The organism is Shewanella litorisediminis (assembly GCF_016834455.1).
GTDB classification, from domain to species: Bacteria; Pseudomonadota; Gammaproteobacteria; order Enterobacterales; family Shewanellaceae; genus Shewanella; species Shewanella litorisediminis.
Genome location: NZ_CP069213.1, coordinates 1,813,364 through 2,044,049 on the forward strand (window position 1 = coordinate 1,813,364; position 230,686 = coordinate 2,044,049).

At 53.1% G+C, this 230,686-nt stretch carries 191 protein-coding genes, 12 tRNA genes and 1 pseudogene (1 of these 204 only partly in view); 114 read left to right on the top strand and 90 right to left on the bottom strand.

Annotated features, from left to right (window positions below; translation table 11 throughout):
- The 9 genes from JQC75_RS07870 to JQC75_RS07910 all read left to right on the top strand — a co-directional run.
- Window positions 1-4,823, top strand: the 3' portion of a protein-coding gene (locus tag JQC75_RS07870; RefSeq protein WP_203326856.1) for an NAD-glutamate dehydrogenase. Its footprint begins 19 nt before the window's first position; the window shows 4,823 of its 4,842 coding nt (coding positions 20-4,842); the start codon falls outside the window, past its left edge; it ends in the stop codon at window positions 4,821-4,823.
- A 139-nt stretch (window positions 4,824-4,962) separates the two neighbouring features.
- Entirely contained in the window at window positions 4,963-5,982 is a 1,020-nt protein-coding gene (gene pyrD, locus JQC75_RS07875) for a quinone-dependent dihydroorotate dehydrogenase (RefSeq protein WP_203326857.1), read from the top strand.
- A 180-nt stretch (window positions 5,983-6,162) separates the two neighbouring features.
- Window positions 6,163-6,696: a cell division protein ZapC gene (locus tag JQC75_RS07880; RefSeq protein WP_203326858.1), complete on the top strand. Its 534-nt coding sequence runs from the start codon at window positions 6,163-6,165 to the stop codon at window positions 6,694-6,696.
- A gap of 161 nt (window positions 6,697-6,857) precedes the next feature.
- Complete coding sequence (locus tag JQC75_RS07885) at window positions 6,858-7,097, top strand: hypothetical protein (RefSeq protein WP_203326859.1); 240 nt, start codon at window positions 6,858-6,860, stop codon at window positions 7,095-7,097.
- Window positions 7,098-7,139: 42 nt separating this feature from the next.
- Window positions 7,140-8,021 carry a CLCA_X family protein gene (locus JQC75_RS07890; protein ID WP_420832830.1) on the top strand — a complete coding sequence of 294 codons (882 nt, stop codon included), beginning with the start codon at window positions 7,140-7,142 and terminating at the stop codon, window positions 8,019-8,021.
- 116 nt (window positions 8,022-8,137) lie between these two features.
- Window positions 8,138-9,202: a DUF3857 domain-containing protein gene (locus JQC75_RS07895; protein WP_203326861.1), complete on the top strand. Its 1,065-nt coding sequence runs from the start codon at window positions 8,138-8,140 to the stop codon at window positions 9,200-9,202.
- A 12-nt stretch (window positions 9,203-9,214) separates the two neighbouring features.
- Window positions 9,215-11,260, top strand: coding sequence for a transglutaminase-like domain-containing protein (locus JQC75_RS07900; protein WP_203326862.1), 2,046 nt, complete (start codon window positions 9,215-9,217; stop codon window positions 11,258-11,260).
- Window positions 11,257-11,946, top strand: a complete 690-nt coding sequence (locus tag JQC75_RS07905; RefSeq protein ID WP_203326863.1) for an SDR family oxidoreductase — start codon at window positions 11,257-11,259, stop codon at window positions 11,944-11,946. Before JQC75_RS07900 ends, JQC75_RS07905 begins: the two co-directional genes overlap by 4 nt.
- Window positions 11,947-12,053: 107 nt before the next feature.
- A complete protein-coding gene (locus tag JQC75_RS07910) occupies window positions 12,054-12,626 on the top strand; it encodes a DsrE family protein (RefSeq protein ID WP_203326864.1) in 573 nt (190 codons plus the stop codon).
- Between the two features lie 499 nt (window positions 12,627-13,125).
- Here the strand turns inward: JQC75_RS07910 and JQC75_RS07915 are convergent.
- The 3 genes from JQC75_RS07915 to JQC75_RS07925 all read right to left on the bottom strand — a co-directional run bounded on the left by JQC75_RS07915 (window position 13,126) and on the right by JQC75_RS07925 (window position 13,452).
- Window positions 13,126-13,202 (bottom strand) — tRNA-Met (locus JQC75_RS07915).
- A 48-nt stretch (window positions 13,203-13,250) separates the two neighbouring features.
- Window positions 13,251-13,327: transfer RNA gene (locus JQC75_RS07920), tRNA-Met, on the bottom strand.
- 48 nt (window positions 13,328-13,375) lie between these two features.
- Window positions 13,376-13,452: transfer RNA gene (locus JQC75_RS07925), tRNA-Met, on the bottom strand.
- A gap of 282 nt (window positions 13,453-13,734) precedes the next feature.
- Here JQC75_RS07925 and rlmKL point away from each other — a divergent pair.
- From rlmKL to rmf, 5 genes are all read left to right on the top strand, one after another.
- Window positions 13,735-15,861, top strand: a complete 2,127-nt coding sequence (gene rlmKL / locus JQC75_RS07930) for a bifunctional 23S rRNA (guanine(2069)-N(7))-methyltransferase RlmK/23S rRNA (guanine(2445)-N(2))-methyltransferase RlmL (protein ID WP_203326865.1) — start codon at window positions 13,735-13,737, stop codon at window positions 15,859-15,861.
- The gene (locus JQC75_RS07935; protein ID WP_203326866.1) at window positions 15,854-16,081 is read left to right on the top strand and encodes a glutaredoxin family protein; all 228 of its coding nucleotides are present in this window, start codon (window positions 15,854-15,856) and stop codon (window positions 16,079-16,081) included. The genes rlmKL and JQC75_RS07935 overlap by 8 nt, the downstream gene beginning before the upstream one ends.
- A 1-nt stretch (window position 16,082) precedes the next feature.
- Window positions 16,083-17,999, top strand: coding sequence for an ABC transporter ATP-binding protein (locus JQC75_RS07940; RefSeq protein WP_203326867.1), 1,917 nt, complete (start codon window positions 16,083-16,085; stop codon window positions 17,997-17,999).
- Between the two features lie 27 nt (window positions 18,000-18,026).
- Window positions 18,027-19,904: a DUF3466 family protein gene (locus JQC75_RS07945; RefSeq protein WP_203326868.1), complete on the top strand. Its 1,878-nt coding sequence runs from the start codon at window positions 18,027-18,029 to the stop codon at window positions 19,902-19,904.
- 175 nt (window positions 19,905-20,079) lie between these two features.
- Window positions 20,080-20,256, top strand: a complete 177-nt coding sequence (rmf, locus tag JQC75_RS07950) for a ribosome modulation factor (RefSeq protein ID WP_011759719.1) — start codon at window positions 20,080-20,082, stop codon at window positions 20,254-20,256.
- A gap of 201 nt (window positions 20,257-20,457) precedes the next feature.
- On the opposite strand, the gene fabA is transcribed toward rmf, so the two are convergent.
- A complete protein-coding gene (gene fabA / locus JQC75_RS07955) occupies window positions 20,458-20,973 on the bottom strand; it encodes a bifunctional 3-hydroxydecanoyl-ACP dehydratase/trans-2-decenoyl-ACP isomerase (RefSeq protein WP_203326869.1) in 516 nt (171 codons plus the stop codon).
- Window positions 20,974-21,051: 78 nt separating this feature from the next.
- Window positions 21,052-22,782, bottom strand: a complete 1,731-nt coding sequence (locus JQC75_RS07960; RefSeq protein WP_203327160.1) for a S16 family serine protease — start codon at window positions 22,780-22,782, stop codon at window positions 21,052-21,054.
- 203 nt (window positions 22,783-22,985) lie between these two features.
- On the opposite strand from JQC75_RS07960, the gene JQC75_RS07965 reads away from it, so the two are divergent.
- The 9 genes from JQC75_RS07965 to JQC75_RS08005 all read left to right on the top strand — a co-directional run bounded on the left by JQC75_RS07965 (window position 22,986) and on the right by JQC75_RS08005 (window position 29,972).
- Window positions 22,986-23,076 (top strand) — tRNA-Ser (locus tag JQC75_RS07965).
- 368 nt (window positions 23,077-23,444) lie between these two features.
- Window positions 23,445-23,535, top strand: a tRNA-Ser gene (locus tag JQC75_RS07970).
- 321 nt (window positions 23,536-23,856) lie between these two features.
- Window positions 23,857-24,501: a UvrY/SirA/GacA family response regulator transcription factor gene (gene uvrY / locus JQC75_RS07975; RefSeq protein WP_203326870.1), complete on the top strand. Its 645-nt coding sequence runs from the start codon at window positions 23,857-23,859 to the stop codon at window positions 24,499-24,501.
- A gap of 59 nt (window positions 24,502-24,560) precedes the next feature.
- Entirely contained in the window at window positions 24,561-26,324 is a 1,764-nt protein-coding gene (uvrC, locus tag JQC75_RS07980; RefSeq protein ID WP_239002141.1) for an excinuclease ABC subunit UvrC, read from the top strand.
- A gap of 48 nt (window positions 26,325-26,372) precedes the next feature.
- Window positions 26,373-26,921: a CDP-diacylglycerol--glycerol-3-phosphate 3-phosphatidyltransferase gene (pgsA, locus tag JQC75_RS07985; protein ID WP_203326872.1), complete on the top strand. Its 549-nt coding sequence runs from the start codon at window positions 26,373-26,375 to the stop codon at window positions 26,919-26,921.
- 185 nt (window positions 26,922-27,106) lie between these two features.
- A tRNA-Gly gene (locus JQC75_RS07990) sits at window positions 27,107-27,182 on the top strand.
- A gap of 30 nt (window positions 27,183-27,212) precedes the next feature.
- Window positions 27,213-27,286, top strand: a tRNA-Cys gene (locus JQC75_RS07995).
- A 38-nt stretch (window positions 27,287-27,324) separates the two neighbouring features.
- A tRNA-Leu gene (locus JQC75_RS08000) sits at window positions 27,325-27,411 on the top strand.
- Window positions 27,412-28,343: 932 nt separating this feature from the next.
- The gene (locus JQC75_RS08005) at window positions 28,344-29,972 is read left to right on the top strand and encodes a methyl-accepting chemotaxis protein (RefSeq protein ID WP_203326873.1); all 1,629 of its coding nucleotides are present in this window, start codon (window positions 28,344-28,346) and stop codon (window positions 29,970-29,972) included.
- Between the two features lie 471 nt (window positions 29,973-30,443).
- On the opposite strand, the gene JQC75_RS08010 is transcribed toward JQC75_RS08005, so the two are convergent.
- Window positions 30,444-30,722 (bottom strand): HU family DNA-binding protein, encoded by a 279-nt coding sequence (locus JQC75_RS08010; RefSeq protein ID WP_203326874.1) that lies wholly within the window; start codon window positions 30,720-30,722, stop codon window positions 30,444-30,446.
- Window positions 30,723-31,076: 354 nt separating this feature from the next.
- On the opposite strand from JQC75_RS08010, the gene JQC75_RS08015 reads away from it, so the two are divergent.
- The 3 genes from JQC75_RS08015 (at window position 31,077) to rplY (ending at window position 33,961) form a co-directional block, all read left to right on the top strand.
- Window positions 31,077-32,333, top strand: a complete 1,257-nt coding sequence (locus tag JQC75_RS08015) for a L,D-transpeptidase family protein (RefSeq protein WP_203326875.1) — start codon at window positions 31,077-31,079, stop codon at window positions 32,331-32,333.
- A gap of 145 nt (window positions 32,334-32,478) precedes the next feature.
- Window positions 32,479-33,027, top strand: a complete 549-nt coding sequence (gene mepK / locus JQC75_RS08020; protein WP_203326876.1) for a peptidoglycan L,D-endopeptidase MepK — start codon at window positions 32,479-32,481, stop codon at window positions 33,025-33,027.
- Between the two features lie 646 nt (window positions 33,028-33,673).
- Entirely contained in the window at window positions 33,674-33,961 is a 288-nt protein-coding gene (gene rplY / locus JQC75_RS08025; RefSeq protein WP_203326877.1) for a 50S ribosomal protein L25, read from the top strand.
- A 221-nt stretch (window positions 33,962-34,182) separates the two neighbouring features.
- On the opposite strand, the gene tamB is transcribed toward rplY, so the two are convergent.
- Together tamB and JQC75_RS08035 are read right to left on the bottom strand one after the other, a co-directional pair.
- The gene (gene tamB, locus JQC75_RS08030; protein ID WP_203326878.1) at window positions 34,183-38,106 is read right to left on the bottom strand and encodes an autotransporter assembly complex protein TamB; all 3,924 of its coding nucleotides are present in this window, start codon (window positions 38,104-38,106) and stop codon (window positions 34,183-34,185) included.
- The gene (locus tag JQC75_RS08035; protein ID WP_428985248.1) at window positions 38,103-39,977 is read right to left on the bottom strand and encodes an autotransporter assembly complex protein TamA; all 1,875 of its coding nucleotides are present in this window, start codon (window positions 39,975-39,977) and stop codon (window positions 38,103-38,105) included. Before JQC75_RS08035 ends, tamB begins: the two co-directional genes overlap by 4 nt.
- A 157-nt stretch (window positions 39,978-40,134) precedes the next feature.
- Between JQC75_RS08035 and JQC75_RS08040 the strand changes: the two genes are divergently transcribed.
- The 8 genes from JQC75_RS08040 to JQC75_RS08075 all read left to right on the top strand — a co-directional run bounded on the left by JQC75_RS08040 (window position 40,135) and on the right by JQC75_RS08075 (window position 50,113).
- Complete coding sequence (locus tag JQC75_RS08040; protein WP_239002142.1) at window positions 40,135-41,118, top strand: isoaspartyl peptidase/L-asparaginase family protein; 984 nt, start codon at window positions 40,135-40,137, stop codon at window positions 41,116-41,118.
- An 86-nt stretch (window positions 41,119-41,204) separates the two neighbouring features.
- Window positions 41,205-41,621 (top strand): CBS domain-containing protein, encoded by a 417-nt coding sequence (locus JQC75_RS08045; RefSeq protein ID WP_203326880.1) that lies wholly within the window; start codon window positions 41,205-41,207, stop codon window positions 41,619-41,621.
- Window positions 41,622-41,734: 113 nt separating this feature from the next.
- Window positions 41,735-45,604, top strand: coding sequence for an ATP-dependent RNA helicase HrpA (hrpA, locus tag JQC75_RS08050; RefSeq protein WP_203326881.1), 3,870 nt, complete (start codon window positions 41,735-41,737; stop codon window positions 45,602-45,604).
- 473 nt (window positions 45,605-46,077) lie between these two features.
- Window positions 46,078-46,239: a periplasmic nitrate reductase, NapE protein gene (locus JQC75_RS08055; RefSeq protein ID WP_203326882.1), complete on the top strand. Its 162-nt coding sequence runs from the start codon at window positions 46,078-46,080 to the stop codon at window positions 46,237-46,239.
- A 43-nt stretch (window positions 46,240-46,282) separates the two neighbouring features.
- On the top strand, window positions 46,283-46,540 hold the full coding sequence (locus tag JQC75_RS08060; RefSeq protein WP_203326883.1) for a chaperone NapD: 258 nt from the start codon (window positions 46,283-46,285) through the stop codon (window positions 46,538-46,540).
- 2 nt (window positions 46,541-46,542) lie between these two features.
- A complete protein-coding gene (napA, locus tag JQC75_RS08065; protein WP_203327162.1) occupies window positions 46,543-49,032 on the top strand; it encodes a nitrate reductase catalytic subunit NapA in 2,490 nt (829 codons plus the stop codon).
- An 11-nt stretch (window positions 49,033-49,043) separates the two neighbouring features.
- Window positions 49,044-49,517, top strand: a complete 474-nt coding sequence (locus JQC75_RS08070; protein ID WP_203326884.1) for a nitrate reductase cytochrome c-type subunit — start codon at window positions 49,044-49,046, stop codon at window positions 49,515-49,517.
- Window positions 49,518-49,525: 8 nt separating this feature from the next.
- The gene (locus tag JQC75_RS08075) at window positions 49,526-50,113 is read left to right on the top strand and encodes a cytochrome c3 family protein (protein ID WP_203326885.1); all 588 of its coding nucleotides are present in this window, start codon (window positions 49,526-49,528) and stop codon (window positions 50,111-50,113) included.
- 132 nt (window positions 50,114-50,245) lie between these two features.
- Here JQC75_RS08075 and JQC75_RS08080 read toward each other — a convergent pair whose 3' ends face one another.
- The 4 genes from JQC75_RS08080 to JQC75_RS08095 form a co-directional block, all read right to left on the bottom strand.
- Window positions 50,246-51,049: a DUF1338 domain-containing protein gene (locus JQC75_RS08080; protein ID WP_203326886.1), complete on the bottom strand. Its 804-nt coding sequence runs from the start codon at window positions 51,047-51,049 to the stop codon at window positions 50,246-50,248.
- Window positions 51,050-51,077: 28 nt separating this feature from the next.
- Window positions 51,078-52,553, bottom strand: coding sequence for a succinylglutamate-semialdehyde dehydrogenase (gene astD / locus JQC75_RS08085; RefSeq protein WP_239002111.1), 1,476 nt, complete (start codon window positions 52,551-52,553; stop codon window positions 51,078-51,080).
- 8 nt (window positions 52,554-52,561) lie between these two features.
- Complete coding sequence (gene astA / locus JQC75_RS08090; protein WP_203326887.1) at window positions 52,562-53,608, bottom strand: arginine N-succinyltransferase; 1,047 nt, start codon at window positions 53,606-53,608, stop codon at window positions 52,562-52,564.
- Window positions 53,609-53,685: 77 nt separating this feature from the next.
- Complete coding sequence (locus tag JQC75_RS08095; protein WP_203326888.1) at window positions 53,686-54,903, bottom strand: aspartate aminotransferase family protein; 1,218 nt, start codon at window positions 54,901-54,903, stop codon at window positions 53,686-53,688.
- 153 nt (window positions 54,904-55,056) lie between these two features.
- Between JQC75_RS08095 and JQC75_RS08100 the strand changes: the two genes are divergently transcribed.
- Window positions 55,057-55,485, top strand: a complete 429-nt coding sequence (locus tag JQC75_RS08100) for an Lrp/AsnC family transcriptional regulator (RefSeq protein ID WP_203326889.1) — start codon at window positions 55,057-55,059, stop codon at window positions 55,483-55,485.
- A gap of 90 nt (window positions 55,486-55,575) precedes the next feature.
- Here the strand turns inward: JQC75_RS08100 and JQC75_RS08105 are convergent, their stop codons facing one another.
- Window positions 55,576-56,466, bottom strand: coding sequence for a LysR family transcriptional regulator (locus tag JQC75_RS08105; RefSeq protein WP_203326890.1), 891 nt, complete (start codon window positions 56,464-56,466; stop codon window positions 55,576-55,578).
- Window positions 56,467-56,676: 210 nt separating this feature from the next.
- Between JQC75_RS08105 and hutH the strand changes: the two genes are divergently transcribed.
- Both hutH and JQC75_RS08115 read left to right on the top strand, forming a co-directional pair.
- On the top strand, window positions 56,677-58,170 hold the full coding sequence (hutH, locus tag JQC75_RS08110; protein ID WP_203326891.1) for a histidine ammonia-lyase: 1,494 nt from the start codon (window positions 56,677-56,679) through the stop codon (window positions 58,168-58,170).
- 15 nt (window positions 58,171-58,185) lie between these two features.
- The gene (locus JQC75_RS08115; protein ID WP_203326892.1) at window positions 58,186-60,198 is read left to right on the top strand and encodes a urocanate hydratase; all 2,013 of its coding nucleotides are present in this window, start codon (window positions 58,186-58,188) and stop codon (window positions 60,196-60,198) included.
- 370 nt (window positions 60,199-60,568) lie between these two features.
- Here JQC75_RS08115 and JQC75_RS18895 read toward each other — a convergent pair.
- Window positions 60,569-61,613 (bottom strand): annotated as a pseudogene (locus tag JQC75_RS18895) (integron integrase).
- 331 nt (window positions 61,614-61,944) lie between these two features.
- On the opposite strand from JQC75_RS18895, the gene JQC75_RS08130 reads away from it, so the two are divergent.
- The 4 genes from JQC75_RS08130 to JQC75_RS08145 all read left to right on the top strand — a co-directional run bounded on the left by JQC75_RS08130 (window position 61,945) and on the right by JQC75_RS08145 (window position 63,850).
- Window positions 61,945-62,529 (top strand): MltR family transcriptional regulator, encoded by a 585-nt coding sequence (locus JQC75_RS08130; RefSeq protein ID WP_203326893.1) that lies wholly within the window; start codon window positions 61,945-61,947, stop codon window positions 62,527-62,529.
- A gap of 87 nt (window positions 62,530-62,616) precedes the next feature.
- A complete protein-coding gene (locus tag JQC75_RS08135) occupies window positions 62,617-62,964 on the top strand; it encodes a hypothetical protein (RefSeq protein ID WP_203326894.1) in 348 nt (115 codons plus the stop codon).
- An 89-nt stretch (window positions 62,965-63,053) separates the two neighbouring features.
- The gene (locus tag JQC75_RS08140; RefSeq protein ID WP_203326895.1) at window positions 63,054-63,419 is read left to right on the top strand and encodes a hypothetical protein; all 366 of its coding nucleotides are present in this window, start codon (window positions 63,054-63,056) and stop codon (window positions 63,417-63,419) included.
- A gap of 125 nt (window positions 63,420-63,544) precedes the next feature.
- Window positions 63,545-63,850 carry a hypothetical protein gene (locus JQC75_RS08145; protein ID WP_203326896.1) on the top strand — a complete coding sequence of 102 codons (306 nt, stop codon included), beginning with the start codon at window positions 63,545-63,547 and terminating at the stop codon, window positions 63,848-63,850.
- A gap of 156 nt (window positions 63,851-64,006) precedes the next feature.
- Here JQC75_RS08145 and JQC75_RS08150 read toward each other — a convergent pair whose 3' ends face one another.
- Complete coding sequence (locus tag JQC75_RS08150) at window positions 64,007-64,924, bottom strand: IS5 family transposase (RefSeq protein ID WP_203323908.1); 918 nt, start codon at window positions 64,922-64,924, stop codon at window positions 64,007-64,009.
- 479 nt (window positions 64,925-65,403) lie between these two features.
- Between JQC75_RS08150 and JQC75_RS08155 the strand changes: the two genes are divergently transcribed.
- The 5 genes from JQC75_RS08155 to JQC75_RS08175 all read left to right on the top strand — a co-directional run bounded on the left by JQC75_RS08155 (window position 65,404) and on the right by JQC75_RS08175 (window position 67,688).
- The gene (locus tag JQC75_RS08155) at window positions 65,404-65,748 is read left to right on the top strand and encodes a DUF6694 family lipoprotein (protein ID WP_203326897.1); all 345 of its coding nucleotides are present in this window, start codon (window positions 65,404-65,406) and stop codon (window positions 65,746-65,748) included.
- Window positions 65,749-65,851: 103 nt separating this feature from the next.
- Window positions 65,852-66,295, top strand: a complete 444-nt coding sequence (locus tag JQC75_RS08160) for a hypothetical protein (protein ID WP_203326898.1) — start codon at window positions 65,852-65,854, stop codon at window positions 66,293-66,295.
- 98 nt (window positions 66,296-66,393) lie between these two features.
- On the top strand, window positions 66,394-66,798 hold the full coding sequence (locus JQC75_RS08165; protein ID WP_203326899.1) for a hypothetical protein: 405 nt from the start codon (window positions 66,394-66,396) through the stop codon (window positions 66,796-66,798).
- A gap of 78 nt (window positions 66,799-66,876) precedes the next feature.
- Entirely contained in the window at window positions 66,877-67,191 is a 315-nt protein-coding gene (locus tag JQC75_RS08170; RefSeq protein ID WP_203326900.1) for a hypothetical protein, read from the top strand.
- A gap of 95 nt (window positions 67,192-67,286) precedes the next feature.
- Window positions 67,287-67,688 (top strand): SHOCT domain-containing protein, encoded by a 402-nt coding sequence (locus JQC75_RS08175; RefSeq protein WP_203326901.1) that lies wholly within the window; start codon window positions 67,287-67,289, stop codon window positions 67,686-67,688.
- A 270-nt stretch (window positions 67,689-67,958) separates the two neighbouring features.
- Here JQC75_RS08175 and JQC75_RS08180 read toward each other — a convergent pair whose 3' ends face one another.
- The 16 genes from JQC75_RS08180 to JQC75_RS08255 form a co-directional block, all read right to left on the bottom strand.
- Entirely contained in the window at window positions 67,959-68,246 is a 288-nt protein-coding gene (locus tag JQC75_RS08180; protein ID WP_239002143.1) for a DUF2897 family protein, read from the bottom strand.
- A gap of 14 nt (window positions 68,247-68,260) precedes the next feature.
- Window positions 68,261-68,998: an 8-amino-3,8-dideoxy-manno-octulosonate cytidylyltransferase KdsB gene (gene kdsB, locus JQC75_RS08185; protein ID WP_203326902.1), complete on the bottom strand. Its 738-nt coding sequence runs from the start codon at window positions 68,996-68,998 to the stop codon at window positions 68,261-68,263.
- Window positions 68,999-69,053: 55 nt separating this feature from the next.
- Window positions 69,054-70,124: a 3-deoxy-alpha-D-manno-octulosonate 8-oxidase KdnB gene (gene kdnB, locus JQC75_RS08190; protein ID WP_203326903.1), complete on the bottom strand. Its 1,071-nt coding sequence runs from the start codon at window positions 70,122-70,124 to the stop codon at window positions 69,054-69,056.
- A 19-nt stretch (window positions 70,125-70,143) separates the two neighbouring features.
- Window positions 70,144-71,331 carry an 8-amino-3,8-dideoxy-alpha-D-manno-octulosonate transaminase KdnA gene (kdnA, locus tag JQC75_RS08195; RefSeq protein ID WP_203326904.1) on the bottom strand — a complete coding sequence of 396 codons (1,188 nt, stop codon included), beginning with the start codon at window positions 71,329-71,331 and terminating at the stop codon, window positions 70,144-70,146.
- Window positions 71,332-71,475: 144 nt separating this feature from the next.
- The gene (can, locus tag JQC75_RS08200; protein WP_203326905.1) at window positions 71,476-72,093 is read right to left on the bottom strand and encodes a carbonate dehydratase; all 618 of its coding nucleotides are present in this window, start codon (window positions 72,091-72,093) and stop codon (window positions 71,476-71,478) included.
- Window positions 72,094-72,253: 160 nt separating this feature from the next.
- Window positions 72,254-72,667: a type 2 periplasmic-binding domain-containing protein gene (locus JQC75_RS08205; RefSeq protein ID WP_203326906.1), complete on the bottom strand. Its 414-nt coding sequence runs from the start codon at window positions 72,665-72,667 to the stop codon at window positions 72,254-72,256.
- A 12-nt stretch (window positions 72,668-72,679) separates the two neighbouring features.
- On the bottom strand, window positions 72,680-73,861 hold the full coding sequence (locus JQC75_RS08210) for a porin family protein (RefSeq protein WP_203326907.1): 1,182 nt from the start codon (window positions 73,859-73,861) through the stop codon (window positions 72,680-72,682).
- A gap of 137 nt (window positions 73,862-73,998) precedes the next feature.
- Window positions 73,999-74,826, bottom strand: coding sequence for an alpha/beta fold hydrolase (locus JQC75_RS08215; protein ID WP_203326908.1), 828 nt, complete (start codon window positions 74,824-74,826; stop codon window positions 73,999-74,001).
- Window positions 74,819-75,520: a M15 family metallopeptidase gene (locus tag JQC75_RS08220; protein WP_338055128.1), complete on the bottom strand. Its 702-nt coding sequence runs from the start codon at window positions 75,518-75,520 to the stop codon at window positions 74,819-74,821. Before JQC75_RS08220 ends, JQC75_RS08215 begins: the two co-directional genes overlap by 8 nt.
- Entirely contained in the window at window positions 75,511-76,659 is a 1,149-nt protein-coding gene (dapE, locus tag JQC75_RS08225; protein WP_203326909.1) for a succinyl-diaminopimelate desuccinylase, read from the bottom strand. Before dapE ends, JQC75_RS08220 begins: the two co-directional genes overlap by 10 nt.
- Window positions 76,656-77,000, bottom strand: a complete 345-nt coding sequence (locus JQC75_RS08230; protein WP_203326910.1) for an ArsC family reductase — start codon at window positions 76,998-77,000, stop codon at window positions 76,656-76,658. The genes dapE and JQC75_RS08230 overlap by 4 nt, the downstream gene beginning before the upstream one ends.
- A gap of 89 nt (window positions 77,001-77,089) precedes the next feature.
- Window positions 77,090-77,599 (bottom strand): PTS glucose transporter subunit IIA, encoded by a 510-nt coding sequence (gene crr / locus JQC75_RS08235; RefSeq protein WP_203326911.1) that lies wholly within the window; start codon window positions 77,597-77,599, stop codon window positions 77,090-77,092.
- Between the two features lie 71 nt (window positions 77,600-77,670).
- Window positions 77,671-79,374, bottom strand: a complete 1,704-nt coding sequence (ptsP, locus tag JQC75_RS08240; protein WP_203326912.1) for a phosphoenolpyruvate--protein phosphotransferase — start codon at window positions 79,372-79,374, stop codon at window positions 77,671-77,673.
- Between the two features lie 14 nt (window positions 79,375-79,388).
- On the bottom strand, window positions 79,389-79,646 hold the full coding sequence (locus JQC75_RS08245) for an HPr family phosphocarrier protein (protein ID WP_011759765.1): 258 nt from the start codon (window positions 79,644-79,646) through the stop codon (window positions 79,389-79,391).
- A 64-nt stretch (window positions 79,647-79,710) separates the two neighbouring features.
- Window positions 79,711-80,109, bottom strand: coding sequence for an ACT domain-containing protein (locus JQC75_RS08250; RefSeq protein ID WP_203326913.1), 399 nt, complete (start codon window positions 80,107-80,109; stop codon window positions 79,711-79,713).
- A 135-nt stretch (window positions 80,110-80,244) separates the two neighbouring features.
- Window positions 80,245-81,861 carry a methyl-accepting chemotaxis protein gene (locus JQC75_RS08255; RefSeq protein ID WP_203326914.1) on the bottom strand — a complete coding sequence of 539 codons (1,617 nt, stop codon included), beginning with the start codon at window positions 81,859-81,861 and terminating at the stop codon, window positions 80,245-80,247.
- 301 nt (window positions 81,862-82,162) lie between these two features.
- On the opposite strand from JQC75_RS08255, the gene JQC75_RS08260 reads away from it, so the two are divergent.
- Window positions 82,163-82,849 (top strand): DUF3334 family protein, encoded by a 687-nt coding sequence (locus JQC75_RS08260; protein WP_203326915.1) that lies wholly within the window; start codon window positions 82,163-82,165, stop codon window positions 82,847-82,849.
- A 103-nt stretch (window positions 82,850-82,952) separates the two neighbouring features.
- On the top strand, window positions 82,953-83,981 hold the full coding sequence (locus JQC75_RS08265; RefSeq protein ID WP_203326916.1) for a LacI family DNA-binding transcriptional regulator: 1,029 nt from the start codon (window positions 82,953-82,955) through the stop codon (window positions 83,979-83,981).
- A gap of 140 nt (window positions 83,982-84,121) precedes the next feature.
- Here the strand turns inward: JQC75_RS08265 and JQC75_RS08270 are convergent, their stop codons facing one another.
- On the bottom strand, window positions 84,122-86,614 hold the full coding sequence (locus JQC75_RS08270) for a glycoside hydrolase family 15 protein (RefSeq protein ID WP_420832827.1): 2,493 nt from the start codon (window positions 86,612-86,614) through the stop codon (window positions 84,122-84,124).
- Window positions 86,595-88,151 carry an MFS transporter gene (locus tag JQC75_RS08275; protein ID WP_203326918.1) on the bottom strand — a complete coding sequence of 519 codons (1,557 nt, stop codon included), beginning with the start codon at window positions 88,149-88,151 and terminating at the stop codon, window positions 86,595-86,597. Before JQC75_RS08275 ends, JQC75_RS08270 begins: the two co-directional genes overlap by 20 nt.
- A gap of 411 nt (window positions 88,152-88,562) precedes the next feature.
- Here JQC75_RS08275 and JQC75_RS08280 point away from each other — a divergent pair, with 411 nt between their 5' ends.
- Window positions 88,563-89,207, top strand: coding sequence for an FMN-binding negative transcriptional regulator (locus tag JQC75_RS08280; RefSeq protein WP_239002113.1), 645 nt, complete (start codon window positions 88,563-88,565; stop codon window positions 89,205-89,207).
- A 137-nt stretch (window positions 89,208-89,344) separates the two neighbouring features.
- On the opposite strand, the gene JQC75_RS08285 is transcribed toward JQC75_RS08280, so the two are convergent.
- The 3 genes from JQC75_RS08285 to JQC75_RS08295 form a co-directional block, all read right to left on the bottom strand.
- Entirely contained in the window at window positions 89,345-91,243 is a 1,899-nt protein-coding gene (locus JQC75_RS08285) for an alpha-amylase family protein (protein ID WP_203326919.1), read from the bottom strand.
- A 5-nt stretch (window positions 91,244-91,248) separates the two neighbouring features.
- Window positions 91,249-93,297 carry a glycoside hydrolase family 13 protein gene (locus JQC75_RS08290; RefSeq protein WP_203326920.1) on the bottom strand — a complete coding sequence of 683 codons (2,049 nt, stop codon included), beginning with the start codon at window positions 93,295-93,297 and terminating at the stop codon, window positions 91,249-91,251.
- A gap of 85 nt (window positions 93,298-93,382) precedes the next feature.
- Window positions 93,383-96,205, bottom strand: a complete 2,823-nt coding sequence (locus JQC75_RS08295) for a TonB-dependent receptor (RefSeq protein WP_203326921.1) — start codon at window positions 96,203-96,205, stop codon at window positions 93,383-93,385.
- 505 nt (window positions 96,206-96,710) lie between these two features.
- Here JQC75_RS08295 and JQC75_RS08300 point away from each other — a divergent pair.
- The 3 genes from JQC75_RS08300 (at window position 96,711) to JQC75_RS08310 (ending at window position 101,382) form a co-directional block, all read left to right on the top strand.
- The gene (locus tag JQC75_RS08300) at window positions 96,711-98,345 is read left to right on the top strand and encodes an alpha-glucosidase family protein (protein WP_203326922.1); all 1,635 of its coding nucleotides are present in this window, start codon (window positions 96,711-96,713) and stop codon (window positions 98,343-98,345) included.
- Between the two features lie 234 nt (window positions 98,346-98,579).
- Window positions 98,580-99,827 carry a sugar MFS transporter gene (locus JQC75_RS08305; RefSeq protein WP_203326923.1) on the top strand — a complete coding sequence of 416 codons (1,248 nt, stop codon included), beginning with the start codon at window positions 98,580-98,582 and terminating at the stop codon, window positions 99,825-99,827.
- Between the two features lie 340 nt (window positions 99,828-100,167).
- Entirely contained in the window at window positions 100,168-101,382 is a 1,215-nt protein-coding gene (locus JQC75_RS08310; RefSeq protein WP_203326924.1) for an RsmB/NOP family class I SAM-dependent RNA methyltransferase, read from the top strand.
- A 120-nt stretch (window positions 101,383-101,502) separates the two neighbouring features.
- Here the strand turns inward: JQC75_RS08310 and JQC75_RS08315 are convergent, their stop codons facing one another.
- A complete protein-coding gene (locus tag JQC75_RS08315) occupies window positions 101,503-101,922 on the bottom strand; it encodes a secondary thiamine-phosphate synthase enzyme YjbQ (protein ID WP_283165671.1) in 420 nt (139 codons plus the stop codon).
- 116 nt (window positions 101,923-102,038) lie between these two features.
- Between JQC75_RS08315 and JQC75_RS08320 the strand changes: the two genes are divergently transcribed.
- Together JQC75_RS08320 and JQC75_RS08325 are read left to right on the top strand one after the other, a co-directional pair.
- Complete coding sequence (locus tag JQC75_RS08320) at window positions 102,039-102,317, top strand: peptidylprolyl isomerase (protein ID WP_203326925.1); 279 nt, start codon at window positions 102,039-102,041, stop codon at window positions 102,315-102,317.
- A 2-nt stretch (window positions 102,318-102,319) separates the two neighbouring features.
- Window positions 102,320-104,086 carry a VRR-NUC domain-containing protein gene (locus tag JQC75_RS08325; RefSeq protein WP_203326926.1) on the top strand — a complete coding sequence of 589 codons (1,767 nt, stop codon included), beginning with the start codon at window positions 102,320-102,322 and terminating at the stop codon, window positions 104,084-104,086.
- Window positions 104,087-104,177: 91 nt separating this feature from the next.
- On the opposite strand, the gene JQC75_RS08330 is transcribed toward JQC75_RS08325, so the two are convergent.
- From JQC75_RS08330 to hyaA, 11 genes are all read right to left on the bottom strand, one after another.
- Window positions 104,178-104,558, bottom strand: a complete 381-nt coding sequence (locus tag JQC75_RS08330) for a hydrogenase maturation nickel metallochaperone HypA/HybF (RefSeq protein WP_203326927.1) — start codon at window positions 104,556-104,558, stop codon at window positions 104,178-104,180.
- A complete protein-coding gene (gene hypE, locus JQC75_RS08335; RefSeq protein ID WP_239002114.1) occupies window positions 104,558-105,562 on the bottom strand; it encodes a hydrogenase expression/formation protein HypE in 1,005 nt (334 codons plus the stop codon). The genes JQC75_RS08330 and hypE overlap by 1 nt, the downstream gene beginning before the upstream one ends.
- The gene (gene hypD, locus JQC75_RS08340; protein ID WP_239002115.1) at window positions 105,552-106,712 is read right to left on the bottom strand and encodes a hydrogenase formation protein HypD; all 1,161 of its coding nucleotides are present in this window, start codon (window positions 106,710-106,712) and stop codon (window positions 105,552-105,554) included. The genes hypE and hypD overlap by 11 nt, the downstream gene beginning before the upstream one ends.
- The gene (locus tag JQC75_RS08345; protein WP_203326928.1) at window positions 106,705-106,950 is read right to left on the bottom strand and encodes a HypC/HybG/HupF family hydrogenase formation chaperone; all 246 of its coding nucleotides are present in this window, start codon (window positions 106,948-106,950) and stop codon (window positions 106,705-106,707) included. The genes hypD and JQC75_RS08345 overlap by 8 nt, the downstream gene beginning before the upstream one ends.
- A 3-nt stretch (window positions 106,951-106,953) precedes the next feature.
- Window positions 106,954-107,730, bottom strand: a complete 777-nt coding sequence (gene hypB, locus JQC75_RS08350) for a hydrogenase nickel incorporation protein HypB (protein ID WP_203326929.1) — start codon at window positions 107,728-107,730, stop codon at window positions 106,954-106,956.
- A gap of 103 nt (window positions 107,731-107,833) precedes the next feature.
- The gene (hypF, locus tag JQC75_RS08355; protein ID WP_203326930.1) at window positions 107,834-110,149 is read right to left on the bottom strand and encodes a carbamoyltransferase HypF; all 2,316 of its coding nucleotides are present in this window, start codon (window positions 110,147-110,149) and stop codon (window positions 107,834-107,836) included.
- Between the two features lie 30 nt (window positions 110,150-110,179).
- Entirely contained in the window at window positions 110,180-111,988 is a 1,809-nt protein-coding gene (locus tag JQC75_RS08360) for a NiFe hydrogenase (protein ID WP_203326931.1), read from the bottom strand.
- Window positions 111,975-112,532 (bottom strand): HyaD/HybD family hydrogenase maturation endopeptidase, encoded by a 558-nt coding sequence (locus JQC75_RS08365; RefSeq protein ID WP_203326932.1) that lies wholly within the window; start codon window positions 112,530-112,532, stop codon window positions 111,975-111,977. The genes JQC75_RS08360 and JQC75_RS08365 overlap by 14 nt, the downstream gene beginning before the upstream one ends.
- A gap of 150 nt (window positions 112,533-112,682) precedes the next feature.
- A complete protein-coding gene (gene cybH / locus JQC75_RS08370) occupies window positions 112,683-113,399 on the bottom strand; it encodes a Ni/Fe-hydrogenase, b-type cytochrome subunit (protein WP_239002116.1) in 717 nt (238 codons plus the stop codon).
- Window positions 113,400-113,408: 9 nt separating this feature from the next.
- The gene (gene hyaB, locus JQC75_RS08375; RefSeq protein WP_203326933.1) at window positions 113,409-115,112 is read right to left on the bottom strand and encodes a nickel-dependent hydrogenase large subunit; all 1,704 of its coding nucleotides are present in this window, start codon (window positions 115,110-115,112) and stop codon (window positions 113,409-113,411) included.
- Window positions 115,113-115,115: 3 nt separating this feature from the next.
- Window positions 115,116-116,252 (bottom strand): nickel-dependent hydrogenase small subunit, encoded by a 1,137-nt coding sequence (gene hyaA, locus JQC75_RS08380; RefSeq protein ID WP_203326934.1) that lies wholly within the window; start codon window positions 116,250-116,252, stop codon window positions 115,116-115,118.
- 372 nt (window positions 116,253-116,624) lie between these two features.
- On the opposite strand from hyaA, the gene JQC75_RS08385 reads away from it, so the two are divergent.
- From JQC75_RS08385 to JQC75_RS08400, 4 genes are read left to right on the top strand one after another with little or no spacing between them, the layout of a single operon-like run.
- Window positions 116,625-117,101, top strand: a complete 477-nt coding sequence (locus JQC75_RS08385; protein ID WP_380797567.1) for a TlpA disulfide reductase family protein — start codon at window positions 116,625-116,627, stop codon at window positions 117,099-117,101.
- 35 nt (window positions 117,102-117,136) lie between these two features.
- Complete coding sequence (locus JQC75_RS08390; RefSeq protein ID WP_380797569.1) at window positions 117,137-117,322, top strand: DUF4266 domain-containing protein; 186 nt, start codon at window positions 117,137-117,139, stop codon at window positions 117,320-117,322.
- Entirely contained in the window at window positions 117,313-118,734 is a 1,422-nt protein-coding gene (locus tag JQC75_RS08395; protein WP_203326937.1) for a DUF3570 domain-containing protein, read from the top strand. Before JQC75_RS08390 ends, JQC75_RS08395 begins: the two co-directional genes overlap by 10 nt.
- A gap of 49 nt (window positions 118,735-118,783) precedes the next feature.
- Window positions 118,784-119,716 (top strand): FAD:protein FMN transferase, encoded by a 933-nt coding sequence (locus JQC75_RS08400; protein ID WP_203326938.1) that lies wholly within the window; start codon window positions 118,784-118,786, stop codon window positions 119,714-119,716.
- Window positions 119,717-119,815: 99 nt separating this feature from the next.
- On the opposite strand, the gene asnS is transcribed toward JQC75_RS08400, so the two are convergent.
- Window positions 119,816-121,216 (bottom strand): asparagine--tRNA ligase, encoded by a 1,401-nt coding sequence (gene asnS, locus JQC75_RS08405; RefSeq protein ID WP_203326939.1) that lies wholly within the window; start codon window positions 121,214-121,216, stop codon window positions 119,816-119,818.
- A gap of 150 nt (window positions 121,217-121,366) precedes the next feature.
- Between asnS and JQC75_RS08410 the strand changes: the two genes are divergently transcribed.
- Window positions 121,367-121,702 (top strand): hypothetical protein, encoded by a 336-nt coding sequence (locus JQC75_RS08410; protein ID WP_011759799.1) that lies wholly within the window; start codon window positions 121,367-121,369, stop codon window positions 121,700-121,702.
- Window positions 121,703-121,790: 88 nt separating this feature from the next.
- On the opposite strand, the gene JQC75_RS08415 is transcribed toward JQC75_RS08410, so the two are convergent.
- Window positions 121,791-122,399, bottom strand: a complete 609-nt coding sequence (locus JQC75_RS08415) for a CoA pyrophosphatase (protein ID WP_203326940.1) — start codon at window positions 122,397-122,399, stop codon at window positions 121,791-121,793.
- 6 nt (window positions 122,400-122,405) lie between these two features.
- Complete coding sequence (pabB, locus tag JQC75_RS08420; RefSeq protein ID WP_203326941.1) at window positions 122,406-123,821, bottom strand: aminodeoxychorismate synthase component I; 1,416 nt, start codon at window positions 123,819-123,821, stop codon at window positions 122,406-122,408.
- A 161-nt stretch (window positions 123,822-123,982) separates the two neighbouring features.
- Here pabB and JQC75_RS08425 point away from each other — a divergent pair, with 161 nt between their 5' ends.
- From JQC75_RS08425 to mdoH, 5 genes are all read left to right on the top strand, one after another.
- Window positions 123,983-125,518 carry a fumarate hydratase gene (locus tag JQC75_RS08425; RefSeq protein WP_203326942.1) on the top strand — a complete coding sequence of 512 codons (1,536 nt, stop codon included), beginning with the start codon at window positions 123,983-123,985 and terminating at the stop codon, window positions 125,516-125,518.
- A 191-nt stretch (window positions 125,519-125,709) separates the two neighbouring features.
- Complete coding sequence (locus JQC75_RS08430; protein WP_203326943.1) at window positions 125,710-127,764, top strand: dipeptidyl-peptidase 5; 2,055 nt, start codon at window positions 125,710-125,712, stop codon at window positions 127,762-127,764.
- A 133-nt stretch (window positions 127,765-127,897) separates the two neighbouring features.
- On the top strand, window positions 127,898-128,551 hold the full coding sequence (locus tag JQC75_RS08435) for a hypothetical protein (protein WP_239002117.1): 654 nt from the start codon (window positions 127,898-127,900) through the stop codon (window positions 128,549-128,551).
- Window positions 128,552-128,817: 266 nt separating this feature from the next.
- Window positions 128,818-130,440 carry a glucan biosynthesis protein G gene (locus JQC75_RS08440; RefSeq protein WP_203326944.1) on the top strand — a complete coding sequence of 541 codons (1,623 nt, stop codon included), beginning with the start codon at window positions 128,818-128,820 and terminating at the stop codon, window positions 130,438-130,440.
- Between the two features lie 7 nt (window positions 130,441-130,447).
- On the top strand, window positions 130,448-132,625 hold the full coding sequence (gene mdoH / locus JQC75_RS08445; RefSeq protein WP_203326945.1) for a glucans biosynthesis glucosyltransferase MdoH: 2,178 nt from the start codon (window positions 130,448-130,450) through the stop codon (window positions 132,623-132,625).
- Between the two features lie 117 nt (window positions 132,626-132,742).
- Here mdoH and adhE read toward each other — a convergent pair whose 3' ends face one another.
- The gene (adhE, locus tag JQC75_RS08450) at window positions 132,743-135,346 is read right to left on the bottom strand and encodes a bifunctional acetaldehyde-CoA/alcohol dehydrogenase (protein ID WP_203326946.1); all 2,604 of its coding nucleotides are present in this window, start codon (window positions 135,344-135,346) and stop codon (window positions 132,743-132,745) included.
- 334 nt (window positions 135,347-135,680) lie between these two features.
- On the opposite strand from adhE, the gene JQC75_RS08455 reads away from it, so the two are divergent.
- The gene (locus JQC75_RS08455; RefSeq protein ID WP_203326947.1) at window positions 135,681-136,313 is read left to right on the top strand and encodes a YchE family NAAT transporter; all 633 of its coding nucleotides are present in this window, start codon (window positions 135,681-135,683) and stop codon (window positions 136,311-136,313) included.
- A gap of 53 nt (window positions 136,314-136,366) precedes the next feature.
- On the opposite strand, the gene JQC75_RS08460 is transcribed toward JQC75_RS08455, so the two are convergent.
- The 3 genes from JQC75_RS08460 to JQC75_RS08470 form a co-directional block, all read right to left on the bottom strand.
- Window positions 136,367-137,698, bottom strand: coding sequence for an anti-phage deoxyguanosine triphosphatase (locus JQC75_RS08460; RefSeq protein ID WP_203326948.1), 1,332 nt, complete (start codon window positions 137,696-137,698; stop codon window positions 136,367-136,369).
- Between the two features lie 9 nt (window positions 137,699-137,707).
- A complete protein-coding gene (yfbR, locus tag JQC75_RS08465; protein WP_203326949.1) occupies window positions 137,708-138,295 on the bottom strand; it encodes a 5'-deoxynucleotidase in 588 nt (195 codons plus the stop codon).
- 170 nt (window positions 138,296-138,465) lie between these two features.
- Entirely contained in the window at window positions 138,466-139,680 is a 1,215-nt protein-coding gene (locus JQC75_RS08470) for a pyridoxal phosphate-dependent aminotransferase (RefSeq protein WP_203326950.1), read from the bottom strand.
- Between the two features lie 644 nt (window positions 139,681-140,324).
- Here JQC75_RS08470 and JQC75_RS08475 point away from each other — a divergent pair.
- Entirely contained in the window at window positions 140,325-141,707 is a 1,383-nt protein-coding gene (locus JQC75_RS08475; protein ID WP_203326951.1) for a Na+/H+ antiporter NhaC family protein, read from the top strand.
- A 351-nt stretch (window positions 141,708-142,058) separates the two neighbouring features.
- On the opposite strand, the gene efp is transcribed toward JQC75_RS08475, so the two are convergent.
- From efp to JQC75_RS08505, 6 genes are all read right to left on the bottom strand, one after another.
- On the bottom strand, window positions 142,059-142,625 hold the full coding sequence (gene efp, locus JQC75_RS08480) for an elongation factor P (protein WP_203326952.1): 567 nt from the start codon (window positions 142,623-142,625) through the stop codon (window positions 142,059-142,061).
- Between the two features lie 40 nt (window positions 142,626-142,665).
- The gene (gene earP / locus JQC75_RS08485) at window positions 142,666-143,832 is read right to left on the bottom strand and encodes an elongation factor P maturation arginine rhamnosyltransferase EarP (protein WP_203326953.1); all 1,167 of its coding nucleotides are present in this window, start codon (window positions 143,830-143,832) and stop codon (window positions 142,666-142,668) included.
- 78 nt (window positions 143,833-143,910) lie between these two features.
- The gene (fldA, locus tag JQC75_RS08490; protein ID WP_203326954.1) at window positions 143,911-144,438 is read right to left on the bottom strand and encodes a flavodoxin FldA; all 528 of its coding nucleotides are present in this window, start codon (window positions 144,436-144,438) and stop codon (window positions 143,911-143,913) included.
- A 53-nt stretch (window positions 144,439-144,491) separates the two neighbouring features.
- Window positions 144,492-144,764 (bottom strand): LexA regulated protein, encoded by a 273-nt coding sequence (ybfE, locus tag JQC75_RS08495; protein ID WP_203326955.1) that lies wholly within the window; start codon window positions 144,762-144,764, stop codon window positions 144,492-144,494.
- A 7-nt stretch (window positions 144,765-144,771) separates the two neighbouring features.
- Complete coding sequence (locus tag JQC75_RS08500) at window positions 144,772-144,993, bottom strand: DUF2788 domain-containing protein (RefSeq protein WP_203326956.1); 222 nt, start codon at window positions 144,991-144,993, stop codon at window positions 144,772-144,774.
- A gap of 96 nt (window positions 144,994-145,089) precedes the next feature.
- Window positions 145,090-145,878, bottom strand: a complete 789-nt coding sequence (locus tag JQC75_RS08505; protein WP_203326957.1) for an alpha/beta fold hydrolase — start codon at window positions 145,876-145,878, stop codon at window positions 145,090-145,092.
- A 266-nt stretch (window positions 145,879-146,144) separates the two neighbouring features.
- Here JQC75_RS08505 and seqA point away from each other — a divergent pair, with 266 nt between their 5' ends.
- Both seqA and pgm read left to right on the top strand, forming a co-directional pair.
- Window positions 146,145-146,708: a replication initiation negative regulator SeqA gene (gene seqA / locus JQC75_RS08510; protein WP_203327171.1), complete on the top strand. Its 564-nt coding sequence runs from the start codon at window positions 146,145-146,147 to the stop codon at window positions 146,706-146,708.
- A 38-nt stretch (window positions 146,709-146,746) separates the two neighbouring features.
- Complete coding sequence (gene pgm, locus JQC75_RS08515; RefSeq protein ID WP_203326958.1) at window positions 146,747-148,405, top strand: phosphoglucomutase (alpha-D-glucose-1,6-bisphosphate-dependent); 1,659 nt, start codon at window positions 146,747-146,749, stop codon at window positions 148,403-148,405.
- Between the two features lie 82 nt (window positions 148,406-148,487).
- On the opposite strand, the gene msrA is transcribed toward pgm, so the two are convergent.
- On the bottom strand, window positions 148,488-148,982 hold the full coding sequence (msrA, locus tag JQC75_RS08520; protein WP_203326959.1) for a peptide-methionine (S)-S-oxide reductase MsrA: 495 nt from the start codon (window positions 148,980-148,982) through the stop codon (window positions 148,488-148,490).
- Window positions 148,983-149,235: 253 nt separating this feature from the next.
- Between msrA and astE the strand changes: the two genes are divergently transcribed.
- The 12 genes from astE (at window position 149,236) to JQC75_RS08580 (ending at window position 162,744) form a co-directional block, all read left to right on the top strand.
- Window positions 149,236-150,282 (top strand): succinylglutamate desuccinylase, encoded by a 1,047-nt coding sequence (gene astE / locus JQC75_RS08525; protein WP_203326960.1) that lies wholly within the window; start codon window positions 149,236-149,238, stop codon window positions 150,280-150,282.
- Window positions 150,283-150,434: 152 nt separating this feature from the next.
- A complete protein-coding gene (locus JQC75_RS08530) occupies window positions 150,435-151,613 on the top strand; it encodes a thiamine pyrophosphate-dependent dehydrogenase E1 component subunit alpha (protein ID WP_203326961.1) in 1,179 nt (392 codons plus the stop codon).
- A 3-nt stretch (window positions 151,614-151,616) separates the two neighbouring features.
- Window positions 151,617-152,594, top strand: a complete 978-nt coding sequence (locus tag JQC75_RS08535; protein ID WP_203326962.1) for an alpha-ketoacid dehydrogenase subunit beta — start codon at window positions 151,617-151,619, stop codon at window positions 152,592-152,594.
- 9 nt (window positions 152,595-152,603) lie between these two features.
- On the top strand, window positions 152,604-154,181 hold the full coding sequence (locus JQC75_RS08540) for a dihydrolipoyllysine-residue acetyltransferase (RefSeq protein ID WP_203326963.1): 1,578 nt from the start codon (window positions 152,604-152,606) through the stop codon (window positions 154,179-154,181).
- 149 nt (window positions 154,182-154,330) lie between these two features.
- Window positions 154,331-155,398 carry a quinolinate synthase NadA gene (gene nadA, locus JQC75_RS08545; RefSeq protein WP_203326964.1) on the top strand — a complete coding sequence of 356 codons (1,068 nt, stop codon included), beginning with the start codon at window positions 154,331-154,333 and terminating at the stop codon, window positions 155,396-155,398.
- 168 nt (window positions 155,399-155,566) lie between these two features.
- Window positions 155,567-157,567, top strand: a complete 2,001-nt coding sequence (locus JQC75_RS08550; RefSeq protein WP_203326965.1) for a methyl-accepting chemotaxis protein — start codon at window positions 155,567-155,569, stop codon at window positions 157,565-157,567.
- A gap of 364 nt (window positions 157,568-157,931) precedes the next feature.
- Window positions 157,932-158,019: transfer RNA gene (locus tag JQC75_RS08555), tRNA-Ser, on the top strand.
- Window positions 158,020-158,253: 234 nt separating this feature from the next.
- On the top strand, window positions 158,254-160,041 hold the full coding sequence (locus JQC75_RS08560) for a DUF885 domain-containing protein (protein ID WP_203326966.1): 1,788 nt from the start codon (window positions 158,254-158,256) through the stop codon (window positions 160,039-160,041).
- Window positions 160,042-160,217: 176 nt separating this feature from the next.
- The gene (locus tag JQC75_RS08565; RefSeq protein ID WP_203326967.1) at window positions 160,218-160,892 is read left to right on the top strand and encodes a response regulator transcription factor; all 675 of its coding nucleotides are present in this window, start codon (window positions 160,218-160,220) and stop codon (window positions 160,890-160,892) included.
- 111 nt (window positions 160,893-161,003) lie between these two features.
- On the top strand, window positions 161,004-162,131 hold the full coding sequence (locus JQC75_RS08570; protein WP_203326968.1) for a M14 family metallopeptidase: 1,128 nt from the start codon (window positions 161,004-161,006) through the stop codon (window positions 162,129-162,131).
- Between the two features lie 5 nt (window positions 162,132-162,136).
- Window positions 162,137-162,454, top strand: coding sequence for a zinc ribbon domain-containing protein (locus tag JQC75_RS08575; RefSeq protein ID WP_203326969.1), 318 nt, complete (start codon window positions 162,137-162,139; stop codon window positions 162,452-162,454).
- On the top strand, window positions 162,451-162,744 hold the full coding sequence (locus JQC75_RS08580) for a YeaC family protein (protein WP_203326970.1): 294 nt from the start codon (window positions 162,451-162,453) through the stop codon (window positions 162,742-162,744). Before JQC75_RS08575 ends, JQC75_RS08580 begins: the two co-directional genes overlap by 4 nt.
- Window positions 162,745-162,799: 55 nt before the next feature.
- Here the strand turns inward: JQC75_RS08580 and ansA are convergent, their stop codons facing one another.
- Together ansA and sppA are read right to left on the bottom strand one after the other, a co-directional pair.
- Window positions 162,800-163,813 carry an asparaginase gene (ansA, locus tag JQC75_RS08585; RefSeq protein ID WP_203326971.1) on the bottom strand — a complete coding sequence of 338 codons (1,014 nt, stop codon included), beginning with the start codon at window positions 163,811-163,813 and terminating at the stop codon, window positions 162,800-162,802.
- Window positions 163,814-163,968: 155 nt separating this feature from the next.
- Window positions 163,969-165,822, bottom strand: coding sequence for a signal peptide peptidase SppA (sppA, locus tag JQC75_RS08590; protein WP_203326972.1), 1,854 nt, complete (start codon window positions 165,820-165,822; stop codon window positions 163,969-163,971).
- A gap of 162 nt (window positions 165,823-165,984) precedes the next feature.
- Between sppA and JQC75_RS08595 the strand changes: the two genes are divergently transcribed.
- Both JQC75_RS08595 and JQC75_RS08600 read left to right on the top strand, forming a co-directional pair.
- Window positions 165,985-168,000, top strand: a complete 2,016-nt coding sequence (locus JQC75_RS08595) for an NADPH-dependent 2,4-dienoyl-CoA reductase (protein ID WP_203326973.1) — start codon at window positions 165,985-165,987, stop codon at window positions 167,998-168,000.
- A gap of 219 nt (window positions 168,001-168,219) precedes the next feature.
- Complete coding sequence (locus JQC75_RS08600; RefSeq protein WP_239002118.1) at window positions 168,220-168,708, top strand: YciI family protein; 489 nt, start codon at window positions 168,220-168,222, stop codon at window positions 168,706-168,708.
- 1 nt (window position 168,709) lies between these two features.
- Here the strand turns inward: JQC75_RS08600 and yfaE are convergent, their stop codons facing one another.
- From yfaE to ubiG, 5 genes are all read right to left on the bottom strand, one after another.
- A complete protein-coding gene (gene yfaE, locus JQC75_RS08605) occupies window positions 168,710-169,069 on the bottom strand; it encodes a class I ribonucleotide reductase maintenance protein YfaE (protein ID WP_380797529.1) in 360 nt (119 codons plus the stop codon).
- A complete protein-coding gene (gene nrdB, locus JQC75_RS08610) occupies window positions 169,038-170,168 on the bottom strand; it encodes a class Ia ribonucleoside-diphosphate reductase subunit beta (protein ID WP_203326975.1) in 1,131 nt (376 codons plus the stop codon). Before nrdB ends, yfaE begins: the two co-directional genes overlap by 32 nt.
- A gap of 69 nt (window positions 170,169-170,237) precedes the next feature.
- Complete coding sequence (nrdA, locus tag JQC75_RS08615; protein WP_203326976.1) at window positions 170,238-172,526, bottom strand: class 1a ribonucleoside-diphosphate reductase subunit alpha; 2,289 nt, start codon at window positions 172,524-172,526, stop codon at window positions 170,238-170,240.
- Between the two features lie 415 nt (window positions 172,527-172,941).
- Window positions 172,942-173,601, bottom strand: a complete 660-nt coding sequence (locus JQC75_RS08620) for an HAD family hydrolase (RefSeq protein ID WP_239002119.1) — start codon at window positions 173,599-173,601, stop codon at window positions 172,942-172,944.
- On the bottom strand, window positions 173,594-174,307 hold the full coding sequence (gene ubiG, locus JQC75_RS08625) for a bifunctional 2-polyprenyl-6-hydroxyphenol methylase/3-demethylubiquinol 3-O-methyltransferase UbiG (protein WP_203326977.1): 714 nt from the start codon (window positions 174,305-174,307) through the stop codon (window positions 173,594-173,596). The genes JQC75_RS08620 and ubiG overlap by 8 nt, the downstream gene beginning before the upstream one ends.
- Before the next feature lie 454 nt (window positions 174,308-174,761).
- On the opposite strand from ubiG, the gene gyrA reads away from it, so the two are divergent.
- The gene (gene gyrA, locus JQC75_RS08630) at window positions 174,762-177,470 is read left to right on the top strand and encodes a DNA topoisomerase (ATP-hydrolyzing) subunit A (protein ID WP_203327174.1); all 2,709 of its coding nucleotides are present in this window, start codon (window positions 174,762-174,764) and stop codon (window positions 177,468-177,470) included.
- Between the two features lie 111 nt (window positions 177,471-177,581).
- Complete coding sequence (gene serC / locus JQC75_RS08635; RefSeq protein WP_203326978.1) at window positions 177,582-178,676, top strand: 3-phosphoserine/phosphohydroxythreonine transaminase; 1,095 nt, start codon at window positions 177,582-177,584, stop codon at window positions 178,674-178,676.
- 82 nt (window positions 178,677-178,758) lie between these two features.
- Here serC and JQC75_RS08640 read toward each other — a convergent pair whose 3' ends face one another.
- Window positions 178,759-179,949 carry an amino acid aminotransferase gene (locus tag JQC75_RS08640; protein ID WP_203327175.1) on the bottom strand — a complete coding sequence of 397 codons (1,191 nt, stop codon included), beginning with the start codon at window positions 179,947-179,949 and terminating at the stop codon, window positions 178,759-178,761.
- A 469-nt stretch (window positions 179,950-180,418) separates the two neighbouring features.
- Here JQC75_RS08640 and aroA point away from each other — a divergent pair, with 469 nt between their 5' ends.
- The 10 genes from aroA to JQC75_RS08690 all read left to right on the top strand — a co-directional run bounded on the left by aroA (window position 180,419) and on the right by JQC75_RS08690 (window position 190,380).
- Window positions 180,419-181,705 (top strand): 3-phosphoshikimate 1-carboxyvinyltransferase, encoded by a 1,287-nt coding sequence (gene aroA, locus JQC75_RS08645; RefSeq protein WP_203326979.1) that lies wholly within the window; start codon window positions 180,419-180,421, stop codon window positions 181,703-181,705.
- Window positions 181,706-181,856: 151 nt separating this feature from the next.
- On the top strand, window positions 181,857-182,552 hold the full coding sequence (gene cmk / locus JQC75_RS08650) for a (d)CMP kinase (protein ID WP_203326980.1): 696 nt from the start codon (window positions 181,857-181,859) through the stop codon (window positions 182,550-182,552).
- 100 nt (window positions 182,553-182,652) lie between these two features.
- Complete coding sequence (gene rpsA, locus JQC75_RS08655; protein WP_203326981.1) at window positions 182,653-184,320, top strand: 30S ribosomal protein S1; 1,668 nt, start codon at window positions 182,653-182,655, stop codon at window positions 184,318-184,320.
- A 76-nt stretch (window positions 184,321-184,396) separates the two neighbouring features.
- Window positions 184,397-184,687: an integration host factor subunit beta gene (ihfB, locus tag JQC75_RS08660; RefSeq protein ID WP_203326982.1), complete on the top strand. Its 291-nt coding sequence runs from the start codon at window positions 184,397-184,399 to the stop codon at window positions 184,685-184,687.
- A gap of 121 nt (window positions 184,688-184,808) precedes the next feature.
- Window positions 184,809-185,111, top strand: a complete 303-nt coding sequence (locus JQC75_RS08665) for a LapA family protein (protein WP_203326983.1) — start codon at window positions 184,809-184,811, stop codon at window positions 185,109-185,111.
- Window position 185,112: 1 nt separating this feature from the next.
- Entirely contained in the window at window positions 185,113-186,273 is a 1,161-nt protein-coding gene (lapB, locus tag JQC75_RS08670; protein ID WP_203326984.1) for a lipopolysaccharide assembly protein LapB, read from the top strand.
- A 27-nt stretch (window positions 186,274-186,300) separates the two neighbouring features.
- A complete protein-coding gene (pyrF, locus tag JQC75_RS08675; RefSeq protein ID WP_203326985.1) occupies window positions 186,301-187,002 on the top strand; it encodes an orotidine-5'-phosphate decarboxylase in 702 nt (233 codons plus the stop codon).
- 65 nt (window positions 187,003-187,067) lie between these two features.
- Window positions 187,068-187,892, top strand: coding sequence for an SDR family oxidoreductase (locus tag JQC75_RS08680; RefSeq protein WP_203326986.1), 825 nt, complete (start codon window positions 187,068-187,070; stop codon window positions 187,890-187,892).
- Between the two features lie 72 nt (window positions 187,893-187,964).
- Window positions 187,965-188,510 carry a DUF2058 domain-containing protein gene (locus JQC75_RS08685; RefSeq protein WP_203326987.1) on the top strand — a complete coding sequence of 182 codons (546 nt, stop codon included), beginning with the start codon at window positions 187,965-187,967 and terminating at the stop codon, window positions 188,508-188,510.
- Between the two features lie 133 nt (window positions 188,511-188,643).
- Complete coding sequence (locus JQC75_RS08690; protein WP_203326988.1) at window positions 188,644-190,380, top strand: acyl-CoA dehydrogenase; 1,737 nt, start codon at window positions 188,644-188,646, stop codon at window positions 190,378-190,380.
- Between the two features lie 196 nt (window positions 190,381-190,576).
- On the opposite strand, the gene dacB is transcribed toward JQC75_RS08690, so the two are convergent.
- Both dacB and JQC75_RS08700 read right to left on the bottom strand, forming a co-directional pair.
- Window positions 190,577-192,205, bottom strand: coding sequence for a D-alanyl-D-alanine carboxypeptidase/D-alanyl-D-alanine endopeptidase (gene dacB / locus JQC75_RS08695; protein WP_203326989.1), 1,629 nt, complete (start codon window positions 192,203-192,205; stop codon window positions 190,577-190,579).
- 288 nt (window positions 192,206-192,493) lie between these two features.
- Complete coding sequence (locus JQC75_RS08700; protein WP_203326990.1) at window positions 192,494-192,679, bottom strand: hypothetical protein; 186 nt, start codon at window positions 192,677-192,679, stop codon at window positions 192,494-192,496.
- Between the two features lie 206 nt (window positions 192,680-192,885).
- Between JQC75_RS08700 and JQC75_RS08705 the strand changes: the two genes are divergently transcribed.
- From JQC75_RS08705 to JQC75_RS08715, 3 genes are all read left to right on the top strand, one after another.
- Window positions 192,886-193,212, top strand: coding sequence for a DUF1904 domain-containing protein (locus tag JQC75_RS08705; protein ID WP_203326991.1), 327 nt, complete (start codon window positions 192,886-192,888; stop codon window positions 193,210-193,212).
- Between the two features lie 11 nt (window positions 193,213-193,223).
- The gene (pssA, locus tag JQC75_RS08710) at window positions 193,224-194,537 is read left to right on the top strand and encodes a CDP-diacylglycerol--serine O-phosphatidyltransferase (RefSeq protein WP_203326992.1); all 1,314 of its coding nucleotides are present in this window, start codon (window positions 193,224-193,226) and stop codon (window positions 194,535-194,537) included.
- A 180-nt stretch (window positions 194,538-194,717) separates the two neighbouring features.
- Complete coding sequence (locus tag JQC75_RS08715; RefSeq protein ID WP_203326993.1) at window positions 194,718-195,476, top strand: tRNA-uridine aminocarboxypropyltransferase; 759 nt, start codon at window positions 194,718-194,720, stop codon at window positions 195,474-195,476.
- A gap of 30 nt (window positions 195,477-195,506) precedes the next feature.
- Here the strand turns inward: JQC75_RS08715 and JQC75_RS08720 are convergent.
- A tRNA-Pro gene (locus JQC75_RS08720) sits at window positions 195,507-195,583 on the bottom strand.
- A 133-nt stretch (window positions 195,584-195,716) separates the two neighbouring features.
- Entirely contained in the window at window positions 195,717-197,777 is a 2,061-nt protein-coding gene (locus tag JQC75_RS08725) for a PhoX family protein (RefSeq protein WP_203326994.1), read from the bottom strand.
- 158 nt (window positions 197,778-197,935) lie between these two features.
- On the opposite strand from JQC75_RS08725, the gene JQC75_RS08730 reads away from it, so the two are divergent.
- Window positions 197,936-198,265, top strand: coding sequence for a hypothetical protein (locus JQC75_RS08730; protein ID WP_203326995.1), 330 nt, complete (start codon window positions 197,936-197,938; stop codon window positions 198,263-198,265).
- Window positions 198,266-198,336: 71 nt separating this feature from the next.
- Here the strand turns inward: JQC75_RS08730 and JQC75_RS08735 are convergent, their stop codons facing one another.
- The 4 genes from JQC75_RS08735 to eco all read right to left on the bottom strand — a co-directional run bounded on the left by JQC75_RS08735 (window position 198,337) and on the right by eco (window position 202,777).
- Window positions 198,337-199,389, bottom strand: coding sequence for a DUF3080 family protein (locus JQC75_RS08735; RefSeq protein WP_203326996.1), 1,053 nt, complete (start codon window positions 199,387-199,389; stop codon window positions 198,337-198,339).
- Between the two features lie 306 nt (window positions 199,390-199,695).
- Entirely contained in the window at window positions 199,696-201,291 is a 1,596-nt protein-coding gene (locus JQC75_RS08740; protein WP_203326997.1) for a S41 family peptidase, read from the bottom strand.
- Window positions 201,292-201,328: 37 nt separating this feature from the next.
- Window positions 201,329-202,006, bottom strand: a complete 678-nt coding sequence (locus JQC75_RS08745) for a tRNA/rRNA methyltransferase (protein ID WP_203326998.1) — start codon at window positions 202,004-202,006, stop codon at window positions 201,329-201,331.
- Between the two features lie 213 nt (window positions 202,007-202,219).
- Window positions 202,220-202,777, bottom strand: a complete 558-nt coding sequence (gene eco, locus JQC75_RS08750; RefSeq protein ID WP_203326999.1) for a serine protease inhibitor ecotin — start codon at window positions 202,775-202,777, stop codon at window positions 202,220-202,222.
- 237 nt (window positions 202,778-203,014) lie between these two features.
- Between eco and JQC75_RS08755 the strand changes: the two genes are divergently transcribed.
- From JQC75_RS08755 to JQC75_RS08775, 5 genes are all read left to right on the top strand, one after another.
- The gene (locus JQC75_RS08755) at window positions 203,015-204,103 is read left to right on the top strand and encodes a cation diffusion facilitator family transporter (protein ID WP_203327000.1); all 1,089 of its coding nucleotides are present in this window, start codon (window positions 203,015-203,017) and stop codon (window positions 204,101-204,103) included.
- Between the two features lie 80 nt (window positions 204,104-204,183).
- Window positions 204,184-204,612 carry a MarR family winged helix-turn-helix transcriptional regulator gene (locus tag JQC75_RS08760; protein WP_203327001.1) on the top strand — a complete coding sequence of 143 codons (429 nt, stop codon included), beginning with the start codon at window positions 204,184-204,186 and terminating at the stop codon, window positions 204,610-204,612.
- A 145-nt stretch (window positions 204,613-204,757) separates the two neighbouring features.
- Complete coding sequence (locus JQC75_RS08765) at window positions 204,758-206,851, top strand: prolyl oligopeptidase family serine peptidase (RefSeq protein ID WP_203327002.1); 2,094 nt, start codon at window positions 204,758-204,760, stop codon at window positions 206,849-206,851.
- Between the two features lie 109 nt (window positions 206,852-206,960).
- Complete coding sequence (locus JQC75_RS08770; protein WP_203327003.1) at window positions 206,961-208,634, top strand: phosphoethanolamine transferase; 1,674 nt, start codon at window positions 206,961-206,963, stop codon at window positions 208,632-208,634.
- A gap of 92 nt (window positions 208,635-208,726) precedes the next feature.
- Window positions 208,727-209,752, top strand: coding sequence for a GGDEF domain-containing protein (locus JQC75_RS08775; protein ID WP_203327004.1), 1,026 nt, complete (start codon window positions 208,727-208,729; stop codon window positions 209,750-209,752).
- A gap of 41 nt (window positions 209,753-209,793) precedes the next feature.
- Here JQC75_RS08775 and JQC75_RS08780 read toward each other — a convergent pair whose 3' ends face one another.
- The 4 genes from JQC75_RS08780 to JQC75_RS08795 form a co-directional block, all read right to left on the bottom strand.
- Window positions 209,794-212,529 (bottom strand): acetate--CoA ligase family protein, encoded by a 2,736-nt coding sequence (locus tag JQC75_RS08780; RefSeq protein WP_203327005.1) that lies wholly within the window; start codon window positions 212,527-212,529, stop codon window positions 209,794-209,796.
- 204 nt (window positions 212,530-212,733) lie between these two features.
- Window positions 212,734-212,810 (bottom strand) — tRNA-Val (locus JQC75_RS08785).
- Window positions 212,811-212,814: 4 nt separating this feature from the next.
- Window positions 212,815-212,891 (bottom strand) — tRNA-Val (locus JQC75_RS08790).
- Window positions 212,892-213,035: 144 nt separating this feature from the next.
- Window positions 213,036-214,397, bottom strand: coding sequence for an MATE family efflux transporter (locus tag JQC75_RS08795; RefSeq protein WP_203327006.1), 1,362 nt, complete (start codon window positions 214,395-214,397; stop codon window positions 213,036-213,038).
- A gap of 26 nt (window positions 214,398-214,423) precedes the next feature.
- On the opposite strand from JQC75_RS08795, the gene JQC75_RS08800 reads away from it, so the two are divergent.
- The gene (locus JQC75_RS08800; RefSeq protein ID WP_203327007.1) at window positions 214,424-215,032 is read left to right on the top strand and encodes a riboflavin synthase subunit alpha; all 609 of its coding nucleotides are present in this window, start codon (window positions 214,424-214,426) and stop codon (window positions 215,030-215,032) included.
- Here JQC75_RS08800 and JQC75_RS08805 read toward each other — a convergent pair.
- Together JQC75_RS08805 and JQC75_RS08810 are read right to left on the bottom strand one after the other, a co-directional pair.
- Window positions 215,026-215,226 (bottom strand): CPXCG motif-containing cysteine-rich protein, encoded by a 201-nt coding sequence (locus JQC75_RS08805; RefSeq protein ID WP_203327008.1) that lies wholly within the window; start codon window positions 215,224-215,226, stop codon window positions 215,026-215,028. The two genes, JQC75_RS08800 and JQC75_RS08805, sit on opposite strands and share 7 nt — an antisense overlap.
- Complete coding sequence (locus JQC75_RS08810) at window positions 215,226-215,984, bottom strand: SDR family oxidoreductase (protein WP_203327009.1); 759 nt, start codon at window positions 215,982-215,984, stop codon at window positions 215,226-215,228. Before JQC75_RS08810 ends, JQC75_RS08805 begins: the two co-directional genes overlap by 1 nt.
- 217 nt (window positions 215,985-216,201) lie before the next feature.
- On the opposite strand from JQC75_RS08810, the gene thrS reads away from it, so the two are divergent.
- The 4 genes from thrS to rplT all read left to right on the top strand — a co-directional run bounded on the left by thrS (window position 216,202) and on the right by rplT (window position 219,332).
- Window positions 216,202-218,130, top strand: a complete 1,929-nt coding sequence (gene thrS / locus JQC75_RS08815; RefSeq protein ID WP_203327010.1) for a threonine--tRNA ligase — start codon at window positions 216,202-216,204, stop codon at window positions 218,128-218,130.
- A gap of 3 nt (window positions 218,131-218,133) precedes the next feature.
- A complete protein-coding gene (gene infC, locus JQC75_RS08820; protein ID WP_041409771.1) occupies window positions 218,134-218,673 on the top strand; it encodes a translation initiation factor IF-3 in 540 nt (179 codons plus the stop codon).
- A gap of 88 nt (window positions 218,674-218,761) precedes the next feature.
- Complete coding sequence (gene rpmI / locus JQC75_RS08825) at window positions 218,762-218,956, top strand: 50S ribosomal protein L35 (RefSeq protein WP_011759880.1); 195 nt, start codon at window positions 218,762-218,764, stop codon at window positions 218,954-218,956.
- A gap of 16 nt (window positions 218,957-218,972) precedes the next feature.
- Window positions 218,973-219,332 (top strand): 50S ribosomal protein L20, encoded by a 360-nt coding sequence (rplT, locus tag JQC75_RS08830; RefSeq protein WP_011759881.1) that lies wholly within the window; start codon window positions 218,973-218,975, stop codon window positions 219,330-219,332.
- A 134-nt stretch (window positions 219,333-219,466) separates the two neighbouring features.
- On the opposite strand, the gene trxB is transcribed toward rplT, so the two are convergent.
- Window positions 219,467-220,420 (bottom strand): thioredoxin-disulfide reductase, encoded by a 954-nt coding sequence (gene trxB, locus JQC75_RS08835; protein WP_011759882.1) that lies wholly within the window; start codon window positions 220,418-220,420, stop codon window positions 219,467-219,469.
- 183 nt (window positions 220,421-220,603) lie between these two features.
- Window positions 220,604-221,716, bottom strand: a complete 1,113-nt coding sequence (ald, locus tag JQC75_RS08840; protein WP_203327011.1) for an alanine dehydrogenase — start codon at window positions 221,714-221,716, stop codon at window positions 220,604-220,606.
- Window positions 221,717-221,895: 179 nt separating this feature from the next.
- Here ald and lrp point away from each other — a divergent pair, with 179 nt between their 5' ends.
- From lrp to serS, 6 genes are all read left to right on the top strand, one after another.
- A complete protein-coding gene (gene lrp, locus JQC75_RS08845; protein ID WP_203327012.1) occupies window positions 221,896-222,399 on the top strand; it encodes a leucine-responsive transcriptional regulator Lrp in 504 nt (167 codons plus the stop codon).
- Between the two features lie 188 nt (window positions 222,400-222,587).
- A complete protein-coding gene (locus JQC75_RS08850) occupies window positions 222,588-225,368 on the top strand; it encodes a DNA translocase FtsK (RefSeq protein WP_203327013.1) in 2,781 nt (926 codons plus the stop codon).
- Between the two features lie 84 nt (window positions 225,369-225,452).
- Entirely contained in the window at window positions 225,453-226,064 is a 612-nt protein-coding gene (lolA, locus tag JQC75_RS08855; RefSeq protein WP_203327014.1) for an outer membrane lipoprotein periplasmic chaperone LolA, read from the top strand.
- A gap of 62 nt (window positions 226,065-226,126) precedes the next feature.
- Entirely contained in the window at window positions 226,127-227,404 is a 1,278-nt protein-coding gene (locus JQC75_RS08860) for a replication-associated recombination protein A (protein WP_203327176.1), read from the top strand.
- Window positions 227,397-227,771, top strand: a complete 375-nt coding sequence (crcB, locus tag JQC75_RS08865; protein WP_203327015.1) for a fluoride efflux transporter CrcB — start codon at window positions 227,397-227,399, stop codon at window positions 227,769-227,771. The genes JQC75_RS08860 and crcB overlap by 8 nt, the downstream gene beginning before the upstream one ends.
- A 17-nt stretch (window positions 227,772-227,788) precedes the next feature.
- On the top strand, window positions 227,789-229,075 hold the full coding sequence (gene serS / locus JQC75_RS08870) for a serine--tRNA ligase (RefSeq protein WP_203327016.1): 1,287 nt from the start codon (window positions 227,789-227,791) through the stop codon (window positions 229,073-229,075).
- Between the two features lie 217 nt (window positions 229,076-229,292).
- Here the strand turns inward: serS and JQC75_RS08875 are convergent, their stop codons facing one another.
- The 4 genes from JQC75_RS08875 to tusD are packed head-to-tail and all read right to left on the bottom strand — an operon-like array spanning window position 229,293 to window position 230,673.
- Window positions 229,293-229,631: a TusE/DsrC/DsvC family sulfur relay protein gene (locus JQC75_RS08875; RefSeq protein ID WP_203327017.1), complete on the bottom strand. Its 339-nt coding sequence runs from the start codon at window positions 229,629-229,631 to the stop codon at window positions 229,293-229,295.
- Window positions 229,625-229,918, bottom strand: coding sequence for a sulfurtransferase complex subunit TusB (tusB, locus tag JQC75_RS08880; protein ID WP_203327018.1), 294 nt, complete (start codon window positions 229,916-229,918; stop codon window positions 229,625-229,627). Before tusB ends, JQC75_RS08875 begins: the two co-directional genes overlap by 7 nt.
- Window positions 229,918-230,274: a sulfurtransferase complex subunit TusC gene (gene tusC / locus JQC75_RS08885; protein WP_203327019.1), complete on the bottom strand. Its 357-nt coding sequence runs from the start codon at window positions 230,272-230,274 to the stop codon at window positions 229,918-229,920. Before tusC ends, tusB begins: the two co-directional genes overlap by 1 nt.
- A gap of 9 nt (window positions 230,275-230,283) precedes the next feature.
- Window positions 230,284-230,673, bottom strand: a complete 390-nt coding sequence (gene tusD / locus JQC75_RS08890) for a sulfurtransferase complex subunit TusD (RefSeq protein ID WP_203327020.1) — start codon at window positions 230,671-230,673, stop codon at window positions 230,284-230,286.
- Window positions 230,674-230,686: the final 13 nt, after the last annotated feature.

Below are 230,686 nucleotides of genomic sequence, written 5' to 3' on the forward strand. Positions count from 1 at the left end.
TGCCTTCAGTACTGCTCGAAAACGTAGTCAGTTTGATCCATTCCAAAGTCCCCAATTCACAAGCAAAGCAAGTCGAACAGTTCGCCACCTGTCTCTACGCCCATATGTCGAAGGACGATCTGCAGGCCCGCACCGACAGTGACCTCTACGGTGCCGTATTAAGCCTCTGGAACGCCCTTGGCAAGACTCCAGTCGGTGATACTCACGTTCGGGTATTCAACCCAACCCAGTCAAAACACGGTTGGCAGTCTTCTCACACCATCATCGAAGTGATCCAGCCCGATATGCCATTCTTGACCGACTCCCTCGGTATGGCATTGAACCGCCTGGGTGTAACTACCCATATGATGCTGCACACGCCGCTGGCCATGGGCCGCAGCGACAAGGGCATCGACAGTGTCGGTTTTGTGAAAGACAGCCCCGAGACAGCCGACAAAGTTGCCGTATTCCTGATTGAGATTGACCGTCAGAGCTCTGAGGCCGATCTGAAAAACCTGCTGGGTGAAGTCCAGTCGGTGCTGACTGATGTGCATGCCGCGGTAAAAGATTGGCAGGCCATGTCAGACAAGCTGACCGCCACCATCGCTGAACTGCCAAAGCAACCTTTCCCCGGTACCAAGGAAGAACTGGATGAAGCGGTTGCCTTTTTGACTTATTTGAACAATCACCACTTCACCCTGCTGGGCTATCGTCAGTACGACCTCAGACGTGTGGAAGGTGACATGGAGCTGGTGCCTAACCTTGAGTCGGGCCTTGGCCTGATGAACAAGCCCGGTAAGCACAAGCCCGATGCACTTATGCTGTCGACGCTGTCGAATACGGCCCGTAAAGAGGCGCTGGATGAGTCCCTGCTTATCCTGACCAAGAGCAGCACCAAGAGCCGTGTGCACCGTCCGGCCTATGTTGACTACATCGGCATCAAGCGTTTCGACAAGAAAGGTAATGTGATTGGCGAAGACAGATTTATCGGTCTGTACGCCTCAAATCTCTATAACCGCAGTCCCCGTGAAATCCCGCTGCTTGCCCAAAAGGTACAGCGCGTGCTGGACAACTCCGGTCTGGTGCCTCGTTCACACGATTACAAGGCGCTGGTGAACATCCTCGAAAACCTGCCCCGTGACGAGATTATTCAGGCCAACGAGCAGGAGCTGTCTCAGGTGGCCCATGGTGTCCTCGAGATGCAGGACCGCGACAAGCTGAAACTCTTTGTCCGTAAAGATGGTTTCGGCCGCTTCCTGTCTTGCCTGGTGTATGTGTCCAAAGACAGATACAACACCAAGCTGCGTCAGGACACGCAGCGCATTCTGGCGCAGCATTTCCAGAGCAAAGAAGAAGTGGAATTCACCACCTATTTTTCTGAGTCCTCGCTCGCCAGAACCCACTACATAGTAAAAGTCGATAACAACAATATGGATGTAGATGTGGCCGCCATTGAAAACAACCTGATTGAAGCCGCCCGTAGCTGGGAAGACAAGCTGTATACTTCGCTGAACCATGCCATGGGTGAAGAGCAGGGCAACCGTTTGTCCAAGCGTTACCTCACTGCTTTCTCTCGCTCTTACAAAGAAGATGTGCTGCCCAATGCTGCCGTGGTGGATATCCAGCAGCTCGAAGCCCTGGATGAAGAGCACAAGCTCGGCATGCTGTTCTACCAGCCACAGGAAGCCGCACTCAACAGCAACAAGGTACGCCTCAAGCTGTTCCACAAGGATGAGCCTATCCATCTGTCTGATGTGCTGCCAATGCTGGAAAACTTCGGCCTGCGCGTCATCAACGAACGTCCATACGAAGTGAAGACCCCAGACGGTGCCACCTTCTGGATCCTCGACTTCCTAATGATGGTTACCGGTGGCAACACCGAAAACCTCGCCGACAGCCAGGACAGATTCCAGACCGCCCTGTCTCAGGTGTGGAACAAGAAACTGGAAGATGACGGCTTTAACCGTCTGGTGCTTTCTACCGGTCTGGCCGGCCGTGAAGTGTCCATCCTGCGCGCCTATGCCAAGTACATGCGCCAGATTGATGCCACCTTCAGCCAGGCCTATATCGAACAAACCTTTGCCCGTTATCCAGAGATTGCCGATTTGCTGGTGAAAATGTTCATCCGCAAGTTCAATCCCAAGCTCAAGACCCGCACCCTGACCAAGTTCAAGGAACAGTTGAACCTGCGTTTGGAAGACGTGGCAAGCCTGGATGATGACCGTATTATCCGCCGTTACCTGGATCTGATTAACGCCACCGTGCGTACCAACTTCTATCAGACCAAGGCCGATGGCGAGGTTAAGGACTATGTGTCCTTCAAGTTCATCCCCAAGATGATCCCCGAGATGCCAAAGCCACTGCCGGCCTTTGAAATCTTCGTTTACAGCCCACGGGTTGAAGGTGTTCACCTGCGTGGTGGCAAGGTTGCCCGCGGTGGTCTGCGCTGGTCCGATCGCCGTGAAGACTTCCGCACTGAAGTGCTGGGTCTGGTAAAAGCCCAGAACGTGAAGAACACGGTAATCGTGCCAGTGGGTGCCAAGGGCGGTTTCGTCTGCAAACAGTCTCCGGTTGACGGCGGCCGTGAAGCCATCTTCACCGAAGGTCAGGAATGCTACCGCATCTTTATCCGTGGTTTGCTGGATGTGACCGACAACATCATCAACGGTGAAATCGTGCCGCCAGTGGATGTCGTCCGTCACGATGAAGACGATGCCTACCTGGTAGTGGCCGCCGACAAGGGTACCGCCACCTTCTCTGACATCGCCAACGCAATCTCCATCGAGTACAACCACTGGTTGGGCGACGCCTTCGCGTCAGGCGGTTCAAACGGTTATGACCACAAGAAAATGGGTATCACCGCCAAGGGCGGCTGGGAATCCGTAAAGCGTCACTTCCGTGAAATCGGTATCGACTGCCAGACCACCGACTTTACCTGTCTGGGTATTGGCGACATGGCCGGTGACGTATTTGGTAACGGTATGCTCTTGTCTGAGCACACTTGCCTCGTGGCCGCCTTCAACCACATGCACATCTTTATCGACCCGAATCCGGATGCCGCTGCAACCTTCAAAGAGCGTGAGCGCCTGTTCAACCTGCCACGCTCCAGCTGGGATGATTATAACCGTGACCTGATTTCCAAGGGCGGCGGTATCTTCCTCCGCAGCGCCAAGTCCATCACCCTGAGCCCTGAAATGAAGCAGATGTTGGGCACGGACAAGGCGTCCATGAATCCAACTGAGCTGATGAAAGAGCTGCTCAAGATGGAAGTGGACCTGATTTGGAACGGCGGTATCGGTACTTATGTTAAGTCTTCCCGCGAAACCAATGCCGAAGTGGGCGATCGCGCCAACGACGGTCTGCGTGTAAACGGTCGTGACGTACGCGCCAAAATCATTGGTGAAGGCGGTAACCTGGGGTGTACCCAGTTGGGCCGTATCGAATACGCCATGAACGGCGGCCGCATGAACACCGACTTCGTGGATAACGTGGGCGGCGTGGACTGTTCTGACAACGAAGTCAACATCAAGATTTTGCTGAACGCCATGGTGGCGGAAGGCGAGATGACCCTCAAGCAGCGTAACCGTTTGCTGGAGGAGATGACTGACGAAGTGAGCGAAATCGTTCTTCAGGACTGTAAAGATCAGACCCGTACCATCTCAGTGACTCAGGTTCGTGGTGCCGAGCAGCTCAAAGAGCAAATTCGCTTCATCCATTATCTTGAGAAAGAAGGCAAGCTCGACCGCGCGCTGGAGTTTTTGCCAACAGACGATGAGCTGGCAGAGCGTTTGGCCGCCGGCAAGCCACTGACTCGCCCTGAGCTGTCTGTGCTGGTTGCTTACGCCAAGATGGTCCTCAAAGAGCAGCTGCTCAAACCGGAAATCACCGAAGACAGCTTCCTGTCCAAGCTGCTGGTGAGCTACTTCCCGCAGAAACTGCAGGAACTGTACGCAGACAAGATGAATACCCACCCTCTGCGTGGTGAAATCATTGCGACTTCGCTGGCCAACGAGCTGGTGAATGACATGGGTCTGAACTTCGTTCAGCGTATGCAGGATGAGACTGGTGCCACAGTGGCCGAGGTTGCCATTTGCTACACTATGGCTCGCGAAGTCTTTGGTTTGGCAGAGCTTACCAAGGCAATTACCGCACAAAACGTGGTAGTGCCTGCGGTAGTGCAAATGGAAATGCTGCATCAGCTGCGTCGAAACGTACGTCGCGCCTGTCGCTGGTTCCTGCGTCATCGCAACCGCGCTGTAGGCATAGAACAAACTGTTGCCTTCTACAAGCCGGTATTCGAAGAGCTCAAGGCCAACGTGAACAAGTACATGGTCGCCGAAGAGATTGAAGCCATTACAGCTGAAATCCATGCCCTTGAAAAAGAGCAGGTATCCAGCGATGTGGCCAATGTGATTGCCAATATGAGCACCCTGTTCTCGGCACTGGATATCGCCCAGATAGCCCAGAATGAGAATAAGCCGGTTTCCCTGGTGGCTGAGACTTACTTCAAGTTGGGTGCCAAGGTGGAGCTGCACTGGTTCCTCGAGCAGATCAGTGCTCAGCCTGTGGCAAACCATTGGCAGGCCTTGGCCCGCGCAGCCTTCCGAGAAGAACTGGATTGGCAGCAACGCGCCCTGAGTTCAGTTGTTCTGCGTACCTGCACCGACACCTGCAGCGCAGATGCCATTATCGAAGGCTGGATTGAAGCAAACCGCGTACTGCTGGAGCGCTGGTTCCACATGCTGGCGGACTTCAAGACAACGCAAAGTCATGAATTTGCCAAGTTCTCGGTAGCACTGCGTGAGCTGAATCTGTTGATCCTGCATTGCGAAGGTCACAGTTAAACGCTGAACGCCTCATCAAGCCCTGGCAAACGCCGGGGCTTTTTTTGGCCAAAAACACGGTGCTGCTGTACACTGTGCGCCTCACCCTGCAGGCAGCCTGGCCTTAGAATAAACAAACATTAAAATCCAAGGAGATCCAATGTTTTACAAAATCGCGCAGTCTATCATGTTCCAAATGGATCCTGAGCGAGCCCACAATCTGGCCATTGGCAGCCTCAAGCGTACCGCTAACACACCGATGACGGCGTTTTACAGGCAGTGTATTGCGCATAAACCGGTGACTTGTATGGGGATCACCTTTCCTAACCCAGTGGGGCTTGCTGCCGGTCTGGACAAAGACGGTGAGGCGATTGACGCGTTCCACGCCATGGGTTTCGGTCATGTGGAAGTAGGGACTGTGACACCCCGTCCTCAGCCAGGCAACGACTTGCCGCGTTTGTTCCGCTTAAAGCCCGCCAAGGGCATCATCAACCGCATGGGCTTTAACAATAAGGGCGTGGACAATCTGGTTGCCAACCTTAAAGCCAAGAAAACCGATATTCTGGTTGGGGTGAATATTGGCAAAAACAAAGATACGCCGGTGGAAGAGGGTAAAAACGATTACCTGATTTGCATGGATAAGGTGTATCCCCATGCAGCCTATATTGCCGTGAATATTTCATCACCCAACACACCGGGTCTGCGTACCTTGCAATATGGCGATCTATTGGATGATCTCTTGTCATCGCTGAAAGCCAAGCAGACTGAACTGGCAGATAAGCATGGCAAATATGTGCCAATAGCACTTAAAATTGCACCGGATCTGAGCGATGAAGAAATCGCCAGTATTGCGGCATCCTTAATCAAAAATAAATTTGATGCGGCCATTGCGACCAACACCACATTAAGTCGTGATGGTGTGTCAGGTCTCGCTAACGCCAATGAAACCGGCGGTCTTTCAGGTAAACCTTTAACGGAATTATCGACCAAGGTGATCAAAAAGTTGGCCACTGAATTAAAAGGTGCGATCCCAATTATCGGTGTTGGTGGGATCAATTCATCTCAGGATGCTCTGGCTAAATTTGACGCAGGAGCCACACTTGTTCAAATATATTCTGGCTTTATTTATCAAGGGCCAAAATTAATAAAAGATATTGTCGCGTCCTATAGCGCAAAATAACATCAGAAGGATCGCGAAAGCGATCCTTTTTTCTTTTTATAGATCTAAAACGATCGTCAGTCGATCAAAGTGATCTAACTAACGTGTTGTTAAGTAAGTCATATCATTAAAAAAACTTTTTGATATTGCGTAAATAATCATCTATGATGCGATTGATAAACTTATTTACAGGTATACGTTATGTTATTAATGCCACATACGGATTGGCAATGGAGATATAACGATGCTTACGGTGTCTTAAGCGTTTCGTTAGGTTCGGAAATGGAATTTCTGACTCCTTACAAAGCCAAGCTCCTTATTCCGGACGCATTGGAAGATATGGAATTTAGCGTTGAACACGCCAAGTTCTATATTGACCTGCTCGACCGAGTACAAAAGCGCCTGAAAATAACCGATGCTGCCGCTGTTCAAATTACACTCAATGCGACTGCAGCACATTTTATGCTCAAACCTCAAATGCCCAAATCCTGGTTTTTTGATGCCAGTGATATTTGTGTTTACGCGGATATGGGTAAGATATTTGAACTCAAATGTCAGGGTGAACGCCATTTGGTGATGGTGGTTGAAAATGGCTTGCAGGCTGCTTTGGTGATGCTGCTGGGTAAAGAGTGTGACTTGGGTGACGGTAAGCGCCTCGGCCAGTTTGACACCATAAAAGTGATGCACAATCGCTTACATGAACCAAGAATGAATCGTCAAACCGTGGCGGCTTAATTTAGCGATTTTAATTTATCGCTTTAAATACATCATCTCAGATCGAGAAAGGGCGCCATGGGCGTCCTTTTTGCATTTAGGGGCTTTTCGTCATGCCTTTTGTTGCTGGTATCCTGTTGTCGCCATCGCCATAATAGGGCAAATGCTTCAAGGAGAGCCCTATGTCCATTCCCATGCTGGCCTTATTTATCCCGATATTTGCCATCACCTGTGGTTTTATTCTGCAATTTATGCGTTTGCGAGAGCGGCAGCAGCGCCTTGGCAATGAGCATAAAGCCGAACTCACGGTACTTCACGGTGAAATCAATCAGCTGAAAAGCCGGATCGAAGTGCTGGAAAAGTTGGTTACCGATGAGGGGTTTGATGTTCGCCGCGAGATAAATCGCATGAAAGGCGAATAGCAATAGAGCCTTTATCCAGGACAATCAATGCAGCTGAAGCGAATGGGGGATGCCCAAGCCAAAGTGCGTCAGGGCCCTGACCACCGGGAGGGGGAGCAAGTCACCTTCCTGGATGTAAAACAGTTTTTCGGGCTTGGTCATGTCAGGGTAGGCAGTTGGGTTTCGTCGGAAGAGTCACTGATTGCCGCCAATCTGGTGTTTGATGCACTGGCGGATCTGGCGCTGGCGCTCGGATTGCCGCCAAAGGCCTTGGGGCTTAGGGAGCGACTCAATCTTGCATTTGGCCATGGTGGCCAGCAGGGGGTAATGGCCCATTACTCACCGTCGGAGCGTACCCTCGCGCTGGCTAAACACGCTGGTGCCGGCGCAGTCGCGCACGAGTTCTGGCACGCCTTTGACCATCATTTGTGCGATACCGCCATGGATGTTGGTCGTAAACCTATGGGACGTTTTGCCAGCGAGCTTTGGCTCAAGGATGTGCCACTTCTTTGCCACCCGCTTAACGACAGGCTGGAAGCGTTGTTTAAGTGTGTGCTGCTTAGTTGCGACACAGAGCAGCCGAGTGACTATGTGCGCCGCGCCATTGCGTTGGATAAAGCCTGTGGCCGCCTTTATTTTGCCCATCCGTCTGAATTAATGGCGCGTGCCTTTGAGGCTGCCATCGAGTCCGAGGCTTACTTTGAGCACATTGATACCGACAGCGGTGAGATATATCTGGCGCCGTTGATTAATCCCTATTTAGTTACCGGGACCCATAAAACTGTTCACCCGGAAAATAACGTAAGATCAGCTCCCCAACGCGGTAATTGGGGCACCATGCCGCCGGGAGCTTTTCCCGATGCAGCTCACAGACAAGCCATTATGAAGGCGATGGCTGGCTACTTTATACCTCTGGGCAGGGCTTTGGCCAAAACCCTTCTCTGACAGGGATTTTGACAGTAGTTGTCAAAGCCGTGTTAAAGTTCGCTGTAACATTTTCAGTCGTGGCGTTAAGCTGCGCGTTAAGCACCAAAGATAAGAAAAGACAAAGGATTGCGCTAATGCCTCACCCCATTTCCATGCCCTTGTACCGGCAATCGGTATCACACCTGTACCCGCTTAACACTATTTTTTTGCCAGTTGTCCTGTGGCTGTTCATGCTGCTCAATTGCTATTCTGCTTCGCTACAGGCCGAAGAGATCGGCCCGTCTCTGTCGCGTATAAGTCTCGACAGCGAATGGCGCAGCGGTGCTTATAAGAGCCAGGGCGTGGAGTTCATTCCAGCCGCATCCTGGGTGGACCCACTCGAAGTGATGGTTCCGGACGCCTTGCCTCACGGACAAATCCGCGACGGTCTCTATAATCTGGTCGTTGATAACCAATACAAGGTGGATGCCGACGGAAAGAAAGTGCAGTTCAGTCACTATGCCGATATGGTGACTGCGCCCAAGGGGCTTGAGTCTGTCTCACAGATCCAGATTGAATTTGACCCCCACTATCAGCATGTACAATTGCATACTATCGTGGTTAATCGGGCTGGAGTGCTTATCGACAAGACCTTGGATGCCGACTTTCAGCTTGCCCGCAGCCCCGGTGCAGATGACTTGCTCTACGACGGCAGCATGGTCGCAACCTGGGTACTTAAAGACATCCGGGTCGGGGACATCCTGGAATACAGCTACAGTCGATACGGCGGCAATCCTGTATTTGAAGGGCGCTTTTTCGGTAGTCGAACACTGCAATGGAGTGTACCCGTTGCCCGTCAGCAGGTACGCGTGCTGTGGGGGAAATCCAAACCGCTGCACATTCAAATAGACAACAGCGATCTGCAGTTCACCAGCAAGACACTGGGTGCTCAGACGGACTACCGCTTACTGCTGGAACACATGCCAACCATGACGGTGCCGAGTGATGCGGCCCCCTGGTATAGCCCCTTCGCCAAAGCCTATTTCTCTGAAACAGACACCTGGGAGCAGGTGGTTGACTGGGCACTGCCGCTCTTCAGTCGGCAACAAGATGCCACCGATAATGTAAAGCGTCTGGCGCAGCAGATTGGTTCAAAGCATCAATCGAAAGAGGCCCAGCTGGTTGAGGCGCTGACGCTGGTGCAGGAGCAGGTGCGTTAGCTGGGATTGGAGATGGGTAGCAACAGTCATTTCCCCTCTGCCGCCGGCGATACCCTTAGCCGCCGTTATGGCGACTGTAAAGACAAGGCGGTGCTTTTGGTGACTCTGCTGGGTGAACTGGGCATTCAGGCGTCTCCGGCACTGGTGAATACCGACACAGGCAAGATTGTGCCGACCTTACTGCCATCGGCGGTCCGCTTCAATCATGCCATAGTGCAGGCCAGCTTTAATGGGCAGACCTACTGGCTCGATCCTACCCTGATGGACCAGGGCGATGCCCTCGGGTATCTCTATCAGCCCGACTATGGCTTTGCTCTTGTGCTGAGTGATGACACCCGTCAGTTGGTTTCAATGGCATCTGTCGCCAGTGGCAGTCGTATCCGTTTTACGGAGGAATACGATTTTTCAGAAGGCGTAAACGGCAAAGGGCTGGCCCGGATCCAGACGGCCTATCAAGGGGATGAAGCTCGGCGTATGCGCGGACGTATTGCCTCCGAGGGCATAAAGACGCTGTCGGAGCAGTATGTTGGATACTATGGCAAACAGTTTAAGGGGCTCGAGGCCGTAAAGCCGCTTGAGGTGGCAGACGACAAGGCTGGTGGCGAGCTGCGCCTTGAGGAGTCTTACAATCTGCCTGCGCCCTGGCAGCCTGATGACGAAGGCGGCTATACCGTCTATGTGTACGAAACCCAAATTTCGCCATTTTTACGTTTGCCGGAAGGGAGCGGTCGCCGTGAACTGGCACTTAAGCATCCGCTGGATATCGAAGGGGCAATCCGGCTTAAGTTTCGTGCCAATGAATGGCAGTTCGATGATGTTGCGCTGGAGGAATCGAATCCCTTTTTCGACTATCACTACAGCGTGAGCTTTGACAAAAGCACCAACCTTTTGACCTTGGGGTATCGCTACCTAAGTAAGACCGACTCGGTACCGGCGGATAAAGTAGACGACTATATTGCCGCATTGAAGAAAGTGGCTGAAACCGACAGTTACGGTGTCATAGATTACAACCAAGAGACGTCAGCAACCCAAGCGCAGGAAGATGGGGACACGGATTCTCATGTCATCCTGATTATCATCGTTGTAGGCTTTCTGATGCTGTGTGCCATAGGTTTTGCTACGGCAAGCTGGCTGATAGACGATGGCCACAGCCAGAACAGCCGCTACTACCCGGTATCGCCGCTGAAAGCCGTATTATTATCCTTGCTGACGTTTGGCCTTTACCCCTGCTATTGGACATACAAAAACTGGCAATATGTGCAAAAACAGCTGGAACCGGGCATTTGGCCAATGGCGAGGGCCATTTTTGCGCCACTTTGGTATTACCACCTGTACCTGTCGCTGGCCGCCAATGGCGATGATGATAAGCGCCGTTGGTTAATCCCAGGCTGGCTAGCGGCGCTGTTGATGCTGATTTATATCGGGGTTTCTGCGACCAAAAAGTTTCATGGTGTGAATGGGTTGGCACTGATTGTACCGGCATTGGTTATTTTACCTCTGGTGACCTACATCAATCGGCTCAACGGCCGCAGTGAGGCCTATGTTTACAACAGCCGCTGGCGCTGGCGTCACTGGTTGCTGGCGGTGGCGACTCTGCCGCTGCTTTTGTTCACCCTGGCACAGGATGTAGGTTTTACCGCCTCTGACAGAGTGATTGCAGGCAGCGATTTGTGGCAGCGCGATATCAAGTTTATGAAGCGAAAGGCCATTATCGCCGCAGATGAGAATCCGGTTTACTTCTACTCAGATGATTGGCTCAGCAATCAGAAGGATGGCAACGGCTTTACCGAGGGAAGGATATTCTCTTATTGGGTAGAAGATGGCGTTTTTTATCAGGAGACGGCGCCCTTCGACACGGTAAAAAATATCGACGTGAGTTTTGCCAAAGACGATGAATTAACGACTACCATCACTGTGTATCGGGATGATGGCAGTAATTTCTTACTCTTTGCGGCCAAGGAAGCCAGAAAGGATAGGCAGTTTGTGCGTGAACTCATTGAACGTTGGCGCAGGGTAAGGCCTCAGAGCCGAGACAATAATGGAGGGCAGGAACCATGACTCAGGTTGTGATCACAGGGGCAAATCGTGGAATTGGCCTTGCGTTGACCAAACTCTATTTGGATGCCGGCTGCGATGTGGCGGCTTGCTGCCGGACCCCTGATGAGGCGACGGCGCTTCACGCCATGATGGAAATCCACGAGGGGCTGGAGCTGTTTGAGCTCGATATAAGCGCAAATGACGCGATTGCATCCCTTGGCGACGCGTTGGCAGAACGTCCTATTCACAGATTAATCAATAACGCCGGCTACTATGGGCCCAAGGGTGTCATGCTTGGCAATACGCCCCAAGACGAGTGGCAGGCTCTGTTTGCCATTAACTGTATCGGCCCGCTCAAGCTGGTTGAAGCGTTAACCGAGGGGTTGTGTCAGGGGCAGGGGATTATCGCCAACCTGACATCAAAAATGGGCAGCATGACCGACAACAGCAGCGGCGGTGCCTACCTGTATCGTTCGGCCAAAGCGGCACAAAATGCGGTTACCAGGTCACTCGCCATCGATTTGGCACCCCATGGGGTAAAAGCGGTTGCGCTTCATCCCGGCTGGGTGAAAACCGCTATGGGTGGGCCCAATGCTTTGATTGATACCGAAACCTCTGCAGCTGGCCTATACCGGGTGATTGAGGAGCTAACCTCTGCCCAAAGCGGTGGATTTTTTGATTATCAGGGAAACAAAATTCCGTGGTAATTATCCCATCTCATTGATGTTAATCATTTTATACGCTTGAGTCCTCCCTTGGCCTGTGTCAGACTCAAGTGTGATTCACAAATGCATAACATAAATTGGGAGGCGACATGAAGCCGATGTCGAAGGTGATGGCAAGGTCATCATGGATAACACCACTTAAACTCGCAGCGGTCTTGGGGCTCTTTTTCCAGACTGCCGGGGCCAATGAATTTCGCAGTGGTCCTGTTATTCAGGGCTATGGTGAGGTGGCCAGCCGGGTTAAGCAAACCTACCCGGTCCCCAAGGATCAACGTTTTAAAGTGGTATTTGATCTGGCAACGCAGAGCGAAGAGGGCAAGATAAACCCCGGCATTGATAGCCTGGCACGTTTTATCAATATGCATGCTGCATCAGGGGTTGATCCCAACAATATTCAGCTCGCACTTGTGGTACACGGCAAGGCGGTTTTCGATGTGCTGTCGGACGATGCGCATTTCAAAAAGCTTGCCCGGGGCAATGCCCAGGCAAAGCTGCTCAAAGCGCTCTTGGATAACGGCGTTCGCGTTATGGTGTGCGGGCAAACGGCTGCTCATTTGGGTGTAGACAACAACATGTTGTTGCCCGGCGTTGAAATGTCCCTTTCTGCCATGACGGCCCATGCCGTCCTTGCTCAGCAAGGTTACAGCCAGAATCCATTCTGAGGATTGACCAATTGGATGAACACCGGCTTGGGCCGGTGTTTTATTTTGCCCCAATGGTAAATAGGGCGTCAGCGGAATCTTAAATGTGCCGTGAAGCAGCGGCAATGATGATATAGCTGGCTGAAACCGGTAATGGTACTGAATTCGCAGCGTTTTTGAATCACGGGTTATCTGCCCGCACGACAATTATCAGATGCTGAGAAGATGGAGAAACAAGATGGAATCTCGGAATGGGTTGCGGGAGCCGGATTAGTACTGGGATGTATCCGACGACGACCTTCGACTCTTTTTAGAGAGTGAGCCCGACGAGCTGGCATGCTGCGTCCGATTCTGTGCAATCAGTTTTGATTTGTCACTGAGGAATGGGTTGCGGGAGCCGGGTTAGTACTGGGCGGGCATCCGCCGACGACCTTCGACTCTTTTTTTAGAGAGTGAGCACCACGAGCTAACATGCTGCGTCCGATTCGGAGCTATCAGTTTTGATTTGTCACTGAGGAATTGGTTGCGGGAGCCGGATTTGAACCGACGACCTTCGGGTTATGAGCCCGACGAGCTACCATGCTGCTCCATCCCGCGTCCGATTTGAATGCTGCTTGTTTTGAGTCTTTCTGTCAGCCAGAAAGTTGGTTGCGGGAGCCGGATTTGAACCGACGACCTTCGGGTTATGAGCCCGACGAGCTACCATGCTGCTCCATCCCGCGTCCGATTTGTATGCTGTTTATTTTGAGCCTTTCTGTCAGCCAGAAAGTTGGTTGCGGGAGCCGGATTTGAACCGACGACCTTCGGGTTATGAGCCCGACGAGCTACCATGCTGCTCCATCCCGCGTCCGATTTTTTTACTTCATTCGAGAGGCTGTTTCAGCCCTCTGCGTCGAAGCGGGGCGAACTATAACTATCCTGTAATCCAATTACAAGGGAAATTCCTGCTTTTGTGTGTGACTGCCCAAATATCCTGCGATGTGGGGTTAAATTGACCCGATATTTGCGATGGGGGAGGATAAAGCCCGCTGGATGGTCAAAAAGGCGGCGCAAACCCAAGATTGCTTATCTTTTAAAGTGTCGAGCGGGTATAATATGCCCTTTGATTTTTCTGCAGGCGTAACTTTTCATGTTTAACTTTTTTGCTGCCGCCCCAAAGGGCTTTGAATATGCACTGGCCAAAGAATTGGAAACACTTGGCGCAGAGAACGTGCGCGAAAGCGTCGCTGGCGTGTATTTCAGTGCCACCCTGGCGCAAGGCTATCAAATTACCCTGTGGACACGCCTGGCCAGTCGCATAGTACTTATTCTCTTTACCGGCGAATGTCAGAGTGCCGAACAGCTCTATAACGCCGCTTACACCATCGATTGGCCATCACACTTCAATAATCGCAACACCTTCAGTATCGATTTTCACGGTACCGGCGGCTTTATCAATAACAGCCAGTTTGGCGCGCTGAAAATCAAAGATGCCGTGGTAGACAGATTCCGTGATGATGATTTGAGTCGCCCGGATGTGGTTAAAGGCCATCCCGACATCCGTATCGATGCCCACTATGGCCGCGGTAAAATCACCATTGGGATTAACTTCTCCGGCCCAGCACTGCACCAGCGTGGCTATCGTGGTAACACCGGTGAAGCACCGTTGAAAGAAAATCTCGCCGCCAACATGCTGTATCGCAGTGGCTGGGCCGACAATCCCGTGACCCTGCTGGATCCTTTCTGTGGCAGCGGTACCGTGCTGATTGAGGCTGCGATGATGGCCTGTGATATTGCCCCGGGTCTGATGCGTGAGCGGTTTGGATTTGAATATTGGCGCAGACATGATGGGGCCGTCTGGCAACAGGTGCTTGACGAAGCCAAGGCCCGCGCTTCCCTCGGTAAAACCCGTTGCCAGCTTAAGTTTTATGGCTCCGATATAGATTCGCGGGTGGTCGCGCTGGCCAAACGCAATGCGAACAGTGCCGGGGTGTTCGATTTTATCGACTTTAAAGTGGCCAATGCCCTGAATCTTGATCCGCCGGTGGCAGAGGGTATGGTGCTGACCAACCCGCCGTATGGTGAGCGTATGGGTAACGTCACCAGCTTGCTGCAGCTCTATTTCCAGCTAGGTGAAAAGTTCAAGCAGAGCTATGGTGGTTGGAAGCTTGGTTTGCTGTGCAGCGATATGGAGCTGGTATCGTCACTCAAACTCAAAGCAGACAAACAGATGAAGATGTACAACGGCGCCCTGGAATGTGCCTTTAATCTGTATACCTTGCATGCCACCAGTACCCGTCGCGATATTCCTGTGGATACCACGGGGCAGGGCGGCGAAATCGCTGCACCTTTTGCCAATCGCTTGAAGAAAAACCTCAAGCAGCTGGAGAAATGGGCCAAGCGTGAAGGCATCGACAGCTATCGTTTGTACGATGCCGATATCCCCGAATACAACGTTGCGGTCGACAGATACCTGGATTACGTGGTGGTGCAGGAATACGCTGCGCCTTCTGCTATTCCCGAGTCAGTAACCAAAAGACGCCTGACCGATGTACTGCTCGCCCTGCCGCGTGCGCTTGGCATTGACCCGGACAAGATAGTGCTCAAAACCCGTGAGCGTCAGAAGGGCACCAATCAGTATCAAAAGCTGGATGGCGAAAAGCTTGAGCTTGTGACCACCGAGTATGGCTGCAGCTTTAAGCTGAACCTCACCGACTATCTGGACACCGGGTTGTTCCTAGACCACAGGTTGACCCGCAAACTGGTGGGTGAAAAGGCCAAAAACAGAGACGTGCTCAACCTCTTTGCCTATACAGGCAGTGCGTCTGTGCACGCAGGTAAAGGTGGCGCCAAGTCGGTCACCACGGTGGATATGTCCAATACCTATCTCAACTGGGCCAAAGACAACTTTATGTTGAACGGTCTGATTGGACGTCAATATCAGTTTGAACAGGCCGACTGTCTGCAGTGGATCCGCGATTGCGAAAGGCAGTTTGACCTGATTTTTATCGACCCGCCCACTTTCTCAAACTCGAAGCGGATGGAAGACTCCTTTGATGTACAGCGTGACCACGTTCATTTGCTGGCATCCCTGAAAAAGCTGTTGCGTCCTGGCGGTGAAATTGTGTTCTCCAACAATAAACGCAAGTTCAAAATGGATATGGAAGCCCTCGCAGCGGCGGGCCTTAGAGCGGTGAACATTGACGACAGAGTGTTGCCAATGGACTATGCCCGCAATCCGCAGATCCATAACTGCTGGGTCGTGACCCATGGCTGAGTTTGTGTTGTACCACACCGATGGTTGTCACCTGTGCCATTTGGCCGAAGCGCTGCTGCAAGAGGCCGGGGTGACTTGCGTGATGGTGGATATTTGTGATGATGAGTCGCTTGCTGAGCGTTATGGAGTGCGTATCCCCGTACTTTTACGTAAGCAGGACGGCGCCGAGCTCGGTTGGCCGTTTGAACTTGTCGATGTGACCTCTTTTACAGGAGTCTGATGTGAGTCTTGTTCGTATCACCAATGGCTCTTTGGCCTATGGCTATGTTCCCTTATTGAAAAACGCCGACCTCAGCATCGAAGCCGGCGAGCGTGTGTGTATTGTCGGCCGTAACGGTGCCGGTAAGTCCAGCTTGCTCAAAATTCTGGATGGTGAAGTGCATCTGGATGACGGTGAGCTGAATCTGGCAACTGACGTGCGTATCAGCCGTTTGCAGCAAGACCCGCCCAAGGCGGAGTCCGGCAGTGTTTACAGCTACATCTCCCAGGGCCTGAAAGAGGCCGGTGAAGTGCTGGAGCGCTACCATCAACTGTCCCATGACCTGGCAACCGCCGATGCGACCATGCAAACGCGTATGCTCAAGGAAATGGAAACGCTGCAGGCCAAGCTTGACCATTTGAATGGCTGGCAGCTGGATAGCCGAATTCAGGCCCACTGTGTGCGCCTGGGGCTGGATCCCGATAAGCCGCTCAGCGAACTTTCCGGTGGGTGGCAGCGTAAAGTCGCTCTGGCCAGAGCCCTGGTGAGCGAGCCTGAACTCTTGCTGCTCGATGAGCCAACAAACCATTTGGATATCGATACCATCGAGTGGCTCGAGCAGTTTTTGCTGAGCTACAAAGGTGCCATCGTCTTTATCAGTCACGACCGTGGCTTTATCAACCGCATGGCCACTCGAATCCTCGATTTGGATCGTGGCATAGTCACTTCCTGGCCCGGCACCTATCAGGCGTACCTTGAAGGCAAGGCCGAATGGCTCAGACACGAAGCAGAAGCCAATGCTCAGTTTGATAAAAAACTGGCCGAGGAAGAAGTGTGGATCCGCCAGGGGATCAAGGCTCGTCGCACCCGTAACGAAGGCAGGGTGAGGGCACTCAAGGCACTGCGAATGGAGCGCTCTGAGCGACTCAATCGCCAGGGGAACGTGCGCATGAACGTCGCTGAAGGCGAGCGCAGCGGCAAGCTGGTGTTTGATGTCAGCGAGCTGAATTACAACCTGGCTGATAAAGATTTGGTGCGGGATTTTTCGGTGAGCGTGATGCGCGGTGACCGTATTGCACTGATTGGTCCCAATGGCTGTGGCAAGTCGACTCTCATTAAATTGCTGATAGGTCAACTTGAGCCCCAGTCCGGTAACATCAAAACCGGTACCAAACTGGAAGTTGCTTATTTTGACCAATACCGCGAAAACCTCGACGAAGAGAAAACCGTTGAAGAAAACGTCGGTGACGGCAAACAAACGGTCACGGTCAATGGCCGCGATCGTCATATTTTAAGCTACCTGCAGGACTTTTTGTTTTCACCCGCGCGGGCCCGCACGCCGGTGAAAGCCCTCTCCGGTGGTGAGAAAAACCGTCTGCTGCTGGCAAGGCTGCTGCTACGGCCTGCCAACCTCATCATTCTCGATGAGCCCACCAACGATTTGGACATCGAAACCCTGGAGCTGCTCGAGTCCATGTTGACTGAATACGATGGCACCTTGCTTATTGTCAGTCACGATCGGGCCTTTATCGACAATACCGTTACCAGCAGCTGGTGGTTTACCGGTAATGGCCGCTGGGCCGAATATGTGGGCGGTTATCAGGATGCTGTCGACCAGGGTGCACGATTCTATACAGAGGCGGCGGAACCTGACGGGCAAAAGAGTGTCCAAGCTCAGGCGCCTGTGGTAAAACAGCAAGCTGATGTAAAAACGCAAAAGAAACTCTCTTATAAATTGCAGCGGGAGCTGGATACCCTGCCTGAGTTGATGGAAGCCCTCGAGGCCGATATCGCAGCGCTGCAACAGGAAGTGAATCAGCCGGAGTTTTACGCTCAGGCACAGGATACGGTTAACGCGCGGCTGGCACTGCTGGGCGAAAAAGAACAGCAATTGGACGTTTACTTCGAGCGTTGGGAAGAACTCGAGTCAATGAAGTAAACCAATGATAATTATGGGAAGTTATTAATGAAGTTACAGTTGGAAAAGGCATTGTCCCTGGTGGCTGTTGGTGTGCTCGGGGTACTTGGAAGTGCTCAGGCTGCTCCGGTTTACGAAATCAAAAACATCGAAAACTACGATCTTCAAGGCACTCTGGAAGGAACCCGCAATGGTTACGCCATGGGTGTCAACGACAACAACGAATTGGTTGGGATCTCCAAGGGCCGCAAGAAGTTGTCCACTGATGACGTGGAAGGTGGCATCATCGACAGTGATGATGGGATTGCCGACGAAGAGCAAATCACCTATTCGGTAGTGTTGCCAATTGTTGCCAACAACTTTACCTTTACCGCTGCCGCCAACGGCGCTGAAGGTGCCTGGGTGCCAACCTTCGAAAGCATCAATGGCACCACACCGCCCAAAGACACAGATCTGAGTGTTCCCGAGACCATCAACTCGATAGATACCTTCTACTACGGCATTTCCGATGAGGGTGTTAAAGTCGGTGCAACCACAGGTCCTGAGAAAACGCTAGATTATACAGGCTCTTCTGACACTCAAGAGTATTGGTACTACCGGGACTTTGAATTACGTGGCGTGGCTAAAACTGCCAGCGGCGATGTTGCCCTGTTGCCACCCTATGTGGAATACACCAGCACCAAGGAAGGTGAGTCTGACAAGAAGGTCTACGTCGGTGGTTCTTCTGCTGCCACAGCCGTGTCGGGTAACCTGATTGCCGGTTATGCCAGCACTGACATCAGTCGCTATGGCGGTGAGCGTGTACAGGCCTGTTTGGATAACGCCAGTGCTGAAGGTGCTCTGCCAGTGGATATCTGCGTGCAGATTGAGCAATATCCCAACTCTGCCGGTACCCGAAACGTGCAGTATCAGACCCGCGCCTATGTGTGGCAGCTGGATAACGACACAGTGACAGGTACTGAATTGCCACTGGGTCTGACACCCGCTGCAGATTCAACTCTCACTTATACAGCGCAGGGACTTGGCATCAATGCCGAAGGGACTGTGGTGGGGCGCTCCCATGTAAACCGTAACGGGAACGAAGATTATTTCCGTATGGATGCCGCATTCTGGACTCGTAAGCAGGATGGCAGCTATGAGTACCATTGGGTGCCCGTAATCAATGTTGATGATGTCCAGAGCTCCATTGCATACGATGTCAACGACAATGGCATCCTGGTGGGTTCTTATCGCAGTTTCATTCAGGGATATCAGCGCGACAAGTTCTTCTATTTTGATACCAAGGCGGCAGATGCCAAGCCTGTGGTGCCATACGATTTCTACAGTACCCCGTCAGATCTTTCCAGCCGTGCCAAGAGCATCAATAACAAGGGGCAGGTAGTCGGTTATATCGAAACCACCCACGAGAAGGAAAAGCCACGTCCCAAGGCTGGCTTCCTGTTTGATATGAACGCGGCAGAGGGGGGCGAGTTCTCCAATCTTAATAACCTGCTGACCTGTGAGTCGAAGGGTTTTGAGCAGGGCAGTGAAGGTAAATGGCAACGCCATCAGATCGAAGTCGTAGACGGCAGTGGTAAGACCCTGACCTACAGCGCCGATATCCAGATTGTTGAAGCCAACAGTATCAATGAAGCGGGCGTTATTGTGGGTACAGCCTTTGTGCGCAAACCGGTTTACAAGGTTGATGACAAAGGTCTGCCAGTGGTCGAAAACGGCAAGTTTGTGTTCGAACTGGATGGCAATGGGAATCCGGTGACGTCTTATCTGCCGCGTGCTGTGGTGCTGGAACCGGCAGGCAGTGGTGCGGTGGCTTGTACCGAAGTGGATGAAAACACCGGTGGCGAAAAATATGAGCGTCAGGGTGCCGCCAGTCTGTTCGCTTTACTGTTGCTGCCATTGGTTTGGCTCCGTCGCCGGGTACGCTAAAACCAGCAATCAAAAATCAGGGGCCTTAGTGGCCCCTTTTTTTCTTCACTGTCTCAATAGCTTAATATTTACTCGGTAAAATCGAGTGTTTTTTTGATTGATCTCGTCTCTGAAAAGTTCTATTTCTACAGGTGAAGCTGTTGCTTCTTGTTTATGTAGAACAGAGGACGCTTGCATGAAGAGACAAAAAAGAGATCGCTTGGACAGAGCTTTTGCTAAGGGCTTTCAGGCCGGAGTGGGTGGTCGTTCAAAGGAGATGTGCCCCTATTCCAATCTTGATTCGCGTTCACAATGGCTGGGAGGCTGGCGCGAGGGGGTAGATGGCCGAATAACCGGACTCTTTACCAAGTAATCACGTAATGCAGCTACTTGCCCTCCCTGAAAAGAGGGCATTTTTGTGCCTGCCGGGCAGTGTCGTGGTTTCGGCAAGGTGCGACACAGCTCAAGAAGAAAGCGACTGGGTCTGGCCAAGCGTACCAAGGTAGACATGGAAGCCGCGCAGGCACAAATAAAAACACCGGCATAAGCCGGTGTTGTCGTTTTTGTATCTGGCTCAGAAGGTGGAGGTATCGGTAAACACACCCACTTTCAGATCGGTGGCGGAATAGATTTCACGGCCGTCCACTTCCAGAGTTGCATCGGCAATGCCCATCACAAGCTTACGGTGAATGGTGCGCTTGATATTGAGCTTGTAGGTCACTTTCTTGGCGCCTGGCAGCACCTGACCGGTAAATTTAACTTCACCCACACCCAGGGCTCGACCTTTGCCCTGAGCGCCTTCCCATGCGAGGAAGAAACCCACCAACTGCCACATGGCATCAAGGCCAAGACAACCCGGCATCACAGGATCTTCAACGAAGTGGCAACCAAAGAACCAGAGATCCGGATTAATATCCAGCTCTGCTACTATTTCTCCTTTGCCAAAGGCGCCGCCGTTGTCGTTAATGGTCACGACGCGATCGATCATCAGCATGTTGTCCACGGGCAGACGGGGAGAATTTTTGCCAAGAAGCTCGCCATGGCCGCAGGCGATCAGTTCTTCTTTGGTGTAGCTGTTTGCTTTAGTCATTGTAATAGTTACCACTCCATCATTAAGAGTGCCAAAGATTAGCGAACACCTGTACGCCAAACAAGTCCAACCACCGATTTAGGCTCTGGAAAATGGCCATTTTGCGAGCAGGGATGCAAAGATCCCCGTTGGCTCATCCATAGGCTCATCACCCGCCAGTTTATCCAGTCTGGCCTGTACGAGGCCATAAAGCGTATTCTCAGGGAAGTTATGCTCTTCATCGGCCTTACCCGCAGGAAGGGCCATCAGCAGCTCCACGGCCTCATCCATGTGCGCGACCTGATAGATATGGAACAGCTCCTTGGAAACGGCATCTATGACTTTTTTATCGAGGTTCAGTTGCAGCATATTGGCCTTGGGGATGATCACCCCTTGTTCGCCAGATAGACCGCGACGTTCACACAGATTGAAAAAGCCTTCGATTTTTTCGTTAACGCCGCCGATTGCCTGGACATTGCCAAACTGATCCAGGGCGCCTGTAATAGCAAGTGATTGTTTTATCGGTTGCTCAGCGATGGCGGACATCAAACAGCAATACTCGGCGAGGGATGCACTGTCGCCATCAATTTCCTGATAAGACTGCTCGAACACGATATTGGCGTTCAGGTGAAGTGGTGCGTCCCTGCCAAAAATGCGATACAGGCAAGCGGAAAGGATCATCATGCCTTTTGCATGGATATTGCCGCCCAGTTCAGATTTGCGTTCAATATCGGCAACTTCACCATCACCATAGTGCACAGTTGCGGTAATTCTGGCTGGCTCACCATAGGCATAATCAACGCTGTCGATGACTGTCAGGCCATTAATCTGGCCAATCATTTCTCCGCTGGTGGGAAGGTTGATAAAGCTGTCATCAAAACTCTGGGCCGAGAAGCGCTCTGAGCTGTTGTGGCGCCGGGTAAGTTGCTTAATGGCCTTGTCGATGGCACTGGAATCCAGTCTGTCTGAGCGGCCATACACTGCAGCCTGGGCGAACAGTTGTACCATGTCCTGGCCAGACAGTGACAGGCGCTGCTGATGTTCACACTCCCTTGAGGCAAAGCTGAACAGGGGGGCCATGGCTGAATCGTCCAGCTGGAAGCCACACTCATGAGCCAGGGCTTTCAACCACAGGCCATACTCCTGCTCGGATTTGACCGTCAGGTTGAGCTCGTGGGCCATTTCACCCAGAAGGGGAAAGTGGCGGCTGAAGCTGCTGTCATGGGCTCGCAGTTCAGAATACTGTAGGGCACTGCCAACCAGGATAATGGTTGATTGCAGCGGAACCTGCATATCCTTGCCAACACGATAGCTGCCTTTATCAAGCACATCCAACAGCAATTGCCAGAGTCCTTCGCGTCTGTAAATGGCCTCAACACAGATAAAAACATAGGGGTAACTGGCCAGGGCGCCGGGGCGGTATTGGGGCTTACCATTTGCGTCTTCCGCCATGAAGCCCAAAAGGTCTGCCCGTTTTATCTGGTGAGCCAGTACAGTGAAAAGTCCTTGCTCTCGGGCGAGGGTGCCATGCTCTCCTTGACGCGCAGTCTCCCAGACCAGTTGCGTGCCGGCTTCATTACGTCGTGCTACCAACTCTCTTGGCGGAACCGGTGCCGATTGGGCCAGTGCACCGAACAATGATTCCCGGTGCACGCCCGGGAAATCCGCCAAAAACAGGTGCTGAGATGGGATTTGGCTTGCCAGGGTAAAGGCGTCGAGAAGCCTGTCCTGGCACAGCAGCAGATGCCCTATACCGGGATTGTCTGACAGGCCACTTGGAAGATGAAAGGCAGGGCTTAGCCGCTCGGCGGCAATCAAAGATGGATGCATAAAAGTCATTGAAAAATCATCGTTGGGCGGATTTTAGCATATCCTTGCTCCTTGTTATCACTCTCTTGTGAGCCGGTAAGGGAAGGTATTTCTTCTTCGCTGTACAAAAACAGATCCATTTGGATAAAGCATAAGCAATCGATTGTTTTTTTGATAAAAGAGGTTTACAGCTCGCAGTCTCAGGGATATTATGCGTCTCGTTCGGAGGGGTGGCAGAGTGGTTTAATGCACCGGTCTTGAAAACCGGCGTGGGTTTATAGCCCACCCAGGGTTCAAATCCCTGCTCCTCCGCCATATTAAGAAAAGGCGCTGTCTCAGGACAGCGCCTTTTCGCTTTTACCTGCCTTCATTTCCATTGGGCTGACTATCAGCCGTCATGTGCGCTCTGCATTTCATGCCTTCATCTCTGTGCTGTAATCAATCTTTGTTGCGTTGGTGTTCGTTTGAAAGGCACTGCTTACCGACTGTTTTTACTTTTACTTGTTGTGCTTTTACTTGGCTGTACCGGCTGTTTTCTATCCGTCCGTGGCCTATTTTCAAGATCCCAATGGCGGAATTTTTGCCTCAATCACTTGTTCTTGCTGCTCAAATGAGCAATCGGCACAAATTTGCAAAATTGGGGTTTACAGCCCGGGGGCTCACGGATATTATGCGTCTCGTTCGGAGGGGTGGCAGAGTGGTTTAATGCACCGGTCTTGAAAACCGGCGTGGGTTTATAGCCCACCCAGGGTTCAAATCCCTGCTCCTCCGCCATATTAAGAAAAGGCGCTGTCTCAGGACAGCGCCTTTTCGCTTTCTGGACTTTCCTGTCGTCTCCCCGGTTCTCTGCTCCTGAATCCCTGCTGACGGTCGCCCATCCTGTTTCGCCTTCATAATCCGTCACGTCGCAGCCATGGCGGTAATTTATACACAGGGCAAAGCATCTGATTTACCGCACAATAATGCGGTAACTGCCCAATGCAAAATGCGCGGGAATTCTTTGCCAGTCACCTATACTTTGGGATAAATTAACGCTGCTGGGCGCAAGGAGCGTGGTCAGCTACGTAAAAACAAAAATAAACAGGGTGGTGCAACTTGATTTCTGTATATTTGGTCGACGATCACGAGTTGGTGCGTACCGGGATCCGCAGGATCCTGGAAGATGAGCGGGGTATCAAGGTTGTGGGTGAGGCCCCAGATGGCGAAACCGCCGTAACCTGGTCCAAACAGAATGAAGCCGACGTTGTACTGATGGACATGAATATGCCCGGTATCGGCGGTATTGAAGCAACCCGTAAAATCCTGCGTTATCAGCCCCATGCACGGATCATCGTGTTATCCATGCACACTGAAGATCCATTCCCGACCAAGGTGATGCAAGCCGGTGCTTTTGGTTACCTCACCAAGGGGGCCAAGCCGCCCGAAGTGTTGCAGGCCATTCGCCAGGTTGCCTGTGGTCAGCGTTATTTGTCACCTGAAATCGCTCAGCAGATGGCGCTGAGTCAACTGACGCAAACGGACGAAAATCCATTCAAGCAGGTATCAGAGCGCGAGCTGCAAATTGCCATGATGATTATTAACAGCATGAAGGTGAACGATATTGCCGAGCAGCTGAACCTGAGTCCCAAAACGGTGAACAGTTACCGCTATCGCTTGTTTGCCAAGTTAGGGATAAGCAGCGACGTTGAACTGACCCGTCTGGCTATTCGCCACAAGATTATCGATCCCGGCAAGTTTTAAGCGTGTTTGACCATAAAGCCTTTTTAAAAACGGTTTCCAGTGCCAGCGGTGTCTACAGGATGTATGACGCCTCGGCAGAGGTTATCTACGTTGGTAAGGCGAAAGATCTGAAAAAGCGGTTGTCGTCCTACTTCAGGACCAATCTGCCCAACATCAAAACCCAGGCACTGGTTTCCAACATCGCCAACATCGATGTGACTGTGACTCACAGTGAGACTGAAGCCCTTATCCTGGAAAATGATTACATCAAGCAGTACATGCCCAAATACAATGTGCTGCTCAGGGACGATAAATCCTACCCCTATATTTTACTCAGCGGCCACAAACATCCGCGACTGGCCTACCACAGGGGCGCTCAGCGGGAAAAAGGCGAATACTTTGGGCCTTATCCCAATGGCGGCGCGGTGCGCGAAAGCCTCAATCTGATGCAAAAGCTGTTTCCCATTCGCCAGTGTGAAGACGCCTATTACCGCGCGCGCTCACGGCCCTGCCTGCAATACCAAATTGGCCGCTGCTCAGCGCCCTGTGTGGGCAAAATTTCCGATGAAGACTATGACGAACAGGTACGGCTGGCAACCTTGTTCCTCCGGGGCAAGGACCAACAGGTTATTGCCAGTTTGGTCAGTAAAATGGAAGCCGCTGCTATCGCAATGGAATACGAGGCGGCGGCCCGCTACCGCGACCAAATTCAGGCGCTTCGTAAGGTGGCCGAGCAGCAAAATGTCTCGGGCCAACAGGGGGATATGGATGTCATCGGGGTGAATTACGCCTCGGGTATTGCCTGTTTCCATATTCTGTTTATCCGTGAAGGCAAAATTTTCGGCAGCCGCAGCTACTTTCCCGCCGTGCCCGATGCCACCGAGCTTGGCGAAGTGCTCCGTGCCTTTATGCTGCAATTTTATTTGGGGAATGAGGCGCATCGCAGCATTCCCAAAGAAGTCTTGCTCGGGGAGGAGTTTGAAGACTTGCACGAGCTTGAGGCAGCGATGCAGGACTCACTGGGCCACCGGCTTGAAATTAAATCCAAGGTGAGGGCAGAGCGGGCGGCGTTTTTACGTCTGGCCAATACCAATGCTGCCAACGCCGTTGTCACCAAGCTGGCACACAAGAGCACGGTTGAGCAGCGCATGGAACTCCTCGAGGAGGTGCTGGGCCTCAGTGCGCCTATTCAACGCATGGAGTGTTTTGATATCAGCCATACCATGGGGGAAAGCACAGTGGCTTCCTGCGTGGTCTTTAACCGCGAAGGCCCCAATAAAGGTGAGTATCGCCGCTATAACATCAGTGGCATTACCGGGGGAGATGACTATGCGGCCATGGCGCAGGCGCTGACACGACGATTTGATAAAATCGAACGAACCGGCAAGGTGCCCGACGTAATCTTTATCGATGGTGGACTTGGGCAGCTAAGAGCGGCCATGTCCATAGTAAAAGACAAGTTTGCTGAGCTCGAACGCCAGCCGCTGCTGGTTGGGGTTGCCAAAGGGGAAAGCCGCAAGCCCGGGCTGGAAACCCTGATTTTTGGCGGCAGCGAAGCCGAGTTTTCGCTGGAGTCTGATAATCCGGCTCTGCACCTCATCCAGCATATTCGTGATGAGTCCCACCGCTTCGCCATCACCGGCCACAGGGCGAAAAGACAGCAAACCCGCAATACCTCGACCCTTGAGTCTATCCCCGGAATTGGTCCAAAGCGGCGTAAGGCGCTGCTGCAATATCTCGGTGGATTACAGCAGGTTAAAAATGCCAGCGTGGCTGAGCTTGCCAAGGTGCCCGGGATCAGCGCAGAAATGGCGCAAACTATCCACGACGCATTGCGGGGGTGACAAAAATCAGGCAAGATTGGCGCTGCTTTCGAACTCCCAGGGTTTCCCATGCCGTTTAATTTACCCATTGCCTTGACCTTATTCCGACTGTTTTTGTTACCGGTCTTTGTGGTGATTTTTTACCTTCCTTATTCCTGGACACCCTTTGCGGCAGCCCTCGTCTTTTGGCTGGCGGCCATTACCGATGCCCTTGACGGTTATGCGGCCCGTAAACTCGGGCAGCTGACGCGTTTTGGTGCCTTTTTAGACCCCGTTGCTGACAAGGTGATGGTGGTGACCGCGTTGGTCCTCCTGGTAGCCGACTACAATAGCCCCTGGATGACCTTACCGGCGCTCTTTATGATTGGCCGGGAAATCGTCATTTCCGCACTGCGTGAATGGATGGCCGAAATTGGCAAGCGTGGTGCAGTAGCCGTGTCCTGGATTGGCAAGTACAAAACTGCCGCGCAAATGGTTGCTATCATTGGTCTTATTTGGAAACCCAATACATTCTTGGTGGATTTGGCCTATGGCCTTTTCTACCTCGCGGCGATTTTGACCTTCTGGTCAATGATGAGCTATATCCTCGCAGCCTGGAAAGATCTGACTTCTGAATAAAGAATCGACCGTGATTGTGCGTGTTTAATACAGGTCGTTTAATTAGTGTGCACACGATATCTTCACTGAAAATAAGCATTTGACAGTGAGGGTGAAATCGGTAGAATGCCAATCCGCAGTCAGGGGAAACTTTGAGTGCAGACGCTTTAAAACTCCGAGCACTGCTCAGAAAAGTAAAAGCAAATGCGACATTAGCTCAGTTGGTAGAGCGATACCTTGCCAAGGTATAGGTCATCGGTTCGAACCCGATATGTCGCTCCAATCTTCCTCCCCGGAAGCTTGGTACAAGATGGCGCGATGGCAGAATGGCTATGCTGCGGATTGCAAATCCGTCGATCTCGGTTCGACTCCGGGTCGCGCCTCCACTTTTCGATAACTTCCATAAGCGAAGCATCGACACTTTGCCCGAGTGGTGGAATCGGTAGACACAAGGGATTTAAAATCCCTCGGCGGTAACGCCGTGACGGTTCAAGTCCGTCCTCGGGTACCATTCAAGTCAATCAGTTACCCCCAATCAAGCCCAATCAAGCTCAACCTTACAAATCCGTGCCGCCTTATATGGCCACCTGAAGTTTTTTGCGTGGCGCCTTGTGACTATGGGTCTCTGTCACCGTCAATCATCACTGTACCCCTCACTTTTTGGTCATATCCCACTGTTGAAGTCATATTCTTATGGCGCGACAACGCTCGCTTTTTCTTTAGATGGCCGGGTGGGTCGATGCAACTGACTCATCGTTTGAAGATTGCAAAAAGACGAAGTCCAGAGTTTAGGCACGGCGCTCGCTTAACTGGTCACCAGGCTTTTGTGGGCCGTGCGTCATCCTTGCGGGTAATTGATCCTTCCAACCTTGGTTTACGTAACTGGAAGACCGATTAGGTTGTCATATGGCGTTAACCACAAAAATCGGGTCGCTGTAAGGGATGTCGGAACGGCCTATTGAGACAAAATCCGTCGCCTTGGTGCGTATTTCCGGTAACCCACAGTGACGTGAAGCCAGGGCGTTTTAACGGCCGCGTCACGTAAATATCTCGGTATGACAGTAAAACATGCTGGTTCGAGGAAGTCTGCGGGCATTGATTAGAAAGCGATTTGTTTACTGATTTTGGATTAAGTGGACTGGATGGTTGCAATTTTTCTTGGGGAGATGGGCGTGGCGCTCGAGAAAAAGCGGACCGTATTTAACGACGCCAAAAGAAAAGCCAGATGCTTACTTTGATGATGTGCTCAGGTGATAAAGATCATCGTGGTAAATGGTTAAAGCCAAGTGAAGGCGATTGAGATTTTGCGTCCAATGATGATTTTGGCTGTGGGTATTTGAGCGTGACGAGAACCTTAGCCGGTCTCGTTACATCAGAACCTGTCGACATTGTTGCTGATAGTGCTGTTTATAAAGAGGTTTTAACATGGGTGGGAAACGTCCGATGACCATTGCTATGCGTCTTGCGTTAAGCTTTGGTGGCATATTGCTGTTAATGGTTGCGTTAACCCTTTTTGGGGTCCAACGCGTAGAAAAAATCAATCAAACACTCTCAGAAATCAATGAAGTCAATTCGGTAAAGCAGCGTTATGCCATCAACTTTCGTGGAAGCGTTCACGATCGCGCTATTGCACTGAGAGACGTGACGCTGGTTCCTGATATTCAGTCTCTACCTGAAATTCTCAATGATATTAAAAGACTGGAGGATTTCTATTTGGCTTCCAAGAAGCCAATGGACGATCTGTTTATTGAGCTTTCAGATGTTGCCGAGGCAGAGAAAAGGTTGTTGAGCACAATCCATGACGTTGAAAGGCGAGCTCAGCCCATGGCTCAAGAAGTGATCAGATTGCGTCAGCAGGGCGACCAGGCAGCCTCTCAAGCATTATTGTTGGAAAAAATGAGCCCTGCCTTTGTCGAGTGGCTGGCGAGCATCAATGCGTTTATCGACTATCAAGAAATGAAAAATCAGAAAGCGACAGCTTACGCTCGCGACGTTGCTTCCGGGTTTGCTGTGACAATGATATTGCTAACCCTGCTTGCCATCGTGATTGGCTCCGTCATGGCTTGGTACATCAGCAGCTATTTACGGAAGTCGCTGGGCGGTGAGCCTGTCGTTGCTGCTGATATCGTTAGCCGAATAGCCTGCGGAGATTTAACAGAGGACATCATAGTCACTCAGTCAGGCAGTATGTTGGCTGCGGTTTCCGGTATGCAGAAACAACTGAGCTACACGCTAAAACAAGTCATTGAGGGTGCAAAAACTGTATCGGATAAGTCCATCGAGCTTGAACGGGCCTCCGAGGAGGCTCTTCATGCCTCAGAAACCCAAGCGTCATCAGCGATAACATCTGCTGCAAGCATTGAAGAGCTAACCGTAAGTTTAAGCAGTGTCGCTCAAACAGTTGAGCAAACGGAGCAAAACTCAGAAAGAACCGCAACCATATCTGCTGAAGGGGCCAGACTTGTGAAGAATGCAGCCATGGAGATGGCGGAGGTTGCTAAAACAGTAAAAGAGTCAGCATCACAGATAAGCAGTTTACAGCAGAGGTCTAAAGACATTGCCGGTATTGCAAGTGTTATTGGCGGTATTGCGGAGCAAACCAATTTATTGGCATTAAACGCAGCTATCGAAGCGGCGAGGGCCGGCGAGTCCGGGCGCGGTTTCGCGGTCGTAGCAGATGAAGTGCGTCAATTGGCTGAGAGAACCAGCAAAGCAACAACGGAAATTGCGGGTATGATTGAGCATGTGCAGACCGAAACGCTTCATGCCGTTAGGGGTATGGAAACCTCTGCTCCAAGAGTCACTCAAGGCTTGGCGTTAGCAAACCAAGCTGCTGACATGCTCGAACAAATTGAACGTCAGGCTGAAGATTCACTAAATAACGTTCGTAATGTTTCTCAAGCGACGAGCGAACAATCCAGAGCAATCGTCGAACTTGCAAAAAATATTGAATATATTGCGTCAGTTTCACGGCAGACCGCAGATGAAATGCGAAAAAATAGATTCGTTGTCAGTGCACTCCAGGAAGTTTCCGTCGCTCTCAGCAATCAGGTCAGTAAATTTAAAGTCTGATTGAATTTGTTTTGAGGTTTTTGTAGTCCGGAAATCTAATCGCTAGGGAAGGCTCAGACAAACTGCGGAAATGAGGTGTTTGTGGGGCAAACCATTAACACCCATGTCAGGAGCCTGAATAAGACTTGTATGCACACAGAGGCGCTGTAAACATCGTTAGGGTTGACAAGTCGGCTGCTAAAGCATCACTTACGGTGTTGCATCCAGTGCAAACTGGATAGGCGACGGTAAATTTTGCTGTGTCATTGGCGATTTATCACGGTGAAATGCGGTCTCTGAACAGGCTCTTAAATTGGTGCTTGAATTGCTAAACCGGCTGATGGCGAAGGTGATACTGTCGCACACACAGACCTGTGTCTTTCCTTGTTTGGGACGTTCGTCGTCGTTGCCAGGCTCCATCTGCTGGTAATGATGGCTGATGATGGAGCTGCGTGTGAGACAAATGTGGTGCTTTGTGCCCTGATGAGAGTGTCATCGGCCCGAGATTAGCTGTTTAAGAGCCGGTGCGGGTTTAAAACTTGGCTGATTGAATCCTGCTACTTCCATCATCTCCCTTGTTTTGGGGTTTCGAACCTGACGGGGAAGGTGATAACGCAGCTCGAATGTGCCGAATTGCGGCAGATAGAGTGTTTCTCCCTCTTCCAATGCCTGACGAATCGAAGCCAGGATTTGCTCAAGTTGGCGTTTTGCCTCGGATTGGCTGACGCCGGTAGCCTTGGCGATGGACTTTGTCAGTGTGGCTTTGTTCATGGGCGCTCCAGGGACCTCAAAGAAAGACCGTTAAAAAAGCGGCCAGTTATATCAGCTTGAAAATGATCTTCAAGTGCAAAACCTTGATCCTTGGCCAGTTGATGGGTTTCTGCGCGAGAAGTCAGTCAGCAGTGGTATGACAGGGGCTGATCCAGATGCCATCATTAAGACAAGGCATGAAGGAATACGCCTGCAGGAGTCGTTATGGCAAGAGTCTTTTGGATTTGCTTATTGTGCTTGGTTACGACAGCAGCATTAGGCGCTGAGGCGGCTTACAGCCGTCAGTTGATGCGGGACCAGGCCAGTTTGTTGATTTTGGCTGAACCCTCTCTCGAGGGGGAACTAAGCCCCTTGATGCGTAATTTCGACACTGACAGCAAGTCGCTGGAGCAGGACTATCTCAGGCTGAAAAACGCCTGGCGCCAGCTTGGTATGCACCCAAATCAGGGACGCCTTGACGAGGGGGGTAACACATACGGGATAGCCGAATCGGCTCATCATCAAAATGCAACACAGGATCTCAACTCAAGATTGATAGCCCTTGAGCCCAACGACCGATTTCTCACTACCATGAACCGGCTGCGGCACTTGCTTTGGTTAGCCGATCAGCCTTGGCAGCCCATAGTGCTGAATGGTTTGCTCAGACCCGGTGATTCTCATACTGAGGTGGCGGCAATTGCTGAGCGGCTATGGCTATTGGGGGATATGGATACTGAGCCTCAGCTTGTATCCCCACGGTACGATGATGAAGTGGCACAGGGTGTGCGGGCATTTCAGCGGCGTCATGGGCTCAAGCAAGATGCGGTTATTGGCCCCAAAACACTCTATTGGCTGAACCTTTCACCCGAGGCAAGGGCCGCGCGGCTTGCAAAAGACTATTTACTGCAAAGTCGTGAGCGGCAAGCTCTGCCACCTACCTATGTGTTGGTTAATATCCCCGCCTTTGATTTGGAGCTGGTTGATAATGGCGAGGCGCTGATGCATTCCCGGGTGATTGTTGGTAAACCCAGTCGTAAAACTCCCTTTATTCAGAGCGAGATAAGTGCCGTTGTGGTGAATCCGTCCTGGCGGGTTCCGAGGCGCCTAATGCGCCTTGATGTGCTGCCAAAGGTACGTAAAGACGGCGGCTATCTTGCTCGTAAGGGCTTTATCGTCTGGAGCCGTGAAGGTGAAGAAGTAAAAGAGACGGACGACTATTTCCAAAGCGCGGCAGCCGGCAAATTCCCCTATCTATTGGAGCAGCGTCCCGGTCCGGACAATGCATTGGGGCGGTTTAAATTACACTTTGCCAATGATGATAATGTCTATCTGCACGATACCCCGGATAAGCATTTGTTTGATGAATCGATGCGGGCATTGTCTTCGGGGTGTGTCAGGGTCGAAAAAATCAACGAATTGTCTGCCTGGCTTGCCGATGGACGCTTGGCCGATCCCCGCCGCTGGCAGCAAAGCCTGCAAACTCCCCAAACCACCCGCTGGTTTACCCTTAAGGAACGGCTACCGGTTCACTTCGTCTACTGGACCAGCTGGGTCGACGCCGAAGGCAAGGCGCAATTCAGAGAAGACATCTACGGATTTGCGCAAAATAATCAAATTCTTGCTGCCAAATAGCCTCAAATAATCAAAAATAACTGCTGTTTTCGAACGGGTTGAATTTTGATCCCGGTCATACTTTATGCGTCAGAAAGCTTGATCATATAAGCCTTTCGTTATATTTTCTGGCTGTTTTGACCAAAAACAATACAAAGGTGACTGAGTGACAAATTTCTCTCCTGCTCGCAGGCAGTTAATGCTTGGGCTGGGAAGCATGGCAATGTTTTCTGTAATTTCATCGCCGGCAATGGCCAGCCGGTCTACTCAAGGCAGCAGGATGCTGAGTATGTTTAACCGCCATACCCAGGAAGAAGGCAAGGGAGCTTACTGGGTCGATGGTAAATATCAAAAAGAGATTTTGACGGACTTTGATCATCTTTTGCGTGATCACCGCGCAAATGTTGCTGCACCAATGGATAAGCGATTGTATGACCTGCTGTTTCATTTACAGGAAAACCTAAAAACCCAGGATACAATCCACATTATTTCCGGTTACCGTTCACCGCAAACCAATGCCAAACTGGCCAATAAAAGTGGTGGTGTGGCCAAGAAAAGCCTGCACATGGAAGGCAAAGCTATAGACATCGCTATCCCGGGGATCCGTTTGGATAGACTGAGAGACGCCGCCAAAGAGCTTAAGCTGGGTGGAGTTGGTTACTATCCCCAGTCGGGTTTTGTGCATGTGGATGTGGGGCGTGTGCGCAGCTGGTAACGCTTTTACACCAGGCATCCAGTTCGCTCAGCAGCACTGCATAGTCTGATAACAGGGAGCAACATCCGGTCCTGAGGCCTGATTGCTCCCTGTTCATTTGCCAGTCTGACAAGGTTGCCGCGAGTCTGCAGTAAAATTGGCGCAGTGATGAGGGTCTGTTTCTGCCCGCCAAACGACTGGTCAGGCTGTCGAGCTCCCCTGTACAGGCGATAGCTTCGGCCAAGAGCAAATCCATGGTGTCATTGGTAATCACCAAGGTGTCAAACTTGTACTCCAACCGATTCATTAAGGCATCCAACAAATAAAAGCTGCCTTGCCACTGACGCATTAAATCGTTGACGCCAGTATTATTTGTGACCATGGTGAGTCTCCAGAAGCCAATCCGTTGCAGCGTAGCAGTGGTGCTCTGGATGAAATGTGAGCAAGATCACGGACCAACTCTTGGTAACCATAAGATTTTCCCTGCAGTTACAATTGCAAACTTTGTTTAGCAATTTGGTTGCCCTGCAGCCAAAGTACAGTCTTGCCTTGCCCGGTGCGGGTGGCTGTGTTAGTATGCGCGCGCTTCGTGTTTGACGGAGCCAGTGTGATTTGGTTGGTCGAAAATCAATTTGCGCTGTAACTTTCTGATATGAGTGATGAAAACATGTCTTACACTATTCCTGCACAAACCCGCACTGAGATCGGGAAAGGTTCGAGCCGCCGCCTGCGTCGTGAGGGTAAAGTTCCTGCTGTTATTTACGGTGTTGGCAAAGAGCCAGTATCCATCGTTTTTGACCACAAGGACATCATCAACATCCAGGCTAACGCTGACTTCTACACCAGCGTTCTGACCATCGTTCTGGACGGCAAAGAAGTAAACGTACGCGCTCAGGCTATGCAGCGTCACGTATTCAAGCCAATGATTGACCACGTAGACTTCGTTTACGCTTAATCATTAAGCTTTGCCGGAAAAAGCGCCCAATGGGCGCTTTTTTTGTGCCCGCAGTGCTGATAGCTGTGCTCATATTTCAACAAGCGCCGGTGATGTATCGCCTGTGAATCGCTGTGGCAGGGTGTGATGAGTCGCCATGATGGCAACGGGTATGGGCTACGGGTATGGCAGCGTGGCAACGCTGAGGCCGCCACGCTATCTTCTGAGCACCCAGACCAAGGCTAGAGATCGAAACTGTAATAGATATCCAGCGACTGGCCAACGGTACCCGACACAGTTTCCAAATACAGCTGCGAAAGCAGGTAATAGCGCACTGTCATTTCATAGCCCGGGTTGAACACACCCACGCCATACTTCACCATCAGGTTTTCACCTATGTAGCCGCTGATGGCAACCCGGCCGTCATCATTTGCATCAAGTTGCACATTGGAGAAGCCAAATTTTTCTACCAGAGAGGTGGCCGTGCTGCCAATGTTGCTCATAGCACCTCCGGAAAGTGATGAGCCAAGTGAGAGTGCGGCGCCTACCATCAGCGCGTTGTTATCGCCACTGTCATTGCTTGCAAAGCTTTTGCCTTTCAGTATGTAAGACAGGATTTCCGCTTGCTCTTTCGACGGATTGGAGAAGAGGGTAACCGCTGGCGCCATACCTGTGCCGGTTATTCTGACACCGGCAACCAAATCCTCATCTTTTATCTCTCGGATGGCTTCGATATTGAGGTTGGGCAGCTGTGGCGGGCCAACAAACTGAACTTCCCCCTTGGGGATCTTCAGAGTTTGGCTCATAAATTTGTAGCTGCCACTGAGCACCTTGACGTCACCAAAGAGTAAAGGTGGCTTAAAGGCTTGTTGCTGTAATCGCAGGGTTCCATCGAGCCGTCCCTTAAGGCCCATGCCTTCAATTTTCACCTGATCGCCCACCCGGATATTGAGATCGGCCGTAACGCCATAGGGGCTGGTTTTTTGCCCTCCATCTGCGATGGAGTCATCAAATACCACATCGGGGGATATGGCAACCCCGCCTTCTGCCAACTGCAGTATCTTGATGTTGCCGGAGGGAATACTGACACCCCCTTTTAAATCCAAGTTGGTGGTATCAAAGGTCAGTGTCAGATCTGGCGATATATAGAGTAGAGCCATTGGTGGCACTATCATGGCGAGTTTGTCGCCTTTGACGGCCAACTCGCCGCTGAACTGCCCATCGGGCCAGGCGAGGGTACCGTTAACGCCACCCTTGCCATCGCCCATGAGCCAGCTGCCATTGAGTGTGGCTTGCTGGCCTGCGAAGGCCATCAGCATGTCAACATCGCTTACCAGTGTCGGATTGGCACTGGCAGAAAATGCGCCTTTGGCGAGCGCCAGCTTGCCACTGACCTCAGGCGCCATCAAACTCCCGGCAAGGGTAAGTTCGCTGCTTATTTCGCCTTCCAGGGTATCGAATTGGGGTAAAAACTCTCTCAGGGCATCGAGTTTGATACGCTCAAGATTGATATAACCGCTCAGCGTCCGTTCAGGCGTGACTGCAACTTCGATACGGCTGTCCAGCGTTGCAAGTCGGGAGGAACGCAGGCTCAGTTCTGCCATCAGAGTTTCAGGATTGAGCGTGGCTTTTGCAGACAGAGCTTCAAAGCCCAACTCCACCAGACTGCCGTTTGGTCGTAACAGTGTGAACAGTCCAGGATCAAATATCAGGCTCAGCTCGCCGGACGGTTTTTGCTTGGGGCTCCAATCAATGGTGGCGTCGAGGCGGGCATGGCCTTTCCAATCCATGTTATTTGGAAGCAGTTTATCTATGATGGCGCCGGGCTCTCCCCGGAAACTGATGGCCACATCGCCAGTACTGCCAAGGGTGGCCGGCTTTGTCAGGCACAGGGCGTTGTCACCCTGGCTGAAGCAGGTCTCACCCAGGGTGCCGCTGTTAGTAGCTAATTGCCAGTTAAGCTGCATATCCTCGTATAAGGTCCAATTACCAAATTCTGTGCCGAGATCAAACCGGGTCATGCGCGCTGTGACTTGCTGCGTTTTTTCGTTGAACTGGCTTTCCACCACTGTGTCGAGCCGGATATCGCCAAAGCTATCTGCTCGAAGACGCTGTTTGGTGATATCGCCCTTGGCGCCCAGGGTAACCGTGTCGAGTTTGCGGCCGCCGAGGTTTAAGTGAGTACCTTTTACAGACAGGGCAAATTCATGTTTGGCGAACGGTTGGTATAAGCCCTTTATTGACAGTGACTCAAGCTGGGTTGTACCAAATTGAATCTCATCGCCCTGGGCTTTAAGGTTAACCAGGGGATCCTGATTAGTGCCACTGACATCAAGATTGGCCACCAACTCGCCGCTAAGCCCTTCAGTGAGCAGCGATAAGTCCGGCGCTGAGATATCGCCTTGCAGATCCCAGTTATCTTCCACATTGCCGTTGAGGGTGAGTTCGGCGCCCATTGCGCTTAATAAAAAGTCGCTGGCACTGATATGCAGCTTATCGTTAACCGTCACGTTGCCTGTCAGGGTAAGGGGAAAGCCTTCCAGTTCACCCCGAATATCAGTCTGAGAAACGCTGATCTGCCACTGCTCTTTAAAGCTGCCTTCTGTGTCAAAGACGCCATCCAGACTTCCGGAGGGTAAGGTTACACTCTCTGGCAAGATAAGGGCTGAGGGGGTAAGTTTTTCAAAGCTGACAGCGGCTTGCCAGCGAAGTCCGTCGGCATAATTCAGTGTGCCGCTTAAATGAATATCTCCGGGTTCACCCGATAGGTTCACTTCACTTATCTCGATGGCTTGGTCCTGATGATTAAAGGCGGAGGCGAGCGAAAGCGGGTTGTGATATGGCGTGATAACCATGCCGTTAACCGTGGCGGTTTGGGCGTTCAGGTTGCCGCTGGAAACCAATGAGAGATCCTGAGCCTGGTATTGAGGTGACTGCAATGGCCAACCCACATTCGTCTTGCTCAGGGTCAGCGAGAAGGGTAACTCTGGGTTTAACAGCGCGGCCTCGGCATCAAGCTCGAAATCCAGGGTACCTTTGCCCTGCGCCTTGACAATCAACTGCGTCAAACTGCCGTTGAGGTCGAGTTGCAATTGCTGCTCGCCGATATCGGGGAAACGAGAGGGCGAGTGGGTGGTGGCGTGAAGTGTGAGCGCCATGGGATAGTCTGCGGACAAATTCACCGTGCCTTTAAGCTCTAATTCGGCTTCGGGATGTTCCAGAATCAGTTCATGCACAGTCAGTGCGCTGCCGTCGAAATCAGCTCCCAACAGCAGATGGCTTATGACTTCCTCTTCGCCCAGTATAGCGAGTTGGGTATCGGTCAGTTCGGCCTTTTGCAATTGCAGGTTCATTGGCAAGGCGATGGTCGGCAAATTGGCAAGGGGCCAGTGCTGCTGCTTTGGCTCTAAGCTGTGTTTCTCCCCGGTGCCGCCCGTTTGTGTGCTGCCCGGTTGCACTGCGCTATCCGCAAGCGTGTTATTCACGGTTTGGGGAACGCCTTGCGCTGGCGTATCTGCCTCTTGCGCTGCGGGGATAGACACACGTAAGCCACGGCTTTGTAACTCATTCACCTCTAACCCGTCTGCCTGCCAGCTTGCGGCCGCCATCAGGTAGTCGGCGCCGAATCGCATGGTATCGACGCGCACATCGACTTCGGTTAACTGCGCCTTATCCAGGGATATGGTTAAGGGTAAAACCAGCTTTTCATGGGCGGGCGAGGGCTCGCTGTCGCCTTTGGGAAGTTTGTCCGTTTCTATCAGCACGGAAACGCCATCGAGGGACAGGTTATGCACACACACGTCATTGGCGAGAAGGCAAGACGGCTTCCATTCCAGCAGTAGTTCTTTGCCTTCAACGGCAATGCCATCCATGGACCAATTGATATTGCTCAGAGCCAGGTCGCGGTTAATACTGCCGCTCAAATAATCCGCGCTGAAATTGGGTACCAGGCTGGTGGCAAGCCCCACGGCAATCCGTGCGCCAAAGGGGGTGCCCAGCAACAGGGCCAGTATGACAAGCACAAGCAGCGGTATGTAAACCAATAACCGGGTAATGAGCTTGAACAGCGGCCAGGGGTGGTACCACCGCAGGGTCTTTGCCAGATTCTCGGGCGTACCGGGAATACCGGAATTCTCGGGTGGGGTTTGGGTCATATTCTGGCTCATAATTCGCTACCCATGGTCAGGTGGATTCGCCATGAGCGCTCCAGCGTATCGGTTTCAGTCAGGCCAACACCCAAGTCGAGCTTGATGGGGCCTATGGGAGAGATCCAGTGGACTCCACCACCAACTGATACCACGGGTTCAAACTGTTCCTTATCAAACGCATTACCTGCATCCACAAAGGAGCCCAAACGCCAGGTCGGCGTCAGATAATATTGATATTCAAGGCTGCCGACTGCGAGGTAGCGGCCCCCTATGACTTCGCGGGCGATTTGGCCATCATCATTGGTGAACTCGATATAGGGCCCAATTTCCTGAAACGCGTAGCCGCGGATACTCTGATCGCCGCCGGTGAAGTACCTCAGTGAAGGCGGTACCAACGCCAGGTCCCCGTCGTTCACCAGATTCAAGCCAAAATCGGCCCTGGCAACCACACGGTGTTTGCTAAAGAAGGTGTCTATCCATTTGAATTTGGCCTGAAAGCGGGTCAGGCGGGTGGCTGAGCCCAGGGCCGGATCGGCATAATCAACACTGTAGGAATGCCGATAACCCCACTTGGGGTCGAGAGTCGCATCCCCCCTGACCGTATTGGACAGGCTAAAACCTGCCAGCAGGAAAGAAGGCGAATAATCTGTATCAAACTGGGTATAGCTCTCACGGATATAATCCAGCGAGTACCCCATCAACCAGCCATCGGCAAGTGACTGCTGTCTGAGCACCCCCAGCAACTGTTTACTGGACTCCAACTGACCTGTGTTTCTGAAGTCCAGCGCCTCAGGGTCATACACCTGAGTTACACCGTATTTATCCCGCAACAGCCCCAGCCTCAGTTTTAACTGATCGTCCAGCGGATGGGTGAGGGGGATGGTATAGGTAGTTAAAAACTTTGGCCTGTCAGGGGACCATTCGATGCTGGTTTCCTGGGAATGGCCGTGGCTGTTGATTTGTGGCGTGCGCCAGGTCACCCTGACTCTGGGCTCGAATGTGCTGTCGCTGCTTGAGCCGATGTCTGCCCCCAAGCCGAGTTCAATGGAGTGATTCGGTCGGTTTTCCAGCTCAACTTTTATGGGAACTTCCCCGTTTTGAGCTTTGTCGATTAGAGGGAGAACCTTGGTAGAGCGAAAATAACCGGTTTCCTGCAAGCGGCTGTTCAGTGCTGAAAGCCGCTTTGTTGCATAGGGGCTTTGGTGTTTAAAGGGAATGAGCTTGTCTAGAAACCCCTCATCCAGGGTATCGCCTTCAAAGCTAACATCACCGAGGCGGTAACGGTCGCTGGAATCAAAATGCAGGCTGATGGTGGCGCGGTTCTCATCACGGTTTACCCGGATTTCTGCTTTGGTGTACTTGCTGTCAAAATAGCCGCGGGACAGGGCTAATGCACTCAGCTCGGCCTTATGGGTTTCATAAATACCATGATTGAGAATCTCACCCGGCTTGAGGTTTACACCGTCAAGCCATTTGTTAAAAGTCGCGTCATTGAGCATTTCACCGGCAAAGCGAATGTCCACCCAATCTATCCGGGTTGGTTCACCCGGAGTGACCGTCAGCTGCAGCTCCCAGGGACCTTTATCCGGGCGACTCAGTTTTTGGCTGAGTTCACCATGGTAGTAGCCAACAGACTGCAGCGCATCGTCAACACCGTCTTGAACATTAAACAGGAATGCACGCCTTTGCTCCTGGGATTCCGGCAAGGAGCCCAGGTGAGCAAGGATATTTTTTTCGAGCGCTTCATCCACGCCGCTGACGTTTATCCGCAGTAAAGGATCGCTGTCTGCGTTGACCTGCATGGGGCCAATTAAGGTGGCGGCTGTGAGAATACTTAAAAAATTCGCTTTCAAAGGCGCAAAAGTCCCGGGTTGCAGTTGTTGCTCCATTGGGTTTTATTGTCGCTGTATCCGGCATGCCCGGCAAGGTGGGATTGTGTTTGGTGCGCGAAATCGTTAAAAAGAACACACAGTTGTCACACTAAAGCAGAATAAGATGAACAAATACCCCGCCATATTCACCGCCCTTTTTAGTCTTGGAGTAGCCATGTCCCCGGCGTCAGCGCAAGAGAATCCTTTCGGCATTGCCATTCACGGCGGGGCCGGCACCATATCCAAGGCCAAGCTCACCGAAGAGCAGGAGCAGGCGTACCGCGACAAACTGGAAGAAGCCGTTAACGCCGGTCATAAAATTCTGGCAAAAGGTGGCGACAGTCTCGATGCGGTCAAGGCTGCCATCAATATTCTTGAAGACAGTCCGCTGTTTAATGCCGGTATGGGCGCCGTATACACCTTCGACGGTACCCATGAACTCGATGCCTCCATCATGGATGGAAATACCATGAATGCCGGTGCCGTGGCCGGTGTTAAGCACATTAAAAATCCCATTGATTTGGCATTAATGGTGATGAATAAATCTGATCACGTAATGCTGTCTGGTGTGGGGGCTGAAGAATTTGCCCTGACACAGGGGATGCCTTTGGTGCCGGCCAATACCTTTGATACCGACAGCCGTTACCGGCAGCTCCTGGACGCCAAAGCGAAAATCAATGCCGCCGAAAGCGCCGCCAAAGATTTTCATGCATCGGCCACGAGTCTGGATCTGGATTACAAGTTTGGCACTGTGGGCGCGGTCGCCCTGGATAAAAACGGCAATCTGGCGGCCGGGACCTCGACCGGAGGAATGACCGCCAAGCGTTTTGGCCGTATCGGCGACTCGCCGGTTATCGGGGCAGGCACCTATGCCGAGAATGGTGTATGCGCGGTTTCTGCCACGGGGCATGGTGAATACTTCATCCGCTATCACGTGGCCGCCGACATTTGTGCCCGGATGAAGTATCAGCAAAAGAACGTTATCCAGGCGTCTGATGAGGTGATTAACCAGCGCTTGGTGGAGGCTGGCGGCAGTGGTGGCATTATCGCCATCGATGCCCAGGGCAATGTGGCTACACCTTTCAATACCGAAGGCATGTACCGCGCCAGCCGGGTAAATAAAGACGAGCCATTAATTATGATCTGGCGTGACAAATAACAGATTGAGGCAATCGAAACCATTGGCAGGCAATCACCGCAGTTCTTTCCTACACTTGGAAGTGTAACAACTGACAGGGGAATGCAATGGATTCAATTAAAGTCAGGGAGCATATGGACAGGCAGGCCGTAATGCTCAAACCTGAGATGACGCTTGCTACGGCCGTTGAGCTGTTGCTGGAACACAAAAAAAATGGCGCACCCGTGGTAGATAATGACAAACATCTGGTGGGCTTTTTATCCCAGCAGGATTGTTTGGCCATCATGCTCAAGAGCAGTTATCACTGTGATTTAACCGCAACCGTAGCGGATGTTATGCGGACCGATGTACTGCAGGTCTCGCCCGATGACAGCGTTCTGCGGCTGGCCGAGCAAATGACAGGTGCCAAGCCGAAAATCTATCCGGTGGTGGATAATGGCAAGGTGATAGGCATTATCAACCGTACCCACGTGCTTGAGGCCATGAACGTCTATATGCAGCAATGCTATCTTGCACCGGCCTGACAGCCGGAAACCATCAGCTTAAAAAGCCCTGCCTGCCAGGGCTTTTTTCATACCCAAATGCCGTACTTCTTGTTAGGATCCCTGGTCTTTGTTTCAGGCAATGGAAACCGGTTTTGAGCGCTGCAAGACACACTCTCTCCCGTGCATATTTACAACAATGTTATCAATCGGATGTGGCCCGTATTCGCCGTGAGCTCAGAGACATTGAGCGTCTCGGTGACGAGGCTGCCAAGGCCGCTGCATTCGAGCGTCTGGCCGAGCGGGCCGAAGCGGCCAAAGCCAAGGTAGACGCCAGACTCAGCGCGCGTCCACGCATTCAATTTCCCGATAATCTGCCGGTCTCGCAAAAGCGCGACGATATCGCCGAGGCCATCGCCAATCATCAGGTGGTGATAGTTGCCGGTGAAACAGGCTCGGGTAAAACCACCCAGCTGCCGAAAATCTGCCTTGAGCTTGGCCGGGGAAGTCGTGGCCTGATTGGTCACACCCAGCCACGCCGTCTGGCTGCCCGCAGTGTGGCAACCCGGGTCGCCGAAGAGCTGCAAAGCCCGCTGGGTGAAGCCGTGGGCTTTAAGGTGCGTTTTGCCGATGCCATCAATGAAAACAGCTATATCAAGCTGATGACCGACGGTATCCTGCTGGCAGAGCTGTCGTCAGATAAGTATCTGAATCAATACGATACTCTCATTATCGACGAAGCCCACGAGCGCAGCCTCAATATTGATTTTATTTTGGGTTACCTAAAGCAGCTGTTGCCGAGGCGCCCGGATCTCAAGGTTATCATCACCTCGGCCACCATCGATGTGGACAGGTTTTCAACCCATTTTGACAATGCCCCCGTGATTGAAGTGTCGGGTCGCACCTATCCGGTGGAAACCCGCTATCGGCCGCTGGTGAAGGACGATGAGCCGGATCTGGATTTGATGGACGGGATCTTCGAGGCCGTCGATGAGCTGATGGCCGAAGGCCCGGGCGATATCCTGATTTTTATGAACGGTGAGCGGGAAATCCGTGACACCGCCGAGCAGCTGTCCCGCAGGCAGTACCGTGATACCGAGGTATTGCCCCTCTACGCACGCCTGTCCTACGGCGAGCAGTCCAAGGTGTTCAAGTCACACACAGGTCGGCGAATCGTGCTGGCCACCAACGTGGCCGAAACCTCGCTTACTGTGCCCGGTATTCGTTATGTGATTGACCCGGGTACGGCACGCATCAGTCGTTACAGCTATCGCACCAAGGTGCAGCGCCTGCCCATTGAACCCATCAGTCAGGCCAGCGCCAACCAGCGTCAGGGACGTTGTGGCCGGGTAGGGCCGGGTATTTGTATTCGTCTTTATGAAGAAACGGATTTTCTGTCACGGCCGGAATTTACCGACCCGGAAATTCTGCGCACCAATCTGGCGTCTGTGATATTGCAGATGCTTGCCATTGGCCTGGGTGACATCGAGGGCTTCCCCTTTATTCAGCCACCCGATGAGCGCCATATTAAAGACGGCTTTTTGCTGCTGGAAGAACTGCAGGCCATCAAGCTCAAGAAGGGCTTGCCGCAGATGACACCCCTTGGCCGCAAGCTTGCCCATGTGCCACTGGACCCCCGTCTTGCCCGCATGGTGATTGAGGCGGCTGACAGGGGCGCCCTGCACGAAGCCCTGGTGGTCACCTCGGCGTTGTCCATTCAGGACCCGCGGGAGCGCCCACTTGAGAAAAAGCAGGCCGCCGATGAGGCCCATAGCCGCTTTGCCGATAAAGACTCTGACTTTGTTTCCTTGCTCAACTTGTGGAACTACATCAAGGAGCAGCAAAAGGCGCTCTCCGCCAGCCAGTTCCGTAAATTGTGCAAGCAGGAATATCTCGCGTATCTCCGGGTGCGGGAATGGCAAGACCTCTATACCCAGGTGCGCCAGAGCGTGCATGAGCTGAAACTTAAGCTCAACAGCGTGCCGGCGGACTACGACAGCCTGCACCGCGCGCTCTTGTCCGGTCTCTTGAGCCATATTGGCTTTAAAGACAATAACAACGAGTATTTGGGCGCCCGTAATCGCCGTTTTTACGTGTTCCCGGGCTCGCCCCTGGCGAAAAAAGGCCCCAAATGGATAGTGGCGGCGGAGCTTACTGAAACCAGTCGTTTGTTTGCCCGTGGCTGCGCCAAAATAGAGCCCGAGTGGCTTGAAGAGCTTGCGACCCACCTCATCAAGAAGCAGCACAACGAACCACATTTCGAGGCCAATCAGGGCGCGGTGGTGGCGTTTGAGAATCAGGTACTCTACGGCCTTACCGTGGTGAATCGTCGCAAGGTGCAGTACGGCCCAATCAATGCTACCGAAGCGCGGGAAATCTTTATCCGCAGCGCGTTGGCTGAAGGTCAGCTGAAAACCCGGGAAGCCTTTTTCCTTCATAACCAGAAGCTTCTGGAAGAAGTGGAGTCGCTCGAACATAAGTCCCGTCGCCGAGACATTCTGGTGGATGAGCAGGTGCTGTTTGACTTCTATAACGAGCGGCTGCCTGAAGGCATCTACAATGCCCCGAGACTCTTCAGCTGGTGGAAGGAAGCCAGACGCAAACAGCCAGAACTTTTGAACTTCAATGAAGAGATGCTCTATGCCCGCCAGACTGGGCATGTCTCCAAACTGGACTTTCCCGATGTGTGGCATCAGGGCAACTTAAGCTTCGCCCTGAGTTACCATTTCGAACCGGGCGCACAGGATGATGGCGTCAGTGTGCACATTCCGGTGGCGCTGCTCAATCAGGTGGAAGACAACGGCTTTGATTATCTGGTGCCGGGCCTTAGGGAAGAAAAATGCGTTGCGTTGATTAAATCACTGCCCAAGTCACAGAGGCGCAACTTTGTGCCGGCGCCTGACTATGCCCGTGCGGCGGTTCAGGCTATGTCACAGGAGCTGCCGCTTCTCGATTCCCTGGCTAAACAACTGCTGCGCATGACAGGCACAAGGGTGAGCTCTGAAGACTTTGTGCTGACTGAACTCCCAAGGCATCTTTTGATGCACTTTAAAATTGAAGATGACCACGGCAAGCTGGTGGGTGAGGGCCGGGATCTCGATGCCCTCAAGGCGAACTTACAGGGCGTGGTGGCCAAGGCCATCCGTCAGGTCGCCAAGTCCGGCATTGAGCAAGCCGGGCTGACCGAGTGGAGCATCGAAGATTTACCCGCGCAGTTTCAGCGTAAAAAAGGCAACTATGAGGTCAAAGCCTTCCCCGCGCTGGTGGATGAAAAAGACTCGGTGGCCGTTAAGCTGTTTGATGATGAGCACCAGGCACAAAAGGCCCATGCCCGGGGTGTGCGCCGCTTGCTGCTTATCAATATCCCGTCGCCGGTTAAGCATCTCCAGCAGGCGCTGCCCAACAAGGCCAAGCTTGCCATGTACTTTAACCCCTTTGGGCAGGTCCAGCTGCTGATTGACGACATCATAGATGCGGCGGTGGCGCAGATTCTGGACGGGCAGCGGCTTGAAGTGCGCAGCAAGGCCGGGTTCGACAGCGCAAGGGATGCGGTGCGCGCCGACTTGAACAGTGTGGCCGAGCAAATCTCCCTCAAAGTGGAGCAAATTCTCACCCTGCACAATCAAATCAAGAAGCGCCTCAAGGGCAAGATAAGTCTCGATATCGCCTTTGCCATGAGTGACATACAAACGCAGCTCGACAGATTGGTATACAAGGGGTTTGTGGCCGATTGCGGTCATGCAAGGTTGAGCGACATCATCCGCTTCTTAAAGGCCATCGAACATCGCCTGGAGAAGCTCCCGGTGGATCCGGTTCGCGACAAATTGCAGCTGCTGTCCATCCACAAGGTTGAGCAGGCACTGGAGGCTCAGCTCGGCAAGGTGCCCAAAAGCCAACCGGTGCCTGAGCATCTGTTGGAGGCGCGCTGGCTCATTGAAGAGCTCAGGGTGTCGTTGTTTGCCCAGGTGCTGGGCACCTCAGTTCCCATTTCGGAAAAGCGCGTGCTGCTCCACATTCAACAATAGGCTGTTAAAACACACTTCAGAGCAGGGTGCTGCCTGAACAAAGGTGCCGCTTAAGTGGCACCGCAACCCGGGTGTTTCATGGCAGTACCTCCCCATAGTGAATAACGGGCTGTGATCTTTATCACGGCCCGTTTTTTTCTATGTCTACCTCTTTGTAAATATTTTTCAAAATTCAGCCATTTTACGCCTGTCACTTGCTGATTTTTTGGCCTAGCTTTAGCAAAGGCTGAATAGCAATATCCTGCTTATCAGATAAAAAACAATCGAACTAAGCGCTTGAAAACCATGACGACCCTAAAAATACACACAAATAGATGATCTGGATCAAGTGGCTTTCTGTTTACCGATTTAGGGGTATACAGTTTGTTAACATTGAACGGGTATGATCGAAACCGAAAGAGAAGCTGCGCTGACTGAAGTTGAAGTAACGATGCAGCCAACATTGGGCAATGCCCGAGGCCGATGGAGGAAACATGAGTTCCGATCCCAAACAAGATGAAAAGCGTCTGGAGCTGAAGATCTTTATCTTTCTGACCGTATTTTTGGCGCCGCTCCTGGCAGTAGGCCTGGTGTCTGCTCTGGGTTTCGCCATCTGGCTAAGCCAGATATTCACCGGTCCACCGGGGGCGGGTTGAACCCGGGTCCAAACAGAATTTTTCAATATTACTGGAATGTCCTATGAGCAATGAACTCCACGTCTCCAGCCTGATAGTTCAGGTGTTACCGGAAAAAATGGCCGAAGTCCGGGGGCAAATACTGAAAATGCCCGGCGCCGAGCTGTCGGTGAATAACGAGGTCAAGTTGGTTGTGGTGTTAGAGGGCAACTGCCAGAAAGAATTGCTGGCCGGTATCGAAGCCATTAACGCCCTACCGGGGGTGATGTCGGCCACCATGGTTTATCACCAGAGCGAAGTGCTGGAAGAGGATGAGCAATGAAAATGAACAGACGTGAATTTATGAAGGCCAATGCCGCGCTGGCAGCGGCCGGTGTGGCCGGGCTGGCCTTGCCGACTTCGGCAAGTAACCTCATCACCAGCTCAGAGCAAACCAAGCTGGATTGGAACAAGGCACCTTGCCGTTTCTGCGGTACCGGCTGCTCTGTCATGGTCGCCACCCGTGACGGCCGGGTGGTCGCTACCCACGGCGATGCCAACAGCGAAGTCAACCGTGGCCTCAACTGTATCAAGGGCTACTTTCTGTCCAAAATCATGTACGGTAAAGACCGCCTGCAAACTCCCATGCTGCGTATGACCAATGGTCAGTACGACAAAAATGGCGAATTTACTCCCATCAGCTGGGACAAAGCCTTCGATGTGATGGCTGAAAAATGGAAAGCCACCATCAAGGCAAAGGGCCCAACTGCCATCGGTATGTTTGGTTCAGGCCAGTGGACAGTATGGGAAGGCTATGCCGCCTCCAAGCTGATGAAAGCCGGTTTCGGTTCAAACAACATTGATCCCAACGCCCGTCACTGTATGGCCTCTGCCGTAGTGGGCTTTATGCGCACCTTCGGTATGGACGAGCCCATGGGCTGTTACAACGATATGGAAGCCGCCGACGCCTTCGTGCTGTGGGGCTCCAACATGGCTGAAATGCACCCCATTCTGTGGAGCCGGGTGACCGACCGTCGCCTGAGCGCGCCCCACGTTAAAGTCGCCGTGCTGTCTACCTTTGAGCACCGCTCCTTTGAACTTGCCGACTTGCCTGTGGTCTTCACCCCACATTCCGATTTGGTCATCCTCAACTTTATCGCCAACTACATCATCCAGAACGACATGGTGAACCATGACTTCGTCAAGAAGCATGTGAACTTCCGTCAGGGTGTGACTGACATTGGTTACGGTCTGCGTCCGACCCACCCATTGCAGCAAAAGGCGAAAAACGTTGAAACAGCAGGGGATTCGAGCCCCATCGACTTCGCTGCGTTCAAGGAATTTGTGTCTGAGTACACATTGGAAAAGACCTCCCAGATGTCCGGGGTGGCCGAAGACAAGCTGGTGGAACTCGCCAAACTGTATGCCGATCCCAACACCAAGGTCACATCCTTCTGGACCATGGGTGTCAACCAGCATACCCGCGGCGTGTGGTGTAACAACCTGATTTACAACATCCATCTGCTCACAGGCAAGATCTCTACCCCCGGTAACAGCCCCTTCTCGCTGACCGGTCAGCCCTCAGCCTGTGGTACCGCCCGGGAAGTGGGTACCTTTGCTCACCGTCTGCCTGCCGACATGGTGGTTGCCAATCCAAAGCACCGCGCCATTGCGGAGGGCATCTGGAAAATCCCGGCGGGCATTATTCCACCCAAGCCAGGCTATCATGCGGTTGAGCAGAACCGCCGCTTGAAAGACGGCGATCTGAACGTCTACTGGGTACAGGTGAACAACAACATGCAGGCTGCGCCTAACATGATGGAAGAAACCCTGCCAGGTTACCGTAATCCAGCCAATTTTATCGTGGTGTCGGATGCCTATCCAACGGTGACCACCCAGGCTGCCGACCTTATTCTGCCTACTGCTATGTGGGTTGAAAAAGAAGGTGCCTATGGTAACGCCGAACGTCGTACCCAGTTCTGGCACCAGCTGGTGAAGGCTCCCGGCGAATCACGCTCAGACCTGTGGCAGTTGATGGAGTTCTCCAAGCGCTTTACCACAGATGAAGTCTGGCCAAAAGACGTACTGGAAGCCAACCCATCCTATAAGGGCAAAACCCTTTACGAAGTGCTCTACAAGAACGGCAACGTGGATAAATTCCCGCTGGCCGACCTTGATGCCAAATATGAAAACGACGAAGCCCAGTACTTTGGTTTCTACGTTCAGAAGGGCCTGTTTGAAGAGTACGCCGAGTTTGGCCGTGGCCATGCCCACGACCTGGCACCCTTTGACATGTACCACGAAGCCCATGGTCTGCGCTGGCCCGTGGTGGACGGCAAAGAAACCCTGTGGCGCTACCGTGAAGGCTCAGATCCTTATGTCAAACCAGGCAAGGGCTTCGAGTTCTACGGTAAGCCAGATGGCAAAGCAGTGATTTTTGCACTGCCCTATGAGCCGCCTGCAGAGTCGCCCGATGCCGAATACGATATGTGGCTCTCAACCGGCCGCGTGCTTGAACACTGGCACTCAGGCTCCATGACCCAACGTGTGCCAGAGCTTTATCGCGCTTTCCCGGATGCAGTGTGCTTTATGCACCCTGACGATGCCAAAGCACGTGGCCTGCGCCGTGGTGATGAGGTGAAAGTCGTATCCCGCCGTGGTGAAATTCTCACCCGTGTGGAGACCCGTGGTCGTAACAAGCCGCCAAAAGGCCTGGTGTTTGTTCCCTGGTTTGATGCCAGTCAGCTCATCAACAAGGTCACCCTGGATGCGACAGATCCTCTGTCCAAACAGACTGACTTCAAGAAGTGTGCTGTCAAAGTGTTGAAGGCTTGAGGAGACAAACCATGAAAACAATGAAAACACTCTCTGCGCTTACTCTGGTTGCCTTCGCCTGTCTGGCCAATGCCAGTACAGTAACCGATGAGAAAATTGCCACTTTGCGTCAGGCGCCGCTGGATGTGGAGGTGACACCACCTGCCATGCAGCAGGTATTGAACAAAGATGTCAAGCTGGCACGTAGTTATCCGATGCAGCCACCCGTCATTCCCCACAAGATTGATGGCTATCAGCTGGATCTGAAAGTGAACAAGTGTATGTCGTGCCACGCCCGTACCCGTACCGGTGAGTCCCAGGCCCCCATGGTCAGCGTGACTCACTATATGGACAGGGATAATAACTTCCTGGCGGATCTGTCACCACGCCGTTACTTCTGCGTGCAGTGCCATGTGCCTCAGCTGGATGCCAAGCCACTGGTTGACAACGAGTTTATTGACATTGATCATCTGCTTAAAGCGGATCAGGTCAAGGCTAAACACTAGGAGTCGCTATGTGGGAAAAGCTTAAAAAAGTATGGCAAACCCTCAGGAAGCCCAGTGTGCATTACAGCCTTGGTTTCCTGACCATCGGGGGCTTTGTGGCCGGTATCATCTTCTGGGGGGGCTTTAACACCGCCCTGGAAGCCACCAACCAGGAGGCCTTCTGTATCGGTTGTCACGAGATGGAAAACAACGTCTATGAAGAATTGAAGACGACTATCCACTTCACCAACCGAAGCGGTGTGCGTGCCACTTGTCCTGATTGCCACGTGCCGCACAACTGGACCGATAAGATTGCCCGTAAGATGCAGGCATCGAAAGAGGTGTGGGGTAAGGTGTTTGGTACCATCAACACCCGTGAGAAGTTCGAAGCCAAGCGCCGTGAATTGGCTGAGCACGAGTGGGCACGTCTGAAGGCGAATGACTCGCTGGAATGCCGTAACTGCCACAACTTTGACTACATGGACTTTACCCGTCAGTCACCGAGGGCCGCGCAAATGCACTCCACCTCGCTGGCAAGCGGTGAAAAGACCTGTATCGACTGTCACAAGGGGATTGCGCACCATCTGCCCGACATGTCTGGTGTTAAAGGTTGGTAAAGGCGCTCTGTGCGTAAGTGAAAAAACCGTGGCAAGCCACGGTTTTTTTTATATCTTTTGTATGCGGCATCGATAGCGTAAACAGTAAAAAGCCCGGCCAATTGACCGGGCTTTTTTCAAACAGATCAGGGCTTAGCGAGCGTTGGTGCTCTCAAAAATCTTGTCTGCGGAGGCGGCAACAAAGCCTGGATACAGGCGGCCATCTTCCAGTGGGAAGCGGCGGGCAAACTCATAAAAGCAGCTTGGCACCATGCGCTTGCCATCGGTGAATTCCACCACAGCTTCATCGGCGAGGGTTGAAGACTGCTTGAGCTTCACTTCTTCGCTGCCTTTGATTTCGCCGCCAGAGGTATTGAGCACAAAACCGGCGGCTTTAAGGGCTTCGTTGACAGAGGCCAGGGTTTCGTAGTTTTTCAGGGCGTTCACCGAGACGGTGAAGTGGTTGGCACGGAAACCCCACACAGAAACCCAGGCGGCGTACTCGCTTTCTTTGAGCAGGGTTTCGTAGGTGGCCTGGTCGATGCTCCAGTGACGACCTGAATACAGGAAGTTATCGGCAGTCACGGCGGCCACATCGATTTGCTCGACCAGCTTGTGCACTATGGCCTGCAACTCAGGGGAGCATTTTTCCAAAAGCAGCTCAGAGATAAACACCTTGGGCTGAGTGGCATCCGGATGCTCGAAGTGCTTGGCATAAAGCTTCTTGGTTTCGAAGTGGTACTCGCCGCACTCCACATAGCCCAGTGCCAGAAAGTGAGCAGCCAGTTTTTCCAGGTTAATCTTCTCGATATTGAAGGTGCGCAGGGCGATATGGTCGTTTTGCACATCATCCTGCTGGGTCGAGCCAAGCAGGGCATGAATTTTCTGTGCAGAGGGCGTAACCGACACATAGTCCTGCCAAAGGTTGGAGAAGAGTTCATTAATCTGGGTGTGCATATTACTAGTCCTGATAAAAAGTAGGGTGTTAAATACTGAGACCTGGGCTCAGATTGGCTGGCAGGCTGACGCTGCTGGCTTCCACTGAGGAGACAGGGTAGGCGCAGTAATCGGCCGCGTAGTAGGCGCTGGCCCTGTGGTTACCGCTGGCGCCAATACCGCCAAAAGGTGCGGCACTGGACGCGCCCGTGATGGGCTTGTTCCAGTTGACGATGCCCGCACGGATGCGGCTGAAAAAGTGCGCATAATCCGTTTCGTTGTCGGCCAGCAGCCCGGCCGACAGGCCAAAGGCGGTGTTGTTGGCTTCCTCGATGGCGGCATCGAAGTTATCGTAGCGATAGACTTTAAGCAGGGGGCCAAAGTGCTCTTCGTCAGGCAGCGCCCTGGCGTGGGTGACATCAATAATACCGGGTGTAACGAAACCCAGCGCCGGATCCGGTTGCTTGAGCTCAAGCAGTGAGATGCCGCCCAGTGACTGGATGTCGGCCTGCGCCTTCACCATAGCCGCTGCCGCTTTAGCGCTTATCATGGCACCGTAAAAGGGCTGGTTGTCGGCAAAGGGCTCGTCTACGCGGATTTGACGACTGGCCTCAATCAGCTTGGCCAGAATGGCATCGCCGTTGGCGTCTTTCTTGATGAAAAGACGTCTGGCGCAGGTGCAGCGCTGACCGCTGGAGATAAAGGCCGATTGGATGATGTCGTGTACCGCAGCATCCACATTGACGACATCTTTGACGATAAGCGGGTTATTGCCGCCCATTTCCAATGCCAGAATTTTCCCCGGCTGGCCGGCGTACTGCTGATGCAGCAGGTGGCCTGTATTGGAGCTGCCGGTAAAGAAGAGACCGTCGATACCAGGATGACCCGCCAGCGCCTTGCCGGTTTCCACTTCACCCTGCAACAGGTTAATCACACCGGCGGGTAAGCCTGCCTTTTGCCACAGCGCTACCGTGAACTGTGCCACTTTTGGGGTCAGTTCTGACGGCTTGAACAGCACTGCATTTCCGGCAATGAGAGCAGGCACTATATGGCCGTTGGGCAGGTGGGCCGGGAAGTTATAGGGGCCAAATACCGCCACCACGCCGTGTGGTTTGTGGCGGATAAAGGCGCGGGCACCCGGCATGGGGTTTTCCACTGTGCCGGTGCGCTCAGCATGAGCCTTAATGGAAATGGCAATTTTGCCTGTCATGGCAGCCACTTCGGTGCGGCTCTCCCACAGGGCCTTGCCGGTTTCTTCAGCGATAAGGCGCGCCATGGCTTCGCTGTTTTCGCCAAGCTGTGCGCCAAAGGCTTCCACTATGGCCAGGCGTTCTGCCAGTGGCATGGCTGACCAGTTGTAAAATGCACTGCGGGCAGCCTTAACGGCGGCATCGACCTGCTCGGCATTTGCGCCATTACCACACCAGATAACCTCACCATTGGCCGGATTAATGGACTCGAAGCCCTTGCCGTGGCCTGTCTGCCACTGCCCACCAATAAACTGGCAACTTGATGGATTTTTCATAACTGAGCTCATTTGGCCCCCTTGTCGAGATTCAGGTACCGCACCAAATCGCCCTCGGCGACATTGAGCACATCGGCCATAGCCGGGCTCATCAATATGCTGTGTGTTTCTGTGTCCAGACGACATTCGTCGCTGACGGTGGCGCGGAATTCCTTGCTGTCGCAGTTGCACACCGCCAGGTGAAACTCGCCTTTATGCTCGGCAGGGTTTTGGCTTATCACCACCTTGACCCTGTGGCTCTGGCGCACCGACTTGATTTGTTTAAGCTGGGCTTCCACCGTGGGGCCGGCATCGAACAGGTCAACGTAGCCGCGATGCATAAAGCCTTCGTTTTCCAAAAGCTTAAGGGCAGGAACTGTGTTTTCATGCACCTGGCCTATGGTATCCCGGGCGGCTTTGGGCAGCAGATCCACATAGATGGGGTAGCGGGGCATCAGGTCGGCAATAAAGCCCTTGTTGCCCACGCCAATCAGGTAATCGGCCTTGGAAAACTCCATATTAAAGAAGGTTTCCCGCAGCCAGCCCCAGAAGGGTGGCTGACCGTTTTCGTCGGCGGCCCCGCGCATTTCGGCAATCACCAGCTTGGCAAACCGCCTGGGGTGCTCGGCCATGTACATAAAGCGCACCTTGGACAGGAAGCGGCCATTAAGACCCACCCGGTAAGGCTCGCGCAAAAACAGGGTGCAGATTTCGGTCACGCCGGTGTAATCGTTCCCCAGGGTCAGGACTTCCACCGGATTGAAAATATCCAGCTCCTTACACTGGTGCACCACAGTGCTTTTATGGAAATGGTACAGCGGGCTGCCAAGGCCGACCGAGGCCTCGATGCCCGAGGCGCCAAGGATCTCGCCTGTGTCTGTGTCTTCCAGTACAAACAGGTAACCCTGCTCGCCGGGCTCATCGATATCAGCGTTAAAACTTGCTTCAGAATGGGCGATTTTCTGGGTCAGTTTTCGCTCGCACAGGGGCAGGGAGGTAAAGCCTGCACCGGATTCCCGCGCCATGGTCATCAGCGCAGGGAAGTCCGAAGCCTGTATAGGACGGATAAGTAACATAATTCGGTTCTCTTGGTCAGTGTGGAAGGCGAAGGGACTCAGTGCCCATCGCCTGTTCGCACAAGTGCCTCAGGGGCTTAACCGGCGTTAAGCCTGGCTACCAATTTGGCGATGGCGGCGTCGAAACGCGCCAGGCCTTCCCGAACGTCTGCCTCAGGGATGATAAGAGAAGGGGCGAAACGCACCACGTTTTGACCGGCCATCAGCAAGAGCACACCTTCTTCGGCGGCGGCCAGCATAAAGTCGCGGGCTTTGCCGGCATAGTCGGCATTGAGCGCAGCGCCCAGAAGCAAGCCCTTGCCACGTACTTCGGTGAAGACCTTGTACTTGTCGTTGATGGCACTGAGGCCATCACGGAACAGCTGCTCGCGGGCTTTCACGCCATTGAGTACTTCAGGCGTGTTCACCGTGTTGAAGGCCGCCAGACCGACGGCACAGGCCAGCGGGTTACCGCCGTAAGTGCTGCCGTGGGTGCCCACCACCAGATGCTTGGCCAGTTCAGTGGTGGTCAGCATGGCGCCAATGGGGAAACCACCGCCAAGGGCTTTGGCTGTGGTCAGCACATCCGGGGTTACGCCCAGGCCCATATAGGCATAGAGCTCCCCGGTGCGGCCCACGCCGGTTTGTACTTCATCGAATACCAGCAGGGCATTGTGCTGGTCACAGAGTTCACGCACGCCCCTGATGAATTCCGGGGTTGGATTAATGATGCCGCCTTCACCCTGCAGTGGCTCAAGTACCACGGCGCAGGTGCGGTCGGAAATCAGCGCCTTCAAGCTTTCAAGGTTATTGTATTCGGCATGGTCGATATCGGCAGGCTTGGGGCCAAAGCCATCGGAGTAGGCAGGCTGACCACCCACGGATACGGTAAACAGGGTGCGGCCGTGGAAGCCTTGTTTGAAGGCGATTATTTGTGATTTTTCCGCACCAAACCTGTTCAGTGCCACGCGGCGTACCAGTTTAAGGGCGGCTTCGTTGGCTTCGGCGCCTGAGTTGGCAAAGTACACCTTCTCGGCGAAGGTGTTATCGACGAGTTTTTTGGCCAGCATCAGTGCAGGCTCGTTGGTCATGGTGTTGGACAGGTGCCACACTTTTTGTGCCTGTTCAGTCAGGGCAGAGACCAGCGCAGGATGGCAATGGCCCAGGCAGTTAACGGCAATGCCACCGGCGAAATCAATAAACTCACGACCATTCTGATCCCACAGGCGTGACCCAAGGCCCTTTACCGGAATGATAGGAGATGGCGCGTAGTTGGGAACCATCACTTCATCGAATAAACTTCTGTTGATATGCATGCAAAGCCTCTGTTTTTGTATTGTTTTATAGCAGGACTCAAGGCCCTTTCTTTAGTTATCCCTGTATTATATTGAGCAGAAGTTGCAATTTGCAGCAGCGTTATTAACAATATGTCCGGCTAAATTTGCAAAATAACGGAATGATTTATCAAAATGATAAGCAAAGAGGACGAGCGTCTGTTGGCGCTGCTGAAAAACAATGCCCGCATCAGCGTATCGGACTTGGCCCGTGCGCTGGATTTATCCCGCTCGACCGTGCAGACCCGCATCGCCCGGCTGGAGCAAACCGGCGTGATAAAAGGCTACGGCGTAGAGCTGGGTGAGGCTTATACCAGCCACCTGGTGTCGGCCCATGTGGCGATTAAGGTGAAGCAGAAATTCACCACCAAGACCAATGTGGAATTAAAGAAGATGCACATGATAAGTGAGTTGTACGCTATCAGCGGTGAGTACGACCTGATTGCCGTGGTGCAGGCACAAACCACAGAGCAGCTTAGTCACCTGCTGGATGATATTGGTAATCTTGATGGGGTAGAGCGCACCACCTCGTCGGTTATTCTGGAAACCAAGTTCAAGCGTTGATGGCGGTTCTCTACCTGGACGATTGAACCTGGACGATTGAGTTGTTTAGCTACTGAGTACGCTGATTCGGCTGGCTATTTCGGCCATCGATTAATGGCGGCGTTTTATCTCATCAATCAGCGCCGTTGCCAGCGGAGTCGTGGCGATGCTTTTTGAGGTGATAAGCACCACAGGGATTTGGTAGGAGTATTTCTCCGGCAAAATGGCTTTGAACAGCCCCTTGTCCACCCAGTGGCTGGCGTAGTGCTCCGGCAGGTAGCCGATAAATTTGCCCGACAGAATAAGATGGGCAATGCCTTCATCGTGGTAGGCGGTGGCGGTGTTTTGATAGTTAAGGTCATCGTTACGCATCTCTTTGTCGCGCATATAGTTACTGGTGATAACCTCGGCGTTTTGCAGCAGTGCAGGCACCTTGTCTGGGTGGCAATCAAACAGTGGATGACCCACACCGCAATATAAGTAGTTGGTCTCGTTATGGAGCGGGTGATAGTCGAGCCCGCGCAAATGATGACGGCTTACCCCAATCCCCACCAAAGAGCGGCCGTTGACCACCGAGGTTTCCACCTCCCGCGCCTCACACACGTTGATATCAAACTGGATATGGCTGCTCTTGGCCTTGAGCGCCGCAATCACTCCGGCAATGTCACAGCGGGGATCGCTCACCAGGGTATCAATCACCGCAATGCTGGCCCGGCCCGCCAGCTCCTGCTTGGCGCTGGCCACTGTGGATGCGAAGGCGTCGCAGTGCTGCAGCAGCTCCAACGAAGCCTGATAGGTTACCCGGCCAGACTCAGTGAGCTCAAAGCCGCTGCGGCCGCGCTTACACAGCTTAATGCCCAGACGCACTTCCAAATCCGACAGGTGAGCGCTGATGGTGGAGCGGCCAATATTGAGCCGCGACTCAGCCGCCGACAGGCCGCCGCACTCCACAATGGCCACAAATATCCTCAGCAGCTTTAAATCGACGTCATGAACCTGCACTTATAGTTTCCTGTGGTGGCTGTGTATCGAACCCATGTAGTGGTTTGAATCGCAAAAACCACCCCACATAATAGTTCGATAAATCCGGAATGAGTTACGGTTATTGTGCATTTATAAAACTTCATCGGCAAGCTAGCATGGGGACAATAGGGGTAAACCACGGGTTTTACCCACAAATAAAAATATAAAACAAATTGTTAGGAGCCAAAGATGCGTTTTAGATATGGTGTCGACCATCTCACTCTCGAAATCGTAAACGGCATTGCCAACGGCAGTATCCAGGCCGAGCTGTGTCAGCAAGCCATCGACAAGATTAACGCCAGCCGCCATAACGTGGATGTGATGGCCGCATCCGACAAGGCCATTTACGGCATTAACACGGGCTTTGGCCCCCTGTGCGACACCCAAATTTCACCCGCCGAAACCCATCTTCTGCAGAAAAACCTGCTGATCACCCATGCGGTGGGCGTGGGCGAACCGATTGCCAAGTCCATCTCCAGGCTGATGCTCATCACCAAGGTGCACGCCCTGAGCCAGGGCTTCTCCGGTATTCGCCTGGAAGTGGTTGAGCGCATGCTGGCCTTTCTCGCCCTCGACCTCATTCCTGTGGTGCCGGAGCAGGGCTCTGTGGGCGCCTCAGGCGATCTCGCCCCTTTATCGCACCTCTTTTTGCCGCTGATTGGCGAAGGTGAGTTCTGGCATGGCGATGGCGACATTTCTGCCGCCGAAGCCCTGAAGGCCAATGGCCTTGCACCGCTTGAGCTGCATGCCAAAGAAGGCCTGGCGCTCATTAACGGCACCCAGTTTATTTTGTCCCACGCCATTACCGCGCTGACCAAGATGGCGTATCTGCTTGATTTGGCGGATATGGCCGGTGCCATGAGCATTGAAGGCATGCAGGGCAGTCAGTCGCCGTTTCGTGCCGAGCTGCACGAAATCCGCCCCTTTGCCGGCAACATCGAAGTGGCCGCCCGTATGCGCAAGTTCTTCGAGGGCTCCGAGAACATGGCCTCCCATGAAGATTGCGATCGGGTGCAGGACCCATATTCACTGCGCTGTATTCCCCAGGTACACGGCGCCTCACGCAATGCCTTCAATCATTTGAAGGAACTGGCCGAAATCGAGATGAACTCGGTGACCGACAACCCGATTGTCATCAGCAGCGAAGAAGCCATTTCCGGTGGCGGTTTCCACGGCCAGCCTCTGGCCATGGTGCTGGATTACACCTCCATTGCCGCGGCTGAACTCGGTAACATTGCCGATCGACGCTGCTATTTGCTGCTGGAAGGCCTGCACGGTCTGCCGCGCCTTTTGACCACCTCCGGTGGCCTTAACTCCGGCATGATGATCCCCCAGTACGTGACCGCGGCGCTGGTTACCGAAAACAAATCCCTGTGCTTCCCGCCATCGGCCGACAGCGTGCCTACCTCCATGGGCCAGGAAGACCATGTGTCCATGGGCAGTATCTCCGGCCGTAAGCTCAATCAGATCTTGGGTAACCTTGAGAAAATCTTCGCCATTGAGCTTATGTATGCCGCGCAGGCCATTGATTTTCGCCGCCCCAACCGCTGCTCTGACATTATTGAGCAAAACCATGCTCTTATTCGCGCTAAAGTGGCCAAGCTTGAAGAAGACAGATTGCTCAAGCCCGATATCGACGCCATCATCGCCCTGGTGAAAGCCCAGGCCTTTATTGTGAACTGAGGGAGGCACCACAGAATGGATACTCAGATGACTTTCCAGGCACAAATCCAGCAGGGGATCCCAAGCGAGCTGCCTGCGCCAAAGCCCTATCCGGAAGGGGCCAACCGTGCGCCCAAGCGCAAAGACATTCTCACCCCGGCCGAAAAACAGCTGGCGGTGCGTAACGCGCTGCGTTATTTTCCCGCCGAGTGGCACCAGGAGCTGGCGGTAGAGTTTGCCAAAGAACTCAATGACTTTGGCCGTATCTACATGTACCGCTTCAAGCCTGAATACGCCATGAAGGCCCGCGCCATTTCCGATTATCCGGCCAAATGCGAGCAGGCGGCCGCCATCATGCTGATGGTTGACAACAACCTGGATCCGGCCGTGGCCCAGCACCCTGAAGAGCTGATTACCTACGGCGGCAACGGTGCTGTGTTCCAGAACTGGGCTCAGTATCGTCTGACCATGAAGTACTTAAGCGAGATGGAGGCGGATCAGACCCTGCACCTCTACTCGGGCCACCCCATGGGGCTGTTCCCATCGTCAGTGGATGCGCCGCGGGTAGTGGTAACCAACGGCATGATGATCCCCAATTACTCCAAGCCTGACGACTGGGAGCGTTTTAACGCGCTGGGCGTAACCCAATACGGCCAGATGACCGCAGGCTCCTTTATGTACATTGGCCCCCAGGGCATTGTGCACGGTACTACCATCACTGTGATGAACGGTTTCCGTAAGGTGCTGGAAAAGGGCGACAGCCCCAAGGGTAAGATTTTCCTTACCGCCGGTCTTGGCGGCATGAGCGGTGCTCAGCCCAAGGCGGGTAACATCGCCGGTTGTATCACCGTGTGTGCCGAGGTGAACCCCAAGGCTGCCACCAAGCGCCACGAGCAGGGCTGGGTGGATGAGCTTATCGATAATATGGATGCGCTGATTGCCCGGGTAAAACAGGCCCAGGCCAACGAAGAAGTGGTGTCCATCGCCTTTATCGGTAATGTGGTAAACGTATGGGAAGCCTTTGACGAGCATGATATTTTTGTTCATCTTGGCTCAGACCAAACATCCCTTCACAACCCCTGGTCCGGCGGCTACTACCCGGTGGATATCAGCTACGATGAGTCCAATCGCCTCATCCGCGAAGAGCCTGAGCTGTTTAAAGCCAAGGTACAGGCCACGCTCAAGCGCCATGCCGACGCCATCAACCGCCACACCGCCAAAGGCACTTACTTCTTCGATTACGGCAACGCCTTTTTGCTGGAAGCCTCCCGCGCCGGTGGTGATGTGATGGCAGCCAACGGCATCGACTTCAAGTACCCATCCTACGTGCAGGACATTCTGGGGCCCATGTGCTTCGACTACGGCTTTGGCCCGTTCCGCTGGGTGTGTACTTCCGGCAACAGCGCCGATCTCGACCGCACCGATGCCATCGCCGCCGACGTGCTGGAGCGGATTATGGCAACGGCTCCGGAAGAAATTCAGCAGCAGATGCAGGACAACATCACCTGGATTAAAGACGCCAAAGAAAACAAGCTGGTGGTGGGTTCTCAGGCGCGTATTCTCTATGCCGATGCCGAAGGCCGGATGGAAATTGCCAAGGCCTTTAACGATGCCATTAGCCGCGGTGAAATCGGCCCCGTGGTACTGGGCCGTGACCATCACGACGTGAGCGGCACAGACTCACCGTTTCGCGAAACCTCCAACATCTATGATGGCAGTCGCTTTACCGCCGATATGGCCATTCATAACGTGATTGGCGACAGCTTCCGCGGCGCCACCTGGGTATCCATCCACAACGGCGGCGGGGTAGGTTGGGGCGAAGTGATCAACGGTGGCTTCGGCATGCTGCTGGATGGCACAGAAGCCGCCGAGCGCCGCTTAAAGTCGATGCTGCTGTTTGATGTAAATAACGGCATTGCCCGTCGCAGCTGGGCCCGCAACGAAGAAGCAAACTTCGCCATCAAACGGGAAATGGCCCGCACGCCAAAGCTTAAGGTGACCCTGGCCAATCGCGTCGATGACGACATCATCAATGGGCTTGAGTTTTAAGCTTGGGTAAGGCTGTTGCACTATCCAACCGTGAGCGCTGAGTGGTTACCCGGCAAGATCACGCTCATAGCGAATAAAAAACGCCCTGCGGGGCGTTTTTTATTTGGCCGTGCACTGAACGGAAAACATCGGATAACGCCAAACAGCATCTGGGTGTGTAGGCAGTTTGAACATAGATGAATGGTTAATGACTTGATTTATAACACTTGCATAACATGAGTCGATTCTGAGAAGATGCGGTTTAACAGGATGTCTCAGAGGGTAATTATGGACGATGTACTCACTTCGCCCCTGCGGTAGCCATGCCAATTATGTGCTGAACCGCTATATGGTTGGTGCCTTCCTGAGTCCGGGCCACCCTATTTCATCATCAGCTTAATCTGTCCAACGGACTCACAGTCCCAGCATAATGCTGGCCCAGAACATGGGTATAAATCTGCGTGGTACTTTCTTATTGAAAAGAGTCGTCATTATGGCCAAGCAATTCCTGCACGGTACGGATATCGTAGCCTGCCTGCAAAAGATGAGTGGCACAAATTCAGCGGGACTGAATTTGAACAGCTCCGCTGGCCCGAAGGGGAAAATACAGGGAAGTATTTTATAAATGAATGTCGAAACGTGTGGCAGCTGATTTTTTTACAGAGTCCAATTTTTTGTCCAGCAATGGAGAGCGCCTTTCGCACCAAGCTTTCATGTAAATGGTGACGACACAGTTCACCTGTTACGGGATGTGCACACAGCGTCGTGCTCGGAAAAATAAACATCCAAGCAGGGCTGCGAAAAGCGGAAGGATATTTGCGCCCAAGTGCATGGGGCAAAGAGGGACCAACCCCAAGCGCATTATCTTTTTGCTGAATGGCAATACTGTTGGATATCCGCAATTGCAGCCATGGGATACAGGATGCCGCGAGCAAGGTTTGCCGATCTTTATTCCCTTTGCCGTCGCGCACCGTAACACATAGTCTGTCTAGATCCACATCCTGGACCCGCAGACGTAGACACTCGGAAACACGCAAGCCGCTGCCGTAAAGCATTTGAACAATCTGAGATGCTGCCCCATCAAGTTCAGCAATAATTTGCGCGACTTGCGCTGCCGACAGCACCACAGGCAAACGCCTTTGCTTGGTCGCCAGAGAAAAGCCGAGGTCACCCAGCTCGATACGCAAAAACTTTTGGTATAAAAACGCCAAAGCATTCAACGCCACTTTTTGCGTATTAATAGCAACATGGCGTTCAACCGCAAGATAAGTTAAAAATGCCGCGATCTCTTCTTTTCCAAGGGTTTCCGGATGGCGCTTATGGTTAAAGAGAATGTAGCGCTTGATCCAATGCAGATAAGCATGTTCAGTGCGTATGCTATATCCGCGTAGACGCATATCATCTCTAACAGCGCGAAGAAAGGGACTCTTACTCATGGCAACCTCCAAATGCTGTATATAAGTACAGTATTATCGAGATTTTCGCGATTTCAAGTCAGAATTGATCCGATAAGCAGTCCGGTTAACCAACCAGTGAGAATATTATTGTTCGGTAAATCAGCAGGTTACTGATTTGTTATCGCGAGATAGTGTGCTGCATCCAGTGAGATAACAAGAATGCTCATTTTCATCGTAAATTTATCTGGACAAAATGACGTAACGTGTTAATTATTAAAATAATTCATATGCTCGTTTTACACTGGTCAGAGGTGCTAAATGAGCATTCTCATTATTAAAATGTTATGGCCACATGGAGAATTGAGCTCAGATGAGATTAGAGCATGCAGAAGACTTAGCGAAGTTTGTTGAAGAGCTAAGAAAAGAAACTGATAGAGGCCTCCCTTTAGTTGGCGCTGCACTAATTGATGAAAAGCTACTTGAAACACTACAGGCATTTTTTATAGAGGGTAAGTCTTCTAAAAGGTTACTTACCGAAGGCAATGCTCCTTTAGGTACATTCTCTTCTAAAATTGAAACTTGTTTTGCATTGGGTCTAATAGATGAGTTCGAGTACCAAGAAATAAGTTTAATTCGTAAAGTAAGAAATGAATTTGCACATGCAAAGCATGGGCTTTCATTTCAAACAGAAAAAATCAAAGGATTCTGCTCAAGTTTAAAATCTGACTTACCAGAAGGTTCTAACTACCCAACTAATGACCCAAGGTTTAGATTTACTAATGCAATTGTGTGTATTGTCTTGCGACTCTATTATAGGCCTGCTTGGGTAGAGAAAGAGAGAAGAGAATCTAAAACTTGGGTAACTGCTGATGAAGTAAGGTGGCGTTCAGTCGAAGATGAGCTACCACCTGAAGGTGTTCCAGTAATGGTCATGGCAAAAGGCAAAGATAAATGAGGCTACAAGCCATAACAAGCACAAGCAACAGGACTAATAAAAGCCTAGCGGCTTTAATTAGCCGCTGTTGTGGGCGTTAGGGTGCAAATGGACGATGTAACTCACCAATTCAGATTGTCGCGAACAGACCTAGTTGAATTTATTGCTTCAGAAACGAAGCAAAGGGAATTTGCCGAAGATGTGGCCTACGCAAATTATGCTTACGAATTTTACGAGTGGTGGTTTGGAGATTGGCACCCAGAGAGCCCGTTATTTAGGAAAGCTTTCACCTCAAAAGAGATCGAGATCCTCGAGGGTTTTACCAAGACTTGGCAAAAATTTGACGCTGAGCTAGGTGAAAATCTGACTATTGATGATCTTCTTGCAAATACAACGTGGGCTCAAATTATGGGGCAAGCCAAGTTAACATTGAGTGCTCTTAACAATGCAACCTAACCAGTTGCTCAAGTTTACTCTGCCAGCCAAGGCTGGCTCCGTGGGACAGGTGCGTCGCGCCAGCCCCTTAGCAAAGCGTTAGGTACACGATGAAAGTTTCTCCTCCTGAGTACAAAGTCATAGGATTAAAAGCATACTTCTTAACTTTGAGTATCATTGGAATTCTATATCTATTGGCCATGTTGTTTATGCCAGAACAAAAAGCCTTCTGGACAGCGATGACAAAAATTCTTTGGTTAGTGATTTTTATTTTCTGTACTTGGAGTGCTATTAACGGTAAAAAATCAATCGCAACTAAGCAGTATCCGGCTCCCGGGACTTATGTTTTAAGCACATGGGAAGTGTGTAAGGGGGATAAAGCTGTCACTTTAGGTAAATATTTATATTGGCTAGGTTCTGTCATGTCGGTGCTTAGCTTTATTGTCGTTTGCTATTTAATTTTTGTGAGTGGCTAAGTGTACCTAACAAACGCCTCATGTCGCTCGTAAACTCGTTGGAAAAAACACGCTTTCCTTTTTGTCACTTAGTTCCAAAGTATAAGCTAAGCATATTTTCCCCATGGGCGGGCGTTAGAGCTAATATGAGCATCAAGGGAATACTTAGTGTCATTGGGATAATCGGATTTATTGCGATATTTCTAGTGATCCATTTTTACCCCACAATTCCTCAATCATTGTTAGGTTGGGTAGCTTTGTTCTTTTTAGGTCTTCCTGCTTGGGTGATATTGGAATCGACAGGCGAATTCGTATTGAGTTCACAGTTCTTTAAGCGTATGCCTAGTGGCCTGCGTATTATAGTCGGAGTGCCTGTGGTGCTGGGTTTAATGGCTTTTGCGTTGGTTGTTATTGTTTTTGTACAAAACACCATAAGTTCATTCGGTGGGTAGCATGGTCTGCTCTAACAATCGCAGGCTCTGGGACAAAATTTCCGCTGCGATCCAATTTTTCCCGTGCTGCGAGCGTTAGGGCTGCCAATGTTTAAAGAAGGGCGTTGTTGATCAAATCATTGCGCGGATAGCAACTGCCCCAAGGTCTTGCTTGGTTTAACGACCAGCGCCCCTTGAAGGCATTCCCAAGCTCAGCATTTTGTTCATGGCCTTAACTCCAGCTAAGGCTTCGCCAACCTGGGCGTTGTAGTCTCGCAGCGTCAGGGTCGGGCTTATCAGCTGTTTGTATCGGTACATTGCGGTTTCCGCCAGCGACCTTTTACCGTAGTGATGTTGCTGCTTCCAGTCAGATAAGCTACCTGCTTTAAGTGCATCCACGGCCTCATTGCGAATATGGTCTTTGGACCAGTAGCCCGCATTCGACCTCGGCGGTATCACTGCTTTTATCCCTTTATTTTTAAGTAGCTTGTGGCAGGCTTTGGTGTCATATGCGCCATCGGCAGAGACTTGCTCTATGCGACGACGCAGCGGCTTGAGTAAGGTGCCCAGCACTTCATTGTCGCCGACGCTATCAAGACTGACTTCCGCCGCAATAATGGCATGTGTTTGGGCATCGACGGCCAAATGCAGCTTGCGCCAAACGCGGCGCTTTTCTTTGCCATGCTTACGGATTTTCCATTCGCCTTCGCCAAAGATTTTCAAGCCTGTGGCATCGATAACGACATGGGCAATCGCGCCATGACTCGGCGATCGGTAGGCAATTTTCACGGTTTTAGCTCGCTTGCTGAGGCAGCTATAGTCCGGTGAGGTCAAGGGAACATCCATCAGCTTAAACAAGGAATTAATGAACCCCTCTGTGGCGCGCAACGACAAGCCAAAAACGCTTTTCAGCATCAGAGCGACTTCAATCGCATGGTCAGTAAACTGAAAACCGCGCCCCCGACCACCATGATGCTGATGGCATAACCAGCCCTTAATGGCTGCGTCATCCATCCAAAAGGTCAATGAACCGCGATTGCGCAAACTCTGGTTGTACTCAGGCCAGTTAATGATTTTGTGCTTGGCTTTACCCATGATGATGACTCTGTCAGTCTGTGCTGAAAGATCTGATCACCGGCGCCTGAAATGGTTCAAAAAGATTTAATCAACAACGCCTTAAAGAAGTGCCAGAGCAATGGAAGGAATATCGACGAAGAAACATTATTGCGTCGTTTGGCTTGATCCTCGGCTTTCCTGCAGTTGTAGTAATCGCAATTGCAGTCAAAGTTTGGTTACCAAACTACGCAGAATATGCACTACAAACATTATTAATAATTTGGTGTGGTTTATGGGTTTGGGCGGCCTTCCGTGTGGTCCGCTGGCCTTGCCCCAGGTGCGGAGTTGCTTGGCTGTCTCATCAAGTGGCAGAAATTGGTGCTAAGCGTTGTTGCTCTATATGCGGGTTAGGCTTATATAAAAAGCCCTAACAAGCATATCAAGATCGCTCACTCTCATTCGCGGGGACGCCGCTACCGCGGCGCCCCTTATGTGAAATGTTATATTTAAGGAAGAATATGAGATCTCTAGTTTTAACAATTGCAATCATCACTCTAATAGGCTGTGCCAGTACTAAGGACGAATTTACCTTTGACGGCAGCACCGAGGAGTCTATTCAAAGCGATATCAGTTATATGTTAAAAAAATTGCCAGACAGAAAAAAATTAGAGTTTTCGATGGCTTTGCTCGCAATCCAGTTTTCGGATGTCACAGGTGTAAAAGACTTTATTGGAGATCCCACAATGGAATCGACCAATTACTTTATTTTGAGTAAAAAACTCGATGGGCTAACCTATAAGGAAGTAATGGAGCTGGCATCGAAATCACCAACCAAAGTTTCCTTGGATGTATCAACGCAATAAATATAACAAGTTGCTTAATTTCGTTCCGACCTCAAACAACATGGCCTCCTCGGTACTGCCTACGCTGTGCTGCGGCAGCCCATTAGCAAAGCGTTAGGCTCTCATGAAATACCTCGTATATATTCTGTTGACGTTTTCTAACGCTACAAATGCACAGGAAGCACCAGAGAATCTGTTGCTAAATGGGTCTTCAATCGTTGCTCTTTATACCCCTGAATGGGAAATAACAGAAAATGAAAAAGCAGCGGAAGGGTTTTATGACTTCTTAGATGATTATCAGTACTACGCGGGTGAGATTAAGGGACATCTTAGCAATAATGTTGGGGCAGAGTTCGTCGCTTCATTTGCGCACAGGGTCTCTTTTTCAGAAATCGGAGTTCATTCCGTATACCGCGAGGAATTGTCTGGGTATGGCTTTATTGTTTACGTACCCGGAAAAGCCCCAAAAATCTTTCCAGGTGTAGCGACAGATGTAGACGTTCTCTGTGTACTAAAGGAATTGGACAGCTCGATCAAGGTAGGCGTGAGTTGCAAGCCTAACCAATAGCTCAAGTTTACTCCGCCAGCTTCGGCTGCCTCCGTGGCACTGGCGCGTGGCGCCAGCCCCTTAGCAATGCGTTAGTTGGCAAATTGGAGTTTTGGTCATTGAATATCGCGATACTTAGGGTCTGTGGAAAGTTAGAGGACTTGGAAAGATTAAGGGAAGACTACACGTTCGAAGTGTATAGCCAGTGGAAAAAGGGTGACCCTATATCTAAGACTAAAACGTTCTCTGAATCGGGTTTTAAGGTATCGATTCCCGATGGTAACTCGCCAAAGGACATGATAGAAATCTTATCATCTCTACTATTGGAGCTATCTGCTAAGAAAATTGATTTTAGAGATTATGGTGTGACTGCTGAAATAGATATTGGCTTTGGTGTTGGAGAAGAAAAGCAGTTCGTCGCTACATATGATTTGTCATTACCGTTCCTTGAGTTAGCGGTTAAATGTGGGGTTTCGATTAGTATGTCTAGCTATCCCGTAGATGAAGAAGATGAAACTAACTAACAAAGTCAGCCAGCACCGCTCCCGTTGGTCGCTGGACCTCGTTTCACTCGGCCGCTGCTGGCGGCGTTAAGTGTCATTATGAAATCAAGCATCGGTGTAGCAGTCATAGTTTTCTTAGTAGCCTTGGGTATATTGTTATCAGATATTGCCGAGGATCGAAGTATGTCTGTGAAAGTCACTGAGTCTGTTGCTGCGTACGATGATTGGGAATGTGGTAATCAATATCAGCTGGATTGCAAAGTGATATTTGAAACGGTAATTAACCAAAGCTATTCCGTTCAACGAATTCGGTATGGTAAAGACTTTATGGCAATTAAGGTTACTCAAGCTGGCATTAGTGGCTGGATATATGCTGGTAAAGGGATTCAAGTCAGTGCAGAACCAAACACTTAACAAGGTAAGTCAGCATTGCACCTGCGGTGCTGTGCTCGCTAACGTTCGCCACTGCGAGCGGCGTTAGCTACTGTTGTCACGTAGAGGATAAAGAAATGAAAATTGAAGGGAAATCTCAAACAAAAGACTCAAAATACAACGCCACAATTGGCTTTATAGTCAGCATCGGTATGCTTCTTGTTGTTTTTATGGCGATTGATTTTTCTACTATGCCTGCATTTGGCAAGGTATTCATGATTTTATGGATCTTTGTAGTAGCAGCACAGGGTTATCAGGCATATCGTAATTCTATTTTTTCAAACAATAGTCTTCATCAAAAGGTGACAGATCATAATTTGAATTTGAAAGGAGAAGCGGGATCTGCGGTCAGTAGAGCAAATAATGACCATGCGGACAGACTTATAAAAGTCGAACAACTGTATAACGATGGGTTGTTATCCAGGGAAGAATATTTGGCCAAAAGAAAGGATATTTTGGACGGAGATTGGGGTAGCTAAAACTCCCGGTAGTGCCAATATTTATTGCTGTGCTTAAAAAAGTCCCTTCTTGGGGGGGGCTATGTGATGAGCCTTTGCCCCGTTTCCATGTTTGGTTTTATCAGCTTATCTGGCAGGGCGTTTGTTCTACCGTGCAGTTATCTCCCGGCGCAACAAGCAGCGGTGTAGGTGAGACTGGTCGGAGTAAGAGAGAACAAAAACGCCCCATGAACGGGGCGTTTTTTATTGGCTTTTTATTGGCCTTATATTGGCATGGCACAGTAAACCCTGCTAATCGGGTTTGCTCTCTGGCGGCGTTTGGCTGTCGGCGTTTGGCGTACTTTTGGCCGTCGCTTTGGCAGTAGCTTTGGCAGCGTTGGCGGATTTGGCACCAGCCCCGGATGCGGCTGAATCATCACCCGTGCCATCTGCAGCAACCTTGGATTTGTTATCCGCCGGTTTTTTTGGGGCGCCAAACTGGGGCATTTTGAACTTGGCGCTGTACTTGAGTACGGCGATGTTTGACAAAATCACCCCAATCACCAACAGGATGATGAGCCAGACTTCCAGATTCGACATGCCGGACGCGTTCATCAGTCTACCTTCAGACGATTTTCACAGCGGCGGATATCCTCTGGGGTATCCACTTCCGGTGAATCAAAGGCGCTGATGGCAACTTTAATCCTGTGACCGTACTCGAGGGCACGCAGCTGCTCGAGCTTTTCAAGATCTTCCAGGCGGCCCAGGGGCAGGCTGTTGAAGGTGTGCACAAAACGGCGGGTGTAGGCATACACACCCAAATGCTTGTACACAGGGTATTCGCTTACGTCACGGCCGAAAGGAATGCGGGCACGGGAGAAGTAAAGCGCATACATGTCGTTGTCGAACACCATCTTCACGTGCTTGGGATCGTCGAGCTCGGCCTTGTCGCTTATCTGGTAACCCAGGGTGGCCATTTCAAACTCACCGGGATGGCGGCGGAACAGCTCGACAATCTGCTCGATGGAGATAGGGTCAATCAGGGGCTGATCGCCCTGAAGGTTAATCACCAAATCATCGTCGGCCAAACCCAGCTGGGTGATGGCGTCTTCGATACGGTCGGTACCCGATGCAGCATCGGCACCTGTCATTACCACTTTGCCGCTAAAGGATTCAACGGCAGCCTTAATACGTTCATCGTCCGTGGCCACGTAGATGGCATTCAATCCCTTCGCCAGTGCCGCACGCTCATAGACGTGCTGGATCATGGGTTTGCCATTGATGGGAGCCAATGGCTTGCCGGGAAAACGGCTGGAGCCGTAGCGGGCAGGGATCAGCAGGGTCACGTTCATCGAAAAATTCCTGGACTCTAACAAACAGGGCTCCCGAAGGAGCCCGGAAACAAGACTAGATGCGACGGTACAGCTTGGTCAGCATCTCGTCGGTCACTTTTTCTTCCCAACCGTCGCCGTACACGTTGTGCCACAGTGGGCCGAGGCTCTTGGCCACTTTAACCATACGAGCAATGGTTTCATCTGGCAAATCTTTGCAGATGTCTTTTGGCAGGGTGATGTTGTGCTTTTCCATCATGGTGCGGAATTCGGCCACGCCTTCGGGATAAAACTCTTCCAGCACGTTAAAGGCGATACAGTTGCCGATACCGTGGTGATAGCCAAGCACGTAACCCAGGCCATAAGACAGGGCGTGACAGGCACCCACCTGGCTGTAAGCGATGGACATGCCGCCCATGTAAGAGGCCATCATCAGCTTGTCGTCTTTTTCCGGGTGGTCATCCAGATACACCTGACGGCACAGCTCCAGTGATTTCTCACCGAAGGCCTTGGAGTATTCGTTCAGGTAAGTGCCTTCCAGCGACTCGATGCAGTGGATGTAGCAATCCATACCTGTGTAGAACCACTGATCAACAGGCACACCGGCAATGAGCTCAGGATCCATAATGATCTGGTCGAATACGGTGAAGTCTGAGTTCAGACCCAGCTTACGCTCAGGGCCACACAGCACGGCAGTGCGGGAGGCTTCGGCGCCGGTACCGGAAATGGTTGGAATACCAATGTGATGTACGGCAGCCACCTTAATCAGATCCCAACCCTGATACATGGCAGAGCCACCTGGGTTGGTGAGCATCAGGGATACGGCCTTGGCCAAATCCATGGTAGAACCGCCGCCCAGGCCCACTACGCTTACGGGCAGTTTGCTGTTGAAGGCCTGCACTTCTTCGGTGAGGGCATCAACCTGCTCGGTAGAAGGCTCTTCGTCTACGTTCACCCAAATCAGCTTGTCTTGTGGCTTGACCGGGATACGGCTTTCCAGTGGTTTGCCCTGATGCACGTCGTCCACCAGAAACACCACGAAATCGTCATCGTTCTTGCGCTCGGCGGCCAGTACTTCGTCGAGCTGGTTAAATGCGCCGCGACCGAAGATCATCTTAGGTACAGCTTTGAAATTTCTGAACTTCATTGCAAAAGACTCCCGTCTATTATTGGGCAAAGGCCTTCTTGATGTTGGCAATACGTTCCTGGATCTGTTCTTCAGTCCAGCTGAGCTTGATGAGCATGGAAATGGTGCGGCTCATGATGGCGTCAGATTTGGGTACAGAAATCTGGGTGTAGTCAGGCTTGTCGGCCACCAAAGTGATGGGCAGGGCAGCCGGGGCACTCAGGTTGTGGATGTGATCCCAGTTCTTCAGGTAGTGCCAGTTGTTCACATACCAGTAGAAGCAGCCATCAACGCCGTTGGCAGCCAGGGCCTTGCTGATTTCCTGCGCGCGTTCTTCGGTGGGCAACATAAACGACAGGAAGCCTGCGTTATCGCCCTCTGGGTCAGGAATAACACGGAAGCTGACGTCGGCAATCTCGGCCATGGCATCTTTAATCAGCTTTTTGTTTTTACGCTGAATGTCGAGGATGGTGTCGAGTTTACGCAGCTGCGCCAGACCCAGAGCGGCGTTCATTTCGCTGATGCGGAAGTTCATGCCCATGATGGGGTGCTTCTCGGCGCCTCTGTCGTTACCGATATGGTCGTGGCCGTGGTCAGAGAACATGTGGCTGTGGTTGTAGATGGTTTCGTCGTTGGTCACTACGGCGCCGCCTTCACCACAGGAAATGGTTTTCACTGAGTCGAAAGAATAGCAACCTACCTGGCCAATGGTACCCAGCGCCTGGCCGTGGTAACTGCCGCCGATGGCCTGACAGGCATCTTCCATCAGAATAATACCGTGCTCATCACAGATGGCCTTGATTTCAGCCATGTGGCCCATGGAACCACACATGTGGACAAAGTTAACGGCCTTGGTGCGTGGGGTAATGGCGGCGCGGATGCCTTCAGGCGACAGACACAGGGTCTCGTCGATTTCGGCAAATACAGGGACGGCACCCGCCATCATGATGGCTTCAACAGAGGCCACAAAGGTAAAGGGGGGCACAATCACTTCATCACCGGCACCAATGCCGGCTGCCATCAGCGCGGTGGTGAGGGCACTGGTACCGCTGGAGAGCAGGTGAGCGTGTTTGACATTCAGCTTCTCACATAAGAGCGCTTCAAAGTCGCGGCTTTTCCAACGGTCATTGCGCATGCCATCGAAGTTGTAACGGAAGGTAAAGCCGTGCTCCATAACATCTGCGACTTCCTGCTTCTCTTCAGGACCAAAAATTTCAAAACCGGGCATGGAAGTGATTCTCCTAAATTCTACACATGGCGCCTTTGGCGCAATGAAAAAACCCGAAGATTATACCTGTGTTGGCAAGGTGATAGCGATGGGGAGGGCGAAAAAAAACAAAAAAGGCAGCACGCTGGCTGCCTGTGGATTTACTCAGCCTTTCAGGCCAAGAAAAGTATCTCGGTCGACGGTGACATCAAGGTCGGTCAGCAGGCCGTTGGTAATGCCATAAATCCAACCGTGGATGGCGACTTCCTGCCCCCGGGCCCAGGCTTCCTGCACTATGTTCGAATCGCTGACATTGGCCACCTGCTCAATCACATTGAGCTCGCACAGGCGGTCAAAGCGTGCCTGATCATCAAGGTTTGCCAGCTCATCGTTGTGCAGGCGATGAATATCGCGAAGGTGACCAAGCCAGTTATCGATAAGGCCAAGGCGCGCGCTGCCCATGGCGGCACGCACGCCGCCGCAGCCGTAGTGTCCCACCACCATAATGTGTTTCACCTGCAGCACATCCACGGCGTACTGAAGCACCGACAGGCAGTTGAGGTCGGTGTGGATCACCATATTGGCGATATTACGATGAACAAAGACTTCGCCCGGCAGCAAGTCAATGATTTGATTAGAGGGAACCCGGCTATCGGAGCAGCCAATCCACAGGTATTCGGGGTTTTGCTGCTTGGCCAGGGTTTCGAAAAAGCCCGGGTTCTCCTGCAGGATGCGCTGTGCCCATCGACGGTTATTGTCGAACAAGGGTTTGAGTAGTTTCATCTTGTTGTCGTAATTTGGCGAAATCCGGCGCTAGTGTATCAGGAAATTTTCCCGTGGCTGGTCAATCCATCGTAAAAAGCTGTGATCCAGCCGAAAATACTGATAATCCAATAAAAAACAGGCCCCCTTCGGCGCCTGTTTTTCAGTCGTTTTATGCGCCTCAGAAACGGGCAATCACCTTCACTGTGTCATTGACGTTAGCCGCATCCACAAAGCCAATCATGTTGGGATTGGACGCCACCAGATTCAGCATTTCGGCATCATCAACCGATTTTGGGGGCTGTCCCTGACCGGAAAATACCAGTTTTGACCAATAGGCTTTGAGCTGGCTTTCAGATTTCCCAAGCACCTTGTCGACAAAGGCTGTACGGGTACTGCTGCCTTCTTTCAAATCCAGGGGGACTACAGGGCCACCACCGGGGAACGTTTTGAGTTTACCGAGATAAATCCGGGAGATATCACCGGAGTCCATGGTGACGCCATTACTGGGATGCACCACAACTACCACCTCGGCCATGGCACTAGCAGACAACATCAGGCTGGCACAGGCGCATAATGCAGAGAGTAATTTCATGATAGAGCCTCCTTAAAAGACCAGGTCTACGCCCATTAACAGTACCTGCCCATCGGTGGCCGGGCCTTTGTCGTTGGTAAAGGCCGTGTATTCCACCTTAAAGGCTGCTGAGCTGTGAAAATCCCATCGCATGCCGAGGGTGTAGTAGTAGCTATCCTGCTGTTGGGTTTCGAGCGCCATTTGTGTCAGACCAATCAGGGGCGCCACTTGTGGCTGTGCCGTGGGCGGCAGGGCGTTATATACGGGCAGCATCGCATCCAGTGCGTCGTACTGGGGTTTGTTTTCATCCCAGCCATAGGTGGCGTGCAGTGTGAAAGCGCCAAAGCGAATGCCGCCGGATACGAAGGCTGAATCCTGCAGGGCAAAAGCGCTGGGGTCGAGGTCAATGCTGGTGTACTCGGCAAGGACAAACCAACTGCCCGGATCGTATTTGGCGTGCACGCCTATGATGGAGGCAGAATCGTCTATGGGGAGTATGTCATCGCTGGCTTGTGCCGGGAAAAGCCCCGTTGCATTCACCGCAGCGGCCAATGCAATCAGATCGGGGTATTCGTAACTGAGGTCAGACACATAACCCAGATTCAGGCCGTACTCAAAATCTCCGGTGGTAAAGTTAAGATTGAGAATATGCCCTTTAGCCGAATAAGGCGCAGCGTCTACATTGGTGCCTGAGGGAATATAGTCATCAATGGAAGAAGTGATGTATTTGTAGGTAACTCCCACGTCTGTATCACCCCAGAGGGTGGAGTAAACCAAACCCACACCCTCACCGCTGCTGAAGGGCAGTGAATACACTCCCTGTGGCGGTATTATCCAGTGATAGGCAAAGCCCACATCGATGTAATCCGAGTACTTGTAAAGATTGAATCTTTGCCTCCCGGCCATCAGCATCAGGTTATCTGTGATGTCGTATGACAGGTATGCCCATTCAAATTCGACATCATAGTCATCCCGCCCCCGGGATAGCAGTTGTGCTGTGGCGCGAAGTCCACCGCCAAGATCTGCCGCTACCTGAATGGCGAACTTGGTATTTTGGTTGAAGTCGATTTCACTGTCGTACCCGTAGAGGGATTCGTCATCGTCAAGGCTGCTGCCAGCAACGATGGAGGCAAATCCATTGATTTGAATCTCTGCCCATGCGGCCGGGGCCGCCATCAGGACAGCAATGGTCGCTGCGACTGTACTTATTCTCATGACTTGGGGTCCTTATGAGGGAAAGACAGTATTAAAGCTAGTAGAAAAGTATGGAACTTCACGATTTTGTAACAAAAAAGGGCCGCGAAGGCCCTGATTTGTCAGCAGGTTTGCTGAAGAGCAATCCTGAGTGAGACTCAGCCGAGCTGTGCTTTGAGAAAGCTCAGCAGTTTTTCATTCACAAACTGTGGATTTTCGAGGCAGGCAATGTGCCCGGCAGCAGGAATATGCACCAGGGTGCTGCCATCAATGGCTTCGTGCATCAGGTAGCTTTCAAGCACACTGCGGGCCTTGTCTTCCACACCCACCATCACCAGTACGGGCAGGGTCAGCTGTTCAACGTCATCCATGGTATCGCGCCGACCAAACACAAGGCGGCCCATACGTTCGATGTCGGCGATACGCTCGCCTTTGAGTGTTGCAAGGTGCGCGGCAAAAGCGGCTGTATGACGCGCATCCGGATTGTTTGAAAAAAACAGCGGCACTATGGCATCAATCATGGGCGCGGGAACGCTGCCGGCCGCCTTGATGACATCCAGCATGCCAAAATACTTGGCACGGGTGATTTCGGGTTCAAAGCCGATAAAGCTGTCCATCATCACAAACGTCTGAACCCGCGCCGGGGCAAGGAGCACCAATTCAGCGCCCCACATGGCGCCTACGCTGAGGCCGACAATGGAGAAAGTGTCGATATTGAGATTGTCCATCAGCGCCAGCATGTCCTGGGCAACCCCGGTGAGGCTGTTGAGTCTTGATGGCACAGGACCCGATTGGCCGTGGCCATGCAGGTCTACCGCAATAACCCTGAAGTCTTTGGCCAGCAGCGCCAGCTGCTCCTGCCACATCATGCTGTCCCACAGGTAGCTGTGACCGAGCAGCAGCACGGGGCCTGTGCCCATGTCGAGATAACTTAAGACCGTGTCCGGCAGGGTGAAGGTTTTGCGATATTGTTCAAATTCATTCATGACGTAAATCCAGCTCGTCAAAGGGAAAAGAAGGTGCGGCAAAGTGTTTTACATAGCGCGCTACCAGGGCGTCCAGTCGCAGCAGCACTGCGTCTTTGAGCGCCATGTCACTGGCGGCTATCACCGACCTAAGCAGATTGGTATCAAACTGATTGATGGCACATTGGGCAACCGGGGCGAAGCTGATGTGCCAGGGTTCGGGGCTGACGCCACTTTTGCCTGCCTGATAGGGCAGGAAAAAGCCAAACTCATGACAGTGTTCTCCAAGCCAGGTTGCCAGTGCGTGGCAGGGGCCACCTTCGGCATATTCCCAGGCCTCCAGTTTGAGCGCATCCCTGTCTACCCGGGCGGCATCAAACACATCCAGATCTGTGCCCCAGTGGTGGCGTGAGCAGCCCGGCAGTGCAGACCAAATCAAGATGGTGTCAATCAGGGTGTCTGCATCCAGCCCGGTTGCGTCAATGGGCTGACCATTGATATCCAGCAAGGGGCGCTTACCCCTTGCCTTGGCATTCCAGATAGCCAGTTGGCGCTCGAAGCTGCGATAACCCGAGGTCACGGCAAGTTGGATGCCTGCCTTGGCGGCTCGCTGCTGCATGGCGGCAAAGGCCTCTGCCGCACCGGAGTGCATCATCACCCCCTCATGGCAGGTGAGTCTTGGCTCGGCGGCGCCGTAAATCCAGCTCAGTTGCACAGCAGCTTTTCCAGAATGCGCTGGTAGCAGCCAGTGAGCAGCTCAAGGTCGCTCGCCTTCACGCACTCGTTCACCTTGTGAATGGTGGCGTTGACCGGGCCAAGTTCAATGACCTGGGCTCCGGTTGGCGCGATAAAACGGCCATCGGAGGTGCCGCCGGTGGTTTGCGGGTCGGTGTGGGTGCCTGTTATCTCAAAAATCGCTTCCCGGGTGGCATCCAGCAGAGGGCCTTCGCCGGTGAGGAAGGGCAGGCCGTTAAACACCCAGTCGATGTCGTAATCGAGCCCATGGGCATCGAGAATACCCAGTACGCGGGCAATCAGGGTCTCGGCGGTCACTTCGGTGGAGTAACGGAAGTTGAACATCACCTTGAGCTCACCCGGGATCACATTGGATGCGCCTGTGCCGCCGTTGATGTTGGCAATCTGAAAACTGGTGGGCGGGAAGAATTCATTGCCCTTATCCCACTCGATACGGGATAACTCAGCCAGTGCCGGTGCCGCTTTGTGGATGGGGTTATCGGCCAAATGGGGGTAGGCCACATGGCCCTGGATCCCTTTGACAGTGAGGTTGCCCGTGAGGCTGCCCCTGCGGCCGTTTTTCACCACATCCCCAAGCAAGTGTGTGCTGGAAGGCTCGCCCACCAGCGCCCAGGTTATTTTCTCATTGCGTGCTTCGAGGGTTTCTACCACACGCACAGTGCCGTTGATAAAGGGGCCTTCTTCATCGGAGGTGATAAGAAAGGCGATGGAGCCCTGATGATCCGGGTGCTCGGCCACAAATCGCTCGGCGGCCACCACCATGGCGGCGAGTGAGCCCTTCATGTCGGCGGCGCCCCGGCCGTGGATATAACCGTCAATCACCACAGGATCGAATGGGGGCGTGTGCCAGCGATTCAGATCGCCCACCGGCACCACATCGGTATGACCGGCAAAGCAGAACACCGGCCCCTCGGTGCCACGGCGGGCCCAAAGGTTGGTGGTGTCTTCAAATACCATGGGCTCTATGGTGAAGCCGATGGCGGCAAGGCGCCTGGCCATCAGGTCCTGACAGCCTTCATCGAGGGGGGTGACAGACGGGCGTGAAATGAGCTCGCGGGTCAGTTCAATCACATCACTGTGGGTGTCTGGGCTGCTCATTGGCCAAATACCTCGCTGTACAGCTTGTCATTAAAGCCGGTGTAAACGGCGTCGCCTTTTACCAGTACTGGCCTTTTAATCAGGGTTGGGTATTCCAGCATCAGCGCTATGGCCTTGGCGGTGTCTATGTCTTGCTTTTGTTCGTCGGTGAGCGCGCGAAAACTGGTGGATTTTTTATTGAGCAGCGGCTCAAATCCGATGCGCTCAACCCAGTCATTCAACTGCCCGGCAGCCAGACCATCGACACGAAAATCATGGAAAGGGACGTTATGGCCATTGGCTTCTAGCCACTTGCGGGCCTTTTTCACGGTATCGCAATTTTTAATGCCAAAGAGTGTCACGGGGGCGCTCCATCTGCAAAAGGAAAGGGCCGCATTGTGGCATGGGGGACTACGCCCCTCAAGTGCCTCGCGACCCCTGTGAATGAATTTCAGATTTCGACGGTAAATATCACGTCTTTGCCGGCTTCGACCCGGCCCTGGGATTTTTCCAGGTACTTGACGTCTTCCATGTTCGCCAGCACCACGGGGGTAAGCAGGCTGTCGGCGTGTTCGCGAAGGTATTCCAGATCAAACGCCAGTATGGGATCCCCGGCCTTCACTTGCTGGCCTTCTTCGGCGAGACGTTTAAAGCCGTTACCCCTGAGTTCCACCGTGCCCACACCAAAGTGTACAAACAGTTCCAGCCCCTGTGGGGATTCGATACTGAAGGCGTGGTTGGTTTCGAAAATTTTGCCTATGGTGCCGTCAATGGGGGCGTAGATGGTGTCGCCTTCGGGGTCTATGGCTATGCCATCACCAACGATTTTTTCGGCAAAGACCACATCAGGCACCTTCTCTATGGGATAAATCTCGCCGGAAACCGGCGCGAGTATGGCTATGCCACCCTCAATGGTTGGCGCCCCGGAAATCAGTCGCCGAATTCGGCTGAAAAATCCCATGAATGCTTACCCCTTGGTTTATAGGCTGATCTTGGTGTCAGCGAAAAAGACATCATACTGAAACATTTAGCTTATTTATAGCTACTTATACAGTCGTCAAGCTCAGATAACCTGTCGGCCATCAGGGCACGTCCGGCAAGCTGGGTGCAGCGACTGAACTCCTGACGACAAATGGCCGCTTTCACTTCGAGCAAGGCGCCCACGTTGACGCTGAGCTCATCAAAACCAAGCCCGATTAACAGCGGCACCAGGCGTGGATCGCTGCCCATTTCACCGCACAGCGACACCTTCACATCCTGACTGCGGGCACTTTGCAGCGTCATGCTGATAAGCCGCAGCACCGCAGGTGAGAGCGCCGGATAATCCCTGGCAAGGCAGGGATTGCCCCTGTCTGCCGCCATGGCGTATTGGGTGAGATCGTTGGTGCCAATGCTGACAAAATCCAGCATGGGTAACATGGCGGGCAGGTTGAGTACGGCCGCCGGCGTTTCCACCACTATGCCAAGACTTATATCGCCAAAGCCTTTTTCTTCATCGTCCAGCTCACGGCGACAGGTCTCGAGCAGTGCCAGCACGGCATCCAGCTCTTCCACCTGATTAACCATGGGGAACATCAAGCGCACATGGCCGTGGTTTGCGGCTCTGAGCACCGCCCTTAACTGGGTTTTAAGGAGTTGCGGATTAGCGAGTGTATAGCGTATGCCCCTGAGGCCCAGTGCAGGGTTTTCTTCTTTGACCTGACACAGGCAGGGCAACTCTTTGTCGGCGCCAATGTCCAGGGTACGTATGGTCAGTACCCGTCCTTCGAGGGCATGAATGGCATCAGAATAGAGCTGATACTGGGCGCGCTCGTCTGGGAGGGTGGCTGAGTGCATCAGCATAAATTCGGTACGAAGCAACCCAATGCCGTCGGCGCCAAGGCCAGACACCTTGAGCACGTCGTTGAGGTTGCCCACGTTGGCAAGCAGACTTATTTCATGGCCATCCAGCGTCATGGCGGGTTTATCGCGATACTGGTCGAGCTGCTCCCGCGCGATTCGGGCAGATTCTTCATGCTGGCGCAGCAGTTCGAGGGTGTCGCCCTCGGGGTTGCGATAGAGGGCGCCGGCATCACCGTCGATGGCAAGCTGGTCACCGTTGTTTATCCCCAGCTCGCTGTAGGGGCAGCTGAGCAGCGCCGGAATGCCTGCGGCCCGGGCCAAAATGGCGGTGTGGCTGGTTAAGCCGCCAGACTTGAGTACGATACCGGCGACGTTGTCCAAAGGCAGTACGGCAAACTCGGCCGGGCTGATATCGTCCGCCAGCAGTATGGTCGGCACCTTAAGCTTACCCGGCTCTTGCCCCGGCTGACCGAATACGGCCTGGATAAGCCGTTTACCAAGGCTTCGCACATCCTCAGCCCGCTGGGCGAGGTAAGGGTCATCCAAGGCCTCCAGTTCGCTGGCCTGGTGGGCAAATACGCGTTCGATGGACACACAGGCTGAAAACTGCAGTTGGGTGATGGTGTCGGCGATGTGTGCGCGAAGGTCCGGGTCGTCCAGATACAGGAGGTCAGCCTCCACCAGTGCATAGGCATCGCTGTGGCTATCCAGCGCCTGCAGGCTGGCAGTCAACTGCTGCTTCAGTCTTGCCAATCCACCATCGAGGCGGCTCAGCTGCTGGGGAATACGCTTGATGGGCAGGATGCGGTAGTCAAGCGGCTTGTGTCCGGTATTGAAGTGGAGGGCTTCACCGAAGGTGACACCGGGTTTGATGGCTATTCCGTTAACCTGCATCTTGCCTCCGGCTATCAGCTTAAAGTGACCAGCAGCGCCGAGACTCTTTCAACGGCGTCTTCGGCCTGGGGACCCTGGGCAAAGACCCGGACATTAACCCCCTGATAAAGGCCAAGGGTTTGCAGCTTGAACAGGCTCTTGGCGCTGGCTTGTTTGCCATTGCATTCGACTATCACGTCACATTCAAACGACTTGGCCTCTTTGACCAAGAGGGCGGCTGGGCGGGTGTGGATCCCATGGGGCGCGGTGATGGTGACAGTTTTTTCGTACATGGCTTCAGTTGTCTTAAAAAGAATGGCGCTATTGTCCAACAAGGTGGCGCAAGGAGCAAGGCACTCAGTCGGCGGCTTGGGGATGGTCAATGATCTGGTAACCGTTTTTTTTCAGTGCGGCGACCGCCAGCTCCCGTTTCTCCTTTTTAACCAGAATATAATCGGTATCAAAGGTGGAAATCGCAAAAATGCTGATGTGGTTTTCGGCCAGAATACCCGATATGCGCGATAAAATCCCTGTCATGGAAAACCCCAGCGGCCCCAGTACTTCAAGGCAAATCCAATTGGTTTCTGCCTCCAGGCTGTCAAGCTCCAGATCCGAAGGCACCACCACAGAAAGCTCTTCCCGGGTCTTGCCGATAAAAAACATCTCCTGAAAGAACACATCGGCAGGCACCTGAGTATCCGGGCTGAAACTGTGGATGCTGTAGAGTCTGGCATGCAGGGCAAGGGTTAAACGCACGAATGGTCCTCCTGAAGGAGCCTGAAACCGCAGAATTTAAGCAGAGATTAACGCCTAGCCTAGCACAATTCTGCCCCATAAAAAGAGGGACCTTGTGGTCCCTCTGTTGGCGTTAAGTATTGGGGTAGGCAGACATTACACCTTGAAATGCCCGAGGGCCTTGGCCAGTGCCCGGCTGATGGATTGCAGGGATCCTGCGGCGTGGCGATTGCCTTCGTTGGAGTCCACTGCCAGCTGCATCTGTACGGAAATATTGCTGATATTGCGATTGATTTCCTCAGTGACCAGCGATTGCTCTTCGGTGGCACTGGCGAGCTGGGTATTGATGTCGTTTATCTGGGCCACCAAAGATAAAATCGCATCCATGGAAGCACCTGCCTGACGCGCCTGGGCTTGCAGCGATTCTGACAGCGTCTGGTTGGCACTGTTGGATGCTGTGACATCGCCAATGCCGGCTTGAATTTCGCTGATGATTTTTTGGATTTCGTTGGTGGACTGCTGGGTGCGGTTGGCCAGCGCACGCACTTCATCGGCTACCACGGCAAAACCACGGCCATGGGCACCGGCACGGGCAGCCTCAATCGCGGCATTGAGCGCCAGCAGGTTGGTTTGCTCGGCGATGGCGCGAATAACATCGAGAATGCTGCCAATCTGGCCTGAAGCTGCGCCAAGGCGCGCCGTGGTCAGCTCGGAGGCTTTAAGCTTATCCACCAGTGACTCAGTCTGCTTCAGGGTGCTGCTCATCAGCGATTGGCTTTCCTGCGCCTGACCTTTTACCTTGGCTGCAGAGTCGGCGGCCTGCTGGGTGTTATGGGCCATTTCCTGACTGGTGGCAAGCATCTGATGAATCGCCGCCGCCACGCTCTCGGTTTCCCGATGGATTTGTTCGCTGCTGCGATTGGCTGTTTCCACCGCCTGGCTGAGGGCCTGGGCATCTTCCGTCAGTTCATCGCCCATGGGTTTGATGTCTTTAATCAACTTACCGATTTTTTCGGCGAAGCGATTAAAGGCCTTGGCGAGGTGGGCCACCTCATCCTTGCCCTCGGTATTCAGTCTGGCGCCCAGATCGCCTTCACCGTCGGCGATGTCTTCCAGCGCATTAATGGCGTGGCTCAATGGCGAGGTGATGGAATGGTTCAGCGCCATAAAGAGGGCAAACAGCGGGGTGGAAATCAGCATCATAATGATGAGTGTGTTCCAGATGGCGGTTTCCATGGCGTCATTGACATCGGCCACAAAGGCGCCTGTGATAACCGTCCACTGCCAGGGGGTAAATTGACGGGCTTCGGCGAGCTGCGTACCTGTTTTGTTGGTATCCGGGTTCAGGGCTTCTATCGTAGCGCTTGCCTTGCCCTTGCTGCGGGCACCTGTAACCAGGCTTTGGATGGACCTGTCGCTTACCCGGCTGCCAATTTTTTGAGACTGCCCACCTGCAGCAAGAATTTGCCCCTCAGCGTCCACCACCATGAAGTAGCCGCCATTGCCATAGTGGGCAGCGTTGATAAGGGCTGCAACTTCCGTCTTGGCATCGGCCTCACTGAGGCGGCCTTGCTGGGCCTGTTGCCTGTGTACTTCAACCAGCGACAGCACTGTGTCCAGCTGACCGTCATTTTGCAGCCACTTCTGCTGTTCAAGGTTATTGTATTGTTCCTGGATATTGAAGGCAGCAAAGCAAAAGGTACCTATGGCTGCCAAAGCCAACATCATGATTAGGCGCTGTAAAATAGTTAATTTTCTGAGGAAGGCAATCATGGCCGTCTCCGTAAGCTTCAGGGCAGGCGAGAGTTTATCAGATAGCGTTGGTCAAACTGTGCGACCTTGGTGTGAATCCCCGGGCAAAAGTGTAAATCCGTGATCCTTGCCCAACTCCGTCGCTGCAAAGGCACCAGAGATATGGGTATCAACGCAGAATCAGGGTGTATAGTGGGAATAAACAGCGCAGGCACCAGTTGTTGACAAAACAGTCGCTTATCAGGTTAATCGTTTGTTTTGACTTTGATTTCAAGTGAATTTATGCGCAAGATTAACTAATTCAATCAAAAGGCGGATAAAGATGAGCGTTACTCAGATAGTTACCTCAGAAGACATATTGCTGAAACTCTGTCATTCAGTGTCCCATGTGCTGTCCCACACCAGTGGCAGCAGAGTTACCCACGCGGCCATGGTGCAAAATATCTCCCGCACCCGTTTAAAGCCGGATCTGGGCTGTTTCTCCATCTTTGATGGCGGATTTTCGGGTTTGGTGGTGATTAACTTCTCGGCCGCAGCCGCCGTGGAAATTTATCGCCGTTATATGCTCAACATGGGCATGCCAGAAGGAGAGTTGGCCTTTTCCCACACCTCAGATGAGGTGGGTAACGTCATGGGTGAGCTGATGAACCAGATCCTGGGGGACTTTATCGGTAAGGTATCCAAGGAACTGCAAACCTCCATCAGTCAGAGCCAGCCCAAAATGCTGACCATCAACAAAGAAATCACCATCTCCATCGACGCCAATCTGGATGAACCTGTGGTCCGCCGTGTGTCTTTTATGACCGAAAGCAATCACATCTTCTATCTTGAATTTGCCATGGACAGGACAGAGTTTGCCAAAACCCGTGAGTTTGAGCTGGATGAAGAATTCGATCCGGATTTTCTGATTGAGCAGCACGGCAACCCCAAGTCTCCCTGGTCACAGATGGCAGGTAAGGGCATAGTGGCCGATGATGCTGATGATTTGCTCGATGAGCTTGGGATCTAAAGTCGCTTGCTATACAAGGAATTGCACTTGATCTACCATGGGCTTGCCGTCCTGTGTCGGGGCGGTGGCCTGTGGCCCGAGCAAAAATAACAAGAGTCCTGTTATGGCGAGTAAAGCGACCTCTATCGATATTGCCTATCGGGCGGGTGTGTCCCAGTCCACGGTGTCCCGAGCCCTGAGGGACAGCCCCTTGGTGAGTCCGGAAACCAAAGAAAAAATCCGGGCCATCGCCCGCGAGCTTAACTACAAGGTAGACAAAAACGCCAGCAATCTGCGTACCCAGAACAGCCATACTCTGGCGCTGCTGCTTTGCGAAGACCCCACCAACGACGATTCCCTGATTAATCCGTTCTTTTTGTCGATGCTGGGCTCCATTACCCGGGCAACAGCCAAGCAGGGCTATGATTTGTTGGTGTCTTTTCAGCAACTTTCCAGCGACTGGCACGCCGACTACGAAGACAGCAACAAAGCAGACGGCATTATTCTGCTGGGCTACGGCGACTTTGTTGACTACGAGCACAAGCTGGAGCGCTTGCTGGCACAAAACACCCACTTTGTGATTTGGGGGGCGGAGCACAACAAGTCGACGGTAGCTTCCGTGGGCTGCGACAATCAGCAGGGCGGTTTGATAGCGACCGAACACTTGTTGTCCCTTGGTCGCAAGTCGGTGGCATTTTTGGGGGATGCCTCAAGCCACAGCCCTGAATTTCGTGACCGCTACCTTGGCCATGTCCGGGCACTGAAAGATGCCGGTCTTGCGGCAGATAAACGCTGCCAGGTGGATGCCATCAGCACCGAAAGTGCAGGCTTCGATGCCGCCAACAAGCTTATTCGAAAAGGGGCTCACTTTGATGCCATCTTTGCCGCCAGTGATTTGATTGCCATCGGTGCCATCAGGGCGCTGAAAGAAGCCGGACTTCGGGTGCCCGAAGATGTGGCTGTGGTGGGTTACGATGATATTCCGGTGGCCAGCTTTGCCAATCCGCCGCTGACCACCATAAAACAAAACACCCAGCTTGCCGGCGAGATGCTGGTGGAAAGTTTGCTTAAGCTGATTCACGGTGAGGCCGTGCCCCCAAGGTTAATCCCAACCAGTCTGGTGGTGAGGAAATCCTGCGGCATCGACCTGTGAACGAACAGAGCGATAGTCGCAACCAAAAAGGCGCCAGTGGGTATCCACCCAGTCATGGATGCAAAACCGGCGTTCGATAAACGCTATTTCCACCCATAAAAAAGGAGCCGCACGGCTCCTTTTTTATACAACAGCCAGCTTTACTTGGCGTCGTCCTCAGTTTGTGTAGCGAAGGGGTAGTGATCCCACACCTTGGCATCATGGACAGAACGCACCAGTTTCACGTATTCGGCGTGGGTCCAGGCAAGGGGCGTTGCCGAATTGGTGCCATCACCGGGGCGATAGCCAAAGCGCGTGTCATCGCCCACGCCGTCCCATACCTGCTCAGGCAGCATGCCGCCGCCGTTGGCAAGACTCTCCATGCCGGCCACGTAGGTATCAATCAGGCGGCGTTTATCGGCATCACTGAGCGGCTTGCCTCCCAACGTGGCTTTGGCGAGCTCATAATGGCCCCGTTCACCGGTAAAGAAGGGCCAAACACGACCACGCTGATTGGCACTGTTGCTGCCATTCTCGGCATAGTTGGCGCCAGTGACCGTATCTTCGCCGTAGCCATCGTTACCGTAACGCCTGAAGCCCGGGAATGCCTGTCCCTGCGCCGTGGTGAAGTCATAGCGGATGCGCAGATTGTCCTCAAGGGTCTTGTCATCCACCAGGGCCAGGGTATTGAGAATGAGCGGGTTGTCAGCGCCGCGCACGCCATAACGCACCAGCTCAAGGAAGCCACCATCGAGGATCTGACGCTGATCCAGCCCGGGACGACCATTGTTGTCGGCGAGTTTTGCGTCGGTATCCGGCGTGCCCTCAGGGGAAATACGCAGAATATAGGGTTTATCCGACAGTAACCCTTTGTTTGTTACCGTACGAGCTTCAAGCTGCTCGCTGTAGTTTGTTGCTGCTGCGAGGTATTTCTGCGCCCCTTCGCTGTCGCCGGCATGCTCGGCAAGGGCTGCGGCGGCCTGCAAGCCTGTGATCACCGCCGCCATGGTGGACGGTGAAAATCCGGCCTGTTCCTCCCAGCGTTCCTGTTGGGTACTTGGGGGAGTGATGGTGCGCTGATTCCAGTCGAGTTTGATATCACCGCCGCTGACCAGAAAATCGGCCGCGCTTTTGAGCATATCCTGATACCACAGGCGCGCCTCATCATCGCTAAGCTCACCGGCTTGCCACAGCTTCCAGCCGAGCATGATGGGCATGGCGGTTTGGTCCAGCTGCACAGCTACCCATTCGATTTGCCCATCCACATGGGTCTTTTGCAGGAACCAACCGGGGGCACCTTCGTAGCCTTTGAGTGCCGGGCCTGCCTGAATTTGTTTGAGGTATTCAAAAGCGACCTTGGGGGTTTGGGTATCGCCCAGCGCCAAAAATGCCATGGCGCACTGGTAGAAATCCCTTGGCCACACGGCCTTGTAGCCTGTGCTCGGGGTAACGGCAGGGATGGTATCGCCCCAGGGATTGGACAGGGACGCAATGAGCGCGCCTGCATGGGTTTTGTCTTCCTGCGCCTTGAGCACCATGGCACTTACGTTAAGGAGTCGGCCCTTATCAGCCGTGGCATCTCCCATGGTATTCAGTGCCGGCAATGACGCCAGATATTGGCGCCAACCGGGCGTGCTGTCGTTACCCCTGAAATCCTCTGCCAGCTTATCAAAGCCTGCAGTCAGGGACGCCCGGGCGTTGGCTGTCGCGGCATCAGCACCCTGGCCAAATCCCAGCACCATATCAAAGGTGAGGGTTTCGCCCCTGGCGAGTGTTTTCAGCTCCCCGGTGAGGGCCACGTTACCCACTTGAGGGGCCGCAGCATCGCTAAAGGTCTGGCTGTAGCCGGGCAGGGGAGCGCCCGCCATGATGGCCTCAACGCCACTGGATACCCCTTCAAAACCCACTTGTCGGCGCACGAAATCCGTGCTGATTTCCAGGCTTAAGGCGCTGGAGTCCTGTGCCTTGTCGGTGATCACAAAACCTTTGTCAGACAGATTTGCCAGATCATCTGCGCCGCCATTGTCGATGTGCGGATCGGCATACAGGAAGGGGGTAATGCCATCTTCAAGGGCCTCAATGGTGACCCGCATGATAAGAGAATCCCGATGGGGATCTGTGACTATCTTTTTCTCGATTCGGTATTTTTGCTCTTTATCGGTACTGGTGAGCTGGAGCGCGAGCGACTCAGGACGTCCTTTATCGTCGGTGTGCAAATAGTCCTGCCGGTGGTTGGCATCTTTTGCTTCGAAATCGACAAAATCCTTGCCCTTGATGATAAAGGACAGCTCACGCAGCTGGGCGTTGTGGATAAGACCATACATGGTTTCGGTCAGCACCCCGTTGGCGACCGAATACCACACCCGGCTTACCGGATTTTGTGCCGTGCCCGCGTAGGCACCGTCCACATAGGGCTCATAACTGGTCCCAATACCGGTCTTGCCCGCAAATGCCCATAGTGGGGTATTGCCGGGGGCGCCCGGTGCAACCTTCACGGCTGCCTTGGCATCTATGGGTTCCTGGGGGGCGGGCGCCTTTTCACAGGCTGAAACACCGAGCGCTGCCGCAATGGCAAGGCTCAGGGCACGAAGCGAAGAAGAATTGGTCACTGGCACGAAAACGTCTCCCTGAAATTTAGACCTGGTCGGCTGCATTGCTGCGCCCGGGTTCCTGCTCTCTGGCAGGGACAAAAAGCACAAATACGGCAGCCAGCACCATGGCGCTGCCACCGAGGATCAGTGCATAAATGGGTTCATTGCCAAACAGGCTCTTGAGGATAAAACCGAGCACTGTGGCGGCCACCAGCTGGGGGATCACAATGAAAAAGTTAAAGATGCCCATGTATACGCCGAGCTTGTGCCCCGGCAGGCTGGTGGAGAGCATGGCATAGGGCACAGACAGGATTGAGGCCCAGGCAAAGCCGACACCTATCATGGGCAGCCATAAAAGGGCAGGATCGGCAATCAGGTAAAAGCTCATCAGCCCAAGGCCGCCAAGACACAGGTTCATCATGTGAGCGCCCTTAAGGCCCAGCAGCATACACTGAAGGGGGATCACCATGGCTGCGAGGGCCGCGAAGCCGTTGTAAGAGGCAAAGAGCACACCTACCCAGTCGGCGCCGTCGTTATAAGCCTTTGAGAGCACATCGCTGCTGTGATAGTGAAATGAGGTGACTGCTGCCGTGGTGTAGATCCACATGGCAAACAGGGCGAACCAGGAGAAGAATTGTACCAGTGCCAGACGTTTCATTGCGTGGGGCATGTGGAAGAGGTCATCCACCACTTCAAATACCATCCCAAGCTTCCCGCTGCGCTTGCCCGCCGTGTTCAAGCGCTCGGCGCAGTACCATTGCAGTGGGCCAAAGGCGAACACGCCAAGCCCAAGCAGGTACAGCTGTTTATCGAGGTTAGCCATAAAGGTGGCGGCTGTGATGACAAGGCCCAGAGTGCTCCACAGGAGGGCACCCTTGCGGTAAGCCTCGGGAGTACGACCATGTTGGCGCTCAAAACCGGTCTGCTCGTGTCCTTTAAAACGGCTGAGTTCTTCCGGGCTGTATTCGCGGCTGCTGATAACGGTCCAGCCGACGGCGGCGAGCAGTACAACGCCGCCAAGATAAAAGGAGTAACGCACAGTGTCGGCAATCTCACCTTCCGGCGCGATATTCGACACACCGGCAAAGTTTGACAGCAGATAAGGAAGCGCAGAGGCCACCACGGCGCCTATACCGATAAAGAAGCTCTGCATGGCAAAGCCCTTTGCCCGCTGCGACTCAGGCAACTTATCGCCCACGAAGGCGCGAAATGGTTCCATGGCGATGTTGATTGAGGCATCCATTATCCACAGCATGCCGGCAGCCACCCACAGATAGGGCGAGTGGGGCATGATAAACAGCGCAAGCGTGGTGAGCACTGCACCGATGAGAAAATACGGGCGACGACGGCCAAAGCGGTTCCAGGTGTTGTCGGACAGATAACCCACGATGGGCTGCACCAAGAGGCCGGTGAGGGGGCCAGCTATCCACAGGATGGGGATATCATCGATGCTGGCACCCAGTGTCTGGAAAATACGGCTGACGTTGGCGTTTTGCAGTGCAAAGCCAAACTGGATCCCGAGGAAGCCGAAACACATGTTGAAAATTTGCCAGAATGACAGTGGCGGTTTGTCTCTGAGCGGGGATGTGTGGGAAGTCATAGGTGTCCTGTTGTGGGTGCTTTTACCGGAGTGAACTCACGGCAGCCCTTTTATTATCGGATACAAAAAATCAGCGGCGAGAGCCTCCCTCAGACGCTCGCCGCCCAAGACCTGTTCCCACTTCGTGGAAGCGAAGCCGGGCGAGGTACTCCAAAGCCGGAAGGTCCATTCTTCCGTAACGACCCAGCCCCCGAAGGGGCTCATAATCAGCGCATTCATCCTAAACGGCGTACAGGATAAGTGACAACTACTTACATACGTATTCATCCCCATGGAATAACCTGCGTGCAACATGCCCTTACGACTGTAAGTAATTGTTAATGGCTGAAATTGTTACAATTTCTGTTTTCCCGCTTGTGCTGTAATCTTTGGGTGTTAAGCTGCTGTTAGCTTTGACTGGAGGAGCCTGAATTGTACATTCCCGCCGCGATGAGCCTCAACGATGCCGAGGCCGTCAGTTTGATTGATAACTATCCGTTTGCCTTACTTATTTCCAACCAGCAAGGCCTGGTGGCAAGTCATTTGCCACTGCTGTTTGACAGTGACAGGCGACGGCTCATTGGGCATATGGCCAAGGCCAACGGTCAATGGCGTGCCCTGGATGGCCAATCTGTGTTGGTGGTGTTTTCCGGTCCTCATGCCTATATCAGCCCCCGCTGGTATGAGGGCTCACCCAATGTGCCTACCTGGAACTACACCGCAGCCCATGTGTATGGCACCTTTAAGTTGCTTAACCCCACAGAGGATGGTTTGAGTGTTGAAGCCGTGCTTAAACAAACCATCGCCAGATTTGAATCCGATCTGTGGCAGGATGAGGCTGTGATGCCCACAGACTATGTCGGCAAACTGAGTCAGGCCATCGTCGCCTTCGAGATAGTGGTAGAACGTATCGAGGCCAAGGCCAAACTGGGTCAGCAGCGAAAGATTGGCGATCAACAGGGGGTATCGGCGGCGCTCAAGGCCTCCGGACGGCTCGATGACAAGGCCTTGTACCGTGAAATGCAGCGGATGGGACTGGGGCTTGGTATCGAGTCTGACGCAGCTCCTGACCAGTAAACTCAGAGCTCAGCATTCATATCAACTAAACCTTGGATGGCTGGCCAAATTTGATTAAGTCCGGGCCCGGGAGCTGTCAGTTCCCGGGCCCGAATGTTTGTGAGGCATCATCGCCTCAGCGGCATCAGATTGCCCCGTTATTGGACAAGACTGACTCGCACGCCCCAGGGGGCAAGTTGCTTATTCTGATCTGCTGGAATACTGAGTACCGGCTTAAGGGTTTTCCCGTTGAGCGCAACATCGGCAGCGGCTTTGTCGGAAAAGTTTGCGCTGATGAGATATTGGCCCCGACGAAAAGCGAACACGGGGCCACTGGATGGCAGTATCTCAAGCGTTCCAGCGGACTTGATGGTGCCTGCAAGCTTCAACATTGCGCTGTAGGCTCGTCTGAGTTCGAGTTCACTGGGCAAACTGGCTGAGCCCAATGTGACATCCGGTCTCGGGTGTTGTCCTTTCTTGGCAGCCGAACGCTTTTCTTCATTGCTTGGCCGCTTCAGGTAACGGGCCATGGCCGGGGCGGCTACATAGTCGAATATGCTGGTGCGGCTGGGTTTACCAAAACCGCCGGTTTCGCTGCCATCTTCACCGAGACTCTGGCCGAAATACAGCAGGAATGGCCCTTCGGTGGCATAGAGGGATACCGCCAGTGATGGCAAGGCGCGCTCGGCACTACCCAAAAACTCGGGGCTGGCGATACGCTGTTCGTCGTGGTTTTCCAAAAAATGCAGCATATGGGGGGCGATGTCGCGGATTTCGGTTAAACGTTTTCCCAGTTGGGCGACATCCACTGTATCTGGATTGGCTATGCCGTGCTGGCTGACGGCCTTGAGACTGTCGTAGAGCCCGACCTTGTCGTACAGCAAATCCAGTTTGCCAAGACCGATAAAATCACGATAGCGGCCAGGCTCGTAAACCTCGGCAATCAGCAGGGCTTCAGGATTGATGGCCTTGATGTCGCTGGCCAGAAAGCTCCAAAAGGCGACGGGCACCATCTCGGCCATATCAAAACGAAAGCCATCAACGCCCAGACTTAACCAAAAACGACTGATGTCCCGCAGTTTGTACCAGGTATCGGGCAGGTTTTTCTGCGTGGCCCAAAAGGACTGATGCTGCTCGATAGGAGCAAAGGCAAGCGTTGCAGGTACCTCGGGGAAATCATGTTTGCCATCGGGTGTGACCCCGTAGTTGAGCTTCACGGTTTCATACCAGTCAGAGGCATCGGGTTTGGGGCTGGTGGCACCATTGCCGGTCCATTTAGCCGGGGATTCGTGAAAGTGCCCATCCTGTAGCGCCTTTACCTGATTGAGGCTCGCGGCGGGGGGGCGGTTTGTCTCGTCGGGGACCTCAAAGTCGGCGCCGGGTACATAATAAAAATTGTTGTTTCTGGCGTAGGCCAGGCGGGTGTCGTCGCCGGCGCCCAGGCTCTGTACGCCCTCCGGTGCAGATATGGATTGGTAATGACGTGCCACATGGTTGGGCACTATGTCGATAATGACCTTAAGCCCGGCCTTGTGGGTGCGCGTGATTAAGTCTTTGAACTCTTCCAGGCGGTTTTCGGGGGCGAGTGCCAAGTCGGGATTCACATTGTAATAATCGCGGATGGCGTAGGGGGAGCCCGCAAGCCCCTTGACCACATCGGCGTCATCACGGCTTATGCCGTAGGCGCTGTAGTCGGTGACAGAGGCATGATGCAAGACGCCCGTGTACCACACATGGGTTACGCCCATGTTTTGAAGGTCGGCCAGTACCACCTCATCGATATCGGCAAATTTACCGCTGCCATTTTCTTCAATGCTGCCCCAGGGGGTGTTGGTGAGGTTTTGATTGCCAAAGACCCGGGGCAAGAGCTGATACACCAGCGCAGATGGCGACGCCTCAGCAGCCTGATTACCTTGTGTACTCAGCAGAGGCGCTTTCGCTGACGCAACAAGGGCTGCTGACTCATTTGAGCCGGCATACGCACTGCCAAAGCCCAGCGGGATGGAAAGGCTGGCGACTGCCAGCAGGGGAAAACGGCTAAAAGACATAAATGCCATGGGGATTAAAACTCCAGCAGGGTAACGGGGGAAGACAGATTGAGTGTGGCAGGTAATGAAAAACGCCGGTTATCAAGCACACTCTTTACGTCCGTGTTCAGGGGAAGGTAATCGGTAAAACGCCCCATCTCCAGGCTCACAGGCTCTTTGTTTTTATTGTAAATAATCAGCAGGCTTTTGGCCCCCGGCACATCATCAGGCGCCAGGCGCAGCTGCACGTAAAGGCCCGGTTGTTGTTCGAATTGCGGCACAAAGTGGACCAGTTTACCCCGGTGCACCGCATCACTGGTTTTCCGGAAATGCAGCAGGGCACGGATAAATTCAAAGGCCGCTTTTGATTCGCCCGCCATGGCATCTATGTCGGATTTACCGAATGCGGCCTTGCCAAAGCCCGGCATGTCCGCCCGCACGGCGCCGTCGTTGCGACCCTCAACAGGGCTTTGCATGGCAAACTCTGTGCCGTAAAACAGCTGGGGCACCCGGTTTGACAAGATCACATAGGCAAGCGCCAGCTTGAACTTGTGCATATCGCGCCCAAGCAGGCTGTAGAGGCGATTGGTATCGTGGTTGCCTTCAAACAGCACCAGATTTTGGGCATTGGGATACAGCAGGTCGTTGGCAAGGGCCTCGTATAGACGGATAAAGCCTGTGCCCCAGCTCTCTTCTTCATTCACGGTCTGCAGCAGTACGTCATAGAGGGGAAAGTCCATAAGTCCCGGCAGAGAGGTTTGATAGCCATCGGGGTTTTGTTTACCGCTTTGCCAGTAAGACACTACCGCAGGATTGCCGCTCCATTCTTCCCCCACCATGTTGAAATGGGGGTATTCCGTCATGATGGCGGCGGAAAATGCCTTGAGAAAATCCTTATCCGAGTAAGACCAGGTGTCGATTCTCAGGCCCGACAGCCCGGCGTATTCAATCCACCAGAGGTTATTTTGAATCAGGTAAGTGGCGAGGTGGGGATTACGTTGATTGAGGTCTGGCATGCTGTCCACAAACCAGCCGTCGGTAAAGGCCGCGGCATCTTTGGGCGCGGCATAAGGGTCCTGAACCGCCGTGCGCCTGTGGCTGGTGTGCTGTGACTTGGGATTGACCCAGTCGTTAAAGGGTAAATCCTGCATCCAGGGGTGCCCGGACCCCATATGGTTGAGTACCACGTCCATGATGACCCCAAGGCCTTTATCACCGGCATTGCTCACCAGCGCCTGATATTGGCTGTTGCTGCCGAAGCGGGCATCGATTTGATAGAAATCGGTAATGGCATAGCCATGATAGGAATAAGCCGGCTGGCGATTTTCCAGCAGCGGGTTTATCCAAAGCTGGGTGATGCCAAGGTCGTTAAGATAGTCGAGCCTGCGCTCTATGCCCGCCAGATCGCCCCCGTGGCGGGCGTTGTCACGGCTGTTGCCAGGCTCGCTGTAGACCGGGTTATTGGGCTTGTCGTCAAAACCGGGCAGGTCATCGTTTGCCGTATCGCCATTGGCAAAGCGGTCGGGGGTGATGAGGTACATCACGTCCCTGTTGCTGTAACCCTGACGCTCGCTGCTGCCGGGTTGCCTTTCTCTAAGCTCGTAAGGGATTCTCAGCTCCGTTGCCGGATTGAGGGCGCTTTTGGGGAGGCTGAGCACCAGGGTGAGGGTGCCGGCACTGGCGGTAGAGAGGTCGAGCCTCACGAACAGGTAATTGGGGCTGTCTCCGGGGATGGTTTCAATTAGTTTTGCGCCAAGGTCATTTTCCAGGCGCAGGCTGCCGCGGGCTATGTCCTTGCCGGTGAGCATCAATTCAAGATGCGGATTCTGCATCCCAATCCACCAGTTCAGGGGCTCTATTTTCACAGAGTTCGGTGTTACCGAATGGCGGGACTGTTGCACCTGACTGAGGCTGATGGGATTGAGTGTATTGCTGTTTAATGCGTTTTCGTGCCCCTGCATGGGCACCGAGAGGGCGGCAAAGGATGTGGCCGCACTTAAGCCGAAAAACACCGTCAGGCACAGGCGCCGGCGGACGCTCGTGTGTATGGCAGCGCACTGCGCGCTTAATGTGAGTTGCCCCATTGCAACCTCCTGTTGACTGGAAAACAAATAAAAAAGACCTGCCCTGGGGCAGGTCTTTTCAGGGTGCCGCTTTCAATGAAGCTGCTTACATTGAGTAGCTCAGACCCAGGAAGTACTGGCGACCGAAGGACTGGATGGTCCCTGTCTGATACTCCTCACCGAAGTAGGTCTTGTTGGGTTCGTCTGTCAGGTTATTGATCTGGAAGAGGAACTTAAGACCGTTATCCAGCGCGTAAGACGCCTGATAGTCGAAGATGGTTTCGGCATCGAAGAAGGCCAGTTGGGTTTCAACGGCAACCTGCTCAGACACATAACCACTGCGATAACGCATGCTCAAACGGGTATCGAAACCATCCAGGGTGTAGAACAGGGTGGTGTTAACCACGTGCTCAGACAAACCAGGCAGCGGAATATCCAGAGAAGAGCCGCTCAGGTCGGTGGTGAACTGCACTTCACTGTCGGAGTAAGAGTAGCTGCCGGTGAAGCCCAGGCCACTCAATGGATCGGGCAGGAAGTCAAACACCTGGGTGTAGGCCAGCTCAACGCCGCGGATGTAGCCACCCTTGTCGTTGTTGATGGCGGTTTGGTATTGGCCTTCGTCTTTCACTACCGGGAACTCAACACCGTTGTCGATAATGGTATCGGGCACCAGGAAACCGGCTTCTTCGAAATCGAATGGCTGGATGGTGAAGTTGTTAATGAAAGACTTGATGTCTTTGTAGAACAGGGCTACGACCACGGCGCCTTCGCTGTCTTCGAAGTAGTGCTCGTAGGACAGGTCGAACTGATCGGCGTAGAAAGGATCCAGCAGTGGGCTGGTGTTGCCCCATGCGTTGTACTTCTTGTAGCCGGGAGTGGAGGCATCGTCATACCAGCTGCCCATGCCTGACTTCAGCTTGTCGATAGGTGGACGCGCCATGACGGAGGCGGCAGCAAAACGCAGCTGATCGTTATCGGTCAGGTGGAAGTTCAGGTTCAGCGAGGGCAGGTAATCGGTGTAAGTCTTACCCACTTCGTTGCGGATATAGTCTGTGCTCACCACGCCTTTTTCGTCGGTGATGGCTTCACCCAGACCAAAGCCAACCTGCTGCAGACCGGTACTGGACTGATCGGTATGCACTACGCGAAGACCCAGGTTACCTGTGACTTTCACGTCGGCAAGATCAAACTCCAGGTTGGCCTGCACATAACCCGCCAACACATCTTCGTTAACCGCACCGCTTTGGATCATGGTCCAGTTATTGGACCAGTTGGCGGTAGGGGCGAAAGGATCCTGACCTGTAGCAGCGAGCTGCGCATTAACCAGATCAACGGCCTTGTCGAAGTCGATAGCAAGGAAGCTTGGGTAACCGGCGAGTTCGCCGCCAAAGTTCACCACGCTGGTCATGTCTTCGGTCAGACGCAGTACCGGTTGGTTTGCCGGATTGTTGCCAAACTCGAAACCGTAACCTGCCTGAGAGCGCTGGGCGTTGAATTCACGCTCAGAGTAACGCACACCAAACTCGACAGAAGAGACAAAAGCGGTATCCAGCTGATAGTTGAAGTCCAGCTTGTACGCAATCAGATCGTTTTGCTGGTTGTAGGGCCACATGCCCACTTCTTTCAGACCCAGAGTGCTCAGATCTGTGTAGTCATTGGTGACCGAGATGGAGGCGGGGTTCAGGTCGTTCAGCTGATAGCTGATGGACTCGGCAGCGCGGATTTGGTTGTCGATATCCTGATACAGCACAGCGCGGGAGCCGCCGTTCACAAACTCGCCATCGGCTTTGGAGTAGCTGATGTCGGCTGAGACGGTCAGGGCATCGCCATTGTTCCACTCTATGTTGAAAGAGCCTGAGGTCAGCTCTGAATACTTAGAGTCGTTATCGTTCACCACAAACAGGGCGAAGTTGTCGGTGCCGTTTGTGCTGACGGTGCCGCCAATCATGGAGCCATTTTTAATGTTGGCGTTGGTGATGGTGCCGTTTTGCAGTGATTTCACCCGGAAACCACGGGCAAAGTTTTCAGAATCAAACTGTGAGTGGAACAAGTCACCCTTGAAAGACCAGTTATCATTGGGGCGCCAATGAATGGCAGCCATGTAACCGTCACGGGTGTCTTCGCCACCTTTTTGCTGCATTTCAAAGCCTTCGCTGATGGACTCGACCACACCATCACCGTTGACATCTTTCTTGGCATCGTTGAAACGCAGGCCGATAAACTGGCTGGCAACAAAGGGCTGATACAGGTGCGCGTAACCCAGCGCAACACCCAGGGTTTCTTCGAGGAACTTGCCCTGATAAGAGAAGCTCAAGCGATTGCCGTATTCATTGGCATCGGCGACTTCATCGGCGCGATCGTTAAAGGCACCGCGGGCATTAAAGGTAAAGTTTTGCTCTTTTGCAGCGCGCAGTGGGTCAGCGGTTTTCAGCTCAACGGTACCGGCCACGCCACCTTCAATCAAAGATGCCTTGGGTGACTTGTAGACCGCAGCCTGGCTGATGAGCTCGGAAGGATACTGGTCAAATTCGATGGCACGCTTGCTGCCTGTGGTGACCTGCTCGCGGCCATTCAAGGTGGCAAACACAAAGTCGCCATCCAAGCCACGGATGTTCAGGCCGCTGGCCTGGCCGCCGGTACGCACGGCAGTGATGCCGGGCAAGCGGGTGAGAGCGTCGGCGATGGATTGGTCGGGCAGGGCGCCCAAATCGTCTGCAGAGATGGATTCAGAGACTGTGTCGCCAAAACGTTTTTCGTTGAGCGACTTGATCACGCTGGTGCGAAAACCCTTAACGGTGATCACTTCGATATTGGCAGCTTCTTCTTTGTTAACATCTTTTTCTTCAGAAGGTTCAGCCGCCTGTACCTGCATACTGAAACCGGCAGCGAGCAGCGCCACGGTTAACAGGTTTGGTTTAAATTGCATCATTCATCTTTCCCCTTTGGTCGCGGCCCATGTCGTGCCAGCGAGCTTGCTTGGATGTTGGGACAACAGTCATTGCTTATTAATGTTATTGGGCATTCATGCACTTAAATTACTGCATAAGGCTGCTTTTATGACCAACATGTTGCACAACGGTGACGATACTACTCCCGCCCTTTCTGCCTACTCAACCGAGTGCATACGTATTCAAAGCCCTGTCAGGGGCGAAAGCAGGCTCACCCAAGGGAGAAGGTGCGAGTATTGCTGGTAAGTTTTTGATGCTTAAGTATATGAAAGATTGAAAATATGTGCGTAAAACCGTCGCCGGCGCCTGTGTCTCAGTTTGTGCATACGTATGCAGCTCTATTGAAGGCCCTTTTGCTTGTCACGTATCCTCCATGCATCATACAGCACCCTGGCTGCGCTTACGCATTGGCAACAAAACGCCAACAGCCAGGGGCGATACAAAGCCGGATAACACGGCCTAAATGACCTGAATTGAGGGACCACAATGAGTATTCATCCCTGGTGGCGCGGCGCTGCCATTTACCAGATTTACCCGCGCAGTCTCAAAGACAGTAACGGCGATGGTATTGGCGATCTGAAAGGGATCATCGAGCGACTCGACTACATTGCCAGCCTCAATGTGGATGCCATTTGGATTTCGCCCTTCTTCCGATCCCCGATGAAGGACTTCGGTTACGACATCAGTGACTATCTGGATGTGGACCCCATGTTCGGCACCATGATGGATTTTGACGAGCTTATCGCCAAGGCTCACTCTCTGGGGCTGAAGGTGGTTATCGATCAGGTACTCAGCCACACGTCAGACGAGCACGCCTGGTTTGCCGAAAGCCGCCAGAGCCGGGACAATCCCAAGGCCGACTGGTACGTGTGGGCCGATCCCCGTGAAGATGGCACCCCACCCAATAACTGGCTGGCGATATTTGGCGGCTGCGCCTGGGAGTGGGAGCCAAGACGCCAGCAGTATTACCTGCACAACTTTTTAAAGAGTCAGCCGGATCTGAACTTTCACTGTGAAGCCGTTCGCCAGGCCGTACTCAGCAATGTGGAGTTTTGGCTGAAAAAGGGCGTAGATGGTTTCCGCCTCGATGCCATTACCTTTTGTTTCCATGACAAGGAACTGCGCGACAACCCGGCCAAACCCGCTGATAAACGTCAGGGACGGGGGTTTTCCGAAGATAATCCCTACGCCTATCAGTATCATTGGTATAACAACGAACGTCCTGAAACCCTGGGGTTCATTGAAGATTTACGGGCGCTGATTGACCGCTACCCGGGGGCTGTGACCCTGGGCGAAGTCTCAAGCGAAGACTCCCTCGCCACCATGGCCGAATACACCAAGGGCGATAACCGTTTGCACATGGCCTACAGCTTTGAGCTTCTCACCAAAGACTACAGCGCAGACTACATCCGCAGTACAGTGGAAGCCCTCGAAGGCGCCATCGGTGATGGCTGGCCTTGCTGGGCTATAGGTAACCACGACGTGGAGCGGGTTATCAGTCGATGGGGGCAGGGCAAGGGCTCGCCTCAAATGGCCAAGATGTTGTCGGCCATGCTGGGATGTTTGCGTGGCAGCCTGTGCGTGTATCAGGGCGAAGAGCTTGGGCTGACTGAAGCCGACATTCCCTTTGATGCGCTGCAGGACCCCTTCGGTATCGCGTTCTGGCCAAACTTTAAAGGCCGCGATGGTTGCCGTACCCCCATGCCCTGGCAAGCTGAAGGCGACTTTATGGGATTCAGTGATCTGGCGACGGGCACCAAGCCCTGGTTACCGCTGCCGGAAGAACATCGGGCGCTGAACGTCGCCGCCCAGAGCGACGACCCGGATTCTATATTGAATCAGTTCAGCCGCTTTATGGCATGGCGTCGCTCTCAGCCCGCCTTGGTCGGTGGTGAAATCAAATTTATTGATGTCAAAGAGCCTGTACTGGCGTTTGAGCGTGTAAATTCTGATGAAAAAGTGCTTTGTTTGTTCAATTTATCTGATGAGCCGCAGGTGGTTAACATCCCCGGCGGTGAGCCATGGGTACTCCTCGACGGCCATGGTCTTGAGGGGGGCAGTTTGGATGGCGCTGGCACTGTTCGCCTTGCGCCCCACGGGGCTTTGTTGCTGGGCAACTAGGTCTTAAAGCACGGAACCTGGGGAAAGGAATTTGGGCTTTTTGTTGGAGCCCAGCTTCCCTGGCATAAAGCTGATACGCTGGGCTACTGGCCATCATCCACTGCCAGCAGCCTGTACCAGCGATAAAGCAAGCAGCGCTTTGCCTATCGCCCGGCGTGAGATTCATGGGGTAAGCTTCGCTGTAGACCTCGACCATACAAGATTGCGATAACGATAATAATCAAGGAGAAGACTATGGCTTCCGGCGTACCTGTTACTGCCCATCATGATGGCGCGTCCGAGGGAGGGCGTTACGGTTTTGCCCTGACCTCACTCACCACATTGTTTTTTATGTGGGGCTTTATCACCTGTCTTAACGACATCCTTATTCCGCATTTGAAAGCGGTATTCAGCCTGAATTATGCCCAGGCGATGTTGATCCAGTTTTGCTTCTTCGGCGCCTATTTCCTGGTGTCGGTTCCGGCCGGGGTGCTGGTCAAGCGGCTCGGTTATCAGAAGGGCATAGTGGTGGGGCTGTTAACTGCGGCGCTGGGCTGCGCCCTGTTTTATCCTGCAGCCGCTTATGCCACTTACGGACTCTTTCTTGGCGCCTTGTTTGTGCTTGCCAGCGGCATTACTGTGCTGCAAGTGGCGGCCAACCCCTATGTTACTGCGCTGGGGCCGGTGGATACCGCCTCGAGCCGCTTAACCCTGACCCAGGCCTTTAACTCCCTTGGCACCACCATAGCCCCGGCCTTTGGCTCGGTGCTGATTTTGTCGGTTGCCGTCGGCGCCTCTGCCGAGGCAGAAGCCGATGCGGTCAAGCTGCCCTATCTGCTGCTGTGCGGCATGCTGATTGTGCTGGCGGTGGTGTTTGCACTGTTGAAGCTGCCCCACATCCATGACCAGGAAGACGAGGTCGCCGCAACAGGGCAGAGTGCCCTGAGCCATCGCCATCTGGTGCTGGGCGCCATCGGGATATTCGTCTACGTGGGCGGTGAAGTGGCCATTGGCAGCTTTCTGGTGAACTTTTTGGGTGAATCCCATGTGGCGGGCATGGCCGAGGCCGATGCGGCCCATTACATCGCCTTTTACTGGGGTGGTGCCATGGTGGGCCGCTTTATCGGTGCGGCCGTGATGCAAAAAGTGGATGCCGGCAAGGTGCTGGGCTTCAATGCCACCATGGCCGCGCTCTTGGTACTGGTTGCCATGAACAGCAGTGGCGCCCTGGCTATGTGGGCAATTCTGGCGGTGGGGCTGTTTAACTCCATTATGTTCCCGACCATTTTCAGCCTGGCGCTGAAAAATCTGGGCCCTGCGACGGCCCAGGGCTCAGGTATCCTGTGTCTGGCGATTGTGGGTGGTGCTTTGGTGCCGCTGCTGCAGGGGCTTTTGGCCGATTCTGTTGGCCTGTCTGCCTCCTTCATCCTGCCGGTGCTGTGCTACGGCTATATCCTTTTCTATGGCCTGAAAGGCTGTAAGCCTGTGGCCGCCAGGGCCTGAATCATTGCCAGGATTTCAATAAAAGGTTCTGGGCAGAGGACTCGATAAAAAGGCGCCGTAAAGGCGCTTTTTTATTGACTGGAGCCAGAGGGTTAAACGCAAGTTTTCTGCTTGCATAAGGTGAAGGCGTGAGCAGGCGCGATAGAAATGTCAGTGAATGGGTTATTCAAGGGGACGTGAAAGCGCGCGCTGTGGACACGAAAAGTGCCCAACAGGCTGTCGATAGCATGTCCAACCTAAAGGCCAGCCTGCATAAACCGCGATTGCCTTTGTGTTCTTCCTTGCGAAGGGGCGCAATACCTCCTATGATCCCGCAGTTTTTCAATGCCGGATAGCCACCATGCTCGCATCGCCTTTGTCACCTTCTTCTGCCGAACTCGTTCTTGGGATCCTCAATCAGGTGCTGATTGAAGGCTCGCCACTGGACAGGGCCTACTCACGCCACTTTTCGGGCCTTAAGCTCGAAAGTGAAGAGCAGGCCAGAATCGCCACCGTGACCGGCGAGCTTATCCGGCGCCTGAACCTCTTCTGTTTCCTTGCCGACACCACCCCGGAGCGCATCGAGCGTGAAGGCAGCCGGGTGCTCAATGCCTGGCACAGGTTCCATGGTTTGGCGATTCCGCGTCTCAGATACACCCTGGATATTGAAGATGGGGTCTTTGCCGAACGTCTCGAGCGTGCCAAGGCCGCGCCGCTGTTGTGGGACGGATGCCCGGACTGGCTGGATAAACTCGGGCAGGCGGAGCTGGGTGATAGCTGGGTGGCCGAGCGAGCGGCTCTGTCTTTGGCCCCCAAGCGTTATCTGCGCACCAATGGCCTTAAGTGTACCCGGGATGAACTGGCACAGCGTCTGGCCGCTGAAGGGGTTGAGACTGTTCCTGTTGCCGGGGTGGACTCAGCACTGGAAGTGACCTCCAATGCCGCGCTCTTTCGCACCAAGGCCTTTGCCGATGGCTGGTTTGAGCAGCAGGACGCCGGTTCCCAGTTGGTTGCCGCCGCGCTGGATGTGAAACCCGGGATGCGGGTGATTGACGCCTGTGCCGGTGCCGGCGGCAAGACGCTGCATCTGGCCGCCGCCATGGCGGGCAAGGGCAGGTTGCTTGCCATGGACGTAGAGCAGTGGAAACTGGATAACCTCAAAGAGCGTGCCCGCCGCGCCGGTGCCCACAACGTGGAGACCCGGCTCATTGCCGGCAGTAAAACCATTAAGCGTTTGAAACTGTCGGCCGACCGATTGCTGCTGGACGTGCCTTGCTCCGGCCTTGGGGTGCTCAAGCGTAATCCCGATGCCAAGTGGCGCGATACCGAAGAGCGTTTGCCGGTGCTGATGGAGCTGCAGGCCCATATTCTTGGCAGCTACAGCCGCATGGTGAAGGTGGGAGGCATACTGGTGTATGCAACCTGCTCAATCATGCCCTGTGAAAACCGCGGCCAGGTTGATGCGTTTTTGGCGGCCAATCCCAACTTCCGTTTGCTGGAGGATGAAAATATTACCCCGGCCACATCGGGCTTTGATGGTTTCTATCTTGCCAAATTGGAACGCATCGCCGAGTAATCGGCCCTGAACAACGTACGCGCATTCTGCCTATGTCCACCGTGACACAAAGGACGGCAGAATGCCCTGCGCGGATATCACTGACGCCTTTGCCCCTGCGCTGCTATTCTCCCTGCGCCGTTATTCCCCCTGCAAGGTGGCGATGATACGCCGTTCACCGCCAGAGTTTCGGTGCTCGCCAAGGTAAATGCCCTGCCAGGTGCCGAGGGCCAGCCGTCCTTCGCTGATGGCGAGCATAAGACTGGTTCCCAGCAGACTGGATTTCAGATGCGCCGGCATATCGTCCGGCCCTTCATAGTCGTGACGATACCAGGGCTCGTTTTCCCTTACGGTCCGATTGAAAAAGCTTTCAAAATCCTGCCTCACCGTGGGGTCGGCATTTTCATTGAGACTCAGGGATGCGGAAGTATGGAGCAGCTGCAGATGCAGTAAACCGACTTTTACATTGGCAAGCTCAGGCAGCTGGGTCGTTATTTCGTCTGTGACCAAATGAAAGCCGCGGCTTTTGGGCCTGAGGCTGAAGCGTTTTTGAAACCACATAATGCATCTCCCTTTTTCGAACCCGCAGTGTATGAAAGCCCCCTGACTCATGCAAGCGCTGCCATGGGGCACGCTTTGGGGTAGAATAGACACATTGCAAGATTGAGGAGAGTCCCATGGCCAGAGCCTGTGCCAGACATATTTTGGTCAAAACCCGGGAAGAAGCGGAAAAGCTCAAAGCCCGAATCGACAAAGGGGAAGATTTTGGCAAATTAGCCAAGCAGTATTCCCTGTGCTCATCGAAACGCCGCAGCGGCGATCTCGGCGAATTTGGCCCGGGGCAAATGGTAAAGGCCTTTGACGATGTGGTGTTTAAAAAGCCCGTGCTCGAAGTTCATGGCCCGGTAAAAACCCGATTTGGCTTCCATCTTATCCAAACGATTTACCGTAACTGAGCTTGGCTAACACACTGGACGATCCCGATTATTACCTGAGGCACTTCAGACTCTTGCTGAGTGGCCTCGGACGTTATCGGGATCTGCTTTCCGAAGACGAGCTTAAACTCCTGAATTGTACCGACACCCTGTCAGAAGGTGCTCTCAGGCTCCTGGTACGGCTACTCAGTCGCCGTGGCAGTCATTTTCGCCTGAGCAAACTGCGTTACGCCGATATTCCTGCCTTGACGGATGCCTGCGCCGAACTGCAACGGCACGGGTTTATCACCCTTGGCGTGTCACCCGAGCCGGGCATACTTTCATCCCTTATCACCCGCGATGAGCTTGCTGCCGCGATAATGCAGCTGCAAAGTGTCAGTAAAGAAAAGGGTTTGGATACGACGGCGGCCCGGGTTCCAAAATCCGCCACCAAGCAGCAGCTTGTGGCCCACGCTCATGAAACCCTGCTGGCCGATGGAACCACTCTTTGGCCAGGTATAGCGAAGCAATTCACCGATGATTTACTCAGGCTCGACGCTGCACCCGCCCATGACACCTTAAGACTGTTGTATTTTGGTAATGCCTGGCAGCAATCTGACGAGTTTGTCATCACCGAACTCGGTTATCGGCGCTACGAAGATTATCCACTGGACGCCGCCCACCGCCGATTTGATAACCGGGCTCAGGTTGAGCTTGCCTTGTTGTGCGCCGATATTGCCCGGCAATTGGAAGACATAAGAGCGCTTTCTCTGCCTGCACTGGCGTCGCTGGTTGAGGTGCTTAACAAGCAGATACAGTCGGCCGTGGGGGCTGCTCCTGAGTCATCATCTGAGCTTGACGTCGATATACACAGACAGGCACGCAAACTGAAGCGGCTGCTTTGCCGTATCGCCAGGGAGTATGAACGTCGGGGCTTAACCGAGCAGGCACTGGCGCTGTATCAAGGTTTGGAACTGGTGCCGGCCCGTGAGCGCAGGGCTCGCTGCCTGGAAGCCCTTGGCCGCTGCCATGAAGCCTTTGACGCGGCGCAGACGCTCTTTGCTTCTGCGCTGGCCGACGAGGAATACCATGCCAGCCTGCGTATTTTGCCAAGGCTTGCCAAAAAAGCGGGTTTACACTGGCAAAAGCCCGACCCCTCTAGACTGACCGAACAGGCACTGGTGTTAACCAGAGTGTCAGGGCCCGAGTATGCCGTTCTTCACCACTTTGATAGCCTGGGAATACCGGGATGGCACCTCGAAAACGCCTTCAGTTGTGGCCTTTTTGGTTTGGCTCTGTGGGATATCCTGTTTGCGCCGGTAAAAGGTGCCTTTGACCATCCATTTCAAACTGCGCCATCCGACATGTACCAGCCGGAGTTCAGCCAGCGGCGCCGCGCTCTGATCAATGAGCGGCTTGCCACGCTCAAAGCAGGCGATGTATCAGTTCTTGGCCGCCATTTTCACAGTAAGCGGGGCATAGCCAACGACTGGGTGAATTGGGCTTTGTGGGACGAGCAGCTTTTTGCCGCACTATTTCCTTATCTTAATGGCCCCTTTGTTGCGTCACTGGTGGAGAGGTTACTGCAGGACCTGCGTGCCAGACGCAGTGGTTTTCCGGATCTGGTGTTGATCCGGGATGCGCAGCTTGTCTTTATCGAAGTCAAAGGGCCGGGTGACCGCCTCGCTGATCACCAAAAAGATTGGTTGAGTTGGCTTGGTATGGCAAAGGTCGCAAGTGAGGTGGTCTGGGTGAGCTGGCAAGCTCAAACCGATGATGGAGTGGGTTCGGGATCCAAGGATTGCTGTTAAGAACACCCAAAAGTCTGGGGGCGCGTAAGTCAGCCGTTTTCGGTCCTGATTAAGGTCGAGGTGGCGATTGCCACCCCGTGCCCCTCGAACGTCAGCTGTCGGCACCGTGGGCTGCGGCTCCTTTGTCGGTTCCCGTGAGTTCCAGCTGTAACAGCAGCATATCCTCGCCGCCGGTTACCCGGGTGAAGGGGCTTTGACACTTTGGGCACAGCACCCTGTGCCCGTCGGCCTCGCCCTGATAACCACATTCATTGCACTCGAGTCGCAGCGGCTCAATTTCCATCTCAAGGCTGGCATCGGCGCAGCGACCTTCGAGCTTAAAGGTATCAAAGGCGGTGGCGAGCAGGGCCGGCTCGACACCACTTAAGGCGCCAATGCGAATGCAGACCCGGCTTATTCCACTGGCCCCGACGCTGCGGGCATGTTGCTCGCAGCTGTCCAGCAGCGCCTGAACGATGGAAAATTCGTGCATTAGCAAATCCTTGGCAGCAATTCACCGGCGGGCAGGTCAAGGTATCTGTTGCTGCCCCACGGCGTGTGCAGTATTACGCGCCCGGCAGGGCTCTCACCCACACGACCTATGATGGCCGCGTGCTCGCAGTGGCCAAAGCGCTTGAGTACCTCCAGCGCGCCTTCTGCCTGTGCAGCAGGGAGCGCCATGACGAAGGTGCCTTCGTTGGCCAGATCTGTGGCTTCAAAGCCATAGAGCTCACACAGGCCTTTCACTTCATCGCTCACGGGGACTGCGGCCTCATCGACCTCTATCATAACGTCGGATGCAGCTGCCCATTCATTGAGCACAGCCGCAAGGCCGCCCCGGGTTGCGTCGCGCATGGCATGGATATCAAAGGGATGCACCAAGAGTTGCTCCACCGAGCTCCAGAGGGTTGCACAGTCGCTTTCAAGGCCGGACTCCAGCTCCAGTCCTTCCCGGGCCATCAGAATCGCCGCACCGTGGCGCCCAATATCCCCTGAGACCAGTATGGCATCACCGGCTCGCAGGTTTTTTGCCGACAAGCCGGGTTTGACAATCCGGCCCACCCCGGTGGTGTTTAAAAACAGGCCATCGGCGCAGCCTTTGGGAACCACCTTGGTATCGCCGCAGACGATTTTGGCACCGCATTTCTTAAGCTCGCTCGCCATGGAGGCCACTATGGCCTCAAGGGATGCCATGGGAAAGCCTTCTTCGATGATGACACCAAGGCTCAGGTACTGAGGTTCGGCGCCCATCATGGCCAAATCATTGACTGTACCGGCAATGGCCAGCTTACCTATGTCGCCACCGGCGAAAAACAGCGGCGACACAGTGAAAGAGTCTGTGGTAAAGGCAGTGGGGCCCTGCAGGTTCAGGAGGGCGGCATCTTCTTCATTTCTCAGGATGCAGTTGTCAAAGGCCTTGAAAAACAGGTTACGAATGAGTTTATTCATTTCCAGGCCGCCGCCACCGTGGGCGAGCTGAATACTGTTAGTCGACATGCTGGACTCCATGGTAGCGGTAATAGGCATTGCAGGCGCCTTCTGAGCTGACCATGCAACTGCCAAGGGGCGTTTGTGGGGTGCACCCACGGCCAAAGACTTTGCAGTCCATGGGGTTGGCAAGACCACGCAGTATGTCACCACACTGGCAGGCCTTGTGATCGTCGATTTCCTGAACCGGTAACCGATCACCAAAGTGGATTTCGGCATCCCTGTGGGCGTACTTGTCTCTGAGTTTCAGGGCCGACTGGGGAATGGGGCCCAGACCCCGCCAGCGGAAGCTGTCGCGCACTTCAAAGTACTCGTCCACCAGCGCCTGTGCAGTCAGGTTACCCTGCTCAGACACGGCGCGGCTGTATTGCACCTCAACCACGGATTCGGCGTGATTTTTAAGCTCCACCAAACGCAAAATGGACTCCATCACATCCACGGGTTCAAAACCGCTGACCACCACGGGGGTATGGTGCGCCTCGGCAGCGCGGCGATAGATTTTGGCGCCGCTTATCACACTCACGTGGGCCGGACCGATAAAGGCATTGACCTTGGTGGCCGGCTCGGCCATGACGGCATCGATGGCAGGCGGCACCAGCACATGGTTGATATGAAACATCAGGTTGGGGAGTGCGGCACGCTCAGCTTCCCTGAGCAGCACAGCCGTCATGGGGGTGGAGGTTTCAAAGCCGATGGCAAAAAACACCACCGTCTTGTTGGGGTTGTCCTTTGCGATGGCCAGAGCATCGAGGGGATCGTACAGGGGGCGGACATCGGCGCCATTGGCACGGGCCTGTGCCAGGCTGCCTTTGGAGCCGGGTACCCTAATCATGTCACCGAGGGTCAGCAGTATCACATCGTCCATGTTCGCCAGGGCAATGGCCTGATCGATGCGCTCTTTGGGCATCACACACACGGGGCAGCCGGGACCATGGATAAATTTTACATTGTCCGGTATTAAACCCAGCAGGCCATATTTCATGATGGTGTGGGTATGACCGCCGCACACCTCCATGATATAGAGCGGCGCAGAAAGCTTTTTGGCCTCATTGCCGATGCGGGCTGCGAGTGCCCGGATAGTGTCGGCATCACGAAAACCTTCGTAGAGGGACTTGAGTTTAAGTGATGAATTCATTTCACCGGTGGCAGGCTCAGTCATGATTTTCTGCCTCCAGCTTCTGGGCGATTTCTCTGTACAGCTTTAAACTCTCAAGGGCATCTTCTTTGTCAATTTTATTCATCGCAAAGCCGATGTGGATTAACACATAGTCGCCGATATGGATCTCGTCGCTGAGTAAATGGCGACTGACTTTTCGCCGCACGCCCAGGGTATCAACGGTAATGGCCTGTTCATCCGGGTGCAATGCCACGACTTCAGAAGGTACGGAAAGGCACATAGCTCAGTTTCCTCCAACAGTCGTGTGAAAGCGCTCGCGGTGATCCTGCGTCAGCCAGGCCGCCAGTCTGTCCATGCCGCGACCGTCCTTGATGGACAATTCAATCACTTCACACTGGGGATTAAGTGCTCTGAGGCTGTCTTTGGCACTGTCGACACTGAAATCAAAGTAGGGCGCAAGATCGGATTTGGTGATGAGTACCAGATCGGCACGGCGGAACATCACCGGGTATTTGGCAATTTTATCGTCACCTTCGGGCACGGATAAGAGCACGATATTGCGGTGGGTGCCCACATCGTAGCTTGCCGGACACACCAGATTACCGACGTTTTCGATAAAGGCGATGCTGCCTTCATCGAGGGTAAGACGGTGCAGGGCACCATGGACCATAAAGGCATCCAGGTGGCAGGCGCTGCCGGTTTGAATTTGCACCGCTTGAATACCTTTCGCCAGCAGGCGATCGGCATCTTTTGAGGTTTCCAGATCGCCCTCAATCACGCCGTAGGTGAGTCCCAGATATTCATGCAAGCACTCCAGCAAGGTGGTTTTACCGCTGCCAGGACTGCTCATCAGGTTGTATGCACTTATCTGACGGGATTCGAAGTGACTGCGGTTGTGGCCAGCCTCCAGATCGTTTTTATCCAGGATTTTATGGATAACCGACAGGGTCTTGGCGTCATTCAGTTGAGGGTTGGTGGTGAGTTCATGATGTTCATGAGCATGCTGATGGGGTTCTTGCATCCCGAATCTCGGCAATGAGCAGCCACAGTCCTGGCACATGTAGGGAGTCTCCTTGGGCTATTTGGCACAATTCTGATACAGCTGATTAACGAAAGATTTGATGTGGGTCAGCATTTGGCGACGGCGGGACAATCTGGCGCACTTATTGGTTGAAACTGTGAACTGCGTACCAAAGTTGGCCGAGGGCGATACCGCCATCGTTTACAGGTACCTGACCCCACGGCAGCAGCTTGAGACCCTGTTGAGACAGCTTAAGGGCGGTGGCATTGGCGAGGGTACGGCTCTGGAACACTCCGCCGCTCAGCGCCACGGGCAAATTGGGATAATGGCGCGCCTTCTCGACGATGGCATCGGCGATGGCATTGATAAAGGCTTTCGCCAGGCATTCAGGGGGCGTATCGAGTGTGTCCATCTGTTCCAGCATGGACACCAGCAGCGCTGCGCCGTCCCACTGACCGTGCTTTTCTTCCAGTATCAGGGTAGGTATGGGGCCTGTTGCCCGGGCGGCAAAGGCTTCCAGTAACATGCCTGCCTGGCCTTCAAACTCGACACGCTGGCAAATACCCAGCAAGGCGGCGGCCGCATCAAATAGCCGCCCCATGGATGAGCTTTGCAGCGTGCCGGGACGGCTGATGACTTTAAGGTGGTTGCTCAGCATGGACGGACTTAAATGGGCAAGACAGGGAAGCCCCTGAAGCCGTGATGCTGACAGGTAACCCGAGAGCAGGCTCAAGAGCACGCGCCAGGGTTCGCTGCTGGCTTTGTCGCCGCCGGGCAGGGCAAAGGGCTTGAGTCCACCGAGGCGCTCGAAATGGGTCGCGCTGCACAGCAGCACTTCGCCACCCCAAAGACTCATGTCATCACCGAGGCCGGTGCCATCAAAGCTGAACCCCAGTACAGGTTCGCTGAGTGAATTGGCCGCCATGACCGACAATATGTGGGCAAAATGGTGCTGCACGGTAAGGAGTTCTACGCCGCGATCGCTGCTTTGTGCATAACGCCGGGCAAAACGACTAGGGGCATAATCCGGGTGATGATCGGCAACCACGCAGCCGGGCTCAACCTGATATAGCCGCTTGAAGCTCTCCAGGGTTCGAATAAAGTAATCTTCGGCTTCGATACTGAACAGATCGCCAATATGAGGGCTTAAGAACAGGTTGTGACCAAGGCCAAATGCCAGGGTGTTTTTTTGCTGAGGCCCCACTGCCATCAGGTGGGATTGGCTCGGCCGTGGGCTGAGAATCGCCAGCGGAGCATATCCTCTGGCGAGGCGGATAACCTGTAGCTGCCCGGCACACCACTGGACCACGCTGTCGTCGCAGCCGGATACGATGGGGCGATCGTGGTCGAGAATATAATCCACCACACCCGCCAGTTTTTGGTGGATATCGGCAGCGTCGATGATGATGGGCTCGCCGCTGCGATTGGCGCTGGTGGCGACCAGCGGCCGGTCAACGGCGTCCAGCAGTAAGGCGTGCAGCGGCGTATAGGGTAAAAAGAGCCCTATACGGTCGATGCCGGGCGCCACCGAGGGCGCAAGCTCGCTTTGCTGGACAACATTCAGGGGGCTACCGATCGCCGCTGCAGCTTTTTTCATGATGACGATGGGCCGCTCCCGGGAGCAAAGCAGTTGCCACTCTTCATCCGCGCCATCGGCAAAGCTTTTTGCCATGGCAGGGTCTTTAACCATCACAGCGAGGGGCTTTGCCGGACGTACCTTGCGCGCCCGCAGGGCGCTCACTGCCTCCTCGCTGGTGGCATCACACACCAAATGAAAGCCCCCAAGGCCCTTGATGGCGAAGATGGCACCTTGTTTTAACAGCCGGGCACACTCATCCAGACAGAAATCGGGCGCGCTGCTGATAAGACGACCATCCGGGCCGGTGAGACTCAGTGTGGGACCACAATTGGGACAGCTGACCGGCTGTGCGTGATAGCGCCTGTCGAGGGGATTTTTATACTCGGCTTCACACTCGGCGCACATGGCAAAGTGCGCCATGGAGGTGTGCTTTCTGTCGTAGGGCAAGGCTTTTATCAGGGTATAGCGGGGACCACAGTTGGTGCAGTTGGTGAAGGGGTAGCGGTAATGTCTGTCCTTGGGATTGCGGATATCCGCCAGACAGTCCGGACACATGCTCTTATCCGGCGATACCACCACCTGAGCCTCACCGCCTGCCTGGCTTTCTTCGATGACAAAGCGTGTTTCATCAAGGTCAGGACCGTCATCCGCTATCAGGGTGAAACCGTCTATCCGCGCCAGTGGCGGCGGGGCACTGCGCAGTTTTTCAATAAATTCATCGACCTTGTACTGGGCGCCAACCAACCGAATAAAGACGCCTTCTGCATCGTTGCGGATACTGCCGCCAAGCCCGAGTTCATGGGCCAGGCGAAACACATGGGGGCGAAACCCGACCCCTTGCACTATGCCGGTGATGTGAAGGCTTATCTTTGTACTCATAGCGTCAGCTTATTGCCTTGTTTTTCTATGTCAGTCTTTGACCGACTGCGTTTCCCGGCCAAGGGCGCCAAAGCGCCTTGGCAATTCGGTATACAGGCCGCCCAGGGCAAACAGGCTACCGTCCAAATCCAGCTCCGGCGCGGTGAGCAGGGGGAAGTTTTTCCCAAGCCTTAACCAGACACGTTTGGCCAGCACGGGGTTGGCAAGCTCACTGCCACTGAGATACACCTGCTTTACACCCACATTCAAGTCCAGATGTTCAATCCAATTTGCCAGATAATCGGCGAGGGAGTCCATCATGGCAAAGGCAAGTTTGGGGGCGTCTGTGTCTCCGGCAAGGCGGAAGCTCATCAGGGTTCCCAGGGTTTTACACCAGTTGAAGGAACGCACGGCTTCGCCCCGGATCAGCGGGTAATCGATGCGGGGAGCGCTTTGACCACGAAACTTTTGCGCTTCGGCCACCAGGGCATCGGCCAGGTATTCCACAGAAGGCTTTTCTTTGTTCAGCCCAAGACCCAGTATGCAGGCGCCCAGTGCCCAAATACCCTGCAGGTTACCGCGCTCGGCGGTGGGGGAAAGGATAAGGTCAAGCATGCACAGGCATTCCTGGGGATAGAGGCTCTTGAACTTTTCCAGCACCTGTCGCTGCGGACTTTCCATCAGCAGGCGATAGATTTCATAGCCATTGTCAGGCAGCGGCGTTTGAGTAAAGAAGATTTCCTCCTTTCCCTGGCCATCGACGGTGGCAATTTCCAGTGCGCCTTTGCCCCCCAGATACAAACTGGCGTGATGGGCAAGGCTCTTGTTGCCGGCTTGCAACTGACCTCGTATGGCCAGCAGCGAGGGCGTCTTCACACTGGCAAAACTGGTGGGGGTCAAACGAATTTTGCCGTTATGGGTATGGGCCAGATAGCCGGCTGCACTGGCCTGATTGTGCATCGGTGTACCGGATAAGCGCAGGGTTCGGGCCTCTGATTCGCAAATGACCTGCCAGCGCCCGTCGACGGCACAAATATCCATGGCATTGTCTTTGTTCACAAAGAGCCAATCTATGCCTTTCACCCGCAGAAGTTCACACAGCACCAGTTCCACCCGACTGTGGGCAAACCTGACTTTGTAGCTGGGGGCTTTGAGGCGTGGATGTTCGCCGGTGGGGAGTACCCTTAAGCGGGGTTTTTCGATGCTCGACAGTGCCAGCACGTCTGCATCGGACACGGCTAAATGGCTGCTCAGGGTATTGGGATTGGTAATGAGCAGACTGCTGCCTGCCACATTACCAACCAGTTGATAGGTTTTGCCTTCAAGTACCAGGCTGCCATCGGTTATCAGGTTGCCGGCAAGTTGCTTGAGCTCATCCATCGTGGGCGCGCCGGCTGGCAGTTGCTGCTCACCATGGCAATGGGGGCAGATGAGGGAAACCTGACCAAACTCCGGGCTTTGGTTATCCCCAAGTCTTGGGTAACAGTGGCCACAAAATGGAAGCGTGGCCTCATGGTCATGGGCCGCCAAATCCTCCCCGGCAGAGGTTGAGTGAGACGCTGTCAGCGCCTCAATTTGCTCTTGTGTCAGGGCACTCACCCGCGCGTCCAATAAGAAGCAGGACAGGGGAAACTTCGCAGCCAGCTCATCGGCAAAGGATTCGATACAGTGCTGCTCGCCGCTCACAATCAACTGATAGCACCAGTGATTTTCCCCATCACTGCCAAGGCTGTGTGCGGGCTGCTTGATTCGGGCGCGAAGCTGAAGATTGGGCGCTCCCTGGTGCATCAGTGCTGCCAGCGTCTGGCGATAAAAGGGCACGTCCCTGGAGGTGACAAATTCAAAACTAATGGTTTTCATCCACTGATACCTCGCGGGTGATCCCGTCCTGGTAAAAACTGGTAATGGGTTTGTTGGCAATACGGTCAGACTGGAATCCCAATTCCTTCAGGTGTCCAAGGAGTGCTTGTTCCATTACTGGAATCGCGTCGCTCAGTGCCTCGGTAAGCCCCAGGTGCATAGGCTCCAGCACTGTGGGGGTGACACCCAGCACGAAGGTTTTGGGTCTGTCTCCGAGCATTTCCATCATGGTGAGGGTTTGCAGCATTTCGACTTCGTGGGCACTGCCTTGCCAGTCGATTTCAGCGGGCGCTGCATCAAAATCAAAGAAATAGACTTCGCCGGGTAATACCCCCGGGGCGTTGACCGTATCACACACAATCAGATGGTCGTATTTGGCAATAATGGGGGTCAGGCCCTGGGCCAGGGTGCCGCCATCGAGAATATCAAGGGAATACTGCGGGTGAGTAAAACGGTAGTTTTCAGACAGATAATTGACAAAGTGCACGCCTACGCCTTCGTCGGCGAAGAGTATGTTGCCAATGCCGAGTAGCAGGACTTTCATCCTTTCTCCTCCAGTTGCCTCTCAAAGAGGGCTGCGCCAAATTCGGTACAAAGGCGCCGGGTATTAATCCGGATAGCGATGCCTGCGGGGTAAATTGCGCCATACCTCAGGTGTTCCTTGTGGTATGGCGCACGGTCATCATTACTCGGATTAATGCTTGTGGTAGTCATACCCGGAGACAATGGAGTCTACCGAGTTGTGCTTGAAGCGAATGCCAGTCCACACAGCCATGTAGACGTGGATAACCACGAATACAATAAATACCCAGGTAAAGTAGTGATGCCACAGCCGCACTTCGGCAAGGCCACCCATCCAGGCGGTCAGGGTACTCGCCATGCCCCAGAGCATGCCGCCCATGCCTTCATGATAAACATTGGCATACAGTATCAGCCCTGTGACACAGATTGCGCCTGCAATCACCGAAATCGCAAAGTAGGTCACAAATTGCAGTGGTCCGTATACGCCAGCCTTGTTCAGCTTACCCATCCAGAGGTAGGACTTCAGTTGGGTTATCCAGCTGTTGATGCTGAGAACATCCCGGATGGATCGCCGTTCAATATCGTGCTTACTGAAAAAGAACAGATAAGCACGGGCGAGCGTCACGGCGCACAACACAAAGCCGAACACCAGATGGCCAAAGCGCACCCAGCCCTGTACCAGCACGTCACTGGAGTCGGGGGCCACCAAAAATGGCCAGGCGAGATAGAAACCTGTGATAACCAGGACCAAAATCGCCAGCGCCCTGAGCCAGTGGAAGAGTCGGATAGCGGCAGTGAAGATAAACTCCCGCTGGTACCCTCCAGTATGCACCTCGTGCTTCGCGTCATGCTTGCCGCCCGCAGGCGGCGTGTTAACTTGGGTGTTCATACTGCCTCCTTAGAGTCCGTTTGGTGACACCTTGAACTCAGACAGGCTTGCACCCTTGAAGTCCATTACGTGCACCGAGCAGGCCATGCAGGGGTCGAAGGAGTGGATTATCCGGATAACCTCCAGAGGCTTGGTCGGATCTTCAAGCTTTAACCCAATCAGTGATGCCTCATAGGGGCCAATCTTGCCATTGGCATCCTTGGGACCGGCGTTCCAGGTGGTGGGCACCACAGCCTGATAGTTCTCTACCTTTCCGCCCTTGATACGGATCCAGTGACTCAGCATACCGCGGGGTGCCTCAATCATGGCGTGGCCGACGTACTCTTTGGCTGGATCGATTTCGGGCTTCACATAGGTCGCTTCATCTGACTGGATGTTGGTCAAAAGGGCATCGAAGGTACGCAGTCCTTCATCGGCCACAATCACAGTTTGCAACATACGTGCGGCGGTACGGCCCAGGGTTGTGAATAGCGCTTCCACCGGCAGCCCGGTGCGGGCGAGGAGTCCATTCACAGCATCCACGACTACCTTGTTACCGCGGGCGTAGCTGACCAGCAGGCTGGACAGTGGGCCTACTTCCACAGGCTCGCCGTTATAGCGTGGCGATTTCACCCAGGAGTACTTGCCGTCACCGTCGAGGGTAGGCAGCTTGCCGTACACGGTGTCGCGTTCCACAAAGCCGGTGTAGTTGGGCACTGTGGTGCCATCGTAGGGGTGCTGGGCCGTGTCGGCGCTATACCAGGCGTGGGTGACGTCTTCGGCAATCAGGTCTGGGTTAATGTCGCTGACTCCGGCCAGATCGCCGTTCATGATCACGCCGCCATTGAACATGTACTCGCCATCAGCCAGTACAAAGTCATCCGTGGCGAGGAAGTTTTTCACGTTCACGCCGCCAAGCACCGAAGGCTCAGTACCGAAGGCTTCTGCCGCCATGACAATATCGGCCTGATAAGCGCGTTTGATAAAGTCGGTCACATAGGCGTGTTTTTGCTTCCACTCCTGCAGGCGTGCAGGGCTCAACATGTCGCGAACCGAGGTCACACCGCCCACCACCAAAGATTGTGGGTGAGGCTGTTTTCCACCGAAAATGGCGAGCATTTCTGCGGCAACGCGCTGCACTTCAAGCGCTTTCAAGTAGTGCGACAGGGCAATCAGGTTTTGCTCTGGTGTGAACTTGTAAGTGCCATTACCCCAGTAGGCATTGGCAAAGGGGCCAAGCTGGCCTTTTTCCACAAAGCCTTTCACCCGCTCCTGCACGGCTTTGAGTTCGCCTTCACCGGCGGCGATGGGTTTGTCGGTGTATTTGAGTGCGACCTGAGCAGCCTTCGCGGGGTCGGCACTCAGGGCAGACACCACGTCCACCCAATCCAGGCCGTGGAGATGATAGAAGTGCACTATATGGTCGTGCATATAGAGCGAGGTTTGCATCAGTGAACGCAGGTACTTGGCGTTGAGCGGAATTTTTACACCCAGGGCGTTTTCCACAGCTTCGGTACCACAGCGATAGTGGGAATAGGTACACACACCGCAAATACGCTGCACGATAAGGCCCACATCCATCGGGGTACGGCCCTTGAGGATAACCTCAATACCGCGCCACAGGGTGGAAGAGGACCAGGCGTTTTGAATAACATTGTTCTCATCTACCTCGACTTCGATGCGCAAATGGCCCTCGATACGGGTGATGGGATCGATAACAACACGTTGGCTCATGATTTAGTCCTCTTTGGCTTGCGCAAATACACTGGCAACGGCATGGGCGCCGATGCCGACAACGGTGGCGCCGAGAATGACGGCGCCTATGGTGTCGGCGGTGGCATCAAGCCCATGCAGCAGTTGCCGGCCAAGTGGCTTCTCAAAGTCTGCCATGTCGTCCCAGAAGTTAGGCTCAGAGCAGCCCATACAGCCGTGGCCTGCAAGCACTGGCCAACTGGTGTGATGATTGAAACGTTCGGTGGGGCAGTTGTTATAGGTGTAGGGGCCTTTACAGCCAACCTTGTAAAGGCAATAGCCTTCTTTGGCACCGTGATCGCCAAACTCTTCTACGAATTCGCCGGCATCGAAGCGGCCGCGACGTTCACAGTTATCATGCACCCGTGCGCCATAGGCCCACTTGGGACGGTTGAACATGTCCAGCGCCGGCAGTTTGCCAAACATGATGAAGTACATCAGGGTGCCGACAATGTTTTTCTCACTCGGAGGACAACCGCCAAGGTTAATCACAGGCTTACTGATGACTTCGTGTACCCCTTTGGCCCCGGTGGGGTTGGGGTAGGCGGCCTGAACACCACCGAAGGAGGCGCAGGTGCCCACGGATACAATTGCCGCAGCGCCCTCGGCTGCGTGCTTGATGATTTCAAGCCCTGTGTGACCTTTACAGCCGACTGTCAGGAAAGCACCGTTATTGGCGGTTGGAATAGCGCCTTCTACCGCCAGCAGATAATTGCCCTTGTAGGTTTCCAGCGCGTGCTCGAGGTTTTCCTCGGCTTGCCAACCGGCAGCGGCCATCAGAGTCTCGTGGTACTCCAGGCTGATATGGTCAAAGATAAGGGTATCGAGGTTTGGCGTATCGGCGCGTACCAGCGACTCAGAGCAGCCGGTACACTCGGCCATGTGCAGCCAAATCAGCGGCACGCGGTCGGCAAGTTCGGCCGCTTCGGCCACCAGTGTAGAGAAGGGCAACGGCAGAGCCAGCATGGCGGTAACCGAGGCGCTCCACTTCATAAAATCGCGACGGGTAATGCCATGTTGAGCCATCTTGTCAAAGATGGTCTCATCGTGGCGCCTTGGCAGGGAGCGCAGCGTTTCAAGCCGCTGCTTTCCCTGCTCGTAGAGGGCTGCATGTGTATCCATGGTGACGACCTTTTTTGTTTTTAAGTTGTAAACATGCTTTTGGCATGCACGACATTTCAGGAAAAGTGTAGGAAGGGGGCTTCGCCATCATATTGATACACGTCAAGCTTTTACTTAACGTGTGTTGGTACAGCGCTTTGACATCTTTGTAACATGAGGTGTGTCATGCTTTTATCTAGGTGGTGGGTCAAAATGTCTCACCTTCGGGGCTTTTTATCGCACCATATCAAGGTGTCTTGCAGGCATCGCGGGGCTTCCCTGATGGACGAGAAATCCTTAAGCTTATGAAAATACATCCCGAACTTTACACAGTGTCCATTCGAGCCGCCTATGAACTTCTTAATGTCCACCAAGTGTTTGCCAAAGTGGCTGATGTCATTTCTCGGTGTTGCCCTATTGCTTCTTGGCCTGTCAGGTCAGAGTTTGGCGGCGCCGAGTCTTGAGCATCGTATCCTTGATAAAAACGGCAACGAGTTTGCCCTGAGTGATTATCGCGGCAAGGTCGTATACGTGGATTTTTGGGCGTCCTGGTGCGGCCCCTGTCGCAAGTCTTTCCCATGGATGAATGACATGCACCGCCGCTACCGCGACAAAGGGCTGGTGATTGTCGCCATCAACCTTGATACGGACAGCAGCGATGCCAAACCTTTCCTGGACGACCTTAAGCCTGAGTTTGTTATCGGCTATGACAGGGAAGGCGAGGTGGCCAGAAGCTTTGATTTGCTGGGCATGCCATCGAGCTTTTTATTTGATAAATCAGGTAATCTGATTAAAACCCATGTGGGATTTTTCAGCGAGCGAGCCAGAGAATACGAGGCCGAACTCGTCACCTTACTGGAGCAGCTATAATGCGGCAGCATTTTTTAAACCGCTTGATCACCGCCATGGCGCTTATGCTGCTGACAGGCTGCGCGGCAGTTCAGCCCTGGGAGAAAGGCGAGTTTGCCCGTGAAGATATGCAGCTTGGTGCCGAGGCGCTGGATCTGGCGTTGGATGACCATGTGTATTTCAGTAAAGAAGGTGCCAGTGGCGGCAGAAGTTTTAGCGGAGGCGGCTGCGGATGCAACTGAATTCAGCGGCGCCTTTTTGTGAACAAACGCCTCTGCAAGCCTCCCCGCCGCGCACGAGTCAATCCGGCATTGCAGCGGCCGTTTGCCTCTCAAGCCTTGCCATGATTGGCTTTGATGCGGCTGCCACGGAAACGCCGGTATCAGCAGCGCAGGTATTGGAAGAAGGTACTCAGCAGGTTGAAGATAAAGGCCTGCTGGCACGTTTGATTGATGGTTGGGAAATTGATGCGGCGCTCCTCTGGTACCGGGAAGATGCGCGGGTGCAAGCCATTGAGGGAGTGCTCTCTGGCGTCAGAGCCTTATCCGACAGCGAATCGGTGAGCGCCAAAATCGTACTCGACAGCCTGTCAGGGGCGTCTGCCTCGGGGGCGGCCGCGCAGCAGAGGCTGCAAACGTTCACCCGGCCATCGGGCAAGGGAGAGTATCAGGTCGCCGCGGGTGAAACGCCGCTTGATGACACCTTTAAGGATACCAGGCTGTCGCTTTCTGCAGGCTGGCAGAAAACCCTCGATAGCGCCACCAAGGTCAATGCCGGTGTCTATGGCTCAAAAGAGTTTGATTATCTGTCACTTGGGATGAGTGGCGGCATTGAATGGGGCTTTTTTAAAGACAACACCACTGTGAGTTTGTCCGGGGCTTTGGGATTTGATGTTTTTGATGCCGTGGGTGGCAGGCCTGTGCCCTTAAGCACCATGGCGATACGTAAAGACTTTGCCGACGAAGAGGCTTTCTGGCAGGCGTTTGATGCTACGCGCCAGCGCGGCGTTGGCGATAAGCGCATCGGCGAAATGATGCTGGGGGTGACCCAAATAATCAGTAAGTCTACCCTGGTGCAGTTTAACTACGGCCTCGGCTATTCCAGTGGTTATCTTAACGATCCTTATAAGCTCGTATCGGTATTGGATAGCAGCGGAAACGCTACACACTACTTGTATGAGTCCCGGCCGGACAGCCGCCTCAAGCAAAGCGCCTTCGTGCTGGGGAAAACCGCCTTTAATCTTGGTGTAGCCGAATACTCATACCGTTTCACCCACGACGACTGGGGGCTGGATTCCCATACCCTCGAAGGCCGCTATCGCCACTATTTCAGTGGGAAGAAAGGGCCGTATTTGCAGCTCCATCTGCGGGCATACCGGCAGTATGGCGTTGACTTCTTTACCCCCTATCTACAGGGTGGCGAGTCGGTAGCGCCGCATATCAGCGCCGATTATCGTATTGGCGATATGGACACCTGGACACTGGGGTTAAAAACCGGATGGCGTCTCAAAGACGGCGATGAAATCGCTGTTCGGCTCGAATATTACCGTCAGCAGCCACGAGGGGATGCTGCCAGTCTCGAGGGGCTTAAGGGGCTTGAGCTTTACCCTGAACTGAATGCCGCCATGCTGCAGCTCAACTATTCCTGGAATTGACAGGGAACTGACCGGTGGAATTCAACCTGTGACACCAATCAAGCCAGGCATGCAAAATCAAGCGCGTTCTGACGGCATCTGCCGGGTGCGTTTCACTGCCATGGCAAGTGATTGTGAGCTGTTGTTTGCCGGGACTACACCGGAAGAAGGCACACAGCCTTGGCTCGATTCCCTTGCCAGGGTCGGTACCGATGAGGTCAGGCGCATCGAGGTTAAATTCAGTCGCTACCTGGCTGACAGTGAACTTAGCCGTATCAATGCCGGTGCCGGCGCCGAACTGAATATTGATGCTGAAACCGCAGGGCTGCTTCAGTTTGCAGCCGACTGTTACCGGCTTTCAGGCGGCCTTTTCGATATCACGGTAGCGCCGCTGCAACGTCTTTGGGGCTTTGGCTACAGTGAAACCTTGCCGCCAACAAATGCCGACATTCACGCTGCCCTTGAGCGCATTGGCTTTGAAAGGCTGCGCATTTTTGAAGACCAAGGCAGTTGGCGGCTCTTTTTACCCGCCGGCATGAGCCTGGATTTTGGCGGTATTGCCAAAGAATATGCCGCCGACAGGGCGCTGCTTTTGTTAGAACGACAGGCCAGGGCACTTGGGCTTGATGTTGCAGTGCTGGTAAACCTTGGCGGGGACATTGCCGCCAGTCGTTATCCGTGGCGGATTGGCGTAGAAGCCATTGGCGCTGAGAGTCATTCTGACATGTTAAAGGCGGCAGCATCGGGTCTTATTGAGTTTCCCGGTGGCGGTCTTGCGACCAGCGGCGATACCAAGCGCTTTGTGCTGGTGGAGGGGAAACGTATCGGCCATATCCTGTCACCCAAAACCGGTTATCCGGTGCCGGATGCGCCCCGGTCGGTGACGGTATTGGCCCCCAGCGCCTCTGCAGCGGGCATGCTGTCGACCATGGCGATGCTAAAAGGCGAGGGTGCCGAGGCCTTCCTTGGCGGCGAAGGTCTGGTCCATCTGGTGCAGCGCTGAGCGCAGCGTAAAGCAGAGCTGAAAGCACAAATAAAAAGCCGCCCATAAGGCGGCTTTTTGTTAATCGAATCGCTTATACGCGGTTCGCACTTCTCTTGATTAGAAGTTAGCGCTGCGTGGTGCGCGTGGGAATGGGATCACATCACGGATGTTACCCACACCGGTCACGTAAGACACCAGACGCTCGAAACCGAGACCAAAACCGGCGTGTGGCACAGTGCCATAACGGCGCAGGTCGCGATACCACCAGTAGTCTTCTTTGGACAGGTTCATCTCTTCGAGGCGGGCATCCAGTACGTCCAGACGCTCTTCACGCTGCGAGCCACCGATGATTTCACCGATGCCGGGCGCCAGTACGTCCATGGCAGCTACCGTCTTGCCGTCTTCGTTAAGGCGCATGTAGAAAGCTTTGATATCTTTCGGATAGTTCTTCACCACCACAGGGGCTTTGAAGTGCTCTTCGGCCAGATAGCGCTCGTGCTCAGACTGCAGATCGATACCCCATTCAACCGGGTATTCGAAGGTCTTGCCGCAGTTTTGCAGGATGTCAACGGCGTCGGTGTAATCCACCTGGGCAAAGTCGCTGCTGACAAAGTTTTGCAGACGATCGATAACGCTGCTGTCCACGCGCTCGGCGAAGAACTTCATGTCATCCATGCGCTCTTCCAGTACGGCGTTGAAGCAGTACTTGAGCATGGCTTCTGCCAGACCGGCGACATCGTTCAGATCAGCAAAGGCCACTTCTGGCTCAACCATCCAGAATTCCGCCAGGTGACGGCTGGTATTGGAGTTTTCGGCGCGGAAAGTCGGGCCAAAGGTATAGATTTTAGACAGGGCACAGGCGTAGGTTTCGCCGTTCAGCTGACCGGATACGGTCAGGAAGGCTTCTTTGCCGAAAAAGTCCTGGTCGTAATCTACCTTGCCAGCGTCAGTACGTGGCAGGTTTTCCATGTCCAGGGTAGAGACGCGGAACATCTCGCCAGCACCTTCACAGTCAGAGGCGGTGATGATGGGAGTGGATACCCAAATAAAGCCATTCTCGTGGTAGAAGCGATGAATAGCCTGAGACAGACAGTTACGCACACGGGCCACGGCACCGATGATGTTGGTACGTGGACGCAGGTGAGCCACTTCGCGCAGGTGCTCGATTGAGTGGCGCTTGGCCGCCATAGGATAGGTATCGGGATCGTCTACCCAACCTGCTACTTTTACGGCAGTGACCTGCAGTTCAAACGCCTGGCCTGAGCCGGGAGACTCCACCAGGTTACCTGTCATTTCCACAGAGCAGCCAGCGGTAAGCTTCAGCACTTCGTCATTATAATTGGACAGAGCATTGGGCACTACGCCCTGAATGGCATCGAAACAGGAGCCGTCATAGACGGCGAGGAAGGAGATCCCTGCCTTGGAATCCCGACGGGTACGAACCCAACCGCGCACCGTGATCTCGGTGCCGGGGGCGAAATCACCCTTAAAAACGGATGCGATAGATGCAATGCTCATTGCTGCGCTTATCTCCAACGAAACATGTAATATAAAATCAAAAAGGAGGTTTATATTACCTTTCCGGTGGCTTTTCTCAAGCTGAAAAAGGTATGCTGCGGAATATATTCACAATCTTGTGGAGCCGGGTTGCACAAATGGAGGTGAGCCATGAGTAAACTGCGTATTTTTCAGTTACTGCTGGCAGGTTTGTCCATTTTGGGATGGGCCCTGGCGATATGGGCATTGATGCTGTTTCACGAGGCCCGGCCCGATCGCGCCGTGGGGTATTTTCTGTCAAAAGGTGCGACAGTGAGGTTATTCTGGGAACCCTCGTTAACCCTGCGTCTGGAGCAGGTCATCTGGATAGTCTGCGGGGTGAGCCTGGTGAGCCTGCTGTTTAACGTCTATGTGGCGCAGCACAGCCGTATGGGGTACTGGTTTAACATTCCCTTGTTATTGCTCTCTTCTTTGGCCGCCGGGCTTTACATGAGTTTCTGGGTGTAGTGCTGTTTTCGTGCGCCCAACTCAACCAATCTGCCACCCAGTCACTCTGTCTAATCGCCGTGTTCTGCGTCTTTACAAAGCAATGAGGTTAAATTGCACCGCCGTCTTTCAGGTGGCGGCAGAGTAAATCTATCATCGCGGCTGTGGCGCCCCAAATAAGGCGTCCTTCCCAGGGGATAAACACAACCTGATAGCTGTGGCCCTGACGCTGAAATTGCCGTGTGTGCCTGTGTTTGTCCTGCATAAAAAAGCGCAGCGGTACCCGAAAACACTCAGCGACTTCACCGGGATCGATTCTTAATTCAAATGGGTCTTTCACTAGGGCCAGTACCGGCGTGATTTCAAATCCGGTAAAGGTTCGGTGGGTGGGGAACTGACCCAAGAGTTCCAAATTTTCACTTTGAAGGCCGATTTCTTCTTCAGCTTCCCTGAATGCGGTATGTGTAGGGCTAACATCGCTGGGCTCGACCTTGCCACCGGGAAAACTCACCTGGCCGGGATGGGCTTTAAGGTGGGTGGGTCGGGTCGTGAGAATGAGCTGAAGTTCGCCGTTGAGCTCCTCAAGCGCCATCAGCACGGCCGCTTGCCTCACTCTGGTTTTCAGCGGTGCCGACACTATGGCATGGCGAAGTGGCTGCAACGAAAAATGCAACCTGAGTTCCTCTATGCTGATGGCGCCCGCTCCGGTAAAGGGCATAAACAATCAATCCTGTTCCAAAATCGGCAGAATACGGCTGACCTTGTCGAAGGTTTCCTGATACTCACAGTCGGCATTTGAGTCGGCCACCACACCGCCACCGGCCCAGCAGTAGAGCTTGCCATCGACAGCGGCCAGGGTGCGGATGGTAATACTGGTATCCATATTACCGTGCTGGCTGATATAACCGATGGAGCCACAGTAAATGCTGCGACGGGATGGCTCAAGCTCTTCAATGATTTCCATGGCGCGTATTTTGGGGGCACCCGTGATAGAGCCGCCGGGAAAGGCTGCTTTTAACAAATCAAAGGCATCCTTGTTTTCGGCAAGCTCAGCGGTCACTGTGCTGACCAAATGGTGCACCGCAGGGAAACTCTCCACATCAAAGAGCTTGGGCACCCGCACGCTGCCCGGGCTTGCTACCCGGCCGATGTCGTTTCGCAGCAAATCCACAATCATCAGGTTTTCGGCCCTGTCTTTGGGCGATGCTTTCAGTGCTATGGCATTGGCTTTATCGGCTTCTGGGTCGGCTAATCTTGGCAAGGTGCCTTTGATGGGCTTGGTTTCAACCGCTTTACCGTCGAGTTTGATAAAACGCTCCGGAGAGATAGACAAAATCGCCCCTTCATCAAGCCGGATAAAGGCCGAAAAAGGCGCGCGATTGGCGCCGCGGAGTTTAAGGTAGGCCTGCCATTCACTGCCCTGATACCCGGCACTGAACCTTTGGGTCAGGTTTATCTGGTAACAATCGCCGCTCGCCAGGTAAGACTGCACCCGGGCAAATTTTTGCTGATATTGTTCACGGGTGATTTGTGGCGCAAACCTGCTCAGCAGCGAGAATTCAGCAGCAGATTGAGCGCAGGTTTGGTAGCCGGTGCGATCCTGTTCAAGCCGTGCCAGGGTTTCGTTCAATGCATCTTCACCCAAATAGTGCACAAGATGCCATGAATCTGATTGATAGCTGTGAATCAAGGCCCAATCATAAAAGCCAATACAGGCCAATGGCAGATTAATGTCGTTAATTGCGGTATGTGGCAACCGCTCAAGGCGTCTGCCCAAATCATAAGTAAAGGCGCCAATCGCGCCGCCGCAAAATGGTAGCGATGTATTTTTTTGAACGCTGAAAAGTGCTTGCTGAACCGACTGCAGCTGCGAAAAAGGGCACTCAGCATTGTCAATTATCTGAGTATTGCCCTCGTATGTGAGTTCAGAGTGACCTTCGTATACCTTGAGCGTGGCGATAGGTTCTGCCACCAGAATGTCACAGTGAGCGTCCATGTGCGGTGCATCGGCGGAGTCCAGCAGCATAGACCATGGCTGATTGGCCAAAGGGGCAAAGATGTCGGTACTTGACGCGTGCCAATCGAGTGTTTTAACGGCGATTTGTGCATGATTTATACGGGTGGGCAGGGGTGGAAACATCGATTAACCTTATTCAACTTGTGATGTAGCCCAAAGATTTGCAACAGAGTATCATATTGGCCGAAAAAGGATTAACCAAAACAAAAGGCCTGGTCCCACAGGGTCTGTGGTCTTCCCTATAAATAGAGCTGTCAACAAAGCTGAGAGAGTCGGAGCATAACGTGTCAGAGAATCACTCGCCGGTCGTGATCAAGCAGGCCGATTTCATTGAAAGTATTGCCGATGCCCTGCAATACATCTCCTACTACCACCCTAAAGATTTTATCGATGCCATGGCTGAGGCCTACGAGCGCGAGCAGAGCGCCGCCGCCAAAGACGCCATCGCTCAAATTCTGATTAATTCCCGCATGTCGGCCGAGGGCAAGCGTCCTCTGTGCCAGGACACCGGCATCGTAACCTGCTTTGTGAAAGTGGGCATGGGTGTTCAGTGGGACAAAACCGACATGACAGTGCAGCAGATGGTGGATGAGGGCGTTCGCCGCGCTTACACCAACCCGGATAACCCGCTGCGCGCTTCCATTGTGGCCGACCCTGCCGGTGGCCGTAAAAACACCAAGGACAATACCCCTTCTGTGGTGCATATCGACATGGTCCCGGGTAACCATGTGGAAGTGGCCATCGCCGCCAAGGGCGGCGGCAGCGAGAACAAGTCCAAGATGGTGATGCTGAACCCATCGGACGATATCGCCGCCTGGGTTGAAAAGACGCTGCCTACCATGGGTGCTGGCTGGTGTCCGCCCGGCATGCTGGGTATTGGCATCGGTGGCACCGCCGAAAAAGCCGCTGTGATGGCCAAAGAAGCCTTGATGGAAAGCATCGATATCCACGAGCTGATGGCCAAAGGCGCTGAAACCGCAGAGGAAAAGCTGCGCCTGGATATTTTCGAGCGCGCCAACGGTTTGGGTATCGGTGCCCAGGGCCTCGGCGGTTTGACCACGGTGCTGGATGTGAAAATCAAATCAGCGCCAACCCACGCGGCCTCCAAGCCTGTGGTGATGATCCCAAACTGCGCTGCCACCCGTCACGTGCACTTCCACCTGGATGGCACGGGTCCTGCGGATCTCGCGCCGCCAAGCCTCAGCGACTGGCCAGAGATCACCTGGGAAGTGGGCGAGAGCGTGCGCCGCGTAAACCTGGATACCGTGACTCAGGCCGACATCGAAACCTGGAAGAGCGGCGATACCCTGCTGCTGTCCGGCAAAATGCTCACCGGTCGTGATGCGGCCCACAAGCGCATTCAAACCCTGATTGAGTCGGGTGAAGGCCTGCCGGAAGGTGTGGACTTTACCGGCAAGTTTATCTACTACGTTGGGCCAGTTGACCCGGTTGGTGACGAAGTTGTGGGTCCTGCCGGCCCAACTACCGCAACCCGCATGGATAAGTTTACCGATCTGATGCTGGATAAGACCGGTCTGATGGGCATGATTGGTAAGGCCGAGCGCGGTCCTGCCACCGTTGAGTCTATCAAACAGCACAAGGCGGTTTATCTGATGGCCGTTGGCGGCGCCGCCTATCTGGTGTCCAAAGCCATTAAGCACGCCCGCGTGGTGGCTTTTGAAGATCTGGGTATGGAAGCCATCTACGAGTTCGACGTGCAGGACATGCCTGTGACTGTTGCGGTGGACACCCAGGGTGTGAACGCCCACGAGACTGGCCCTGCCATCTGGAAGGTCAACATTCAGAACGCCAAGGCGTAATAACATTGAATTTTGATACAAATCCATAATTGAAAAGGGCCCAGACACACTTGTCCGGGCCCTTGTCTTTGGATTAATGTGTCTTTTTTGCCGGGATGGCAAGCTTAATAACCGGCTCGCCGGAAAACCTAAACCAAAAATCATAAACCCTAAGCTATCAACAATAACAAACAGCATTGCGGACAACATCCATGAAGAAAATAAGCGCTATTGCACTGTCGCTGGCCCTGGCCGGTGTATCCGGTGCCGCGTTCGCCTCGGGCGCCGAGCCATTCACGGTTCAGCATCTGGTGAAGCTCAACAAAATGCACTCGCAGGCCCTGTCTCCCGATGGCAGCAAACTGGTGTATGGCCTGAAAGAAATCAATGATGATGGCAGCAGTGAGTCCAACCTGTTCCTGCTGGATTTGACCAACCCCAATGCCGCCCCCCTGCAGCTGACCAGCGCCAAGGGTACTGAGCACGATGTGGTATTTGCCGCCGACGGTAAATCCATTCTGTTTTTGGCCGGTCGTGATGGCACCAGCCAGCTGTATCGTCTGCCATTGACTGGCGGTGAAGCGGTGAAAGTGTCTAATTTTCCCTTGGATATCAATGGCATCAAGCTGTCGCCAGACGGCAATAAGCTCGCCATGACCTTACGGGTGTTCCCCGAGTGTGACACCCTTGAGTGCTCCAAAGACAAGTTTGACGCCGAAGCCAAGCGCAAGAGCACTGGCCGCGAATACAGCCAACTGATGGTGCGTCACTGGGATACCTGGCATGACCATGCCCGTAATCACCTGTTTGTAGCCGACATCAATGGCAACACCCTGGGCGCGCCAGTTACCGTGACCAAGGGCCTTGATACCGAAGTGCCGCCCAAGCCGTTTTCCGGCATGGAAGAAGTGGCCTTTACTGCCGACAGCCAGTATCTGGTGTACAGCGCCAAGGCGCCTTCCAAAGATCAGGCCTGGACCACCAACTACGATTTGTGGAAAGTGAGCGTAAAGGGTGGTGAAGCAGAAAACCTGACTGCCAAAAATACCGCCTGGGATGCCCAGCCAGCCTTCAGCAGCGATGGCGCTTACATGGCTTATCTGGCGATGAAGCGCCCCGGTTTTGAGGCCGATCGCTATGCCATCATGCTGCGGGATCTGAAAACCGGCCAGGAAAAAGAAGTGGCCCCCCTGTGGGATAGAAGCCCTTCATCCATTCAGTTTGGCGACGACAACCGCACCCTGTACGTTACCGCTCAGGATGTGGGCCAGGTATCTATTTTTGAAGTAAATACCCAGTTTGGTGACGTGCGCTCAATTTACAACGATGGCAGCAACAGCCTGGTGGGTGTTACCGGCGACAAGCTGGTGTTCACCCATCGCAGCCTGGTGGAGCCCGGTGACGTGTTTACCATCGGCAAGGATGGCGATCGCCTGACCCGCCTGACCGAAGTAAACAAAGATAAACTGGCCAAAATCAAGTTCGGTGAATTCCAGCAGTTCTCCTTCAAGGGCTGGAATAATGAAACCGTACACGGCTACTGGATAAAGCCTGCCAACTACAAAGAAGGCAAAAAGTACCCTGTGGCTTATCTGGTGCACGGTGGTCCTCAGGGCTCCTTCGGTAACAGCTTCAGCCATCGCTGGAATGCCCAGCTGTGGGCCGGCGCCGGTTACGGTGTGGTGATGGTGGACTTCCATGGCTCTACCGGTTATGGCCAGGCCTTTACCGATTCCATTTCCCAGGACTGGGGTGGTAAGCCCCTGGAAGATCTGCAAAAAGGTCTTGCGGCCGTTGGCAGCCAGCAGAAGTGGCTGGATGTGAACAACGCCTGTGCCCTCGGCGGCTCCTATGGCGGCTACATGATGAACTGGATCCAGGGTAACTGGAACGATGGCTTCAAGTGTCTGGTGAACCACGCGGGTCTGTTCGACATGCGCTCCATGTACCATGTGACCGAAGAGCTGTGGTTCCCAGAGTACGAGTTTGGTGGCACCTACCAGAAAAACCGCGATCTGTACGAAAAGTTTAACCCGGTCAATTACGTGGAAAACTGGAAAACCCCCATGCTGGTTATCCACGGTGAGAAGGACTTCCGCGTACCATACGATCAGGGCCTGGCAGCGTTCAGCTACATGCAGCGTAACGATATTCCATCCGAGCTGCTGATTTTCCCTGAGGAGAATCACTGGATCCTGAATCCCGACAACTTGCAGCAGTGGTATGCCAAGGTGCTGGGCTGGATGGACCGTTGGACCGCTAAATAATCCAAACTCCTTGTAATACAAAGAAGAAGCCGGGTAATCGCCCGGCTTTTATTTTGAGAAAACTTGAGTATAGTGTCGCTTCTTTTCTCTATTTAACCGACCTGTATTTAAGCAACCTGGCAAGGAGCCCCTTATGGCCATGAAGACCATCGACTATCAGGACGCCAGAGCCCTGATGCAACCCGGAGACGTGATTGCTTTTGGCGGCCGCGCCCCTTTTTCTATGCTGACCAAGTTTATGACCCAGTCCAGTGTGTCCCATGTTGGTGTGGTGTTGCAAACCCGGGTGGTGGAAGACGACTCCGGGCGATTTTTCAATCAAATCATTGAGTCTACCGAACTTAACGGCTTTACCGGCGTGCAGGTCAATCGCTTCAGTGACCGTTTGAGTTACGAAGGGGACATTTGGTGGCTGCCGCTTTGTCCAACGCTTCGGGAAACTCGTTTCGATCAGCGCCGTTTCTACGATTTTCTCTTTAATCAGGCAAAGTCTCGCAAGCCGTTCGACTTGTCTCAGGCGTTGATGTCTGCCTTTGATATTTTCGATAATCTCAGGGGGCCGGGATACAACCATAAGGATTACAGCCGTTTCTTTTGCTCAGAGCTGGTTGCAGCAGCCTTTGAGCAAGCCGGGGTTTCCGGCAGCATCAATGCCAGCGAGGTGACACCCATCGATTTATGCCGCTGGCGTATTTATGCCGATCACTACTATCTGATCAAGGGGGAGGGCGAGCCTGAGATTTCCCGCTATAACAGCCGTTGTCCCTCCGAATGGAACTGTGCTTAGCTGACAAAGGGTTAGCCAAACAGCGGCGCTGGATTATCAAGGGGATCCTGCGCCGAATTACTTATTTCTAAAAGTAATAAACATATAATTACAAAGTCTCCGCAGTAATAGGGTAAGCTAAACATAGTTTGTGCTTTTTTTTGCCGTTCTGATATCTTTCGCGCTGAGCGGGCAACGATATTTTTTGCAATAACTTTGGCATAAAACACATCGTCGCCTAAGCTATAAACACTCTTGTTTTCAACACTTTTCGGGTCATTCTCCCTATGGTTCGTTCTCCTCGCACCGCCAGTATCAAACCCAAGGCCATGGCAGCCTTGCTGTTTGGCATGTCTGCTGTTTCCCCAATGCATCTCTACGGCGCTGAGCCAGAGCAGTTGCAAACGGTAAAACCTGCCGTTAAAGCGGAAATGCCGCCAAAGCCAACCAAGCCAACTCAGGTGCGCTTCGCAAAAACAGGTAATTTTGATGCGGACACCGTTGTGCGCATCGCCAGACAACTTGCTGCCAAACCCTATGTTGCTTTGAGCGATCCGCTTCCACCGGGTCTCGCCAACATCAGTTACGATGAGTATCGTGATATTCGTTTCAAGCCGGAGCAGGCTATTTGGAAACAGGACGCGCTGCCGTATCAGATGCAGCTCTTCCACCGCGGTTTTTACTTTCAGGATCTGATTGAAATCGCCATTGTAGAAGGCAAAAAGTCTACTCACCTGTCCTATGACCCATCATTGTTCAGTGCCGGTGAAGTTATTCGTGAAAAGCTGCCCAATGAGGACATTGGCTACAGTGGCTTGCGGGTACATTATCCGCTGAACAGCAGCGAATACTTTGATGAGCTTTTTGTGTTCCAGGGCGCCAGTTACTTCCGCGCCTTGGGTAAAGGCAATGCCTATGGCCTGTCAGCCCGAGGTCTGGCCATTAAAACTGCGGATCCCGCTGGTGAGGAATTCCCGGTTTTCCGCGCCTTCTGGATAGAAAAGCCCAACTTAGAAACCAACCTCATTGTGGTTCACGCCCTGCTGGACAGCCCCAGTGTGGCCGGTGCTTACCGTTTCTCTATCCGTCCCGGTGAAAATACCCGTATGGATGTGGAAGCCGTGCTCTTCCCGCGCGTAGAGCTTGCAAAGGTGGGCCTGGCACCCAGCACCAGCATGTACATGCATTCCCCCAATGGCCGTCATATGACCGATGATTTCCGCCCTGCGGTGCACGATTCAGATGGTCTTCTGATGATTAACGGCCGTGGTGAGCGTTTGTGGCGTCCACTGGCAAATCCAAAAGATCTGCAGGTGAGCGCCTTTATGGACAACTCCCCACAGGGCTTTGGTTTGCTGCAGCGTGAACGTAACTATGTGAACTATCAGGATCTCGAAGCCAATTATGAGCGTCGTCCCAGCCTCTGGGTTGAACCCGTGGGTAACTGGGGTGCCGGTGCCGTTGTGCTGACTGAAATCCCGACCCAGTCTGAAATTCACGATAACATAGTTGCCTTCTGGAAGCCGCGTCAGCCGCTGGCGGCCGGAAGCGAGTACCGCTTTGCCTATCACCTGTCATGGGGCGCTAACCCTGTTCCTGTTGATAACAGCATTATCGTGAGCCGCAGTGCCAGTGGTCGCGCTGACATTGCCAAGCCAACGCCTAAACGCCTGTTTGTGGTGGATTATGAGATTAAAGGCGAGCGTCCGGGCAAGTTGCCAACCCCCAAGGTGGAGACCTCTGCGGGCGTTATCAGCAATGTCGTTATCCGCGAAAACCCCAAGTCCAACGGCTATCGTTTGTCGTTTGAGTTTGACCCGGGTGAAACCAAACTGGCCGAGTTTCGTGCCGAGCTTAAGTTTGCCGAACCCCGCAGCGTAGAAACCTGGCTGTACCGTTGGACGCTCTGAGACAGGTATGACACACAAGTTGCTTGAAACTCCGTCTCCGGCGTTGGCCGGAGACACCGCCATGCCGCCGGAGCGTCCGGCGGATATGCCAACCCAGTCACTCAAATCCTTGAGTGAAGGCTTTCCCCGCACACCCATCTCACCATCCGGTGTTAAGTCCAGCGCCTTTAAGCGCTGGTCTGTGGTGGGCTCAGCACTCCTCTTGTCTGCATTTGCCATTTACGAAATGCGAGGGGTGTTTTTGCTTGGCGGCCTGACACCACTGGAATACCTGGTGCTGGTGCTTTTTGCCATTAACTTCTGTTGGATTGCGCTGGCATTTTGTGCCGGCATCGCCGGGATGATTTCTATCATTCGCGGTAAAAAATCCGCGGCGGAACAGGTGGAACTCAATACCCGCACCGCCATCCTGATGCCCACCTATAACGAATCCCCTGATCGGGTGTTCGCCGCGGTGGAAACCATGGCATTGGCGCTTGCCGATACACCTGATGGCCATGCCTTCGATTGGTTCATCTTGAGCGATACCACAGACCCGGAAGTGGCGCTGGCCGAAGAGCATGCATTTTGGCTTCTTCGCGAAGTCACAGCGGGAAAGGCACGTGTGTATTACCGCCGCCGGCGCAAAAACGTGGCTCGTAAGGCCGGTAACGTGGCCGACTTTTGTCGGCGCTGGGGCAGTAGCTACGACCATCTGTTGGTGCTCGATGCTGACAGTGTGATGGAAACCTCCACCATAGTGTCGTTGGCCAGACGCATGCAGGCCGATCCGGACGCAGGCCTTATCCAGACTATTCCGGCCCTTATCAAGGGGACAACCCTGATGGCGCGGGTGCAGCAGTTTGCGGCCCGCTTCTATGGCCCTGTCATTGGCACGGGTTTGGCCTGGTGGGTACAAAAGGAAGGCAACTTCTGGGGCCACAATGCTATTATCCGCACCGAAGCCTTTATGAAGGCTGCGGGACTGCCGCATTTGTCAGGCAAACCGCCATTCGGCGGCCATATTTTGAGCCATGACTTTGTGGAAGCAGCGCTTATCCGCCGCGCGGGTTGGAGCGTGAAGATTGCTGCCGATCTCTATGGATCCTATGAAGAGTGCCCGCCGTCTATTATCGATATGGCGGTACGCGATCGTCGTTGGTGTCAGGGCAACCTGCAACATACCCGTGTTTTGCCTGCCAAGGGTCTGCACTGGGTAAGCCGGATGCATCTGGTTACGGGGATCATGTCTTATCTGTCATCGCCATTCTGGCTGATGCTCATCCTCTCGGGTTTGCTGCTTGCCCTGCAGGCGCACTATATACGTCCAGAGTATTTCTCAGATCAGTTCTCGCTCTACCCAACCTGGCCTGTGATGGACTCAGACAGAGCATTGCGGCTTTTCTACATCACCATGGGGGTGTTGTTCGGTCCCAAGATCTTCGGTTTGCTGCTCTTGGTGTTCGACAATAAAACCTGCAAGGCCTTGGGCGGCAGATTGCGGATAGCGCTGAGCACCATCACCGAAGTGATACTCTCGGCCATGATTGCGCCCATTATGATGTTTATCCATTGTGGGGCTGTGCTCTCCATCCTCTTTGGCCGTGACAGCGGTTGGTCGCCCCAGCGTCGTGACGACGGCAGTCTGCCCTGGAAGGACCTTATCTATCGCCACCGTTGGCACATGATTGCAGGTTTGCTTTTGGGTTATGCCGCCATACTCGACTCTTTGACGCTTCTTGCGTGGATGTCGCCGGCGTTGGTGGGGCTCTGGCTTGCCGTGCCCTTATCGGCGGCCACGGCTTCTGGCCTTATCGGACAGTGGTTCAAGGACAGGAAAATTCTTGCCACTCCGGAAGAGGTGAATGAACCCGCCATAGTGGCAGCGGCAAGCGCAAGGCGTGAGTACTATGCCGAGGCGCTGAGCGAGAGCTGGAACGTGCCTATGCTGCTTGGTAATACCGAACTGATGGCGCTGCACATGAGTATTATGGATAAGCTACCTACCCATGTGCCCGGCAGCCCCATCGAGCCCCTCGAGGCGATTGCGCGGGTCAAGGTGCACGAAGCCCAGTGTCAAACCAGCCTGCTGGCGCTCTTAAGCCGCCAGGAGCTTGGCTATGTGCTTGGCAACCCCTTGCTGATGAAACACATGCAGCACCTGCCTGAAGCCTATGCCGATGACGATCTGGTGACTATCTGCTGATGTGTGAGCGTCCAGAATAATAAAAGCCCGGCGATTGCCGGGCTTTTTGTCACTACCAAACCACCTCCTAAGAGGTGGTGATGGTGTATTCAAAGACAGTTGGCTCAGCCTTAGTCATCAAACCGGATCCCGGTAGGCGCGACCGTGGAAGCTGTCGATAAGGAGCTGTTTGAGCTCGCTTATCAGCGGGTAGCGCGGGTTCGCACCAGTGCACTGATCGTCAAAGGCATCTTCTGCCAGTTCATCGAGCTTGGCCATAAAGTCCGCTTCATTAACCCCGGCATCCTTGATAGACGCAGGGATACCGATGGCGGCTTTAAGCTCCTCAAGCTTGGCGATAAGCGCCTCAACCTTGGCTTCATCATTTTTGCCGGCAAGACCCAGGTGGCTCGCGATGGCCGCATAACGGCACAGGGCTTTGGGTCTGTCATATTGGCTGAACGCCGCCTGCTTGGTGGGCAAGTCGGTGGCATTGAAGCGAATCACGTTGCTGATGAGCAGCGCATTGGCCAGACCATGGGGCAGGTGGAACTCGGCGCCCAGTTTGTGGGCCATTGAGTGACAAATACCCAGGAAAGCGTTGGCAAAGGCGATACCGGCAATGGTGGCGCCATTGTGCACCTTCTCGCGCGCCAGCGGTGCCTGAGCGCCCCTGGCATAGCTGTCTGGGAGATACTTGAAAAGCAAATCCAGTGCCTGCAGCGCCTGACCATCGCTGTATTCGTTGGCCATCACGCTGACATAGGCTTCAAGCGCGTGGGTGATGGCATCGATACCCCCGAAGGCAGTGAGCGACTTGGGCATGTCCATCACCAGATTGGGGTCGACAATGGCCATGTTCGGCGTCAGCTCATAGTCGGCAATCGGGTATTTGGCGCCGGTTTGCTCGTCGGTGACTACCGCAAAGGGCGTGACTTCGGATCCTGTGCCTGAGGTGGTGGGAATGGCCACCATCATGGCTTTGGCACCGAGTTTGGGGAACTTGTAGATACGCTTACGGATATCCATAAAGCGCAGCGCCAGGTCGGCAAAGTCCACATCGGGATGCTCATACATCACCCAAATGATTTTAGCCGCATCCATGGGTGAGCCACCGCCCAGAGCCACTATTACATCGGGCTGGAAGCTGGTCGCCACTTTGGCGCCGGCGCGCACCACAGCGAGGGTGGGGTCGGCTTCCACTTCGTAAAAGACTTCAGTTTCCAGACCCTGAGCCTTGAGAATGCGGATAGTTTCATCGCAGTAGCCGTTATTGAACAGGAACTTGTCTGTCACGATAAGCGCGCGCTTCTTGCCGCTCAGTTCCTCCAGGGCAATGGGCAGGCTGCCGCGGCGGAAATAGATGGACGAAGGAAGCTTGTGCCAAAGCATGTTCTCGGCCCTCTTGGCGACGGTTTTCTTGTTTATAAGGTGACTTGGACCTACGTTTTCCGAAATCGAGTTACCGCCCCAGGAGCCGCAGCCGAGGGTTAACGAAGGTGCGAGCTTAAAGTTGTACAAATCGCCAATGCCGCCCTGGGATGCCGGGGTGTTAATCAAAATACGGGCGGTCTTCATCCGGTAGCCAAAGGTTTTGACCCGTTCATCCTGAGTATCCTGATCGGTATAAAGCCCGGAGGTGTGGCCAATGCCGCCAAGGGCAACCAGAGCCTCGGCCTTGTCCAGCGCATCATCAAAGTTGGCGGCGCGGTACATGCCAAGGAGCGGCGACAGTTTCTCGTGGGCGAAGGCCTCTTTCTCATCGATGCTGCTGACTTCACCAATCAGCACCTTGGTGTGGGAAGGCACCTTGATATTGGCCATGGCGGCGATGGTGGCAGCGCTTTGGCCGACGATATCGGCGTTCAGGCCGCCGTCTTTCAGGATGACTTTTTGCAGCGCCGCGTTTTCTTTCTTGCTCAGCAGATAACCGCCGTGGCTGGCGAAGCGCTCTTTCACCGCATCATAAACGGCATCGACTACCACAACCGCCTGCTCGGAGGCACACACCACGCCGTTATCGAAGGTCTTTGACATCAAAATGGAACTCACGGCACGTTTGATGTCGGCGGTTTCGTCAATCACGATGGGGGTGTTGCCTGCGCCCACGCCGATGGCTGGTTTGCCCGAAGAGTACGCGGCTTTCACCATGCCAGGGCCGCCGGTGGCGAGAATAAGGTTTATCTTCTCGTGGGTCATCAGCTGGTTGGACAGTGCCACTGAAGGCTCATCAATCCAGCCGATAATGTCTTTGGGGGCACCCGCTGCGATGGCCGCATCCAGAACGATACGGGCGGCGGTGGTGGTGGAAACCTTGGCCCTTGGGTGAGGCGAGAAGATGATGCCGTTACGGGTTTTTAAGCTTATCAACGCCTTGAAGATGGCGGTGGAGGTCGGGTTGGTGGTGGGCACAATGCCGCAGATGATCCCAACGGGCTCGGCGATGGTGATGGTGCCGAAGGTGGCGTCTTCGGCCAGAATGCCGCAGGTCTTTTCGTCTTTGTACTTGTTGTAGATGTACTCGGAGGCGAAATGGTTTTTAATGACCTTGTCTTCAATAACGCCCATGCGGGTCTCTTCGGCGGCCATTTTGGCAAGACGTATGCGTGCGTCAGCGGCGGCGAGGGCGGCGGCGCGGAAGATTTTATCCACTTGCTCCTGACTGTAAGAGGCAAACTGGGCCTGAGCCTTGGATACACGCTCAACCAGTGCGTTGAGTTCCTGAGTGTTGGTGACTGTCATGATGAAGTTCCCGTCTAAGAATATTTAGCAAAATTGAATTTAGCTAAAGACTCTTGTTTGTGACTGAAAAATTACACCTATTTAGGTATGTTGACCGTGATCCATGACGCAAAGCTGGGTGCATCTGAAATAAAACAACAGAACGAGCTACACTTTGATGACAATTTGCACGAAATGAAATTAAGCGCTTCTCATAAGGGCTTTTTATCCGAACTTGTGACAAACCGCAGAAAATCTCATTTTTCGGGTTTTCCGGGTTAGGGTAGAGTAATCAACTGCTTCAATCTGGTGCTAACTATCAGCTTTTGGCCTTGCCGGCCTCGGAGAACCTTGGGTGGACGTAACGGTTTATATTAAATTTTTTCTTGGATTGGTGGCCATCATCAATCCCATCGGCCTGCTGCCTGTGTTTGTGAGCCTCACAAGCCATCAGACCGAAGCCGAGCGCAACCACACGGGGAAGGTCGCCAACCTGGCGGTTGTGATAATTTTGCTGGTCACCATAGTGGCCGGTCAGCATATCCTCAATATGTTCTCTATTTCCCTGTCGGCTTTTCGTATTGCCGGCGGCACCCTGATTGCGATCATCGCGCTGTCGATGCTGCAGGGTAAATTGGGTGAGGTGAAACGCAACCAGGAAGAAGACCGAGAGTCGTCTGCGATGGAATCGGTGGCCGTGGTGCCATTGGCGCTGCCCTTGATGGCTGGCCCTGGCGCCATCAGCTCGGTGATTGTGTTTGCAGCAGAACACAACACTCTCATTGATCTGGTGGGCATGTTTATCACGGTATTGATTTTTGGTGCCCTAAGTTTTGGGCTGTTTCGCATGGCGTCGGCCATCTACCGCGTGTTGGGTAAAACCGGAATTAACGTGATCACCCGTTTGATGGGCCTCTTGATGCTGTCTATCGGCATTGAGGTCATGGCGGCAGGTTTTAAGGGGCTGTTTCCCAATCTTTTGGGGTAATTTCCAACCCGATCATCAAAAAGCCCCGCAATGCGGGGCTTTTTACTGGGCGACTAAAAGTCCTGACCCAGATCGCTCAGGCCACCCAGGCGGGGACTGAATAGCTGATGGTGCATACGAATTGCGAATTCATCCGTCATGCCGGAAATATAATCGGCAATGACCCGCATGGCGTTTTCACCACTGTCGGCGGCCTCGCGCCAGCGTCCCTGGGTATTCAGGGGCAGCAGCCTTTCGGGATCGGAGGCAAAGGCTTCAAACAGCTGCATCACCATCTGTTGCCCCTTGTACTCAAGCATCTGCACTTCGGGCTTTCTCACCACATAGCGCCACACAAATCGCTTGAGTGCGTTGAGTGCCTGGGCGAACTCTTCTTCCAGCACGGCGTTGTGGCGAAGAAGGGGCTCATCAAAACGCGCGTCTTCCACCATGGCGATAGCCGTGACAAAGCCATTGACCAGGGTGCCGATGGCGTCTTTGCGAAGATGGTGCTCAGCAGCAAAAAGGTGAGTATCTATGGTGCCAAGTTCAGTCTGTATCCAACTGTCGCCGCTTTCTCTGAGCAGCGGCGCCACAACGTCCAGCCATTGTTCACGGCTGACAATGCCCATCACTATGGCATCTTCGAGGTCATGCACCGCATAGGCGATGTCATCGGCGAGCTCCATGATGGTGGCATCCAGTGATTTGAAAAGCGTCCGGCCGTGGCGTCGTCCTTCTGCCGGTGTAAATTGGCAGAATGTGTCCCTGTCCGCCGCAGAAAGCGGAGCAAGCACCCAATCGAGCATATCGGCGTCTTCAGTGAAAACCGCTTTCACCGGTGGCCAGTCAGAGGGGCGAAGCTGACGGTAGTGAGCGACTTCCACATGGGGAGCGCCGGATTTAAGCAGCGTAGCAAGCTGGGGGTACTTAAGAATGCCAAGCAGGGTGCGCCTGCAAAGGTTCATACCAAAGCCGGGGGTATAGGGCTCCAGCTTGGTGAGTATACGAAATGTCTGGCCGTTGCCTTCAAAACCGCCATGGTCGCGCATCATGTAATTGAGCGCCACTTCGCCGCCATGTCCAAAGGGCGGGTGGCCGATATCGTGGGCCAGACACAGGGATTCAATCAGGCTCATGGAGTCAATCAGTGACTCTTTATCGGGATGTTTACGCTTAAGCTGGGCCGCAATGCCTGTGCCGATCTGTGATACTTCCAGGGAGTGGGTGAGGCGGGTGCGGTAAAAGTCATTCATCCCCACGCCAAGCACCTGGGTTTTCGCCTGCAATCGCCTGAAGGCGGCACTGTGCAGTACCCGGGCGCGGTCACGTTGAAACGGACTGCGGTGGTCATTGCGTCTGTGTTTGTCTTCGCCGTGGCGGCGTTCATGCCATGGATTTTGCATCTTGGCTCCTCAGAGCATGCGGTTTATCTCGTCCAGATCCAGTTTAAAGCTGGGCACATAACAATCCAGAAAATACTTAACAGCCGGGTTGGGGTTCGCGTCGAGCATGGCTTCCAGGCGGCTGCGGGCGGTGTTGAATTCGCGGTTACCGGCCTTGAGCTCTTCAAGACACTTAAGATAGGCGCACAGGGTGTCTGCCGATTTGACCAGCTGCTTTATCTCCTGGTCGGCGTCATCGGCAATCAGTAAGGGGCGATAGTCCTCTTTAAACTCCTCTGGCACCATCTCGAGCAACCTTTCCTCGGCTATCGCCTCGATTTTTTTGTATTCAAACTCGATGTCTTTGTTGAAGTACTTTACCGGTGTGGGCAAGTCGCCTGTGAGCACTTCAGAGGCATCGTGAAAAATAGCGAGTGTGGCGGCCTTACAGGCATCCAGCTGCATACCAAACTGGCGATTGGCTATGACGGCCAGACCATGGGCTACCATGGCCACTTGCAGTGAATGTTCCTGCACATTCTCGGAGCGGACGTTAAACATCAGCGGCCAGCGCTGAATAAGCTTGAGGCGCGCGAGATGGGCGAAAAGATGGCTCATGATAAACTCCCCGTGATGCGAAATATGGCGTTTCATGTACGCGAAATGAGCTGGGATAGCCACACTTTACAGCAACTTAATGGTGAATGTCACAAGAACAACCATCCAGTGAAAACAAGCACGCCGACAGAGTCGTCGGCGTGAAGTGAGTTTGAGCCTGGGGCGCAGTTTTACTGCCGGTAGTGTTCCAAAAACTCACCGAAGGCGCCCAGCGCCTTTTCCAAATCTTCCTTATGGGGCAAAAAGACCACCCGCAGGTGATCCGGCTCCGGCCAGTTAAAGGCGCTGCCCTGAACGAGCAGAATTTTCTTCTCCTTTAACAAATCCAGCACCAATCGTTCATCGTCACGCAGATTAAAGCGCTTGGGATCCAATTTGGGGAAGGCATACAGGGCGCCCTTGGGCTTTTTACAGGTGACTCCGGGGATGGCGTTCAGGTACTCAAAGCAGGTATCGCGCTGCACGCTTAAACGGCCAGTGGGCAGAATAAGCTCGTTAATACTCTGGTAACCGCCAAGCGCAGTCTGAACCGCATGTTGATTGGGCACGTTGGCACACAGTCGCATGGAGGCCAGCATGTCCAGACCCTCGATGTAACTTTTTGCGGCCTTGAGATTGCCGGACAGCATCATCCAACCGACACGGAAGCCAGCTGCACGATAGGCTTTGGACAGACCATTGAAGGTCACGGTAAGAATGTCATCCGACAGGCTGGCAGCAGGGATATGCACGGCGTCATCGTAGAGGATTTTATCGTAAATCTCATCGGCAAACAGAATGAGTGAGTGTTCGCGGCAAAGCGCTACAATCTCCAGCAACAGCTCTCGGCTGTACACCGCACCTGTTGGGTTGTTGGGGTTGATTATCACTATCGCGCGGGTGCGTGGGCTGATTTTTGCCTTGATGTCGTCAAGATCCGGAAACCAATCTGACTCTTCATCGCAGCGGTAATGCACAGCGTTGCCGCCGGAAAGATTGGCGGCAGCGGTCCAAAGCGGGTAGTCGGGTGAGGGGATAAGCACCTCATCGTCGGTGTTCAGCAGGCCCTGCAAGGCCATCACTATCAGTTCTGAAACACCATTGCCTATGTACACGTCTTCAATATCGACCCCGAAAATCCCCTGGGACTGATAGTGTTGCACTATGGCTTTACGGGCAGAAAACAGGCCTTTGGACTCGCAATAGCCCTGGGCACTGGGGAGATTCAAAATGACATCACGGACGATTTCTTCCGGCGCTTCGAAACCGAAAGGGGCCGGGTTTCCAATATTCAGTTTGAGGATCCTGTGGCCTTCGTCTTCCAGACGACGCGCCTCCTTGTGCACCGGGCCACGAATGTCGTAGCAAACGGTGTCTAATTTATTGGACTTAATGATAGGACGCATCCTGTACCTCTGGACCGTGATCTGCTGGGAAAATATGGCGTGCTTGCCAGAGGCTCACAATAACCAAGTTAAAGGCAACATAAAAGAGAATAAACTTCAAAAATATAAAATAAATTCAGTAATAAACACTGAAATAACTATCCATCAATCCACTGTAAAAGTATTTAAAACCAAATACCGTCATTTTTTGAGTGTGGGGTGCCTGACTTCGGCCATTACAGCGCAGACACTGCCAGCACCTGTCTGTTTGCCAGCTAACAGAATGTGGATAGGGGATTTCGCGGTGAAAGCTAAAAAAGCCTGCAAAAATAACGCATGTCTATTCGATAAATAGCACCGAATTCAGGTAGAGAAGAGTTTGTTTAAGTTATTGTTAATTAATGATTAAAATCCAGCTTGTTGTGCATGGTCAAAAAAAGAGCGCTTTGAATGGAATTTCTGGTTGACTGGTCAGACGATGCACATTATTTTTCTGCCCGATGTTTTTACCCGGCACGAACAATAGCGGCAGCTGTAACCTGACCGACTGGCGGTATGCCCATAATAAAGCAGAAATTTCGGTGCCCTGGAGAGAATGAGGTCCTTCGGGTGCCGGCACCCAGAAACTTTTGCCCTCGTTGGGCCCTGATAGAGGACCTGTTTGCATGTCTGAGCCGACAGCGATAAGTCTGATCCCACCCTTTGTGGTGCTGGCGCTGGCCATTTGGTTGCGTCGACCCATCCTTGCTCTGATCATCGGCGCCATTGCCGGTTTGCTCCTGCTGGACCCATCATCTGTGCTCGGTAACTTTGCCGATGCGTCTTTGAAGGTGATGCAGGATGAAACCATCGGCTGGCTTATCCTGGTGTGTGGCAGCTTTGGTGCCCTGATTGCGCTGCTGGTGCGCACCGGTGGCGCGCTTGCATTTGGTCGCAAAGCGATTTTGCTCGCCAAAGGCCGGAAATCCTCGCTGTTTATGACCTTTGTGCTGGGTCTGGTGATCTTTATTGACGATTACCTTAATGCGCTGACCGTGGGTGAAACCATGAAGCGTGTGACCGACAAGTTTAAAGTCTCCCGTGAGATGCTGGCTTACGTTGTGGACTCCACCGCCGCCCCCGTGTGTGTGTTGGTACCGCTGTCAACCTGGGCTGTGTTCTTCGGTGGCCTGTTGGTAGACAACGGTGTTGCCGCTGACGGAGAAGCCATCAGCGTCTATATGTCGGCCATTCCCTACATGCTGTATGCCTGGCTTGCCGTGATTATGGTGCTTTTGGTGGTGGTTGGTGTAGTGCCGGCCATTGGCCCGATGAAGAAGGCTGAACTTGCCGCTGCCCAGGGCGAGCCTGCCAAAGCACAGGTAGATTGGGAAGAGGTGCATACCTCTGACGAGTATGCCGTAAAAGCCATAGAAGATGAGTTTGAGCACGCCGACAAGCACGGTAAACTGCACAACTTTTTGGTGCCTCTGGCGCTTCTGGTGGCCTTTACCGTCTACTTTGATATCGACGTCTGGAAAGGCCTGCTGGCAACACTGGCTGTGACTCTGCCTTACTACGCCGTGCAAAAGCTGATGCCAATGTCTGAGATGATGGATCAGATGATTGACGGCTTTAAGAGCATGTTGCCAGCCATTGGTACAGTGGTCGCTGCCTTTATCTTTAAAGATGTGTGCGATCAGCTGCTGCTGCCACAGTATGTGATTGACACCTTGAGCCCCTACATGACGGCCAAAATGCTGCCCGCGATTGTGTTCCTGGCGATGGCTGTGCTGGCGTTTGCTACCGGCTCCAGCTGGGGCATCTTTGCGGTGACCATCCCGATTGTGATGCCACTCGCCAATGCCGTTGGCGCCGATACCGCTCTGGTGATTGGTGCGCTCTTGTCAGCTTCATCTTTCGGCAGCCAGGCGTGTTTCTACTCAGATTCGACAGTGCTTGCTGCGCAGGGCTCTGGCTGTAATCTGGTTAGCCATGCCGTGACTCAGTTGCCTTATGCGCTGATTGCCGCCGCCTTTGCCTTTGTGGGCTTTATCCTGCTGGCGTAATTGGTGCTGCGACAACAATAAAAACACCCGGCTTGCCGGGTGTTTTTTTATGCCTGTTTACGGGATTTGCCATAGCATGCACGCCGTTTGCCGGGTGCGTGCATGATGGGGCTCTCCAAGGGGACGTTTCCTGCACTCATTTACTTGCATAACCACTTCATGAGTCTGCGGGTTAGAGCAGGTTGAGAAAGTAATAGATGCGGCTTATACATCACCAGCAATGGCGTGGAAGCGTGGTAACGCATCTTGCGCCTTCAGCGGCAAGTACAGCACTGGAGGCAGGCCTGAAACCTGGATTTCAGACAACAAAAAAGCCAGCTCGGGGCTGGCTTTTGACTCAATGAAGGGCGATTAGTTTACGCGCTTCTTGAATTCACCGGTACGGGTGTCGATTTCGATTTTGTCGCCTTCTTTAACGAAGTCGGCAACCATCAGCTCTATGTCGCTGCCAACCAGTTTGGCTGGCTTCATTACTTTACCGGAGGTGTCACCACGGGCAGCTGGCTCGGTGTAGCCAACTTCACGGATGATGGTGGTTGGCATTTCAACAGAAATGGCCTTGCCTTCGTAGAAGGTTACCTGACAGGTTTCTTCCATACCATCAACGATGTACTTGGCAGCGTCGCCTACGTTTTCGGCTTCAACGTCGTACTGGTTGTACTCGGCATCCATGAATACGTACATTGGATCAGCGAAGTAAGAGTAGGTGCAATCCAGACGCTCCAGAACGATAACGTCCATCTTGTCTTCACCCTTGAAGGTGGTCTCGGTAGAAGAGTCGATCAGCAGGTTTTTCAGCTTCATCTTAACGATGGCAGCGTTACGGCCTGAACGGGTGGTTTCAGTCTTCTGAACAACCCATGGGCTGTCGTTAAACATGATCACGTTACCGGGACGGATTTCATGAGCAGTTTTCATTACTAAATTTCCTATATCTTGGACGTTTAACTTTAAGGCGCTATCTTAACGATTTTTTGACGAATTGCACTAGCCTGGTTGCCAGATCTGTCGTCTTAAGTGCATCGATTGGCCATTGTTTGGCGTGTGCCAACAAGGGCGAAGCGAAAGATTCGATATTTTGCCAGTGCTGCTGCACGGCATCCGCCTGTTGCTGATTGAACGCAAGGTTCAAGTTTTTCCAGCAATCTGCAATCTCAGGGGCCAGATTATCGCAGTAAAGGCGCATAAAAGCTTCTAATTTTACCAGGTGGTAGTCTTCTTCCTGCTGGTAAATGTGCCAAATAAAGGGGCGAGAGGCCCATTGTGCCCTTAGAAAGGAGTCTTCTCCGCGCACAATATTAAAATCGGCGCTCCAAAGCAGGCGATCGTAGCCGGCCTGGTCAGTCATCGGCAGTATGTGGATGCTAAGCGCCCCGTGACAGAACTGCTCGCCAGGTTCGACATCGGCCGGCGCCTTTGGCAGATACGATGCCAAACTGCTGAGGCTGCGGCCCTTTGGCACCAGCAGGTGCACCGGAGTGGATGACTGTGACCAGAGATCGCAAAGTCCACCAAGAGCCAGTGTCTCATAGCTGAAAAGACTGATGACCTTGTCGTCGTCTTCAATGCCACTCAGCCCCAGGCTTTTAAAAAGATTGAGCTTGTTGGCACTGTCTGCCTGCCAGGCATCCCTTTCATCAAAGAGTGACTTTTCGCAAATCAGGCCGCCGCTGGCGGCTGAAAAACCGGGCATATAAAAGTATTTGTTGATGCCGCCGCCCTGAAATGAGGGCAGGCCATGGCAGCCATCGACCCAGTCTTCGGCGCTCAGATATTCAAGATTGATCCAAAGCGGTGGCTCGGAGGAGGCTTTGGCGGTGGCTTTTACCGACTCAGGCAATTCACAGGCAAAGGCTTCGATCAGCACGGCGCCGGGCGTGTAATCGAGGTCCAGGGGCGTATTCCACTGATTAATAGTGACGCCTTCAAGGGTTTGCGAGCCAAGCGCTGGGTCAAGCGCTGGCAATATGTGGGCAAAGCTTTTGAGGTCATCCACCCAAAGCACGATGGGCAGCTGATATTCCAACGCCAGTTGTTTTGACAGGCGCCAGGTAACGCCGATATCGCCGTAATTATCTACGACGGCACAAAAGATGTCCCAGTGGTTGGAATGTGGATTGGTCATAGGGGCATGACACCTGAAGTGGGTTAGCACTGAAACGAAAAAGCGGCGTAAACGCCGCCTTTTGCAAACTTACAGAAATCAGTCGGCCAACTCAGCCAGACACATCTCTTCATAAATCTGCTTGACCCACTGATCAACACGTTCTTCGGTCAGTTCTGGCTGACGGTCTTCGTCAATACCCAGACCCACGAAGTGATCGTCATCCACCAGCGCTTTGGAGGCTTCGAAGTTATAACCGGCAGTAGGCCAGTGACCGACTATGATACCACCACGGGTTTCGACGATGTCGCGTACCATGCCCATGGCATCGAGGAAGTACTCGGCATAATCTTCCTGATCGCCGCAACCGAAAATGGCTACCAGCTTGTCGGTAAAGTCGATTTGCTCGAGCTCCGGGAAAAAGTCATCCCAGTCGCACTGCGCTTCACCGTAGTACCAGGTTGGGATCCCGAACAGCAGCAGGTCAAATTCGGCGATCTGCTCCTTGGTGCTCTTGGCGATGTCTTTCACATCCACCATCTGCTTACCCAGTTTTTTCTGGATCATCTTGGCGACAGCTTCGGTGTTGCCTGTGTCACTGCCGAAAAAAAGACCTACAGTAGCCATTGTCTTTCCTTTAAATATCAGTTGCGTTTGCGCGGCATCTGCAAAAGTTTGATTCACTCGTCAAACGATTGCTTAAGTATGCATTCGATTAATTGGCTGCGGCTGATGTTACTGGCCAGCGCCTTTTCGTTCAAGGCGTCGTACAAATCTTGTGACACCTTTAACTCTATTCGCTTGAGACCCTTTGCCTTGTCCCGTTGGATCTGGTTTCGCTTATTCACCCTCAGTTGCGTTTCCCGGGGAAGGGGATTGCTTCTGGGGCGTCCACGGCGCTTTTCATCGGCAAAGAGATCGATTGTTGTTCTGTCTGCTGCTTCTTTTGCCATTTTCTCATTAGCCTATACCGGCACCTTCCCAGGTCATTTGAATAATGCCCTTGGCGACAAAGCCCGCACACCCTAAAAACAGCACCAACCAAACGATATAGCGGCCAAACTTGGGCACATTGCCCTGTTTAAGCACGTCATGGATCGCCATGCCAATGAAGAAGAATATGGCAGCGAAAAACAGGTTTAATCCCAGTGTTTCTATCTGCTGCATATACTCGGCTAACATCAGCGCTGACTCCGGCGTTGCTTGGCGTAGGGGGTAAACCCGGCCTTGAAAAAGAGGCGCGAATATATCACATCATATTAGCGTCTGCTATAGCCTTTACCCGTGTAACTCAGGGTGTTGGCTGTCCAGAAAATTTTTCACCAGTCTATTAAAGATGCCGGGCTTTTGTGCATGCAGCCAGTGGCCTGCACCGCCGATGGACTTAAGCTGCACCTTGGGAAACTGGGAGAGGATGGCGTCTTTGTGTGACGCAGTCACATAGTCGGACTCATCGCCGCGGATAAAGAGGGTGGGGCCGCTGTAATGCCGGTGATTGAAGGGCCAGCCGATAATCTCGTCATAAGAGGCTATCAGGCCGTTCAGGTTCATTCGCCAGCTGAAGCCTGTTTCCGCCCGGCGAAAGCTTTTCAGCAAAAACTGAGATGTGGCTTCATCCACCCCTCTGGCTAGCAGGTGATTCAAGGCATCTTTCCTGTCTATGCTGCCATCCAGCGGCAGGGAGGTGAGCGCCGCAAACACCCTTTGATGGCGCGGTGCATAAGGTACCGGAGCTATGTCGGCGGCCACGACCGAGCTGACGCGCTCAGGGTGCAGGAGCGCCGTGGCCAGCACGATTTTGCCCCCCATGGAATGGCCAATGAGATGCGCTTTCGTGGTGCCCAATTCATCCAGCAATGCGACCAGGCTTGCAGCAAGGCTTGGGTAGTCCATCTTATCCCAGTGAGGGCTTTGGCCGTGATTGGGCACATCGACGCGGGTCACGCGATAATCACTCTCGAGGGTTTGTGCCAGGGCCTTGAGATTATCCAGATCACCAAAAAGGCCGTGGACCAGAATGACATCTTCGCCGACGCCGTGGGTCTGATAGTTAAGCTGCGTTGACATGTAAATCCTGCCCGTTAATTGGGATTAACACTTAAAGGCGGCAATTTTGCCCCCAAGCCGGAGCGCAGGCAAGAAAAGCGGTCAGGATGGACTGTGTGCGCTTAAAAAATGTGCGCTTGTTCGACGCTTGGCTTTGTAATCATCATCTTGGTCAGAGTTTTCATTTTGGAGCGCTTTATCAATCTGTTGGACTGGCTTACACTGGGCTTTCTTCGGCGAAGCGGCATGTATTGCATGCCTGATAAGACAAAAGGAAAGCATTGGTGATGAAATATATCGAAGTGGACGAAGAGCTCTATCGCTACATAGCCGGCAAGACGGAACGCATCGGTGAGAGTGCGTCGGATATTCTGCGGCGTTTGCTTGGACTCTCTGTCGCCGAAGTCTCAGAGGTGGCACCTGTCGATATCAGTGAGCCAGGAATGGAGCAGGAGCCAGTGCCGGAGCGTGAAGTTGAGCCTGAGCTGGAAGTCGTCGCCCAGACCGAGATTGATTTTTCAGACTTGCTCAGTGAAGCAGGTTTGTCTGCCCAGAAAGGGGCCGTGGGCCGTTTTCTGTACGCGCTCGAATGTCTGCACCAGGCCGCGCCTTCGCGTTTTGAGCAGGTGCTGCAAATTCAGGGCCGCGATCGCCTCTATTTTGCAACCTCCAAAGAGGCTCTGCTCAAGGCGAGCCAATCGGCCAATCCCAAGGAGATTGGCTGCAGCGGTTTTTGGGTAACCACCAACAACAATACCGCTAAAAAGCGCACCATACTTGAAGAAGCGCTGGTGCAGCTGGGTTGCGATCCGGTTCGCGCCAAATCCCTGGGTGAGCTGGCGCTCGCCTGAACCGACACCATTAACCATCCAAGATAAGGAATTCAGCCTTGGCCATCCATGACCGCGCAGGCACGCAAGCACAGCAAGGGGATTTGGTTAATATCCCCAAACTCATGAGCCACTATTATCGACTCCTGCCAGATGCCAACGACCCGGCGCAAAAGGTGAGTTTCGGGACATCCGGCCATCGGGGATGCGCTTTTCACAGAAGTTTTAATGAGCAGCATATTCTTGCCATTGCCCAGGCGGTGGTCGACTGGCGTACACAGGCCGGCATTACTGGCCCCCTGTACCTTGGCATGGACACCCATGCGCTGTCGCAAGCAGCTTATCTGTCTGTGATCGAAGTGCTGATTGCCAATAAGGTACAGATTCTGGCCCAGCGCGATGATGGCTACACCCCAACACCTGTGGTGAGTCAGGCGATTGTGGCCGCCAATCGCCAGCAAACGGGTGAGGACGCAGTGCTCAGTGACGGCATCATCATCACACCCTCACACAATCCCCCCCAGGATGGCGGCATCAAGTACAACCCGCCCCACGGCGGTCCGGCGGAAGGGGAAATCACCTCCTGGATTGAATCCCGTGCCAATTATTACCTGGCACATGGTTTGGATGGTGTGCGACGGGTGAATTACGGCATCGCTGCCGGGCTGTCGCTGCTTAAACACGTCGATTTGGTTTCACCTTATGTCGAGAGCCTCGCTGAGGTGATTGATATGGCGGCCATTGCCAAGTCCGGTGTGCGTATTGGCGTTGACCCACTCGGTGGCAGTGGTATTCATTACTGGCAACCTATCGCCAGGCACTATGGCCTCGATATCACGGTAGTCAATCAGGCAATTGATCCCACCTTTGGTTTTATGCCGCTGGATAAGGACGGCAAAATCCGTATGGACTGCTCGTCGCCCTATGCCATGGCCGGGCTTTTGGTGCATAAAGATAAGTTTGATATCTGTGTGGGTAACGACCCGGATTATGACCGCCACGGCATTGTCTGCCCGGGCAGTGGTCTGATGGACCCGAACCACTACCTGGCGGTGGCCATCGATTACCTGCTGGGCCACAGGCCCCAGTGGGCCAAAACCTTATCAGTGGGCAAGACGTTGGTGTCGAGCTCACTTATCGATAAGGTGTGCGCCGCCCATCATGTCCCCCTGATGGAAGTGCCTGTGGGCTTTAAGTGGTTTGTGGACGGGCTCGCCGATGGCAGCGTGTGCTTTGGCGGCGAAGAGAGTGCCGGTGCGGCGTTCCTGAAAATGGATGGCAGCACCTGGTGTACCGATAAAGACGGCTTCATTCTGGCCTTGCTGGCGGCGGAAATCCTGGCAGTCACAGGTCAAACGCCGGCAGAGCGCTACGAAGAGCTGGTCGCCGAACATGGCCGCTGCTTTTATAAGCGCATCGACAGCCCTCTGAACCCCAAAATGAAAGCCAAGTTTGGGGCTCTCAATGCGGAAACCCTTGGCGCCAGCTCTGTCGCAGGCGATGCCATTACCGCCGTGCTCACCAAGGCTCCGGGCAATGGTGCCGCCATAGGTGGCATCAAGGTGTGCACCGATAAAGGCTGGTTTGCCGCGCGGCCATCGGGCACAGAGCCACTCTTTAAGCTCTATGCCGAAAGCTTTGTCAGTGAGTCACATCTTGCCGAGCTGATTAGCGACGCCCAGAATTTGCTGGGAACGGCACTCAAGGCCATCAAATAGTAAAAGACCACTGCTAAGCCATATTAAAAAACGCGCCACTGGGCGCGTTTTTTGTTGGATAAGCATACTGTCGTTTGCTGTATCAATACTCGATATGGCAACTTGGCAGGTTGTTTTTATCCAGATAGTTCTGGTGATATTCCTCGGCCACATGGAAGGTTTGCAGCGGGACTATCTCGGTGACTATGTGGCGCGCGCCCCAGCGGCCAGAGCGGGCGAGGGCAAGCTTGGAGGCTTCAGCCTGTTCTTTTTGGGTTTTGTCGTGAAAAAAGATGGTGCTGCGGTACTGGGTACCAATGTCGCCGCCCTGCTGATTGAGACTGGTGGGGTTATGATTTTTCCAAAACACCTGCAATAAATCGTCGAAGCTGACCTGGCTTGGATCAAATTCTACCTGGACTACTTCGGCATGGCCTGTGATGCCTTTCTTGACATCTTCATAGCGGGAATACTTGTCGTTGCCGCCCATGTAACCACAAGTGGCGTTGATAACCCCCGGGATTTGCCTGAAAAAATACTCTACACCCCAAAAACAGCCGGCACCGAAGGTGGCAAATGATGAACTGGATTGTGACATGGAAACCTCAATGGATGTCTGGACGGCTAAATTTTGATAAAACTTTGCCACAAAAGCAAGCACGCTTTGAACCTTTGTACATTTAATCGGCGTACCTGCAAGTAAATGGTTGAGATAGAGCTTAAATAGCTGTGATAGTATTGGCACAAACGCTGCGAGGCTAAAGGAATGCCTGCCAAAAGCGTGGCTCAGGCCCACAGGCAGTTCATCGCAATAGCCCAACGAAAGAAAGCCTCAGAGAAAGGAGACCCAAGTGCTTAACCTACTGCAAGGCTGCAAAGACTTTTTGCATCTTACCCTGTCCAATCCCGACCATCTTGATCCCATCGCCCCCGTGCTTATCCATCAACATACTCTCGTCAGCCTCTGGGATACAGGCGCGCTGGTATTTGAGCCTGCCGATGGCAAGAGTCAAAAAGATATAGTGCTTTCAAGCGGTGTGCACGGTAACGAGACTGCGCCCATTGAACTCTGTAACGGCCTTATTCAGGATCTGCTGGAAGGGCGATTGCAGGTTAAAGAGCGGGTATTGTTCCTGATTGGCAATCCCGCAGCCATCAACAATGGCACCCGTATCGTAGATGAAAACATGAACCGCCTTTTCAGTGGAGAACACAGCCGTGGTCCGGGGCTCAGTAACCCCGAGCGGATACGCGCCAAAAAGCTTGAAGCTTATGTCACCCGCTTCTTTCAAGAGGGCGCGGCAAAAGGTGAGGGCAGGCAGCGCATTCATTACGATCTGCACACCGCGATTCGCGGCTCCAGACATGAGAAGTTCGCCATTTATCCTTACCGCCCCGGACGAGCCTTCAGCGGCGAACAAATCATGTTCCTGGCGGCGAGTGGCGTAGACACAGTGCTCTTTCACCACGAACCCACCACGACCTTCAGTTATTTCTCGTCTGAACTCTTTCGCGCCGACGCCTTCACCATTGAGCTGGGTAAGGTCTACCCAATGGGCCAGAACGACATGAGTAAGTTCGCCAGTACCCGTGAGATGTTCAAGCGTCTTATTTGCGGCGAGCCACTGGAACTTGCGCCTTTCGATGAAACCCAGGTGAATCTGTACCAGGTGTGCCGTGTCATTAACAAGGAAGCCGAGGACTTTGAATTTACCTTCAGCACTGATGTGGAGAACTTTACCGCATTCCCCCGTGGCCACGTGATTGCACGTCAGGGTGGAAAGGATATTTTGGTTGAACAGGAAACCGAGGCAGTGGTGTTCCCCAATGCCAAGGTGCCCGTTGGCCAGCGAACCGTTATTATGCTGGTGCCCGCGGCAAATCCACACGTGGAATAAAGCTGTAAAGCAATTAATACATGCAAACGGGGGAAACTTGCCCGCCGTCATAGTGTAATGATTGTCAGGTAGTTTACGTTAACGTAATGTTCATCCCGCGTTTTACATACAGGCCTGCCGTGGGTGGGCCTCAATGATAACAAGAGCAGAATATGAGCAACGCATCAACAAACCAAGAGACAGTGCACAAGGTCTCCTTCCTCGACAGGGAGTCGCTGCACATCCCCATTCTCAAGATCCTTCAGGCGGACGGTACTCCCTACGAGGAAGCCGTTCTCCCTCAAATCGACGAAGCCCTTGCCAAGCGCATCTATGACGCCTGTGTGTTTACCCGCGTACTGGACGAGCGCATGTTGGGCGCACAGCGCCAGGGCCGCATCAGTTTTTATATGACCTGTACCGGTGAGGAAGCGGCCATTCTTGGCAGCGCCGCGGCCCTGGATGACAAAGACGTTATCCTGGCTCAGTACCGTGAGCACGCCGCCCTGCGCTATCGCGGTTTTACCACCGAGCAGTTTATGAACCAGATGTTCAGTAACGAAAAAGATCTCGGTAAAGGCCGCCAGATGCCCATTCACTACGGCACGGCAGCGCTGCATTATCAAACCATTTCATCACCACTGGGTACTCAAATCCCTCAGGCCACAGGTGTGGGTTACAGCCTGAAGATGAAAGGCGAGCGCAATGTGGCCATTTGTTACTTTGGTGAAGGCGCTGCGTCTGAAGGCGATTTCCACGCAGGCATGAACATGGCTGCAGTGCTCAAGTCTCCGGTGATTTTCTTCTGCCGCAACAACGGCTATGCCATTTCCACGCCTACAGAGGAGCAGTTTGCCGGTAATGGTATTGCCAGCCGTGGCGTGGGCTACGGCATGCACACCATCCGCGTAGACGGCAACGACATGCTGGCGGTACTGGCTGCCACCCAGCAGGCCCGCGCCTATGCACTTGAGCACAATGCGCCTGTGTTGATTGAAGCCATGACTTACCGCCTTGGCGCTCACTCAACCTCGGATGACCCTTCAGGTTATCGCTCCAAGGAAGAAGAAGCCAAGTGGCGTGAACACGACCCGGTTAAACGCTTCAAGCTGTGGCTTATCAACAAAGGCTGGCTTGCCGAAGCCGATGACGAAGCCATGTACGAGCGCTATCGCGAAGAAGTCTTGGCCGCTGTGAAAGTGGCCGAGAAGATCCCGGCGCCCCGCATCGATGAGATCATTGAGGATGTTTACGATGAGCCAACGCCACTGCTGAAAAAGCAGTTGGAGTCACTGAAGGCTCACGTGAAGAAGTATCCGCAAGCTTATCCAAAAACCGCAGGGAGACTCTAAGCCGTGGCTGAAATGAATATGTTGCAAGCCATCAACAGTGCCCTGCGCATTGCGATGGAACAAGACCCAAGCATGCTGGTGTTTGGTGAAGACGTGGGCCACTTTGGTGGCGTGTTTCGTGCCACCTCAGGCCTGCAGGAAGCCTTTGGCAAGGCGCGCTGTTTTAACACGCCGCTGACAGAGCAGGGCATAGCCGGTTTTGCCAACGGTCTGGCGTCCAACGGCACCACTGCCGTGGCCGAAATCCAGTTCGCCGACTACATCTTCCCGGCGTTTGACCAGATAGTGAACGAAAGCGCCAAGTTCCGTTACCGCTCAGGTAACGAGTTCAACGTGGGTGGCCTGGTGTATCGCACCCCCTATGGCGGCGGTATTGCCGGTGGTCACTATCACTCTCAGTCGCCAGAGGCGTATTTTACCCAAACTCCGGGTCTGAAGGTGGTTGTGCCCCGAAACGCCCATCAGGCCAAGGGCTTGCTGCTGGCGTCTATCCGCGACAAAAACCCAGTGGTGTTTTTTGAGCCCAAGCGTTTGTACCGCGCCAGTGTAGGCGAAGTGCCTGAAGGCGATTATGAGCTGCCGCTGGGTAAGGCCGAACTGGTCAAAGAAGGGAAAGACATCACACTGCTCGCCTGGGGCGCGCAGATGGAAATTGTCGAAAAAGCCGCTGAAATGGCCGAGAAAGAAGGCATTTCATGTGAAATCATCGACCTTCGCACCCTGTCACCATGGGATGTGGACACAGTGGCCGAGTCGGTGAAGAAGACCGGCCGTCTGCTGATTAACCACGAAGCGCCGCTCACCGGTGGCTTTGCCGGCGAAATCGCGGCGACTATTCAGGAAGAATGCTTCCTGTATCTGGAGTCGCCCATCGCCCGGGTGTGTGGTTTGGATACACCGTATCCACTTATCCACGAAAAAGAATACATGCCGGATGCGCTCAAGACCTTTGAAGCCATCAAGGCCAGCGTCAACTTCTAGGAGCCCGGTATGATTAAAGATTTTATTTTGCCGGACATCGGTGAAGGCGTGGTCGAATGTGAGCTGGTTGAATGGCTGGTGAAAGAAGGCGACCAGATTGCCGAAGATCAGCCCATTTGCGATGTGATGACCGATAAAGCCCTGGTGCAAATTCCGGCGCCCTTTGCCGGTGTTGTCAGCAAGCTCTATTACGCCAAGGGAGAAATCGCCAAGGTGCATGCTCCCTTGTATGCCGTTGAAATCGAAGGCGAGGGCGCCGATGCGCCAGCGGCTCTGGCTGAATCGACCGTTGAAGCTGCACCTGCCGCCGCGCCTGCTGCTCCCGTAGCCGTGAGCGCAGGCAAGCAGGTGGAAGATTTCCTGCTGCCCGATATCGGCGAAGGCATTGTGGAGTGTGAGCTGGTCGAGTGGCTGGTAAACGAAGGCGATATGGTTGAAGAAGACCAGCCCATTGCCGACGTGATGACCGATAAGGCACTGGTGCAAATTCCAGCCCTGAAGGCGGGTAAAATCGTTACCCTGCATTATCGAAAGGGCCAGCTTGCCAAGGTGCATGCGCCGCTTTATGCCATTGAAGTTGAAGCCGAACATCCGGTCGCAACAGCTCCTGCCGTGGCAGCGCCTGCAGTTAGCTCCAGTCAGGCCGAGCGTGCAGCAACTCCAGTGAATGGTAACGGCAAGGCCCTGGCAAGCCCCGCAGTTCGCCGCATGGCCCGCAGCCTGGATGTGGATTTGTCGCAGGTACCCGGCAGCGGTAAGCACGGCCGTGTGTACAAGGAAGACATCGAGCAATATCTGAAAGGCGGCGCCGCGCCAGCTGCTCCTCAAGTTTCAGCAGTGCAGGCGCCTGCAACACAAGCTGCCCCTGTACAGAGCGCAGTAGGTGACAGAGTAGAGCCTATTCGCGGCGTCAAAGCGGCGATGGCGCGTCAGATGATGGACTCAGTGTCCAGCATCCCGCACTTTACCTACTGCGAAGAAATTGACCTGACAGAACTCGTTGCCCTGCGCGAGCGCATGAAGGCCAAGTACAGCAGTGACGATCTCAAGCTGACCATGATGCCGTTCTTCATGAAGTCGCTGTCGCTGGCGCTCACCGAGTTCCCAGTGGTGAACAGTCAGGTGAATGCCGATTGCACCGAGCTGACCTACAAGGCCAGCCACAACATCGGTATGGCTGTAGACTCCAAAGTGGGCCTGCTGGTGCCGAACGTGAAGGATGTACAGAGTAAGTCGATTCTGGATGTGGCCCGTGAGATCACCCGTCTGACGGACGCAGCCCGCAGTGGTCGTGTCAGTCCTGCGGACCTCAAAGGCGGTACCATTTCGATTTCCAACATTGGCGCCCTGGGCGGCACTGTGGCGACGCCTATCATCAACAAGCCTGAGGTGGCCATTGTGGCGCTGGGTAAGTTGCAGACACTGCCACGCTTTGCAGAAGATGGCAGCGTGCAGGCCCGCAAGATAATGCAGGTGAGCTGGAGTGGCGACCATCGGGTTATTGATGGCGGCACCATTGCCCGTTTCTGTAACCTGTGGAAGCAGTATCTGGAGCAACCGGAAGACATGCTGTTGGCCATGCGCTGATAATTGCTCAATCCTCTTCAAAGGACGCCAACGGCGTCCTTTGTTTTTTTAACGGGGTTACTGCCAGGATAGGCCCCCGGCGAAAACACCTTAATCTTTTGGTCGGGTTTTCGTATAATGCGCCCAAGTTGTGTGATGTTGGAATTACCATGAGTCAGCAAGCCCCCATTCTGGAACCTATTCAGTATCCGTTTCCGGCCAAGCCTATTCCGCTATCGGATGCGCAGAAGCTTGAATACAAAGAAAAGATCAAGGCGCTTTTGAAGGCACGCGATGCGGTGCTGGTTGCGCACTATTACACAGATCCTGAAATTCAGGCGCTGGCAGAAGAAACCGGCGGCTGCGTTTCCGATTCGCTGGAAATGGCCCGTTTTGGCCGCGATCACCCCGCCAAGACGCTTATCGTTGCCGGCGTGAAGTTTATGGGTGAAACCGCCAAAATCTTAAGCCCGGAAAAAACCGTGCTGATGCCAACCCTTGAAGCCACCTGTTCTTTGGATGTGGGTTGTCCCATTGAAACCTTCAGTGCGTTTTGCGATGCCCACCCAGACCACACTGTCGTGGTGTATGCCAATACCTCGGCTGCGGTAAAAGCCCGTGCAGACTGGGTGGTCACCTCCAGCATTGCCCTGGAAATCGTTGAGCACTTAGATAGCGAAGGCAAAAAAATCATCTGGGGTCCGGACAGGCACCTTGGCAGCTACATCGCCAAGCAAACCGGCGCCGAGATGCTGCTGTGGCAGGGCGAGTGTATCGTTCACGATGAATTCAAAGCCAAAGCACTGCGTGAGCTTAAGCTCCAATATCCTGATGCTGCCGTGCTGGTACACCCTGAGTCGCCTGCCAGTGTGGTTGAGATGGCCGATGCCGTCGGTTCAACCAGCCAGCTCATTAAAGCAGCGCAAACCTTGCCAAACGACACCTTTATCGTGGCTACCGACAAGGGCATCTTCTACAAGATGCAGCAGGCGGCTCCGGGGAAAACCCTGATTGAAGCGCCAACCGGTGGCAACGGCGCTACCTGTAAGAGCTGTGCCCATTGCCCCTGGATGGCAATGAATGGTCTGAAAGCCATTGAGGCTGCACTCAGTGCTACCGATGCCAGTACCCATGAGATTTTTGTGGATGACGCTCTGCGGGAAAGGGCGAAGTTGCCACTGGATCGTATGCTGGACTTTGCCAAAACCCTTAATATGCAGGTTAAAGGTAACGCCTGATACTCTTGGTTACCGACTGAAATATGATCTACAACACAAAAACCGCTTCGGCGGTTTTTTTATAGGCAAACCAAGACCAATTGGGTATATGCCGACTACAATTACCCCTCTAAAATCGATAAAGCCCTTACGTTAGGCGCGTCTATATTAGATTTAAAGGGAACCTCTATGAACATGCGATGGATTGCCAACCTCAGTATGAAATTCAAACTCATGTTGGTGTTTATGCCACCTCTTTTGGGCTTTCTCATCTTTGGTGGCATTCTGCTTAACGATAAAATCGATGAATCCAACTCCCTCCAAAATGTGCAGCAGCTCACCGATCTCGCAGTGATTAACAGCGCCCTGGTGCATGAACTGCAAAAGGAGCGCGGCATGAGCGCAGGCTTTTTGGGCTCAAATGGCCAGCGTTTCAAGGCCCAGTTGCCTTCCCAACGCAGTTTAACCGATGAGAAGTTGCGGGCCTTCAGCCAGTACGTGAAAGGAAAGCAGTTCGCCAGCCATGTTCAGGATGAGGTGCAGGCCGCCACGGCTGAGCTTGGCAGACTGGCTACGATACGGGGCCAGGTTGATGGGTTGAGCATTTCGGTTGCAGATGAAGTGGCCTATTACACGGGCCTCAATAAACGTCTGCTCGGCATAGTTGATGACATAGTTCATGAAGGCGCCGACAAGACAATCGCAGTCGCTTCTGCTGCCTTCAGTGCCTATCTGCAAATGAAAGAACGTGCCGGAATAGAAAGGGCCGTACTCTCGTCGACATTTGGTAACGATGGCTTTAAGCCCGGCGTTTATACCCGTGCTGTGAGATTGATGTCAGAGCAGGACACCTACGCGGAGCGTTTCGACGCCCTGGCGGCTGAAGAATGGCGCCGGAGTTGGCAGCGTGCATTACAAAGTCCGGAAGTGGCGGAAGTGACCCGTTATCGTGAACTTGCGTTAAGTCAGGACAATCAGGCTATCGCCAAAACTTCTCCAGAAGATTGGTTTAAGGCGTCCACCGCCAGGATTAACCTGCTCTACAGTATTGAGAATGAACTGGCAAAGAGTTTGGGCAGTCTTACGCACTCCCGTTTGCAGGCCGCCAATTGGCACATGATGCTGATGATGATCTCTCTGGTAGCAGTGCTCGTTCTGGTGGCGTTAATGGGGCTGTCGGTAATGGGGTATCTCAATCGCTCTGTGGTGCATATTGAAAACCAGATGCGCCGTGCCCGCGAAGAGTTTGATTTGGCCATCCGTATTAATGTGAACAGCGCAGATGAACTGGGGCTTCTGGGCAATGCTTTTAACGGGATGATGACCGATTTTGAAGCGGTAATTCATCAGGTTAAAACCAATAGTCTCAAAGTGACAGATGCGGTTAAGCGCATGGAGTCACACTCCATTCAAATGCGCCATGATGTAGCCCAGGGGCATTCAGAGGCCGAGCAGGTGGCATCGGCCATGACTGAAATGAGCGCGACGGTAAGCCAGATTGCTTCCAACGCTGTGGAGGCATCGTCTGCTTCGGGTAAAGCCAATCAGGAAGCCCGTACCGGCAACAAAGAAGTGGGCAACACAGGCAAAACCATCAGCGCGCTGGCGTTGGAAATTGATGCTGCGGCAGTGGCCATTACCAAACTGGATACCGACATTCAGGGCATTGTAAGCGTGCTTGAGGTCATCAGTAGCATAGCCGAGCAAACCAATCTGCTGGCGCTGAATGCGGCCATTGAAGCCGCCAGAGCAGGGGAAATGGGGCGCGGCTTCGCTGTGGTCGCAGACGAAGTACGCTCGCTTGCCCAGCGCGCTCAGTCTTCCACTACAGATATTCGTACCATGACCGAGCGGCTTAAAGAAGGTGCCCGGATTGCGGTAGACGCCATGTCCCGTGGTCAAACCCAGGCTCAGGCCAGTGTGGAGGAAGTAAAGCACGCCGGCGAAGAACTGAAGCGCATTGTGGATTATGTCAGCGTGATTGACAGTATGAACGAGCAGATTGCGGCGGCAACACACGAACAAAGTGCAGTCGCAGAGGAAGTGAATCGCAATGCACTCAGGATAAGCGAAATTTACCAGAACACCCATCAGGTGGCCGACGAGCTCGGCCGCATCAATGACGACCTCTTAAGTGCGGTGGACGCGATGGGCAAAGAGGTCAGTAAATTTTCCTTGAGCCGTCGCTGAGCCCAAATAGTGAACCTTAGTCGCCGGGTTTAAGGGTGGTTGGATATTTCAAGCAGTGAAAAGCGGGCCAAGGCCCGCTTTTTTGTTGTGTCTGTATCTTAAACCCTATTCGCACATTCTGTCGGTCACTTCAAGGGTAATTTAAAGGCAGGATTATTCACACGTTGCGAACGTCTTTTCGTTGCAACCCCTTGCCAGTGTCACCTTGATAAATAACCGAAATGATCGTTATCTCACCGCTTTGCTCAGCAAGTATGCAAACGATAAAATTTATTGGCTTTTTGCTTGACCCTTTTGGGGCATTTGCGTAAAGTACCGCTCCGTCGACAGGGGAAAGCTAAGCTCTGACTGACGATAACAATATGGTGAGGTGTCCGAGTGGCCGAAGGAGCACGCCTGGAAAGTGTGTATACGGAAACGTATCGAGGGTTCGACTCCCTCCCTCACCGCCATATTTAGAGAACGGGAATCAGTAACTTACTGGTTCCCGTTTTTGCTTTCCGGCATAGGTGTGACAAAAAAGGCTGTTACAGTCCGTCGATGTCCCCATTCCTCATCCGCTTGTCATTCCGGCAGACGTAAAATTGGTAACAAGAGATGTTGTTACTTAAATTCATGGCAATTTAATGGTTTACTTAGGGACTTTACTCATAAAAGTCCCTTTGATGGACTGAAAGGAATGCGCTGTGAAAAAAAATACCCTAGCCCTCGCCATTTCCATTGCCGCGCTGTCGCTCGGTGCCTGCAGTGACAAGAGTACCACTCATAGTCATGAACAAAATGCCGCTTCAAGTGCAGTCGCCAGCCAACAAACTCAATCTTTTGCGTCTTTCAGTACCGCCTTTATCGACGCGCTCTGGCAAGTGGCGCCCACCTGGGCATTGTACAGCGGCTATCACAAGTACGATGGCATTCTGGAAGTCGCCGATGAGGCTCAGCGCGCCAAAACTCTCGCGTTCGTGAACACTCAGCGAGAGAAGCTGCAGTCGTTCGATACCAAGAGCTTGTCCACCAGCGAGTTGATTGACTATCGCCTGATTGAAAATCTCCTCAACAGCGTTGAGTGGGAACAAACCCGTTTTAGATCATGGCAGTGGGATCCTTCCGGTTACAATGTGGCGGGCGGTTTTGCACAAATCATCAATGAAGATTTTGCGCCGCTGGATGAACGTCTGCGCTCTGTGGTGTCACGCCTTGAAAATGTTCCAGCTTTTTATGACGCAGCCAGAAAAAATATCAAGGATCCTACGCTGGAGCATACTGAGCTGGCGTTATTGCAGAACCAGGGCGCGTTTTCGGTCTTTAACGATGAGTTGGTCGCCAAGGTTGCGGCCTCTGGCCTGACTGACGCCGAGAAAGGCCTGTTCACACAGCGTTTTGACGCGGCGGTTACGGCCATCAATGAGCATATCAGCTGGCTTGAAACCCTGAGCAACAATCTCAAGGCCAATGGCGCCCGCGATTTTCGTATTGGCGAAGCGCTCTACGAAGAAAAATTTGCACTGGATATACAGTCGGGTATGACTGCCAAGGCTCTGTACGATAAAGCCAGTGCCGATATGGTTCGGGTTCATGCGGAAATGGCCAGGATAACAAAAGAAATCTGGGGTAAGTACTTCAGCGAGCCAATGCCGGAAGACACTAAAATCGCGACCCGTATGCTGATTGATACGTTGTCGGCAAAGCATGTGAAACGTGAAGACTTTGTCGATGAGGTGAGGGCGCAGATCCCTGAACTGGTCAAGTTCGTCAATGAAAAACAGCTTATTACACTGGATCCCGATAAGCCCCTGGTGGTGCGTGAGACGCCGGAATACATGCGCGGCTATGCAGGGGCTTCCATCAGCGCCCCCGGCCCCTATGACAAAGGTGGCAATACCTACTACAACGTGACCCCACTGGATGGCATGTCCGACGAATCGGCCGAATCTTACCTGCGCGAATACAACCACTGGATTTTGCAGGTGCTCAACATTCACGAGGCTATTCCGGGCCACTACACCCAACTGGTTTACTCCAATGAGTCCCCAAGCCTTATTAAGAGTCTGTTCGGCAATGGGGCCATGGTGGAAGGTTGGGCAGTGTATACAGAGCGGATGATGCTGGAAGAAGGCTATGGCAACTTCGAACCCGAAATGTGGCTGATGTACTACAAGTGGAACCTGCGGGTGATTGCCAACACCATCCTGGATTACAGCATTCAGGTGAAGGGCATGACACAGGAGGAGGCCATGAAGCTCATGATGGAAGAAGCATTCCAGCAAGAGGCTGAGGCGGCCGGCAAATGGCGCAGGGCGACCTTAAGTCAGGTACAGCTGACCAGCTATTATGCCGGTTATCGTGAAATATACGATTTTCGCGAAGAGCTTAAAGCCAAAGCGCCAGAAAGCTTTGATTTGAAGACATTCCATGAGGGTTTCCTGAGTTTTGGCAGTGCCCCGGTGAAATACATTCGTGAGTTGATGGTGCAGTAACGCCCAGATTTCAGTAAAAGGCCGCAGCAGCGGCCTTTTTGTTGTCATGTGAAAACCTTTTAATAACAAACCGTTAATATCAATGTTCAACGTCACATAATACTCAAAGATCTACTTGGCACCGTTTTAACATCATGCTAATGTAAATGACAACCGTTCGCATTACGATATGAGCCGTGAATAAAATACTCTTGGTTGAAGATGACAATGGATTTCGTGAACTGCTCACTGAGGCGCTGTCCCGTGAAGGTTTGTCGGTTTCGGTTGCCGCCGATGGTTTCGAAGCCCTGGCCTTGATGGAGCACGATACGCCTGAACTTATCCTGCTGGACTTGATGATGCCGGGAATGGATGGTTTCTCCATGTTGATGAAACGGAAAAACCAGTTACCTGTCATAGTGATTTCCGCGCTCGACAGCGAAGAAGAGCGCATTCGCGGATATCAACTGGGCGCAGACGATTTCCTGACCAAACCGTTCAGTGTCAAAGAGCTTATGGTACGTATGCAGGCGCTTGCCAGACGGATTAACCGTCAGGCGCCGCCCGTAAGCAACGAAACAGCCCCCGAAATCCAGTTTGATGACACCCGCTATATGATTGGTGTAGGCGACCGGCAGGTGATGCTCACCCAAACCGAATTCAAGCTGTTTCGTTATTTGTTTGAGCGAAAGGGCCAGGTTGTCACCAAAGCGGAACTGCAGCGCAGCGTGCTGCACAAAGAGTTTGGCCGATTCGACCGTAACCTTGATATGCACATCAGCAATACCCGCCGAAAACTGGCACAAACCAAGCTGCCGAGGAGCATGATAAATACTGTGCGCGGACAGGGTTACAGCTTCACCAGTTGTTGACAAGAATTCCCGGCAACGCATTCAAGATTTGGTGTTTTTGGGGTATTCTAGGGCATCTTTCGGGCCTGGTGTCGCTGGGCCTGTATCCTACACAGACAGCAGGAAAAGCAGATGCGGATCAGCGCCAATTTTGATGGTGGCAACATTCAGGTTGTCAGCCTTGACGATCACAACGACATTCAACTGGCGATTCGTCCAGACGAAGGTGGCGAGTTCTTCCAATGGTTTAACTTTCGCATGGAAGGGGAAGTGGGTAACCATTTTCGCCTGAATATCATCAATGCCGGTGCAGCGTCTTATCCCAAAGGCTGGGACGAGTATCAGGCGGTTGGCAGCTATGACCGCCAGAACTGGTTCCGCTTACCCACACAGTTTCAGGATGGCAAACTGTCAATCGATGTCACCCTGGATTGCAGCAGCATTCAGATTGCCTATTTTGCCCCCTACAGCTACGAGCGTCATTTGGACCTGCTCGCCGCTGTGCAAATGCATCCTCTGGTTGACCTCGAACACCTTGGACTGACCCTCGATGGCCGTGATATGACACTGGTCAAGGTGGGCGACGGTGACAGCAACAAGCGCAATATCTGGATAACAGCCCGTCAGCACCCCGGCGAAACCATGGCGGAGTGGTTAGTGGAAGGTTTGCTCAATCGCTTGCTCGATCGTGAAAACGCCACCGCCAAGGCGCTGCTGGACAAAGCCAATTTTTACATTGTGCCCAATATGAATCCTGACGGAAGCGTCCGTGGTCATCTGCGTACCAATGCCAAAGGCGTTAATCTTAATCGTGAGTGGCAGACCCCGTCACTTGAGCGCAGCCCAGAGGTCTTTTATGTGGTTAATCGCATGAAAGAAACCGGCGTGGATCTTTTCTATGATGTACACGGCGATGAAGGGCTGCCCTATGTGTTTGTGGCAGGCGCAGAGGGTGTACCCTGCTGGGATGCCCGCCTGGCCGATTTGCAAAAGCAGTTTACCGATGTGCTGTGTCTTGCCAGTGCCGATTTCCAAACTGAATTTGGTTATACCAAGGATGAACCGGGCAAAGCCAACCTGACGGTGGCGTCCAACTGGGTTGCACAGACATTCAACTGCCTGTCCAATACCCTTGAGATGCCTTTTAAAGACAATGCCAATCTGCAGGATCCCTTTGTGGGCTGGTCGCCAGAGCGCAGCCAGCAATTGGGTGAGGCGTCACTCATTGCCATGTTGGCCGTTGTAGACAAGCTGAGATAATCGTTATGGCATTAGTGCAATGTCCTGTATGTAACAAGCGGATTTCCAGTAAGGCGCCCCAGTGTCCACACTGCAGCACCTCATCTACAGGTGACAATGACTCGGCGCTGCGAATTGCCCAGATCAAAAAGTCACAGCGACTGATGAACCAGAGCTTTATTACCATGACCCTGTTTATCGGCGGCGTAGTGGTGCTCTTTTGGGGCGGCGAAGAGCCGGAAGGCATCCGTCTTACGGCTGGCGCTGTGCTCCTGACCCTGGGCTTTGTGGGTTATCTCGTCACCCGGGTGCAGATGGTGATAAATAAGCGGAAAAGTGTATGAAAGACTTAAATCAGCTGATTGATGATATGCCAGTGGAAGTGTACGAGCGGATGCGTTCGGCGGTTGAGCTTGGCAAATGGGAAGATGGCAGTGTGCTTAGCGAAGCCCAGCGCGAAAATGCGATGCAAGTCGTTATGCTGTATCAGGCCCGCATGCTGGACCAGGATGAACATTTCACTATCGCCCGCGGTGGCAGCATCAATGAGCTGTCCAAAAGCGAGCTGAAACGTCGTATGGCGTCGGATTTCGGCGGTGAAACCATCGCCACCTTCAGTAATGATGAAATCTAATCAGCACTGACGGGGATAAAACTAAAAAGCCGGTCTGTGACCGGCTTTTTTATGCTCAATCGCTGGTGAGCTCACCCACAAGATTGGTTTGCATGGCGGCTTTTATGTCTGCCGGAGGCAGATTTTTAGACAGCAGGAAGTGCAATTTGGCGAGACAGGCTTCAATGGTCATGTCGGCGCCGCTTATGACGCCGGCTCTGGCGAGGGCGTTGCCGGTGGCATAGCCGCCCATATTGACCTTACCCTGGAAACACTGGGTCAGATTAACCAGCACCACACCCCGTTCATCGGCTTCTTTGAGTGTGTTAAGCAGCGCCGGATCCTGAGGTGCGTTGCCTACGCCAAAGGTTAACAAAATAAGTGCTTTTACCGGTTGCTGAAGTACGTTGATAAAGATATCGGTAGAAATCCCCGGATACAGGGTGACCACACCAACAGGCTGAGGCGAAATGCAGGCGACCTCAAGGTTACCTGTCGTTTCGCGGGTGATTTTACCAGCTTTGAGGTTAATGGTTATTCCGGCTTCCAGCAGTAACGGGAAGTTGGGCGAGGCAAAGGCATCAAAACCATCGGCGTGTGCCTTGGTGGTGCGATTGCCGCGAAACAGCTTGTTATTGAAAAACAGGCATACCTCGGCAACCGGGTATCGTGCGGCAATATACAGGGCATTGAGCAGGTTGGTTTGGCCGTCGGAGCGAAGCTGGGCCAGGGGAATTTGCGAGCCTGTCACTATTACGGGCTTGCTCAGGCCCTGCAGCATAAATGACAGTGCCGATGCGGTATAGGCCATGGTGTCTGTGCCATGGAGAATAACAAAGCCGTCGTACTTGTCATAGTTGTCGCGGATATCATCGGCAATCATCTGCCAATGGGCGGGCGACATGTTGGATGAGTCAATCAGCGGGTCATACTCGTGGATCACAAAGTCCGGCATTTCTTCGTGATAGAACTCCGGCATGGATTGTACGCACTGGGTTAAAAATCCTGCCACGGGTGCAAAACCATTGGCGGTTTTCTGCATACCGATGGTACCGCCGGTGTAGGCGACATAGATTGAGGGCTTTTTCATGGGTGAGGTGACTGCTGTTTGATTTTGACCGAATTATAAGGATCCCGGCGCCTAAACGAAACCTCAGGGGCAAATTCAGTGACAAATTCAGTGGCAAAGAAAGCCGCCTAAAGAAAAACCCGGCAGGTGCCGGGTTTTTACTGTTCAGAGCAAACTTATTGCAGTTGGCAATATTCGCAGTAGAGATATACGCCCTTGGGGTCGTCAAAGCGCGCTATCTCTTGCAGGGTTCTGGTCCAAACGCGCAGCAGGGATTGCACCATATCACTTTGCTGGGTCTGCTGTGGCAGCCAGGCCGCCGCAGAGGCAAACATCTCCTGAATAAACAGCTCTTCAGGTGACATTTGCTGCTCAATCAGATGAATGTCAAAGGTCGCCATGCCGGCAAGCTCGGCGGCTTTGGCCAGCGCCTGTGGCATATCACCGATTTCATCCACCAGGCCAAGTTCCAGTGCCTTTTTACCACTCCATACCCGTCCCTGAGCAATGGTATCTACCTGTTCCAGCGTCATATCGCGTTCATTGGCCACCAGGGTAATAAACTCCTCGTAACCACGCTCTATGTTACGCTGGATTGCGGCTTCCAACTTGGGTGACAGGGGGCGGAAAGGTGAATGGGCGGCCCACTCACTGGTGGCGACTCCGTCGGCATGCACGCCTATGGCCGCCAGAGAGTCTTCAAAGGTAGTCATCAGGCCAAATATGCCGATGGAGCCAGTGAGTGTGGTGGGCGTGGCATAGATGTAGTCGGCGCTGGCGGAAATCCAGTAACCACCGGAGGCCGCCATACTGCCCATACTCACGACCACAGGTTTTCCGGCGGCTTTGAGTGCCAAGAGCTCTTGACGTATTTCTTCTGAGGCAAAGGCACTTCCGCCGGGGCTGTCTACACGCAACACCAGGGCCTTGATGGAATCATCAAAACGGGCATCACGGATTAGCTGGGATGTACTCTTGCCGCCGATATCGCCCGGAGCTTGGAAACCGTTGAGTATGGTGCCTTTGGCAACGATAACGCCCACGCTGTCTACCGGCATAAACTGTGGTTGAGGTTTAACCAGCTTGTGGTATTCGTGGAAACCCACCTGACGGAAGCTGTGTTCTTCCTTGTCTTCGCCCACAAGCTCAACCATGGCGGTGCGAAACTCTTCATCGCTCATCAAAGCATCGACCCAACGCTGTTTGACAGCAAGCACAGCGCTGTCACCGTCATTGGCATCAAGACGTGCCAGATAGGTGTCTGCGTCTAACACCAGCTCGCTGGTTTCTATACCACGGTTTGTTGCCACCGTGCTTGCATAGCTGCCCCAAAGGTCGTCAATCAAGAGTTGAGTGGCTTCTTTGGCTGCAGGCGACATATCGTCGCGGATATAGGGTTCAACGGCGGACTTATAGGTACCCACGCGGAAAACGTGCGTCTTAACCTTGAGTTTTTCCAGCGCAGACTTGAAGTAGAGATTGTAGGCAGCATAACCGTCGATGAAGACTTCACCGCGCGGATTCAGATAGATTTCGTCGGCATAGCTTGCCAGAAAATACTGGCTGCGGCCGTACCAGTCTCCGATAGCCACGACTTTTTTGCCGGCCCGGCGAAAACCTTTCAAGGCTTCACCGACGGCGGTGAGCTTACTGATCCCCGCGCGCATGTTGCCAAGATCCAGAACGATAGCGCCAATACGCTCGTCATGGGTCGCGTTTTCGATGACATAAAGCACGTCTGAAAGCAGAATTTCACTTTCTTCGCTGTTTTGATTGCCCTGACGCATAAGTTGGGTCAGAGGATCGACACGCCTGGCCTGATCGACAAGGTTGCCGGATAAGTCCAACACCAGGGCGCTGCCGGATTCTACACGCAGCTCATCTTCTGTGCTTAATGCGACGATACCAACAATCAACACCAGAATAAGTATTGGGAAAAATACGATATTAATTATCAGTTTACGGATGAAATTTATCGTATTCCAGATAAGAAGCAGGGTGTTTTTTGTTGTCAGGGGTTTTTTGGCCATTCAGCACTCCTATAGTTGACGCTGGGCATATGCTACCGCAAATAACTCATTGCGGCGAAATGCAATTGTAAAGGTTTTTAACATTCAGGGGACTGGACGGTTGAGCTTATACTCGACACAGGATATGCTGACTTGGATCACATGTTTTAAAAGGGTGTTTGAATGTCGTTTCCGCATTTGTTGAAGCCATTGGACTTGGGCTTCACCCAGCTTAAAAACCGCGTACTCATGGGCTCTATGCACACGGGACTGGAAGAAGAAAAAGGTGGCTTTGAAAAGCTGGCTGCATTTTATCGGGAGCGCGCTGCCGGTGGCGTAGGATTGATTGTGACTGGCGGCATTTCCCCCAATTTGCGCGGCAGACTGGCGCCCCATGCTTCTCAATTAAGTTTTCCCTGGCAGGTGAAGCGTCATCGTATCGTCACAGATGCCGTACATGGTGCCGGCGGTAAAATCTGCATGCAGATACTGCACGCCGGCCGCTACGGTTATCATCCGTTTTCTCTGGCACCCAGCGCGCTTAAAGCGCCGATTACCCCCTTTAAGCCGAGCGCCATGTCGGCCCGGCAAATTCGCGGCACCATCAAGGATTACGCCACCAGTGCCAAACTTGCCCGCAAGGCCGGTTACGATGGTGTAGAAGTCATGGGCTCTGAAGGGTATCTGATTAATCAGTTTATCTGCTCGCGCACCAATAAGCGTCGGGACGATTGGGGCGGCAGTTTTGAAAACCGCAGCCGTTTTCCGCTGGAAATCGTCCGTGCTATTCGCGCCGCTGTCGGAAATGACTTTATTATTATTTTCCGCCTTTCAATGTTGGATTTGGTGGAAGAAGGCTCCAGCTGGGATGAAGTGGTGGCGCTTGCCAAAGGGCTTGAAGAAGCGGGGGTGACCATTATCAACACGGGTATTGGTTGGCACGAAGCCCGGATCCCAACCATTGCCACCAGTGTACCCAGAGGCGCTTTTGCCTGGGTAACAGAACGCTTGAAGCAGGAAGTGCGCATCCCGCTCATTGCGACCAACAGGATCAATACGCCAGAAATAGCTGAGCATATTCTGGCATCCGGTCAGGCCGACATGGTGTCAATGGCGCGCCCCTTTTTGGCCGACGCTGACTTTGTCAATAAAGCGGCCGCAGGGCAGAGTGACCTTATCAACACCTGCATTGGTTGTAATCAGGCCTGCCTCGACCATACCTTCAAGATGAAGCGCGCGACCTGTTTGGTTAATCCCAGAGCCTGTTATGAGACAGAGATTAACTTCCCTAAAACCTCACAGCCCAAGAAGATTGCCGTTATGGGGGCAGGACCTGCCGGGATGGCGTTTTCCATATACGCGGCAAGCCGCGGCCACCGGGTGGTGTTGTTTGAAGCCAAAGCGGAAGTGGGTGGGCAGTTTAACCTGGCCCGTAAAATTCCCGGCAAGGAAGAGTTCAACGAAACCATACGCTATTTCAACAACCAGATGCAGCAAACCGGTGTTGAATTAAGGCTCAACACCCGTTTGGATGCGAAGGCCCTTGCAGACGAAGACTTTGATGAGGTAGTCATAGCATCAGGCGTGTTGCCGCGGGCGGTTAAGCTGCCCGGCTTTGATTCGCCCCGCGTGGTTAACTATCAACAGGTACTGACCGGTGAAGTGGACGTGGGGAACAAGGTCGCCTTGATTGGCGCCGGTGGCATTGGTTTCGATATGGCTCATTACCTTGGCGAGAAAGACTCAAGTACGCTTGATCCCAAACGCTGGCGTGACCAATGGGGCATAGATGACGCCTATACGGCACGTGGTGGCCTCAAGGCGCCGGTCAAAGAGCCGGCTGAGCGCACCATCTATCTGCTTCAGCGCAAGACTACGCCCATGGGCAAGGGGCTTGGCAAAACCACGGGCTGGATCCACCGGACCGTGGCCAAGATGCATGGGGTTATTCAGATGAACGGCGTAAGCTACGAGTCCTTCGATGAGCAGGGCTTGCATATCCGCGTGAATGACGAGGTAAAGGTTTTGGATGTGGATACGGTAGTACTCTGCGCCGGTCAGGAATCCAACCGATCTCTGGTGGCTGAAATGGAGGCCACAGGAAAGCCGGTGCACTTGATTGGTGGCGTGGACGTTGCGGCAGAGCTGGATGCCAAACGGGCCATTCGTCAGGGCGCTGAGCTGGCGATGCGGATGTGACGCGCGCGAAGAGGTACAGCATCATACTGTGCTTGCAGCAGCGCGGTTAATTTTTAACCTCGATCACCAATACACTGTTTTGTGAATTGTGTTCTCTAAAAGCCCATACCCCCGTGGGCTTTTTTATTGCTGCTTAAAACATGGCTTCTTCAAGCGCCGGCTGCTAGCGTTACCACGATGGGCTTGCCCAAAAAACCAATCCAACACAGGAAGTCCGACATGGGATCTCACACTGCACGCATGCTCAAGGCGACCAAATACCTTTCGTCCACTGCAGCAATAGCGATAGCCCTTAACCTGGGGACATCGCTACCTGCACAAGCCGAGTACGATGACGTGCTGGCGGCCAAAGCGGGTGCCGATGAATACGGTATGAAATCCTATGTGATGGCGTTTTTGAAGAAGGGGCCCAATCGCACTGGTACTGATGAAGAGCGGGCACAGTTGCAACGGGCGCATCTGGATAATATCGGCCGTTTGGCCAAAGAAGGAAAGCTGCTGCTGGCAGGCCCCTTTCTGAACGATGGGGAACTTCGCGGTATTTATCTTTTTGATGTGAAGAGCGTGGAAGAAGCAAGGGTGCTTACAGAAAGCGATCCGGCCGTAAAAGCGGGCAGTCTGGTGATGGAGCTGGTGCCTTGGTATGGCTCGGCTGCAATCACTCTGCTGCCTGAACTGCATGAAAAATTAGCCAAAAAGCAAATCTGAATCAGTCTACCAACACCGCTTTGGCTCTGGCGTTGAGTACCTGAGGATGCACGACTGTATCGGCACCTTTGGGACTGAGCGCCAGATTTAAATCCGATTCTGGCACGCAGCAGCAGGGCAGGCATTCGTCAGCAGAAAGCGCTGCCAATGGCTCGGTAAAATACGTGACAGAGCCACTGAGAACCTTGGTCTTACAGGCACCGCAAAATCCGCTTCGACATTCAGAGAAGATTCGGATCTTTTTGATTTCGAGAGCCTCCAGCAGAGACTGCTGCTGTCCATTGAACAGCAGCACGGGTTGTCCCTGAAGGCTAACGATAGGCGCCTTTTTAAAGATCAAAGTCTGAGAACTCATTTTCATCGACTGAGGCATCAATCTGGCCGACCAGGTAAGAGGACACTTCCACTTCCTGAGGCGCTACCTGCACAGCATCACTCTCGAGCCAGTTCTTCATCCATGGCAATGGATTGGTTGACTCTGGGTAGGGCACAGGCAGGTTAACGGACTTCATCCGCTGGTTGGTGATGTACTCCACGTACTGACACAAAATTTGCTCGTTAAGGCCAATCATGGAGCCATCTTTAAAGAGGTACTTGGCCCATTCTTTTTCCTGCTCGGCAGCCCGCAGGAAGAGATCGTAGGCTTCCTGCTGACACTCGGCGGCAATTTCTGCCATTTCCGGGTCGTCCTTGCCACCCTGCATGATGTTGAGGATATGCTGGGTTGAGTTAAGGTGCAGCGCTTCATCACGGGCGATAAGCCGGATTATTTTGGCGTTACCTTCCATCAGCTTACGTTCGGCAAAGGCAAACGAACAGGCAAAGCTCACATAGAAACGGATGGCTTCCAGGGCGTTAACCGACATCATGCACAGATAAAGTGCCTTTTTAAGGGCGCGGACAGTGACATCAACCACATGGCCATCCACAGTGTGGGTGCCTTCGCCATGGAGGTGATAAATCTGAGTCAGCTTGATGAGCTCATCATAGTAGGCAGAGATATCGCCGGCGCGCTTGAGGATCTCTTCATTCACTACAATGTCATCAAACACAGACGAGGGATCATTCACAATGTTGCGAATGATATGGGTGTATGAGCGGGAGTGAATAGTCTCAGAGAAAGACCAGGTTTCAATCCAGGTTTCCAGCTCAGGCAGCGACACCAAAGGCAAAAAGGCCACGTTGGGGCTGCGACCCTGAATAGAGTCCAGCAGGGTCTGGTACTTGAGGTTGGAAATAAAGATGTGTCTTTCGTGATCAGGCAGCTTTCCGAAATCTATCTTGTCACGGCTTACGTCTACCTCTTCGGGACGCCAGAAGAATGAAAGCTGCTTTTCAATCAGCTTTTCAAATACTTCGTAACGTTGCTGATCGTAGCGAGCAACGTTAACGGACTGACCGAAAAACATAGGTTCGCGGGTTGCATCGTTGGGAGTTTGACAAAAAGTAGTGTAAGCCATGAGTTCTCTATTCCGGTAAAAGGGGGCCAAGCCCCCTGTTAACACCTAATTTCCTTGTATTTGCCTGAGTTAAATCTTACAGGCACCACCGGCGCAGCCGTCGTCCTCTTTTTCAACCACAGCAATGTCGTCATGCTGATCGGTCGCACCGTCGCGGGTGTTATGGTAGTAGAGGGTCTTGAGGCCCAGTTTGTAAGCGGTCAGCAGATCCTTGAGCAGTAACTGCATGGGGACCTTACGGCCTTCAAAGCGCGCTGGGTCGTAGTTGGTGTTGGCTGAAATCGCCTGATCCACAAACTTTTGCATAATGCCGACCAATTGCAGGTAACCGTCATTGGACGGCATCTGCCACAGCAGCTCGTAGGCGTCGCGCAGTTCATCAAAGTCAGGCACGACCTGTTTGAGCTGACCATCTTTACTGGCTTTTACAGAAATCAGTCCGCGTGGCGGCTCGATACCGTTGGTGGCATTGGAGATCTGCGAAGAGGTCTCAGATGGCATCAGCGCTGACAGGGTAGAGTTGCGCAGGCCATAATGCTTGATGTCGGCACGCAGTCCTTCCCAATCCAGATGCAGCGGCTCGTCACAAATCTTGTCCAAATCGCGCTTATATGTGTCGATTGGCAGAATACCCTGAGAGTACGTGGTCTCATGGAACGCCGGGCAGGCACCTTTTTCTTTGGCCAGATTCATCGAGGCTTTCAACAGGTTGAACTGGATGGCCTCGAATGTCTTGTGGGTCAGGTTGTTGGCACTGCCGTCTGAATATTTTTTACCGTTTTTAGCCAGGTAGTTGGCGAAGTTAATCACACCAATACCCAGGGTACGACGGTTCATGGAGCCGAGCTTGGCTGCCTTGATTGGGTAGTCCTGATAGTCCAGCAGGCTATCGAGGGCACGTACCGCCAGATCCGACAGGCCTTCCAGCTCTTCCAGGTTCTCGATGGCACCCAGGTTCAGCGCTGACAGAGTACAGAGTGCAATTTCGCCATTGGTATCATCCACGCTGTCCAATGGTTTGGTTGGCAGCGCAATTTCCAGACACAGGTTTGACTGGCGGATAGGCGCAACGCTTGAATCAAACGGGCTGTGGGTGTTGCAGTGGTCCACGTTCTGCACATAGATACGACCGGTAGAGGCACGTTCCTGCATCATCAGTGAAAACAGTTCAACGGCCTTGAGCGACTTTTTACGGATGCTCGGGTCTTGCTCGTACTTGGTGTACAGGCGCTCGAACTCGTCCTGATCTTCAAAGAAGGCATCGTACATGCCGGGCACGTCAGATGGGCTGAACAGGGTGATGTTCTCGCCTTTGATCAGACGCTGATACATGAGTTTGTTCAGCTGTACGCCATAGTCCAGATGACGGATACGGTTATCTTCGACGCCGCGGTTGTTTTTCAGTACCAGCAGCGACTCCACTTCCAGGTGCCAAATGGGGTAGAAGAGCGTCGCTGCGCCACCGCGAACCCCGCCCTGAGAGCAGGACTTCACCGCAGTCTGGAAATACTTGTAGAAGGGCAAACAGCCGGTATGGAAGGCTTCGCCGCCACGAATTGGGCTACCCAGGGCGCGGATTCGGCCTGCGTTCACGCCGATACCGGCACGCTGACTGACGTACTTCACGATGGAAGACGCGGTGGCGTTAATGGAATCCAGGCTGTCACCACACTCAATCAATACGCAGGAGCTGAACTGACGGGTAGGGGTACGCACACCCGACATGATCGGCGTAGGCAGTGAGATCTTGAAGGTGGATACCGCATCATAGAAGTCTTTTACATACTTCAAGCGGGTCTCTTTTGGATAACCGGCAAACAGGCAGGCGGCTACCAGAATGTAGAGGAACTGGGCACTCTCGTACACTTCGTGGGTTACACGGTTTTGAACGAGATATTTGCCTTCCAGCTGCTTCACTGCGGCGTATGAGAAGTTCATATCGCGCCAGTGGTCGATGTAGCTGTCAAGAACGTCCAGCTCTTCCTTCGTGTAGTCTTCAAGGATATGGCGATCGTACTTGCCCATCTCAACCAGTTTCACTACATGGTCATACAGCTTTGGCGGCTCAAACTGGCCAAACGCCTTTTTGCGAAGATGGAATACAGCCAAGCGGGCGGCCAGGAACTGATAGTCCGGAGACTCGGGAGAGATCAGATCCGCCGCCGCTTTAATAATGGTTTCGTGGATGGCTTCGGTAGGGATGCCTTCAAAAAACTGCAGGTGTGAACGCAGTTCTACTTCAGAAACGGAAACATTTTTTAAGCCCTTGGCTGCCCAGGTAACCACGCGGTGGATTTTGTCGAGATCGATCTGCTCGCGTTCGCCACTGCGTTTTGTGACTGTCATGTTGCTATTCATTGAAGATAGGCCTTTATAGATTGGTATTGCCCTACATATCCATGTAAACAATCGTGCCGTGCGCCCCGCAATACCGCTTTATACTGACACAACAAGCGTTTCGGGGTGGACACCTCTAGTGTGTCCGATTGCTACCAATACACAAGATATGGTGCTTATTAAAAGTTAAGATACAAGATAGTGAGGTAAGAGGGCATTTGCAAGTAAGAATTCGATGAAGAACTTGTGGATATCTTGAGGAAAAAAACCAACGTTAGTATCGACTAACTTCCGAGGTCAATTTCCGTGTGCCATGTCGTTAATGTGACACTTTTTTGACCCTGTCAGTGAAACGAACCGATCGCTTATCTTGCAAGCGATCGGTTCATGATCCCTTGACAGCCATAATGCCGGCCTATTGCATGGAAAAGCGATCTTAAAGGTGAGCTATCAGGTCTTCGGGGTGCATCAAACGTATATCGATTGGCCAGTCATGGGCTTCATCGAGAGAAGAAAGGTAGCCCCAGGCCGCGAGCACAGAGACCATACCGGCGCGGCGCGCCGCTTCCATATCGCGTCTGGCATCCCCAAGATACAGGATATGCCCGGCATTGGTGCCCAAATGTGATGCACCAAGCAGCATGGGGCCAGCATCGGGTTTGCCCCGGGTGACAGTATCGCCACTGATGAGACTGGTACACTGATGTGCCAGACCGAGTCTGTCCAACAGCGGCCTTGCATATCGAGCCGCTTTATTGGTGACTATCCCCCAGGGGATGCTGTGGCTGTGCAGATGCTCAAGTAAGCCAGGCATCCCGGGAAAAAGCAGCGCTTCTGTGCCATTCACCTTGCCATAGTGCATTAAAAGCGCCTGCTGTACCTGTGTGGCCATAGCGTCTTCAAGGCCCGGCTGCGCCGCTTTAACCAAGGCCAGACTGCCGTGTGATGCCACAGCGCGAAGACTATCGAGAGACACGCGTGAGAAACCAAAATCATCCAGGGCGAGGTTGAGTGCGGCCACCAAATCCGGCGCAGTATCGACCAGGGTGCCGTCCAAATCGAACAACACCCCACGCATTGATACATGCTTACTCAAGGGGCTTTACCGTCGCAATCATGTAGTTGACTTCAACACTGCTGGTATAGCGGAAGGTGCCCGTGATGGGGTTGTAGGTCACACCGGTGGCGTCTTTACACAGAAGCTCGGTTTGGTCGACCATGGCGATAAGCTCAGAAGGGCGAATGAATTTACCGTGATCGTGGGTCCCCACGGGTAACATCTTCAGCAGGTACTCTGCGCCGAGAATGGTTTCCACGTACGAACGCAGGTTACGGTTGATTGTGGAGAAAAACACATAGCCGCCCGGTTTGACCATGTCGCAACAAGCCGATATCACAGACAGTGGGTCAGGCACATGCTCAAGCATTTCCATGCACGTCACCACATCGTAGCCTTCTTTATGACTGTCTCTGTGCTCTTCTGCGGTGCAGCGCTCGTAGCTCAGTGAAACACCGGTTTCAAGTGCGTGGAGTCTGGCAACCTCCAGAGGCTCATTGCCCATATCAATGCCGGTGACGTTGGCACCGAGGCGCGCCATGCTTTCAGAGAGAATCCCGCCGCCGCAGCCCACATCAAGGACTTTTTTGCCAAACAGGCCACCGCAGGTCTGATCGATATAATTCAGCCGCAGCGGATTGAGTTGATGAAGAGGTTTGAATTCGCCGTCGGGATCCCACCAGCTGGCGGCCATTTTTTCAAACTTGGCGATTTCCTGAATATCGACGTTCAAGACTTCTGACATAGCGTCCCCGGTAACCTTAGCTCAACCTGCCAAAGGCGATTGGGCGGAATAAATCAATTAGGTAGCGCCATTATATCTATTCCAGACGGTAAACGAAGCACCAAGCTGCTCAGAGCAGCGCTTTAGCGCAAATTTTTGAGTTTTTATCCCTTTAGCGCCGCAATTGGCCCAAAATTTAGCCAATCATGGAATAGGGTCGATTCATTTACGCCCCCCTTGTCTAAATTCCGGACAATCAATCGGGGCAGAAAAACAAATTATCTACCTGAAAAATAAACCAATAACTCGGTATCTGGCGCAAGTAACAGATCTGCCTCGATCACAGTGTTGAGGAGAATTGGATGAGGGGGTTTCGACATTAAATTACTGTGTTAGAATGCCAAATCACGTTTGAAGGCTCGACAATGACACGGAAAACGACTTGTCAGCTAATTTTCAGGGGATCGAGCAGTTTATGACTGATTTGGCTTCATCTATTTCGCCAATTAATATCGAAGACGAACTCAAGAATTCGTACCTGGATTACGCCATGAGCGTGATCGTGGGACGGGCACTGCCGGATGTGCGTGACGGCCTTAAGCCTGTGCATCGCCGTGTGCTGTTCGCGATGAACGAACTTAAAAACGACTGGAACAAGCCTTATAAGAAGTCGGCACGTGTGGTCGGTGACGTCATCGGTAAATACCACCCACACGGTGACAGCGCTGTGTACGACACTATCGTACGTATGGCCCAGCCGTTCTCGTTGCGTTACACCCTGGTAGACGGTCAGGGTAACTTCGGTTCTATCGATGGCGACGCCGCCGCAGCAATGCGTTATACCGAAATCCGCATGGAAAAGCTGGCCCACGAGCTGCTGGCTGATCTCGACAAAGAAACCGTTGATTTTGTGCCCAACTATGACGGCACCGAACAAATCCCTGCGGTTCTGCCCACCAAGGTTCCGAACCTGTTGGTGAACGGTTCATCCGGTATTGCCGTGGGTATGGCCACCAATATTCCACCTCACAACCTGACAGAAGTGGTCAAAGGTTGTTTGGCGCTGATTGAAGAGCCTGAGCTGTCAATCGAGCAACTGATGGAGTACATCCCGGGCCCTGATTTCCCGACAGCCGCCATTATCAATGGCAAGAAGGGCATCGAAGAAGCCTATCGTACCGGTCGCGGCAAGGCTATCATGCGTGCCCGCGCCGAAGTCGAAACCGAAGATAACGGCCGTGAGCGTATTATTGTCACCGAGATCCCGTATCAGGTGAACAAGGCCCGTCTGATTGAGAAAATTGCCGAGCTGGTAAAAGACAAGAAGATTGAAGGCATCAGCGGTCTGCGTGACGAGTCCGACAAGGACGGCATGCGCATCGTGATTGAAATCAAGCGTGGTGAAGTAGGCGAAGTGGTGTTGAATAACCTTTACGCCCAAACCCAGATGCAGTCTTCCTTCGGCATCAACATGGTGGCACTGGCCAATGGTCAGCCAAAGCTGTTTAACCTCAAGGAGATGCTGGAAGCCTTTATCCTGCACCGCCGTGAAGTGGTTACCCGCCGCACCGTGTATGAACTGCGTAAAGCCCGTGACCGCGCCCATATTCTGGAAGCGCTGGCGGTTGCGCTTGCCAACATCGACCCAATCATTGCCCTTATCAAAGCCTCAGCCAGTCCTTCCGACGCCAAAGCAGGCCTGATTGCTCAGGGTTGGGAGCTTGGCACTGTTAAGACCATGCTGGAGAAGGCCGGTGACGACGCCGCCCGTCCAGAGTGGTTGGAGCCCGAGTTCGGTATTCGTGATGGTCTCTACTTTATGACCGAGCCACAGGCCCAGGCGATTCTGGACCTGCGTCTGCATAAGCTGACAGGCCTTGAGCATGAGAAGATCCTCCAGGAATACGAAGAGCTGCTGGAAATCATTGCCGGTTTGCTCCACATCCTCAAAAGCCCTGAGCGTCTGATGGAAGTGATCAAAGAAGAGCTGGAGCTGATTCTTGAGCAGTTCGGTGATAACCGCCGCACTGAAATCAATGCCTCTGCCGTGGACATCAGCCTGGAAGATTTGATCACCGAAGAAGACGTGGTAGTGACTCTGTCGCACCTCGGCTACGCCAAGTATCAGCCGCTGACTGACTACCAGGCCCAGCGCCGCGGTGGTAAGGGTAAGGCTGCAACCAAGGTGAAAGACGAAGATTTCGTTGAAAAACTGCTGGTTGCCAACACCCACGACACAATTTTGTGCTTCTCCGACTTTGGTAAGCTCTATTGGCTCAAGGTGTACCAGCTGCCGCTGGCAAGCCGTCAGGCCCGTGGCCGTCCTATCGTTAACCTGCTGCCACTTCAGGAAGGCGAGCGCATTACCGCTATTCTGCCGGTGCGTGAATACGAAGAAGGCAAGTACATCCTGATGGCGACTTCCCACGGTACCGTGAAGAAGACCGCCCTGACTGAGTACAGCCGTCCACGTTCCAACGGTATTATTGCTGTGAACCTGAAAGACGGTGACCAGCTGATTGGCGTTGACATTACCGATGGCAGCAGCGAAATCATGCTGTTCTCTGACGCAGGTAAAGTCGTGCGCTTCAAAGAAGGCGAAGAAGTTGCTGTAGTGGATGAAAACGGCAACCCGGTGCTGGATGAAGAAGGCAAGCCACAAATCAACTTCAAGGGCGTGCGCCCCATGGGCCGCGGTGCTACCGGTGTGCGTGGTATAGCCCTGGAAGATGGCCAAAAAGTGGTGTCGCTGATTGTGCCAAAAGACGACAGCGCCATCCTGACCGTGACCGCCAACGGCTATGGTAAGCGTACTGAGCTTGCTGAATACCCAGCCAAGAGCCGAGCCACCAAGGGCGTGGTGTCCATCAAGGTCACCGAGCGTAATGGTCCTGTGGTTGGCGCCGTGCAGGTGGGTGAGAACGATGAAATCATGCTCATCAGCGACAAGGGTACCCTGGTGCGTACCCCTGCCAATGGCGTGTCCATCATCGGCCGTAACACCCAGGGTGTGACCATCATCCGGACTGCGGACGACGAGCAAGTGGTTGGTCTGCAGCGCATCGATGAAATACAGGATGACGGCAGCGAATATCTGGAAGACGGTGTTGAAGGCGCCGAAGGCGACATCATCGCCGAAGCTGAACCTCAGCAGCCAACAGACGATGCCAACGACGAGGCATAATTGAAAACGGGCGCCCAATGGGCGCTCGTTTTTTTTGCCAAACAGATTTTTTATCATTGCAAACGTGTGAGTACGTAGACGTATCACCAAAGCCTATCAAGGAGATCATGAGTGAGCGCGGTTTATAATTTCTGTGCCGGTCCGGCAATGTTGCCGACTGCTGTGATGAAGAAGGCACAAGCTGAGTTGCTGGACTGGAACGGGCAGGGGGTTTCTGTGATGGAGGTAAGCCACCGCGGTGCGCCCTTCATTCAACTGGCCAAAGACTCGGAAGCCGATTTGCGCGAGCTGATGAAAATCCCCGACAACTACCATGTGCTTTTTATGCATGGCGGCGGTCGTGGTCAGTTTTCTGCTGTTGTGAATAATTTTTTAGGTGATAACGGTAAAGCCCTGTATCTCGTTAGCGGACAATGGTCCAAAGCCGCCACCGAAGAGGCGAAAAAGCTTGCCGGTGATGACAATATTGATGTCATCAATGTGGTAGAAAAAGTGAATGGAATGAATAAGGTATTCATTCCGGCGCTGACAGGTGATGGCAGCGAATACCGTTATTTGCACTATTGCCCCAATGAGACAGTCGATGGTATCGAAATTTTTGATGATATCGACAGCCCTTGGCCGATTGTGGCGGATATGTCCTCCAACATCATGTCACGGGAGATTGATGTCAGCCGCTTTGCCCTTATCTATGCCGGTGCGCAAAAGAACATAGGTCCATCCGGTTTATCCATTGTGATTGTGCGCAAAGACATGCTTGAGCTGCCGCAACTCACCCAGTCTTCCATCATGGACTATCGCCTGACGGCCGAAAACGACTCCATGTACAACACGCCGCCGACCTTTGCCTGGTATCTGGCTGCCGAAGTGTTCAAGTGGCTGAAATCGGTTGGCGGGATAAAGGGCATGGCCGAGGTGAATGCCGAAAAGGCGCGCCGCCTCTACGCCTGTATCGACAGTCTGGATTTTTACAAAAACGGCGTAGCGCCCGAAAACCGCTCGCAAATGAACGTAACCTTCCAACTGGCCGATGATTCGCTGGATAGCGACTTCCTTAAAGAAGCCGAATCCCTGGGGCTGGTCGCGCTTAAAGGCCACCGCATCGTTGGTGGCATGCGCGCCAGTATCTACAACGCCATGCCACTGGAAGGCGTTGATGCATTGGTGAACTTTATGCAGGCCTTTGCTGCCAGGCACGCTGGCTGACAACTCGTATCGTCTGAAAAGAAATCGCTTAATAAAAAAGGACTGCCTCGGCAGTCCTTTTTGTTATCGGTGTACTCATTGGTTACAGCACGGCGATAATGGATTTGGCCAGATAATCCACGTTATCTTCGCTTATTCCGGCAATGCTGATGCGGCTTGAGCCTACCATGTAAATGCTGTAGTCCTTCATCAAAGTGTTTACCTGAGCTTCACTTATGCCGAGGAAGGAGAACATGCCTTTTTGACGGGCGATAAAGGAAAAGTCGCGGCTGGCGCCCAGGGCGTGCAGCTTGTTGACCAGCATGGCGCGGTTGCCGTTGATGCGATCGCGCATCACTTTCAGCTCATCCAGCCACTGGGCCTTGAGCTCTGCTGAGCCCAGAATGGTTTCCACAATGGCAGCGCCGTGGGCCGGTGGCATGGAGTAGATGCAGCGCACCACATACAAGAGCACCGACAGCGACACGTCAGCCTGGGCGCTGTCTTTACCAATGATGGAGCAGGCGCCAATGCGCTCACGGTACAGGCCGAAGTTTTTCGAGCAGGAAGAGGCGAGCACCATGTTCTCAACAGCGGCAGCCATGGCGCGTACGCCGTAGGCATCTTCATCAACGCCATCACCAAAGCCCTGATAGGCCATGTCGATAAAGGGCAGGAAGCCTTTGTCTTTGGCAACCTCGACCACGGCATCCCACTGGGCCGTGCTTAAATCCTGGCCCGATGGGTTATGGCAGCAGGCATGCAGCAGTACAGCGTCTTCTGCGCCAACCTGCTTAAGCGCTGTAAGCATCTCATCAAACTTCAGGCATTTATTGTCGTAATCGTAATAGGGGTAGGTTTTTACGGTTAAGCCAGCTGCCTGGAACAGCCCGGTGTGGTTGGCCCAGGTAGGGTCGCTCACCCAAATGGTGGCGCCGGGTTTGCATTTGGCGATGAATTCAGCGGCTACACGCAGGGCGCCGGTGCCGCCCGGGGTAGACACGGTGCGAATACGGCGGGTCTGAACAACCGGATGATCTGCGCCAAAGGCCAATGCGTTCATTAACTCATTGAAGGGCGCAGAGCCTGTGGGGCCAATGTAGACCTTGGTGGTTTCAGAATCGGTACGCAGCTTCTCGGCCGTTTTAACGCAATCGAGGATCGGCGTGTTTCCGGCGGGATCCTTATATACACCCACGCCGAGGTCGACTTTCTGTGGGTGGCTGTCTTCGCGGTATTTGGTCAACAGACCCAGAATGGGATCGGCAGGCAACGCCGAAAGATGCTCAAACATAATTCCTTCTACCTTGTAATCGTTGTTGGTAAAGCCGCAGGGAAAGGTATAACTGCTTGCACGGGAAACCTGTGGCGTGGTTACCGCCAAGCCTGATGCCTGTGCCAAGCATGACCCGAATGCCCTAGCATAGCCTGAAAGGGTTGCCGGGAAAAAGAGCCACAACTGCAAATCCCGCCATGATTGAAAAGGCAGTTGCGCGAATGGCAACAAATCTTGCAATCCATAGGTGCTTTTGGGGCAGTTTTTTGCGGATTTTGTGTTGATTGAACAAAAATCAGCATCAATCCGCCATTTTTTACTGAAAAACGGTTGAATCGCGGCGCGGGATCAGTAATTTAATTACCACGAAGACTCAAAAGGGATCGTTTTTTCCTCAAACGTAACGCAGGGCTTACAGCCATGTAGCGCAGCCTTGCCAACTTCGGCCAATCCGGCCTTCACTCGCTTTTAATGAGAAGTACGAGAAATGGAACAATTACGTCTTGAGCCCGTATCCCGGGTCAACGGGGAAGTGAACATCCCCGGCTCCAAAAGTATCTCAAACCGCGCCTTGCTGCTGGCAACCCTGGCGAGCGGCGAAACCACCCTGGTGAACCTGCTCGATTCCGACGATATTCGCCATATGCTGAGTGCTCTGAAAAGCCTTGGCGTGAGCTTCACCCTGTCTGACGACAAGACTCTGTGTACCTTAACTGGCCTGGGTGGCCCCATTCATGCCAGTAAAGCCTTTGAGCTGTTTTTGGGGAATGCCGGCACCGCCATGCGCCCCCTGTGCGCCGCCTTAACTTTGGGCACGGGTGAATTTACCCTCACGGGTGAACCGCGCATGGAAGAGCGCCCCATTGGCGATTTGGTCGATGCGCTGCGCCAGCTTGGCGCCGATATCCGTTATCTTAAAAACGATGGTTTCCCGCCACTCACCATCAATGCCACCGGACTTGCCGGCGGTGTGGTCGAAATCGATGGCAGCCTCTCCAGTCAGTTCCTGACTGCACTCTTGATGGTGGCGCCCCTCGCCAAAGGTGCTGTCACTATTGCGGTAAAAGGCGAGCTGGTATCAAAGCCGTACATCGACATCACCCTGGATTTGATGGCTAAGTTTGGGGTTAAGGTCGTTAATGATAAATATCAGCGCTTTGAGATTGCCGCCGGACAAGGTTATGTGTCGCCGGGCAAGGTGCTGGTAGAAGGGGATGCGTCATCTGCCTCTTACTTCCTTGCGGCCGGTGCCATCGGCGGCGGTGAGGTGAAAGTCACGGGTGTCGGCCGTCTTGCCGTGCAGGGTGATGTGAAGTTTGCCGATGCCCTTGCCGCCATGGGGGCGGATATCGAATGGGGTGATGATTACATCATTGCCCGTGGCAGTAAGCTCCATGGCATCGATATGGACATGAACCACATCCCTGATGCGGCCATGACCATTGCCACCGCGGCGCTGTTTGCCGAGGGGCCAACCCGGATGAGCAACATCTACAACTGGCGTATCAAGGAAACCGACCGTCTGGCAGCCATGGCAACTGAACTGCGTAAAGTGGGCGCCGAGGTGGAAGAGGGGCACGATTACATCCAGATCACGCCACCGGCCAAACCTGTCCACGCCGAAATCGATACATACAACGACCACCGCATGGCCATGTGTTTTTCACTGTTGGCATTTGCCGATTGTGGCGTGACCATTAACGATCCCGGCTGTACCTCAAAAACATTTCCGGATTATTTCAAGCGCTTTGCGAACTTAGCCAGCGCAGATTGAGTGCTGTAAAAGTGGGCTTTCGGAAGAGAGCCCATTTTTTTCACAAAAATTCCCACGGATCTTTACCCACCTTGATGTATAATGCCGCCCGCTCATTTTCGGTGAACCCATAGCATTCATGGAAGATGAAATGTCTATTGCGGAGGATTTTATGTCTGAAAGGGCTCCAGTAGTCACTATCGACGGCCCAAGTGGCGCCGGCAAGGGCACCATTGCCCACTTACTGGCCAAACACTACGGCTGGCAATTGCTCGATAGCGGTGCCATTTATCGTGTGCTGGCGCTCGCTGCGCTGCACCATAATGTTGAACTTGAAAACGAAGAAGCCATTACCCTGCTGGCCGCGCACTTGGATGTGCAGTTTCTGGCCGGCGGTGACAAAGACGCCATCAAGGTGGTGCTCGAAGGTGAGGATGTGACAGGTGCCATTCGCACTCAGGAATGCTCCAATGCGGCCTCCAAGGTTGCAGCCTTCCCGCGGGTAAGGGAAGCCTTGCTCCGTCGTCAGCGCGCGTTTTGTCAGGCGCCTGGTCTGATTGCCGATGGTCGTGACATGGGCACAGTGGTTTTTCCTGCGGCACCCGCCAAACTTTATCTTACGGCATCGGCCGAAGAGCGGGCGCAAAGACGCTATAATCAGTTGCAGGACAAGGGCTTCGATGTTAAAATCGACCGCCTTTTGGCCGAGATCCAAGAGCGGGATGACCGCGACATGAATCGTCCGGTTGCGCCTTTGGTTCCCGCCCAAGATGCCTTGGTGATAGATACCACTGGCATTGGCATAGCTGATGTGTTCGCCCAATGCGTGGCCCACATCAATGACAGATTATCCGCTTCTGGCTTTTAAGCCGGGAGTGAATAGGAATTCGCTTCATGGATGAAGCGGATATAACTACTGACTCCAACGTCCAGGACGGTCGCTGGTTTATTACTTAAAGTAACTTAACATGACTGAATCTTTTGCTGATCTGTTTGAACAATCCCTTCAACAACTGGAATTCCGTCCAGGTTCTATCGTTCGTGGTACTGTAGTAGCCATCGAAAACGGCCTGGTACTGGTTGACGCCGGTCTGAAGTCTGAGAGCCCAATCCCTGCCGAGCAGTTCAAGAATGCCCAAGGCGTTCTGGAAATCGCCGTTGGCGATCAGGTAGACGTAGCTCTGGACTCTGTAGAAGACGGTTTCGGTGAGACTCAACTGTCTCGCGAAAAGGCCAAGCGCCATGAAGCCTGGATCGTTCTGGAAAAAGCTTACGAAGATGCTGAGACCGTTATCGGTATCATCAATGGCAAGGTTAAAGGCGGTTTCACCGTTGAACTGAACGGTATCCGTGCGTTCCTGCCAGGCTCTCTGGTTGACGTTCGCCCTGTGCGCGACACTGCTCACCTGGAAAACAAAGAGCTGGAATTCAAAGTTATCAAGCTGGACCAGAAGCGCAACAACGTTGTTGTTTCTCGTCGTGCAGTTATCGAGTCTGAGAGCAGCGCTGAGCGCGACGCTCTGCTGGAGAACCTGCAAGAAGGTCAAGCCGTTAAAGGTATCGTTAAGAACCTCACTGACTACGGTGCATTCGTTGACCTGGGCGGCGTAGACGGCCTGCTGCACATCACTGACATGGCTTGGAAGCGCGTTAAGCACCCATCCGAGATCGTGAACGTTGGTGATGAAATCAATGTGAAAGTTCTGAAGTACGATCGTGAGCGTACTCGCGTTTCTCTGGGTCTGAAGCAACTGGGTGAAGACCCATGGCTGGAAATCAGCAAGCGCTACCCAGAAAACACTCGTCTGACCGGTCGCGTGACCAACCTGACTGACTACGGTTGCTTCGTTGAAATCGAAGAAGGCGTTGAAGGTCTGGTACACGTTTCTGAAATGGATTGGACCAACAAGAACATCCACCCATCCAAGGTTGTTAACCTGGGTGACGAAGTTGAAGTTCTGGTTCTGGACATCGATGAAGAGCGTCGTCGTATTTCTCTGGGTCTCAAGCAGTGCAAGACCAACCCATGGGAAGACTTCGCCAACCGTTACAACAAGGGCGACAAGGTTTCCGGTAAGATCAAGTCTATCACTGACTTCGGTATCTTCATCGGTCTGGACGGCGGTATCGACGGTCTGGTTCACCTGTCTGACATTTCTTGGAACGCCACCGGTGAAGAAGCCGTTAGCGAATACAAGAAAGGCGACGAAATCGAAGCCGTTGTACTGTCTGTTGACCCAGAGCGCGAGCGCATCAGCCTGGGCGTGAAGCAGACTGAAGACGATCCATTCAACGGCTACGTTGGCGACAAGAAGAAAGGTGCCATCGTTAACGGTACTGTGACTGCAGTTGACGCCAAAGGTGTGACTGTTGAGCTGGCTGAAGGCGTTGAAGGCTACATCCGTGTTGCTGACATCAGCCGTGACCGCGTAGAAGACGCTTCTACCGTGTTCGCAGTAGGTGATGCCGTTGAAGCCAAGTTCATGGGCGTAGATCGCAAGAACCGCAACGTGAGCCTGTCTATCCGTGCGAAAGACGAAGCTGACGAAAAAGAAGTTATGGCAAACTTGAACAAGTCTGACGACGCTGTTATTAGTAATGCTATGGCCGAAGCGTTCAAGGCCGCTCGTAAGTAATTGCCAAATATGAGGGAGTTGGGTTTCCCGTTCCCTCATCGCGGCTGTGTTTGGCTTGATAATAGGGGTAGCTAGGATGACTAAATCCGAACTGATCGAAAAACTCGCCACAAGGCAGTCGCAACTGTCGGCGAAAGAAGTAGAGAGTGCAGTCAAGGAAATGCTGGAACAGATGGCCACCACGCTGGAAAGCGGTGAGCGTATTGAGATCCGCGGCTTTGGCAGTTTCTCGCTTCATTATCGTGCGCCGCGTACTGGCCGCAATCCAAAGACTGGTACTTCAGTCGAGCTGGATGGTAAGTATGTTCCGCACTTTAAACCCGGCAAAGAGCTGCGCGAGCGTGTTGACGCTGTCAACATCGCCTGATAGACCTTGATTAAAAAAGCCTCCCTGTGGAGGCTTTTTTGTTTATCCGCTTCTCAGGCACTGGTCAGCCAAGTGAAATTCTTGGATAATCAGCCCATTGACACGCGTTAAGGAGGCAGCCGTGAAAGGATTTTTTGTGGCCTTGGTCATTGCTCTGTTGTTTGTATTGGCATTACTGCTTGGCTCACGTAATGAGCAGCTTGTCACCATCAATTACTTTGTGGCACAGGGCGAATTTCGTTTGCCTGTGGTGCTTGCCAGTGTGTTTTTTGCCGGATTTTTGCTGTGCTGGTGTTTTGCCGTATACCACATAGGCAAACTCAAGTATGCGCTGTCCCGAGCCAACCGGAAGTTACAGAAACTTGAGCCGCAGGCAGCTGCCAAACCTGCTCCTCTGGTTTCCTCAGGTGAAGTGAAGTCCTGATATGCTGGAAATTCTGTTTCTGCTTCTGCCCATTGCCGCCGGTTACGGTTGGTATATGGGACGTCGCAGTTTACGTCAGAATCAGCACCACCAACACAAAAAGCTCAGCCGTGACTACTTCACTGGCCTCAACTATTTGCTCTCCAACGAGTCCGATAAGGCTGTCGATCTTTTCATCAGCATGCTGGACGTGGACGACGAAACCATCGACACCCATATGTCCCTGGGGGCACTGTTTCGTAAGCGAGGGGAAGTAGACCGCTCCATTCGCATCCATCAAAACCTGATTGCCCGCCCCAGTTTAACTACAGAGCAGCGTGATGCTGCCATGATGGAACTTGGTAAGGACTACATGGCCGCTGGCTTTTATGACCGGGCCGAAGAAATCTTTCTCGCACTGATTAAAGAAGAAGACCATAGCGAAGAGGCTGAAAATCAGCTCATTGCCATCTATCAAATTATCAAGGAATGGCAAAAGGCCATTGATATCACTAAGGGGCTCAGTAAAAAGCGCCAGCAATCCTTAAAGCCCATGATTGCCCATTTCTACTGCCAGCTTGCAGATGAGGCCAAAACAGCTGAAGAAAAACAAAAGCTGCTGAGCCAGGCGCTTAAACATGACTCCAATTGTGGCAGGGCACTGTTAACCCTCGCGAAATGGTACCTTGACCAATCGCGTCTGTCCGAGTCCACGGCCATGTTGACAACCCTGGCCCAGGTCGACGTATTACTCTTTGCCGATGGCATTAAAGTCGCACGCCAGGTTTACTCGGATCTCAATGATAAAGAAGGTTATCGGGAATTGCTGGCTCAGGCGCTCGCCAATGGCGGCGGAGCCTCAGTGGTGGTGGCGCTGGCCGAGGAAATGGTGGCGCGTGGTCAGCTGAAAATGGCTGAAAAAATGCTGCTGGATAATCTGTATCGTCAGCCGAGTATGAAAGGCTTTTCCGAGCTGATGAAGCTGCATTTAGCTCAGGCCGAAGAAGGACAGGCAAAAGAGAGCCTTTCTTTGCTTGAACAATTGGTCGAACAACAAATAAAATTCCGTCCCGCCTATCGCTGTAAGTCCTGTGGCTTCCCGTCGCATGCACTCTACTGGCACTGCCCCTCCTGTAAATCCTGGGGCAGCATTGCCAGGGTGAAAGGATTGGACGGCGAATAACCTAAGTCCCACTGCATCGGAGATCCCATGAGAGACAAGCCCATCCTGGTTGCCCTTGATTTTGACAACAAATATTCAGCGTTGCAGTTGGTAGATAAGCTTGACCCCGCTATGTGCCGCCTCAAAGTGGGTAAGGAAATGTTCACCCTGTTCGGGCCAGCGCTGGTAAAAGACATTCAAAACCGTGGTTTTGATTTGTTCCTGGATCTTAAGTTTCACGATATCCCCAATACTGTGGCAAAAGCAGTGGCCGCGGCGGCTGAGCTTGGGGTATGGATGGTGAACGTACATGCCTCCGGTGGATTTGCCATGATGGAAGCGGCGCGAAAGGCGCTGTTACCCTATGGTGATAATGCACCACTTTTGATTGCCGTGACTGTACTTACCTCCATGAGCGACGATGACCTGAAGCTTTTGGGAATCGATGTCAGCGCGGCTGAACATGTGAAGCGCCTGGCCAGGCTTACCCGTGATGCCGGTCTCGATGGTGTGGTGTGTTCGGCCCAGGAAGCCACTATGCTTAAAGAACTCTGTGGCCGCGATTTTAAGCTCGTTACCCCCGGTATACGCCCTGAGGGCAGTGAGGTTGGCGATCAGCATCGCATCATGACGCCTGCTCAGGCTCTGCAAGCGGGCTCGGATTATCTGGTGATTGGTCGTCCTATCACCAAGGCCGCCGACCCGCTCAAGGCGCTGACGGAAATTCACCAGTCAATTCGCGGTTTGTGACACCACAGAGTTCCCAATCAGGGGACTCCAGCCTGAAACAGAGTTAACGCTGACAAGGAGTTAAGATGTTCGACTTTCACGGGAAAAACATTTTGGTGGTTGGCGGTACCAGTGGCATTAATCTCGGGATTGCCAGGGCATTTGCCAAGGCTGGCGGCCGGGTCGCCGTAGCCAGTCGCAGCCAGGACAAGGTTGATGGGGCGCTTAAGCTGCTTGGCGCAGATAATCCTCAGGTGATGCCCCTTGGTGCCAGTTTCGATGTACGCGATAACGATGCGGTGCTGGCGGGGGTCAACAAGGTGCATCAGGGCCTTGGCAGTATCGACATACTGGTCAGCGGCGCGGCGGGTAACTTCCCTGCAAGTGCAGCTGCTATGAGTGCCAATGGCTTCAAGTCAGTGATGGACATTGATCTCCTTGGCAGCTTTCAGGTGCTTAAAGCCTGTTATCCCTTGTTGTCGCGCCCCGGTGTGATATTGCAAATTTCCGCTCCCCAGGCCTTTGTGCCCATGCCGATGCAGGCCCATGTGTGCGCCGCCAAGGCGGGGGTGGACATGTTGACACGCACGCTGGCCATGGAATGGTCTGGGGAGGGCATTCGTATCAACTCCATAGTGCCGGGCCCCATCGAAGGCACGGAAGGATTTGACAGACTGGCACCTGCGGATGCACTCAAGGCTCGGATAGCGCAGAGTGTACCTCTGGGTCGTAACGGCAGCATCACCGACATCGCCAACTGTGCGCTGTTTTTAGCGTCAGATTTCGCCAGTTATATAAATGGCGTGGTGTTACCGGTTGATGGCGGCTGGTCTTTGGGCGGTGCCAGCATGGCCATGACAGAGCTAGGGCAACTCATGGAAAAGCACGGCAGTCGCTCGGCTCAAAAGTGAATGATGTAATTGATGAGTGCAGCGCACTGCGCCAAGCGCTCAGCGGAAAGATTGACATAGTGAGAGACAATCATGGCTAACGCATTACAAGAGCAGCTGCTTAAGGCAGGGCTTACCAGCAAACAAAAGATTAAAGACGTTAAAACCAAAAAACGCCGTGATCGTAAAAGCAATGTGGATGATGGCTCAGCAGCCCTCAAACAGAGCATCGCGGAACAAAAAGCATTACAGGCGGCACAGGACAAGGCACTCAACGAGCAGCGCTTCCAGGACGCCCTGGCCAAAGGTCAGGTGAGAAGCCTCATCACAGAACTCAAACGCCTGGCAATCAGTTTGCCTGAATATGCCGATGTAAAATTCAACTACACCATAGGCAGCAAAATCTACAGCGTATATATCAACGAAAAGATCCAAAGTCAGTTGCTCGGCGGCCATCTTGGCATTGTCCGTCACGAAGACAGCAGTTATTTGGTACCGCATAAACTCGCGGAGCGGGTTAACCTCCTGGTGCCCGAATGGTGTGGCTACCTGTGGCAGGCGAGCGATAACCAGCCACAGGAGCTGGAAGAGGACGACCCATACGCCGACTATGTGATCCCTGACGATCTCATGTGGTAATCGCTTTAACAAAACGAGCCCCGGTTAACAGACCGGGGCTTTTTTATGGCTATGCTTGTGGAATGGATTGAGTTTCCCGCCTTTATTCGATAGATTAAAACAATCGTTTAAATTCACCGTTTGAGAATAGCCAATGAATCCCTACCAAGCGCCACTGGGCGAGATGCGTTTTTTGCTGGAACATGTGTTTAATGCTGAAGCGACCTGGCAAGGTCTTGCGTCCCTCGAAGGCATGGTTGATATGGACACAGCGCTGGCGATTCTTGAGGAAGCCGCCAAGCTGAACCGCGACCTGGTGCATCCCATCAACCGTCCGGGTGATGAAGAAGGTGTAGGCTTCAGCGAGGGTAAGGTCACCACGCCCAAGGGCTACAAAGACGCCTATGATGCCTTTGTTGAAGGGGGCTGGATTGGACTGTGCGGCGATCCTGAATACGGCGGTATGGGCATGCCAAAGATGCTCGGTGTGCTGGTTGATGAGATGGGTTACAGCGCCTGTAATGCTTTTAATCTCTATGGCTCATTAACCGCCGGAGCGGCGCTTGCCATCAACGCCCATGGTGCAGAAGCCCTCAAGGCAAAATATTTGCCCAAGCTATACAGTGGCGAGTGGGCCGGTGCCATGGACATGACTGAGCCTCAGGCCGGTTCCGACCTTCGCCATATCCGCACCCGTGCAGAGCCGCAGGAAGACGGGAGTTACCTCGTCAGTGGCAGCAAGATCTTCATTACCGGTGGCGATCAGGATCTGACCGAAAACGTTATCCATTTGGTGCTGGCAAAAATCAGTGGCTCCAACAGCCTGTCGCTGTTTTTAGTGCCAAAAATCGCTGTCGATGACAATGGCAACCTGGCTGAGCCCAATGGCGTTTCTGTTGGCAGCATTGAGCATAAAATGGGGCTTAAAGGCTCAGCCACCTGCGTAATGAATTTCGACGGCGCTCGCGGTTGGCTAATTGGGCGTGAAAACAAGGGCCTCGCCTGCATGTTCACCATGATGAACTATGAGCGTCTTGCCATAGGTATTCAGGGCCTTGGCAGCGCTCAGGCCGCCGTTCAAATGGCCTCTGAATATGCAAAAGAGCGCCTGCAGGGCAATGCCGCCGGCAGCAGCAACGCTGCAGATCCCATTCTGGTACACGGGGATGTGCGAAGGATGCTGTTGACCATTAAGACCCTGACGGATGCTGGCCGTGCGTTAGCCGTTCATACCGGAAAGCAGTTGGATTTGGCCAAATTTGCCGAGGATGAGATACAGGTTGCCAAGGCCTCACGCTATGTTGGTCTGCTCACTCCGGTGGCCAAGGCCTTCTTAACTGACCGTGGTCTTGATATCACCATCATGGCGCAACAGGTATTCGGTGGTCACGGCTATATCCGAGAAACCGGAATAGAGCAGTTGGTACGCGACACCCGTATTGCCCAGATCTATGAGGGCACCAACGGCATTCAGGCTATCGACTTTTTGGGCCGCAAGGTAACCGGTGATAATCTTGCTACCCTCAAAGAGTTTGTTGCCGAGCACATAGAGGTGCTGAGCGACGCCTGTGACAAGGCCAACGCACTGAAAGCAGGCTTTGCAGCCTTCACAGAGGTTGCCGCTTGGATAAATGACAATAAGTTAACTCGCCCGGCATTAATCAATGCAGTTGCGGTGGACATGTTGGATGCCTTTGGCTATTTGCTTTACGGCTATTACCATTTGCTGATGCGTAACACGGCCATCGCTGCGGGCAGTGAACTGGCCCCGGCAAAAGAGGCATACTGCGATTTCTACTTTGCCAAGCTGTTGCCGAAGGCAGAGGCGTTATTGAGTGCCGCCAAAGCCGGAGACGAGCTTTTGATGTCGCTGCCTGAAGCCTATTTTTGATCCGGGCTGATGGAAGGTGAGTGCTCCGGCACTTGCCATCAAGCACAATCGACGTTAAGGCACTGATTACAAAGTTTAAGCACTGTTTAAAGGGGGCCTGTTTCGCCCCCGTCTTATTTTTTACACCTGCGGTTTTTCGCGTATGAGGTTGCCAAGCCGTGCAGCTAAACAGCCCCGGTCAAATCGAAAACCCCGGTCATTTCTGTGCCGCCATTTGCTGCTGCTCTTGCTGTAACAGAGATTTAAGCAAGGTAGCAGCAAAGCCCTGACTGCGCTTGCCGCTTGGGTTTTCTGGCTCGACCAATCCATTCTCAAGCACCACAAAGGCATACTCCCTATCGTCAGTGCGTAAGAACCCGGCAAGGTTTGACACGCCCTGCATGCTGCCGGTTTTGGCCAGAACCCGTTCTTTTAAAGAACCCGAACTGAAGCCGCGTTTATAGAGCAGGGTGCCGTCTTTTCCGGAAACGGGAAGCCCATATTTCAGTGGGGCATAATCTTCCGTGTGGTGAATTAACAGCAGGGTCTGCATTAATTGGCGCGCATTCAGCAGGTTATAGCGGGATAGACCCGAGCCATCGACCAACTTGGCACTGGATAAATCCACCCCGAGCCGCTCTAAATTGGCGGCCATTTCTTTACTGCCCTGATAGAAGTCTGACTCATCCTGTCCCTGAGTCTTGCTTAGCTGCTTAAGGAACGCATCGGCGATGAGGTTATCCGACTCTTTGAGCATTTCACTTAACAATGAATCCATGGGGGCTGACTGATGGTCGGCAACCAGATGGGCGCCGCCCGGCAACCTATGCAAGCGCTCTGGTTTGGGTGCGGTTAAACCGGCTTTTTTCAACAGGCCGGCCACCTTGTCCTGTAACCACACATCCGTGTGCGTCACTGCAATAGAAAGGGGCAATGCCTGTTTGCCGCTGTAACAGCCATGGAGCAAATAACGGTTTGGGCCGACAACAGCCAAATGGGGGCTGCATTCCTTGAAACTGGCACCGGGACGATAGCTCAGCTGATTATCGACTGTGATTGCTGCATCCTTTGCCAACCATACGTAGGTGGCATCACCTTTATCTGTCGGCCGCAGCGATGCCTTGACGCAATTTTTATCGAGGCTAAACTCGGCCACAGGTGAGGCATAACAGACCCCTAGATCGTCCCAGACCCATCCGGGAGCCTTATCGCTTTTGTCCACTGCCGAGACAAGATACACCTTGTTGATGGTACGTATACCCTGTTGCTTGAGGCTGGCAAACAGGGTGCTGAGTTCAGAACTGGAGAGCAGGGGATCGCCGCTGAAGCCAATGTATAGACGATCCAGCACTGGAGGCTTCATGCCCTGAACAAAGAGCTGAGTATGAAATCGGAAGTCCGGCCCCAGGGTGTGCCGCGCCGCCAGTGCCAGCAGCAGTTTTTGCACGCTTGCCGGTAGCATGGCGCGTTCGCTGTTATCGCTGATTACCACCTGGTGGGTTTTAAGGTCTACGGCAAGTACCGCAACATTGGTGAGCTTGGGTTTGATTGCAAGATACCAGTCCGGGGTGATGTCTTTTACAGGTGAAAGCACGCTTGTAGGCAGCACAGGGCTTGCTGTCGGCTCAGATGATGCTTGTGTCCCTGTGGCGTCGACAAGGGGATACGCCTGCTCTGGGCCTTGCTCCGGTGGCTTGCTCCCAACAGACGGTGACGCAGTGACTGTGCTTTCCATTTCCCTGGCACCTGCCGGTGATATCGCCCCAATGATCACTGAGACAGATATCGCTAACAGCGATTGGACGGCGACCTTCATATGCTTTGCACCAAATAAGCGTGCCTTCATGCTGCATCCTTTTCGGCGTTTCATCATCAAAACGCATTGGCTCTTCTATCCGTAGTCTGGCTCTGTTGCTGAGCGGCTTCTTGGGCGACGGCTTTATCCCGTGCAGCTCAGGTACCGACAACATGCCATGCGTGCACATCAACGCGCGTAATCTGCGGTTGAATGGCTCAATTTCTTGCCTTGCGGTGACCGTGTCTTAAGTTCTGGGAACACTGCATTAGCCTTTCAGCGCCAGATGGCAAACAGATTTGATTGCCCGGGTAACTTACGGCTCGTTAATGCAGTCACCTATCTGGGATCCCGGGGATCGTCTTTTTCCATTAAACGATAAAATCGCAGGGTAACAAAGAGCACCAGGGCAATAAACAGTGGCAAGACCAAAATGCCGAGGGCGAATTTGTAGTGAAACAGGACGAAGGCGCCAACCAGAGCGAGGAGGACTGTGAGCAATATTTGCAGGTTAGGGCGATTCATGGTTATTCCACCGGCAGCAAGGATGCCTTCACTATAACAAAAGCCGCTTGCTGGCGTAACAGAAGTGGGGCCCAAGCACGGGGTCTGTCACCTATTGGACAAAAGTTGGTCGGAATTTCCGTTACGCGCCGCTATGATGGCAAAAATGCTTGCCCCAAAGGACGCTTATCGGTAATTTCTAGCCCTTGATTGACAAAGGACCCCCTATGCCTCATCTCAGAGTTCGCGGCCTTGAGTCTGACGCGGTGGCCCGGTTGAGCCGTGATTTGCCGGCAAGATTGGCCGCAATAACCGCTACAGATGTCTCCAGTTACACCCTGGAGTGGATCCCCAGCCAATTTTTCCAACAGGGAGAGGCATGCCAACCACTGGTAATTGTGGAGGTTTTGTGGTTTCAACGGAATGAGTCAACACAGGATGAAATGGAAGCCTGTATTCGTGAACACCTGATGGCAGAAACCCATTTGAGTGTTGCCGTGATTTTTATTGGGTTGGACAAGCGGGGGTATTACCGTGATGGCCGGCACTTCTAAGGAGACAGATCTTGGTTGAAAAGCTGCAAGGCATTGCCCTTCAACCTGAGCAGCTCAAGTGGCTGCTTACCCCGCAGGACTTCAAATCTTGTCTGCTCGAGCGCATCGCATCGGCGAAACAGGCCATTTATATCGCAGCGCTCTATCTTGAAGACGACGAAGCGGGCAGGGAAGTCATGGACGCTTTGCTTGCTGCCAAAGCGGCTAACCCGGCGCTGGATGTCAAGGTGTTGGTGGATTTCCACCGTGCCCGTCGAGGTCTTATAGGCCATAAGGGTGACAGCGGCAATTACCTGATGTATCGCCGTGTGATGGAGAATCATCCCGGTGCATTCGGTATCTATGGCGTGCCGGTAAAAGCCAAGGAATTTATGGGTGTATTGCACCTCAAGGGCTTTATTATCGATGATGCAGTGATATACAGCGGCGCCAGCCTCAACAATGTTTATCTGCATCAAGCCGATAAGTATCGTTTCGACCGCTATCACCTGATTGAAAACCCTTCTCTTGCCCTTACCATGCGGACGATGATTGACAGCTATCTGCTTGCGGATCCGGCCGTCAGCCTACTGACTCAGGCCGCCGAAGAAGAAGTGTTGCCTCACAAGGTCGATGTACGCACCTTCAAGCAAAGGCTGTGTGAAGCCCAATATCAGTTTGAGGGCGTCACCCGCGGTAACAGGGTAACCCCCCTCGTTGGGCTTGGCAGTAAACACAATGCCCTGAACAAGGCGGTGATTTCGCTGGTCGAAAGTGCCCGCGCAGAACTCTTTATCTGCACGCCTTACTTCAATCCGCCACGGGTGTTGGTGCGCGCACTGGTTAAGCAGCTCAGAAACGGCGTTAAAATCGATATCGTGGTGGGTGATAAGACTGCCAACGACTTTTTTATTCCACCGGAAAAAGAGTTCAACACAATAGGGGCGCTGCCCTACCTGTATGAGCAGTCACTGCGCAAGTTCGCAAAACGCCAGCAGTGGGCCATAGACGCAGGGCTTTTGAACATTCATCTGTGGAAACACGACAATAACAGTTACCACCTGAAGGGGATAAGTGCCGATAACTGCCGTCATCTGATCACAGGTTCCAACCTGAATCCTCGGGCCTGGGCACTGGATTTGGAAAACGGCCTGCTGGTACAGGATGAAACCGGTGTGTGGCAGCAAAGTTTTGCCGAAGAGCAAGCCTTTATTATGAGGCACACTCAAAGGCTGTATCACTACAGCCAGGTCGATACTCTGCATCATTACCCCGTGCCGGTGAAAAAAATCATGAACCGGATCCGCAGGCTAAAAGCTGACATTTTGCTTCGCCGCATCCTGTAAGCTTATCGTTTCTCACATATAAGAGGCCGGCAACACAGTCGGCGTTTTTATGCCTGTCCCGAGGGGGAGTACTCAAATACCGGCGCAAATTGGTGCGAATTCACGTATTATGCTTCGCCCCGGCGACACGAGCCGGAAGATTGACTATTTACCCTTGCCAGTTTCGGAGTGCCATTCATCATGGTCCAGGATAAAAAGGAACATTCGGTACACAGGTTGTATCAGTACCGCAAGTCCATATCATCAAAACCATTCACCGCAAGAGGTAAGAATTTACTGAGATGTGAACTATGTTTGCTGGGCAAACAGTTTTGCACCTGTGAATATCGCTCACAGCTGTCTACCAAGGCAGCCTTTATGTTGCTGATGTACGACGATGAAGTACTCAAACCCACCAACAGCGGACGCTTGATAGCGGATTTGGTCCCGGATACCTGGGCTTTTTTATGGCGACGTACCGAGGTTGATGAGCAGATGCTTGCCCTGATAAAGCATCCCGATTTTATGCCCTTTGTGGTATTTCCCGGCGAGTATGCCGCGCCTGAGCAAGTCGTTCATCAAGCCATCAGCGAAGAGATGTTGGCCGGCAAACGCCCGCTGTTTATTATGCTGGATGGTTGCTGGCGAGAGGCGGTGAAGATGTTCCGAAAGAGCCCCTATCTGGCGGGCTTGCCGCTGCTGTCATTTGATGCCGGCGAATTGGCCAGATATGCCCTGCGTAAAGGGCAGAGGGATTTTCAGTTTGGCACTGCAGAAGTCGCCGCTATGGTGCTTGGGGCGATGGGCGAAAGCCATAATAGTGCGCAGCTTGCCACCTGGTTTGATTTATTTGTGGAGTCGACCCTGCTTGGACGTAACCGCAGGCCCGGCGCTTGCCTCGATGAACGCCATCGCCTGATTGCCCGGTTCAACGAAGGGCAGGCACCCATTTCTGGCTGATGGGGTTCTGTGTAAGCTTTGCAAGTGAGTTGGTCGGAGCGACAAGATTCGAACTTGCGACCCCTGCCTCCCGAAGGCAGTGCTCTACCGGACTGAGCTACGCTACGAAACCATATAAAAAACATACAGCTGTCTTATAGACTTCACAAGATGGCAAAACCCAAATAATAACACCGGCCCATGCCGGTGTTTTTTTATCTCTGACTCTCTATGCTGCCTGCAAAGAGCATCAATAGATGCTTACACACCTACTTCGGTGCCATCCAGCTTGGAAATCACCACTGTGGCCGCTCTGGGTCTGATGCTCATGCCGGCAGGTGTGACCTCAGTGGCATCATCGCTGTATGGCCAGTTGCCGGGGTGCTGGATATTGGCAAACAGGCTTTGATAATCAGGGCTGAAGGCAACACCGGTAACCTCACAGTCGTTCGGGCCAACAAAGAAGCGGCGTAGTTCCATTTGATTGTCGGCACGAAGCGGCTTTTGGTTACCGTCGGCGTCGAGCAATCTGGAGGGCACCACGGCCAGCATCTGGTCGTTGGTGTGCTCAGTCACCTCCTTGGCGCCGTTGTCGGTTTGTACCCACATGATGCCACGGGGGTCAAATGCCAAGCCGTCAGGGCTCGCGAACTGGTTTTCATCGGTCAGGCCACTGAGGTTGGTTTCGCTGTCGCCGTTGGCAGGTGAACCAAACACAAAGATATCCCAGCTGAACTCCGTGTCGGTGTCGCCTTCATTCCAGCGGATAATGTGACCAAAGCTGTTTTTAAGGCGTGGGTTAGCCGGATTGGCTTCGGTGCGTCGGGTGTTGTTGGTCAGTGTCAGGTACACACTGCCGGTGAAGGGGTCCACAGCGCACCACTCCGGGCGATCCATGGGGGTCGCGCCCACCAGATCTGCCGCGCCTGCGGTATTGACGATAATGTCTGCCAGGGAACCCAAATGCTCGCCCAGGGTTTTACCGTCTGTGGTCACGGTGTCAGGCACCAGCGCAAGCCATTCTCCCTGGCCTTCTTCATCGAAACGTGCCACATAAAGCGTGCCGTTGTTCATGTACTTGTCGCCGGTAGCGATGCGGTTGCTGCTGTTGGCATCGGCCTCAGACCAAAGTGCATCCGACACATACTTGTAGAGATACTCAAAGCGGGAATCATGGCCTGAGTAAAATACCACTGGCTTACCTTCTTCGAGTTTACCGAAGGTGCAGCCTTCGTGGCGGAAGCGGCCCAGGGCAGTGCGCTTAACGCCGCGCTGAGTGGGGCTGTATGGGTCGATTTCTACGATATAGCCATGTCCATTGGCCTCGTTGCGGTAGTCATAAAGGGCGCTGATGCCGCTGGGAGTAATGTCGAAGCGGCTAAATTCGTCAGCTCGCTCTTCGTCGTGGCCGGCAAAATGGTTCCATCCATAGCGGGTGTCTTTGGTCGCAACACCGATGCGGGCGTTGGCGGCAGACATTTCACCTTTGTTGACGAAATATTCTGGCCAGTTCTCTTCGCAGGTCAGGTAGGTGCCCCATGGCGTTGAACCGTTACCGCAGTTGTTCAGGGTGCCACGGGCCTGGCTGCCATCGGGCGAGAATGCGGTGATCAGGTGATCGCTGTAAGCCACGGGTCCCGTCATATCGAAGGTTGTAGCGCCGGTGAAACGGCGGTTATGGGGATCGTTTTTAATCACTTCCCACACGCCGTTGGTGCGTTTGATGCGCACTACGGTAACGCCATGGGCGTTGATTTCTTTGCGTACCTCATCAACGATGGTGCGAAGACCGGTGACAGGGTCCACAGTGGGGCCGGTGGGATGCAGGGCATCAGGCTCAATGTATTCATGGTTGACACACAGCAAACCATCATCGGCGGCGTCATTCAGCGGGAAGAAATGCATACCGTCGTGGTTTTGGCCCACGGCATTGGCCTGATCGTCAGAGGTGTTGCTGCCATCGTCTTTCCAGGGGGCGGCCTTGTCGTTAAGTGGTGTCCCCCAGGGCGCCAGTACCTGAGCGCGATAACCTTGCGGAATTGACACACCATCGGTCAGTGAACCGGGAATGGAGTTAAACCCCAGGGTGATTTCTGACTGGGTCGGTGGTGGTACGGGGGTAGGCGGGGTGACAGGCCCGGTAACGGGAGATGAATCACTGCCGCAGCCAGCCAGGCCCAAACCCGCAAAGGCGGTCATGGCGCCAAGGCCCAAGCCGCTTTTTACAAAGTTGCGGCGAGAAAGATGACGGTCCAACACCTCGGCAAATGGGGTATTGTTGCTCTGGTTAAAACAGTTAGGATTATGGGTAGCCTTGCTCATGTGCGCTCCGATAAGACATTGTAATGTTGGCGTAATTCGAAACGACAAGGTAGTAGTATTAAATGACGTTTGTGTGTACTAAGTATGACGATTGAGTGAAAGGACGGCTTTTCGCCGCAGTCTATACTCAGGTAATCACAATAGGTGGGGATGAACCTATGCAAGACTCGACTGCCATGTTGCTTATTCAACATCGCCTTGAACCTGGCTGTCTTGGACCAGATGGTGCCAGCCACGTAGAGGCCTTTTGTGGTCTGGCACAAAAGGCCATGCAGCAGCTGTCGCCCGGGATCTGCCGCTGGCAACTGGAACCCCGCTACGACAAGCGCCTTGCCGAAATGAGCTACTTTTTGGGGGCCAAGCAGCTTACCCGTGAGCAGGCCAGTAAGTATTTGATGCTTTTTGGCGAGGATATCGAGTCATTTGAAGAGCGATTTCATAACAAGCTCACGCAGCTCATTCATCAGTATCTGGCGCGTAAGCCCTGAGCCCACAGTGGCAAGCATCCACAGGTTGGCGTTTCGCATCTGGGTAGGTATCAGGCCTGAGTTTTTGCCCGTCAGCCTGGCCTTCTGCCCGCGGTGCCGGGCTTGATTTCCAGTCGGCAGCTTTGCTGAAGCCTTTGCCATATAAGGATATGCTCTCTCACGGCCGCTTTTATTTCTGCCGCAATGCCGGCGTCGCTGAAGTAATATTCCACCTGTGCTTGCCAGGCGCTGCCCTCAAACAGGGCCGACATCAAGGCGGACAGTTCAAACTGGCTCTCACTGTACACGCCCAGATAGGGTTGAATGTTGCCAATAAAGTATTTCGTCAGAATATTGAGGAGAATTTCCTGGCTTGCGTGGTTATGACCTGGTGTGCACCGCATCATGCTGTGACCATCAAGGCGTTGATTGAGTTTGTTAAGGGCTCTTAAATGAGCGTCCATGCCTGCCATGTAACGGGCTAAAAAGTCGTTGTTGCTGAGGGACTGGATAGCATGCTTAAAGGCTGTGACGTCAATACGTTCAACATCGTTTGTCTCTATGGCCTGGCGAAGTGCCAGCAAGGTGCGCAGTTGCTGCTGTGTATCAGAAAGGCCAGCATTACCGCTTTTGGGCGCAAGGCCCATACGCTTTACAAAGAGACCTTGCCTTATGTCATCATCGTTTTCCAAAAACCAGATAAAGCTATCAATAGCAGCGGCTTTTTTGCGTTCAAGCTCCTTACTCAGTGTTGAGCTCAGCTCTTCTTCACCTTGTAATGTGTCTAAACATGCCGGGGCGGCCTGAATAAATTCAAGCTGATATAAAAACCGGGTCGCGGGCTCTGCAACCTTGCCAAGGCTACTGTTGTGGTTTGCAATGAGGCTGCCGAGGCGGCAGTGTCCAAGTCGGCCAAGCTCCAGCAAACCAATTGAGCCGCCTTGCTGTAGATCGCGCTTTTGGGGCTGAGGAAATCGGGGGATAGGCGTGGCTGCCAACGTTGTTTCGCTTGATGAACCATCACCCAGCACTCTCACCAGGCGCTTTTCATAATCTTCCCACAGGGCGTCGGCGCCTGTGGGAGAGCACCCTTGCAGCCCAATGCAAAGGACGAGCCCAAGGATAAGGACGATGGGCAAGTACATTGTCGACAATCTTGCGACTTTTTGATGCAATCTCGTTAAACCGGCCACGTAAAACTGCCTCAATTGAAAAGGATTAGATAAAGAGCACTGACAGCTGTGTGCTGTTTAACTATACGCACCCGGCAACATATTGGGTCAAGCTTACGCGGGCGCGGCAGGCACAATTTCGCCAAGTACTTTTAACGACGCATATGGCGTGCCGGATAAAAGCGATATCAGGACCCCGGTAAGTGGCACTCACAATCACTTTGAAATAAAAAAGGCAGGTTTCCCTGCCTTCTGTCAGTGGGTATTTATGAAAACGCTTTACTGGCTATTGCCCTGAGGCAGTGTCAACACCCGGTTGTTACGGAACAGGGTTTGCTGGCGTTCATCCGACAGGGCATCGCCCTCGACAGACTCTTGTGTGCCCCTTGGCGGTGCAAACTGGGCCACAGCAGCAGAAGGACAGCTGCCATCGATGCGGTATTGGAGCGCCGCAGCCAACATGGCCTCAGCGGGATCGCCAAGTTGATGGGTGAAATCGTCAGCCAGGTTACAGCCATTTACCGGCTCACCACTCAGTACCGGCGCGTTTCTGGGCTCAAAGCCGTCAGCATAGTCACCAAAGCCTTTGTGATTTTCTCCGCGGAACTGGATAGAGAAATAGGTGGTGCCGCAGTTATCGGTTGGATAAAAACCGTAGGGTTTACCGCAGGTACGGTTACCTATCTGTACCACGTCCAGATCAATGCCGCGAAGTCCATTGATGATGGCTTCAGAGGCAGAGCAGGTAGCTGAAGTGGTTAAGACAAACACACGGCCCAGCCCCAGGTAAGGCAGCGCTTGACCCTGGGTATAGGAAAAGCCAACACCGGTATTGATAAAGGGCATGGGAACCAGCGCCTGGCCAGTTACCGGATTGGTACTGGTGTGTTTGTCATTGAAGGTGGTGTTTTCAAATATTTTGTTCGAGGTGCGTCCCGGACCGGCAATCATGTATCCAAGCTGGCTGGCAATGGCGAGCAATCCGCCGCCGTTGTAGCGTACGTCCAGTACCAAATCTGTTACGCCCTGTGCTTTGAGGGTGTCTATCGCACTCACGAGAGCGCCTTCGGCGGTGGCGATGTGACTGTTGAACTGCAAATAACCCACCTTGCCGGAGGGAGTGGTGAGGGTTTTGACATTCTGCACCGGTACCTGAGTAACGGTGTTGGCAGTGAGGGAGACGGTTCTCTCGGTGCCATTCACGTCACGAATTTTAAAGGTGGAGGCCTTACCTTTTTCCGTGGGGAAAAACGCGGCGTTCAGCGCATCCACATCATTGCTGTACACCACATCCACGCCATTGGCTTCCAAAAACTCAGCACCACGGAGGATCCCGGCGTTGGCAGCCTGACTCCCCGGCTCGGTATAGGCGGCAACAATCTGACGGGGAGGGGATGCCTTAAGCAGCTGGAACTCAACACCATACCCCAAAGACTCACCTGAATTGGACAGTGCTTCCCACTCTTCGGTCGACATGGAACCATGGAATCTGTCTTTATCGGCGCCGCTGGCTGTCTTTTGCGTGGTCTTCAGTTGGCTAAAGTAGTCTGCAACTGTTGCGTAGTTGTTTGGATTATTGTCGGGTACCTCGCTGTACCAAAGGTAGGTCTCATTGGTCCAGGAGCGCAGCCACATTTTTTCATGGAGTGCGGTGCCGGTTTTATCACTGGTGCCGCTGCGTGGATTGGCGCAGAAATTTTTATAAATCCCGGCGTTGGCAAAGGTACCCTGTACCCAGGTGATGTCTCCTGAACTACCACCGTTGTTTCCACCCGAACCTGTATCGCCGGAAGAAGCATCACCACCGCCCCCGGAGCAGGCGCCAAGGGTGAGCATCAGGGCTAGAGCCACACTGCTTTTGCGTAGGTACAGCATATCCAAAACTCCTTTTTCGTACGAATGCCGATTAAAATCAGCCTGTTATTTTGCTCATAATATCACTTATCAGTTGATGCGCCAGCTTACAATCCCGTTCGGCTAAACGGCCAATACTGTCTTGTAACCAGGGACGGAGTTTATCCTGCTCCGATAACTCAAGCCGGTCCGCGAGTTCATTGGCTTTGTGTTTGAGGGATTGGATTTGACGTTCATCTGCGGCCTTGTTCTGCAGGCCAATGGTGTGCTTAAGGCCACTCAGGGCGTAGCTATATACCATGACCGCCTGGCCAAGATTCAATGATGGATAGTCACCTGCCAGGGGGACGTAGCTGAAGAGGTCACACTGGGATAACTCCTGGTTGGACAGGCCACTGGACTCCCGTCCGAACACCAATGCCATAGATTGAGCCCCGGACTGCTCGAGGGTGTTGGCAAGCTGGTCAGGGGTAAGAAAGGTGCGGGGGCTGCCGCGCTCCCTTGCCGTCGTGGCAACAAGCAAATCAAACTCGGCGCGCAGGGCATCGAATGAGTCAAACACCAGCGCATTGTCGAGTAAGTCTGTGGCGCCGTGGGCTACCCAACGGGCCTCTTCCTCAAGATGAAGCTGGCTGCCTATCAAAATAAGCTGCTTGAATCCCATGGTTTTCATGGCGCGAGCAGCGGCGCCCACGTTTGCGGCGCGGGCCGGTTCTACAAGTACAACGGACAACATAAAAACAAAACTCTCCAGTACGGCATTGTCTGCTGCCGAGTATAGCCGGAAAGCACCGTGAGCCCGAACTATTTAGGACGTGCCGCGAGCCAGCCGTCGCAGAGGGTAGCCGGGTTGGCATCTGAATAACATAAAGCCGCCCGAGGGCGGCTTTATATCAGTTGCTTATTCAAGACCAAACTTACGCTCTGCGCAGTTGTCGGTGAGCCGGGGTTAGTTGCCTGATGTATTGAATACCGTGTCGGCGCGCCATACGCGGTACTTAAGCTCGGCACCTTCCGGGATATAAAACACCATTGGCAGTTTGCTGTTATAGGCAAACTTAAAGTCGCCGGGGATCCGGACAAAGGCTTCGGTTTTGGCGTTATCAAAGCAAGCCATCATGGTACTGGGACCTTCAGCAATCTCTGCCACTTCGTAATAGTTGTAACCCCATCCTTTGAGATCTTTGGTTTGCAGCTCGCCCCTGAGACTGTGTTTGTTGCAGTCAACCAGTTTGGTTTGCCCAATCTGAACTTCAACCAGGTAATTGGCTTCATTTTCAAGCGTCGGCAGGGTGAGAATGTGTTGCACCATCCCGGCCGAGGGAGCAGGAAACATCTTGCTGGTTTCCTGTGTCTGGTAATTGGCAGAGGTAAAATGCTGAGCGGTGATCATATTTTGATTTACGCCGTCTGGATGAGCCGGAGAGGTGGCATGGGCAACTGACAGGGTCGCCAGAGTAAAAAGGCCAGTCAGTAGCAGATGTTTAACAGAAAAGGCTTTTTGCATAATAACTCCTTAAAAGGGGGAACCCCATAAAATCACCGGGATTGATACCCGCTGTATTCCTGTAAACGAGGCTAGTCCCAAAAAGGGTTAAAGCCCATGAAAAAAATTTATTTTTCCCTTATAAGACAGAAATTGACGGTTAATTCACACTTCGAATAGTTTGATCATCAAACTAATTTAATTCACACTGAAAACACGCTAACGTTCACTCATCAAATATTCAACACGGCACCGCCTATGAATTCCAAACCTTTTCATTCAGTTACCAACTGGCAACACAGTCACGATTTTTTCAAGCACAACGATGCCGGAGAGCGCAGCACCCGGATAGTGTTGGTACTGACGCTGGTCACCATGGTGGCTGAGATCCTCGCCGGCACAGTGTATGGTTCCATGGCCTTGCTGGCAGATGGTTGGCACATGGGCACCCATGCAGCGGCCTTCCTGATTACTCTGTTTGCCTACCGGTACGCACTGAAACATAAAGACGATCCCGCTTTTGCCTTTGGTACGGGTAAAGTGAGTGTGCTGGGCGGATTCGCCAGTGCGGTGGCCCTGGGCTTGGTCGCGCTAATTATGGTGATTGAGTCAGCGGTCAGACTGATTTCCCCGCACCAAATTGCGTTCGATGAGGCGATTCTGGTGGCGATTATTGGTCTTTCGGTCAACCTGCTCAGTGCTTTCCTGCTTAAAGACCACCATCATCACCATCACCACGGACATCATCATGACGATGCCGACCATGAGCATCATGGTCATGAAACTTATGTGCATCATCACGAAGACAATCATGAGCACGAACACGAACATGTGCATCATGATAACCACCGCCAGGAGCATGACGAACACGGGCATGATCACCATCATGACGGGCATCATGACCATAATCTGCGCGCTGCTTATCTGCATGTGCTCGCCGATGCGCTCACGTCGGTACTGGCCATCGGAGCCTTGCTGGCGGGTAAGTTCTTCGGTCTGGGTTGGCTTGACCCGTTAATCGGTATACTCGGCGCCATCATTATCGGCCGCTGGGCAATTGGACTGGTGAAAGACACAGGGCCATTGCTGCTCGATGCGGACAATAACGAAAAGTTAAGAAAAAACGTCATTCGTCTGGTGGCCAGTGTACCGGACCATGGTGTGTCGGATTTGCACCTGTGGCGTATCAGCGCCGATCATCGTGCCTGTATCCTCGGCGTGGTGAGCCATCAGCCCAAGTCCAGCGAGTACTTTGTCAAAAGGCTTAAGGAAGAGTTGGGACTGCATCATGTGACAGTTGAAGTTCATTGCTGTGACTGTGAAGTAAAGCCGCCATTTCAAGGCTGAATGTGACCTCGATAATGGGGAGCTCAAGCACGATATTTATGGCTCGGCGCAGCACTATTCAATAAGGAAGCCTTAACCACATGGACATCAATCAAGACTTAAACCGTGCTCTGGTGGAGTTTTTTGAAGGCATGGCCGCCTGGGAGCATCAGCTGGTGGAAGGCAGTGGATTGCTGTTGCCGGTCATGCATACGCTGGAGTTGCTCGGACTCTACGGTCCCATGCGAATGACCGATTTGGCGCACAAGCTCAGTATCAGTACCGGCACCCTGACTTCCCGCATCGATCGCATGGAGAAAGAAGGGTTGGTAACCCGTATTGCCAACCCCCAGGACAGACGTTCGCTGCTTATTGCCCTTACCAAGCAGGGTAAAGCGCACTTTTGTACCCACGATGAGGCGCACCTTCATCTTACGGGGGAACTGACAGCGGCATTCAGCGCGCAGGACAAACAACACTTGTTGGGCATGCTGGAGAAAATGAATGTCTATTTCCGAAAGTCTGAATAGGCATTGATTTTCGATGCAGCGTACTGATGACAACGTGTAAAGGTTTTGTAACAGACGCTTACACTTGATTCACAGGTAAAGTTGCCAAGCGGCTGAAAATCGCTAGTTTATTGTCCTTGAAAACGTTAGTAACCAAGGACTCATCATGAACAAAAGGATACTGCTTCTTGGCGCAGCCTCTTTGCTGGCCTTCAACGTTGCCGCCGAAGGCGACGACCCCTTTATTTGGCTCGAAGATGTTGAGGGCGAGAAGGCGCTCGCCTGGGTAAAGAATCAAAACGATCGCTCCCTCGAAGAGCTCAAAGCCGTGCCTGGCTACAATGCATTGGTGGATAATGCGCTGGATATCCTCAATGACAAGGCGCGTATTCCCTATGCTAACCGTATTGGCGACCACCTGTATAACTTCTGGAAAGACGAAGCCAACCCCCGCGGCATTTATCGCCGCACCACCATGGCTGAGTATGTAAAAGATGCGCCCAAGTGGGAAACCGTGCTCGACATCGATGCCCTGGGCAAGGCCGAAGGCGTAAACTGGGTATTCAAAGGGATGGACTGCCAGTATCCGAAGAATGTGCGCTGTCTTGTGTCTCTGTCCCGCGGCGGCGCGGATGCGGTTGAAATCCGCGAGTTTGACCTTTCTACCTTAAGCTTTATACCCGCCGACAAGCAGGGATTCTTCCTGCCGGAAGCCAAATCCAGTACCAGTTGGATTGATGAAAACACCCTGTTTGTGGGCACAGATTTCGCCGAAGGCGATGCCTGGACCGACTCGGGCTACCCACGCAAAGTCAAAGTGTGGAAGCGCGGCACAGATCTTAAAGAAGCCAAAGAAATCTATGCCGGCAATAAGGCGTCAGTAGCAGCATCCGGCTATGTGATTTGGGATGATAAAACGCCGCTGAAGTTGGTGTCTGAAGCCGAAACCTTCTACGAAGCCAGCTTCAAGGCGCTGGTGGATGGCAAGCTGGTAGAACTGCCGCTGCCAAAGGATGCGGAACTGAAAGGTTTCTTCAAGGGCGATATTTTTGTCGAGCTCAAGAGTGAGCTCAAGCAAGGCGATGCCCGTTTCCCACAGGGCGCCATTGTTTACACCAAGGCCGACAAGCTGCTGGCCGGTAAGCCTGAGTTTGCACTGTTTGTTAAACCCGACGCCAATTCATCCATCAGTCAGGTGACCTTTACCCGTAATGCGGTGCTGGTGAACTGGCTTGAAGACGTTAAGAGCAAGCTAGTGCGCTATCGTAAAGATGCCAAGGGCCAGTGGCAGGGTGAAAACGTCGGTTTCCCAAGTAACGGCAGCATCAGCGTGTTTGACAGCAGTCGTGACAGAGACGACCTCTTTGTGACTTACACCAGCTTCCTCGAACCATCGACGCTTTACAGTGTGAACGCCGAAAGTCTCAAGCGTGAGTCACTCAAGGCGATGCCTTCGCAGTTTGATGCATCAAAATTTGAAGCCAAACAGTATTTTGCCACCAGTAAAGACGGTACCAAGGTGCCTTACTTTGCCGTGATGGCCAAAGACATCAAGCTTAATGGCACCAACCCGACGCTGCTGTACGGCTATGGCGGTTTTGAAGTGTCACTGCGTCCTTTTTACTCTGCCACCACAGGTAAGAACTGGCTGGAGCAGGGTGGTGTTTATGTACTGGCCAATATTCGTGGTGGCGGTGAATACGGCCCGGGCTGGCACCAGGCCGCATTGAAAGAGAATCGCCATAAGGCCTATGAAGACTTTGAAGCCATCGCTGAAGATCTGATTAAGCGCAAAATCACCTCGCCAAAGCATCTGGGTATTCAGGGTGGCAGTAACGGCGGGCTTTTGATGGGCGCCGCCTTTACCCGCAGGCCAGATCTATACAACGCCGTGGTCTGCCAGGTGCCGCTTTTGGATATGAAGCGCTACAACAAGTTGCTTGCAGGCGCCAGCTGGATGGGTGAATACGGCAACCCGGATGTGGCCGCCGAGTGGGACTATATCAAAACCTTCTCGCCTTATCATAACCTCAAGAAAGACGTCGACTATCCGAAGGTATTCTTCACCACCTCCACCCGTGACGACCGGGTTCACCCGGGGCATGCCCGTAAGATGGTGGCCAAGATGGAAAACATGGGAATAGAAGTACTGTACTTCGAAAACATGGAAGGCGGTCATGCCGGTGCGGCAGATAACAAACAAACTGCGGAACTAAATAGCCTGGCGTATGCCTACCTATTGAAGCAGCTTAAGTTGTAATAGCACAAATCCGGCTCACACCTTAAGGAAACCACCGAGACTGCTGCCAGTCCGGTGGTTTTTTATCGGGCATATGTCCTAATGGCCGAGACTTTTGTTTTACTTCTGAATGCCACGTTTAAAATGGACCCACTGGGTCGGGTTTTATTTGGGGATAGTCAGTTTGAAGTCCATCGGTTTGAATCGTTTCACATTTTTTGTTGCGCTGTATTACGCAGTAATTCTGAATATTCCCCTGTATATCAGGGCGGCCGAAGGGCTGAAAACACTGTCACATATCGATTGGTTGTTTGTAGCCAGTTTCCCCGTGTTGCTGACCTCTTTACTGGCGCTTATCTTCTCGTTTTTCAGCGTTAAGTACCTCGCCAAACCCTTTTTTATGATACTGACGTTAGTGTCGGCATCGGTCGTCTACGGCATGTACAAATACGGCATCGTGTTTGACCGTGCCATGATGGAAAACATCTTTGAGACCCACAGTGCAGAAGCACTCATGTATCTTAACGGTGAGTCTGTGATGGGTTTTTTACTGCTTGGGATAGTCCCGGCATTCATTATCGCCAGGGCCAACATTGCATATCGCGTCTGGTGGAAAGAAATCCTGCTGAAGCTTGGTTTCATGCTGGGTATGTTGTCGATAGCCGGCGGCGTTCTGGCTGTGTATTACCAGGATTATGTTGCCTTTGGACGTAATAATGATGATATGAAACAACTGATTGTGCCCACCTATTACGTTGGGGCTGCGGCCAGGTACCTGGATCAGCGCTACATTGAGACGCCGCTTACGTATCAATCCCTTGGAACGGATGCCACCAATCAAACCCGGGACAGCAACCATAAACCCCTGCTGACGGTTCTCTTGGTAGGCGAAACTGCCCGTTCAATGAACTACCAGTATTACGGCTATCAAAAAGAAACCAACGTGTTTACCAAGCCCCACAATCCCATTGTGCTCAGCGCAACCATTTCATGTGGAACCGCAACAGCACAATCCTTGCCCTGTATGTTCTCCCGCATGGGCAGGGATAATTACGATGCGAGAAAGGCCAGGGCTCAGGACAGCGTTATCGATGTGCTTGATCATGCCGGTGTGACAGTGCATTGGATTGATAGTGACAGCGGTTGTAAAAGCGTGTGCGATAGGGTTACCAACGAAACAGTGAAGCTGGATGAGGATCCCGCGCTCTGTGATGGTGAGTCCTGCCTGGATCAAATCGTGCTGAGCCACCTCGATTCCATACTTGAGCGGCCCATTGAAAAGGATACCCTGTTGGTGTTGCACATCATGGGAAGCCACGGACCGACCTATTCTCATCGATACCCGGCAAACCATAAAGCTTTTACCCCTGACTGTCCCCGAAGTGACATCCAGAACTGCAGTAACGAGGCGCTGGTGAATACCTATGACAACACCATTCGTTACAGTGACTATATCATGGCCGAAGTCATTAACCGGCTGAAACAGAAGGAGTCTGTGGCTGACACTGCGCTCATGTATATCTCAGATCATGGTGAATCGCTGGGTGAAAAGGGCTTGTATCTGCACGGCGCGCCTTATGCGTTTGCGCCCATTGAGCAAGTCAGTGTGCCCTGGCTTTTATGGCTGTCAGAGGGCTTTAGACAGGAGAATAACCTGGATGAAAGCTGTTTAAGGAGCTTGCAGGGTGAATTATCCCATGACAATCTGTTTGATAGCTTGCTTGGGTGGATGAATATCCACACCCATGTGTATCGTAAGGAGCTGGATATTTTCAGTCGCTGTCGGCTTGCTGCTGTATCGTAAGCGCAAACAGCACACGACAAAAACGTTAACCCCAGACTCAGGCAAAACTCCTGGTCATTAGACCTGGGGCATTTAAGGATAAATTATTTGCCATGACAATTGCAGCTCACAAACCCAAAGAAAAAGATGAGTCCGCCGGTATACTCAGAAAGGCCGTGCCACAAATGTCGGCACTGGGCATTCCAGTAACGCCGGACAATTACGCAGTCTGGTATGCCTACTATCAGGGGGCAGATCTCGCGCTTGTCCGGGCAATCAACGGCTTGATTGAGAATCAGGTAAACTTTTCAGCAGAAGTCTGCCGGGGACTCTACAGCAGCTTTATCCAGAACAATGCCCCTGAAGTGCTGGAAAACGTACAACTTGAAACCCAGTTGCTTATTAATGGGCTGCTCAGCAAAATCAGTATGCTGACCTCTGGCTCTGAGACTTTTCAGCAATCCATAGAAACCTTCGGCAAGCAGCTGCTTCTGCCTCAGGAACCCGATTCCCTGCATCGATTGGTGGAAGGGGTGTTGGTTGAGGTGGACAAGGTCATTAATGAGAATGCGGATATCCACTCAAGCCTCAAGTCGATGGATCAGGAGCTGAATCATTTACGGGCTGAAATAAGCGAATTGTCGGTGATATCCCTTACAGACAAATTAACCGGGCTCAATAACCGCCGCGCTTTTGAAGCGCGTATGGCACAGGAATTTTTACCTTCAACGCCAAAATGCTCGCTGCTGGTTATCGATATTGATCACTTCAAGCAGTTTAACGACACCTGGGGCCACAATGCAGGTGACAAGGTGCTGGTGTACGTTGCGCAGAATCTGAAACAAGCCGTTAAGGGCGAAGATCTGGTTGCCCGCTACGGCGGCGAAGAGTTTGTCATAGTGCTTAAGGACGCCAGTGCTGAAAATGCGGCGAATATTGCCGAAAAGCTGCGTGAACGGATAGCCAACAAAAAGCTTACCCTGAAGAAAGACAACCTGGATCTTGGTAAGGTCACCGTCTCCATTGGGGTCGCCATGGCAGAAGCCAATGAAACCCCGGAACAGTTTTTTGACCGGGCTGACAGTGCGCTTTACCTCGCCAAAAGCGGTGGTCGAAACCGGGTATGTCTTGCGGACTAGCGGCCGTTATCGGCCGCTTTTTATAACTCTGCGCTCAGCCCTCAGGTCGCAGGTGCAATATCCCCTTCGCCCGTGTTCAGTGTGCTTGACTTAAGATCCATGTGCATTTTTATCAGATGCTCTTCCATGTCAAAGGTCACCGTAAAACCAAGTGTTCTGGCAAGGTTTGCCATGTTGCGGTTTTCAATCATGGTAAAGCCTGTCAGCACTGGCGTTTCATTGGCCTGATAGTAACGGATAAGCTTTTCCAGCAGTAGTTTGCCAAGGCCGAGCCCCTGATGATCGCTTCTCACCGCCATGGCAAATTCAGCTTCTGTGTTGTCGGGGTCAATCGATGCCCGTACCGCTCCCAGGGTGTAATCCTCGCCACTTGCGTCCTTGGCGGTAGCAATAAAGGCCATCTCCCGTGCATAGTCGATTTGGGTCAGTACTGCCATCTCTTCGTGGGTCATACGCTGACGGGCACCAAAATAGCGCTTGTATCTGTCTTCGTCAGTGAGAGAGTTATCAAAGGCGAGGTGTTTTGGCTCATCTTCCGGCAGAATCGGTCTTAGCATCACTTCAATGCCGTTTCTGAGCACTGCACGTTCCTCAAGCTCCTTGGGGTACGGCATGATAGCGAGACGATTGCTGTTTTCATTACAGTTGGGGTCAAGCCTTAAGTTAATGTCCAGGAGGGTAATCTTGTCACCGGCTGCCAGCACGGGATTGAGATCCAGCGCCTGAATTTGCGGGCAGTCAATCACCAGATGACTGAGCTGGGTCAGCATCAGGCACAGGGCGTGCATATCCAGCCCCTGGGGCAGGTGTCGGTCACGCAGCTTGCCGGTTTTCAGTGCCTGAATCACCATATAGCGCGCCAGCGCCATATTCAGTGGGGGCAGGGCAACGGCGGCATCCCGGGTGGGTTGCCATTCAGAGCCGCCTTCACCAAGACAGATGGCAGGCCCAAACACAGGATCGCTTATCACCGCCAATCGCAACTCCTGAGCCCCGGCGGTGAGCGCCATCCGCTGCACTATCAAGCCTTCAATTTTTGCTTCCGGGTTTGACTGGTGCACCCGCTGCATCATGGCCGTTGCGGCATGGTGGATTTCTTCCGCGCTGGTGAGGTTCAGGGTGACTCCGTACACATCGGATTTATGCAGTATGTCCGGCGACTGGATTTTCAGTGCAATCGGATAACCCACACGTTCGGCGATATCAGTAGCCTCGGCGGCGTCCCGGGCAAACCAGGTATCTATGGTATTTAGGCCATAGGCACCTAAAATGGCGCTGGCATCGTGGGTTTCAAGCACGGTTTTACCCTTGGCGAGGGCTTGTTGGATCACCTCCCGGGCTTTACCTGCATCGTTGGGAACCTTATCGGTGATGGACTGGGGGACTTCCTGGAGCAGCTTTTGATTTCGGCGGTACTCCACCATGTGCATAAAGGCACCAACCGCGCCTTCCGGAGTGCGATAGGTCGCCACGCCCGCCTTGGTGAAACGCTTCCTGGCGCGGTACGCCGAATTTTCACCGCTCCAGTTGGTTAAGATGTTCAGCTTACCGCGGTGAGGATGCTTTTTAATGGCATCGGCAACCGCATCGGCAATCAGCTCACTTTCGCCCAAGGCCGATGGGGAGTGCAGTACCAAAATGGCGTCTGCATCGTCGCTGTCCATCAGGATATTGAGTGCATCAACATAACGCTTGGCATCGGCATCGCCGATGATATCGATGGGGTTTTGGGCCGACCAGGTCTTTGGCAGTACAGCATCGAGTTTCCGGCAGGTTTCCTGCGACAGTTCGGCCAGCTTGCCGCCCCGGCTGATAAGCTCATCAACTGCGAGCACTGCAGGGCCGCCGCCGTTACTGATGATCCCGAGTCGCTCTCCCTTGAGGTCGTTGCCATGATTAAGGCTTTCCAGCGCCGCGAACAGCTCTACCAGGTCGTTCACCCTCAGCATACCGGCGCGCCGGAACGCAGCTTCGTAAACGGCATCACTGCCGCTGACACCACCGGTATGCAGTTTTGCCGCCCTGGCACCTTCCTGGCTGCGACCGGATTTAATCACCAGTATGGGTTTATTGCGGGACGCCGCCCGGGCAGCGGATAAAAAGTGGCGCTTCTCGTTAATGGCATCCATGTAAAGCATGATAGCGCTGGTGCGGCCGTCTCGGCCGAGAAAGTCCAGCAGCTCGTCAAAGTCGATGTCGGTGGCATCACCCAGCGAAATAAAAGATGAGAACCCAATGCCCTTGTTATTGGCCCAGTCCAGCACTGTGGTGCAGACGGCGGCTGACTGACTGACAAAGGCTATTTTCCCGGGTTGGGCGGTGGTATGGGCAAGGCTGGCATTAAGCCCCAGATTTGGCAGCATCATGCCCAGACTGTTGGGGCCAAGAATGCGCATGCCGTATCGCTTTGCGTTGGCAAGGGTTGTGGCCAGCAGGGATTGTCCTTCGCCGTCCATCTCATTTGCCATGCCTGATGCCATGATAATGGCGACTTTACAGCCAAATTGCGCCAGCGTTTCGACAATGCCCGGTACACGGCTTGCCCGGGTACAGATAATAGCAAGGTCGGGTTTTATCGGCAGCGCTTCGATGCTGGGGTAGGCAAGTACTCCCATCACGGCCTGATATTTTGGGGTAACCGGCATGATGGGCCCTGAAAACCCGCCCGCGAGCAGATTTTTCATCACCACGTTGCCGGCGCGCCTTGGGCCATTGGAGGCACCAATAATGGCAATTGATGACGGTTTGAACAGGGTGTTGAGTGTGCGCTGACTCATGAAGACTCCATCCTTTGACGCATGACAAATAGTCTACATGAAGCACAGGCACGCATCACTTGAGAAATATCATGAATTTATAATGTGAATACAAATTACTGGCCTGCAGACTGCAACTGGCGGGTAAGTTTTGGGGAGAGTGAGTAAGGCTTGAAAAGAAACCTGAACGACAGGCACAAAAAAACCTGCATTTGCAGGTTGAAATGGTGCGCTCTAGTGGACTCGAACCACCGACCCCCACCATGTCAAGGTGGTGCTCTAACCAGCTGAGCTAAGAGCGCATTTTGGTACACCCGAGTGGACTCGAACCACCGACCCCTACCATGTCAAGGTAGTGCTCTAACCAACTGAGCTACGGGTGCATTGTCGCATTGCAGCGAACGAGCGCTATATTAAGTGCGCCCGATGCTGACTTGCAAGCAAAAATAACCGCTATATGCCTCAAATGGTGATTTGCTGTGCAACTCCTCCCGAAAACTCAGGGAGGAGTTGGCTTGATGAGAAGCTTATTGGGCAAAATGAAAACCTGGCGGAGTTTTTTGAATGTATCTCAAACGGATGGCAAAAAGTGCTGCGGCCGTGGTGAGCCCTGCGATAAGTCCTGTCCAGAACCCGTGAGCCCCCATGGCCGGTACCAACCAATCGGTGTAGGCGAGGGTATAGCCCAGCGTCATACCAATTGCCCAGTAGGAAACCAGGGTAATGTAAAACGCGCTGCGGGTATCTTTATAACCACGTAGGGCACCAGCGGCAACTACCTGTACTGAATCAGACAATTGGTAAAGCGCCGCCATCAGCATCAGACTGGAAGCAAGCGCCACTACATCGGGGTCGGTATTGTAAAGTCTCGCGATCTCAACTCTGAACACCACGGTTATAACCGCCGTGATGGAAGCCAGGAACAATGCCAGGCCAAGCCCGACTTTTGCCACCAATGCGGCCACATCACTTTTCTCGCGGCCCAGGTAGTAACCGATACGGATAGACACCGCCAATCCGATAGAGAGCGGCAGCATAAACACAATGGATGAAAAATTGAGCGCTATTTGATGACCGGCCACCACATTCGCCCCTAAAGGCGCCAGCAGCAGGGCGATGATGGCAAACAGGCTCACCTCAAAAAACAGCGCCATGGCGATGGGAAAGCCGAGCTTAGTCATGCGCCACATGGTATTTGCCTGCGGCCGTTCGAATGCTTTAAAGGGTGATATGAGGGCAAACTTCCTGTGAAATGCCATATAAATCAACATGGCTATCAGCATGGCCCAAAACACCAATGCCGTGGCTACACCGCAACCTGCACCGCCCATGGCAGGCACACCGAAATGGCCGTAGATGAAGATGTAGTTAGCCGGGATATTCACTGCCAATCCCACAAAGCCAATCACCATGGTGGGTAAGGTATAGGAGATGCCTTCGCTCATACCCCTGAGTACCTGATACACCACAAAGGCGGGTACGCCCCAAAGAAATCCGAAAAGATATCCTTCAGAGAGCTGCCGCAAATCGGTTTCAAGGTCCATCCGCGTCAGAATTTCTGACGAAAGTCCAAGAAACAACATCACAGCGAGCGCGCCAATTATGGCAATATAAGTGGCCTGATATGCCAAGGGACGAATGGACGCTTCGTCGTCAGAACCATGAAGCTGAGAAAACACAGGCGTAAAGGCCATCAAGAGCCCCTGCACAAACAGCAAGGCCGGCAGCCACAAGCTGGTTCCCACGGCCACGGCGGCCATATCGACGGCGCTTACACGGCCCGCCATCAGGGTGTCGATAAACCCCATCATGGTTTGGGTCACCTGTGCAATCAGCACCGGCAACGCCAGTTGAATGAGTTTTTTGGCTTGAAAGCCCACATTGAGCATAGAAAAACGCCTTAAAGGAAAAATGAATGTTTACCGGTATCGTGCAAGCCACCTGCGAGTTGGTGGCATTGGAAAAGCGCCAGGGGATGCATACCCTGGCGGTGAGACTGCCAGCTGAATTAAGAGAAGGGCTCACCCCGGGGGCAAGTGTCGCGAACAATGGCGTTTGTTTGACTGTTACCCGAGTCGAGGATGATAGGGTCTTTTTTGATGTAATGGAAGAAACCCTCTCATTAACCAACCTTGGTGCGATAGCGCTGGGTTGCCACATCAATATTGAACGTTCGCTCACCTTCGGTAAGGAAATTGGTGGCCATTTGCTGTCGGGGCATGTGCAGTGTCAGGCGATTGTGACGCGGGTGACGGAGGTGGGTGAGCAAAGAGACTTGCGTTTAAGTGTGCCTAAAAGGTGGATGAAATACATTCTCTACAAAGGTTTCGTCGCAGTAAATGGCTGCAGCCTTACGGTGGGCGAGGTGTTTGAAGATGGCTTTATGCTGCACCTCATTCCGGAAACGCTGAGACTCACAAACCTCAAAGACGCAGTCACGGGCACTCAACTGAATATTGAAATCGACAGTCAGACACAAACCATAGTGGATACCGTGGAGCGGGTACTGGCAGCCCGTCAGTAAAGCTGCTCGTCGTCGCCGTCGACCCACAGCTCAATTTTGCGATTGGCATCATCCACATGCAGCCGCATGTGGATGGGGTTACAGCATATCCGGCAGTCATCATAAAACTCCTGATCGCCGCCGGATGCATCCAGTTCAATTCGTTGATGATGTCCGCAATGTGGACAACAAATGGTTTGTGTCTTGAGTTTCATCAGCCAGCTCCCAAATAGCCGGTCGCACTGCGCCCCCCGTCAACAGCAATTATCTGGCCGCTGATATAGTCAGCTTGTGCCAAAAAGCTAACCAGGTTGGCGATATCCAAAGGTGCACCGGCCCTTGCAAGGGGAATTTCGGTAAGCACCTTTTGTGGCTTTGCATCATCAGTCTCGGGCCACAGGATGGCGCCCGGTGCGATACCATTTACCCGAACCGCCGGTGCCAGCTCCTGTGCCAATGACAAGGTCGCCATGGAAAGTGCAGCCTTTGATATTGAGTATAATCCATGCTGGCGCAGAGGGCGCTCCCCGTGGATATCGCAAAGGTTTATCACAGAGCCTCCCGACGATGCCAACAGCGGCGCCAGAGCGATTGCAAGCAGATAGGGCTGAAGACAATTGACGCCCATAATGGTTTGCGCGTGACTGAGCGAGGGAATTGCGGGGTCTTTTTCAAAGAGTGACGCATTATTGACCAGTAGCGCGAGTGAAACGCCGCTTTGCGCTATCTGATCTCGTATATGCTCAGCGGCATCCGTCCGGGCAAGATCGAAGCAGATAACTTTGGCCGAATTCGCGCGCTTTTGACATAAAAAATCAGCAAGGCGCTCAGCATCCTCAATGGAATGGTGGCAGTGGATAAACACGTTCCAGCCTTCGTTGTGGAGTTTCGAAGCAATGGCCGCACCTATACGCTTGGCTGCGCCCGTAACGAGCGCCCAGCGTGGCGTGATTTCAATGTGTGAAGCCGTCATATTCTGTCTCATCCAAACTATTTGGCACTAGGGTAGCCCGACAGATTAGCAGGGCAAAGCAAAAGGCGCTTTCTTGTATCAAAAACCTCAATGGCATACACTATTTGGCCGCGCTGGATGAGGCTCAAGGCTCCTGTACTGTCTTACCCTCCGCGCGTTTCTTTTTATTTATGCCAAGTGGCCCTTGGTGTGGGTCACCACTGGATAAGGAAATATCATGCCTGTAATTACGCTTCCTGATGGCAGCCAACGTGTGTTTGCCAACCCCGTCTCCACTATGGATGTTGCTGCCGATATCGGCCCCGGTCTTGCAAAAGCCTGTATCGCCGGCCGTGTAAACGGCGAGCTGAAAGACGCCTGCGATCTCATCCATGAAGACGCCAGCCTGTCTATCATCACCGCCCGTGATGAAGAAGGTCTGGAAATTCTGCGTCACTCCTGTGCCCACTTACTCGGTCATGCAATCAAACAACTGTGGCCACAAACCAAAATGGCCATTGGTCCTGTGATTGACAACGGCTTTTACTACGACGTGGATCTCGAGCACAAGCTGACCGCCGAAGACATTGCAGCGCTTGAAAAGCGCATGCTGGAGCTGGCCAAGACCGATTATGACGTGGTGAAACGCGTTGTAAGCTGGCAGGAAGCACGGGATACCTTTGAAGGTCGCGGCGAAAGCTACAAGATGGCAATTCTCGATGACAACATTGCCAGGGACGCAACTCCCGCTTTGTATCACCATGAAGAATACACCGACATGTGCCGTGGCCCACACGTGCCCAACATGCGTTTTTGCCATCACTTTAAATTGATGAGTGTTGCCGGTGCCTACTGGCGCGGTGATTCCAACAACAAGATGTTGCAGCGTATTTACGGTACTGCCTGGGGCGACAAAAAAGCCCTGAATACCCACCTCGCGCGTCTTGAAGAAGCCGCCAAGCGTGACCACCGTAAAATTGGCAAGCAGCTTGACCTGTACCACATGCAGGAAGAAGCTCCGGGCATGGTGTTCTGGCATAATGATGGCTGGAGTATCTTCCGTGAGCTGGAAACCTTTATCCGTCACAAACTGTCTGAGTACGATTATCAGGAAGTAAAAGGTCCATTTATGATGGACCGCGTACTGTGGGAACGCTCTGGCCACTGGGATAAATATGCCGATGCCATGTTCACCACTGCCAGTGAAAACCGTGAATATGCTATCAAGCCGATGAACTGCCCCGGCCATGTGCAAATCTTCAACCAGGGCCTCAAGTCTTATCGCGACCTGCCACTGCGTATGGCCGAGTTCGGTTGCTGCCATCGTAACGAGCCATCCGGTTCGCTCCATGGTCTGATGCGCGTGCGCGGCTTTACTCAGGACGATGCCCACATTTTCTGTACCGAAGAACAGGTGCAGGAAGAGGTGAGTGCCTGTATCAGAATGGTGTATGACACTTACTCGACTTTCGGTTTCGAAAACATCGTGGTGAAGCTGTCTACCCGTCCTGAAAAGCGTATCGGTGACGACGCTATGTGGGACAGAGCAGAGTCTGCACTGATTGAAGCCCTGAACGCCAACGGCATTGCCTTTGAAATTCTGCCGGGCGAAGGTGCCTTCTACGGTCCGAAAATTGAGTTCACCCTGCACGACTGTCTCGACCGTGCATGGCAGTGTGGTACTGTGCAGCTCGACTACGCCTTGCCAGGCCGTCTGGGTGCCACTTACGTTGCCGAAGATAACGCCCGTCAGACCCCGGTGATGATCCACCGTGCCATTTTGGGCTCTTTGGAACGTTTTATCGGTATTCTCATCGAAGAATATGCAGGACGCTTCCCCGCATGGCTGGCTCCAGTGCAAGCAGTCGTGATGAACATCACCGACAAACAAGCTGATTATGTTGAAGAATTAGTCAAATTCTTCAAAGAACAAGGTATTCGCGCTTCTCAAGACTTGAGGAATGAGAAAATTGGCTTTAAAATACGCGAGCACACCTTAAGGCGTGTCCCTTATCTATTGGTCGTGGGTGACCAGGAAATGGAGAACAGGGAAATCGCGGTGCGTACCCGTGACGGTAAAGACTTGGGCAAGATGTCCATCGATGCTTTCGTCGCGAGCGTAAAAGAACAAATTTCGCACCGTAGTCTAAAACTGTTGGAGGAATAGGTCATAAAGATCAAAAAAGCAGGGCGTCAGCCGGCCCCAAACCGTATCAACGATGAAATCACCGGTGTTCCACAGGTACGTTTAACCGGATTGGATGGAGAATCCATCGGTATTGTCAGTATCCGTGAAGCTCAGGAGTTGGCCGATGAAGCCGGCGTTGATCTCGTAGAGATCAGCCCCAATGCCGAGCCTCCCGTATGTCGTATCATGGACTACGGTAAATTCCTGTTCGACAAGGCAAAAGCCCAGAAAGAACAGAAGAAAAAGCAAAAACAGGTTCAGGTTAAGGAAATCAAATTCCGTCCTGGAACTGATGAAAACGACTATCAGGTAAAACTACGCAACCTGATTCGTTTCCTTGAAGACGGTGACAAAGCGAAAGTTACGCTGCGTTTCCGGGGTCGCGAAATGGCACACCAAAACCTGGGTATGGATCTGATGAACCGTATCAAGGCTGATTTGGAAGAGTATGCGGTTGTCGAATCCTTCCCGAAAATGGAAGGTCGTCAAGCAATTATGGTGCTGGCACCCAAAAAGAAATAGTAGGGCATTTGAAAGTAACGGCCGCCCTGCAAAGAGCGGCCGTTCGCCTTACGTTTTTTAATAAACCCCCAATGCGGAGTTAGAAGTAATGCCAAAAATGAAAACTGACCGTGGCGTTGCGAAGCGTTTTAAGAAAACCGCCAATGGTTTCAAGCGCAAGCAAGCCCACCTGCGTCACATCCTGACCAAGAAGAGCACCAAGCGTAAGCGTCATCTGCGCGCTAAATGTCTGGTTGCCAAGGTCGACGTTCCAGCAATCGCGCGTCAACTGCCATACGCTTAATTGAGGAGATTGAACAATGCCAAGAGTTAAGCGTGGTGTAACCGCTCGTGCCCGTCACAAGAAGATTCTGAAACTCGCCAAAGGCTACTACGGTGCCCGTTCACGTACTTACCGCGTAGCGGTACAGGCTGTGATCAAAGCCGGTCAGTATGCTTACCGTGACCGTCGTCAGAAGAAACGTCAATTCCGTCAACTGTGGATTGCACGTATCAACGCCGCTTCTCGTCAGAATGGTCTGTCTTACAGCCGTTTCATCAACGGTCTGAAGAAGGCTTCTATCGAGATCGATCGTAAGATCCTGGCCGACATCGCTGTATTCGACAAAGTTGTATTTGCAACTCTCGTTGAAAAAGCAAAAGAAGCTCTGACCAAGTAATTGTTCTGAGCAAATAGAAGGGGACCTTAGGGTCCCTTTTTTTGTTGGTATCATTCATGAGTGATGGCGTTAAAAACACCCGCAATAAAAAGCCGGCACTAAGCCGGCTTTTTTCTGAACTGCACTGCAGAAGATTAGTGCTTGGCGTCCAGGTACCGCTCTGCATCCAGTGCCGCCATACAACCGGTACCTGCTGAGGTAATGGCCTGACGATAGTGCTGATCCATCACATCACCGGCAGCGAACACGCCTTCGATGCTGGTTTGGGTGGCGTTGCCGTTAAGACCGCTCTGCACCTTGATGTAACCGTTGTTCATCTCGAGCTGACCTTCGAAGATGCCAGTGTTCGGGCTGTGACCGATGGCCACGAATACGCCTGCCACATCAAACGCCTCAGTTGAGTCATCTTTGGTGGATTTAAGCTTAACTCCGGTCACACCCATATTGTCGCCAACGACTTCATCCAACGTTTTGTCCAAATGCAGGATGATATTGCCATTGGCAACCTTGTCCATCAGACGGTCAATGAGAATTTTCTCAGAGCGGAAGCTGTCACGACGGTGAATGAGGTGAACTTCAGAAGCGATGTTGGACAGATAAAGGGCTTCTTCAACGGCAGTGTTACCACCACCAATCACGGCGACTTTCTGATTGCGATAGAAGAAACCATCGCAGGTCGCGCAAGCTGATACGCCGCGGCCTTTAAAGGCATCTTCAGAAGGCAGACCCAGGTACTTGGCCGATGCGCCTGTGGCGATGATCAGCGCATCACAGGTGTACTCGCCATTATCGCCTTTCAAACGGAACGGACGCTCAGTGAGGGTCACTTCGTTGATATGGTCGAAGATGATTTCGGTATTGAACTTTTCGGCATGTTCCTGCATGCGCGCCATCAGGCCTGGACCGGTCAAACCTTCGGCATCACCCGGCCAGTTCTCGACTTCGGTGGTGGTGGTCAGCTGGCCACCCTGCTGAAGACCGGTGATCATGACAGGATTCAGGTTTGCACGTGCAGCATAGACCGCGGCAGTGTAGCCTGCTGGGCCCGATCCGAGGATCAGCAGCTGGCTGTGTTTGGCTTGGCTCATTTTATTCTCCGTGCCTTTGCAAATTGCTGGGATTGTAGGGAATTTACGTGTAGGGGTAAAGGGCGTAAAGCGTGAAGACTTAGATGATCCTAATCTATCTTGTCTATCAGGGTTTCCACTGCCTTGCCTTAGAAAAGAAAAAGGGGAGCTAAGCTCCCCTTGATAACCCCTTGTCTGCGCTAATTACAGCAGTTCAGAGGCTGGAACGTAAGACAGGTTGTGTGCTTCGGCCACTTCTTTGCAAGTGATCTTGCCGTGCATCACGTTAAGACCGTTCAGCAGGTGCTTATCACCGAGCAACGCAGCCTTATAACCCTTGTCTGCCAGCTTGATGATGTAGGGCAGGGTAGCGTTATTCAGTGCAAAGGTAGAAGTGCGGGCAACGGCACCTGGCATGTTGGCTACGCAGTAGTGAACCACGTCATCAACAATGTAGGTTGGATCCTGGTGAGTGGTCGCGTGAGAAGTTTCAACACAACCGCCCTGGTCGATGGCTACGTCAACGATGGCCGCACCAGCTTTCATGCGCTTGATCATGTCGGCAGTCACCAGCTTGGGCGCAGCAGCACCGGGGATCAGCACGCCGCCGATAACGAGGTCAGCTTCCAGCACGTGACGCTCAATGGCATCGGCAGTGGAGTATACGGCTTTAACAGAAGAGCCGAACTGCACGTTTAAGCGACGCAGGGCATCGATAGAGCGATCCAGAACTACGACGTCGGCACCCATACCTACAGCCATCTGCGCAGCGTTGGTACCTACCATACCGCCACCGATGATAACCACTTTGGCTGGTTCAACGCCTGGCACGCCGCCAAGCAGCATACCGCGACCACCGGCTGATTTCTCAAGCGCCATGGCACCGGCCTGAATAGACATGCGACCGGCAACTTCTGACATAGGGGCCAGCAGTGGCAGACCACCGCGGTCGTCAGTCACAGTTTCATAAGCAATACATACAGCACCAGAGCTCACCAGCTCTTCGGTTTGAGGCAAATCCGGAGCCAGGTGCAGGTAGGTGAAGAGGATTTGGTCGTGACGCAGCATGGCGCGTTCAACGGCCTGAGGCTCTTTCACTTTCACAATCATATCGGCTTTGGCAAAGACTTCTTCTGCTGTGCCCAGTATGGTCGCACCAGCATCGATATAGTCTTGATCTGTAAAGCCAATACCACCACCGGCAGTCGCTTCTACGAATACCTGATGGCCACGCAGGGTCAGTTCACGCACGCTGGAGGGCACCATACCAACGCGATATTCATGGTTTTTGATTTCCTTTGGTACACCAATTATCATCTTCGAGCCTCAATTGCATAAATACCCGCTTTTCGCAGGCAAATTTGTTATTTTGTCGTGACCTGAACGTGATTATTTCAGGGATATCTAGTATAGTATTGCCTCTGCAGTTTATGCTGCTGAACTTTCGACATACGTAAAATTAAATGTTGTTTTAGTAATAAAACAAGGTCAAATATATGGCATATAATAAAAAGAATCCGGTTAAAGACCTGGATCGCATCGATCGCAATATCCTTAATGAACTGCAAATTGATGGAAGAATTTCAAATGTTGAGCTGTCCAAACGGGTAGGGCTGAGTCCAACTCCTTGTTTGGAAAGGGTTAAGCGCTTAGAAAAGCAAGGGTATATCAATGGCTATACTGCCTTGGTAAACCCACATTATCTGGGTGCATCGCTGCTGGTTTTTGTTGAGATTACCCTGAACAGGGACACCCCAGAGGTGTTTGATCGCTTCAACCGTGCCGTGCAGTTGCTGGACGATATTCAGGAATGTCACCTGGTTTCCGGTGATTTTGACTATCTGCTCAAGACCCGCGTGTCTGACATGTCAGCCTACCGCAAACTCCTTGGCGAAACCCTGCTGAAATTGCCTTCCGTGTCCGACACCCGTACCTACGTTGTGATGGAAGAAGTTAAGCAGACCAATAAGGTCGCGGTAAACAACCTCTCTGACAAGTAACTAAGTCTCTGTCAGCGATATAAAAAGGGAGCCTCGCTCCCTTTTTTGTTGTCTGTTGCATGGGTAGCATGAATTTTTGCTCACAATTGGATGCGACTGCCCATAAAACCCCCAATTTAGCTCCACTTTCAACAGGATTCTGGTATCTTAATTTCACCTGTTTTTAATGTTGCTATGGATCCTTTCGTTTGTCTCAGGGAAATCGCGTTCATTCGCTAAGCGGACTGCAACGGCTGCTCGAAGGTGGCCTTATCATTTGTTCCATGCTGGCCATCTATGTGTTGCTGGCGCTGACCAGTTTCAGTGCCTCAGACCCGGGTTGGAGCCAGAGTAACTATCAGGGACATATTCAGAATCTCGGTGGGGCCGTTGGTGCTTGGGTTGCCGATGTGCTGCTGTATTTCTTTGGTTACAGTGCCTTTCTTACCCCCTTTGTGATTGCCGGAACCGGATGGCTGCTGTTCAAACAATCCCACCGACTGCTGGAAATTGACTATTTCTCGGTATCGATGCGATTACTGGGCTTCATTCTTATCGTATTTGGCGTGTCTACGCTCGCCAGCATGAATGGCAATGACATTTATGAGTTTTCTGCCGGCGGGGTTACCGGTGACGTGATAGCCAATGCCATGCTGCCCTATTTCAATTCCCTGGGAACGACCCTATTACTGCTGTGCAGCATCGCCACCGGTTTTACCTTACTCACCGGCATCAGCTTGATAGCCTTGGTAGAACTCACCGGCAGAGCCACCATCGGCGCTATACAGGGTATTTACCAATTGCCGTCAAGGCTGGCTAAATCACGTGATACCGAAGATACCCAGGGTTTTATGTCCATTGCTGCAGGCTTTAAACGCAAGCAGAAGGAACCACTGCTTGCGGGCGTTAATGAAGACGATCTCACTGATGCAAACAATACCGCTTCACTGGGAAATCAAACAGCCCAGTACGTAGCAGAAAATGCTGAAACAGCTCATAAAGAAAGACGCAAACTCTTTTCATTTTTTAGCCGCAGCAAAACTGAGTCAGACGAAGATACTGTGTTAACGGCTGTTGATGCTCCGGAAGAACATGAAGGCCTCAAGACGTTTAGCGCAAATGATGATGAAGATTACTCAGAGCCTGCCGCTGCCAACGAACAGAAATCCAGGTTTGCCAGAGTAGAGCCTGCATTTTCCGACGTCGCATCTGGCCATGGAGCCATCGCGGCAGATGACTCTCACCTGGTGACCTCAAAAAGGAATATGGCCTTTTCGGCCAAGACCGCGTCAGCTGATGCATTCGATATTAACGAAGATGAACATCAATCTGACGAGCTTCCCCCTTGGGAAGATATTGGCTTTGATGAATCTGTGTCTGACGGCGCCCTTGCCAGGGCACCCAAGCCGCAACCCAAAAAAGTGGAAGGCGCCAAAATTGTCGATGGCATAGTGGTGTTGCCCGGGCAGGACAACACCCCAGCCAAGCCCATGGCGCCGCTGCCGAGTATTGACCTGCTGAACGTACCAAACCGTAAAGAAAACCCCATCAGTGAAGAAGAGCTGGATCAGGTGGCGCGTCTGGTTGAGACCAAGCTGGCCGACTTTAATATCACTGCCAATGTGGTGGGTGTTTATCCAGGTCCGGTAGTTACCCGTTTTGAGCTGGAGCTGGCGCCCGGCGTGAAAGCCTCGAAAATTACCAACCTCGCCAGCGACCTTGCCCGTTCCTTGCTCGCAGAGAGGGTGAGGGTAGTGGAAGTGATTCCGGGTAAAGCCTATGTGGGGCTCGAACTGCCAAACAAGTTCCGCGAAACTGTGTACATGCGCGATGTGCTGGACTGTGACAAATTCAAAAATAACCCCAGCAACCTTGCCATGGTGCTCGGTCAGGACATCGCCGGCGAGCCTGTTGTCGTGGATTTGGCAAAAATGCCCCACCTTTTGGTAGCAGGTACTACGGGCTCGGGTAAGTCAGTCGGTGTGAACGTGATGATCACCAGCCTGCTGTACAAATCAGGCCCCGATGATGTGCGCTTTATCATGATTGACCCCAAGATGTTGGAACTTTCGGTGTACGAGGGGATACCGCATCTGTTGTGTGAAGTTGTCACCGACATGAAAGAAGCCTCCAACGCACTGCGCTGGTGTGTGGGGGAAATGGAGCGTCGTTATAAGCTGATGTCTGCGCTGGGTGTCCGTAATCTCAAAGGCTATAACGCCAAGATTGCCGACGCCAAAGCGTGCGGAGAGCCTATTTTGGACCCGCTGTGGAAGTCCAGCGAGAGCTTTGATGAACAAGCCCCTGAGCTGGATAAATTGCCGTCCATCGTTGTGGTGGTCGATGAGTTTGCCGACATGATGATGATTGTCGGTAAAAAAGTTGAAGAGCTTATCGCACGTATTGCACAAAAAGCCCGTGCCGCGGGTATTCACCTGATTTTGGCGACCCAGCGCCCATCCGTGGATGTGATAACTGGCCTGATTAAAGCCAACATCCCCACGCGTATGGCGTTTCAGGTTTCATCCCGTATCGACTCCCGTACTATTTTGGACCAGCAAGGTGCAGAGACACTGCTCGGGATGGGTGACATGCTTTATCTGCCACCCGGAACCGGTGTGCCTGTACGGGTGCATGGCGCCTTTATTGACGACCACGAAGTACACAGGGTGGTCGCCGATTGGCATGCCCGCGGCAAGCCACAATATATCGAGGAGATCCTGCACGGCTCCAGTGATGGCGAACAGGTGCTGCTGCCCGGCGAAGCCTCTGAGGAAGGGGATGAAGATTACGACCCGCTTTACGATGAAGCCGTGGCGTTCGTTACTGAATCCCGTCGCGGTTCCATCTCAAGCGTGCAGCGCAAGTTTAAGATTGGCTACAACCGGGCTGCCCGTATTATCGAACAGATGGAACTGGCGGGCGTTGTCAGCGCCCAGGGACACAACGGTAACCGTGAAGTGTTGGCGCCGCCGCCTCCGAGAAATTAACTCAGCGACTGCATTACCCGGCTCGGTGTGTTCGAATCTGAATTATGCGGCTCTGAATTTTATGAATAGTTATGAGGTTAGTATTTGAAAAAGTCGATTGCAGTGCTCTTTTCTGCCTTGCTGCCTTTTGCGGTCTTCGCAGATGATGCCAACGAACTGGTATCCAAATTGGATGTGATGCAGGGCATCAAGGCCAACTTCAGCCAGAAAGTAACAGATCAGAACGGCAAACTTATCCAGGAAGGCAGCGGCGTGATTGCCATGCATCAACCCGATGCATTTTACTGGCACCTCACAGCGCCCGATGAATCCCTGATAGTGGCCAAAGACAACAATGTGTGGGTGTATAACCCCTTCGCCGAAGAAGTCAGTATCCTGGATATGGAGGATATTCTTAAGGCTTCACCCATGGCTCTTTTAGTCCATAGAGACGAAAAGCGCTGGAGCGAGTATCAGATTGATAAAAAAGGTGATTGCTTTGATATCACTCCTCGCCAGGGCGTAGAAAGTGCAGTGAATACCGTATCTGTGTGTTTTACGAATAACACCCTTTCAGATATTCGTCTCACCGATGCCCAGGGCAGCACCAGCCACTTTGCACTCTCTGAACAGGCCACAGTGACTGAAGCCGACGAGCGCTTATTTCAGTTTCAGATCCCCGATGGCGTCAGCATTGACGATCAGCGTCGTCAGTAAAAGGATGTGCTGTGTCCTTGAGTTTTGATTTCAGCCCCGACTTTAACCCGCTGGCTGCCCGTATGCGTCCGGCCAGTGTTGAGGAGTACATAGGCCAGTCACATCTATTGGGTGAAGGTAAGCCGCTGCGACAGGCACTACTTGCCGGCAAGGTACACTCGATGCTGCTTTGGGGGCCACCGGGTACTGGCAAAACCACACTGGCCGAACTCGTGGCCCGCTACGCCAATGCCCATGTTGAGCGTATCTCTGCGGTCACGTCCGGGGTAAAGGAAATCAGGGCTGCCATTGAGCAGGCGAAAAACGTGGCCCAGTCACGTGGCCAACGCACCTTGTTGTTTGTGGATGAAGTGCACCGCTTTAACAAGAGCCAGCAAGACGCTTTTCTGCCGTTTATCGAAGACGGCACTGTGATTTTTATCGGTGCCACCACAGAAAACCCCTCTTTTGAAGTCAATAACGCGCTACTGTCGCGCTGCCGCGTGTATCTCATTAAACGCCTCGAAGACGATGCAATTGGGCAAATCCTTGAACAGGCAAACAGCGATGAGGCGAGGGGGCTTGGTAAACGTTGTCTTGTACTGAAGACAGAGCTTAAGTCCGCCATCGCAAGGCTTTGCGATGGTGATGCCCGCAAGGCGCTCAATTTATTGGAGCTCATGTCTGACTTGCTGCCAGATGGCGGCGAGTACTCCCTTGAGCTGCTTTCAGAAGTCGCCGGCCATCAGGCCGCCGGTTACGATAAAAACGGCGATCAGTATTACGACCTCATCAGTGCAGTGCATAAGTCCATTCGTGGCTCGGCACCTGATGCAGCGCTTTATTGGTTTTGCCGCATTCTTGAAGGTGGCGGTGACCCCTTGTATGTCGCAAGGCGCCTCCTTGCCATCGCATCGGAAGATATTGGCAATGCCGACCCCAATGCGATGACAGTAGCGCTGAATGCCTGGGATTGTTTCCATCGGGTAGGCCCCGCAGAGGGCGAGCGGGCCATCGCCCAGGCGGTGATTTACCTTGCCAGTGCGCCAAAGAGCAACGCTGTGTACACGGCCTTCAAGGCTGCCCGGGTGCTTGCCCGGGAAACGGGGAACGCACCTGTACCCAATCATCTGCGTAACGCACCCACCAAACTGATGAACGAGCTTGGCGTCGGCGAAGGCTACCGTTATGCCCATGATGAAGAAGGGGCGTTTGCCGCAGGCGATAGTTACTTCCCTGAAGCCCTGCAGCACAGCCGTTTTTACCATCCCACTGAGCGGGGATTTGAAAAACGCATCAAAGACAAACTCGCTCATCTTGAGGCGCTGAACCAACAAAGTGGGCGAAAACGTTATGAATAACGTGTTATATATTGCCGCTGGCGGTGCTATAGGTGCAGTTTTGCGCTATTCCGTCTCGATTCTTGCGTTGCAACTCTTTGGCAGCGGATTTCCTTTTGGTACACTCATCGTCAACGTGGCGGGATCCTTTTTAATGGGATGCATATACGCCCTGGCGGAACTCAGCCACATTGGACCTGAGTGGAAGGCCCTGATTGGTGTTGGCCTTCTGGGCGCCTTAACGACGTTTTCCACCTTCTCAAATGAAACCCTGCTACTGTTGCAGCAGGGTGAACTTGTGAAGGCGAGCCTGAATGTGCTTCTGAACCTGATACTTTGCCTGACCGTGGTGTATCTTGGGCAGCAGCTGATTTATTCCCGCGTTTAACTTATAAGACAACAAGTATGTTAGATACCAAATATCTCCGTAATGAACTGGAATTCACTAAAGAGCGTCTGGCCGCCCGCGGTTTTGCGCTGGACATCGACCATCTCAAAGCGCTGGAAGAAAAGCGCAAGTCGCTGCAGGTAGCCACTGAAGAGCTGCAGGCCAGTCGCAACGCCATCTCCAAGTCCATCGGTCAGGCAAAGTCCCGTGGTGAAGACGTTGCGCCCATCATGGCTCAGGTGGGCAATCTTGGCGCCGAGCTCGAAGCCAAGAAGGTAGAACTGGCAGCATTGCTCGAAGAAATCAACGCCATTGCCATGTCTGTTCCCAATCTGCCGGATGAGTCAGTACCTGTTGGCAAGGACGAAAGCGAAAATGTGGAAATCCGCCGCTGGGGCGAGCCACGCAGCTTCGATTTCCCGGTTAAAGATCACGTTGATCTTGGTGAAACCCTCGGTGGGCTTGATTTCAAGAGTGCGGTTAAAATCACCGGCTCACGTTTTATCGTGATGAAGGGTCAAATCGCCCGCATGCACCGTGCATTGGCGCAGTTTATGCTCGACCTGCACACCACAGAGCACGGTTATACCGAAGCCTACGTGCCTTTGCTGGTGAACACCGACAGCCTGCTCGGTACCGGTCAGCTGCCCAAGTTCAGTGAGGACTTGTTTAACCTCAAGCCCGCTACCGAGGAAGGTCAGGCATTAAGCTTGATCCCAACCGCCGAAGTGCCGGTGACCAACCTGGTGCGTGACACCATCCTCGATGAGGCCGACCTGCCCATCAAGATAACCGCCCATACCGCGTGTTTCCGCTCTGAAGCTGGTTCATACGGTAAAGATACCCGTGGTCTTATCCGTCAGCACCAGTTCGACAAGGTTGAAATGGTACAAATCGTCAAACCAGAGCAGTCTATGGACGCGCTGGAAGAGATGGTTGGTCATGCCGAAAAAGTCCTGCAGAAACTGGGGCTGCCGCACCGCACAGTGGTGCTGTGTACCGGCGACATGGGCTTTGGTGCTGCCAAAACCTACGACATCGAAGTATGGCTGCCAGCACAAAACACGTACCGTGAGATCTCTTCCTGCTCCAACGTGAAGGACTTCCAGGCCCGCCGCATGCAGGCGCGCTATCGCAACAAGGAAGACAACAAGCCGGCACTGGTTCACACCCTGAACGGCTCAGGTCTGGCAGTTGGCCGTACTCTGGTGGCGATTCTGGAAAACTATCAGAATGCCGATGGCACTGTTACCGTGCCTGAAGCACTGCGCCCATACATGGGTGGTATTGAGCAACTCGGTTAATAACAAGACACTATTTTTCAAGGGTATATGGATAACGGTCAACGCTACTTACGTTGGCTTTCATACGTGGCAGTGATAGCGGTATTTGTCGGTATCATGTTCGCTACCTTGGGGAAGGCCTTCTTGATTGTGTTAGACAACGTCTGACAATAAACGTCTAACAGTAAAAAGCCCCGCAACTGCGGGGCTTTTTGTTTTGTGACCTGGTCGCATTCGGTTAGATGCACTTGGCAGGCTTCGGCAGGCCGGCAATCTTGGTGGCCTGTTTAGCCGGGCCTATCGGAAACAGGGTATACAGGTATTTGGAATTGCCCTTGTCTGGGCCAAACTTTTGCCCCATGGCTTTGACCAGCGCGCGGATGGCCGGGCTGGTTTTATACTCCAAATAAAAGTCACGCACAAAGTTGACCACTTCCCAGTGGGCTTCTGTCATGACGATGGACTCAGATTCGGCGAGCAGCAGCGCAAGCTCTGGGGTCCAGTCGTCAACCGACAGCAAATACCCATTTTTATCAACTTCAATCTGCTGACCGTTAAATTCAATCGAATCTACCACGTGATCACCTTGTCGAACATTAAAGAGAGCTGTACCCAGCCGCTGTAATCCACCAATTGTGCATCGGGGTAACGGGTTGCAACCAGGTCTGTCAGCCCTCGGGCATGGACATCTTCATCCAAAAAATACACAGATTTGCCGGCCAGTTTAGTCTGCCAACTGGCCTGAAGCACAGAGCCTGTGGCATCACCACTGATTATCAGTGCGTCCAGATCACTGGCATAACGAAGGGCGAGTCTAAGACCGGCGCTTTGCGCGGTTGAGCTTTGAATATGATGCAAAATCATCAGTACACCACCACCTCATCGACCGCGCCGAAATGGGCACGGATAGCCTCGCTTGTAAGCACCTTAACATCCAGGGGCAGGGCGTCTGAGTCGATACCGAATTCCTTCAGGCTTTCCTCACAAACATACAGGCTTTCGATATCATAAAACTCCAGCGCGCCAAAGGTGGCGATATAGTCGCGACAACCAATGGATTCTGGAACTTGATTGGCCATCAGGTGAAGCACGCCTTCATCGGTAAAGAGCAAGCTGGTTTCCAAATCATAACTTGCCGCCAACATGGCAAAATCCAGCGCTTCGCGGCCGGCAGCATTGCCATGGGGCGATGTTGAAAACACAACACAGAGTTTTTTCACTGACGCTCCTTAAAAACACACCAGCCGGTCGGCTTTGGCAATGCCGCTGACCAACTCTCCCAGGCCGCCGTTGTGGAAGTGGTCATCCACATTCCAATGGCTGAGCCCTTGGGTTTCGGCTTCTTCTTTGGACACCATACCGCGCCTTAAGGCCGCTGAAACACAGTTAACCAGTTCAACCTTATGGCGTTTGGCCAGTTCCTGCCACGCCTTATATATATTGAACTCGTCCGATGCAGGCGAGCCTAAGCTGGATGCATTAAGTACACCATCCTGGTAAAAAAATACCCGGAGAATGTGGTGTCCTTCGTCTATGGCGGCCTTGGCAAACCTGAGCGCATGCACTGGCGCCGCGCTGCCATAGGCTTTACCTGATACTTGAAGAATGAATGTACTCATAATAAAAAAATGG

Bases quoted from the DNA above. Each gene is read 5' to 3' on its own strand.
- pyrD (WP_203326857.1), top strand. From the start codon at position 4,963: ATGTTTTACAAAATCGCGCAGTCTATCATGTTCCAAATGGATCCTGAG.
- JQC75_RS07880 (WP_203326858.1), top strand. From the start codon at position 6,163: ATGTTATTAATGCCACATACGGATTGGCAATGGAGATATAACGATGCT.
- JQC75_RS07885 (WP_203326859.1), top strand. From the start codon at position 6,858: ATGTCCATTCCCATGCTGGCCTTATTTATCCCGATATTTGCCATCACC.
- JQC75_RS07890 (WP_420832830.1), top strand. From the start codon at position 7,140: ATGGGGGATGCCCAAGCCAAAGTGCGTCAGGGCCCTGACCACCGGGAG.
- JQC75_RS07895 (WP_203326861.1), top strand. From the start codon at position 8,138: ATGCCTCACCCCATTTCCATGCCCTTGTACCGGCAATCGGTATCACAC.
- JQC75_RS07900 (WP_203326862.1), top strand. From the start codon at position 9,215: ATGGGTAGCAACAGTCATTTCCCCTCTGCCGCCGGCGATACCCTTAGC.
- JQC75_RS07905 (WP_203326863.1), top strand. From the start codon at position 11,257: ATGACTCAGGTTGTGATCACAGGGGCAAATCGTGGAATTGGCCTTGCG.
- JQC75_RS07910 (WP_203326864.1), top strand. From the start codon at position 12,054: ATGAAGCCGATGTCGAAGGTGATGGCAAGGTCATCATGGATAACACCA.
- rlmKL (WP_203326865.1), top strand. From the start codon at position 13,735: ATGTTTAACTTTTTTGCTGCCGCCCCAAAGGGCTTTGAATATGCACTG.
- JQC75_RS07935 (WP_203326866.1), top strand. From the start codon at position 15,854: ATGGCTGAGTTTGTGTTGTACCACACCGATGGTTGTCACCTGTGCCAT.
- JQC75_RS07945 (WP_203326868.1), top strand. From the start codon at position 18,027: ATGAAGTTACAGTTGGAAAAGGCATTGTCCCTGGTGGCTGTTGGTGTG.
- rmf (WP_011759719.1), top strand. From the start codon at position 20,080: ATGAAGAGACAAAAAAGAGATCGCTTGGACAGAGCTTTTGCTAAGGGC.
- fabA (WP_203326869.1), bottom strand. From the start codon at position 20,973: ATGACTAAAGCAAACAGCTACACCAAAGAAGAACTGATCGCCTGCGGC.
- JQC75_RS07960 (WP_203327160.1), bottom strand. From the start codon at position 22,782: ATGCATCCATCTTTGATTGCCGCCGAGCGGCTAAGCCCTGCCTTTCAT.
- uvrC (WP_239002141.1), top strand. From the start codon at position 24,561: ATGTATGACGCCTCGGCAGAGGTTATCTACGTTGGTAAGGCGAAAGAT.
- pgsA (WP_203326872.1), top strand. From the start codon at position 26,373: ATGCCGTTTAATTTACCCATTGCCTTGACCTTATTCCGACTGTTTTTG.
- JQC75_RS08005 (WP_203326873.1), top strand. From the start codon at position 28,344: ATGACCATTGCTATGCGTCTTGCGTTAAGCTTTGGTGGCATATTGCTG.
- JQC75_RS08010 (WP_203326874.1), bottom strand. From the start codon at position 30,722: ATGAACAAAGCCACACTGACAAAGTCCATCGCCAAGGCTACCGGCGTC.
- JQC75_RS08015 (WP_203326875.1), top strand. From the start codon at position 31,077: ATGCGTAATTTCGACACTGACAGCAAGTCGCTGGAGCAGGACTATCTC.
- rplY (WP_203326877.1), top strand. From the start codon at position 33,674: ATGTCTTACACTATTCCTGCACAAACCCGCACTGAGATCGGGAAAGGT.
- tamB (WP_203326878.1), bottom strand. From the start codon at position 38,106: ATGAGCCAGAATATGACCCAAACCCCACCCGAGAATTCCGGTATTCCC.
- JQC75_RS08035 (WP_428985248.1), bottom strand. From the start codon at position 39,977: ATGGAGCAACAACTGCAACCCGGGACTTTTGCGCCTTTGAAAGCGAAT.
- JQC75_RS08040 (WP_239002142.1), top strand. From the start codon at position 40,135: ATGTCCCCGGCGTCAGCGCAAGAGAATCCTTTCGGCATTGCCATTCAC.
- JQC75_RS08045 (WP_203326880.1), top strand. From the start codon at position 41,205: ATGGATTCAATTAAAGTCAGGGAGCATATGGACAGGCAGGCCGTAATG.
- JQC75_RS08055 (WP_203326882.1), top strand. From the start codon at position 46,078: ATGAGTTCCGATCCCAAACAAGATGAAAAGCGTCTGGAGCTGAAGATC.
- JQC75_RS08060 (WP_203326883.1), top strand. From the start codon at position 46,283: ATGAGCAATGAACTCCACGTCTCCAGCCTGATAGTTCAGGTGTTACCG.
- napA (WP_203327162.1), top strand. From the start codon at position 46,543: ATGAACAGACGTGAATTTATGAAGGCCAATGCCGCGCTGGCAGCGGCC.
- JQC75_RS08070 (WP_203326884.1), top strand. From the start codon at position 49,044: ATGAAAACAATGAAAACACTCTCTGCGCTTACTCTGGTTGCCTTCGCC.
- JQC75_RS08075 (WP_203326885.1), top strand. From the start codon at position 49,526: ATGTGGGAAAAGCTTAAAAAAGTATGGCAAACCCTCAGGAAGCCCAGT.
- JQC75_RS08080 (WP_203326886.1), bottom strand. From the start codon at position 51,049: ATGCACACCCAGATTAATGAACTCTTCTCCAACCTTTGGCAGGACTAT.
- astD (WP_239002111.1), bottom strand. From the start codon at position 52,553: ATGAAAAATCCATCAAGTTGCCAGTTTATTGGTGGGCAGTGGCAGACA.
- astA (WP_203326887.1), bottom strand. From the start codon at position 53,608: ATGTTACTTATCCGTCCTATACAGGCTTCGGACTTCCCTGCGCTGATG.
- JQC75_RS08095 (WP_203326888.1), bottom strand. From the start codon at position 54,903: ATGCATATCAACAGAAGTTTATTCGATGAAGTGATGGTTCCCAACTAC.
- JQC75_RS08100 (WP_203326889.1), top strand. From the start codon at position 55,057: ATGATAAGCAAAGAGGACGAGCGTCTGTTGGCGCTGCTGAAAAACAAT.
- hutH (WP_203326891.1), top strand. From the start codon at position 56,677: ATGCGTTTTAGATATGGTGTCGACCATCTCACTCTCGAAATCGTAAAC.
- JQC75_RS08115 (WP_203326892.1), top strand. From the start codon at position 58,186: ATGGATACTCAGATGACTTTCCAGGCACAAATCCAGCAGGGGATCCCA.
- JQC75_RS08130 (WP_203326893.1), top strand. From the start codon at position 61,945: ATGAGATTAGAGCATGCAGAAGACTTAGCGAAGTTTGTTGAAGAGCTA.
- JQC75_RS08135 (WP_203326894.1), top strand. From the start codon at position 62,617: ATGGACGATGTAACTCACCAATTCAGATTGTCGCGAACAGACCTAGTT.
- JQC75_RS08140 (WP_203326895.1), top strand. From the start codon at position 63,054: ATGAAAGTTTCTCCTCCTGAGTACAAAGTCATAGGATTAAAAGCATAC.
- JQC75_RS08145 (WP_203326896.1), top strand. From the start codon at position 63,545: ATGAGCATCAAGGGAATACTTAGTGTCATTGGGATAATCGGATTTATT.
- JQC75_RS08150 (WP_203323908.1), bottom strand. From the start codon at position 64,924: ATGGGTAAAGCCAAGCACAAAATCATTAACTGGCCTGAGTACAACCAG.
- JQC75_RS08155 (WP_203326897.1), top strand. From the start codon at position 65,404: ATGAGATCTCTAGTTTTAACAATTGCAATCATCACTCTAATAGGCTGT.
- JQC75_RS08160 (WP_203326898.1), top strand. From the start codon at position 65,852: ATGAAATACCTCGTATATATTCTGTTGACGTTTTCTAACGCTACAAAT.
- JQC75_RS08170 (WP_203326900.1), top strand. From the start codon at position 66,877: ATGAAATCAAGCATCGGTGTAGCAGTCATAGTTTTCTTAGTAGCCTTG.
- JQC75_RS08175 (WP_203326901.1), top strand. From the start codon at position 67,287: ATGAAAATTGAAGGGAAATCTCAAACAAAAGACTCAAAATACAACGCC.
- JQC75_RS08180 (WP_239002143.1), bottom strand. From the start codon at position 68,246: ATGTCGAATCTGGAAGTCTGGCTCATCATCCTGTTGGTGATTGGGGTG.
- kdsB (WP_203326902.1), bottom strand. From the start codon at position 68,998: ATGAACGTGACCCTGCTGATCCCTGCCCGCTACGGCTCCAGCCGTTTT.
- kdnB (WP_203326903.1), bottom strand. From the start codon at position 70,124: ATGAAGTTCAGAAATTTCAAAGCTGTACCTAAGATGATCTTCGGTCGC.
- kdnA (WP_203326904.1), bottom strand. From the start codon at position 71,331: ATGCCCGGTTTTGAAATTTTTGGTCCTGAAGAGAAGCAGGAAGTCGCA.
- can (WP_203326905.1), bottom strand. From the start codon at position 72,093: ATGAAACTACTCAAACCCTTGTTCGACAATAACCGTCGATGGGCACAG.
- JQC75_RS08205 (WP_203326906.1), bottom strand. From the start codon at position 72,667: ATGAAATTACTCTCTGCATTATGCGCCTGTGCCAGCCTGATGTTGTCT.
- JQC75_RS08210 (WP_203326907.1), bottom strand. From the start codon at position 73,861: ATGAGAATAAGTACAGTCGCAGCGACCATTGCTGTCCTGATGGCGGCC.
- JQC75_RS08215 (WP_203326908.1), bottom strand. From the start codon at position 74,826: ATGAATGAATTTGAACAATATCGCAAAACCTTCACCCTGCCGGACACG.
- dapE (WP_203326909.1), bottom strand. From the start codon at position 76,659: ATGAGCAGCCCAGACACCCACAGTGATGTGATTGAACTGACCCGCGAG.
- crr (WP_203326911.1), bottom strand. From the start codon at position 77,599: ATGGGATTTTTCAGCCGAATTCGGCGACTGATTTCCGGGGCGCCAACC.
- ptsP (WP_203326912.1), bottom strand. From the start codon at position 79,374: ATGCAGGTTAACGGAATAGCCATCAAACCCGGTGTCACCTTCGGTGAA.
- JQC75_RS08245 (WP_011759765.1), bottom strand. From the start codon at position 79,646: ATGTACGAAAAAACTGTCACCATCACCGCGCCCCATGGGATCCACACC.
- JQC75_RS08255 (WP_203326914.1), bottom strand. From the start codon at position 81,861: ATGATTGCCTTCCTCAGAAAATTAACTATTTTACAGCGCCTAATCATG.
- JQC75_RS08260 (WP_203326915.1), top strand. From the start codon at position 82,163: ATGAGCGTTACTCAGATAGTTACCTCAGAAGACATATTGCTGAAACTC.
- JQC75_RS08265 (WP_203326916.1), top strand. From the start codon at position 82,953: ATGGCGAGTAAAGCGACCTCTATCGATATTGCCTATCGGGCGGGTGTG.
- JQC75_RS08270 (WP_420832827.1), bottom strand. From the start codon at position 86,614: ATGCAGCCGACCAGGTCTAAATTTCAGGGAGACGTTTTCGTGCCAGTG.
- JQC75_RS08275 (WP_203326918.1), bottom strand. From the start codon at position 88,151: ATGACTTCCCACACATCCCCGCTCAGAGACAAACCGCCACTGTCATTC.
- JQC75_RS08285 (WP_203326919.1), bottom strand. From the start codon at position 91,243: ATGGCATTTATGTCTTTTAGCCGTTTTCCCCTGCTGGCAGTCGCCAGC.
- JQC75_RS08290 (WP_203326920.1), bottom strand. From the start codon at position 93,297: ATGGGGCAACTCACATTAAGCGCGCAGTGCGCTGCCATACACACGAGC.
- JQC75_RS08295 (WP_203326921.1), bottom strand. From the start codon at position 96,205: ATGATGCAATTTAAACCAAACCTGTTAACCGTGGCGCTGCTCGCTGCC.
- JQC75_RS08300 (WP_203326922.1), top strand. From the start codon at position 96,711: ATGAGTATTCATCCCTGGTGGCGCGGCGCTGCCATTTACCAGATTTAC.
- JQC75_RS08305 (WP_203326923.1), top strand. From the start codon at position 98,580: ATGGCTTCCGGCGTACCTGTTACTGCCCATCATGATGGCGCGTCCGAG.
- JQC75_RS08310 (WP_203326924.1), top strand. From the start codon at position 100,168: ATGCTCGCATCGCCTTTGTCACCTTCTTCTGCCGAACTCGTTCTTGGG.
- JQC75_RS08315 (WP_283165671.1), bottom strand. From the start codon at position 101,922: ATGTGGTTTCAAAAACGCTTCAGCCTCAGGCCCAAAAGCCGCGGCTTT.
- JQC75_RS08320 (WP_203326925.1), top strand. From the start codon at position 102,039: ATGGCCAGAGCCTGTGCCAGACATATTTTGGTCAAAACCCGGGAAGAA.
- JQC75_RS08330 (WP_203326927.1), bottom strand. From the start codon at position 104,558: ATGCACGAATTTTCCATCGTTCAGGCGCTGCTGGACAGCTGCGAGCAA.
- hypE (WP_239002114.1), bottom strand. From the start codon at position 105,562: ATGTCGACTAACAGTATTCAGCTCGCCCACGGTGGCGGCGGCCTGGAA.
- hypD (WP_239002115.1), bottom strand. From the start codon at position 106,712: ATGACTGAGCCTGCCACCGGTGAAATGAATTCATCACTTAAACTCAAG.
- JQC75_RS08345 (WP_203326928.1), bottom strand. From the start codon at position 106,950: ATGTGCCTTTCCGTACCTTCTGAAGTCGTGGCATTGCACCCGGATGAA.
- hypB (WP_203326929.1), bottom strand. From the start codon at position 107,730: ATGTGCCAGGACTGTGGCTGCTCATTGCCGAGATTCGGGATGCAAGAA.
- hypF (WP_203326930.1), bottom strand. From the start codon at position 110,149: ATGAGTACAAAGATAAGCCTTCACATCACCGGCATAGTGCAAGGGGTC.
- JQC75_RS08360 (WP_203326931.1), bottom strand. From the start codon at position 111,988: ATGAAAACCATTAGTTTTGAATTTGTCACCTCCAGGGACGTGCCCTTT.
- JQC75_RS08365 (WP_203326932.1), bottom strand. From the start codon at position 112,532: ATGAAAGTCCTGCTACTCGGCATTGGCAACATACTCTTCGCCGACGAA.
- cybH (WP_239002116.1), bottom strand. From the start codon at position 113,399: ATGAACACCCAAGTTAACACGCCGCCTGCGGGCGGCAAGCATGACGCG.
- hyaB (WP_203326933.1), bottom strand. From the start codon at position 115,112: ATGAGCCAACGTGTTGTTATCGATCCCATCACCCGTATCGAGGGCCAT.
- hyaA (WP_203326934.1), bottom strand. From the start codon at position 116,252: ATGGATACACATGCAGCCCTCTACGAGCAGGGAAAGCAGCGGCTTGAA.
- JQC75_RS08385 (WP_380797567.1), top strand. From the start codon at position 116,625: ATGTCATTTCTCGGTGTTGCCCTATTGCTTCTTGGCCTGTCAGGTCAG.
- JQC75_RS08390 (WP_380797569.1), top strand. From the start codon at position 117,137: ATGGCGCTTATGCTGCTGACAGGCTGCGCGGCAGTTCAGCCCTGGGAG.
- JQC75_RS08395 (WP_203326937.1), top strand. From the start codon at position 117,313: ATGCAACTGAATTCAGCGGCGCCTTTTTGTGAACAAACGCCTCTGCAA.
- JQC75_RS08400 (WP_203326938.1), top strand. From the start codon at position 118,784: ATGCAAAATCAAGCGCGTTCTGACGGCATCTGCCGGGTGCGTTTCACT.
- asnS (WP_203326939.1), bottom strand. From the start codon at position 121,216: ATGAGCATTGCATCTATCGCATCCGTTTTTAAGGGTGATTTCGCCCCC.
- JQC75_RS08410 (WP_011759799.1), top strand. From the start codon at position 121,367: ATGAGTAAACTGCGTATTTTTCAGTTACTGCTGGCAGGTTTGTCCATT.
- JQC75_RS08415 (WP_203326940.1), bottom strand. From the start codon at position 122,399: ATGCCCTTTACCGGAGCGGGCGCCATCAGCATAGAGGAACTCAGGTTG.
- pabB (WP_203326941.1), bottom strand. From the start codon at position 123,821: ATGTTTCCACCCCTGCCCACCCGTATAAATCATGCACAAATCGCCGTT.
- JQC75_RS08430 (WP_203326943.1), top strand. From the start codon at position 125,710: ATGAAGAAAATAAGCGCTATTGCACTGTCGCTGGCCCTGGCCGGTGTA.
- JQC75_RS08435 (WP_239002117.1), top strand. From the start codon at position 127,898: ATGGCCATGAAGACCATCGACTATCAGGACGCCAGAGCCCTGATGCAA.
- JQC75_RS08440 (WP_203326944.1), top strand. From the start codon at position 128,818: ATGGTTCGTTCTCCTCGCACCGCCAGTATCAAACCCAAGGCCATGGCA.
- mdoH (WP_203326945.1), top strand. From the start codon at position 130,448: ATGACACACAAGTTGCTTGAAACTCCGTCTCCGGCGTTGGCCGGAGAC.
- adhE (WP_203326946.1), bottom strand. From the start codon at position 135,346: ATGACAGTCACCAACACTCAGGAACTCAACGCACTGGTTGAGCGTGTA.
- JQC75_RS08460 (WP_203326948.1), bottom strand. From the start codon at position 137,698: ATGCAAAATCCATGGCATGAACGCCGCCACGGCGAAGACAAACACAGA.
- yfbR (WP_203326949.1), bottom strand. From the start codon at position 138,295: ATGAGCCATCTTTTCGCCCATCTCGCGCGCCTCAAGCTTATTCAGCGC.
- JQC75_RS08470 (WP_203326950.1), bottom strand. From the start codon at position 139,680: ATGCGTCCTATCATTAAGTCCAATAAATTAGACACCGTTTGCTACGAC.
- JQC75_RS08475 (WP_203326951.1), top strand. From the start codon at position 140,325: ATGTCTGAGCCGACAGCGATAAGTCTGATCCCACCCTTTGTGGTGCTG.
- efp (WP_203326952.1), bottom strand. From the start codon at position 142,625: ATGAAAACTGCTCATGAAATCCGTCCCGGTAACGTGATCATGTTTAAC.
- earP (WP_203326953.1), bottom strand. From the start codon at position 143,832: ATGACCAATCCACATTCCAACCACTGGGACATCTTTTGTGCCGTCGTA.
- fldA (WP_203326954.1), bottom strand. From the start codon at position 144,438: ATGGCTACTGTAGGTCTTTTTTTCGGCAGTGACACAGGCAACACCGAA.
- ybfE (WP_203326955.1), bottom strand. From the start codon at position 144,764: ATGGCAAAAGAAGCAGCAGACAGAACAACAATCGATCTCTTTGCCGAT.
- JQC75_RS08500 (WP_203326956.1), bottom strand. From the start codon at position 144,993: ATGTTAGCCGAGTATATGCAGCAGATAGAAACACTGGGATTAAACCTG.
- JQC75_RS08505 (WP_203326957.1), bottom strand. From the start codon at position 145,878: ATGTCAACGCAGCTTAACTATCAGACCCACGGCGTCGGCGAAGATGTC.
- seqA (WP_203327171.1), top strand. From the start codon at position 146,145: ATGAAATATATCGAAGTGGACGAAGAGCTCTATCGCTACATAGCCGGC.
- msrA (WP_203326959.1), bottom strand. From the start codon at position 148,982: ATGTCACAATCCAGTTCATCATTTGCCACCTTCGGTGCCGGCTGTTTT.
- JQC75_RS08530 (WP_203326961.1), top strand. From the start codon at position 150,435: ATGAGCAACGCATCAACAAACCAAGAGACAGTGCACAAGGTCTCCTTC.
- JQC75_RS08540 (WP_203326963.1), top strand. From the start codon at position 152,604: ATGATTAAAGATTTTATTTTGCCGGACATCGGTGAAGGCGTGGTCGAA.
- nadA (WP_203326964.1), top strand. From the start codon at position 154,331: ATGAGTCAGCAAGCCCCCATTCTGGAACCTATTCAGTATCCGTTTCCG.
- JQC75_RS08550 (WP_203326965.1), top strand. From the start codon at position 155,567: ATGAACATGCGATGGATTGCCAACCTCAGTATGAAATTCAAACTCATG.
- JQC75_RS08570 (WP_203326968.1), top strand. From the start codon at position 161,004: ATGCGGATCAGCGCCAATTTTGATGGTGGCAACATTCAGGTTGTCAGC.
- JQC75_RS08575 (WP_203326969.1), top strand. From the start codon at position 162,137: ATGGCATTAGTGCAATGTCCTGTATGTAACAAGCGGATTTCCAGTAAG.
- JQC75_RS08580 (WP_203326970.1), top strand. From the start codon at position 162,451: ATGAAAGACTTAAATCAGCTGATTGATGATATGCCAGTGGAAGTGTAC.
- ansA (WP_203326971.1), bottom strand. From the start codon at position 163,813: ATGAAAAAGCCCTCAATCTATGTCGCCTACACCGGCGGTACCATCGGT.
- sppA (WP_203326972.1), bottom strand. From the start codon at position 165,822: ATGGCCAAAAAACCCCTGACAACAAAAAACACCCTGCTTCTTATCTGG.
- JQC75_RS08595 (WP_203326973.1), top strand. From the start codon at position 165,985: ATGTCGTTTCCGCATTTGTTGAAGCCATTGGACTTGGGCTTCACCCAG.
- JQC75_RS08600 (WP_239002118.1), top strand. From the start codon at position 168,220: ATGGGATCTCACACTGCACGCATGCTCAAGGCGACCAAATACCTTTCG.
- yfaE (WP_380797529.1), bottom strand. From the start codon at position 169,069: ATGAAAATGAGTTCTCAGACTTTGATCTTTAAAAAGGCGCCTATCGTT.
- nrdB (WP_203326975.1), bottom strand. From the start codon at position 170,168: ATGGCTTACACTACTTTTTGTCAAACTCCCAACGATGCAACCCGCGAA.
- nrdA (WP_203326976.1), bottom strand. From the start codon at position 172,526: ATGAATAGCAACATGACAGTCACAAAACGCAGTGGCGAACGCGAGCAG.
- ubiG (WP_203326977.1), bottom strand. From the start codon at position 174,307: ATGTCAGAAGTCTTGAACGTCGATATTCAGGAAATCGCCAAGTTTGAA.
- gyrA (WP_203327174.1), top strand. From the start codon at position 174,762: ATGACTGATTTGGCTTCATCTATTTCGCCAATTAATATCGAAGACGAA.
- JQC75_RS08640 (WP_203327175.1), bottom strand. From the start codon at position 179,949: ATGTTTGAGCATCTTTCGGCGTTGCCTGCCGATCCCATTCTGGGTCTG.
- aroA (WP_203326979.1), top strand. From the start codon at position 180,419: ATGGAACAATTACGTCTTGAGCCCGTATCCCGGGTCAACGGGGAAGTG.
- cmk (WP_203326980.1), top strand. From the start codon at position 181,857: ATGTCTGAAAGGGCTCCAGTAGTCACTATCGACGGCCCAAGTGGCGCC.
- rpsA (WP_203326981.1), top strand. From the start codon at position 182,653: ATGACTGAATCTTTTGCTGATCTGTTTGAACAATCCCTTCAACAACTG.
- ihfB (WP_203326982.1), top strand. From the start codon at position 184,397: ATGACTAAATCCGAACTGATCGAAAAACTCGCCACAAGGCAGTCGCAA.
- lapB (WP_203326984.1), top strand. From the start codon at position 185,113: ATGCTGGAAATTCTGTTTCTGCTTCTGCCCATTGCCGCCGGTTACGGT.
- pyrF (WP_203326985.1), top strand. From the start codon at position 186,301: ATGAGAGACAAGCCCATCCTGGTTGCCCTTGATTTTGACAACAAATAT.
- JQC75_RS08680 (WP_203326986.1), top strand. From the start codon at position 187,068: ATGTTCGACTTTCACGGGAAAAACATTTTGGTGGTTGGCGGTACCAGT.
- JQC75_RS08685 (WP_203326987.1), top strand. From the start codon at position 187,965: ATGGCTAACGCATTACAAGAGCAGCTGCTTAAGGCAGGGCTTACCAGC.
- JQC75_RS08690 (WP_203326988.1), top strand. From the start codon at position 188,644: ATGAATCCCTACCAAGCGCCACTGGGCGAGATGCGTTTTTTGCTGGAA.
- dacB (WP_203326989.1), bottom strand. From the start codon at position 192,205: ATGAAGGCACGCTTATTTGGTGCAAAGCATATGAAGGTCGCCGTCCAA.
- JQC75_RS08700 (WP_203326990.1), bottom strand. From the start codon at position 192,679: ATGAATCGCCCTAACCTGCAAATATTGCTCACAGTCCTCCTCGCTCTG.
- JQC75_RS08705 (WP_203326991.1), top strand. From the start codon at position 192,886: ATGCCTCATCTCAGAGTTCGCGGCCTTGAGTCTGACGCGGTGGCCCGG.
- JQC75_RS08715 (WP_203326993.1), top strand. From the start codon at position 194,718: ATGGTCCAGGATAAAAAGGAACATTCGGTACACAGGTTGTATCAGTAC.
- JQC75_RS08725 (WP_203326994.1), bottom strand. From the start codon at position 197,777: ATGAGCAAGGCTACCCATAATCCTAACTGTTTTAACCAGAGCAACAAT.
- JQC75_RS08730 (WP_203326995.1), top strand. From the start codon at position 197,936: ATGCAAGACTCGACTGCCATGTTGCTTATTCAACATCGCCTTGAACCT.
- JQC75_RS08735 (WP_203326996.1), bottom strand. From the start codon at position 199,389: ATGTACTTGCCCATCGTCCTTATCCTTGGGCTCGTCCTTTGCATTGGG.
- JQC75_RS08740 (WP_203326997.1), bottom strand. From the start codon at position 201,291: ATGCTGTACCTACGCAAAAGCAGTGTGGCTCTAGCCCTGATGCTCACC.
- JQC75_RS08745 (WP_203326998.1), bottom strand. From the start codon at position 202,006: ATGTTGTCCGTTGTACTTGTAGAACCGGCCCGCGCCGCAAACGTGGGC.
- eco (WP_203326999.1), bottom strand. From the start codon at position 202,777: ATGCAAAAAGCCTTTTCTGTTAAACATCTGCTACTGACTGGCCTTTTT.
- JQC75_RS08755 (WP_203327000.1), top strand. From the start codon at position 203,015: ATGAATTCCAAACCTTTTCATTCAGTTACCAACTGGCAACACAGTCAC.
- JQC75_RS08760 (WP_203327001.1), top strand. From the start codon at position 204,184: ATGGACATCAATCAAGACTTAAACCGTGCTCTGGTGGAGTTTTTTGAA.
- JQC75_RS08765 (WP_203327002.1), top strand. From the start codon at position 204,758: ATGAACAAAAGGATACTGCTTCTTGGCGCAGCCTCTTTGCTGGCCTTC.
- JQC75_RS08770 (WP_203327003.1), top strand. From the start codon at position 206,961: ATGCCACGTTTAAAATGGACCCACTGGGTCGGGTTTTATTTGGGGATA.
- JQC75_RS08775 (WP_203327004.1), top strand. From the start codon at position 208,727: ATGACAATTGCAGCTCACAAACCCAAAGAAAAAGATGAGTCCGCCGGT.
- JQC75_RS08780 (WP_203327005.1), bottom strand. From the start codon at position 212,529: ATGAGTCAGCGCACACTCAACACCCTGTTCAAACCGTCATCAATTGCC.
- JQC75_RS08795 (WP_203327006.1), bottom strand. From the start codon at position 214,397: ATGCTCAATGTGGGCTTTCAAGCCAAAAAACTCATTCAACTGGCGTTG.
- JQC75_RS08800 (WP_203327007.1), top strand. From the start codon at position 214,424: ATGTTTACCGGTATCGTGCAAGCCACCTGCGAGTTGGTGGCATTGGAA.
- JQC75_RS08805 (WP_203327008.1), bottom strand. From the start codon at position 215,226: ATGAAACTCAAGACACAAACCATTTGTTGTCCACATTGCGGACATCAT.
- JQC75_RS08810 (WP_203327009.1), bottom strand. From the start codon at position 215,984: ATGACGGCTTCACACATTGAAATCACGCCACGCTGGGCGCTCGTTACG.
- thrS (WP_203327010.1), top strand. From the start codon at position 216,202: ATGCCTGTAATTACGCTTCCTGATGGCAGCCAACGTGTGTTTGCCAAC.
- rpmI (WP_011759880.1), top strand. From the start codon at position 218,762: ATGCCAAAAATGAAAACTGACCGTGGCGTTGCGAAGCGTTTTAAGAAA.
- rplT (WP_011759881.1), top strand. From the start codon at position 218,973: ATGCCAAGAGTTAAGCGTGGTGTAACCGCTCGTGCCCGTCACAAGAAG.
- trxB (WP_011759882.1), bottom strand. From the start codon at position 220,420: ATGAGCCAAGCCAAACACAGCCAGCTGCTGATCCTCGGATCGGGCCCA.
- ald (WP_203327011.1), bottom strand. From the start codon at position 221,716: ATGATAATTGGTGTACCAAAGGAAATCAAAAACCATGAATATCGCGTT.
- lrp (WP_203327012.1), top strand. From the start codon at position 221,896: ATGGCATATAATAAAAAGAATCCGGTTAAAGACCTGGATCGCATCGAT.
- JQC75_RS08860 (WP_203327176.1), top strand. From the start codon at position 226,127: ATGCGTCCGGCCAGTGTTGAGGAGTACATAGGCCAGTCACATCTATTG.
- crcB (WP_203327015.1), top strand. From the start codon at position 227,397: ATGAATAACGTGTTATATATTGCCGCTGGCGGTGCTATAGGTGCAGTT.
- serS (WP_203327016.1), top strand. From the start codon at position 227,789: ATGTTAGATACCAAATATCTCCGTAATGAACTGGAATTCACTAAAGAG.
- tusB (WP_203327018.1), bottom strand. From the start codon at position 229,918: ATGATTTTGCATCATATTCAAAGCTCAACCGCGCAAAGCGCCGGTCTT.
- tusD (WP_203327020.1), bottom strand. From the start codon at position 230,673: ATGAGTACATTCATTCTTCAAGTATCAGGTAAAGCCTATGGCAGCGCG.